At 31.7% G+C, this 191,702-nt stretch carries 211 protein-coding genes, 10 tRNA genes and 2 pseudogenes (1 of these 223 cut by a window edge); 141 read left to right on the top strand and 82 right to left on the bottom strand.

Annotated features, from left to right (window positions below; all coding sequences use genetic code 11):
• Positions 1-101 precede the first annotated feature (101 nt).
• The 6 genes from ruvC to metA all read left to right on the top strand — a co-directional run bounded on the left by ruvC (position 102) and on the right by metA (position 7,211).
• On the top strand, positions 102-578 hold the full coding sequence (ruvC, locus tag AAID94_08980) for a crossover junction endodeoxyribonuclease RuvC (GenBank protein XAK23947.1): 477 nt from the start codon (positions 102-104) through the stop codon (positions 576-578).
• Between the two features lie 193 nt (positions 579-771).
• Complete coding sequence (flgE, locus tag AAID94_08975; protein ID XAK23946.1) at positions 772-3,345, top strand: flagellar hook protein FlgE; 2,574 nt, start codon at positions 772-774, stop codon at positions 3,343-3,345.
• A 425-nt stretch (positions 3,346-3,770) separates the two neighbouring features.
• The gene (locus tag AAID94_08970) at positions 3,771-5,042 is read left to right on the top strand and encodes an aminotransferase class I/II-fold pyridoxal phosphate-dependent enzyme (protein XAK23945.1); all 1,272 of its coding nucleotides are present in this window, start codon (positions 3,771-3,773) and stop codon (positions 5,040-5,042) included.
• A gap of 11 nt (positions 5,043-5,053) precedes the next feature.
• A complete protein-coding gene (locus tag AAID94_08965) occupies positions 5,054-6,094 on the top strand; it encodes a YeeE/YedE family protein (protein XAK23944.1) in 1,041 nt (346 codons plus the stop codon).
• Between the two features lie 3 nt (positions 6,095-6,097).
• On the top strand, positions 6,098-6,319 hold the full coding sequence (locus AAID94_08960) for a sulfurtransferase TusA family protein (GenBank protein ID XAK23943.1): 222 nt from the start codon (positions 6,098-6,100) through the stop codon (positions 6,317-6,319).
• 10 nt (positions 6,320-6,329) lie between these two features.
• Positions 6,330-7,211, top strand: coding sequence for a homoserine O-succinyltransferase (gene metA / locus AAID94_08955; GenBank protein XAK23942.1), 882 nt, complete (start codon positions 6,330-6,332; stop codon positions 7,209-7,211).
• Positions 7,212-7,215: 4 nt separating this feature from the next.
• Here the strand turns inward: metA and AAID94_08950 are convergent, their stop codons facing one another.
• Positions 7,216-7,815 (bottom strand): NAD(P)/FAD-dependent oxidoreductase, encoded by a 600-nt coding sequence (locus AAID94_08950; protein ID XAK23941.1) that lies wholly within the window; start codon positions 7,813-7,815, stop codon positions 7,216-7,218.
• A 158-nt stretch (positions 7,816-7,973) separates the two neighbouring features.
• On the opposite strand from AAID94_08950, the gene queF reads away from it, so the two are divergent.
• The 3 genes from queF to AAID94_08935 all read left to right on the top strand — a co-directional run bounded on the left by queF (position 7,974) and on the right by AAID94_08935 (position 9,919).
• Positions 7,974-8,357: a preQ(1) synthase gene (gene queF / locus AAID94_08945; GenBank protein XAK23940.1), complete on the top strand. Its 384-nt coding sequence runs from the start codon at positions 7,974-7,976 to the stop codon at positions 8,355-8,357.
• A gap of 187 nt (positions 8,358-8,544) precedes the next feature.
• Positions 8,545-8,874 (top strand): PepSY-like domain-containing protein, encoded by a 330-nt coding sequence (locus AAID94_08940; GenBank protein ID XAK23939.1) that lies wholly within the window; start codon positions 8,545-8,547, stop codon positions 8,872-8,874.
• A 400-nt stretch (positions 8,875-9,274) separates the two neighbouring features.
• On the top strand, positions 9,275-9,919 hold the full coding sequence (locus AAID94_08935) for an outer membrane beta-barrel protein (protein XAK23938.1): 645 nt from the start codon (positions 9,275-9,277) through the stop codon (positions 9,917-9,919).
• 23 nt (positions 9,920-9,942) lie between these two features.
• On the opposite strand, the gene AAID94_08930 is transcribed toward AAID94_08935, so the two are convergent.
• On the bottom strand, positions 9,943-10,572 hold the full coding sequence (locus AAID94_08930) for a hypothetical protein (GenBank protein XAK23937.1): 630 nt from the start codon (positions 10,570-10,572) through the stop codon (positions 9,943-9,945).
• 336 nt (positions 10,573-10,908) lie between these two features.
• On the opposite strand from AAID94_08930, the gene leuA reads away from it, so the two are divergent.
• The 8 genes from leuA (at position 10,909) to AAID94_08890 (ending at position 21,466) form a co-directional block, all read left to right on the top strand.
• Positions 10,909-12,444, top strand: coding sequence for a 2-isopropylmalate synthase (gene leuA / locus AAID94_08925; protein ID XAK23936.1), 1,536 nt, complete (start codon positions 10,909-10,911; stop codon positions 12,442-12,444).
• Positions 12,441-13,517, top strand: coding sequence for a 3-isopropylmalate dehydrogenase (gene leuB / locus AAID94_08920; protein ID XAK23935.1), 1,077 nt, complete (start codon positions 12,441-12,443; stop codon positions 13,515-13,517). The genes leuA and leuB overlap by 4 nt, the downstream gene beginning before the upstream one ends.
• A complete protein-coding gene (gene leuC, locus AAID94_08915; protein ID XAK24802.1) occupies positions 13,504-14,916 on the top strand; it encodes a 3-isopropylmalate dehydratase large subunit in 1,413 nt (470 codons plus the stop codon). Before leuB ends, leuC begins: the two co-directional genes overlap by 14 nt.
• Before the next feature lies 1 nt (position 14,917).
• Positions 14,918-15,520 carry a 3-isopropylmalate dehydratase small subunit gene (leuD, locus tag AAID94_08910; GenBank protein ID XAK23934.1) on the top strand — a complete coding sequence of 201 codons (603 nt, stop codon included), beginning with the start codon at positions 14,918-14,920 and terminating at the stop codon, positions 15,518-15,520.
• A 373-nt stretch (positions 15,521-15,893) separates the two neighbouring features.
• Entirely contained in the window at positions 15,894-16,973 is a 1,080-nt protein-coding gene (locus AAID94_08905; protein ID XAK23933.1) for a DUF917 family protein, read from the top strand.
• A gap of 1 nt (position 16,974) precedes the next feature.
• Positions 16,975-18,579, top strand: coding sequence for a urocanate hydratase (locus tag AAID94_08900; protein ID XAK23932.1), 1,605 nt, complete (start codon positions 16,975-16,977; stop codon positions 18,577-18,579).
• 1 nt (position 18,580) lies between these two features.
• Complete coding sequence (locus AAID94_08895; protein ID XAK23931.1) at positions 18,581-19,843, top strand: MFS transporter; 1,263 nt, start codon at positions 18,581-18,583, stop codon at positions 19,841-19,843.
• Positions 19,844-21,466: an aromatic amino acid ammonia-lyase gene (locus tag AAID94_08890; protein XAK23930.1), complete on the top strand. Its 1,623-nt coding sequence runs from the start codon at positions 19,844-19,846 to the stop codon at positions 21,464-21,466. It begins immediately after the preceding gene.
• A 4-nt stretch (positions 21,467-21,470) separates the two neighbouring features.
• On the opposite strand, the gene AAID94_08885 is transcribed toward AAID94_08890, so the two are convergent.
• The 4 genes from AAID94_08885 to AAID94_08870 all read right to left on the bottom strand — a co-directional run bounded on the left by AAID94_08885 (position 21,471) and on the right by AAID94_08870 (position 22,920).
• Positions 21,471-21,546: transfer RNA gene (locus AAID94_08885), tRNA-Val, on the bottom strand.
• A gap of 1 nt (position 21,547) precedes the next feature.
• Positions 21,548-21,623, bottom strand: a tRNA-Ala gene (locus AAID94_08880).
• A gap of 133 nt (positions 21,624-21,756) precedes the next feature.
• Positions 21,757-22,722 (bottom strand): glycosyl transferase family 90, encoded by a 966-nt coding sequence (locus tag AAID94_08875; GenBank protein XAK23929.1) that lies wholly within the window; start codon positions 22,720-22,722, stop codon positions 21,757-21,759.
• 110 nt (positions 22,723-22,832) lie between these two features.
• A tRNA-Ser gene (locus AAID94_08870) sits at positions 22,833-22,920 on the bottom strand.
• A gap of 104 nt (positions 22,921-23,024) precedes the next feature.
• Here AAID94_08870 and AAID94_08865 point away from each other — a divergent pair.
• Positions 23,025-23,101: transfer RNA gene (locus AAID94_08865), tRNA-Met, on the top strand.
• Between the two features lie 440 nt (positions 23,102-23,541).
• Here the strand turns inward: AAID94_08865 and AAID94_08860 are convergent.
• Genes AAID94_08860 through AAID94_08850 form a run of 3 tightly spaced genes read right to left on the bottom strand, consistent with a single transcriptional unit; the run spans position 23,542 to position 25,269 of the window.
• The gene (locus tag AAID94_08860; GenBank protein ID XAK23928.1) at positions 23,542-23,646 is read right to left on the bottom strand and encodes a hypothetical protein; all 105 of its coding nucleotides are present in this window, start codon (positions 23,644-23,646) and stop codon (positions 23,542-23,544) included.
• Positions 23,643-24,713 (bottom strand): 23S rRNA (adenine(2503)-C(2))-methyltransferase RlmN, encoded by a 1,071-nt coding sequence (gene rlmN / locus AAID94_08855; protein XAK23927.1) that lies wholly within the window; start codon positions 24,711-24,713, stop codon positions 23,643-23,645. The genes AAID94_08860 and rlmN overlap by 4 nt, the downstream gene beginning before the upstream one ends.
• A gap of 19 nt (positions 24,714-24,732) precedes the next feature.
• Positions 24,733-25,269: a purine-nucleoside phosphorylase gene (locus AAID94_08850; protein XAK23926.1), complete on the bottom strand. Its 537-nt coding sequence runs from the start codon at positions 25,267-25,269 to the stop codon at positions 24,733-24,735.
• An 85-nt stretch (positions 25,270-25,354) separates the two neighbouring features.
• Between AAID94_08850 and rsmA the strand changes: the two genes are divergently transcribed.
• The 24 genes from rsmA to secY all read left to right on the top strand — a co-directional run bounded on the left by rsmA (position 25,355) and on the right by secY (position 38,937).
• A complete protein-coding gene (gene rsmA, locus AAID94_08845; protein XAK23925.1) occupies positions 25,355-26,149 on the top strand; it encodes a 16S rRNA (adenine(1518)-N(6)/adenine(1519)-N(6))-dimethyltransferase RsmA in 795 nt (264 codons plus the stop codon).
• A complete protein-coding gene (locus AAID94_08840; protein XAK23924.1) occupies positions 26,124-28,154 on the top strand; it encodes a ribonuclease J in 2,031 nt (676 codons plus the stop codon). Before rsmA ends, AAID94_08840 begins: the two co-directional genes overlap by 26 nt.
• 41 nt (positions 28,155-28,195) lie before the next feature.
• Complete coding sequence (locus tag AAID94_08835; protein XAK23923.1) at positions 28,196-28,957, top strand: pseudouridine synthase; 762 nt, start codon at positions 28,196-28,198, stop codon at positions 28,955-28,957.
• 254 nt (positions 28,958-29,211) lie between these two features.
• The gene (gene rpsJ, locus AAID94_08830; GenBank protein XAK23922.1) at positions 29,212-29,523 is read left to right on the top strand and encodes a 30S ribosomal protein S10; all 312 of its coding nucleotides are present in this window, start codon (positions 29,212-29,214) and stop codon (positions 29,521-29,523) included.
• A gap of 9 nt (positions 29,524-29,532) precedes the next feature.
• Entirely contained in the window at positions 29,533-30,108 is a 576-nt protein-coding gene (rplC, locus tag AAID94_08825; protein ID XAK23921.1) for a 50S ribosomal protein L3, read from the top strand.
• A complete protein-coding gene (gene rplD / locus AAID94_08820) occupies positions 30,105-30,719 on the top strand; it encodes a 50S ribosomal protein L4 (protein ID XAK23920.1) in 615 nt (204 codons plus the stop codon). The genes rplC and rplD overlap by 4 nt, the downstream gene beginning before the upstream one ends.
• A 2-nt stretch (positions 30,720-30,721) precedes the next feature.
• Positions 30,722-31,003: a 50S ribosomal protein L23 gene (locus AAID94_08815; GenBank protein ID XAK23919.1), complete on the top strand. Its 282-nt coding sequence runs from the start codon at positions 30,722-30,724 to the stop codon at positions 31,001-31,003.
• 1 nt (position 31,004) lies between these two features.
• A complete protein-coding gene (gene rplB, locus AAID94_08810) occupies positions 31,005-31,835 on the top strand; it encodes a 50S ribosomal protein L2 (protein XAK23918.1) in 831 nt (276 codons plus the stop codon).
• Position 31,836: 1 nt separating this feature from the next.
• Complete coding sequence (gene rpsS / locus AAID94_08805; GenBank protein ID XAK23917.1) at positions 31,837-32,118, top strand: 30S ribosomal protein S19; 282 nt, start codon at positions 31,837-31,839, stop codon at positions 32,116-32,118.
• Between the two features lie 10 nt (positions 32,119-32,128).
• Positions 32,129-32,536 (top strand): 50S ribosomal protein L22, encoded by a 408-nt coding sequence (rplV, locus tag AAID94_08800; protein ID XAK23916.1) that lies wholly within the window; start codon positions 32,129-32,131, stop codon positions 32,534-32,536.
• Positions 32,536-33,237, top strand: a complete 702-nt coding sequence (gene rpsC / locus AAID94_08795) for a 30S ribosomal protein S3 (GenBank protein ID XAK23915.1) — start codon at positions 32,536-32,538, stop codon at positions 33,235-33,237. The genes rplV and rpsC overlap by 1 nt, the downstream gene beginning before the upstream one ends.
• 2 nt (positions 33,238-33,239) lie before the next feature.
• Positions 33,240-33,665 carry a 50S ribosomal protein L16 gene (gene rplP / locus AAID94_08790; protein XAK23914.1) on the top strand — a complete coding sequence of 142 codons (426 nt, stop codon included), beginning with the start codon at positions 33,240-33,242 and terminating at the stop codon, positions 33,663-33,665.
• On the top strand, positions 33,652-33,837 hold the full coding sequence (gene rpmC / locus AAID94_08785; GenBank protein ID XAK23913.1) for a 50S ribosomal protein L29: 186 nt from the start codon (positions 33,652-33,654) through the stop codon (positions 33,835-33,837). Before rplP ends, rpmC begins: the two co-directional genes overlap by 14 nt.
• Positions 33,838-33,846: 9 nt before the next feature.
• Positions 33,847-34,098, top strand: a complete 252-nt coding sequence (rpsQ, locus tag AAID94_08780) for a 30S ribosomal protein S17 (GenBank protein ID XAK23912.1) — start codon at positions 33,847-33,849, stop codon at positions 34,096-34,098.
• Positions 34,098-34,466: a 50S ribosomal protein L14 gene (gene rplN, locus AAID94_08775; protein ID XAK23911.1), complete on the top strand. Its 369-nt coding sequence runs from the start codon at positions 34,098-34,100 to the stop codon at positions 34,464-34,466. The genes rpsQ and rplN overlap by 1 nt, the downstream gene beginning before the upstream one ends.
• Positions 34,466-34,699, top strand: coding sequence for a 50S ribosomal protein L24 (gene rplX, locus AAID94_08770; GenBank protein XAK23910.1), 234 nt, complete (start codon positions 34,466-34,468; stop codon positions 34,697-34,699). The genes rplN and rplX overlap by 1 nt, the downstream gene beginning before the upstream one ends.
• Positions 34,700-34,705: 6 nt before the next feature.
• Complete coding sequence (gene rplE, locus AAID94_08765) at positions 34,706-35,248, top strand: 50S ribosomal protein L5 (GenBank protein ID XAK23909.1); 543 nt, start codon at positions 34,706-34,708, stop codon at positions 35,246-35,248.
• Position 35,249: 1 nt separating this feature from the next.
• The gene (locus AAID94_08760; GenBank protein ID XAK23908.1) at positions 35,250-35,435 is read left to right on the top strand and encodes a type Z 30S ribosomal protein S14; all 186 of its coding nucleotides are present in this window, start codon (positions 35,250-35,252) and stop codon (positions 35,433-35,435) included.
• A gap of 9 nt (positions 35,436-35,444) precedes the next feature.
• Entirely contained in the window at positions 35,445-35,840 is a 396-nt protein-coding gene (rpsH, locus tag AAID94_08755; protein ID XAK23907.1) for a 30S ribosomal protein S8, read from the top strand.
• Between the two features lie 77 nt (positions 35,841-35,917).
• Complete coding sequence (gene rplF, locus AAID94_08750; GenBank protein XAK23906.1) at positions 35,918-36,454, top strand: 50S ribosomal protein L6; 537 nt, start codon at positions 35,918-35,920, stop codon at positions 36,452-36,454.
• Between the two features lie 9 nt (positions 36,455-36,463).
• On the top strand, positions 36,464-36,820 hold the full coding sequence (gene rplR / locus AAID94_08745; protein XAK23905.1) for a 50S ribosomal protein L18: 357 nt from the start codon (positions 36,464-36,466) through the stop codon (positions 36,818-36,820).
• Positions 36,821-36,831: 11 nt separating this feature from the next.
• Entirely contained in the window at positions 36,832-37,275 is a 444-nt protein-coding gene (rpsE, locus tag AAID94_08740) for a 30S ribosomal protein S5 (protein XAK23904.1), read from the top strand.
• Between the two features lie 4 nt (positions 37,276-37,279).
• Positions 37,280-37,672: a 50S ribosomal protein L15 gene (gene rplO / locus AAID94_08735; protein ID XAK23903.1), complete on the top strand. Its 393-nt coding sequence runs from the start codon at positions 37,280-37,282 to the stop codon at positions 37,670-37,672.
• Complete coding sequence (secY, locus tag AAID94_08730; GenBank protein ID XAK23902.1) at positions 37,672-38,937, top strand: preprotein translocase subunit SecY; 1,266 nt, start codon at positions 37,672-37,674, stop codon at positions 38,935-38,937. Before rplO ends, secY begins: the two co-directional genes overlap by 1 nt.
• A 58-nt stretch (positions 38,938-38,995) precedes the next feature.
• On the opposite strand, the gene AAID94_08725 is transcribed toward secY, so the two are convergent.
• Positions 38,996-40,255 carry an MFS transporter gene (locus AAID94_08725; GenBank protein XAK23901.1) on the bottom strand — a complete coding sequence of 420 codons (1,260 nt, stop codon included), beginning with the start codon at positions 40,253-40,255 and terminating at the stop codon, positions 38,996-38,998.
• A 242-nt stretch (positions 40,256-40,497) separates the two neighbouring features.
• Between AAID94_08725 and topA the strand changes: the two genes are divergently transcribed.
• The 6 genes from topA to AAID94_08695 all read left to right on the top strand — a co-directional run bounded on the left by topA (position 40,498) and on the right by AAID94_08695 (position 47,630).
• Positions 40,498-42,600: a type I DNA topoisomerase gene (gene topA / locus AAID94_08720; protein XAK23900.1), complete on the top strand. Its 2,103-nt coding sequence runs from the start codon at positions 40,498-40,500 to the stop codon at positions 42,598-42,600.
• A gap of 2 nt (positions 42,601-42,602) precedes the next feature.
• On the top strand, positions 42,603-43,439 hold the full coding sequence (locus AAID94_08715; GenBank protein XAK23899.1) for a biotin synthase: 837 nt from the start codon (positions 42,603-42,605) through the stop codon (positions 43,437-43,439).
• Complete coding sequence (locus AAID94_08710) at positions 43,420-44,595, top strand: cation:proton antiporter (protein ID XAK23898.1); 1,176 nt, start codon at positions 43,420-43,422, stop codon at positions 44,593-44,595. Before AAID94_08715 ends, AAID94_08710 begins: the two co-directional genes overlap by 20 nt.
• Before the next feature lie 129 nt (positions 44,596-44,724).
• Complete coding sequence (locus tag AAID94_08705; protein ID XAK23897.1) at positions 44,725-45,993, top strand: citrate synthase; 1,269 nt, start codon at positions 44,725-44,727, stop codon at positions 45,991-45,993.
• A 73-nt stretch (positions 45,994-46,066) separates the two neighbouring features.
• Positions 46,067-46,831, top strand: coding sequence for a 3'(2'),5'-bisphosphate nucleotidase CysQ (locus AAID94_08700; GenBank protein ID XAK23896.1), 765 nt, complete (start codon positions 46,067-46,069; stop codon positions 46,829-46,831).
• Positions 46,832-46,868: 37 nt separating this feature from the next.
• Positions 46,869-47,630 (top strand): hypothetical protein, encoded by a 762-nt coding sequence (locus AAID94_08695; protein XAK23895.1) that lies wholly within the window; start codon positions 46,869-46,871, stop codon positions 47,628-47,630.
• A gap of 6 nt (positions 47,631-47,636) precedes the next feature.
• Here the strand turns inward: AAID94_08695 and AAID94_08690 are convergent, their stop codons facing one another.
• The 4 genes from AAID94_08690 to AAID94_08675 all read right to left on the bottom strand — a co-directional run bounded on the left by AAID94_08690 (position 47,637) and on the right by AAID94_08675 (position 49,841).
• Entirely contained in the window at positions 47,637-47,810 is a 174-nt protein-coding gene (locus AAID94_08690) for a hypothetical protein (protein ID XAK23894.1), read from the bottom strand.
• A gap of 113 nt (positions 47,811-47,923) precedes the next feature.
• Entirely contained in the window at positions 47,924-48,700 is a 777-nt protein-coding gene (locus AAID94_08685) for a UDP-N-acetylmuramate dehydrogenase (protein ID XAK23893.1), read from the bottom strand.
• On the bottom strand, positions 48,697-48,966 hold the full coding sequence (gene fliQ, locus AAID94_08680; GenBank protein ID XAK23892.1) for a flagellar biosynthesis protein FliQ: 270 nt from the start codon (positions 48,964-48,966) through the stop codon (positions 48,697-48,699). The genes AAID94_08685 and fliQ overlap by 4 nt, the downstream gene beginning before the upstream one ends.
• Positions 48,967-48,977: 11 nt before the next feature.
• Complete coding sequence (locus tag AAID94_08675) at positions 48,978-49,841, bottom strand: menaquinone biosynthesis family protein (protein XAK23891.1); 864 nt, start codon at positions 49,839-49,841, stop codon at positions 48,978-48,980.
• A gap of 109 nt (positions 49,842-49,950) precedes the next feature.
• On the opposite strand from AAID94_08675, the gene recA reads away from it, so the two are divergent.
• From recA to AAID94_08480, 39 genes and pseudogenes are all read left to right on the top strand, one after another.
• On the top strand, positions 49,951-50,982 hold the full coding sequence (gene recA / locus AAID94_08670) for a recombinase RecA (GenBank protein ID XAK23890.1): 1,032 nt from the start codon (positions 49,951-49,953) through the stop codon (positions 50,980-50,982).
• Positions 50,982-52,226, top strand: coding sequence for a phosphopyruvate hydratase (gene eno / locus AAID94_08665; GenBank protein XAK23889.1), 1,245 nt, complete (start codon positions 50,982-50,984; stop codon positions 52,224-52,226). The genes recA and eno overlap by 1 nt, the downstream gene beginning before the upstream one ends.
• Positions 52,227-52,291: 65 nt before the next feature.
• A complete protein-coding gene (locus AAID94_08660) occupies positions 52,292-52,495 on the top strand; it encodes a hypothetical protein (protein XAK23888.1) in 204 nt (67 codons plus the stop codon).
• The gene (locus AAID94_08655) at positions 52,485-53,147 is read left to right on the top strand and encodes an AMIN domain-containing protein (protein XAK23887.1); all 663 of its coding nucleotides are present in this window, start codon (positions 52,485-52,487) and stop codon (positions 53,145-53,147) included. Before AAID94_08660 ends, AAID94_08655 begins: the two co-directional genes overlap by 11 nt.
• Positions 53,147-53,986, top strand: a complete 840-nt coding sequence (locus tag AAID94_08650) for a DNA ligase (GenBank protein ID XAK23886.1) — start codon at positions 53,147-53,149, stop codon at positions 53,984-53,986. Before AAID94_08655 ends, AAID94_08650 begins: the two co-directional genes overlap by 1 nt.
• 46 nt (positions 53,987-54,032) lie before the next feature.
• Positions 54,033-54,110 (top strand) — tRNA-Pro (locus AAID94_08645).
• Between the two features lie 24 nt (positions 54,111-54,134).
• A tRNA-His gene (locus AAID94_08640) sits at positions 54,135-54,211 on the top strand.
• Positions 54,212-54,215: 4 nt separating this feature from the next.
• A tRNA-Arg gene (locus tag AAID94_08635) sits at positions 54,216-54,292 on the top strand.
• A gap of 14 nt (positions 54,293-54,306) precedes the next feature.
• Positions 54,307-54,383: transfer RNA gene (locus AAID94_08630), tRNA-Arg, on the top strand.
• A gap of 5 nt (positions 54,384-54,388) precedes the next feature.
• Positions 54,389-54,473: transfer RNA gene (locus tag AAID94_08625), tRNA-Leu, on the top strand.
• A gap of 201 nt (positions 54,474-54,674) precedes the next feature.
• A complete protein-coding gene (proB, locus tag AAID94_08620) occupies positions 54,675-55,430 on the top strand; it encodes a glutamate 5-kinase (GenBank protein XAK23885.1) in 756 nt (251 codons plus the stop codon).
• Between the two features lie 78 nt (positions 55,431-55,508).
• Positions 55,509-55,712, top strand: a complete 204-nt coding sequence (locus AAID94_08615) for a hypothetical protein (protein ID XAK24804.1) — start codon at positions 55,509-55,511, stop codon at positions 55,710-55,712.
• Positions 55,712-56,394: pseudogene (locus tag AAID94_08610) on the top strand (hypothetical protein). Before AAID94_08615 ends, AAID94_08610 begins: the two are co-directional and overlap by 1 nt.
• Before the next feature lie 489 nt (positions 56,395-56,883).
• Positions 56,884-57,801 carry a methionyl-tRNA formyltransferase gene (gene fmt, locus AAID94_08605; GenBank protein XAK23884.1) on the top strand — a complete coding sequence of 306 codons (918 nt, stop codon included), beginning with the start codon at positions 56,884-56,886 and terminating at the stop codon, positions 57,799-57,801.
• On the top strand, positions 57,764-58,417 hold the full coding sequence (locus AAID94_08600; GenBank protein XAK23883.1) for a biotin--[acetyl-CoA-carboxylase] ligase: 654 nt from the start codon (positions 57,764-57,766) through the stop codon (positions 58,415-58,417). Before fmt ends, AAID94_08600 begins: the two co-directional genes overlap by 38 nt.
• A complete protein-coding gene (locus tag AAID94_08595) occupies positions 58,414-59,199 on the top strand; it encodes an AAA family ATPase (GenBank protein XAK23882.1) in 786 nt (261 codons plus the stop codon). Before AAID94_08600 ends, AAID94_08595 begins: the two co-directional genes overlap by 4 nt.
• Positions 59,200-59,203: 4 nt before the next feature.
• Positions 59,204-60,040 carry a ParB/RepB/Spo0J family partition protein gene (locus tag AAID94_08590; GenBank protein ID XAK23881.1) on the top strand — a complete coding sequence of 279 codons (837 nt, stop codon included), beginning with the start codon at positions 59,204-59,206 and terminating at the stop codon, positions 60,038-60,040.
• Between the two features lie 58 nt (positions 60,041-60,098).
• A complete protein-coding gene (locus AAID94_08585; protein XAK23880.1) occupies positions 60,099-60,524 on the top strand; it encodes a FoF1 ATP synthase subunit B' in 426 nt (141 codons plus the stop codon).
• A gap of 11 nt (positions 60,525-60,535) precedes the next feature.
• On the top strand, positions 60,536-61,048 hold the full coding sequence (locus AAID94_08580; GenBank protein XAK23879.1) for a F0F1 ATP synthase subunit B: 513 nt from the start codon (positions 60,536-60,538) through the stop codon (positions 61,046-61,048).
• Positions 61,048-61,569: a F0F1 ATP synthase subunit delta gene (locus AAID94_08575; protein ID XAK23878.1), complete on the top strand. Its 522-nt coding sequence runs from the start codon at positions 61,048-61,050 to the stop codon at positions 61,567-61,569. The genes AAID94_08580 and AAID94_08575 overlap by 1 nt, the downstream gene beginning before the upstream one ends.
• Positions 61,570-61,581: 12 nt before the next feature.
• Entirely contained in the window at positions 61,582-63,087 is a 1,506-nt protein-coding gene (gene atpA / locus AAID94_08570) for a F0F1 ATP synthase subunit alpha (GenBank protein XAK23877.1), read from the top strand.
• 9 nt (positions 63,088-63,096) lie between these two features.
• The gene (gene atpG, locus AAID94_08565) at positions 63,097-63,981 is read left to right on the top strand and encodes an ATP synthase F1 subunit gamma (protein ID XAK23876.1); all 885 of its coding nucleotides are present in this window, start codon (positions 63,097-63,099) and stop codon (positions 63,979-63,981) included.
• 25 nt (positions 63,982-64,006) lie between these two features.
• Positions 64,007-65,404, top strand: a complete 1,398-nt coding sequence (gene atpD, locus AAID94_08560) for a F0F1 ATP synthase subunit beta (GenBank protein ID XAK23875.1) — start codon at positions 64,007-64,009, stop codon at positions 65,402-65,404.
• A 3-nt stretch (positions 65,405-65,407) separates the two neighbouring features.
• On the top strand, positions 65,408-65,797 hold the full coding sequence (atpC, locus tag AAID94_08555) for an ATP synthase F1 subunit epsilon (protein ID XAK23874.1): 390 nt from the start codon (positions 65,408-65,410) through the stop codon (positions 65,795-65,797).
• A complete protein-coding gene (locus tag AAID94_08550; protein XAK23873.1) occupies positions 65,798-66,352 on the top strand; it encodes a MotA/TolQ/ExbB proton channel family protein in 555 nt (184 codons plus the stop codon).
• A gap of 10 nt (positions 66,353-66,362) precedes the next feature.
• Entirely contained in the window at positions 66,363-66,752 is a 390-nt protein-coding gene (locus AAID94_08545; GenBank protein ID XAK23872.1) for an ExbD/TolR family protein, read from the top strand.
• Between the two features lie 4 nt (positions 66,753-66,756).
• A complete protein-coding gene (locus AAID94_08540) occupies positions 66,757-67,533 on the top strand; it encodes a TonB C-terminal domain-containing protein (protein ID XAK23871.1) in 777 nt (258 codons plus the stop codon).
• A 13-nt stretch (positions 67,534-67,546) separates the two neighbouring features.
• Entirely contained in the window at positions 67,547-68,758 is a 1,212-nt protein-coding gene (gene tolB, locus AAID94_08535) for a Tol-Pal system protein TolB (protein XAK23870.1), read from the top strand.
• Between the two features lie 76 nt (positions 68,759-68,834).
• Positions 68,835-69,332, top strand: a complete 498-nt coding sequence (gene pal / locus AAID94_08530) for a peptidoglycan-associated lipoprotein Pal (GenBank protein ID XAK23869.1) — start codon at positions 68,835-68,837, stop codon at positions 69,330-69,332.
• Between the two features lie 3 nt (positions 69,333-69,335).
• Positions 69,336-70,289 (top strand): tetratricopeptide repeat protein, encoded by a 954-nt coding sequence (locus tag AAID94_08525; GenBank protein XAK23868.1) that lies wholly within the window; start codon positions 69,336-69,338, stop codon positions 70,287-70,289.
• Between the two features lie 15 nt (positions 70,290-70,304).
• Complete coding sequence (locus tag AAID94_08520) at positions 70,305-70,871, top strand: peptidylprolyl isomerase (protein ID XAK23867.1); 567 nt, start codon at positions 70,305-70,307, stop codon at positions 70,869-70,871.
• A 1-nt stretch (position 70,872) separates the two neighbouring features.
• A complete protein-coding gene (gene fabD / locus AAID94_08515) occupies positions 70,873-71,793 on the top strand; it encodes an ACP S-malonyltransferase (GenBank protein ID XAK24801.1) in 921 nt (306 codons plus the stop codon).
• Positions 71,794-72,480, top strand: coding sequence for an aminodeoxyfutalosine nucleosidase (gene pfs, locus AAID94_08510; protein ID XAK23866.1), 687 nt, complete (start codon positions 71,794-71,796; stop codon positions 72,478-72,480).
• A complete protein-coding gene (locus tag AAID94_08505; protein XAK23865.1) occupies positions 72,477-73,232 on the top strand; it encodes a tRNA 2-thiocytidine biosynthesis TtcA family protein in 756 nt (251 codons plus the stop codon). The genes pfs and AAID94_08505 overlap by 4 nt, the downstream gene beginning before the upstream one ends.
• Positions 73,233-73,236: 4 nt before the next feature.
• On the top strand, positions 73,237-73,758 hold the full coding sequence (locus tag AAID94_08500; GenBank protein XAK23864.1) for a cysteine hydrolase family protein: 522 nt from the start codon (positions 73,237-73,239) through the stop codon (positions 73,756-73,758).
• Complete coding sequence (gene recO / locus AAID94_08495; GenBank protein XAK23863.1) at positions 73,758-74,372, top strand: recombination protein RecO; 615 nt, start codon at positions 73,758-73,760, stop codon at positions 74,370-74,372. The genes AAID94_08500 and recO overlap by 1 nt, the downstream gene beginning before the upstream one ends.
• On the top strand, positions 74,369-74,776 hold the full coding sequence (gene ybeY, locus AAID94_08490; protein ID XAK23862.1) for an rRNA maturation RNase YbeY: 408 nt from the start codon (positions 74,369-74,371) through the stop codon (positions 74,774-74,776). The genes recO and ybeY overlap by 4 nt, the downstream gene beginning before the upstream one ends.
• A 130-nt stretch (positions 74,777-74,906) precedes the next feature.
• On the top strand, positions 74,907-76,109 hold the full coding sequence (locus tag AAID94_08485; protein XAK23861.1) for a hypothetical protein: 1,203 nt from the start codon (positions 74,907-74,909) through the stop codon (positions 76,107-76,109).
• Positions 76,110-76,144: 35 nt separating this feature from the next.
• Positions 76,145-76,390 (top strand): hypothetical protein, encoded by a 246-nt coding sequence (locus tag AAID94_08480; GenBank protein ID XAK23860.1) that lies wholly within the window; start codon positions 76,145-76,147, stop codon positions 76,388-76,390.
• Here AAID94_08480 and AAID94_08475 read toward each other — a convergent pair.
• A pseudogene (locus AAID94_08475) lies at positions 76,362-76,653 on the bottom strand (hypothetical protein). The gene AAID94_08480 and the pseudogene AAID94_08475 overlap by 29 nt on opposite strands.
• A gap of 132 nt (positions 76,654-76,785) precedes the next feature.
• Here AAID94_08475 and AAID94_08470 point away from each other — a divergent pair.
• From AAID94_08470 to AAID94_08445, 6 genes are read left to right on the top strand one after another with little or no spacing between them, the layout of a single operon-like run.
• Positions 76,786-77,433: a hypothetical protein gene (locus AAID94_08470; GenBank protein XAK23859.1), complete on the top strand. Its 648-nt coding sequence runs from the start codon at positions 76,786-76,788 to the stop codon at positions 77,431-77,433.
• Positions 77,430-78,218 carry a hypothetical protein gene (locus tag AAID94_08465; protein ID XAK23858.1) on the top strand — a complete coding sequence of 263 codons (789 nt, stop codon included), beginning with the start codon at positions 77,430-77,432 and terminating at the stop codon, positions 78,216-78,218. The genes AAID94_08470 and AAID94_08465 overlap by 4 nt, the downstream gene beginning before the upstream one ends.
• 35 nt (positions 78,219-78,253) lie before the next feature.
• Complete coding sequence (locus AAID94_08460; GenBank protein XAK23857.1) at positions 78,254-79,246, top strand: hypothetical protein; 993 nt, start codon at positions 78,254-78,256, stop codon at positions 79,244-79,246.
• Between the two features lie 19 nt (positions 79,247-79,265).
• Positions 79,266-79,862: a hypothetical protein gene (locus tag AAID94_08455; protein XAK23856.1), complete on the top strand. Its 597-nt coding sequence runs from the start codon at positions 79,266-79,268 to the stop codon at positions 79,860-79,862.
• A 15-nt stretch (positions 79,863-79,877) separates the two neighbouring features.
• Positions 79,878-80,573 carry a hypothetical protein gene (locus AAID94_08450; protein ID XAK23855.1) on the top strand — a complete coding sequence of 232 codons (696 nt, stop codon included), beginning with the start codon at positions 79,878-79,880 and terminating at the stop codon, positions 80,571-80,573.
• 35 nt (positions 80,574-80,608) lie between these two features.
• Complete coding sequence (locus AAID94_08445) at positions 80,609-81,844, top strand: hypothetical protein (protein ID XAK23854.1); 1,236 nt, start codon at positions 80,609-80,611, stop codon at positions 81,842-81,844.
• Positions 81,845-81,864: 20 nt separating this feature from the next.
• On the opposite strand, the gene AAID94_08440 is transcribed toward AAID94_08445, so the two are convergent.
• From AAID94_08440 to bamA, 7 genes are read right to left on the bottom strand one after another with little or no spacing between them, the layout of a single operon-like run.
• Positions 81,865-82,791 carry a tRNA-dihydrouridine synthase gene (locus tag AAID94_08440; protein ID XAK23853.1) on the bottom strand — a complete coding sequence of 309 codons (927 nt, stop codon included), beginning with the start codon at positions 82,789-82,791 and terminating at the stop codon, positions 81,865-81,867.
• Positions 82,788-83,774, bottom strand: a complete 987-nt coding sequence (locus tag AAID94_08435) for a hypothetical protein (GenBank protein XAK23852.1) — start codon at positions 83,772-83,774, stop codon at positions 82,788-82,790. Before AAID94_08435 ends, AAID94_08440 begins: the two co-directional genes overlap by 4 nt.
• Positions 83,771-84,124, bottom strand: coding sequence for an RNA polymerase-binding protein DksA (gene dksA / locus AAID94_08430; protein ID XAK23851.1), 354 nt, complete (start codon positions 84,122-84,124; stop codon positions 83,771-83,773). The genes AAID94_08435 and dksA overlap by 4 nt, the downstream gene beginning before the upstream one ends.
• Before the next feature lie 11 nt (positions 84,125-84,135).
• Complete coding sequence (locus AAID94_08425) at positions 84,136-84,585, bottom strand: 23S rRNA (pseudouridine(1915)-N(3))-methyltransferase RlmH (protein XAK23850.1); 450 nt, start codon at positions 84,583-84,585, stop codon at positions 84,136-84,138.
• 1 nt (position 84,586) lies between these two features.
• Entirely contained in the window at positions 84,587-85,429 is an 843-nt protein-coding gene (gene accD / locus AAID94_08420) for an acetyl-CoA carboxylase, carboxyltransferase subunit beta (GenBank protein ID XAK23849.1), read from the bottom strand.
• A gap of 14 nt (positions 85,430-85,443) precedes the next feature.
• Positions 85,444-86,160: an inositol monophosphatase family protein gene (locus AAID94_08415; GenBank protein XAK23848.1), complete on the bottom strand. Its 717-nt coding sequence runs from the start codon at positions 86,158-86,160 to the stop codon at positions 85,444-85,446.
• Positions 86,160-88,376, bottom strand: coding sequence for an outer membrane protein assembly factor BamA (bamA, locus tag AAID94_08410; protein ID XAK23847.1), 2,217 nt, complete (start codon positions 88,374-88,376; stop codon positions 86,160-86,162). The genes AAID94_08415 and bamA overlap by 1 nt, the downstream gene beginning before the upstream one ends.
• Before the next feature lie 75 nt (positions 88,377-88,451).
• Between bamA and AAID94_08405 the strand changes: the two genes are divergently transcribed.
• From AAID94_08405 to AAID94_08350, 12 genes are all read left to right on the top strand, one after another.
• A complete protein-coding gene (locus AAID94_08405) occupies positions 88,452-89,279 on the top strand; it encodes a prephenate dehydrogenase (protein XAK23846.1) in 828 nt (275 codons plus the stop codon).
• A 95-nt stretch (positions 89,280-89,374) separates the two neighbouring features.
• Positions 89,375-90,748, top strand: coding sequence for a M23 family metallopeptidase (locus tag AAID94_08400; GenBank protein XAK23845.1), 1,374 nt, complete (start codon positions 89,375-89,377; stop codon positions 90,746-90,748).
• The gene (gene lpxC, locus AAID94_08395) at positions 90,748-91,632 is read left to right on the top strand and encodes a UDP-3-O-acyl-N-acetylglucosamine deacetylase (protein ID XAK23844.1); all 885 of its coding nucleotides are present in this window, start codon (positions 90,748-90,750) and stop codon (positions 91,630-91,632) included. Before AAID94_08400 ends, lpxC begins: the two co-directional genes overlap by 1 nt.
• Positions 91,633-91,643: 11 nt before the next feature.
• Positions 91,644-92,072 carry a tRNA threonylcarbamoyladenosine biosynthesis protein TsaB gene (locus tag AAID94_08390; protein XAK23843.1) on the top strand — a complete coding sequence of 143 codons (429 nt, stop codon included), beginning with the start codon at positions 91,644-91,646 and terminating at the stop codon, positions 92,070-92,072.
• A gap of 17 nt (positions 92,073-92,089) precedes the next feature.
• On the top strand, positions 92,090-92,968 hold the full coding sequence (gene thrB / locus AAID94_08385) for a homoserine kinase (protein ID XAK23842.1): 879 nt from the start codon (positions 92,090-92,092) through the stop codon (positions 92,966-92,968).
• 53 nt (positions 92,969-93,021) lie between these two features.
• Positions 93,022-93,255 carry a DUF448 domain-containing protein gene (locus tag AAID94_08380; GenBank protein ID XAK24800.1) on the top strand — a complete coding sequence of 78 codons (234 nt, stop codon included), beginning with the start codon at positions 93,022-93,024 and terminating at the stop codon, positions 93,253-93,255.
• Complete coding sequence (infB, locus tag AAID94_08375; protein ID XAK23841.1) at positions 93,242-95,812, top strand: translation initiation factor IF-2; 2,571 nt, start codon at positions 93,242-93,244, stop codon at positions 95,810-95,812. The genes AAID94_08380 and infB overlap by 14 nt, the downstream gene beginning before the upstream one ends.
• Positions 95,809-96,171, top strand: a complete 363-nt coding sequence (rbfA, locus tag AAID94_08370) for a 30S ribosome-binding factor RbfA (GenBank protein ID XAK23840.1) — start codon at positions 95,809-95,811, stop codon at positions 96,169-96,171. Before infB ends, rbfA begins: the two co-directional genes overlap by 4 nt.
• Positions 96,161-96,604, top strand: coding sequence for a ribosome maturation factor RimP (rimP, locus tag AAID94_08365; GenBank protein ID XAK23839.1), 444 nt, complete (start codon positions 96,161-96,163; stop codon positions 96,602-96,604). The genes rbfA and rimP overlap by 11 nt, the downstream gene beginning before the upstream one ends.
• Before the next feature lie 73 nt (positions 96,605-96,677).
• Positions 96,678-96,965 carry a hypothetical protein gene (locus AAID94_08360; protein ID XAK23838.1) on the top strand — a complete coding sequence of 96 codons (288 nt, stop codon included), beginning with the start codon at positions 96,678-96,680 and terminating at the stop codon, positions 96,963-96,965.
• A gap of 71 nt (positions 96,966-97,036) precedes the next feature.
• Complete coding sequence (locus AAID94_08355; GenBank protein XAK23837.1) at positions 97,037-97,417, top strand: hypothetical protein; 381 nt, start codon at positions 97,037-97,039, stop codon at positions 97,415-97,417.
• Between the two features lie 56 nt (positions 97,418-97,473).
• On the top strand, positions 97,474-99,171 hold the full coding sequence (locus AAID94_08350) for a DUF262 domain-containing HNH endonuclease family protein (protein ID XAK23836.1): 1,698 nt from the start codon (positions 97,474-97,476) through the stop codon (positions 99,169-99,171).
• Positions 99,172-99,413: 242 nt separating this feature from the next.
• On the opposite strand, the gene AAID94_08345 is transcribed toward AAID94_08350, so the two are convergent.
• From AAID94_08345 to mqnP, 22 genes are all read right to left on the bottom strand, one after another.
• Positions 99,414-100,220: a metal ABC transporter permease gene (locus AAID94_08345; protein ID XAK23835.1), complete on the bottom strand. Its 807-nt coding sequence runs from the start codon at positions 100,218-100,220 to the stop codon at positions 99,414-99,416.
• The gene (locus AAID94_08340) at positions 100,213-101,067 is read right to left on the bottom strand and encodes a metal ABC transporter ATP-binding protein (GenBank protein ID XAK23834.1); all 855 of its coding nucleotides are present in this window, start codon (positions 101,065-101,067) and stop codon (positions 100,213-100,215) included. The genes AAID94_08345 and AAID94_08340 overlap by 8 nt, the downstream gene beginning before the upstream one ends.
• A gap of 13 nt (positions 101,068-101,080) precedes the next feature.
• Positions 101,081-101,935 (bottom strand): zinc ABC transporter substrate-binding protein, encoded by an 855-nt coding sequence (locus AAID94_08335; GenBank protein XAK23833.1) that lies wholly within the window; start codon positions 101,933-101,935, stop codon positions 101,081-101,083.
• Positions 101,936-102,105: 170 nt separating this feature from the next.
• Positions 102,106-103,044 carry a thioredoxin-disulfide reductase gene (gene trxB, locus AAID94_08330; GenBank protein XAK23832.1) on the bottom strand — a complete coding sequence of 313 codons (939 nt, stop codon included), beginning with the start codon at positions 103,042-103,044 and terminating at the stop codon, positions 102,106-102,108.
• Between the two features lie 134 nt (positions 103,045-103,178).
• A complete protein-coding gene (gene trxA, locus AAID94_08325; GenBank protein ID XAK23831.1) occupies positions 103,179-103,493 on the bottom strand; it encodes a thioredoxin in 315 nt (104 codons plus the stop codon).
• A 54-nt stretch (positions 103,494-103,547) separates the two neighbouring features.
• On the bottom strand, positions 103,548-103,886 hold the full coding sequence (locus AAID94_08320) for a YraN family protein (GenBank protein ID XAK23830.1): 339 nt from the start codon (positions 103,884-103,886) through the stop codon (positions 103,548-103,550).
• Positions 103,886-105,136, bottom strand: coding sequence for a homoserine dehydrogenase (locus tag AAID94_08315; protein XAK23829.1), 1,251 nt, complete (start codon positions 105,134-105,136; stop codon positions 103,886-103,888). Before AAID94_08315 ends, AAID94_08320 begins: the two co-directional genes overlap by 1 nt.
• 1 nt (position 105,137) lies before the next feature.
• Entirely contained in the window at positions 105,138-106,343 is a 1,206-nt protein-coding gene (locus AAID94_08310) for an LL-diaminopimelate aminotransferase (GenBank protein ID XAK23828.1), read from the bottom strand.
• Positions 106,344-106,355: 12 nt separating this feature from the next.
• Positions 106,356-107,162, bottom strand: coding sequence for a hypothetical protein (locus AAID94_08305; GenBank protein ID XAK23827.1), 807 nt, complete (start codon positions 107,160-107,162; stop codon positions 106,356-106,358).
• Positions 107,156-108,100 (bottom strand): hypothetical protein, encoded by a 945-nt coding sequence (locus tag AAID94_08300; protein ID XAK23826.1) that lies wholly within the window; start codon positions 108,098-108,100, stop codon positions 107,156-107,158. The genes AAID94_08305 and AAID94_08300 overlap by 7 nt, the downstream gene beginning before the upstream one ends.
• Positions 108,093-108,776, bottom strand: a complete 684-nt coding sequence (rlmB, locus tag AAID94_08295; protein ID XAK23825.1) for a 23S rRNA (guanosine(2251)-2'-O)-methyltransferase RlmB — start codon at positions 108,774-108,776, stop codon at positions 108,093-108,095. Before rlmB ends, AAID94_08300 begins: the two co-directional genes overlap by 8 nt.
• 12 nt (positions 108,777-108,788) lie before the next feature.
• Positions 108,789-109,613: a 16S rRNA (cytidine(1402)-2'-O)-methyltransferase gene (rsmI, locus tag AAID94_08290; GenBank protein ID XAK23824.1), complete on the bottom strand. Its 825-nt coding sequence runs from the start codon at positions 109,611-109,613 to the stop codon at positions 108,789-108,791.
• 2 nt (positions 109,614-109,615) lie between these two features.
• Positions 109,616-109,816 carry a 50S ribosomal protein L31 gene (rpmE, locus tag AAID94_08285; protein ID XAK23823.1) on the bottom strand — a complete coding sequence of 67 codons (201 nt, stop codon included), beginning with the start codon at positions 109,814-109,816 and terminating at the stop codon, positions 109,616-109,618.
• A 78-nt stretch (positions 109,817-109,894) separates the two neighbouring features.
• Positions 109,895-110,548, bottom strand: a complete 654-nt coding sequence (locus AAID94_08280) for a 16S rRNA (uracil(1498)-N(3))-methyltransferase (protein XAK23822.1) — start codon at positions 110,546-110,548, stop codon at positions 109,895-109,897.
• Entirely contained in the window at positions 110,549-110,956 is a 408-nt protein-coding gene (locus tag AAID94_08275; GenBank protein ID XAK23821.1) for a hypothetical protein, read from the bottom strand. It lies immediately after the preceding gene.
• Between the two features lie 3 nt (positions 110,957-110,959).
• Complete coding sequence (locus AAID94_08270; GenBank protein ID XAK23820.1) at positions 110,960-111,379, bottom strand: c-type cytochrome; 420 nt, start codon at positions 111,377-111,379, stop codon at positions 110,960-110,962.
• Positions 111,379-111,960 (bottom strand): 6-carboxytetrahydropterin synthase, encoded by a 582-nt coding sequence (locus tag AAID94_08265; GenBank protein XAK23819.1) that lies wholly within the window; start codon positions 111,958-111,960, stop codon positions 111,379-111,381. The genes AAID94_08270 and AAID94_08265 overlap by 1 nt, the downstream gene beginning before the upstream one ends.
• Complete coding sequence (locus AAID94_08260) at positions 111,957-112,700, bottom strand: 7-carboxy-7-deazaguanine synthase QueE (GenBank protein XAK23818.1); 744 nt, start codon at positions 112,698-112,700, stop codon at positions 111,957-111,959. The genes AAID94_08265 and AAID94_08260 overlap by 4 nt, the downstream gene beginning before the upstream one ends.
• A 2-nt stretch (positions 112,701-112,702) precedes the next feature.
• Positions 112,703-113,665: a GTP 3',8-cyclase MoaA gene (gene moaA, locus AAID94_08255; protein XAK23817.1), complete on the bottom strand. Its 963-nt coding sequence runs from the start codon at positions 113,663-113,665 to the stop codon at positions 112,703-112,705.
• Between the two features lie 15 nt (positions 113,666-113,680).
• Positions 113,681-114,199, bottom strand: a complete 519-nt coding sequence (locus tag AAID94_08250) for a hypothetical protein (protein ID XAK23816.1) — start codon at positions 114,197-114,199, stop codon at positions 113,681-113,683.
• Entirely contained in the window at positions 114,192-114,692 is a 501-nt protein-coding gene (locus tag AAID94_08245; GenBank protein XAK23815.1) for a hypothetical protein, read from the bottom strand. The genes AAID94_08250 and AAID94_08245 overlap by 8 nt, the downstream gene beginning before the upstream one ends.
• Positions 114,683-115,567, bottom strand: a complete 885-nt coding sequence (gene mqnP / locus AAID94_08240) for a menaquinone biosynthesis prenyltransferase MqnP (protein ID XAK23814.1) — start codon at positions 115,565-115,567, stop codon at positions 114,683-114,685. Before mqnP ends, AAID94_08245 begins: the two co-directional genes overlap by 10 nt.
• Positions 115,568-115,637: 70 nt before the next feature.
• On the opposite strand from mqnP, the gene miaA reads away from it, so the two are divergent.
• On the top strand, positions 115,638-116,507 hold the full coding sequence (gene miaA / locus AAID94_08235) for a tRNA (adenosine(37)-N6)-dimethylallyltransferase MiaA (GenBank protein XAK23813.1): 870 nt from the start codon (positions 115,638-115,640) through the stop codon (positions 116,505-116,507).
• Here the strand turns inward: miaA and AAID94_08230 are convergent.
• Positions 116,493-117,056: a manganese efflux pump MntP family protein gene (locus AAID94_08230; GenBank protein ID XAK23812.1), complete on the bottom strand. Its 564-nt coding sequence runs from the start codon at positions 117,054-117,056 to the stop codon at positions 116,493-116,495. The genes miaA and AAID94_08230 overlap by 15 nt on opposite strands.
• Before the next feature lie 172 nt (positions 117,057-117,228).
• Between AAID94_08230 and AAID94_08225 the strand changes: the two genes are divergently transcribed.
• From AAID94_08225 to sodB, 4 genes are all read left to right on the top strand, one after another.
• Positions 117,229-117,303, top strand: a tRNA-Glu gene (locus AAID94_08225).
• 161 nt (positions 117,304-117,464) lie between these two features.
• The gene (locus AAID94_08220) at positions 117,465-117,872 is read left to right on the top strand and encodes a TM2 domain-containing protein (GenBank protein XAK23811.1); all 408 of its coding nucleotides are present in this window, start codon (positions 117,465-117,467) and stop codon (positions 117,870-117,872) included.
• On the top strand, positions 117,869-118,297 hold the full coding sequence (locus tag AAID94_08215) for an NINE protein (protein XAK23810.1): 429 nt from the start codon (positions 117,869-117,871) through the stop codon (positions 118,295-118,297). The genes AAID94_08220 and AAID94_08215 overlap by 4 nt, the downstream gene beginning before the upstream one ends.
• A 107-nt stretch (positions 118,298-118,404) precedes the next feature.
• On the top strand, positions 118,405-119,043 hold the full coding sequence (sodB, locus tag AAID94_08210; GenBank protein ID XAK23809.1) for a superoxide dismutase [Fe]: 639 nt from the start codon (positions 118,405-118,407) through the stop codon (positions 119,041-119,043).
• Positions 119,044-119,070: 27 nt separating this feature from the next.
• Here the strand turns inward: sodB and AAID94_08205 are convergent, their stop codons facing one another.
• From AAID94_08205 to AAID94_08185, 5 genes are read right to left on the bottom strand one after another with little or no spacing between them, the layout of a single operon-like run.
• Positions 119,071-120,276 carry a saccharopine dehydrogenase family protein gene (locus AAID94_08205; protein XAK23808.1) on the bottom strand — a complete coding sequence of 402 codons (1,206 nt, stop codon included), beginning with the start codon at positions 120,274-120,276 and terminating at the stop codon, positions 119,071-119,073.
• 35 nt (positions 120,277-120,311) lie between these two features.
• Entirely contained in the window at positions 120,312-121,220 is a 909-nt protein-coding gene (locus tag AAID94_08200; protein XAK23807.1) for an ABC transporter ATP-binding protein, read from the bottom strand.
• The gene (locus AAID94_08195; GenBank protein XAK23806.1) at positions 121,204-122,820 is read right to left on the bottom strand and encodes an iron ABC transporter permease; all 1,617 of its coding nucleotides are present in this window, start codon (positions 122,818-122,820) and stop codon (positions 121,204-121,206) included. The genes AAID94_08200 and AAID94_08195 overlap by 17 nt, the downstream gene beginning before the upstream one ends.
• Positions 122,820-123,824, bottom strand: coding sequence for a Fe(3+) ABC transporter substrate-binding protein (locus tag AAID94_08190; GenBank protein ID XAK23805.1), 1,005 nt, complete (start codon positions 123,822-123,824; stop codon positions 122,820-122,822). The genes AAID94_08195 and AAID94_08190 overlap by 1 nt, the downstream gene beginning before the upstream one ends.
• Positions 123,825-123,947 carry a hypothetical protein gene (locus AAID94_08185; GenBank protein XAK23804.1) on the bottom strand — a complete coding sequence of 41 codons (123 nt, stop codon included), beginning with the start codon at positions 123,945-123,947 and terminating at the stop codon, positions 123,825-123,827.
• Between the two features lie 244 nt (positions 123,948-124,191).
• Here AAID94_08185 and AAID94_08180 point away from each other — a divergent pair, with 244 nt between their 5' ends.
• Genes AAID94_08180 through AAID94_08155 form a run of 6 tightly spaced genes read left to right on the top strand, consistent with a single transcriptional unit; the run spans position 124,192 to position 130,502 of the window.
• Positions 124,192-125,043: a ChaN family lipoprotein gene (locus AAID94_08180; GenBank protein ID XAK23803.1), complete on the top strand. Its 852-nt coding sequence runs from the start codon at positions 124,192-124,194 to the stop codon at positions 125,041-125,043.
• Complete coding sequence (locus AAID94_08175) at positions 125,040-127,307, top strand: TonB-dependent receptor (protein ID XAK23802.1); 2,268 nt, start codon at positions 125,040-125,042, stop codon at positions 127,305-127,307. Before AAID94_08180 ends, AAID94_08175 begins: the two co-directional genes overlap by 4 nt.
• A gap of 12 nt (positions 127,308-127,319) precedes the next feature.
• Entirely contained in the window at positions 127,320-128,081 is a 762-nt protein-coding gene (locus tag AAID94_08170) for a MotA/TolQ/ExbB proton channel family protein (GenBank protein ID XAK23801.1), read from the top strand.
• Positions 128,068-128,478: a biopolymer transporter ExbD gene (locus AAID94_08165; GenBank protein ID XAK23800.1), complete on the top strand. Its 411-nt coding sequence runs from the start codon at positions 128,068-128,070 to the stop codon at positions 128,476-128,478. The genes AAID94_08170 and AAID94_08165 overlap by 14 nt, the downstream gene beginning before the upstream one ends.
• 1 nt (position 128,479) lies before the next feature.
• A complete protein-coding gene (locus AAID94_08160) occupies positions 128,480-129,226 on the top strand; it encodes an energy transducer TonB (GenBank protein ID XAK23799.1) in 747 nt (248 codons plus the stop codon).
• Positions 129,227-129,281: 55 nt separating this feature from the next.
• Positions 129,282-130,502: a putative transporter gene (locus AAID94_08155; protein ID XAK23798.1), complete on the top strand. Its 1,221-nt coding sequence runs from the start codon at positions 129,282-129,284 to the stop codon at positions 130,500-130,502.
• Here AAID94_08155 and AAID94_08150 read toward each other — a convergent pair.
• Positions 130,493-131,620, bottom strand: coding sequence for an MFS transporter (locus AAID94_08150; GenBank protein XAK23797.1), 1,128 nt, complete (start codon positions 131,618-131,620; stop codon positions 130,493-130,495). The two genes, AAID94_08155 and AAID94_08150, sit on opposite strands and share 10 nt — an antisense overlap.
• Before the next feature lie 117 nt (positions 131,621-131,737).
• Here AAID94_08150 and AAID94_08145 point away from each other — a divergent pair, with 117 nt between their 5' ends.
• Positions 131,738-133,099: a hemolysin family protein gene (locus AAID94_08145; GenBank protein XAK23796.1), complete on the top strand. Its 1,362-nt coding sequence runs from the start codon at positions 131,738-131,740 to the stop codon at positions 133,097-133,099.
• Positions 133,100-133,111: 12 nt separating this feature from the next.
• Here the strand turns inward: AAID94_08145 and AAID94_08140 are convergent, their stop codons facing one another.
• From AAID94_08140 to tig, 10 genes are all read right to left on the bottom strand, one after another.
• Positions 133,112-134,296 (bottom strand): metallophosphoesterase, encoded by a 1,185-nt coding sequence (locus AAID94_08140; protein XAK23795.1) that lies wholly within the window; start codon positions 134,294-134,296, stop codon positions 133,112-133,114.
• Positions 134,297-134,304: 8 nt separating this feature from the next.
• Positions 134,305-134,514: an alkylphosphonate utilization protein gene (locus AAID94_08135; protein XAK23794.1), complete on the bottom strand. Its 210-nt coding sequence runs from the start codon at positions 134,512-134,514 to the stop codon at positions 134,305-134,307.
• Between the two features lie 49 nt (positions 134,515-134,563).
• A complete protein-coding gene (locus tag AAID94_08130; protein XAK23793.1) occupies positions 134,564-135,304 on the bottom strand; it encodes a TerC family protein in 741 nt (246 codons plus the stop codon).
• Positions 135,305-135,536: 232 nt separating this feature from the next.
• Complete coding sequence (gene purN / locus AAID94_08125; GenBank protein XAK23792.1) at positions 135,537-136,112, bottom strand: phosphoribosylglycinamide formyltransferase; 576 nt, start codon at positions 136,110-136,112, stop codon at positions 135,537-135,539.
• Positions 136,103-137,473, bottom strand: a complete 1,371-nt coding sequence (locus AAID94_08120; GenBank protein XAK23791.1) for a bifunctional ADP-dependent NAD(P)H-hydrate dehydratase/NAD(P)H-hydrate epimerase — start codon at positions 137,471-137,473, stop codon at positions 136,103-136,105. Before AAID94_08120 ends, purN begins: the two co-directional genes overlap by 10 nt.
• Positions 137,457-138,155, bottom strand: a complete 699-nt coding sequence (locus AAID94_08115; GenBank protein XAK23790.1) for an NYN domain-containing protein — start codon at positions 138,153-138,155, stop codon at positions 137,457-137,459. Before AAID94_08115 ends, AAID94_08120 begins: the two co-directional genes overlap by 17 nt.
• A gap of 1 nt (position 138,156) precedes the next feature.
• Positions 138,157-139,662, bottom strand: coding sequence for a YifB family Mg chelatase-like AAA ATPase (locus AAID94_08110; GenBank protein ID XAK23789.1), 1,506 nt, complete (start codon positions 139,660-139,662; stop codon positions 138,157-138,159).
• Positions 139,659-140,186 carry a peptide deformylase gene (gene def / locus AAID94_08105; protein ID XAK23788.1) on the bottom strand — a complete coding sequence of 176 codons (528 nt, stop codon included), beginning with the start codon at positions 140,184-140,186 and terminating at the stop codon, positions 139,659-139,661. Before def ends, AAID94_08110 begins: the two co-directional genes overlap by 4 nt.
• Before the next feature lie 27 nt (positions 140,187-140,213).
• Positions 140,214-140,798 carry an ATP-dependent Clp endopeptidase proteolytic subunit ClpP gene (gene clpP, locus AAID94_08100; GenBank protein ID XAK23787.1) on the bottom strand — a complete coding sequence of 195 codons (585 nt, stop codon included), beginning with the start codon at positions 140,796-140,798 and terminating at the stop codon, positions 140,214-140,216.
• Positions 140,798-142,123, bottom strand: coding sequence for a trigger factor (gene tig, locus AAID94_08095; GenBank protein XAK23786.1), 1,326 nt, complete (start codon positions 142,121-142,123; stop codon positions 140,798-140,800). Before tig ends, clpP begins: the two co-directional genes overlap by 1 nt.
• Positions 142,124-142,243: 120 nt before the next feature.
• On the opposite strand from tig, the gene folE reads away from it, so the two are divergent.
• Positions 142,244-142,816: a GTP cyclohydrolase I FolE gene (gene folE, locus AAID94_08090; GenBank protein ID XAK23785.1), complete on the top strand. Its 573-nt coding sequence runs from the start codon at positions 142,244-142,246 to the stop codon at positions 142,814-142,816.
• Positions 142,816-144,201: a flagellar protein export ATPase FliI gene (fliI, locus tag AAID94_08085; GenBank protein XAK24799.1), complete on the top strand. Its 1,386-nt coding sequence runs from the start codon at positions 142,816-142,818 to the stop codon at positions 144,199-144,201. Before folE ends, fliI begins: the two co-directional genes overlap by 1 nt.
• Before the next feature lie 115 nt (positions 144,202-144,316).
• On the opposite strand, the gene AAID94_08080 is transcribed toward fliI, so the two are convergent.
• The 3 genes from AAID94_08080 to AAID94_08070 all read right to left on the bottom strand — a co-directional run bounded on the left by AAID94_08080 (position 144,317) and on the right by AAID94_08070 (position 149,613).
• Positions 144,317-146,314 (bottom strand): methyl-accepting chemotaxis protein, encoded by a 1,998-nt coding sequence (locus AAID94_08080; GenBank protein ID XAK23784.1) that lies wholly within the window; start codon positions 146,312-146,314, stop codon positions 144,317-144,319.
• 197 nt (positions 146,315-146,511) lie between these two features.
• A complete protein-coding gene (locus tag AAID94_08075) occupies positions 146,512-149,028 on the bottom strand; it encodes a molybdopterin guanine dinucleotide-containing S/N-oxide reductase (GenBank protein ID XAK23783.1) in 2,517 nt (838 codons plus the stop codon).
• A 12-nt stretch (positions 149,029-149,040) separates the two neighbouring features.
• A complete protein-coding gene (locus AAID94_08070) occupies positions 149,041-149,613 on the bottom strand; it encodes a cytochrome c3 family protein (GenBank protein XAK23782.1) in 573 nt (190 codons plus the stop codon).
• A gap of 352 nt (positions 149,614-149,965) precedes the next feature.
• Between AAID94_08070 and AAID94_08065 the strand changes: the two genes are divergently transcribed.
• Positions 149,966-150,778: a CPBP family intramembrane glutamic endopeptidase gene (locus tag AAID94_08065; GenBank protein XAK23781.1), complete on the top strand. Its 813-nt coding sequence runs from the start codon at positions 149,966-149,968 to the stop codon at positions 150,776-150,778.
• A 3-nt stretch (positions 150,779-150,781) separates the two neighbouring features.
• On the opposite strand, the gene purF is transcribed toward AAID94_08065, so the two are convergent.
• The 5 genes from purF to AAID94_08040 form a co-directional block, all read right to left on the bottom strand.
• Positions 150,782-152,119, bottom strand: coding sequence for an amidophosphoribosyltransferase (gene purF / locus AAID94_08060; GenBank protein ID XAK23780.1), 1,338 nt, complete (start codon positions 152,117-152,119; stop codon positions 150,782-150,784).
• A gap of 1 nt (position 152,120) precedes the next feature.
• The gene (gene dapB, locus AAID94_08055; GenBank protein XAK23779.1) at positions 152,121-152,849 is read right to left on the bottom strand and encodes a 4-hydroxy-tetrahydrodipicolinate reductase; all 729 of its coding nucleotides are present in this window, start codon (positions 152,847-152,849) and stop codon (positions 152,121-152,123) included.
• Positions 152,850-152,916: 67 nt separating this feature from the next.
• Positions 152,917-154,098 carry a replication-associated recombination protein A gene (locus tag AAID94_08050; protein XAK23778.1) on the bottom strand — a complete coding sequence of 394 codons (1,182 nt, stop codon included), beginning with the start codon at positions 154,096-154,098 and terminating at the stop codon, positions 152,917-152,919.
• The gene (locus AAID94_08045; protein ID XAK23777.1) at positions 154,098-155,243 is read right to left on the bottom strand and encodes a hypothetical protein; all 1,146 of its coding nucleotides are present in this window, start codon (positions 155,241-155,243) and stop codon (positions 154,098-154,100) included. The genes AAID94_08050 and AAID94_08045 overlap by 1 nt, the downstream gene beginning before the upstream one ends.
• Positions 155,244-155,345: 102 nt before the next feature.
• A complete protein-coding gene (locus tag AAID94_08040; GenBank protein XAK23776.1) occupies positions 155,346-155,699 on the bottom strand; it encodes a hypothetical protein in 354 nt (117 codons plus the stop codon).
• Between the two features lie 184 nt (positions 155,700-155,883).
• On the opposite strand from AAID94_08040, the gene AAID94_08035 reads away from it, so the two are divergent.
• The 11 genes from AAID94_08035 to AAID94_07985 all read left to right on the top strand — a co-directional run bounded on the left by AAID94_08035 (position 155,884) and on the right by AAID94_07985 (position 173,871).
• Positions 155,884-161,130, top strand: a complete 5,247-nt coding sequence (locus AAID94_08035) for an MG2 domain-containing protein (GenBank protein ID XAK23775.1) — start codon at positions 155,884-155,886, stop codon at positions 161,128-161,130.
• A gap of 7 nt (positions 161,131-161,137) precedes the next feature.
• Positions 161,138-163,360, top strand: coding sequence for a penicillin-binding protein 1C (gene pbpC, locus AAID94_08030; GenBank protein ID XAK23774.1), 2,223 nt, complete (start codon positions 161,138-161,140; stop codon positions 163,358-163,360).
• A 106-nt stretch (positions 163,361-163,466) separates the two neighbouring features.
• Positions 163,467-165,458: an oligopeptide transporter, OPT family gene (locus AAID94_08025; GenBank protein ID XAK23773.1), complete on the top strand. Its 1,992-nt coding sequence runs from the start codon at positions 163,467-163,469 to the stop codon at positions 165,456-165,458.
• Between the two features lie 278 nt (positions 165,459-165,736).
• The gene (locus AAID94_08020) at positions 165,737-166,540 is read left to right on the top strand and encodes an undecaprenyl-diphosphate phosphatase (GenBank protein XAK23772.1); all 804 of its coding nucleotides are present in this window, start codon (positions 165,737-165,739) and stop codon (positions 166,538-166,540) included.
• A 130-nt stretch (positions 166,541-166,670) separates the two neighbouring features.
• Positions 166,671-168,479, top strand: a complete 1,809-nt coding sequence (gene thrS, locus AAID94_08015; GenBank protein ID XAK23771.1) for a threonine--tRNA ligase — start codon at positions 166,671-166,673, stop codon at positions 168,477-168,479.
• Complete coding sequence (gene infC / locus AAID94_08010) at positions 168,476-168,994, top strand: translation initiation factor IF-3 (protein ID XAK23770.1); 519 nt, start codon at positions 168,476-168,478, stop codon at positions 168,992-168,994. The genes thrS and infC overlap by 4 nt, the downstream gene beginning before the upstream one ends.
• A gap of 38 nt (positions 168,995-169,032) precedes the next feature.
• Positions 169,033-170,127: a DNA adenine methylase gene (locus AAID94_08005; GenBank protein ID XAK23769.1), complete on the top strand. Its 1,095-nt coding sequence runs from the start codon at positions 169,033-169,035 to the stop codon at positions 170,125-170,127.
• A gap of 215 nt (positions 170,128-170,342) precedes the next feature.
• Positions 170,343-171,371, top strand: coding sequence for an N-acetyl-gamma-glutamyl-phosphate reductase (argC, locus tag AAID94_08000; GenBank protein ID XAK23768.1), 1,029 nt, complete (start codon positions 170,343-170,345; stop codon positions 171,369-171,371).
• 10 nt (positions 171,372-171,381) lie between these two features.
• Positions 171,382-171,828: an N-acetyltransferase gene (locus AAID94_07995; GenBank protein XAK23767.1), complete on the top strand. Its 447-nt coding sequence runs from the start codon at positions 171,382-171,384 to the stop codon at positions 171,826-171,828.
• Between the two features lie 9 nt (positions 171,829-171,837).
• Positions 171,838-172,677: an acetylglutamate kinase gene (argB, locus tag AAID94_07990; GenBank protein XAK23766.1), complete on the top strand. Its 840-nt coding sequence runs from the start codon at positions 171,838-171,840 to the stop codon at positions 172,675-172,677.
• A gap of 3 nt (positions 172,678-172,680) precedes the next feature.
• A complete protein-coding gene (locus AAID94_07985; protein XAK23765.1) occupies positions 172,681-173,871 on the top strand; it encodes an aspartate aminotransferase family protein in 1,191 nt (396 codons plus the stop codon).
• Between the two features lie 19 nt (positions 173,872-173,890).
• Here the strand turns inward: AAID94_07985 and AAID94_07980 are convergent, their stop codons facing one another.
• Positions 173,891-174,520 carry a protein-L-isoaspartate(D-aspartate) O-methyltransferase gene (locus AAID94_07980; protein ID XAK23764.1) on the bottom strand — a complete coding sequence of 210 codons (630 nt, stop codon included), beginning with the start codon at positions 174,518-174,520 and terminating at the stop codon, positions 173,891-173,893.
• Between the two features lie 118 nt (positions 174,521-174,638).
• Between AAID94_07980 and AAID94_07975 the strand changes: the two genes are divergently transcribed.
• Positions 174,639-175,178, top strand: a complete 540-nt coding sequence (locus AAID94_07975; GenBank protein XAK23763.1) for a gamma carbonic anhydrase family protein — start codon at positions 174,639-174,641, stop codon at positions 175,176-175,178.
• Positions 175,179-175,290: 112 nt separating this feature from the next.
• On the opposite strand, the gene AAID94_07970 is transcribed toward AAID94_07975, so the two are convergent.
• The 7 genes from AAID94_07970 to AAID94_07940 form a co-directional block, all read right to left on the bottom strand.
• On the bottom strand, positions 175,291-176,673 hold the full coding sequence (locus AAID94_07970; protein ID XAK23762.1) for a nicotinate phosphoribosyltransferase: 1,383 nt from the start codon (positions 176,671-176,673) through the stop codon (positions 175,291-175,293).
• A gap of 21 nt (positions 176,674-176,694) precedes the next feature.
• Complete coding sequence (locus tag AAID94_07965; protein ID XAK23761.1) at positions 176,695-177,717, bottom strand: ribonucleotide-diphosphate reductase subunit beta; 1,023 nt, start codon at positions 177,715-177,717, stop codon at positions 176,695-176,697.
• Between the two features lie 15 nt (positions 177,718-177,732).
• Positions 177,733-178,143: an RDD family protein gene (locus AAID94_07960; protein ID XAK23760.1), complete on the bottom strand. Its 411-nt coding sequence runs from the start codon at positions 178,141-178,143 to the stop codon at positions 177,733-177,735.
• Entirely contained in the window at positions 178,144-178,752 is a 609-nt protein-coding gene (gene pyrE / locus AAID94_07955) for an orotate phosphoribosyltransferase (protein XAK23759.1), read from the bottom strand.
• A 2-nt stretch (positions 178,753-178,754) separates the two neighbouring features.
• Positions 178,755-179,312, bottom strand: a complete 558-nt coding sequence (frr, locus tag AAID94_07950; protein XAK23758.1) for a ribosome recycling factor — start codon at positions 179,310-179,312, stop codon at positions 178,755-178,757.
• A gap of 16 nt (positions 179,313-179,328) precedes the next feature.
• Positions 179,329-179,685 carry a preprotein translocase subunit SecG gene (gene secG / locus AAID94_07945; GenBank protein ID XAK23757.1) on the bottom strand — a complete coding sequence of 119 codons (357 nt, stop codon included), beginning with the start codon at positions 179,683-179,685 and terminating at the stop codon, positions 179,329-179,331.
• Positions 179,686-179,790: 105 nt separating this feature from the next.
• Positions 179,791-180,486 (bottom strand): Bax inhibitor-1/YccA family protein, encoded by a 696-nt coding sequence (locus tag AAID94_07940; GenBank protein XAK23756.1) that lies wholly within the window; start codon positions 180,484-180,486, stop codon positions 179,791-179,793.
• 159 nt (positions 180,487-180,645) lie between these two features.
• Here AAID94_07940 and AAID94_07935 point away from each other — a divergent pair, with 159 nt between their 5' ends.
• A complete protein-coding gene (locus AAID94_07935; GenBank protein ID XAK23755.1) occupies positions 180,646-181,281 on the top strand; it encodes a carbonic anhydrase in 636 nt (211 codons plus the stop codon).
• Positions 181,278-183,158 (top strand): mechanosensitive ion channel family protein, encoded by a 1,881-nt coding sequence (locus AAID94_07930; protein XAK23754.1) that lies wholly within the window; start codon positions 181,278-181,280, stop codon positions 183,156-183,158. The genes AAID94_07935 and AAID94_07930 overlap by 4 nt, the downstream gene beginning before the upstream one ends.
• Positions 183,159-183,196: 38 nt before the next feature.
• On the opposite strand, the gene AAID94_07925 is transcribed toward AAID94_07930, so the two are convergent.
• From AAID94_07925 to AAID94_07915, 3 genes are all read right to left on the bottom strand, one after another.
• Positions 183,197-184,168, bottom strand: a complete 972-nt coding sequence (locus AAID94_07925) for an iron-sulfur cluster assembly scaffold protein NifU (GenBank protein XAK23753.1) — start codon at positions 184,166-184,168, stop codon at positions 183,197-183,199.
• A gap of 12 nt (positions 184,169-184,180) precedes the next feature.
• A complete protein-coding gene (locus AAID94_07920) occupies positions 184,181-185,362 on the bottom strand; it encodes a NifS family cysteine desulfurase (protein XAK23752.1) in 1,182 nt (393 codons plus the stop codon).
• Positions 185,363-185,534: 172 nt separating this feature from the next.
• The gene (locus AAID94_07915; protein ID XAK23751.1) at positions 185,535-186,701 is read right to left on the bottom strand and encodes a hypothetical protein; all 1,167 of its coding nucleotides are present in this window, start codon (positions 186,699-186,701) and stop codon (positions 185,535-185,537) included.
• Positions 186,702-186,855: 154 nt separating this feature from the next.
• Here AAID94_07915 and rpmI point away from each other — a divergent pair, with 154 nt between their 5' ends.
• The 4 genes from rpmI (at position 186,856) to cheQ (ending at position 189,143) form a co-directional block, all read left to right on the top strand.
• Positions 186,856-187,047, top strand: coding sequence for a 50S ribosomal protein L35 (rpmI, locus tag AAID94_07910; GenBank protein ID XAK23750.1), 192 nt, complete (start codon positions 186,856-186,858; stop codon positions 187,045-187,047).
• A 95-nt stretch (positions 187,048-187,142) separates the two neighbouring features.
• Entirely contained in the window at positions 187,143-187,496 is a 354-nt protein-coding gene (gene rplT / locus AAID94_07905; GenBank protein XAK23749.1) for a 50S ribosomal protein L20, read from the top strand.
• 285 nt (positions 187,497-187,781) lie between these two features.
• On the top strand, positions 187,782-188,645 hold the full coding sequence (locus AAID94_07900; protein ID XAK23748.1) for an HDOD domain-containing protein: 864 nt from the start codon (positions 187,782-187,784) through the stop codon (positions 188,643-188,645).
• Positions 188,646-188,666: 21 nt separating this feature from the next.
• Positions 188,667-189,143, top strand: a complete 477-nt coding sequence (gene cheQ / locus AAID94_07895) for a cheVAW transcriptional regulator CheQ (GenBank protein XAK23747.1) — start codon at positions 188,667-188,669, stop codon at positions 189,141-189,143.
• On the opposite strand, the gene AAID94_07890 is transcribed toward cheQ, so the two are convergent.
• Entirely contained in the window at positions 189,112-190,422 is a 1,311-nt protein-coding gene (locus AAID94_07890) for an MFS transporter (GenBank protein ID XAK23746.1), read from the bottom strand. The two genes, cheQ and AAID94_07890, sit on opposite strands and share 32 nt — an antisense overlap.
• A gap of 2 nt (positions 190,423-190,424) precedes the next feature.
• The gene (locus AAID94_07885; GenBank protein ID XAK23745.1) at positions 190,425-190,577 is read right to left on the bottom strand and encodes a highly acidic protein; all 153 of its coding nucleotides are present in this window, start codon (positions 190,575-190,577) and stop codon (positions 190,425-190,427) included.
• A gap of 93 nt (positions 190,578-190,670) precedes the next feature.
• Here AAID94_07885 and moaC point away from each other — a divergent pair, with 93 nt between their 5' ends.
• The 3 genes in view from moaC to AAID94_07870 are tightly spaced (at most 17 nt apart) and all read left to right on the top strand, a layout consistent with a single transcriptional unit that may run on beyond the window.
• Positions 190,671-191,144, top strand: a complete 474-nt coding sequence (gene moaC, locus AAID94_07880) for a cyclic pyranopterin monophosphate synthase MoaC (GenBank protein XAK23744.1) — start codon at positions 190,671-190,673, stop codon at positions 191,142-191,144.
• Entirely contained in the window at positions 191,122-191,385 is a 264-nt protein-coding gene (locus AAID94_07875; protein XAK23743.1) for a DUF493 domain-containing protein, read from the top strand. Before moaC ends, AAID94_07875 begins: the two co-directional genes overlap by 23 nt.
• Positions 191,386-191,402: 17 nt before the next feature.
• Positions 191,403-191,702, top strand: the 5' end (the start) of a protein-coding gene (locus tag AAID94_07870; protein XAK23742.1) for a hypothetical protein. 837 nt of this gene lie beyond the right edge of the window; 300 of the gene's 1,137 nt are visible here — the first part of the coding sequence; it begins with the start codon at positions 191,403-191,405; its stop codon lies off the right edge, out of view.

The raw sequence follows: 191,702 nt of genomic DNA, 5'->3' as shown, positions 1-191,702 counted from the left end.
AATCTCTCTTTAGTCTTTGTAAGCTTATAAATTTTATCTTAAATTTTATAAAAAAAGGTTAAAATTTATTTTTTGCATTTCATTAAATACAAAGGAAAAATTTGAAAATTTTAGGTATAGATCCTGGTTCAAGAAATTGTGGTTATGCTATCATAGAGGCAAATAAGGGTAAAAATACCTTAATCGAAGCAGGACTTATAAAGATACAGCCTAGCACTTTACAATACCAAATCACAGAGCTTTGCGAGGGTTTGGATTTGATTTTTAAAAACCATTCTTTTGATGAGGTAGCCATAGAGGATATCTTTTTTGCTTATAATCCAAAAACCGTTTTAAAGCTCGCCCAATTTCGCGGAGCCCTATCCTTAAAAATTCTTCAAATTCATGGAGACTTTGCAGAATACACCCCCTTGCAAGTAAAAAAAGCCGTTACAGGCAAGGCAAAAGCGACTAAAGAACAAGTAGCCTTTATGGTAAAAAGACTTTTAGGACTGAGTAAAGATATCAAGCCTTTAGATATCACTGATGCCATAGCAGTCGCTTTAACGCACGCAGCAAATTTAAGAGTTAGGGTATGATTTTATTACACAAAAGCCCCAAACTCCATAAATTCTCAAAATACCTTTAAATTTTTTCTATATTTTTAAAAAATTTCATAAAAAATTTCTAAAGTTGGAACAGAACTTGCTTATAAACTCTACATAAACGCAAAAAGTTTTTCGAAACTTCAAGCGTCATTTTAAAAAAGCAATATTTTATAAAGGATTTAAAATGATGAGATCACTTTGGTCTGGCGTAAGCGGACTTCAAGCACACCAAGTTGCAATGGATGTTGAGGGTAATAACATTTCAAATGTTAATACTAACGGTTTTAAATATTCTCGTGCAGATTTTGGAACAATGTTTTCTCAAACCGTTAAAATCGCTACTACTCCAACGGATGGAAGAGGAGGGCAAAACCCACTTCAAATCGGACTTGGAGTTTCGGTGAGTTCTACAACAAGAATTCATTCTCAAGGTTCGGTTCAAACTACCAATAGTAATACTGATGTAGCGATCAATGGCGATGGCTTTTTTATGGTAAGTGATGATGGCGGACTTACAAATTATCTTACTCGCGATGGAGCTTTCAAACTCGATGCTTATGGTAACTTTGTAAATAACTCAGGCTTTATCGTTCAAGGGTGGAATATCAATTGGGATGATCAAACCATAGACAGCTCAAGAAGCCCACAAAATATCTTTATCGATCCAGGTATGCATATCCCTGCAGCAAAATCCACTGAAGTAGCTATCAAAGCAAATTTAAATAGTGGTTTAAATATAGGAACTTCAAGTAGAAATCTTTATGCATTGGATTCAGTTCATGGTTACAATAATAAAACTCAAAGAGCTGAAGATGAAAACGATACAGGAACAACTCAATTTTATACCACTTCTAAAAATTCTGTTGAAGTTACAGAAAAAGGTGTGGATGCAGGCTCACTTTTCAATGCAAGCGGAACAGGGCTTAATCTAAGAGATGGACAAGGAATTTGGGTTTCTTATGCGGATGCGAAGTATTCGACCAATAAAGTAGGTGCTAGTGCTTTTGATCCAAATTTACAAGCAAATCAAACTGTAGCTTTTTGGGGAAGTGCAGATCAAAGAGTAAATTTAGATATAACTTTAAATGGTGTAAAAATTCAAAATGCTGAAATTCAAAACATTGATGATGCTATCGCTTATATCAATACCTTCACCGCTCCAACCGACACAAGAGATGGAACAGGGGTAAGAGCAGTTAAAAGTGCAGATGGCTCGGGTATAGAATTTGTCAATGATAATTCAGATGGTACTACAGATAATATGAAAAATATTAATCTTATAGTTGCAAATACAAACACAGCAGGAGAACTTTGGAATGCTGTATGGGACGGTGCCGCAAATAGTTTTACATTTAATCAAAATACTCCAAATATAAATAGAAATGGTTCTTCTTTATGGACAGCTGATACAATGGCACCTAATCCACCAGATGGTACCGATATAACATTAACAGGAACAGATAGGGTAGAAGTTATCACTGCTCATAAATATATCTATAGTTCAAATCCTGTAGATATAGGCCCTATGACAAATCCTGATGGTGGCCCTGCTTTTACAGATGACGATGGCGATCCTGGTACAAGACCAACCGATCCTGCTTCAGCAGCTTATTGGGATGCTATTAATGGCGGACTTTTAAATACCAATGCAAGAACCTTTAGAACCACAGAGGATTTAAGAGAGCTTTTACAAAGAGATGCTAGATATGGGGTGGATTATGATGGAAGTGGTGATTTTGCAGTAGCAGATGTCAATCAAGCTGTAAAGGTTGTCGTAACAGCTAATGGAAATTTTGCTATCTCTAATGCTAAAGAAAATTCAAGTATACCAGCTAATGCAGGTATAGGCATAGGCGCTGTAACTGCAACTGAACCAAAAGCAATGAGTTTTAATATCACTGCTTATTCTAATAAAGCTGGCACAGTAAGCACTAACGATGCTTTTACGGCTATCTTTAAAGCTTGGGATGGTCCTTTAACAGTGGGTGGTTCGATCAAAGAAAGTGAGCAACTTAAGCTTTCTGCTTTTTCAGCAGGACTTGAAATTTTTGACTCTTTAGGCTCTAAACATACTTTAGAAGTGCAATTTGTCAAGCAAAATACCACTCAAGATGGGGGTAATGAATGGCAAATGATCATCCGCGTTCCAGAGCCTGCAGAGATCAACACCACAGGCGAAGGCCCAAATAATATCATCGTAGGAACAGCAAGATTTAACAATGATGGTTCTTTGGCAAGCTATACACCAAGAACGATTAATTTCTCGCCAAATAACGGTGCTGCGCCAAATCAACAAATCAAGCTTTCTTTTGGAACAAGTGGAAGCAATGACGGGCTTGTAAGCTCAAATTCAGCTTCAACTCTAACAGGACAAGCAACTGATGGTTATGCTTCAGGAAACTTAAAGCCTGAAGCTATACGCGTAGATGAAAAAGGAAATCTTTTAGGTGAATTTACCAATGGTAAAACCTTTGCAGTAGCTAAAATCGCAATGGCTTCAGTAGCCAATAACTCAGGTCTTGAAGAAATAGGTGGAAATCTTTTCAAAGTTACTGCAAATAGTGGTAATATAGTAGTAGGCGAAGCAGGAACAGGGGGTCGTGGTGAGATGAAAACCTCAGCGCTTGAAATGTCAAATGTGGATTTAAGTCGTGCTTTAACAGAGCTTATCATTATACAAAGAGGTTATCAAGCAAACTCAAAAACCATTTCAACAAGCGATCAAATGCTTCAAACCTTAATCCAGCTTAAGCAATAATTATCTTAAGCTTTTTAGATTCTTTATAAAATTTCCCGCCTTGTGCGGGATACAACCTTGCTTTACAAGCCTATCTTGGTAGCCTTGTAATACTAGGTTGGGCTTGAACTGCCTTCAATTTATTGCTAACTCGCTCTTTTTAAGAGTGAGTTGCAATAAAATTTTAAGCAATGTGATATAAATTTTTTAAAATTTAATTTTATTTTTATTTTTTAAAGATAAAATAATCAATAATTTTTTAGAAAGGAGAAAAAATGTCTTATATTAGTTTTAATTTAATGCTTTCTTCTTTCTGTATGCGTGCTTGGCACGCTTAATCTACTCGTATATACTCATATTCTATAAATTTACATTTCCAAACAATCTAGTTTAAAGCCGATAAAAGGCTTTTTAGTATTTTTTTAATTAACAAAAAAGGATAAAAAATGAATTTTACTAAAGAAACTTTAGCATTACACGGAGCTTATAATTTTGACACTCAAAGAAGTATTAGTGTGCCTATATATCAAAACACTGCATATAATTTTGAAAATTTAGATCAAGCTGCAGCGAGATTTAATCTTCAAGAACTTGGCAATATTTACTCAAGGATAGGCAATCCTACAAGCGATGTTTTAGGACAAAGACTTGCTAATGTCGAGGGTGGGGCTTTTGGAATTCCTGTTTCTAGTGGTATGGCAGCTTGTTTTTACGCACTTGTGAATTTGGCAAGTTCGGGGGATAATGTCGCGTATTCAAACAAAATTTATGGTGGAACTCAAACCTTGATTTCTCATACACTTAAAAATTTCGGTATAGAAGCTAGGGAATTTGATATAGATGATTTGGATAGCTTAGAAAAAGTTATAGATCAAAACACAAAAGCGATTTTTTTCGAAAGTCTTTCAAATCCTCAAATTGCCATAGCTGATATAGAAAAAATAACCCAAATAGCAAAAAAACATAAAATCGCTACTATTTGTGATAATACCGTTGCTACTCCTTTTTTACTCCAACCTTTTAAACATGGTGTAGATATAATCGTGCATAGTTTAAGTAAATATGTAAGCGGTCAAGGCAGTGCTTTAGGCGGCGCACTCATAGAAAGAAAAGATTTAAATGACTTGCTTAAAAATAACGATAGATATAAAGCTTTTAACACTCCTGATCCAAGTTATCATGGACTGAATTTAAATACACTTGATTTGCCAATTTTTAGCATTAGAATCATCATCACTTGGCTTAGAGACTTAGGAGCTAGCTTAGCGCCTCAAAATGCTTGGTTGCTTTTACAAGGACTTGAAACTTTAGCAGTGCGTATAGAAAAACACAGCCAAAATGCTGAAAAAGTTGCGAATTTTTTAAATTCTCATCCTGATATCAAGGGTGTAAATTATCCTACTTTAACAAGCAATGCTTATCATAATTTATTTAAAAAATATTTTGATAAAAATTTTGCTAGTGGACTTTTAAGCTTTGAAGCTAGAGATTATGAGCATGCTAGAAGAATTTGTGATAAAACTCAACTTTTCTTACTTGCTGCAAATTTAGGTGATAGTAAATCTTTGATCATCCATCCTGCTTCTACTACTCATTCGCAACTAAGCGAAGAAGAACTTCAAAAAGCAGGCATTAAGAAAACCACTGTGCGTTTAAGCATAGGACTTGAAAATAGCGATGATTTGATAGCGGATTTAAAACAAGCTATAGAAAGTTAAAGAGTGTGTTTATGTTAAGTGGAATTATAGTTGGTTTGTTATTAGGCTTTGTTTTGCAAAGGGGACGATTTTGCGTTGTAGGAGCTTATAGAGATGTATTTTTAAGTAAAAAATTTACAATTTTTATAGCACTTTTTATCGTCGTTGCATTGCAAAGCATTGGTGTTTGGGCTCTTCATTCTTTAGGATATATTTCGATTAAGCCTCAAGAATTTTATTGGCTTTCAACGATTATTGGTGGGATTATTTTTGGTTTTGGTATGGTAATCGCAGGTGGCTGTGCCACAGGAACTTGGTATAGAGCAGGAGAGGGCTTGATTGGTTCTATCGCGGCTTTATTGTTTTATGCTTTTAGTGCAAGTGCTGTAAAATATGGAGTTCTTTTGCCTTTGCAGGATAATTTAAATACTTTTAAAATTTCTGATGGAACTTTTTATCAAAGCTTGGGAATTTCTCCTTGGATTTTGGTGCTTGTATTGAGTTTGGTTGTCGGCTTTTTTGTGATTAAAGAATTACGCAAACCGCGCCTTAAAGTCGCAAGATTAAAGCCTAGAAAACAAGGAATTTCACATATATTGTTTGAAAAATCATGGCACCCTTTTGTTACGGCTGTTTTGGTTGCATTGATTGCTATTTTAGCTTGGCCTCTTTCAAGCTGGAGTGGAAGAAATTCTGGTTTAGGGATTACAACTCCTTCGGCAAATCTTGTGCAATACCTTAGCACAGGTGATATTCAGTTTGTTGATTGGGGAGTTTTTTTAATTCTTGGAATCGCACTTGGATCTTTTTTAGGTGCTAAATTATCAGGAGAATTTAGATTTCGTCTTCCTGATAAAAAAACCCTAGCTTATGCGAGCATAGGAGGAATTTTAATGGGGGTTGGAGCTTCTCTTGCTGGAGGCTGTACCATAGGTAATGGACTGGTAGAAACATCACTTTTTTCGTATAAAGGTTGGGTTGCTACGGTATTTTTCTTAATAGGTGCTTATATAGCTACTTTTTATACAATTATATTGCCTACGCGTAAGGCAACACAAAAAATACAAGGATAAGATATGGTAACTTTAGATACTAGAGGAAAGGTTTGTCCCTTTCCACTCGTTGAAGCAAAGAATTTGGTTCAAACTTTAAAAAGCGGTGAAGAATTAGAAATTCTTTTTGATTGTACACAAGCTACTGAAACAATCCCACAATGGGCTGCTGAAGAAGGGCATGAGATCGTTGATTTTGAACTTTTAGGCGATGCAGAATGGAGAATAAAGCTTATTAAAAAATAAAGGAGAAAAAATGCCACTTATTATTCCAGAAAATATACCCGCTTATGAGCTTTTAAAAGAGCATGCTTTTATCATGGGATCAAGGAGGGCAAAACATCAAGATATCCGTCCGCAGGAGATTTTAATCATCAATCTTATGCCAAAAAAAATTGAAACAGAAAATCAAATTTTAAGCTTACTTGCAAATTCTCCTTTGCAAGTAAATATCACACTTTTAGCTACTACTAGCTATGTGGGTAAAAACACTCCTTTTACTCATTTGGAAAAATTTTACAAAGGTCTTGAAGAGGTTAAAAAACGCAAATTTGATGGTGCTATTGTAACAGGAGCTCCTGTGGAACAAATGGATTTTGAAAAGGTTGCTTACTGGGAAGAATTGCTAGAAATTTTTGATTTTTTACAGCAAAATGTAACAAGTTCTATGTATATTTGTTGGGGTGCTATGGCTGCTTTAAAACATTTTTATGGCGTAGATAAAATCGCTTTAGATAAGAAAATTTTTGGAATTTATAAGCATGATAAAGTTTCACCCGATTTACTTTTAACGAATTTAGACGAAAAAGTTTTAATGCCTCATTCAAGACATTCTAGTATGGATGAAGAGCAAATTTCGGCACTACAAAAACAAGGAAAATTGAAAGTTTTGCTTAGAAATAAAAAAATTGGTTCGGCTTTGTTAAGAGATGAAAAGAATATTTTTATTTTAGGCCATTTGGAGTATTTTAAAGATACTTTACACCAAGAATATGTAAGAGATAATTTCATACAAAAAGCTAAAAATTATTATGATAAAAAAGGCAATATAAAATACAATTGGCGTTCAAATGCAAATACTATTTTTGCAAATTGGCTCAATTATGATGTGTATCAAAGCACACCTTTTGTGCTTTGATGAATTAATTTCTTGTAGTAGGGGTATCATGATATACGCTTACTACGCCTTTGATATCGCTCAAAATCGCGCAAGCTGCTTCATTGGCACTTCCCATAGCGCAAGCTACCATGGTGGTAACACCTGAAGCAAGTCCTGCTGCATAAATTCCTTCTTTGATCATTTGTCTTCCATGATGTTTGAAACAAAATTTGTTTGGTTTTGGCATAAGTTCATGAGGTATGACAAAGTCTTCAAGCCCTTTGATTTCACTTTTAGTTGCTCCTGTTGCTACGATGATATAATCTGCTTTTATACCCAAACCTTGCTCATCACTAACCGTAAAATCGCCTTTTTCTCCACTAATGCTTACTACTTTTGAATCGATATATTTTACCTCAAGCATAGAAGCAATTTGTGCTTTTATGTGAGTGTAAATTTCATCTGCTTTTGCACCTTTTGGAAAAAAAGGAACATTATAAATTGCTGCTGCTTTTAAATCCGCTTTATCATCATCAAAAATAGTGATATCAAAATCAAGCTCATCATTTTTAGCTGAAGCAAAAAATAAAGCTGCGCTAAGTCCTGCTACACTGCCGCCTATAATTACAATTGATTTTTTCATTTTTTTCCTTTTTTAAAAATTTGTCTTATTCTAGTATAAAAAGCTTTATTTAATCTAATATCTATATTTTTTATGTAATTTGCTAAAAATATTTATTTTTCAATTGCTCTAAAAGTAATTTTTTATATAATTTTTAAAATTTTTAATAAGGAAAATTCATGCGTTATGGTGAAAAAGAAATTAAAGAATTTGATGTAGAAAATATGGAAATTTGGCCTAATGATGCGAAGAATGATTATATTATAAAAATCACTTTGCCTGAATTTATGTGTTGTTGTCCGCGTTCGGGTTATCCTGACTTTGCAACGATTTATCTTGAGTATATACCTGATCAATTTGTGGTTGAACTTAAAGCAATAAAACTTTATATCAATACTTTTATGCATAGAAATGTTTCACATGAAGCAAGTATCAATGAAATTTACAATACCTTAAAAGACAAACTCAAGCCAAAATGGATTAAGGTTGTAGGGGATTTTAATCCACGCGGAAATGTACACACAGTGATAGAATGTCGTAGCGATATGGTGGTGCCAAAATAAAGACAAAACTTTTGCATTTTTCAAGCTTATGATAAATAGTTTTTTAAAATGCAAAAGTTTCAAAAACTCATTTTAAATATCTTAAATTTATAAGATATTATCTGAAAATATTTTTATTTTATCTTTCACGCTCACTTCACACAAAAAGCATAAACTTACACTTACTAAAACATTTTAAGGAGAAAAAATGAAAACAAAATTTATCCCTGCTATTTTGGCATGCTCTGTAATTCTTGCAAGTGCAAATATAGTCCCTACTGCTTCGGCTCAAACTCCTGCAGCCGCGCCTGCTCCGGTTCATCCATATCCTGCATACCCACAACAAGCTGTGCCGCCACAAGATTATTTTAATGGCTTGCCAAAAAACATTACCAGTCAAATTCAAAATCTCTATCCAGGTGCTTTTATCGTTGATATAGATTGGGAAGCATATGGTTATGAGGTTAAGCTTAATAACTACATGGAGCTTTATTTTGATCGCAATGGTAATTTTTTAGGACAAGAATTTGATGATTGATAGATTTTAATCAAAGCTTTTTTGCAAAGGGTAAACACTCACTCTTTGCATTTTTTACTCTTTTTTAGACAAAATTATATTATAATTACACGATTTTAAATACAAGTTATATTTGATACTAGTTATATCGTTGAGGTAAAAAGTCTAGTATTTTTAGATATTGAGTGATTTATGTTGAGCTTGCTTTTTAAAACAAATCTTTAAAAAATATGGAAAATATGATTTAAAAAACCAAATTTATAAGCGTTTCAAGGCTGATTCTTCTCGAATTTGCAAATAAGATTAAGCCATAGAATACTTACATATCTTAGAAAAAAAATGAAAAAGTAACAAAAATAATACTATATTAATTATCAATATAATATAATGTGTTTTGCAAATCCAATTTAAAGGAAAGATTATGAATAAAAAGCTTTTAAGTATAATTGCGGGTGTTGCGTTATTTTCAAGTTCAGCTTTAGCTGCGGAAGAATCAGGTTTTTTTATAGGTGCGGATGCAGCTTATGTTCAAACTAAAGTTAAAGGAGATTTAAAACATAATAAAACCGGTGCTGTTTTTAATGGTGATTTATCTAGTAGCATTCCTCTTTTAGGTTTAAGAATGGGTTATCGTTTTAATGATTTGCATAGATTGTATGCTGCTTATAATTATTCTGATGAATTCAGTGATATTATAAGAACTCCTAATCTTAGAATAGAGGGTGATTTTAACACACATAAATTCTTATTAGGTTATGATTTTACTCCAGAAATTTTTAAAAGAGTAAGAGCTGTTGCGGGTGGATATTTAGGCTATGCAAAAACGAGTCTTGATTTAAAAACATCTTTATTGTCTTTATCTCAAGATTTTGATGGTTTTGTTTACGGAGCAAAAATAGGTGCTATATTTGAATTAGGTACTTCTAATGAGCTCGAAGTAGGTTTTAAAGCAGAACAAATCGAATACAATACTAGAAATTATTACCAAGAGACCATAGGATCGAATTTTTATGATCCAAGACAAACAAATTATGGCTTATATTTAGGTTATACTTACAAATTTTAATGAAGTATTTTATCGGTAGGATCTCAACCCCCACCGATAAAATATCTTTCTACATCATCTAACAATTTTTCACAAATTTGAGAATCGGTATTTTTATCCACTACAAGGTTGATATAAGTTCTAGTATCTCTAAAACTTCCTGCTGATTTTGAATTGTCGCGTGTTAATTTTTGATTTTCTTTAGTGTATTCTATGGTGATGTTAAATTTAATAGCTGAACTTGCTTCTCCTAGATTGGTTTTTATTAAAACATTCATTTTCGAAGCTTTAGAGAGGGTAGCTTGGGTTTTAGATATAATTTCTTTAAATCTTTGACAAGAGCGGATGAGTGTCGCAATGAATGTATTATCAAGTCCTTCATAAGCTACTTTAAGTTTATTTTTGATGTCTTTTGTACTTTCTTTTTCAGGAGCAACAAAAACCATGTAAAAACCTGTTTTGATTGGAATATTATCCGTTTTTACATCACGCCCACTTGACATAACTTTAACATAAATTGCATTATCAAGATAGACACGATCCACCATAGGTCCGTAAATTTCGTACTCTTTTCTACGAACTATTACTTCACGAGCTAATACATTTAATTTTACATTAGCTTCATGGATAACAGGCTCCATTTCTTTTTTGATCTCTAAAAGCTCTTTTAACATCAACATCCTTTTTGTTACTTAAAATTACAATTATAACAATAAATTTCTTAATTTGTAAATTTTTATTTTGTGTATTAACTAAAAATATGCTAAATTCAAAACTATATAATTTTATGAAGGAGGCGACAATGACACAGGTTTTTAAAAATTCAATTCAAGTCAAAGAGCAAAAAAATAAAGAAAATCACTTTAACCTGATGCTGCAACTCTCACTCACCCTAAACTAAAATTTTTATTTTTAATCATTTTCTAAAATTTTTATTTTACTATTGTTTTTAAGTTTTTGAATTTTTAATAAAATTCATTCAGTTTATTTCATTTTTTAAGGATTAAAATATGAAGAATAATAAAATTATCATCTTTGATACAACCTTACGCGATGGTGAACAAGCCTTAGGCAGTTCTTTAAATATAAATCAAAAATTACAAATTGCCTTAGCGCTTGAAAATTTAGGTGTTGATGTGATAGAAGCAGGTTTTCCTGTATCTTCACAAGGAGATTTTGAAGCAGTAAAAAACATAGCCTCAAAAGTAAAAAATTCAACCATTTGTGCGCTTTCTAGAGCTTTAGATAAAGATATAGATACAGCTTATGAGGCTTTAAAAGTGGCGGATTCTTTTAGAATTCATACTTTTATAGCCACTTCGACTTTGCATATACAAGATAAATTAAAAAAAGATTTTGATGAAATTTTGGCTATGGCACAAAGAGCGATCACAAGAGCTAGAAACTATACTGATGATGTGGAATTTTCGTGCGAGGATGCAGGAAGAACTCCTATTGATAATCTTTGTTTTATGGTAGAAAATGCTATCAAAGCAGGGGCTAGAACTATCAATATACCTGATACTGTGGGTTATACCTTACCTAGTGAATTTGCTAATATCATCAAAATTTTATTTAACAAAGTGCCAAATATAGACAAGGCTGTCATTTCTGTGCATTGTCACAATGACTTAGGTATGGCAACAGGCAATAGCTTAAGTGCTATTTTACAAGGCGCAAGACAAATAGAATGTACCATGAATGGACTTGGCGAAAGGGCTGGAAATTGTGCTTTAGAAGAAGTTGTAATGGCGATAAAAACAAGAAGCGATTATTTAAAAGGTTTTTATACAGATATCAAGTGTGAAAATATTTCTAAAACTTCAAAATTAGTTTCAGCCATCACTAATGAAAGTATACCTTCGCATAAAGCCATAGTAGGAAGTAACGCTTTTTCTCATAGTTCTGGAATTCATCAAGATGGAGTGCTTAAAAATAGACAAACTTATGAAATTATAAGTCCTAGCAGTATAGGACTTCATGAAAATCGTATGCTTATGACTGCAAGAAGCGGTAGGGCTATGATTAAAACTTGTCTTGATAATTTAGGATATGATGAAAAAACTTATAATTTAGACGAAGTTTATGAGAGTTTTTTACGCCTTGCGGATAAAAAAGGACAGGTTTATGATTATGACTTAGAGGCTTTAATGTTTTTAAGTTATGAAAATGATGAAGAGAATGAATTAGTACTTGAAAAATTAAGTGTAATCAGTGGCACTATCCCAACAGCTTGTGTTTGTGTGCGTATAAAAGAAGAGTTAAAAACTGAAGCTTGTACCGGAAATGGGCCTATAGAAGCGGTGTTTAATTGCATCTCTAGAATCACAGGCTTAAACCCTGTTTTAAAAGCATATAGCATTAATGCAAAAAGTTCAGGTGTGGATGCACAAGGGCAAGTGGATGTGGATTTAGAATTTAAAGGGAGAAAATTCCATGGCAAAGGGCTTTCAACAGATGTTATAGAAGCATCAGCACAAGCCTTTATCAGTGCTTACAATGCAATTTATCGATCTTTAAAAGTTGAAGAAAGGAAAGCAGTATGAATACTTATAAAATAGCAGTTTTGCCAGGAGATGGCATAGGGCCTTCAGTGATGAAAGAGGCTTTAAAAATTTTAAATTTTGTCGCCCAAAAACACGGCTTTAAATTAGAAACAAAAGAAGCAAAGATAGGTGGGGCAAGTATAGATGCGTATGGGGTAGCATTAAGCGATGAGACTTTAAAGCTTTGTGAGCAAAGCGATGCTATTTTATTTGGTTCAGTAGGAGGGCCTAAGTGGGATAATTTACCCATAGATCAAAGACCTGAAAGAGCTTCGCTTTTACCTTTAAGAAAGCATTTTAATTTATTTGCAAATTTGCGTCCTTGTAAAATTTATGAAAGCTTAAGACATGCTTCGCCCTTAAAAGATGAAATTATCCAAAAAGGTGTAGATATCTTATGTGTTAGAGAGCTTACAGGTGGGATTTATTTTGGTAAGCAAGAATTAGGCAAAGAAAGTGCTTATGATACTGAAATTTACACTAAAGCAGAGATAGAAAGGATCACACGCCTTGCTTTTGAAAGTGCAAGAATAAGAAATAAAAAAGTGCACCTAATCGACAAAGCAAATGTTTTAGCAAGTTCTATTTTATGGCGTGATGTAGTAGGACAAATTGCAAAAGAATACGAAGATATCAAGCTAGAATACATGTATGTAGATAATGCAGCTATGCAAATTATTAAAAATCCTAGCACTTTTGATGTAATGCTTTGTTCTAATCTTTTTGGCGATATTTTAAGCGATGAATTAGCAGCTATAAGCGGATCTTTGGGCTTGCTTTGTTCTGCGAGTTTAAATGATAAAGGTTTTGGGCTTTATGAGCCAGCAGGTGGCTCGGCTCCTGATATAGCTCATTTAAATATAGCCAATCCTATAGCCCAAATTTTAAGTGCTGCTTTGATGTTAAAATATAGCTTTAAAGAAGAAAAAGCTGCACAAGATATAGAAAATGCCATAGCCATAGCTTTAGAGCGTGGAAAAATGACTAAGGATTTAAATGCGAATTCTTATTTAAGCACCGATGAAATGGGGGATTGTATAGTAGAAATTTTAAAGGAGAATAACAATGGCTAAAACTTTATATGAAAAAGTATTTGATTCTCATGTGGTTTATCAAAAGGAAAATGAACTCCCTATACTTTATATCGATAGACATTTAATCCACGAAGTAACAAGCCCTCAAGCTTTTTCAGGTCTTAAAATGGCAAATCGCAAAATGGCAAGATCAGATTTAACTTTAGCGACTATTGATCATGATGTATCGACTAAAAGCACAGATTTGGACGCTTGTTCAGGTATGGCAAAAGAGCAGATTACGACTTTGATGCAAAATACTAAAGAATTTGGAGTCAGACTTTTAGGCTTAGGCGATAAAAATCAAGGTATAGTGCATATAGTAAGTCCTGAGCTTGGTTTTACCTTACCAGGTGTAACTTTGGTTTGTGGGGATTCTCACACTGCAACACATGGGGCTTTTGGAGCTTTGGCTTTTGGTATAGGTACAAGTGAGGTCGAGCATGTAATGGCTACGCAAACTTTAAAACAAGCAAAGCTCAAAACCATGAAAATAGAATGCAAGGGTCAGTTTCAAAAGGGTGTTTATGCTAAGGACTTGATTTTATATCTTATAGCAAAATATGGCACCGCAAAAGGCACAGGCTATGCCATAGAATTTTGTGGAGAGTTGATAGAAAGCTTGAGTATGGAAGCTAGAATGACACTTTGTAATATGGCTATAGAATTTGGTGCAAAAGTCGGCATGATAGCTCCTGATGAGATTACTTTTGAATATATAAAAGGGAAAGAATTTGCTCCAAAGGGAGAAGAATTTGAAAAGCATTGTGAGTATTGGAGAAGTTTAAAAAGCGATGAGGGCGCGCAATATGATGAAAGCATAGTCCTTGATGCAAGTCAAATTCAACCACAAATCAGCTATGGAACTAATCCTTCTCAAGTTATTGCTATAAATGAAAGAATTCCAAAAGTCAGTGATTTTAGCAACCCAAGCGATCAAAAATCCTTACTCGATGCCTTAGATTATGTGAATTTAGAGCAAGATCAAAGCTTAGAAGGGGTAAAAATCGATATTGTTTTCATAGGTTCTTGTACAAATGGGCGTTTAGAAGATCTTAAGATAGCTGCGGATATTTTAAAAGGGCGTAAAATTCATAAGGATGTTAAAGCTTTAATCGTGCCTGGTTCTATGCAAGTGAGAAAAGAAGCTGAAAATTTAGGACTTGATAAAATTTTCATTGAAGCAGGGTGCGAGTGGAGATATGCAGGATGTTCAATGTGTCTTGGTATGAATGATGATAAAGCAAGCGCGGGACAAAGAGTCGCTTCAACTTCAAATCGTAATTTTGTAGGCAGACAAGGTAAGGGTTCTATCACCCACTTAATGAGTCCTGCAAGCGCAGCAGCCTGTGCCATAGAAGGCTTTATTTGTGATAATAGAAAATATTTAGGAGTTTAAAATGCAAAAATTTACTACTCATAAAGGTATAGCTTGTCCTTTAGAATATGCCAATATCGACACAGATCAAATCATTCCTAAGCAATTTTTACTTGCTGTTTCAAAGCAGGGCTTTGGTAAGCATTTATTTCATGATTTGCGTTATTTAGACGATAAAGAAAGCGTTTTAAATATGGATTTTAATCTCAATAAAAAAGAATATCAAAATGCTTCTATTTTAGTAAGTTTTGAAAATTTTGGAAGCGGTTCTTCAAGGGAGCACGCACCTTGGGCTTTGGTGGATTATGGTATAAGAGCTATTATCGCGCCTTCTTTTGCAGATATTTTTAAAAATAATGCTTTAGGAAATGGTTTGCTTACTATAGAGCTTGCTAAAGATGAGGTTGTAAGCATTATAAAGCAACTAAAAGAATCTGAAGATAAAAATATAGAAATTTCTTTATTTGAGAAAAAGGTATTTTTTAAAGATCAAGTTTTTTCTTTTGATTTGGATGAATTTCGTAGAACCTGTTTGCTAGAAGGGCTTGATAATATAGCTTTAACTTTAAAATATGAAGAACAAATCAAGGCTTATGAGAAAAACTCAAAAAGCTTTTTGGTTTAGCTTAATTCAATGAATTTTATAAAGAATGAAATTTATGTTTAATTCTTAAAAATTGAAGTATATTTTTAAGCAAATGAGTCAAATTTAAGAAGCCAAGGTTTAATAAAGTTTTAATTTGGTAAAGCAGTGTTTGTTGCCAAAAATACTAATAATTTGTTTCTTGGCTATTGATTATAGGCGCATAGTTGCTCTTAAAAAAACATAGAGAAGATCTTAAATTTTTAACTCTTGTTTAAGGTATGACTATTTTATGCAAATATTATGCAATAAAGATTAAAGGGTGTAAAGTTCTTATTATGGGGATAAATTTTTGGCAAGAAAAAATTATAAAGGACTGTTTTTCTCTATGATACTTATTTTAAAGGGATAATTTATGAAAAGATTATTAACAAAAGATGATGTAATGGCTGCTGTTAAAGGCGGAAGTATTTATGCTTGCGGTGGCGGAGGTTGGGTAAGGCATGGCTTGGAATTAGGGGAACTTGCTACTACTATAGGACGTCCTATTTTAGCCAGTATGGATGAGTTTGATGATGAGGATATTATTGCTACTAGTGCAGCTATAGGGGCGCCTGGAGATTTGAGTGATTGGGAAATGCTAGGAGTTGATTATGTTAAGGCTGTCAAACTTGTTCAAGAAAAAATTAAAAAGCCTATTAAAGGCTTGATGATAGGACAAAATGGTATGAGTTCTACTCTTAATGCTTGGTTGCCTTCAGCTTTATTGGGAACTTATGTTGCAGATGCTTTAGGGGATTTAAGGGCTCATCCTACTGGAGATATGGGTTCAATAGGACTTAGTAAAGAAGTAGTAATTCAAAGCGCAGTAGGAGGCAATCGATCTAAAAATCAGTATTTAGAATTGATATGCGAGGGGGTTTGTGACAATATTTCTTGGATTTTAAGGACCGCAAGCCATCAAAGTGGAGGTTTTATAGCTAGTTGCAGAAATCCTATAAAAGCTTCTTATGTTAAACAGCACGCGGTTTTAGGAGGTATTAGTATGGCTTTAGAATTAGGGCATGATTTATTAAATGCTGGGGATAAAGTCAATAAAAAACTCGATGCCTTGCTAAAGCGAAGTAAAGGAGAGATTTTATTACAAGGGAAGGTAATAAAAACAAATTTGCAATACACGAAAGAAGCTTTTGATGTAGGGGTTATAGAAATTGAAGGAGAGGGTAGAAGAGCTCTTATACATGTGATGAATGAGCATATGGCAGTAGACATCGATGAAAAAAGAGTGAGTACTTATCCTGATGTGATTACAACCCTAGATAAGAATGCTGAACCTATTAGTGCAGGGCATATTAAAAAGGGAGATGAAATTTATATTTTTAATATCAATAAAAATCTAATTCCTTTAAGTTCTTCTATAAAAGATAAATCTGTATATGATAAAGTAGAAAAAACTTTAAATATTAAAATAGCTGATTATGCTTTAGGAGTTTGATATGAGAGCAAAATCTTGGAGGGCTGAGGGTTTACTTAGAATGTTAGAAAACGTTCTAGCTGTTGCAGAAGATAGGGCAAACTATATTGTTTATGCTGCTTTAGGAAAAGCTTGTAGGGATGAAAAATCTTATAAAATTATTACAAAAGCTTTAGAAAATTTGCAAGAAGATGAAAGTTTGATTATACAAAGTGGTAAACCCATAGGCATTATAAAAACACATAAAAATGCCCCCTTGGTGTTAATGGCAAATTGTAATATATTGGGTCAATGGGCTCATGCGCACTATTTTTATGAACTTGAAAAAAAGAATTTGATTTGTTGGGGAGGGTTAACTGCTGGAGATTGGCAATATATAGGCTCTCAAGGAGTTATACAAGGAACTTATGAAATTTTTATGCAAATAGCAAGAAAGTATTTTAATAATACTCTTAAGCATCGCTTTATCCTTACAGCGGGATGTGGTGGAATGGGTGGATCTCAAGGTCTTGCAGGTTTTATGGCTCAAGCTGCAACCTTATTGATAGATTGTGATGAGACTAAGCTCATAAAAAGGACAAATAATGGTTATTTGCAAAAATATTTTACAAATTTACAAGAGGCTTTAGATGCGGTTTTAGAGGCTAAAGAAAAAGGAGAGGCTTTATCTGTGGGTTTATTAGCAAATGCTAGTGAAGCTTATCCTGCTATATTAAAAAAAGGTATCATTCCTGATATAGTAACAGATCAAACAAGTGCACATGATTTAATCTATGGCTATATTCCCTATGGTTATAGTTTGGATGAAATTCAAAAACTAAGAGAACAAAATCCTAAAGAGCTTGAAGCTCAAAATTTAGCTTGCATAAAAAGACATGTTTTGGCTATGCTTGAATTTCAAAAACGCGGTAGCGTGGTTTTTGATAATGGGAATTTGATCCGTACTCAGGCTAAAAAATCAGGTGTTGAGAATGCTTTTGATATTCCTATATTTACAGAAGCTTTTTTAAGGGATTTATTTTGTCAAGGCATAGGACCTTTTCGTTGGGTCGCTTTAAGCGGAGATGAAGAAGATATTCATTTTATTGATAGACTTTTATTAGATAAATTTAAAAATGATGAGAGAATAGTGAATTGGATAAAGCTTGCTTCTAAACATATTCCCTTTGAAGGTTTGCCTGCGCGTATTGCATGGTTGGGTCATGGACAAAGAAGCAAACTTGCCTTAGAAGTCAATGATTTGGTTAAAAATAAAAAACTTAAAGCGCCTATAGCTTTTACTAGAGATCATCTGGATGCAGGAGCTATGGCTCATCCTCATATTATGACTCAGAATATGAAAGATGGTAGCGATGCAATTAGCGATTGGCCTTTGCTGAATGCTCTAATTACAAGTTCAAGTGGAGCTGATTTGGTAGCTATTCATTCAGGTGGTGGAGGATATAGTGGCTTTATGACTTCAGCTGGAGTAACTATCATAGCAGATGGCAGTGAAGAAGCTAGTGAGAGAATTAAAAATACTATGGATAATGACACTGCAAGTGGGATTTTTAGATATGCAGATGCAGGTTATGAATTAGCTAAAGAAAGCGTTATAAGGCATAAATTAAATTATTTATGGAGTTAAAATGGCCAAAAAACAAAGTGGATTTAAAGCCATAGCGGCAGCTGGGATAGGTAACGCTCTTGAATGGTATGATTTTAGCGTATTTGCTTTTTTTGCAACTTATATTTCAAAAAATTTTTTTATTGATAATGATGCTTCAAGTGCTTTAATCAATACCTTTATACTTTTTGGAGCAGGTTTTTTAGCAAGGCCTTTGGGGGCTATTATTATAGGAGCTTATGGGGATAAAATGGGTAGAAAGGCTGCTATAACTCTTACCATAGCAATGATGGCTATAGGTACTTTTATTATCTTTGTAACTCCTCCTATTTCTTATATAGGGATTTTTGCCCCTATTTTATTGCTTATTGCAAGATTATTTCAGGGTTTTTCCACAGGAGGAGAAATTGGAGGGGCAGCAGCCTTTTTGATAGAACATGCTCCAGAAAATAAAAAAATATTTTATGCTTCTTTTTTACAAGCTTCGATGGGTATGAGTAATATACTTGCGGCTTTGATGGGAATTTTTTTAACCACCTTTTTTACAGAAAGTCAAATTTTAGATTATGCTTGGCGTTTTGCTTTTTTATTTGGTTTGCTTATTGTTCCTGTGGGTTTTTACATAAGAAATACTCTAGATGAGACTCCTGAGTTTAAAAATTTAAATCAAAATAACTATCATAGCCCTTTAAAAGTTATTTTCCAGGGTTATTGCTTTAAAATTATTATGGGTATTTTATTTAGTATTTTATGGACAAGTTGTGTTTATACTTTCATTATCTATATGCCAACTTATTATGTAAATCATAATATTGGTTTAAATTTTACTCAAAATCAAAGTTTTTGGGCTTCTTTTATAGGCAATATTTTCTTAGTGGGCGGTTGTATTGTTTTTGCAAGAATAGCTCAAAAAATTGGGGTTTATAAAATGCTATTTTTAAGCATTGTTTTACTAGCTAGTGTACCTTTTTTGGTTCTTTATGTTTTATTTTTATATACAAATTTTTATGTTTTATTTATAAGTCATATTTTGCTTTGTATTTTAGTAAGTATATTTGCAGGTATAGCTCCTTCTATCTTAGCAACTTATTATCCAACTTTTATTAGAAGTTCGGCTTTGGCTATATCTTATAATATAGCTGCTATTTTTTTCGCAGGATTTACTCCTGCTATTGTTAATTATTTGGTTGCTTTTAATATTTTTGCTCCAGCTTATTGGGTTTTACTTGCTTGTATTTTTGCTTTTATAGGAGCTTATTTTATGAAAAGAGATAAAGGAGAATAGATGAAAAAATTATTTTTATTTATGGTGTTGCCAGGTTTTATTTTGGCTAAAAGTTTGATTCTTAGTCCTAATAAGGATTTGAGTTTAGAAGATCTAGCTTTTGTTGCTCAAGGAGGTAAAGTAGAGTTAAGTCCTTTAGCTTTAAGCAATATTGAGGCAGGATTTAAAGTGCTTTTAGATGCTGTTTTAGAGGGTAAAAATATTTATGGTCTTTCTGTGGGAGTAGGTTGGAATAAAGACAGAGCTGTATTTAATATCAAAAATGGACAAAAAACTATAGATGAAGATTTAATAAAACTTTCTAAGCAATTTAATAAAATTTCTCTACGAGCTCATGCCTTGGGTCTGGGAGAACCTTTAGATCCTAAGATAGTTAGAATGGCTATGCTACAAAGACTTTATACTGCTACAAAAGGACAAGCAGGTATTAGCCCTGATTTGGCTAAAAGATATGTAGAGTTTTTAAACTTAAACATTACTCCAGTAGTACCTAGTTTTGGTAGTGTTGGAGAAGCTGATATCACTCTAGCAGCTCATATAGGCCTAGCAATGATGGGCGAATATAAGGTATGGTATAAGGGTAAAATTATGAATAGTGGCGAGGTTTTAAAATTGGCCAAGTTAAAGCCTTTAGAGCCAGTGGCAAAAGATTTTTTATCTATACTTTCTAACAATACTTTAATGAATGCTTATCTTGTACTAGAACTTGAAAAGCTTGAAAAAATTCTTTCTTGGCAAGATAAGCTTTATATTCTTATGCTTGAAGGTTTTAATGGAAATATAGCTCCTTTTAGCGAACTTGCTCTTAAAGCAAGGGGTTTTGAATATATTACAGAAAGCTCAAAGACGCTTAATGCTTGTTTAGAGGGAAGCTATTTGTTAAAAGATCATCCAGATAGAGCTTTGCAAGATCCTCTGTCTTTTAGGACTCAAATTTATGCTATAGCACAAGCAAAAAATTCTTTAAGGGAATTAAAACAAGATTTGCTTATTGCTATCAACCATAGTGATGATAATCCTTTGGTTTTGATTAAGGCAAATAAAAGCGACAAATTAAGCATGGATAATCACTTTATCAATAAAGATCAGGCTATAATACCTAGTGCAAATTTTGAATACTTGCCTATAAGTGCTAGAGTAGAAAATTTAAATTTAGCTCTTGCAAGATTAGCTGAAAACATTACTCAAAGCTTATTACGTTTTAGCGATCCTCAATTTACGAAACTTCCAAAATTTTTGATCCATCCAGATAATAAGGGTCATGGTTTTGGAGCTATTGAAAAACCTATAGTTGTTTTAAATGAGAATATTAAAAATTTAAGCCAAGCTCAAAGTGTCAAAAGCGTTTCTTTAGCAGGAAATGTGGAAGATATGGCTACTTTTAGTAATCTTAGTATTTTAAACTTATCAGGTATTTTAAAAAGCCTAATTTATTTACAAAGTTTTGAATTAATGTATGCTACTCAAGCTATTGATTTGAGAAAAGAATCAGACTCTCTTTTTGCTTTAGGAAAATGTTCTAAAAATATTTACACAGCTTATAGAAAAATCGTTCCTTTTTTTAAGGAAGATAGAATTTATAGTATAGAATTAGAAAAGGGTTATGATTTTTTAAATCATTGAAAAATGGTGGCTCCGATTGGACTTGAACCAACGACCACTACCATGTCAAGGTAGTGCTCTACCAACTGAGCTACGGAACCATGGTGGAGCATAGCGGGTTCGAACCGCTGACCCCAACGCTGCCAGCGTTGTGCTCTCCCAGCTGAGCTAATGCCCCTTAGAGTTGTGTTAAAATTCTAGCGCAATATTACTTTTTTTTGGCTGAAAACCAAAGTTAAAATCACGATTTAGAAGCAAAGAACTATAAGAATTTAAGACATGAAGATAAGAATCGGTTAAAAGAATTTAAACTATTTGATTAATTCTAAAATTTCTCTTTCACATTCATCTTTGTTAAGATCGAGTTGCCCAGAATAGTAAAAATATTTAGTCAAAACTAAAATCCCTATATAAAATTCTTTTTTCTTATCTAAGAATTTCTTGATATATTGATGAGCATTATTAATAATTTCTAGCGCATCTTTTGGATGGTTGTTAAAATATTCGATTACCGTAGCTAGGTTATCGTTATCAATTAAAGCAAAATGATAATTTGGTTTTAAAGTCCCTTCCATGAACCAAGTTTCGCAAGTTATTTTTGGGGCTAAGACTAAAGAATTGGAATTCATTACCCATTTTAAATTGCTTGCTACATCGTTGCCTTCTAAAGAGATTATAAATTTATATTTCATTTGTTCTTTTTTACTTAAAAAGTTTTTTTTCCATTGACTCAATTGCTTTGAAGTATCTTCTAAGTCGCAAAATGGTTTATTAAAATAAGAATGAAAAAATTCTTTTCTATGTTTTTGATATGCAGCGCCTCTAAAAATTGCTATGTTTCTTTTATTTTCATAATTTATATTGTCTTTTAAAAAACAAAAATGCCTATTTTTATCAAGTTTTAATAAAATATTGTTTGCATTATTCTCTAGAGGTCTTGATTTACAAATGGTTGGCTCTTTAAAAGTATATTTTATATCACCAAATTTTTTATTCCATAAAAAATCATCGTTAAAGTATTTGCTAATTTCATAAGCATCAAAAGCATAAGAGGTATTTTTAAAAGGAAATTTTCCTATTTTTTCCTTTTCTGTTAATGTAAAAAAATCATTTATTTGATTGTAATACTTAACCCGAGTTTGTATTTCTTCTAATTCTTTGACATTGTATTTTAAAATTTTATTGAAAATTTTATGTAAATTTGTTTGAAAAAAATATCTTGGTACAAAAGATATTCCAATGCCTTTTAAATTCATAAATAATCTTGATTGTAACATTATGAGATCCATAAATAAAGAATTTATAATATTTTACCAAAAATATTAATGATTATTAAGCAGTTAAGAAATTTTAATAAAATAATAATATTTAATATTAAATTTAATAATGGCAGACAGGAAGGGATTCGAACCCTCGAAAGCTTGCGCTTTACACGCGTTCCAGGCGTGCTCCTTCAACCGCTCGGACACCTGTCTAATTAAAAATTAAATTATATCTAAAAAAGCTTTAAATAAAATTTTAGTAAAAAAGAGTATAATTACATTTTCATTTTGTAAAATGATCTTTAAAGATTTATTATGTCAGGGTAGCTCAGCTGGTTAGAGCGCTGGTCTCATAAGCCGGAGGTCGGGAGTTCAAGTCTCCCCCTTGACACCATTTCCAAAACTTCTTTTAGAAAAATCCTCAAAAATTATAAATTTTAGCTCAATGGTTTTAAATCTATGAATTTGTTTTAGAATTTAATCTCTATTCTAAATTTTAGCATTTAAATTTGTGTATCTTTTATATGGCTTGAAAAATAAAATTTGTTCGAAGAGATGGTTTTTTGAGATAAGGTATATTTTATAAAAGATAGGAATTTGATTATTGTATTTTAAAGATTAATGTTTAAAAATTTATCTCGAAATAATCAAAAAAATAATCAAATTTAAAGACACAAGGGGAATTTGTTATTAGAAAATTAACTTAAAATAGACTTTTGATAAGAGTATAGTATCATAAAATTATAATTTGATTGATATTTAAATTTATCAAAGCGCACATCGTTTTATTTATAAATTTAAATATCTTAAAATTTCAATAAAAGATTTATTCAATTAGCGATTACTTTTATCTTTAGAAATCACCCAAATCATACCCGCAAAACCTATCAATACAACGACAAATATAAAAATGATTTGAAAAATATCTAAAGCTGTCATAATTCTTTCGCCCTTTCTTTGAGTTGTCCACAAGCTGCTGAAATATCAAGTCCCTTGCTTTCTCTTATGGTGCAAGTTACTCCTTTAGCACTTAATAAATCTTGAAATTTGATCGCATTTTCAAGTTTAGGACGATGATAAATACTGCCCTCATGAGGATTGAAAAGTATCAAATTCACTTTGGCTTTTATACCATTTAAAAGTTTGACTAGCTCTTTTGCATGTTCAATTTTGTCGTTGATGCCATCGATGAGTAAATATTCAAACATTACTCTTTTTCTTTGATCTATAGGAAAAGCGCGCACAGCATCCATAATCGCAGCTATATTATAAGCTTTATTTATAGGCATGAGTTCGGTTCGGAGTTCGTCATTGACTGCGTGAAGGGAGATAGCAAGTAAAACGCCTAAATTCATTTCGCCTAGTTCTTTGATTTGTTTTGCTAAGCCGCTTGTACTTATAGTTTGTCTACGAGGGCTGATAGCAAGTCCATCATTTTGAGAGAGAATTTTAACCGCCTTGGAAACATTTTTAAGATTGTCAAGAGGTTCCCCCATGCCCATATAGACTATATTGACACGACGCTCATAGGGGATATTATTTTGTTTTTTGATCCACAAAATTTGTCCGACTATCTCTCCTGCACTCAAATTTCTTTTTAAACCCCCTTTGGCAGTAAGACAAAAACTACAGCCACTTTTACAACCTACTTGAGAGGAAACACAAATGGTATATCTTGTATGTGAAATTCTTTTACCTTCATCGTCAAATTGTTCTTCTTTCATAGGCAAAAGTACACTTTCTATCCTTAAGCCATCGATAAGTTCAAAAAGATATTTGATACTTCCATCTTTGCTTTGTTCATTTTTAACGCATTTAAGAGGAGCGAAATGGTAAGTTTGCGCAAGTTCTAAACGCAAATCTTTTGGTAGACTTGACATATCGGAAAAATTATTTGCATACTTTTGATATATCCATTGATAAATTTGTTTCACGCGAAACATAGGCTTGATTTTTTCTTCCAATTCTTCAGGTAAAAAGTCTAAGATATTAATGAGTTCTTTCAAGATTGCTTTCCTTTGATTGCTAAATATAATGATTAATTTTTAAATATTCTTCTAGTTTTTCTTTTGCCTTTTGATGATTTTTTATAAAATCTTCATGAGCATTTTCATTGCAAAAATTAGTCGCACATAAAATACATTCTGCATCTATATCTAAATTTTTAGCCACGCTTAAAACTGAAAAAGCTTCCATGTTTTCAGCAAAAAAATCTAGTTTTGCAAATTCTTTTGCTGCTTGTGAACTTTGACAAATATAATTAGAAGAATTGATTTTGATTGTTTCACGAGAAACATTTTGATTGTTGAGTTTGATTTCAGTGTTTGCAGGAGTGTAGAATTGATCAGAAATATAAGAAAATTCAATATTGCAAGCATGAGAGCTTTTATAAATTCCTAGAATTTCTCCTTTATCGTAAAGTCCACATGTTCCTATAAATACAAGTTTTGAAGGTTTTTCTTTTAAACAAAGCTGTGTTAAATGAAAGGTTGATTCTATCAAGCCTATACCTATGGCTTTGGCAAAAGAAAAATTTTCATTTCCACCTGCGCAAACTATCATTTACAATATCCTAAAAATAATTTAGCAAGAATTTTAGCTAAAAAGGCTTAAAATTAAGAATTTTTAGCTAAAATAAAAAACTATTATGATGAAAGCAAAAAAACATTACGGACAAAATTTTTTAAACGATAAAAGTATTTTATCAAAAATCATCCAAGCCATACCCAAAGATACTGAAAATATAGTAGAGATTGGGCCTGGCTTAGGTGATTTGACGCAAGAGCTTTTAAAAGTTTCTCATGTAAAGGCTTATGAGATAGATGATGATCTTATACCTATTTTGCGTAAGAAATTTCAAAAAGAACTTGAATGTGGAAAATTAAATTTGCTTCATCAAGATGCAAGCAAACTTGCATATTTTGATGAAAAGAAGTATTTTTTGGTCGCTAATTTGCCTTACTATGTTGCAAGCCATTTGATTTTGCAAGCCTTAGAAGACAAAAATTGCTCGGGTTTGATTGTAATGGTTCAAAAAGAAATGGCATTGAAATTCTGTGCTCATAGCGAAGAAAGTGATTTTTCAGCTCTAGGAGTTTTAAGCGCTATGATTTGTGAGCGAGAAATACTATTTGATGTAGAACCTGAATGTTTTAATCCGCCGCCAAAAGTAGTATCAGCAGTAATGAAAATGATTAAATTCAGAGCTTATCAGGATATCTGTGAAATTCATGCTTTTAAAGCTTTTTTAAAAGATTGTTTTAAAGCACCAAGAAAGCAACTATTAGGGAATTTAAAAAATTATAAAGCTGAATTAGCGGAGGTTTTTCAAGAGTTAAAACTCAATTTAAATTTACGCCCACATGAACTTTGCGTCGATTCATACCTTAAAATTTACGAAAAAGTAAAGGAAGAATATGAACGAAAACAACAAAGGAAATAGTGAAAACACAAACAATCCTAATTCAAATTCAAAAAACAACAAGCGCTATAAATACAGAAATCGTAGAAAAAAATTAGCCGATTCTATCGGTGAAAATTCTCAAAATTCAACTCATGAATTTTCTAACAACGAAAAGATAAATACCAAGAAAAATTCTACAAATACTCAACCTTTAGAGGGTGAAAATGTAGAAAAACCAAGCGAAAAAAAGAAAAAAAGAAATCGCAATCTCCCTTCTAAGCTCACTGGAAATGAAGATTGGCAAATCGCGCTTGCAGAGTGTATAGAAGCAAACCGTGTTTCACATGAAAATCGCTTACATCCTTTAAAATACAATAATTCTAGCGAGCATAAAATTCGCATCACTCCACTAGGCGGCTTAGGGGAAATCGGTGGAAATATCAGTGTTTTTGAAACCAATAATGATGCAATTATCATCGATATTGGTATGAGCTTTCCAGATGGAACTATGCACGGGGTAGATATCATCATCCCTGATTTTGATTATGTAAGAAAGATTAAAGATAAGATTCGTGGTATAGTTATCACTCATGCGCATGAAGATCATATCGGTGCGGTGCCTTACTTCTTTAAAGAATTTCAATTCCCTATTTATGCTACGCCTTTAGCTTTGGGAATGATTTCAAATAAATTTGAAGAGCATGGCTTAAAAGCTGAACGAAAATGGTTTCGTCCTGTAGAAAAACGCAAGGTTTATGAGATCGGTGAATTTGATATAGAGTGGATACACATCACACACTCCATCATCGATGCTTCTGCTTTAGCTATCAAAACTAAAGCAGGGACTATCATCCATACAGGAGATTTTAAGATCGATCAAACTCCAATCGATGGTTATCCAACAGATTTGGGGCGTTTAGCGCATTATGGCGAAGAAGGGGTTTTGTGTCTTTTAAGCGATAGTACCAATTCATACAAAGAAGGCTATACGAAAAGCGAAAGTTCTGTAGGACCGACTTTTGATCAAATTTTTGCACGCACTAAGGGTAGGGTGATCATGAGTACTTTTAGCTCAAACATCCACCGTGTTTATCAAGCTATTACTTATGGTTTAAAATACGGCAGAAAAGTTTGTGTTATTGGTCGTTCTATGGAGAGAAATCTTTATACCACTATGGAATTAGGTTATATTAAACTCGATAGAAAAATTTTCATTGATGCAGATGAGGTTAGTAAGTATAAAGACAATGAAGTGCTTATCGTAACCACAGGAAGTCAAGGCGAAACTATGAGTGCGCTTTATAGAATGGCAACGGATGAGCATAAATTTATAAAAATAAAACCAAGCGATCAAATCATCATTTCAGCTAAAGCTATCCCAGGCAATGAAGCGAGTGTTTCAGCGGTGCTTGATTATCTTTTAAAAGCGGGTGCTAAGGTAGCATATCAAGAATTTAGCGAAATTCATGTAAGCGGGCATGCAAGTATAGAAGAGCAAAAATTAATGCTTACTCTAGTTAAGCCTAAATTCTTCTTGCCAGTACATGGAGAATACAATCATATCAATAAACACAAAGAAACAGCTATAAAATGCGGAATTCCTGAAAAAAATATTTATCTTATGAGCGATGGCGATCAAGTAGAGCTTTGTCAAAAATATATCAAACGCGTGAAAACAGTTAAAACAGGCAAGGTTTTTGTGGATAATCAAATCAATAAACAAATCGCCGATGATGTGGTAATCGATCGTCAAAAACTTGCAGATAGTGGTATAGTTGTCATTATCGCACAGCTTGATAAAGCAAGTAAAACATTGATTAATAAGCCAAGAGTATTTAGCTATGGACTTGTAGCAGATAAACAAGATCATGCTTTTTCTAAAGAAATGGCAGAGGTTTTAGGACAATTTTTTGTCAATGTTAAAGATGAAGTACTTAATGATCCAAGATTTTTGGAAAATCAAATTCGCCAAGTATTGAGAAAACATATTTTTAGAAAGATTAAAAAATATCCAACCATAGTTCCGACTGTTTTTGTAATGTAAAATAGGGCGTTTTTCGCCCTTAAATTTTCACAGGAAATCAAATGAGAATCAATAAATTCATATCACACAATAGCCCTTATTCACGCCGCGAAGCTGATGAGCTTATCAAGCAAGGCTTGGTAAAAATAAACAACAAAATAGCCCTTTTAAGCGATGAAGTAAAGACAAACGATAAAGTCTTTGTTAAGGGTAAAGCTTTGCGTAAAAAAACGCAATTTAGCGTGATTATTTACCACAAGCAAAAGGGTGAAATTGTCAGCAAAAGAGATGATCGCGGAAGAAAAACTATCTATGATACCCTGCCAAAGCAGTTTAATACTTGGTTGAGTGTAGGAAGGCTTGACTTTGCTAGCGAAGGTTTGCTTTTGCTTACAGATTCTCCTGTGATTGCTCATGCTTTGATGAATAGTGATTTAGAAAGAGAATATTATCTTAAACTCAAAGGTGTGATCAATAAGCAAGTTATAGAAGCGATGCAAAACGGATTAGAAATTAAAAATGAAAAAAAAGGCGCACATGCAAAAACAAAGATTACTTCTATGAGTTTTGCTCCTTTTTTAGATTTTGAAATTTTTGGAACAAGTGGCGGATATACAAAGCTAAGAGTGATTATAAATGAGGGTAAAAATAGAGAGCTTAGACGCTTTTTTGGGCATTTTGACTTAGAAGTAATGGATCTTAAACGCGTTGCTTTTGGAGCCTTAGATCTTGGAATGCTAAAAGCAGGAAAACATCGCTATCTTGAAAATGGCGAATATGAAAAATTAAGAGATTTTTTAAAAGTCAATAATATATATTATTAATTATACTTTTATGTATGATTTTATTTAAATACATTATTAAAAATTATAGGGTTGAAATTCAAATATAAATACCAACTAGTAGTTTTTAAATTTAATTTCCATTTCACAATCAAAATATAATTATCATCCTTTTAAAAAGGAAAATAAATATATTTTTTTAAAATTTCCTTGACATTTAAAAGCCGAATTTACTATACTCACATTTCTATTTTTGGTTAGTTTTAAACTAACGAGTTCTTTTAAAAGGAAAATTTATGGAAAGAATCAGGCTTAAGCTAAAAGCTTATGACCATCGAGTACTAGACAGAACAGTTGCAGCAATCGTAGAAGCTGTCAAAAGAACAGGTGCGGATATCAGAGGTCCGATACCAATGCCTACTAAAATCAAACGCTATACAGTTTTAAAATCTCCACATATTAACAAAGATTCTCGTGAGCAGTTTGAGATAAGAATTCACGCGCGTATGCTAGATATAGTAGCAGCGACTCCAGATACAGTTGATTCTTTAACTAAGCTTGATTTAGCGCCAGAAGTTAGCGTTGAAGTAAGAGCTATGGGTAAATAAGGATAAAATATGGAATATATTGTAGAAAAAATAGGAATGAGTAGAACAATTGCTAATCCAAGTATCGCTGTCACTTTACTAAGAGTTGTGAATGCAAAAGTATGTGAAGTTGATAATGGTAAAGCTATCGTTGCATACTCAAAAGGAAAAGTAAACAATAAATGTGTTGCAGGACAACAAAAAAAATATAATCTTTCTGCAGAATTTAACAGATTTGCGACTTTAGAAGTAGCAAACACTGAAGCAGGAGATTTAGATGAAACTCCATTAAATGAAGCAAAAGTTTTAAAAGTAAGCTTCAATACCAAAGGTAGAGGTTATAGCGGTGTTATGAAAAGACATAACTTCGCAGGGGGTCCAGCAAGCCACGGTTCAAGATTTCATAGACGCCATGGATCTATCGGTAATAGAGAATGGCCAGGTCGCGTTCAACCAGGTATGAAAATGGCAGGACATTATGGAAATACTAAAGTAACTGTTAAAAACGAAGTTGTATCTTATGATGCTGAAAACAAAATTTTAGTAGTTAAGGGTGCAGTTCCAGGTTATAACGGTGCTATGGGTAAAATAAGGATTGCAAAATGAGTAAAGTAGTTGTTTTAAATGATAAATTAGAAAAAGCAGGCGAACTTGAATTACCTGCAAAATATGCAGAAGTAAATCCACACAATCTTTATTTATATGTAAAATCTTATCTCGCAAGCCTTAGAGCAAATACAGCTCATACTAAAGGTAGAAGTGATGTAAGCGGTGGTGGTAAAAAACCTTGGAGACAAAAAGGTCGTGGTGGCGCTAGAGCGGGTTCTACTAGAACGAATGTTTGGGTAGGCGGTGCGGTTGCTTTTGGTCCAACAAATGAAAGAAATTATTATCAAAAAGTAAATAAAAAGCAAAAAAGATTAGCGCTTGAAAGAGCTTTAGCTGATAAAGCAGCTAAGGGTGCACTTTTTACAGCAGATTCTTTAGCTATTGAAAGCGGTAAAACCAAAGATGCAAATGCAGTGATTAAAAAACTTGGTGTTAAAGATGCTTTGATTGTTAAAGATTTACTAGATGAAAAAACACTTCTAGCTTATAGAAATTTAGCAAACTGTTATGTAGTTGATATAAGCGAAGTTAATGCTTATTTGATATCCGTATTTAATGCTGTAATCATTGAAAAATCAGCGTTAGAATCTATTACAAAAGAGGGATAATTATGGCAGATATTACTGATATTAAAACAATACTTTATACTGAAAAAAGTTTAAATTTACAAGAACAAGGTGTCGTAGTTATCCAAACTTCACCAAAAATGACTAAAACAGGCTTAAAAGCAGTTTTAAAAGAATATTTTGGTGTAACTCCACAAAGCATCAATTCTTTAAGAATGGATGGAAAAGTAAAACGCTTTAGAGGTCGTTTGGGACAAAGAAATGACTATAAAAAATTCTATGTTAAGCTACCAGAAGGTGTTAGCTTAGAAAGTATGGAGGCTTAAGATGGCAATTAAAACTTATAAACCATATACTCCAAGTAGAAGATATATTACAGGTTTAAGTTCTGAAGATATTACAGCAAAACCAAGTGTACGCTCTTTACTTGTAAAACTTCCAGCACACGCAGGACGTAATAGCTACGGAAGAATTACAAGTCGTCATAAAGAAGCAGGAGCGAAAAAACTTTACAGAATTATCGATTTTAAACGCCGCAAATTTGGCATAGAAGGAAAAGTAGAAGCGATCGAATACGATCCATATAGAAATTGTAGAATTGCTTTGATTTCTTACAAAGATGGTGAAAAAAGATATATTCTTCAACCACGCGGACTAAGTGTTGGTGATATCGTTGCAGCTGCTGAAAGCGGACTTGATATAAAACCAGGTAATGCAATGAAACTTAAAAACATTCCTGTGGGTACTATTGTTCATAATGTTGAGTTAAAGCCAGGCAAAGGCGGTCAAATGATCCGCTCAGCAGGAGCTTATGCGCAACTTATGGGTAAAGAAGAAAAATATGTTATCTTAAGACTTGCAAGCGGTGAAATGAGACAAGTTCTAGCTGAATGTATGGCAAGCATAGGTGAAGTAGGTAACGAAGAATGGGCAAATGTGACTATCGGTAAAGCAGGTAGAAATCGCCACAGAGGTATCCGCCCACAAACTCGTGGTTCTGCAATGAACCCAGTAGATCACCCGCACGGTGGGGGTGAAGGTAAGAAAAATTCAGGCCGTCATCCAGTAACTCCATGGGGTAAACCAACCAAAGGTGCGAAAACGCGTCGTAAAAAAGCTAGCGATAAGCTAATAATTTCAAGAAGAAAAGGAAAGTAAGATGGCTAGATCACTAAAAAAAGGTCCTTTTGTTGATGATCATGTAATGAAAAAAGTCATCGCTGCTAAAAAGGCTAATGATAATAAACCTATTAAAACTTGGTCTAGAAGAAGTACTATCATTCCTGATATGATAGGTTTAACTTTCAATGTTCACAATGGCAAAAGTTTTATTCCCGTTTATATCACTGAAAATCATATCGGTTATAAACTTGGAGAATTTGCTCCAACACGCACATTTAAAGGCCATAAAGGTTCTGTGCAAAAGAAAATTGGTAAGTAAGGGATAAGATATGAGTAAAGCATTAATTAAATTCATAAGATTATCTCCAACTAAAGCAAGATTGATTGCTAGAGAAGTTCAGGGGATGAATGCAGAATTAGCTATGGCTAGTTTAAAATTTATGCCAAACAAGGGTGCTAAATATATAGCTAATGCAATTTCAAGTGCAGTAGCAAATGGCGGTTTTGAAGCAAATGAAGTAGTGGTAAAAAGTTGCCGTGTAGATGCTGGTGCTGTATTAAAAAGATTTAGACCGCGTGCTAGAGGAAGTGCAAGCCGTATCAGAAAACCTACTTCACACATCTTAGTAGAAGTAGCAAAAATGGAAGTTAAAACTGAAGCAAAAAAAGCAGTAGCTAAAAAAACTCCTGTTAAAAAAACAAGTACTAAAAAAGTAACGGCAGAAAAGGAAAGCTAATGGGACAAAAAGTAAATCCAATCGGTCTAAGACTAGGAATTAATAGAAACTGGGAATCAAGATGGTTTCCAACTAAAGCAAATTTAGTGGAAAATATCGGTGAAGATTACAAAATCAGAGCTTTCTTAAAAAGAAAACTTTATTATGCGGGAATCAGCCAAATTTTAGTAGAAAGAACTGCTAAAAAGCTTCGCGTAACTGTTGTAGCTGCAAGACCAGGTATTATCATTGGTAAAAAAGGTAGTGATGTTGATAATTTAAGAAAAGAACTACAAGATTTAATCGGCAAAGATGTAAATATCAACATCAAAGAAGAAAGAAAAGCGGGTGCTTCAGCTCAACTTGCTGCTGAAAGCGTTGCAACTCAACTTGAAAAAAGAATCGCTTTTAGAAGAGCAATGAAAAAAGTAATTCAAGGTGCGCAAAAAGCAGGTGCTAAGGGGATTAAAGTTTCAGTTTCTGGTCGTTTAGGCGGTGCTGAAATGGCAAGAACTGAATGGTATCTTGAAGGTCGTGTGCCACTTCATACTTTAAGAGCAAAAATCGATTACGGTTTTGCAGAGGCTAGAACTACTTATGGAAACATAGGTGTTAAAGTTTGGATCTTCAAAGGTGAAGTATTGCAAAAAGGCTTACAAGCTGAAAAAACAGAAGAAAGTGCTCCAGCTAAAAAGCAAAGACGCACAAGAAGGAGTAAATAATCATGTTAATGCCAAAAAGAACTAAATATCGCAAAATGATGAAAGGGCGTAACAGAGGTTATGCTAATCGCGGAACTGAATTTACTTTTGGTGAATTTGCATTAAAAGCAACTGAAGCAGGACGCATTAATTCACGCCAAATTGAAGCAGCTCGTATCGCATTAACTCGTTTTGTTAAAAGACAAGGTAAAACTTGGATTAGAGTTTTTCCAGATAAACCTTTAACTAAAAAACCTTTAGAAACTCGTATGGGTAAAGGTAAAGGTGCAGTTGAGGAATGGGTAATGAATATCAAGCCAGGTCGTATTATTTATGAAATGGCAGGTGTGAGCGAAGAAATGGCTAGAGAAGCATTGACTTTGGCTATGCATAAACTACCATTTAAAACTAAGTTTGTTACAAGAGAGAGCCAAAATGAAATATACTGAGATTAAAGACAAAACAGCAGCTGAGCTTGCAACAATGCTAAAAGAAAAAAAGGTGCTTTTATTCACTTTAAAACAAAAGCTAAAAACAATGCAACTTACTAATCCAAAAGAGATTAGCGAAGTTAGAAAAGACATTGCTAGAATCAATACAGCAATTAACGCTTTAAAATAAGGATAAAAAATGGCATTTAAAAGAGAAATACAAGGCGTTGTTGTGAAAATCGCAGGTGAGAAAACAGCGAGTATTTTGGTTGAAAGAAAAGTGGTTCATCCAAGATATAGAAAAATTGTTAAACGCTTTAAAAAATATCTAATTCATGATGAGAGAAATGAAGTTAAAGTGGGAGATACCGTTGTAGCGGTTGAATGCAGACCACTTTCTAAAAGAAAATCATTTCGCTTAAAATCTGTATTAGCTACAGGAGTTGAGTAATGATTCAAAGTTTTACAAGACTTGCAGTTGCTGATAATAGCGGTGCAAAAGAATTAATGTGTATTAAAGTTTTAGGTGGTAGTAAAAGAAGATATGCTACTGTAGGCGATGTAATTGTTGCATCTGTAAAAAAAGCTTTACCAAATGGTAAGGTAAAAAAAGGTCAAGTAGTAAAAGCAGTTATTGTTAGAACTAAAAAAGAAATTCATAGAGATAATGGTTCTTTAATTCGTTTTGATGAAAATGCTGCGGTTATTCTTGATAACAAAAGAGAGCCTATCGGAACTCGTATCTTTGGGCCAGTGGGTAGAGAAGTTAGATATGGTGGCTTTATGAAAATTGTTTCACTAGCACCGGAGGTATTATAATGGCGGTTAAATTAAAGATTAAAAAAGGTGATAGCGTTAAGGTTATCACAGGTGATGACAAAGGCAAGACAGGTAAAGTGTTAGCAGTATATCCAAAAACACTTAAAGTGGTTGTTGAGGGATGTAAGATTGCTAAAAAAGCTATAAAACCTAGTGAAAAAAATCCAAATGGTGGTTTTATCAATAAAGAAATGCCAATGGATATTTCTAATGTGGCAAAAGTTCAGGAGTAAGCGACGATGAGATTGAAAGAAAAATACGATCAAAGCATCAAACCTGCTTTGGTAAAAGAATTTGATATTAAAAATCCTATGCTTATCCCTGCGATAGAAAAAATCGTTATTAGCGTAGGTGCGGGTGAGCTTGCTAAAGATCAAAAAGTATTGCAAAATGTTGCAGATACTATTTCTTTGATAGCAGGACAAAAAGCTGTGATCACCAAAGCTAAAAAATCAGTTGCAGGATTTAAAGTGCGTGAAGGTTTTCCTGTAGGTGTAATGGTAACTTTAAGAAAAGAAAATATGTTTGCTTTTCTTGATAAATTAATTTCTATTGCTTTACCAAGAGTGAAAGACTTTAGAGGTTTAAGTAGAGATGGTTTTGATGGAAGAGGAAACTACAATTTCGGACTTGATGAGCAGTTGATGTTCCCAGAAGTTGAGTATGATAAAATTTTAAGAACTCATGGTATGAACATTTCTATAGTTACAACAGCACAAAACGATAAAGAGGCACAAAAGTTATTAGAACTTATCGGTGTGCCATTTACAAAAGGAAAGTAAGATGGCTAAAAAATCAATGATTGCAAAAGCGGCACGCAAACCTAAATTTAAAGTAAGAGGCTATACAAGATGCCAAATTTGTGGGCGTCCGCATTCGGTTTATAGAGATTTTGGAATTTGTAGAGTTTGCCTAAGAAAAATGGGCAATGAAGGCTTGATTCCAGGTCTTAAAAAAGCAAGCTGGTAAGGAAATAAAATGATAAATGATATAATTTCAGATTCACTAACAAGAATTCGCAATGCCGGAATGAGAAAGCTTGAAACAACCAAGCTTTTGCATTCTAAAGTTGTTGAAGCTTTAGTTGGAATTTTTCAAGCTAAAGGATATATTGAAAGTTTCAATGTTATCGAAGAAGATAAAAAGAAATTTATCAATGTAGTTTTAAAATATGACGAAAAAGGTAAAAGCGTTATCAATGAACTTAAAAGAGTTTCTAAACCAGGTCGTCGTGTTTATAAGGGTAAAGAAGAAATTAAAAGATTTAAAAACGGTTATGGTACTATCGTAGTTAGCACAAGTCGTGGCGTTTTAGCAAACGATGAAGCTTATAAAGCGGGTGTTGGCGGCGAAATTTTATGTACCATTTGGTAAAAATCTGCTTTTTATGGCATTGGGTATCCATTCTTTTAAAAAAGTAGAAATATCCTAGACAAATAAAAAGGAAAAATATGTCTCGTATAGGTAAACAACCAATCGCTATCCCTAGTGGAGTAGAGGTTAAATTAGAAGGAAATTTGCTTAAATTTAAAAAAGGAAATTTAGCAAAAGAGCTTGATACAAAAGCGAATGTAAATGTTGAGATTAAAGATAATAACATTCTTTTTTCTCCTAAAGGTGAAGACAGACAAAGTAGAGCATATTGGGGAACTTATAGAGCTTTAGCTTACAATATCGTTGTAGGCTTAACTCAAGGTTTTTCAAAAACTCTTGAAATCAACGGAGTGGGTTATAAAGCTGCTTTAAAAGGTAAAGTTTTAGAATTAAGCCTCGGTTTTTCACATCCTATCAACTATGATATTCCAGAAGGAATTGAAATCACTGTAGATAAAAACAATGTTATCATTAAAGGAAGTGATAAGCAAGTAGTAGGACAAGTTGCTGCTCAAATTCGTGAATTTAGACCACCTGAGCCATATAAAGGAAAAGGCGTTAAGTATTCTGATGAACGCATTATCCGCAAAGCTGGTAAGACATCTAAAAAGTAAGGATAGGCAATGAGAGCAAATGTACTAAAAAGAAAACTAATTTTAAGAATTAAAAGAAAAAAAAGAATTAGAGCAAAAATTTCAGGATGTGAAAGCTTCCCAAGAATTTCTGTTTTTAAATCAAATAGAACTCTTTATATCCAAGCGATTGATGATGTTAAAGCTGTAACTTTAGCAGCAGTAGATGGACGCAAACTTGGCGTTAAAGCAAACAAAGAAGGTGCTAAAAAAATCGCTGCTGAATTTGCTAAAGTGTTAAAAGCTAAACAAATAGAACAAGCTGTGTTTGATAGAAATGGTTATGTATATCACGGAGTAATTGCAGCATTAGCTGAATCTTTAAGAGAAAATGGTATTAGGCTATAAGGGGTAAATCGATGGAAAAATATAATAGAGAAGAATTTGAAGAAGTAATCGTCGATATCGGCAGAGTTACTAAGGTTGTTAAAGGTGGTAGAAGATTTAGATTTACTGCTTTAGTTATTGTTGGAAACCGCAAAGGTTTAGTAGGTGTTGGTTATGGCAAGGCTAAAGAAGTTCCTGATGCTATTCGCAAAGCAGTTGATGATGCATTTAAAAATATCGTTGAAGTGAAAACTAAAGGATCAACTATTGCTCATGATGTTGAAGTAAAATACAACGCAAGTAGAATTTTACTTAAACCAGCTAGCGAAGGTACAGGAGTTATCGCGGGTGGTTCTACTCGTCCTATCGTAGAGCTTGCGGGTATTAAAGATATCTTAACTAAGTCTTTAGGTTCAAATAACTCAGCTAACGTGGTTCGTGCTACAATCAAAGCTTTAACAATGCTAAAAGGATAAGAAGATGAATTTGACAAAAGCAGCGGGATCAACGCATAAAACCAAAAGAATAGGCCGTGGCCAAGGAAGTGGAATGGGTAAAACCGCCACTAAAGGGGGCAAAGGTCAAACCGCTAGAAAGGGTTATAATGAAAAAAGAGGTTTTGAAGGAGGTCAGCAACCTCTTCAAAGAAGATTACCAAAAGTTGGTTTTACTTCTAAAATTGCAAAACCTTATGTGATTAATGTTGAAAAAATCACAGCCGTAAAAGAACTTAATGAAATTACAATTGAAAGCATCAAAAGCGTTCATAAAATTTCAAAGTCTGTTACTAAAATTAAATTAATTGGTGCAAGCGCAAAAGACTTAGCATCAAAAATTAAAGACGAGAATATCAGCGTCACCGGATCAAAATAATGAATAGGGCATTGACGAATAAGATTTTAATCACCTTAGCTTTCTTGTTTGCTTATAGGGTTCTGGCTTATGTGCCAGTTCCTGGCGTCAATGCTGATGTGATTGCAGAATTTTTTAACGATAATCAAAACAATGCTTTGGGTTTATTTAATGTTTTTAGTGGTGGGGCGGCAGAACGCTTTTCTATCATCTCTTTAGGTATTATGCCTTATATTACTGCTTCGATTATCATGGAGCTTTTAGCAGCTACTTTCCCAAATATCGGTAAAATGAAAAAAGAACGCGATGGTATGCAAAAATATATGCAAATTATCCGTTATGCAACTATAGTAATCACTTTAGTTCAAAGTATCGGTGTGGCTATAGGGCTTCAAAGCTTACACGGAAGAGGTGGAGCAGGCGCTATAATGATAGAAAATTTAAATATGTTTATTGCGCTTTGTGCAATTTCTATGCTTGCAGGAACTATGCTTTTGATGTGGATAGGGGAACAAATCACACAAAGAGGTATAGGAAATGGTATTTCTTTGATTATTTTTGCAGGTATTGTTTCAGGAATTCCAAGAGCTATTTCGGGTACAGTAGGACAGATTAATTCAGGCGAAATGAATTTCTTAACCGCTTTTGTTATCCTTGCTTTGATTTTAATCACTATCGGTGTGATTATATATGTAGAGCTTGGAGAAAGAAGAATTCCTATTTCTTACTCGCGTAAAGTAGTAATGCAAAATCAAAATAAGCGTATTATGAATTATATTCCAATTAAAATCAATTTAAGTGGAGTTATTCCGCCAATTTTTGCAAGTGCAATTTTAATGTTTCCTACGACTATTTTGCAAACAAGTACAAATCCGTATTTGCAAGCTATCAATGACTTTTTGAATCCAAATGGTTATCTATTTCATGTTTTGACTTTCTTGTTTGTGATTTTCTTTGCGTATTTTTATGCTTCTATAGTATTTAATGCTAAGGATATAGCGGAAAATCTTAAAAAACAAGGAGGTTTTATCCCTGGAATTCGTCCAGGCGAAGGGACAGCAAATTATCTTAATGAAGTAGCTTCTCGTCTTACTTTATCGGGTTCTATTTATTTAGGACTTGTAGCAACCTTGCCTTGGGTTTTGGTTAAGTTTATGGGTGTGCCTTTTAATTTTGGAGGCACTTCAGTATTGATTGTAGTTCAAGTTGCATTGGACACAATGAGAAAAATTGAAGCTCAAATTTATATGAACAAATACCAAACCTTAAATGCAATAGGTTTGTAAATCTTTAACACAAGGAGATAGCTCCTTGTGTTTTATACTCTTACTATAAAAACAATTTTTATCTTTGTTTTAAAAATAGAAATACGATACAAACTACAAAATTTAAAATAGCCCATATCAAAAAAGCATCAACAAGCCCTAATTGTCTTACTATAGGCTGAGAGATAATCGGACTTAAAAATTGCCCTAAAAATATACAGCTAGCTAAAATTCCATAAGCTCTAGCTCGTGCATTTTCAGGACAGATTGAAAAAAGATAAGCGGTGTTATTTACAAGCATGATGCCTCCGCCCATTCCAAGCAAGGCTAAGGCAAATAAAACAGCGATAAAATCATCAATCAAAAAGAGTATTAAAAAAGAACAACCCACGATAAATAAAGTAGCAACATAAATCGTTTTAATGCTTAAAAAACGCATGATATATTTATAACTTAGAGAAAAAATACCATAACAAAGCGCAGAGATCGACATTGAGATTCCTATAAATTTGGGATCTAAGCCTAGATGCTCTTCTATATAATAAGGAAGTTGTGTAGGAGAAATATAATAAACCACCATGATAAAAAATCCTATAAAATAAATAGGAAAAAATTTCCAGTAATTGGTTTTTTCTTCTATCTTTGTATGATTGTAAAATTTAAATTTTCTTGGCTCAAAAAGATAAATCATCGCTACTAGGGTGATTAAAATTCCAAGCCCATAAACCAAAAAAGGATAGCGCCAAGAATAACTTGAAACAAAACCCGCTATAGAGATAAATATTGCACCACCTACCGCACAAAAAAAGCCTTGAAGACTTAAGGCATTTTCTCTACGGTTAAAGCCACCACGACTGTAATAATCCCCCAGCAAAGCCGATGCACCTGTCATTATAAAAGCCGTTGCCATCCCAAAAATAGCTCTTGAAGTAAGTATGGCATAGATATTATTTAAGAAAAAACCACTTACTCCAGCAAGTGTCCAAACAACCATCGCAGGAAAAACAAATTTTAATTTACCCAACTTATCCATTAAAATTCCCGCAAAAGGAGATAAAATCACAACGAAAATAGCAGGTAGGGTTAATACTAAACGCACTAAAATATCAAGATGTGCCAAGGTAAAATTTGTTTCTACGCTAGCACCTGATTGGATTAAAATATCTTCAAAATGTCTATTGATTGCAGGTAGTGCTGATGAGATTACCACACTTCCTAGCATAGTCATTGCCGCCATTGAAAATACCGCGATTTTAAAGCCTGATTTTTCCGTGATCTCAACCATTTTTTTATCTAATTTTGTATCATTGGGGTGAAATTTATAAGATTTTTTCTTCATATGTGGACCTTTTTTGGTTTTATTATACTCCAAAAATTTTCTTTTGTATTTAAAGTTACTTCTATTTGTAATTTATACCTTCCATTTTTCATCTGTATGGGTAAAATATCTTTCACTATAAGTAGAATTTCAAAAATTTTTAGCTAAATTCAGCTTTTAATTTTTTATAGGAATTATTTATCTTTAATTATTGATAGTATTTTTAGATAACAAGAAGATGAAATTTATAAAGGTAGTGATAAATGAAAAAAAATTTGATTATAGTCGAATCTCCTGCAAAAGCAAAAACTATAGGCAATTTTCTAGGTAAAGAATATGAGGTCATAGCTTCTAAAGGACATATAAGGGATTTGCCTAAATCAAGTTTTGGTATAAAAATAGAAAACGATGAATTTATCCCCGAGTATAGAATTACAAGTGATCATAGCGCTTTGGTTAAAGAGCTTAAGGAAAAAGCAAAGAGAGCAAAAGAGATTTATTTAGCAACCGATGAGGATAGAGAGGGTGAGGCTATAGCTTATCATATCGCAAAAGCTATAGGTAAAGATGAAAATGTTTTACCGCGTATCGTTTTTCATGAGATCACTAAAAATGCTATCGAAAATGCTTTAAAAAATCCTAGAAAACTGGATATGAATTCTGTCAATGCTCAGCAAACTAGGCGTTTGTTAGATCGTATTGTAGGGTATAAATTAAGTCCTTTACTAGGACAAAAAATTCAAAGAGGCTTAAGCGCGGGTCGTGTTCAAAGTGCAGCTTTAAAGATTATCGTTGATCGTGAGAAAGAAATTCGTGCTTTTGTTCCTTTAGAATATTTTAGTATAGATATGACTTTTCAAAAAGATTTAGATGCAGAGCTTGTCGAATTTGATAAAGCAAAGATAGAAAAGCTTACTCTTACAAATAAAGATCGTGCAAAGCTTGTTTTTGAAGCGTGTAAAAATGAAAATTATGCTATAAGCGATATAGAAAGCAAAGAAAGAAAAATTGCTCCACCTCCACCTTTTATGACTTCAACTCTACAACAAAGCGCAAGCAATCGTTTGGGATTTAACCCTAAAAAAACTATGATGATAGCCCAAAAGCTTTATGAAGGAGTAAATACCCATGAGGGTGTGATGGGGGTTATTACCTATATGAGAACAGATAGTTTGAATTTAGCCAAAGAGGCAGTTGAAAATGCAAGAAAATTCATACAGATAAATTTTGGCAAAGACTATCTTCCAAGCAAAGCAAATGCTTATACTACAAAAGCTAAAGGCGCACAAGAAGCTCACGAAGCTATACGCCCTACTAATTTAAATTTTACTCCAGAAATCGCAGCTAAATTTTTAGATAAAGATGAATTAAAGCTCTATACGCTTATCTATAATCGTTTTTTAGCTTGTCAGATGAATCCTGCTATCTCTCAAACTCAAAATGTTTTTGCAAAAAATGACAGAGCAGTGTTTAAGATAAGTGGTAGGAAAATTCTTTTTGATGGGTATTATAAAGTTTATGGCGATATGGATAAGGATAAAATTTTGCCAAATCTTAAAATCGGTGAAAATTTAAAAGTGCAAAATTTAGAAATGAATTCACATTTTACAGAACCTCCTTCAAGATATTCTGAAGCTGGACTTGTGAAAAAACTTGAAAGCTTAGGTATAGGTCGTCCTTCAACCTATGCACCGACTATTTCTATACTTACAAGCCGTGATTATGTAAAAATCGATAAAAAACAACTCATTCCTAGTGAAGTTGCTTTTAGCGTAACTGAAGTGCTTGAAAAAAATTTTAGCGATATAGTAGATAGCAAATTTACTTCAAATCTTGAAAATACTTTAGATGAGATCGCAGAAGATAAAGCCAATTGGCAAGAAACTTTAAAAGAATTTTACTATCCTTTTATGAGAAAGGTTGAAGAAGGAAAAACAAAAATTGCAAGCCAAAAAACAGTGACTAAATTGGGTGAAAATTGCCCTGATTGTGGTGGTGAGCTTGCGATTAGAAGAGGGCGTTTTGGAGAATTTGTAGCTTGTTTAAATTTTCCAAAATGCAAGTATTCAAGAAATTTAAAAAATGAAAGCAAGAATGAAGCTGAAGTAAGTGCTAGCAAGGCTAAAGCAAAGGGTATAGGCATTACTTGTCCAAGTTGCAAAGAGGGTGAGATAGTGGAGCGCCTTTCAAAACGCGGTAAATTTTATGGTTGTAGCGCTTATCCAAAATGTAATTTTATAAGCAAATATAAACCAAGCGATGAAAAATGTGAAGAGTGTGGAGAGAATTTGGTGATAAAAGAGTTAAAAAAGGGTATATTCTTAGAATGTTTAAAATGTAAAATTAAAAAAGAAATAAAGGATTGATTATGAAAGTTATGCTTTGTGCTATTTCAAATATAGCAAGTGGAAATTGTTCTGAAGATTGTAAATACTGCACCCAAAGTGCTTATGTAAAAACAAATATACAAAAATATCGTCAAAAAGAAATTTCACAAATTGTTTTAGAGGCTAAGATAGCTAAGAAAAATGAAGCTTTGGGTTTTTGTTTGGTTACGGCAGGGCTTGGTCTTGATGATGAAAAACTCGAATATGTTTGCAAAGCAGCACATGCAGTGCAAAAAGAAGTACCCAATTTACTTCTTATAGCCTGTAATGGTATGGCAAGTGTGGAGCAATTAAAAGAGCTTAAAAAAGCAGGAATTTTCTCTTATAATCACAATCTTGAAGCTTCAAAAGAATTTTTTCCACAAATTTGCACCACTCATACTTGGGAAAGTAGATTTCAAACCAATTTAAACGCTAAAGAAGCAGGGCTTATGCTTTGTTGTGGTGGAATTTATGGTATGGGGGAAAGCGAAGAGGATAGGATAAGCTTGAGAAAATCATTGCAAGAATTGCAACCTTTTTCAACGCCTATTAATTTTTTCATTGCAAATGAAAATTTAAAATTGCAAGTCCCAAAATTAAGTGCTGATGAGGCTTTAAAAATTATAAGCGATACTAAAGAAGCTTTACCTGATACTGTAGTTATGGTAGCAGGAGGTCGTGAGGTGGTATTGCAAGAAAGACAATATGAAATTTTTAAAGCAGGCGCGGGTGCTATTGTAATAGGAGATTATCTCACTACAAAAGGCGAAGAGCCAAGTCGTGATATAGTAAAACTTAAAGAGATGGGATTTACTTTTGCATCCGAGTGTCATTGATTCACAGGGTTTAATCGATTTACAAATTCTTATTGTTATAGCTTTATGTTTACTATTTTCTCCACATATAGCTAAAATTTTGCGCTTGCCGATTTCAGCTACTGAAATTATTTTAGGGGCACTTATAGCGTATTTTGGTTTCATAGGCAAGAGTGAAAATTTTACTATTTTAGCTAATGTGGGTTTTTATTATCTTATGTTTATAGCGGGTATGGAAGTCAATTTACGCGCTTTTTTTAATATGGACAAAGAAGTTGCCAAAAAAAGCTTTTTTTATATCATTTTGCTTTATTCTTTTTCATCTGCTATAGTATGGATTTTTGAACTTTCTTTCGTGTTTGTTTTGATTATTCCGGTTATGAGTGTGGGGCTTTTATCCTTGCTTTATAAAGACTTTGGTAAAGAGTGTTACTGGCTTAATACAGCTATGATAGTAGCAACATTAGCTGAGGTTGTTTCCATAGTGCTTTTAACTATAGCTGGAGCTTTTTTACGCGAGGGAACGAATATTATTGATGTAGTACAAAGCATTTTATATCTTAATATATTTTTGGGTCTTTGTTTGCTTAGTTTTAAAATTTTGGGCGTACTTTTTTGGTGGTATCCCCAACTTAAAGTCGTACTGATGCCTTGGGAAGACAAAAATGAAAAAGATATAAGATTTTGTATGGCAATTTTTATTTTGATTATTGTGGCTATGATTATTACAAAACTTGAAATTGTTTTAGGTTCTTTTATCGCAGGCTCGTTTATCGCAACCTTTTTTGATCATAAAAAGGATTTAGAGCATAAACTTTCTAGTTTTGGACACGGCTTTTTAATCCCAATTTTTTTCATCCATATAGGAACTACTTTTGATCTTAAAATGATTTTGGAATACGAAATCGTACTTGATGCAATTTTACTTATGTTTGTAATGGTGGGTTTGAGAATTTTATGTGCCAGTGTTTTTTGGAAAAAAATTGGTTTTCAAAATATGATTTTATTTGGACTAAGTCATTCTATGCCTTTAACTCTTCTTATTGCTACAGCTACGCTAGGATACTCAGGAAAAGTTATCAGTGAAGAACTTTATTCGGCACTAATTTTAACGGCTCTATTTGAAGCTATTGTTGTGATGAGTGCGATTAAATTTATTTCAAATATTAAAAAGTAATCTAAATACCACAGGTTACTTTTTTACTCAAAAAGGTTAATGAATTTTTAAATTCTTGATAACGAAAAAGTTGAAAATCGCCTTTTTTAGCTAGAATTAGTAAAAGTAAAGATTAAAAAAGGAGCAAAAATGTCAAATTCTGTTACTGTAACTGACAATAGAAATGGTAAAAGCTATGAATTCCCTATATATGATGGTACTACTGGTCCAAGTGTTGTGGATATGGGTAGTTTTTATAAACAAACAGGAATGTTTTCTTATGATGAGGGTTTAACTTCTACAGCTACTTGTAAATCAAAAATTACTTATATTGATGGTGAAGAGGGTGTTTTAATGCACCGTGGTTATCCTATAGAGTGGCTTGCTGAAAATAAACTTTTTTTAGATGTAGTCCATCTTTTACTTTATAAAGAACTTCCAAGTAGCGAAAGACTCGAAGCTTTTAGATATGAGCTGAAAAAACGCTCTTATATACATGAGGGTATGCATCGTCTTTTTGATTCTTTCCCTGATAATGCTCATCCTATGGCAGTTTTACAAGGTGCTGTTTCATCACTTAGTGCTTTTTATCCTGATCATTTAAATATGAATGTTAGAGAAGAATACATGGAAATGGCAGCTAGAGTTGTGGCAAAAATTCCTACCATAGTGGCTGCTGCTTATCGTTATAAAAATGGTTTTCCTATGGCTTATCCAAATTTGGATCGTGGATTTACTGAGAACTTTTTATATATGTTAAGAACTTATCCTTATGATCATGTTGAACTTAAACCTATAGAAGTAAAAGCACTCGATACTGTATTTATGCTTCATGCTGATCATGAGCAAAATGCCTCTACTTCTACTGTTCGTGCTGTAGGTTCTACTCATGCGCATCCTTACGCATGTATTTCAGCAGGTATTGGAGCACTTTGGGGACATGCTCACGGAGGCGCAAATGAAGGTGTTATTAGAATGCTTGAAGAAATAGCTACTGTTGATAGAGTAGATGAATTTATTAAAAGAGCAAAAGATAAAAACGATCCATTCCGCTTGATGGGCTTTGGACATAGGGTTTATAAAAATTTTGATCCACGCGCCAAAGTGCTTAAAAAGCTTCGTGATCAACTAATTGATGAATTGGGTATTGATACGAATTTGATTAAGGTGGCAACTCGTATAGAAGAGATTGCTTTACAAGACGATTATTTTGTACAAAGAAATCTTTATCCAAATGTAGATTTTCATAGCGGCTTAATTTTAAAAGCTCTAGGAATTCCAAATGAAATGTTTGCAACGCTTTTCGTGATCGGACGTACACCAGGCTGGATAGCACAATGGATAGAGCAAAAAGAACAAGAAACACTAAAAATTGTTCGCCCAAGACAGCTTTATCTTGGAGAAACAAGTAAAATTTAAATGATTGTGTGAAATTAACTTTTTCACACAAACTTCTTATATAATTTCAAAAGAATATTTTGAAAGTCTTACAATGTTTAAACTCGATAATTTACTAAAAACCGCCATAGATGCTAGTAACGAAGCTTCTAAGGCTATTTTAAAAGAAAGAAAAAACCTACAAATTTGGCAAAAGCAAGATAAAACCCCCTTAACATCGGCCGATCTTGCTTCAAATGAAATTTTAAATGATATATTGGGAAAAACGGATATTAAAATTTTATCTGAAGAAGGATTGTTAAATCAAGAAGAAAGTAAAAATTTGCAAAGTTACTGGCTTATTGATCCGCTCGATGGTACAAGTGGATTTTTAAAAGGTAGTGATGAATTTTGCATTATGATCAGTTTGATTTATGAAGCTCGTCCTGTTTTAGCTCTTATAAAAAATCCTTCAAAAGGCGATATTTTTTACGCTCATCAAAATACTAGAGTTTATAAAAATGATAAAATTTTAGATACAAATGAGCAAGATTTTATAAACAATCAATCCAAAGCTCTTTTAAGCGTCAATCATCTTAGCAAAGAAGATGAAAATTTTGCCAAAAAATATCACTTAGAACCCATAAACATAGGATCAGGGCTTAAATTTTGCGCTATTTTAGAAGGTAAAGCGGGGATTTATAAGCGTTTTGAAAAGTTAAATAGTTGGGATATTTCAGCTGGAGATTTTTTAGTTAATCAAAATGGTGGTTTTATGGGAACTTTTTCTAAGGAAATGATTTTGTATTCTCCCTTAAATTATAAGTGCGAACCTTTTATTTGCGTTTCTCAAAAAAGTTTTTTAAATATATATACATAAAAACAGCATATAATTTTAAAATTATTAAAGGATAAAAATGAAAATTTTTTGTATTTTGCTTATAGGTATTTTATTAAATTCTAGTCTTTTTGCAAATAATTTTTCGCAAAAAAAAATTATCAAACTAGAACAGCAAGAAAGTTTTGAAATCATAGATCTTCAACAAAATGTTGCAAAACAAAATTTAGATCAGCAAAAAGGAATTTTTGATAGCTCTAGCTTGGTGGGTAAAAAAGAAAGTATTCGTAAAGATAATGATGTTGATTTTGCTATAGTTATGAGTTTTAGACAAAATTTTGGCTATACTTTAGATGGTTTTAGTATAAATGCTAAAGAGTTTTCTACTCTTTTTTCTAAGAATTTAGTAGATAATTTAAAATTAAATTTTGTAAATTCAGCCGCAAATGGTGTTTATCAAGATTCAAGAACCTTAGCCCGCTTTAGCCCTAAAGACTCTAAATTACTTAATGTATCTCCTTTTTTAAAAAAAGAAAAGGATAAAAGTCAAATTTATGCCAAATTTACAGACTATCTTGTGGTGATAAATTTAGATGATTTTTATGTAAATATCACAAATTATTTTGTCGCAATAACCAAAAATGCAGTAGCTAATATTAACTTCAAAGTTGTTTCTACAAGCAATGGCAAAATACTCATATCAAAAAATGTAAAATTAAATTTTGCACTTCATGCACAAGATCCTAGGATAAATTATCAAGAACTTGTAAATCAAATGCCAAATATGCTTGCTGAAGTTATAAACAAAGAGTTAGGAAAATTAAATTTAACAGTGCAATAAAAAAGCTTAATCGTTGATTTGCCTAATGCGATCTTGTAGTTCTTCTATGCTTAAAAATTCTTGTCTTAATTCTTTTGCGATTTCATGCGCGGTTATAGGATCAAGACTTGACAAAATTCTTTTAAGCTCGTAAGTGATTTGCCATTTAGTCATTTCTTCTAGGTTGATATTTATTTGCATGAATTATCCTTTTATCGTAAGAAAAAATTGTTTGATTGTAGCGTGAATTTGATTAAAAAATGCTATTTTTTCTAAAATCATACATAATTAAAAAAGAAGTATAAATTGAGTTTTTAAACGATAATCACTTCTTCTTCTAAATTTATACCAAATTCTTCAAAAACCTTTTTTTTGGCAAGCTCGATAAGAAAAATAGCATCTTCAAAACTCGCATTTTTTTTGTTGATTAAAAAATTCGCATGCTTATCGCTTAACATCGCACCTCCTTTACTAAAGCCCTTAAGTCCTACAGCTTCAATGAGTCTTCCCGCAAAATCTCCTTTTGGATTTTTAAAGATAGAGCCAAAGCTTGCTCCGCTAGGTTGATTGTTTCTTGCATTTTTTAAATTCTCATCTTTTATCTTATCAAAACCAAAACCGAGTTTAAATTCAGCCCAAAAAAAAGGCATATTTAAAGGACAAAAGCGGTAGCTAAAATCAATATTTTCGCGTAAAATTTCACCTTTTGAAGTGGCAATTTTGACTAAATTCTGACTGATGCACTCATCTTTAAGTCCTGCATTCATTTTTAAAAGTCCGCCAAGTGTACCAGGAATTTTGCTAAGGTATTCAAAACCATAAAGATTATTTTCTTTGGAAAAACGATATATTTGACTTGCTTTTGTCTTACAACCTATGCGAAGATGTAAAAAGTCTTTGTTTTGCTCTAAAATTTCAATAAAATTAAAATTATCGCTTAAAATTCCTATATTTTTAGGTTTAGGGCTTACAAGGAGATTGTTTGCACCGCCTATTAAAAAGCCATCAAATTCACGAATTTGATCCAAAACTTCAACCTCAAATTCGCCTCCAATCTTTACAGATGAATATTTTTTAAAATCGATAATCATTTGATAAAAGTTGGAATTTGATTTAAAATATTTTCAGTAAAATCAATCATTGTCGTAGTCATCCAAGGCATTAAAAAGATGATGACTATTACCACCAAGATAATTTTAGGTACAAAAGAAAGCGTCATTTCATTAATCTGTGTTGTAGCCTGAAAAATACTGATAATAAGCCCCGCGATAAGCCCTGCTAAAAGCATGGGCAAAGAAAGCAAAAGTGTGATTTTAAAGGTTTGCACTCCAAGAGCAACCAAGGTGCTTTCATCCATTTTAATCCTTTTTAAGAATTTCTAAATTCTTCATACTCGCTCGGGATAAGATAATCCTTAGCATGTATGATTTTATCATAAAATTTATAATCATATCCCAGTTTAAAAAGCACATCTACTGCTTTAAATTGCATTTCGTTCATACAGATGGAGTTTTTATTGGCATATAAATTCAAATAAGTATCAAGCTTTTTCTCATCAACGCGGATTAAATTTCTTTCCATCAGCATAGGGGCTAAAATGCGGCGATTAGAGTCTGCTATTTTTACAGCATTTGTAAGATCTCTTTCTATCTTGATAGCATCACTAAGTGGCAAAGAACGACGCAAAGCCATTCCGCCCAAAGGTAGGGGTAAATTTTCTTGTGCAAGTTCTAGCCATATATCCCAAATTTCAGCTTCTACACAAAGACTACTGTCAAATTCTAAAATGCTTTCATGGATTAAAACCCCTGCATCTACTTCGCCACTTAAAACCGCATTTTCAATCTCTAAGAAATTTTTATAAATGATTCTAGCTTCTGGATATTTCATACGAAAAATTAGAGCATTAGTAGTATTTGCACCACTTAATGCAACTTTAAAATTTCTTTTTAAATGTGTATTTTGTTTTTTGATAAGTTTTGGTCCATAACCCTCACCAAAACTTACTGCAGTGCGTAAAAGAGCGTATTCTTGAGCAATCAAAGGATAAAGTCCAAACGAGATTGCCGTAGCATCAAATTCATTTTTTAAAGCTAAATCATTTAAAGTTTGTATATCTAAAGCTGTATTTTTATAGTCAAAATCATTCCCTATCCATCCTAGTTTAATTGCCATATACATAAAAATATCATCAGCATCGGGTGAATGTGCGATTGTAATTGTTTTTTTCATAACTTTCCTAATTTTTAATGAAATAATTTTTATTCTATCAAAATAAACTATTATTTAATTTTATTTTGTTAAAATTCTAGCTAAAAATTTGCAATTTTTAAGGAAAATAATGGACGATAATAAGAAAAAATCGCTTGATGCTGCCTTAAAATCGCTCGATAAAGCTTTTGGCAAGGGCACTATTTTAAGGCTTGGAGATAAGGAAGTAGAGCAGATTGATAGCATAGGAACGGGTTCTGTAGGACTTGATCTTGCGCTTGGTATAGGCGGAATTCCAAAAGGAAGAATTATTGAAATTTATGGACCTGAAAGCTCGGGTAAAACAACGCTAACTTTACATATTATAGCAGAGTGTCAAAAAGCGGGTGGGGTTTGTGCCTTTATCGATGCTGAGCATGCTTTGGATGTAAAATATGCTAAAAATTTGGGCGTAGATACGGATAATCTTTATATTTCTCAACCTGATTTTGGTGAACAAGCTTTAGAGATCGTTGAAACCATAGCACGAAGTGGGGCTATAGATTTGATAGTTGTAGATAGCGTTGCAGCACTTACTCCAAAAGCTGAAATCGAAGGCGATATGGGAGATCAGCATGTAGGGCTTCAAGCAAGGCTTATGTCTCAAGCATTAAGAAAGCTTACAGGAATTGTCCATAAAATGAATACAACCGTGATTTTTATCAACCAAATTCGTATGAAAATTGGTGCTATGGGTTATGGAACTCCTGAAACAACAACAGGAGGAAATGCGCTTAAATTCTACGCTTCAGTGCGTTTAGATGTTAGAAAAGTGGCGACTTTGAAACAAAATGAAGAGCCTATTGGTAACCGTGTTAAAGTTAAAGTAGTAAAAAATAAAGTAGCACCTCCATTTAGACAAGCTGAATTTGATGTAATGTTTGGAGAAGGTTTAAGCCGTGAGGGTGAATTGATCGATTATGGTGTAAAACTTGATATAGTAGATAAAAGCGGTGCTTGGTTTTCTTACAAAGATAAAAAACTGGGTCAAGGTAGAGAAAATTCAAAAGCTTTCTTAAAAGAAAATCCAGAAATAGCCGATGAAATTACCAAAGAAATTCAAAATTCTATGGGTATAGAGGGTATGATTAGCGGTAGTGAAGATGAAGAAGGAGAAGAATAATGTTAGTAATTGAAGATGTTAGAGCATATGAAGTGCTTGATAGTAGAGGAAATCCAACCGTAAAAGCAGAAGTTGTACTTAGTGATGGAAGCATGGGTGCAGCTATTGTTCCAAGTGGTGCAAGTACAGGTTCTAAGGAGGCTTTAGAACTTCGTGATAACGATGAAAGATTTGGTGGAAAAGGTGTTTTAAAAGCAGTTTCTAATGTAAATGAAACTATAGCTGATGAAATTTTAGGACTAGATGCTTTAAATCAAGCTCAGCTTGATGATACTTTACGCGAGCTTGATGGTACAAACAATTACTCAAAATTAGGTGCAAATGCGACTTTGGGAGTATCTATGGCAACAGCGCGTGCAGCAGCAAATGCTTTAGGAGTGCCTTTATATCGTTATTTAGGGGGTGCAAATGCAAGTATTTTGCCTGTACCAATGTGTAATATTATCAATGGTGGTGCTCATGCAAGCAATAATATAGACTTTCAAGAATTTATGATCATGCCTTTTGGTTTCACAAGCTTTAAAGAAGCTTTGCGTTCAGTTTGTGAAATTTATGCGATCTTGAAAAAAGAGCTTGTAAATTTAGGACATTCTACAGCTTTAGGTGATGAAGGAGGTTTTGCTCCAAATTTAGCTAACAATACAGAGCCTATTGATCTTTTAATGACTTGTATTAAAAAAGCAGGTTATGAAAATCGTGTTAAAATCGCTCTTGATGTAGCAAGCACTGAATTTTTTAAAGAAGGCAAATACCACATGGAGGGCAAAGCTTTTTCAAGTGAAGATTTGATTGAACGCTATGTAGAGCTTTGTGCAAAATATCCAATTTGCAGCATTGAAGATGGTTTGGCTGAAAATGATTTTGAGGGCTGGATCAAACTTACTGAAAAATTAGGCAATAAAATTCAGCTTGTAGGCGATGATTTATTTGTAACAAATGAAGATATCTTAAGAGAAGGTATCATTAAAAAAATGGCAAATGCTGTGCTTATCAAGCCAAATCAAATTGGAACTATTACTCAAACTATGAGAACTGTTCGTTTAGCACAAAGAAACAATTATAAATGTGTGATGAGTCACAGAAGCGGTGAGAGTGAAGATGCTTTTATAGCAGATTTTGCTGTAGCTTTAAACACAGGGCAAATCAAAACAGGAGCTTTAGCAAGAGGTGAAAGAACTGCAAAATATAACCGCTTGCTTGAAATCGAGCTTGAAAGTGACGAATTTTTAGGAGAAAAACTCTGAGTGATTTACTCAAAGAATATGACGAAAGCACCAAGAAAAAGAGCTTTTATGCCCATCTTATAAAGATGGTTTTTTGGGCTTTTCTCGTCATTGTAGGAGCTATTTATTTTGGAAATATGCTTTTTGGGCAGTATTCTTTAGATACCCTTCTTTCGCTTGAAGCAACCAAAGAAGAATTAAATAAAAAAATATCTTTTCTCAAAGAGCAAAATGCCAAAGCACAAAAAGATTATTTTGAATTACAAGGATTATACCCCAATGAAAACTAAAATTTTAGGAATATTTTTAATTTTTATTTCTTTATTAAATGCTGAGGAAAATCCTTTCAAATCAGAGCAAAACATGAGTATGATTGTGCCGCCTGATTTTCAAAAAGAGGATATTAAATTTAATTCTAATGCAAGAGTTTTAAAAAGCGTAAGTTTTAATTATATCAATCTTGATGGAAGCGAAGAGGTCTTAAATATTGACATTAACAAAAGCATAGATTGGCATGATACTTATACCCTTGTGCGTTCTAAAAGTCCAGATCCTTCAAAGGTTTTTGATGTTTCAGTAACCATACCTGAGCGTAATGATTCCAAAAAAGAATCCAACAATACAGCAAGTATAGAAATACCATTACAGGTTGATAAAATCTATGATTTTATATCCTATGCGGTGTATAAAAATAAAATTAAACTCAATACCAATGATGAGCTTATTAGCGATTTTTCCATAGGTAATCCTAGTAAAATTGTGGTAGATTTTAAATCAGATCTAGTAAATCCTACTAAAAATATACGCATTAGCAATTCTCTTTTTAAGCGCATAGATTTTGGCTCTCATAAGGGATATTATAGGCTTGTGATATATTTGGATGGAAATTATAATTACAATATCCAAAAAGATGCCACAGGATATATGATCAATCTATTGTGATGAGAATTTTTATTTTTCTTTGGTGTGCCTGCTTTGCTTTTGCTAGTGATATTTTGCTTTTAAGCAAGATAAGCGAACAAGAAATTCAAAATAAGAATTTTAATGGTTATTTGATGAGTGAAAAGCTTGATGGAATCAGAGGAATTTGGGAAGCAGGAAAATTTAAAACTCGTCAAGATAATCCAATCCATACTCCTTCTTATTTCACTTATAATTTTCCTAGCTTTAAACTTGATGGAGAGCTTTGGATAGCTAGGGATAAATTTGATGAGGTGTCAGCTTTAATTCGTAGCGATAACTTAGACTCAAGTCTTTGGAGAAGTGTCACATATAATGTTTTTGATGTGCCCAATGCTTGTGAAGAATTTAAACTTACTTCTTGCACTTTAAGCAACCGTCTTAAGGTTTTAGAGCAGTATTTGCAACAAAATCCCAATCCTTATATAAAAATCATAAAGCAAATTCCTATAAAAGATCAAGAGCATTTGAAAGAATTTTATAAAGATATTATCTTGAATAAGGGTGAAGGTGTAGTCATACGCAAGGATCTTGCTCCTTATGAAAAAGGTAGAAGTAAAAATGCTTTTAAGTTAAAACCCTATGAAGATGCTGAATGTAAAGTCATAGGTTATACCGAAGGCAAGGGCAAATTCCAAGGTAAAATTGGTGCCTTGCTTTGTCAAATGCCAAATGATAGGGTAATTAGAATAGGTAGTGGTTTAAAAGATAAAGATAGAGAAAATCCACCTAAAATAGGCTCTATTGTCACTTATAAATTCAATGGACTGACTAAAAATTCTTTACCGCGTTTTCCAGTTTTTTTACATATAAGAGATTAAAATTCTTGACTTTGTTTTCTTTTTCTGATATAATACCTACTTTTTTCGGGGTGTAGCGCAGTCTGGTTAGCGCACTTGGTTTGGGACCAAGGGGCCGAAGGTTCGAATCCTTTCACCCCGACCATTTTTTATAAATTTATACAAAATGGTGAGTGTAGCTCAGTCGGTTAGAGCATCAGATTGTGGTCCTGAGGGTCGTGGGTTCAATTCCCATCACTCACCCCACTAAGCGTTCGTAGCTCAACTGGATAGAGCAACAGACTTCGGATCTGTAGGTTATGGGTTCAATTCCTATCGGGCGCACCACCAAATTTTTATATGCGTTCATAGCTCAGCTGGATAGAGCAACGGCCTTCTAAGCCGTAGGTCAGAGGTTCGAATCCTCTTGAGCGTACCATACTAGCGGATGTGGTGAAATTGGCAGACACGCCAGACTTAGGATCTGGTGCAGCAATGCGTGAAGGTTCAAGTCCTTTCATCCGCACCACAATTTAAAATTATATCTCCCTTAAATTAGTGCAATCGTCTTTTTCTTTACAAAATAAAAAATTTCATTTTATTTTAAATTTTATTTCAATTTTTGGAAAATTAATCATTTTTATTAAAAAATTTGATAAAATTTTTTAAGTTTATAAAATGAATTTTTGATTTAAAAATTTCAATACCATATAAAATTAAAGAGAAAAGTATGCAAAGAATAGTCGTAAAAGTAGGCTCTCATGTGATCAGCGATGAGAATCTTTTAAATTTAAAGCGCTTTGAGAATTTGGTGGCTTTTTTGGCCAAATTAATGCAAAAATATGAAGTTATTTTAGTTACTTCAGCTGCTATTTCAGCTGGATGTACCAAGCTTCATATAGATAGAAAAAATTTAATTAATAAACAAGTTTTAGCTGCGATAGGGCAACCTTTTTTAATCAGTGTTTATAATGAATTTTTAGCCAAATTTGGCAAAATGGGTGGGCAAATTTTGCTTACAGGAAAAGATTTTGATTCAAGAAAGGCGACTAAGCATGCTAAAAATGCTATTGATGCGATGATTGATTTAGGAATTTTGCCTATTATCAATGAAAATGATGCCACGGCTATTGAAGAGATTGTTTTTGGGGATAACGATAGCTTAAGTGCTTATGCGACGCATTTTTTTGAAGCTGATTTGCTTGTGATTTTGAGTGATATTGATGGTTTTTATGACAAAAATCCTAGTGAATTTAGTGATGCAAAGCGTTTGGAAAAAGTTGAATTTATCAAAGAAGAATGGCTTAATGTAAGTGTTAAAACAGGAAGCGAACACGGAACAGGCGGTATAGTTACTAAGCTAAAAGCAGCTAAATTTTTATTGGAAAATGATAAAAAAATGTTTTTAGCAAGTGGTTTTGATTTAAGTGTTGCAAAGGCATTTTTGCTAGAAAATAAACAAATAGGCGGAACTTTATTTGAGTGATTATAAATTTTTATTTTTCCTTAAGTTTTGAAGAGTAAAATAAATTATGTGCATAATTCATAATACTAAGGAGAAATAATGAAAAAATTAGCAAGAATTTTTCTTTTAGTTGTTGCTTTTGCGCTCAGTGCTTTTGCATACGATCCTTATGCTTGCTCTTTGCAAAATTTAATTAATCCAGGTAGTTGCAATCCTAATTTAGTGCCTAATGATGAGTATGCTTGTTGGGCTTTACTTAATGTTAGAGTAAATGGCGAGCTTGTTTGTGTGGAGTATTATTAATGTCTATTTTAGTAAATGCTGTAGATACTTTTTATTCTACTAAAAATGAAGCTGTATTTTCAGCTTCTAAAAGTGAAAATATAAAAAGAAATGTCGCGGATTTTAATACCGATAATAATACAAAAAATTCCGTGTATTTTTTTAGTGATGATAAAGAAATTTCTTTGAATTTAAGCAATGAAAGCATCGAGCTTTTGACAAATCATTTTAGCGCAAATGATTTTTTAAAACTTTCTAATGGAAATATAGGCTTAAGCGGAAAAGCAGCCGCTTTTGTAGAAGGCTGGTATAAAGATATTATGATAAATAGAAATTTTTTAAATGCCGATAGGGATAAAAACGGCAGAATAGAAAATAACGAGTATTTATCTTTAAAAAATTCAGTAGAAGATGTTGCAAAAAATCAAGATTTAAGTAAGAATTTTGGGGCAGTTGTTTTAAGAATGGCTCAAAGTACAACAGGCTATGTTGAAAATACAATTAGCGATAAAAGCTTAAGTATAGAAGCACTTATGGATGAAAGTATAAAAAGTGATAGAAATTTTGATGGGATTATTACGAGGCTTGAGTATTCTGCTAAAGGCGGTACAGATATGCAAGGCTATACGAATTGGGCTATAGATGCTTTAAATGATATTTTAGATGATAGCGATAAAGCCAAAAAAATTCATTTAGTTGTTGATCCTACAAGCGAAATTTGGCATTCGTATGCAGGCAAAACATTAAATGAGGTTAAGGCTTATTATGATAATCCTTTTAGAGCGACGAGTGGAACTTCTGCTTCTGGTTTTTTAAATATAGTGATTGAAGAACCAAGAATTTTACCAGGCAATGATTTAGAAAATGAAAAAGAGCAATTGCTTAATGAATTTCCTGAATTTAGAGCTTTGATACAAAACAATCCCAATATTACAAAAGAAAAACTTTTAAAACTTAAGAATCAGCAAAGAATCACACACAATTACCAAGATCATCAAAAACAAGATTTGCAAAAAGAATTTACACAAAATTTCTTTAAAACAGATCTTAAGGCCTAAATTCCCTTAAAAAATTCGGCAATTTCCAAACCTTACAAATTTTTATAAAGATGCTCCATTTTAGACTGGATTGAGTTAGCTTTAAATTCAAATTTGCTATAATCAAAACCTTGAATTTTACACAAAGCGAAATGATGAAAAAAATTATTTTTATGGGCACACCAAGCTATGCAACTTGTATTTTAAAAGCTCTTTTAGAAGATGAAAATTTTGAGCTTTTAGCGCTTTTTACTCAGCCTGATAAAGCTGTGGGTAGAAAGCAGATTTTAACACCAAGCGATACTAAAGCATTTTTGCTTCAAAAAGCTCCACAAGTTCCTATTTTTACTCCAAATTCTTTAAAAGATGAGAGTGTTATAGAGCAAATTCGTGCTTTAAAGCCCGATTTTATAGTAGTTGCTGCTTATGGAAAAATTTTACCTAAGGCTATTTTAGATATAGCTCCTTGTATCAATCTACACGCTTCGCTTTTGCCTAAATACCGAGGCGCTAGTCCGATTCAAAGCGCGATTTTAAATGCCGATGAAAAAAGCGGAGTTTGCACAATGCTTATGGAAGAAGGGTTGGATACAGGAGCTGTGCTTGAGAGTGTGGAGTGCGATATAAGAGATAAAAATGTAAATGAAGTTTTTGAAATTTTAGCAAGCTTAGCAGCAAAACTTATCCTTTCGACTCTTTTAAATTACGAAAAACTCCTTCCAAAAAAACAAGATGAAAGCTTGGCTACACATTGTAAAAAAATTAAAAAAGAAGATGGGCTTGTGAGTTTAGATAATGCAAGAGAAATTTATCAAAAATATCTAGCTTTTACACCTTGGCCTGGAATTTTTTTAGAAAATGGTTTGAAATTTATAGAACTTGAGCTTGTAGATGAGTTGAAGCAAAATGCTAAAATGGGTGAAATTTTAGAACTCGAAAAAGAAAGCTTTTTGCTTGCTTGCAAACAAGGAATTTTACGCATTAAAAAGCTTCAAGAAAGCGGAAAAAAGGCTCTTGATGGTAGGACTTATTTAAATGGAAAAAGGCTTAAAAGTGCAGATAGCTTGTGTTGAAAGTATTGATTCTACCCATCTTTTTTTATGCGAACAAATTCGAAGTGGTAAAATCAATGAAAATTTTGCCCTTTATGCCTTAAATCAAACAAAAGGTGTAGGCAGTAGAGAAAATTTATGGCAAAGCTCTAGTGGAAATTTGCATCTTTCTTTTTGCATCAAAGAAAGCGATTTACCCAGCGATTTGCCTTTGGCTTCTGTGAGTATTTATTTTGCTTATTTGTTAAAGGAAATTTTACAAGAAAAAGGTTCTAGAATTTGGCTTAAATGGCCCAATGATTTATACTTAGATGATAAAAAAGTAGGAGGGATAATAAGCACAAAAATTTCAGATTTTATAGTAGGTGGTATGGGTTTAAATTTAAAATTTGCTCCTCATGATGCTGCTTTGTGTGATGTTGAAATTTCACTTGAAGATTTGATAGAGAAGTTTTTGCAAAGACTAGAGAAAAAATTTTTATGGAAGCATATTTTTAGCAAGTATATGTTAGAATTTGAAAAATCAAGACAATTTAGTGTCCATTATGAAGGTAAGGTATTTTCACTTGAAAATGCTTTTTTATATGAGGATGGATCAATTTTACTAGGCGATAAAAGGGTGTATAGTTTAAGATGAGTGAGATTATTACTATAGCAAATCAAAAAGGTGGAGTAGGTAAAACCACAACAGCTGTGAATTTGGCAGCATCTTTAGCAGTGGCCGAAAAAAAAGTTCTTTTAATTGATGTGGATCCACAAGCAAATGCTACAACAGGTTTGGGTTTTAATCGTAACAATTATGAATACAATATTTACCATGTTTTTATAGGTAGAAAAAAACTTTCCGATATTATTTTAAAAACAGAATTGCCTCAACTTCATTTAGCTCCTTCAAATATAGGTCTTGTAGGTATCGAACAAGAACTTGCCAAGGGTGAAAACAACGAAAAAAAAATGATACTTAAAAACCAAATTCAAGAAGTGCTTGATGAGTATGATTTTATCATCATCGATTCTCCGCCTGCACTTGGAAGTATCACTATCAATGCTTTTGTTGCTAGCGATAGTGTTATCATACCTATACAATGTGAGTTTTATGCGCTTGAAGGTGTGGCGATGGTTTTAAATACGATTAAAATTATTAAAAAAACTATCAATCCTAAATTAAAAGTGCGAGGATTTTTGCCGACTATGTATAGCTCACAAAATAATCTTTCTAAAGATGTTGTGGAGGATTTAAAGCAGAATTTTAAAAAGCAGCTTTTTACTATTAATGGCAATGAAGATGATTTTATCGTTATACCTCGCAATGTAAAATTAGCTGAAAGCCCAAGCTTTGGAAAGCCTATCATACTTTATGATATAAAATCTCCTGGTTCTTTGGCTTATCAAAATTTAGCATATTCGATTTTAGGATAAAACAATGGGTCTTAATAAAAATAGAGGCTTAAGCACCTTAATGGGAGATGTAGGAGAGGTTTATAGTAGAGAATTAGGTCTTGATAAAAATCAAGTGAGTCTTATAGAAATTTCAAAAATCACTCCAAATCCTTTTCAACCAAGAAAAACTTTTGACGAAGTGGCTTTAAATGAACTTGCAAATTCTATAAAAGAGCATGGATTAATACAACCCATAATTGTACTTAAAAAAAACGATAGTTTTATCTTGGTAGCTGGCGAAAGAAGGCTTAGAGCTACTCAAATTTTAGGAGAGGAAAATATACTAGCCTTTGTATCGGATAGTGATGAGAGTAAGCTTAGAGAATTAGCACTCATAGAAAATATCCAAAGGGAAAATTTAAATCCTATCGAACTTGCAAATTCTTATAAGGATTTAATAGAAGTTTATAATATTACTCAAGAAAATTTAGCCGAACTCATTCATAAAAGCAGAACGCAAATCACAAATACTTTAAGGCTTTTAAATTTAGATTCTAAAACACAAGAGCTTATAGCAAGCGGTAAGATTTCACAAGGTCATGCTAAGGTTTTAGTAGGTTTAGATAAAGAAGATGAAAAAGTGCTTGTAGATAGCATTTTGGGACAAAAACTTAGCGTAAGAGATACAGAAAGACTTGTTCAAAAAGTTAAAAATAAAGAAAATATAGAAGATGAAGAATTTGAAAATTCTATGCAAAATTTAAAACAAATTTTAAATAAAATCGGTTTTATGTGTAAAAATAATAAAAAAGAACTCATTATTCGTTTAGATAATATTGATAAAATTAAAAAACTGACTGAAATTCTTAACAAAATTTAACAAAGTCTTAGTTTTTATTTGTTACAATAAAAGACTTATAATATCCCAAAGGAGATCTATGTTTGAAGATATGCATCCTTCCATAATGCTTGCTACTATGGCTATTTTTTTAGCTATGATAGTGATTTTAAACACTATGCTATATAAGCCCCTTTTGAAATTTATGGATGAAAGAAATGATTCTATAAAAAATGACGAAAACAAAGTCAAAGAAAATTCACAAGAAATGCTAGGAGCCAACGATGAGGTTGAAGCAATTCATGTGAGCACAAGAGAAGAAATCCATAAAATCAAACAAAATGCCATCAATGCAGCTAAAGAGGAAGCTCAACAAGCTATAAAAGCTAAAAAGGAAGAACTAGAGCGTAAAATGGCTAACTTCTATACCGAATTAATATCTCAAAAAAAAGAACTTCAAGACCATTTGTCAGCACATTTGCCTGACCTTAAACAAGCTTTGCAAAATAATATTAAACAGCACTAATAAGGAGAAAGATGAAAAAGCTATTTTACTTTATTTTTTTACTGCCTTTATGTGCCTTTGGTGCATCTAATGGTAGCGGAGAGTATGATATTGTTCCAAGAACAATAAATTTCTTAATTTTTATAGCCATATTGTATTATTTTGTAGCAAATCCTTTTAAAGCTTTTTATAAAAATCGAATTTTAAGAATTTCTTTAAAATTAGATGAAATTCAAAAGAAGCTTTTGGAAAGTAAAGCAAAAAAACTTGACACAATGAAAAAGCTTGAAGAAGCTAAAGCAAATGCAGCAGCAGCTTTAGTTGTAGCAAAAAAAGAAGCAGAGGTGCTTGCTCAAAAAATTAAAGAAGAAACTCAAAATGAGCTCGCTTTACTTGAAAAACATTTTGAAGAACAAAAAAGCTATGAATTTAGAAAAATGGAAAAAGAAGTTGTGTCTTTAACTCTTAAAGAGATTTTTGAAGATTCAAATATTGCTTTAAAACAGAATGAAATCATTGATATTATGATGAAGAAGGTGTCTTAATGAATGATTTAATAGCCAAAAGATACGCAAAAGCTATAACTTTAAGAGCAGATATTTCAGAATTTTATGATAATTTGTCTATTTTAAGCTCAGCTTTTGCCCTACCTAAATTTAAAAATATCATAGAATCAAATCAAATTCAAAAAGAAAAAAAATTAGAATTTGTTATTTCTTTAATAGAAAAAGCTAGTCCTAGTTTTAATAATTTTTTAAAATTATTAGCAGAAAATTCAAGACTCTCTTGCATTCCTCAAATTGCTAAAGAGCTCGAAAGACAGAAATCTTTTAAAGAAAATATTTTTTTAGGAACCGTTTATTCTAAAGAAGTATTAAGCGAAGATAGTATCAAAGAGCTTGAAAGTAGACTTGGTGCTAAGTTTGGTGTCAAAATTAAATTGCAAAATAAAGCAGGTTTAAATGAAGGTGTGAAAATTTCACTAGAAGAATTAGGTTATGAAATTTCTTTTTCAATGAAAGCTCTTCAAAACAAGATGAGCGAATATATACTCAAAATTATTTAAGGAGAATGTGTAATGAAATTTAAAGCTGATGAAATCAGTTCTATCATAAAAGAAAGAATCGAAAATTTTGATTTAAATTTAGAGATCGAAGAAACAGGAAAAATTATTTCAGTAGCTGATGGTGTAGCTAAGGTTTATGGTCTTAAAAATATTATGGCCGGTGAAATGGTAGAATTTGACAATGGCGATAAAGGTATGGCATTAAACCTTGAAGAAAGTAGCGTGGGTATAGTTATACTTGGAAAAGGAGAGGGCTTAAAAGAAGGTACTTCTGTAAAACGCCTTAAAAAACTTCTTAAAGTTCCAGTAGGAGAAGCTCTTATTGGTCGCGTGGTGAATGCGCTTGGTGAACCAATTGATGCCAAAGGGGTTATCAATAGCAATGAATTTAGATTTGTAGAAGAAAAAGCTAAAGGTATTATGGCTAGAAAAAGTGTACATGAACCTTTACATACAGGGATTAAAGCTATAGATGCACTTGTGCCGATTGGTCGCGGTCAAAGAGAGCTTATCATAGGTGATAGACAAACAGGTAAAACCACTGTAGCTGTAGATACTATCATTTCTCAAAAAGGACAAGGGGTAGTTTGTATTTATGTAGCTATAGGACAAAAACAAAGTACAGTGGCTCAAGTTGTAAAAAGACTTGAAGAGCATGGAGCTATGGATTATACTATAGTTGTAAATGCGGGTGCTTCAGATCCAGCAGCACTTCAATACCTAGCACCTTACACAGGTGTAACTATGGGTGAGTTTTTTAGAGATAATGCAAAACACGCTTTAATTGTTTATGATGATTTGAGTAAGCATGCTGTGGCTTATCGTGAAATGTCTTTGATTTTACGCCGTCCTCCAGGTCGCGAGGCTTATCCTGGTGATGTTTTCTATCTTCACTCAAGACTTTTAGAAAGAGCTAGTAAATTAAATGATGAGTTAGGTGCAGGTTCTTTAACAGCTTTGCCAATTATCGAAACTCAAGCAGGAGATGTTTCAGCTTATATTCCAACTAATGTTATTTCGATTACCGATGGACAAATTTTCTTAGAAACTGATTTATTTAACTCAGGAATTCGTCCAGCTATCAATGTGGGTCTATCTGTTTCTCGTGTGGGTGGTGCGGCTCAAATTAAAGCAACTAAACAAGTTTCAGGAACTTTAAGACTTGATCTTGCACAATATAGAGAACTTCAAGCTTTTGCTCAATTTGCAAGTGATTTAGATGAAGCAAGTAGAAAACAACTAGAGCGCGGACAAAGAATGGTTGAATTGTTAAAACAACCTCCTTATTCTCCACTTAGTGTTGAAAAACAAGTAGTTTTAATTTTTGCAGGAACAAAGGGTTATTTGGATGATGTTGCTGTTTCAAAAATCAGAGAATTTGAAGATGGAATTTATCCATTTATAGAAGCAAAATATCCAGATCTTTTTGAACAAATTCGTTCGAAAAAAGCTTTAGATGCAGAGCTAGAAGAGAAATTAGCTAAAGCAATAAACGAGTTTAAAGCAAATCATTTATAAGGTTCTTTTATGTCTAATTTAAAAGAAATTAAAAGAAAAATAAAAAGCGTCCACAATACGCAAAAAACAACCAATGCAATGAAGCTTGTTTCTACTGCCAAATTAAAAAAGGCAGAAGAAGCAGCAAAAAGATCTAGGGTTTATGCGCAAAAAATTGATGAGATTTTAAGTGAAATTTCATTTCAAGTCAATAAGATTGTTCATAATGAAGAGGATTCAAGATTTGTTTTATTTCATAAGAAAAATCAAATCAAAAATGTAGATCTAATCTTCATAACAGCAGATAAAGGGCTTTGTGGTGGTTTTAATATCAAGACCTTAAAGGCTGTAAGCGAACTTTTAAAGGAATATGAAGAAAAAAATATCAATGTTCGTTTAAGAGCTATTGGAAAAACAGGAATTGAGTATTTTAATTTTCAAAAAATAGAGCTTTTGGAAAAATATCTTGGCTTAAGCTCAAGTCCTGATTATGATAAAGCTTGCTCTGTTATTCAAGCTGCTGTAGATGATTATTTAAATGGAATAACAGATGAAGTTGTTTTAGTGCATAATGGATATAAAAATATGATCACGCAAGAGTTAAAAATTTCTCATCTAATCCCAGTAGAGCCAAAACAAATCGAAGGAAACTCAAATTCACTTTTAGAACTTGAACCTGAAGATACAGATCTTTTGGGAGATTTGATGAAAACATATTTTGAATACAATATGTATTATGCATTAATTGATTCCTTGGCTGCAGAACATAGTGCAAGAATGCAGGCTATGGACAATGCCACCAATAACGCAAAAGCTAGAGTTAAACAGCTTAATTTAGCTTACAATAAAGCAAGACAAGAATCTATCACTACTGAACTTATCGAAATTATCAGTGGTGTTGAGTCAATGAAATAGTAAATTTTTAAGGAGAGTATAAATAATGCAAGGATTTATTTCACAAGTATTAGGTCCAGTTGTTGATGTAGATTTTAACGACTATTTGCCTCAAATTAATGAAGCCATTGTTGTAAATTTTGAAAGTGAAGGCAAAAAACAAAAACTTGTTTTAGAAGTAGCAGCACACTTGGGCGATAATAGAGTTAGAACTATTGCTATGGATATGACAGATGGCTTAGTAAGAGGACTTAAAGCAGAAGCTTTGGGCACTCCTATTAGTGTTCCTGTGGGTGAAAAAGTTTTAGGAAGAATTTTTAATGTTACAGGAGATTTGATCGACGAGGGCGAAGAGGTTGCTTTTGATAAAAAATGGGCAATTCATAGAGATCCACCTGCATTTGAAGATCAAAGTACAAAAAGTGAAATTTTTGAAACAGGTATTAAGGTTGTGGATTTGCTTGCTCCTTATGCAAAAGGTGGTAAAGTAGGACTTTTTGGTGGTGCTGGCGTTGGTAAAACGGTTATTATTATGGAGCTTATTCACAATGTTGCGTTTAAACATAGCGGTTATTCGGTATTTGCGGGTGTTGGTGAGAGAACTCGTGAGGGGAATGATCTTTATAATGAGATGAAAGAAAGTAATGTTTTGGATAAAGTTGCCTTATGTTATGGACAAATGAATGAACCACCAGGGGCAAGAAACCGTATTGCTTTAACAGGTCTTACTATGGCTGAGTATTTTAGAGATGAAATGGGTCTTGATGTTTTGATGTTTATCGATAATATCTTTAGATTTTCACAATCAGGCTCTGAAATGTCTGCGCTTTTAGGAAGAATTCCTTCAGCTGTGGGTTATCAACCGACTTTGGCAAGTGAAATGGGTAAATTCCAAGAAAGAATTACTTCGACTAAAAAAGGTTCAATTACTTCAGTTCAAGCGGTTTATGTTCCAGCAGATGACTTAACAGACCCAGCTCCTGCAACTGTTTTTGCTCACTTAGATGCAACAACGGTTTTAAATAGATCTATTGCTGAAAAGGGTATTTATCCTGCAGTTGATCCACTTGATTCAACTTCAAGAATGCTTGATCCAAATATCATCGGTGAAGAGCACTATAAAGTTGCACGCGGTGTTCAATCTGTACTTCAAAAATATAAAGATTTGCAAGATATCATTGCAATTTTAGGTATGGATGAATTAAGTGAAGAAGATAAATTGATCGTTGAAAGAGCAAGAAAAATAGAGAAATTCTTATCACAACCATTCTTCGTTGCAGAAGTATTTACAGGTAGCCCTGGAAAATATATTTCTCTTGAGGAAACTATTGCCGGCTTTAAGGGAATTTTGGAAGGTAAATACGATCACTTGCCAGAAAATGCTTTCTATATGGTGGGTAATATCGACGAAGCTATTGCAAAAGCAGATAAACTGAAAGGTTAATTTATGGACAATTTAATCAGTTTTGAAATAGTTACACCTATGGGTGTAATTTATCAAGGGGAGGTAAAATCAGTTACCTTGCCAGGAAGCGAAGGAGAATTTGGAGTACTTAAAGGACATGCTGCTTTGGTTTCATCTTTAAAATCTGGTGTAATTGATATAGAAAAAGCTGATTTAAATCATGAGTTAATCGCAATTGATGCAGGTCATGCTAAGGTAGATGAAGATAAGATCAGCGTTTTGGCTAAGGGCGCGGTTTGGATTTCGGGTTCTAGTGAAAGTGAAATAGAGAAAAATCTTGAAAGTGCTAAAGAATTAATCAAATCTATGAGTTCAGATAATACAGCTTTAGCTGCTACCTTTTCAAAGCTTGACAATGCAAAGGTTAGGTAGATGAATTTTGAAGCGATATTTCAGTTTTTTGGAAGCTCAAGCATAATCACTTATATAGTCTTAGCTTGGCTTTCCTTATACTTTATACTTTCTTTTTTTATACTTTTTTCAAGAATGACTTATTTAGCAGCTTGGAAAAATAAAGAAAAAGAAAGTCTAGAATCTCTACTTTTGGGCGAAAAAGATTTGAGTAGAACGCGCTCTATTTTAAGAAAGTGCACGGATACTAGCTTATCACATCTTGAGATTTATAAAAATTTAGCAAGTCGTCGTGCATCTAATGGGCTTACTTGGCTCAGTATAGTAGCTTCAACCTCTCCATTTATAGGACTTTTTGGAACAGTTATTTCTATACTTGAGACTTTTGGTGGTTTAGGGACACAAAATTCTTTAAGCATTATCGCACCTAAGATCAGCGAAGCTTTGGTTGCCACAGGCTGTGGTATTTTAGTTGCTATTCCTGCTTATACTTTTCATCTTATTATTAAAAGAAAGGCTTTTGAACTTTTAAGTATTATTGATAGTGAGATTAAAGTTATTAGTTCTAATAAATAGGATTTAAGATATGCCATTTGATGATGAGAAGCCAGAGCTTAATATAACTCCTTTGGTTGATATCATGCTTGTTTTATTGGCTATTTTAATGGTAACAGCTCCAAGCATTACTTATGAAGAAAAAATCAATCTTCCTCAAGGAAGTCAAAAATCCACAAGTGCTCCTAATGTTAAAAGCTTGATTGTCAGTATCAATGCCAAAAAAGAAATATTTTTAAATCAAGAAAAATATAGTTTTGTAAGTTTTGCGGATAATCTTGCACAAAAGAAAGCACAATTTAATACCGATGAGCCAGTGTTTATTAGAGCCGATAAGAGTTTAAAGTATGATGATGTTATTTTTGTCCTAAGAAGTATTAAAAATTTAGGCTTTAGTAAAGTCGCCTTACAAACAGAATAAGCTCATGAAAGAATATGGTTTAGGCAAGATAAATTCATTTTTGCTTGCTGTTGCGGTTTATATTTTTATTATAATTCTTATTTTTTTTAGACTTGTAACTCACATGGAACCTGCAATCCAATACACTGATATCCAAGATAGTTTTATCGATATAGAGCTTATGGAGCCTTCAAAGAAAGTCGTAAACGAACAAAGTACCCCTAAGGATATTCAAAAACCTACTCAAGAGCTTGATATTGAAAAACTTTTTGCACAAACTACAAATAAAGCAGTAAAAACTGAAGATATGGATCAAAAAGCTAGTAATTTTAATGAGCTTTTTGGTAGTATCAAAGAGATACAAGAGGAAAAAACTACCAAAATACAATCAAGCGCCAAATCGGAAACAAGAAGCAGCTCAAAAACTCAAGCCTCAGAACTTGTAAAGCAATTAAACGATAGTTTACTTGAAGAAGAAAGTATCAATCAAGGTGAAAGTATTAAAAATCAAAAGACAGGAATTTATGATGAGTTTTTAGGAAAGGTAGTGCGCACCATTACACAAAGATGGAGGCAATATCATCCCAATAGTGAAAATATTTCAGTTAAGGTAAAAATTTTTATTGATGAAAATGGAAATTTTGGTTATACTTCGGTCGAAAAAAGTGGAAATTCTTTATATGATGCAAAGGTAGCTGAATTTTTGGAAAACCAAAAAGGTAAATTTATAGCTTATCCACCTCAAAATAAAAGCATAAGTATTACTATGAATTTAAAAGATGAGGCACAAATTCAAAAATAATTTAGGAGTAAAAATGAAAAAAATTGTAACAGTATTTTTAATTTTTTTAGGAATACTTTGGGCGGAAGATCCTGTGATTGATGTTGTAAATTCGGGTGTAGTCTTACCAAAAATCATTGTTAAAGACAATTCGAATTTAAGTGATATTAATTTAAAGCGCAGTTTTTATAATATCATTGTAAATGACTTGAAGGTAAGTTCAAATTTTGAAGTTGTAAGTGATGCAAGTTCAGAAGCTTCAAATTATACTTTTGAGTATGATTTAAGTAAAAATGGTAATGCTTTAAATTTGCATGTCAAGATTAAAGCAGGGGGCTTGGAAAAATCAAGCCAAACCTATGCTTTAAATGGTGTAGAACAGTATCCTTTTTTAGCTCACAAAAGTGTAAAGGCTTCTGTAAATGCATTAGGACTTGCGCCTGTTGAATGGATGGATCATAAAATTTTGATTGCTAGAAATTCAAGCTCTAAAAAAAGTCAAATTATCATGGCAGATTATACTTTAACATATCAAAAAGTAATCATTGATGGAGGATTGAATTTATTTCCTAAATGGGGAAATAAAGAGCAAAGCATTTTTTATTATACCGCATATGATCATGATAGACCAACGCTTTATCGTTATGACTTAAGAACCAATAAAGCAAGTAAAATTTTATCAAGTGGAGGTATGGTTGTAGCAAGTGATGTGAGCTTAGATGGCAGTAAATTGCTTGTGACTATGGCTCCAAAAGATCAGCCTGATATTTATTTATATGATTTAAAGTCTAAAAATTTAACTCAACTTACAAATTATTCGGGTATAGATGTAAATGGGAATTTTATAGGCGTAGATGATAGTAAATTTGTTTTTGTTAGCGATCGCTTAGGTTATCCTAATATTTTTATACAAAATGTCAATAATGGATCTGCTGAGCAAGCGGTTTTTCATGGTAAAAATAATTCCGCAGTTTCAACTTATAAAGATTTTTTAGTATACTCTAGTCGTGAGCCAAATCAAGTAGGTGTTTTTAATATTTATTTAATGTCAATTAATAGCACAGGTATTCGTCAGTTTACCGCAAATGGAAAAAATTTATTTCCTAGATTTTCAAGTGATGGTGGGAGTATAGTCTTTATTAAATATCTTGGAGCACAGAGTGCTTTGGGTGTTATTCGTGTTAATGCGAACAAGACTTTCTATTTTCCATTAAAAGTTGGGAAAATTCAGTCTATTGATTGGTAAAAATTTGTAATTTTTGGTTAAATTTAATTAATTTTAGATATAATGCTAACAATTTATTAACTTTGAAAGGTCATAAATGAAAAAAATTCTTTTTAGTTCTATTGCAGCATTTGCATTGGTTATCAGTGGTTGTAGCACAAAAAGCACTAGCGTAAGTGGTGATACAAGTGTAGATTCGAATCGTGGAACAGGTGGTAGTGATGGCTGGGATATTGATTCAAAAATTTCTCAACTTAATGATACTTTAGGAAAAGTGTATTTTGATTTTGATAAATTTAATATCCGCCCAGATATGCAAAATGTTGTTAATACAAATGCTAATATCTTCAACAATGAAGTAAGCGGTGTAAGTATCACTGTTGAAGGTAACTGCGATGAGTGGGGAACAGATGAGTATAATCAAGCTTTAGGTTTAAAAAGAGCAAAAGCAGTTAAAGAAGCTCTAATCGCTCAAGGTGTAAATTCTGACAGAATCGCTGTTAAAAGCTATGGCGAAACAAATCCAGTATGTACAGAAAAAACAAAAGCTTGCGATGCTCAAAATCGTCGTGCAGAATTTAAACTATCAAGATAATTGATGAAAAAAATATTCTCAGTAGCTCTTATCGGAGCTACTTTACTTTATGCAGAAAGCTCTGCTTTTGGTGCAGGAGATTTAACCAGTAATTCCCCCTATGGTTTAACATCAAGTGAAAAATTACTCAAGGAAAAATTAGATACTTTAAGCAATAATAACGCACAAGCAAATTCTAGAATTAATGAGATTGAACAAAGAGTTGAAGGATTGCAAAGTACCTTAGAAGGTATAAATTCGCAGTATGCTAAATCCAATTCTAGACTAACACAACTTGAAACTAATTTTGAAGCTATAGAAAATAATTTAAGCACAGAACTTCAAAATTTAAAAGCTTATGTTGAAGAAAGTAGAAAAATTCAAGATGCTAATAATAAGCAAATTAAGAAAATTTTAACCGAATTAAGTTCTTTGGTTGATTCTATTAACGCAAATTATGTATCTAAAGATGACTTAAATAGTACAAATTTAAGTATCAAAAATACAGTTGTCGTGCCTCTATCAACTGATGATAAAAACATAACTTCTAGCAATGAAAATAACATCAGTGTTGCTTCAACGCAAGAAAAAGAAGTTAAACAAATAGATGATTCTTGGAAAAAGAAAAAAAATAATGAAATTTTGGACTTGGCTATCAAAGATTTAAATAATAATTCTTATGAGAATAGTAAAATTAAGTTAAATTATCTCATACAAAAACAATACAAACCCGCAAGAGCAAATTTTTGGTTAGGAGAAATTGAGTATAAGCAAAAAAAGTATAATAATGCTATTGCTTATTATAAAAAAAGCTCTGCTTTGAGCACTAAAGGGGATTATTTTCCAAAGCTCTTATATCACACAGCGATTTCTCTTGATAAGATAGGAGATCCAAAAACAGCTAATGGATTTTATAAGGCTTTAAAGACAAATTATCCTAACTCACCGGAAGCAAAAGCTTCCCCAAATAGAAAATAATATCAAGGAGAAAAAATGGCTATAGAAAAAAATAGCGTAGTTTCAATGTTTTATGAACTAAAAGATGCAAATACAAATGAAGTTTTAGAATCAAATTTATATGCTCAACCTATTTCTTTTATTTTAGGCAAAGGTCAAATTTTAGAAGCTTTAGAAGAAGAAGTTATGAAGCTTGATTGCCCTAGTAATGCTGATGTTGTAGTTAAGAAAGAAAAAGGTTTAGGCGAATACGATGAAAATGCGGTGCAAGTTTTACCAAAAGAACAATTTGCAGGTATTGATTTAAAAATAGGTATGGAGCTTTTTGGTGAGGGTGAAAATGGTGAAACCGTTCGCGTTACTGTTAAAGAAATTGGCGATAATGATGTGACTATTGATTATAATCATCCTTATGCAGGTCGTGATTTGCTTTTTTCTTTGAATATAGTAGATGCTAGAGTAGCAAGCGAAGATGAGCTTCTTACAGGCATTATCGCAGGAAGCCATAGTTGTGGTTGTGGAAGTGGACACGGACACGATCATCACGGACATGGCGGTGGCGGATGCTGCGGTGGCGGTGGCGGCGGATGTGGTTGCCACTAAGATGAACGCTGTATTTATTTTTCCAGGTCAAGGCTCTCAAAGTCTTGGCATGGGTAAAGATTTTTATGAAAACTCCAAAACCGCAAAAGAACTTCTAGAAAACGCCAGCGATTTTTGTAAAATTGATTTTAAAAATTTATTATTTAATGAAAATGAAGATTTAAACAAAAGTGAATTTACACAACCTGCCATACTCTTAAATTCTTTAATGGCTTATAGTGCTTTGAGCGAATTAAAACCTGATATTAAGGCTAAATTTTCTTTAGGCCATTCTTTGGGTGAATTTTCAGCTTTGGCGATCAATGGTGCTTTTAGCTTTTTAGAAGCAACTATGCTTGTGCATAAAAGAGGGCTTTTTATGCAAGAGGATTGTGCAAAGGTTGAAGCAGGTATGATGGTAATTTTAGGGCTTGATGATAAGAAAGTGGAAGAACTTTGTCAAAAAGCTAGAGATGAAGATAAAAAGATTTTTGCAGCTAATTATAACTGCGATGGGCAAATCGTTGTTGCAGGTTTAAAACCTGATTTAGCAAGCTATGAAAGTGTATTTAAGGAAGCAGGTGCTAAAAGGGCTATGCTTTTAAATATGAGTGTAGCAAGCCATTGTCCGCTTTTAGAAAACGCGTCTAATAAGCTTTGCATAGAGCTTGAAAGAATACTAGAGCCTAATTTTAAAGCCGTGATTTCTAATGCTACAGCTAAAGCTTATACGAGCAAACAAGAAGCTCTTGAGCTTTTAAAAACCCAACTTGTAGCCCCTGTGCTTTATAAACAAAGCATTAAAGCTTGTGAAAATGAAGCAGATTATTTTATAGAATTTGGCGCTAGCGTGCTTAAAGGTTTAAATAAAAAAATCACTTCAAAAGAAACCTATGCTTTAACAAATATGAATGATATAGAAGAATTTTTAAAGGTAATATAAATGAAAATAGCAATTTTAGGTGCAATGAGTGAAGAAATCACTCCTTTGCTTGAAATATTAAAAGATTATACAAAATTAGAATATGCAAATAATACTTATTATTTTGCAAGCTATAAAAACCATGAACTTATTCTTGCTTATTCTAAGATAGGCAAGGTAAATTCTACCCTAAGTGCTAGTGTAATGATAGAAAAATTTGGAGCGCAAGTTTTGCTTTTTACAGGTGTTGCAGGAGCGTTTAATCCTGAGCTTGAGATTGGCGACTTGCTTTATGCGACTAAATTAGCACAATATGATCTTGATATCACTGCTTTTGGGCATCCATTGGGTTTTGTTCCAGGGAATGAAATTTTTATAAAAACAGATGATAAGTTAAACAATCTTGCCTTAGAAGTCGCAAAAGAATTAAATATCAAACTTCGTGCAGGTATTATCGCAACGGGTGATGAATTTATCTGCGATGAGGCAAAGAAAGCAAAAATCAGAGAGATTTTTAATGCCGATGCTTGCGAAATGGAAGGAGCAAGTGTGGCTTTAGTGTGTGATGCTTTAAAAGTGCCTTGTTTTATCTTAAGGGCGATGAGTGATAAAGCCGGCGAAAAGGCAGAATTTGATTTTGATGAATTTGTGATCAATTCAGCTAAAATTTCGGCTAATTTTGTGCTTAAAATGTGTGAAAAATTATGATAAATCTTAGCAAAAAATTAATACGCCAAGTTGCACAAGCTAATGCTAAATTTGGACTCATTAAAGATGGAGATAGGGTTCTTTTAGGGCTTAGCGGCGGAAAAGATTCTTTAGCTTTAGCACATCTTTTAAAAAGAATGCAAGCTCACGCACCTTTTAAATTCGAGCTTGAAGCAGCAACTTTAAGTTATGGTATGGGTGAGGATTACTCGGGGCTTCATGCACATTGTGAGGAGCATGGGATTAAACACAGCGTGATTGATTCAAATATCTATGAAGTTTCAGGCGATACAATAAGAAAAAATTCAAGCTTTTGTAGTTATTTCTCAAGAATGCGTCGAGGTGCTTTGTATACTTATGCTCTTGAAAAAGGTTTTAACAAATTAGCTATCGCACACCATTTAGATGATGCAGCTGAGAGCTTTTTTATGAATTTTATCCATAATGGAGCTTTAAGAACTTTAGCGCCTATTTATCAAAGCAAACGAGGTATTACGGTTATACGCCCTTTGATTTTTGTGCGCGAAAGACAACTTAGAGATAATGCTACGCAAAATGAACTTCAGGTTATAGGAAATGAATTTTGCCCTGGTATGAAACTAAGCGAAAAAAATGTAAAATTTCCACATGCAAGAGAAGAAGCAAAGCAACTTTTAGCTAATTTAGAAAAAGAACATCCTAAGCTTTTTACGAGTTTAAAAACCGCTTTTTCGAATTTGCATACAGAAAGTTTTTGGCTAGAAAAGGCATAATTTGATGAAAAAAGCTTTTGTTTTGGTAGATTATCAAAATGATTTTATCGATGGAAGTTTGGGCTTTGAAAAAGCTTTAAAAATCAAAGAAAATATCCTTAATACTCTCAATCAAATCGATTTTAACACCACACATTTACTTCTTACTTATGATACTCATGATGAGGATTATTTAAGGAGTAAAGAAGGGTTAAATTTGCCTATTGAGCATTGTATAAAAGACAGTTTGGGTTGGCAAATGCCTAAAGAATTTACACCCTTTTTGCAAAAAGCTCATAAGGTTTTTCATAAAAATACTTTTGGAAGTTTAGAATTTGCAAATTTTATCGCAAAAAGTGAATACGAAGAAATTCATTTTGCAGGACTTGTTTCTCATATTTGCGTCTTTTGTAATATCATTTTAGCTTTTAGCGCGAAGCCAAATTCAAGACTTATACTCCATCAAAATTTAAGTGCAAGTTTTGATGAAAATTTAGAAAAATCCGCTTTTGATCTACTTAGAGCTTATGGCATTGAAATACTTTAATGCAAGGCTTTATACTTCATACGCAAAAAGTAAAAGATGAGGATTTGATTGTTTATATTTTAAGCCCTAAAGAGCTTGTTAAGGCGTATCGTTTTTATGGGCTTAGACATTCTAGTATTTTAAATGGTTATAAAATTGATTTTGCTTTAGATGAAAATCCTAGCTTTTTGCCAAGACTTAAGGATGTTTTGCATTTGGGTTTTGTATGGATTATGGATCGTGAAAAAATGCTGATTTGGCAGGAATTTATCCGTCTTCTATATCATCATTTAAAAGATGCTCAAGTACTTGAAAGTTTTTATTTTGAGCTTTTAGATGAATGTGTAAAGCGTTTTGAAAAGCAAAATCCCAAGCGCGTGATTGTGGATGCTTATCTTAAGATTTTAGAATTTGAGGGGAGACTCCATCAAGAATTTAGATGTTTTGCTTGTGATGAAAGCATAGAAAATCCCATCACTTTAATCCGTGCTTTTTTACCTTCGCATCACACTTGTGCTTTAGGTTATGCATTTGAAAAGCAGAAATTAAAAAATTTTTATGAAAGTAAAAATTGTGCGATTTTTGGCGATGAAGAAATAGGGAATTTGTATCAATTGATCAAGGAGGGTTTATGATATTAAGTGATGAAAAATGCGAATTTTTAGAGCCTATAGCAAGTTTTTTAAGCTCTAAGGATGTGGAACTTGTTTTTGTAGAAAGTAAGGAAATGCAAGAGATTAACTTAGAGCAAAGAAAGCAAGATAAAACCACCGATGTGCTTTCTTTTCCACTTGAAAATATCGATGAGAGCTTGCCTTTGGGTTCTGTTGTGATTAATATAGATTTGGCAAAACAGAAAGCTAAAGAGTTAGGACATAGTTTTGAAGAGGAAGTAAGCTTGCTTTTTATCCATGCCATGCTTCATTTGCTTGGATTTGATCATGAGGTAGATAATGGAGAAATGAGAGAAAAAGAAAAAGAGCTTATAGAACACTTTAATTTGCCCAAAAGTTTGATTATAAGGACTTTGGAAGATTAAGTAAGATTTTTTTCTTTAGACACTAGAAGACTTGTGCTTTATATTTTAAATATATGAGTAAAAATACTTATGAAAAAATCATTTTTGCCGATTTATCTTGTAAATGAAACTTTATTTACAAGGTGGCAAAATGATTAATGGTATAAATTCTTATTCAAACTACAACTATACAAACACTTTTAGCAATAATACTTCAAATACAAAATCATCTAATGTTACAAATGATAATTCAAACCTTGTAAGCGATAAATCACAAGCAGTAAGTAAAATGCTAGGCTATGGTGTAGATAAAGATGGCTTTTTTACAAGTGATTTTAACGAAGCTGCAGGATTGCCAAAAGATTATAAGATTTTTGCAGAGGGTTTAAATAATTTTGTAAATAGCTTTCTTAAAAGACAACCTTTTTACTCGCAAATAGACATTGCCGAAACTATAGGAAATACTTATAATTCTTTTTCATCTTTCGTAAAAGATAATGGATTAGGAGAAAATCTTAAAGAACAAGATTTACAAAATTTACCACAAAAAGATGGAATAAATTATTGGCAAGAGCTACAAAGTGGTAATGCTTTCATTTGGAAACTTGTTGATGAAAATGTAGCTGACTTAGGTTCAAACAAATATCAAATACAAAATGGAGAAATATCCAAAGGTGGTGCCTTAGTTGCTTTTTTTACAAATAATCTTAGCTTTGTTGAAGGAAAAACTACTTTATTAGGTAAATTAGCTGGACTTAATAGCAATACAGACAATGATAAAATAAAAGAATTTTTATCCTTTATGAATGCAAATCCTTTAAAATACTCTTATGAACAAGAAGGTTGGGGCAATCCTATGGGAGATAGTTTATCTATATGGAATTATATGAATAGAGCCAAGAATTTAGGAAATGATAAACTCACTAAAACTATTGAAAATTTAGGAAAAGAATATAATCAATTAATCAATGCTGATATGAGTTTAGAAGAATTTAAAACTAAATATCTTGATTTCAAACAAAGACACGATGAGTTTGTAAAATCACTAGAAGAAGCAGAAAAGGCAAAAGGTATAGATTATAATAATCCTACAAAAAGCACAAATAACAAAGAGACTTCAGAAGAAGACAAAGAAAAGCCTTTTAAACCTATACAAGGTGAAAGTAAAAGCGAAACCTACAAAGATGATAATAAAATGAATGAGCTTTTAAAAAAGCTACTAGAAACTAAATTTGGCACAAGCGATGAGCTAGAAATTCTTTTTGGTATGAAATTTAGTGATGATGATACAGGAGAATTTAATAAAATTCTTTCTTTAAATTCTGCACCAAAAAGCATAGATATTAAGGCTTAAAAATATAAAAATTTAAATTATAAAAAGGATTAAAAATGATAGGTATCAACTCAACTTTCAATAACTCCTTTGTCAATCTTAATATTAAAAACAATAACAACTCTTCCTTAAATTCAAACACTTCAAATAATAGTGTAAAAAATTTACAAGATACCCAAGACACTACTAAAACAAACAATAAAGTCTTAGGTTATGAAGTAGATAAAGATGGCTTTTTTACAAGTGAATTTAATAAAGCAGCAGGATTGCCAATCTTGCATAGCTTCCACCGCCTGAAATAAGCATGTCAAACTTAGGTGTTAGGGTGTAAATGAAAGTTTGAGTTAAAAATACTTGCTTTGTATCATTCCAAATTGTAGGATCTCCGCCTATTGTTATATTAGGATAAAGAGAATACGAATTTGTATTTCTTGTGCTAAGTAAAGAAAAGCTTGTAATACTTCTTAAGCCTATTTGCTTTTTAAATAAACCATCTATACTTAGTTCATCACTAGCAAAAAACACAACTGACTAAAACCATAAATGTTAAATAAATCTTTTTTATTATTGCCTTTCTAAATATTTTTAAAAATTTTTATTCAAAATAGTAAATATTTCAAAATAAAAATCCGATTTTAATATATAATTTGTGATATTATTCAAATAAAGAGTAAAATAGTTAAGAAAAGGAGAAGTTATGCTAAAGAAAATATCAAGCGCTTTGATTTTAGGTTCTTTATTGGTAAGTTCTGCTTTTGCTAGGGATTTTTTAGCTAAGGTTAGTAATGGTGCTTTAAGTGATAATTCTCAAGGGGTTAAAGCTCTTAATTTAGATGAGATGAAACAAGTTAAGGGTGGGTATAGAGTTAGTTTTAAGCTAGTTGCAAATGATGAGCTTTTAGCTTTTGCCAAAACTACACCGAGTGAAATAGGATACTATACAGATAACAATGGCGATACATATTATTGGAATAGTCAGGGATTAAGGCGATTTGGTGGAATGTGTGGTATAGAAGTCACAAATTGTATGGTAAATAATAAACATACATATGCTAACCAAAAAAGACTTTGGGAAACTATGAGCATAGTAGGCGATGATCCATATCACTATTATCTTGGTTATACAGTAAAAAGAAATATAGGTGTATCAAATTTAGGACAAAGATTTGTATATTTTTCCTATGGCGTAGCTGTTATTAATGAGCAATTAGGTTCTTGGTATAGGGTGAATTCAAGTGTTGTTTTAAATAATTACCAAGTTATTAAAGAAATTAGTTCCAAATATAAAAATGATATGGAAATGGCTCTTAGTGGTAATTATTCGAGATATAGAAATAAACCATGATAAATAGTATAAATTCAAATTTAAACTATAACTATAATACTTCAAATTTTAAGCAAGATAAAAATATTGACTTTAAAATAAACAAGCATGGAGTAGCTGTTGTAACAGGAGAAAGTGCTTTGCCTTATCGTGGAAAAAAATTTGAGTATAATCCTAAAATATTCGGACTTGATGAAAATATTAGCAAAAAAGATATGCAAGAATTTAATAACTTTATGAAGTCAAATGCTTTAAAAGATCCAAATAAAATAGAAAAGTCTTCACTTAAAAATCTTGGTAAAGATGATAATTGGGATATAAAAGATGAAGATATTAAATTGATGAACTTTTCTTCTTACTCTCAAATGTTTAATCTTGGATCTGATATTGCTATAAAAGCATCTAATTTTAGGAATGAATTTAATAAACTTTTACAAGAAGATTTAACCCTAGAAGAATTTAAAACTAAATATCTTGACTTCAAACAAAGACACGATGAGTTTGTAAAAGAATTTGAAATGGCTATGGGCGATAAAATGCTACTTGCTAATAATAATGATATTAGTATGCAAGAAGACAAAGAAAAGCCATTTAAGCCTATACAAGCAGAAAGTAAAAACAAAGAAACTTACAAAGATGATAATAAAATGAATGAGCTTTTAAAAAAGCTACTAGAAACTAAATTTGGCACAGGTGATGAGCTAGAAATTCTTTTTGGTATGAAATTTAGCGATGATGATACAGGGGAATTTAATAAATTTCTTTCTCAAAACACTTCGGCAAAAATTATAGATATTAAGGCTTAAAAATATAAAAATTTAAATTATAAAAAGGATTAAAAATGATAGGTATCAACTCAACTTTCAATAACTCCTTTGTCAATCTTAATATTAAAAACAATAACAACTCTTCCTTAAATTCAAATACTTCAAATGCTAATGTAAAAAATTTACAAGATACCCAAGACACTACTAAAACAAGCAATAAAGTCTTAGGTTATGAAGTAGATAACGAGGGTTATTTTACAAGTGAATTTAATAAAGCAGCAGGAATTCCTGAGGATATAAAAATTCATTCTAGCACTATGGAAAGCTTGGTAAAAATATCTACAAATGAAAAAAATCCATTTAGAGCTTTTGAGAGTATAGACATTGCTAAAACCGTAGGAAATGCCTATAAAATTTTAAGCCAAGTTGTAGGCGAAGATGTGCTAAATTCTAAAGATAGCTTTAGCTTAGAAGAGATAGCCAACTTCCCACAAGGCTATGAATTTAATCGCCAAACTATGCAAGTAACGAAAATTTATAATTCTGCTACGGATTATTTAAATGCTGATATAGATTTTGATTATGAAAATACAACTGATACAAAAATAAACAAATTGTTTTTTAATACTACTGAAAATCTTATGAAAGGAAATTCTGCCACAGATATTTTTAATAATAATAATGGCGGTGAAGAAAATATTAATACAGGCGTATTTTTTGATACGACACCAAGCAAATACACTAATAAAGATGGCATTATTACTAAAGGTGGGCTTTTAGTAGCTATTATAAATGAGAATATCTATACTAGAGAAGGAGAGGCTACGCGTCAAGGAAAAACCGAAGGCTTTGATAAGTCTATGAGTGGTGAAGAAGTCAAAAAAGCTTGGAATGATAGAAACTATAATTTAAAGTTAAATCCAAATAATATAGTTCAAGGTGCTGGTATTGTCGATACAAATAATGAAAATATAGAATTTACACCTTTAATTGAAATAATGCAAAAAGAGCAAAAAGAATTAATAAAATACTTACAGAGAAAACAAAAAATTGATATAACAATTTAAATCACATTAAGGAGAAAGTATGCTAAAGAAAATATCAAGCGCTTTGATTTTAGGTTCTTTATTGGTAAGTTCTGCTTTTGCTGTGGATTTTTTAGCTAAAGTTAGTAATGGTGCTTTAAGTGATAATTCTCAAGGGGTTAAAGCTCTTAATTTAGATGAGATGAAACAAGTTAAGGGTGGGTATTTAGTCGGTTTTAAATTTTTTAAAGATCGTCCAAATTTAATTTCAGAAGTTTATGCAATTGCAGATTTTTCAGAATACGAACTTAGCAATCTTAACAAGGGTCTATGTGGTGCAGGATATGAAAAATGCTCAAACCCTAGTAGAGATAGATTAATTTCTTGGTTGCAAGCGAGTGCTAATTCCCCTGCTGAATATCGTCCTGTATATAAGGTAAAAAGACAAATAAAATACTCAAATTTAGGACAGCCTTATGTTTTATTTACTTATGGAGTCGGTGTTTATAATGTAAAGAATGGACAAATATATCAATATAATTCTAGTCCTATGTTAAATAATAATACAATCATGAGAGAAATTGCTTATAAATATCAAAATTCTATACAAGATGCTATGGGTGGTTGGAATCCAAGATATTTTAATAAAATATCATAAAAAAAGGGGTTTTCTATGGTAAATTTTGATACTCAATATACAAATATTAATTATCTAAGCAATAACACGAACAATAAAAAATCTGTGCTTAAAAACGATGATGATTATTTTAATTCCGTGATAAAAAAATTTAATTTCTCTGAAAAAACCAAAGAAGAACAAGGATATAATGGATCTCCTGATGTAAAAGAAGTAGAAAACTCTTTATATAAAAGATATATGGAAGATAAACTAAGCAAGGATGAAATAAAAATACTTAATAAATTTGGCACAGACTATCTTACAGAAGGCGTAGATTTGTCCGCACTTCATAAACGAAAAGTTGATCTTTTAAAAACTCTTACAAGCATGAATGAATTTGAGAAAATATGGGGTGCTGAAAGGGCGCAAAGAGAAAAACAATTTTTTAATGAACTTGGTAAGCCGCTTACTCAAGAAGATATAGATAAGTTCTTAGCTAATAAAAACAATCAAAAAGAAGACAAAGAAAAGCCATTTAAACCTATACAAGCAGAAAGTAAAAACAAAGAAACTTACAAAGATGATAATAAAATGAATGAGCTTTTAAAAAAGCTACTAGAAACTAAATTTGGCACAGGTGATGAGCTAGAAATTCTTTTTGGTATGAAATTTAGCGATGATGATACAGGGGAATTTAATAAATTTCTTTCTCAAAACACTTCGGCAAAAATTATAGATATTAAGGCTTAAAAATATAAAAATTTAAATTATAAAAAGGATTAAAAATGATAGGTATCAACTCAACTTTCAATAACTCCTTTGTCAATCTTAATATTAAAAACAATAACAACTCTTCCTTAAATTCAAATACTTCAAATAATAGTATAAAAAATCTACAAGACACCCAAGACACTACTAAAACAAACAATAAAGTCTTAGGCTATGGCGTAGATAAAGATGGCTTTTTTACAAGCGATTTTAATAAAGCAGCAGGATTGCCAAAAGATTATAAGATTTATGCTAAAGGTGCTGAAAATTTTGTTAATTATATCACTAACCTTAATTTTAAATCTTTTACCAATATAGATATTGCCAAAAGTTTAGGTAATGCTTATAAGGTTTTTTCACAGCTTATTGATGAACCGAGTGGAAATTTTACTACTGAAGATTTAAGCAAAATCCCTTTAGGATTTTCTTATGATAAAAAAAGCTTTCAGGTAGAAAATATCTATCAAACCCAAAAAGAGTTTGATAGTGTTTTAAGTGCAAACAATAATTTACAAATTTATCAAAGTCCTAAACAATTGGCGTTAAGTTTTCCAAGTTGGAATGAAAATTCTCCTAACGATTACACTAAAAAGAATAGCGATATATTTGCTCCAAGTTCCCACATAGATATTGGAGCATCATTTTATAAAAATGATAATGGTTCTATAAATAAAGGTGGTGTTTTAATGGCATTCTTTGCAGGTATGTCAGGACAAAATCCTCTTATAGAAGGTGAAACAACCATAGCAGGAAAACTTAATGGCTATGATAAAAATATAAGCCAAAGTCAAGTAGAAGATTTAAATGAATTTATAAAACAAAATCCTATCAAATACGGCATAACAGGAGATATAGGAACAGATTTTATAAATGTTTTAAAACTTAAAAACAATATTAGCGATATAGATGAATTTAAAAAACAATGGCTAGAAATGAAAGCCAAAAGTGATGAAATGGGAGAAGTATATAAAGCCGAGATAGCAAAGCAAAAAGAAGTTATTTCATCGCAAGAGACTTCAGAAGAAGACAAAGAAAAGCCTTTCAAGCCTATACAAGCAGAAAGTAAAAGCGAAACCTACAAAGATGATAATAAAATGAATGAGCTTTTAAAAAAGCTACTAGAAACTAAATTTGGCACAAGCGATGAGCTAGAAATTCTTTTTGGTATGAAATTTAGTGATGATAACACAGGAGAATTTAATAAAATTCTTTCTTTAAATTCTACACCAAAAAGCATAGATATTAAGGCTTAAGATTTTTTAAATTATAAAAATCAAGTTAAACTAAAAAATTCTTCTATTTTTTTTCGCATTTCTTCGACATTGTCGATGCGATTAACACTATCTCTAAAGGCTGAAGCATCTTTATGGCCTTTGGAATACTCGTGTAAATGTTTACGAAATATACTCACACCTTGATCTTTATAGTGTTTTATCATTTCGTCAAAATGAGTGAGTATGATTTCTTTTTTGAGTTTTTCATCTACATTTTTACCACTTTTGATTTCATAAAATATCCAAGGATTTCCCACACTTGCACGCCCTATCATAAGTCCATCACATTTTGTGATCTCATAAACCTCTTTAGCATTTTGAGCATTGATATCACCATTTGCGATCACAGGAATTTTCACGCTTGCTTTAGCACTAGCAATAGAGTCATAATCCGCTTTTCCACTATAAAGCTGCTTTCTTGTGCGTCCGTGAATGCTTACAAAGTCCACGCCCAAACTTTCGCAAATTTTAGCCATTTTTTCGGGATATTTTTCATTAAAGCCTAAGCGAAATTTAACACTTGTAAGGTTTTTTTTATTGTTTTCTTTAATCACTCCCACAAGGCTTTTAAAAAGCTCTAAATTTTCTAGCAGAGCACTTCCTGCACATTGTTTGACGACTTTATTTACAGGACAGCCACAATTAAAGTCAATGCCATCTACAAAATCCATTTCATTAAGCATTTGAACTGCTTTTTTAAGCACTTCTTTATCACCCCCTGCAATTTGGACTATATAAGGGTTTTCAAGTTCGGCTCTTTCTAGCATATGTAAGGTTTTGGAGCTTTCATAAACCAAAGCATTGGAGCTTATCATTTCACTTATCGTGATATCTGCACCAAATTTTTTTACCACATTGCGAAAAGGCAGGTCCGAAAAACCCGCCATAGGAGCTAAAAATAAAGGCTTTTTGCTAAAATCTATCATTGTATAAGCTGATTTAAATCGATTTTGATATTTTTTTCACGCAGGGTTAAAAAGGCTTTAAAATCATTGAATTTTTTGTCATCATTATGAATTTGCTCTCTGAGTTCATCTAAAAGTCCAAATTCAGCCAAAAGATATAAATACGCTCTTAAAGCTTCACCTTTTTCATTTTTGATTTTGTTAAAAATTCCTATAAGTGCATCAGGATTTAAAAGCTTAGTACTTAGTTTTGCTATATCAAGATAGTCTTTTTCGCCAAGGATATTGTGAGAAAGTAAAACTTCATATTCGGCAGTATTAAGCTCTAAATTTCCTTCTTTAAAACGCTTGATGAGTGTAAGGATATGACAAGGTTTTTTTGTGATTTTGATATTTTTAATTTGCTCATAAGTTCCTTTTTTTATCAAACTTTCAAAAGCCAGATCTTGGAATTCGTCTTGAGTTTGACTAAGGTTTTTGATTTTGGAATAAGCATAATTTATATCATTTTTGATATGATTTTTTTCATTTTCTAGAAATAAGATATTATTATTTTCGAGTTTAAATTTGTTAAGATTGAAGTATTCTTCTTTTTTAATGCCGTCTATAAGATCTAAAATTTCATTGATTTTATTTGTATTAGGGATTTTTTCATGTGTTTTTAGGGTTTTAGCTAGCTGTGCTACTTGTCTAAATTCCTTTGTTTGAAAGCTGATATTTGATTCTTTTTCTAAAAGAAGGTCGCGGGTAAAATTTTCAAATTTGGTAGAATCTTTGAAAAAATGCTTAAATTTTAAAGTGAGTAAAAAATAATAAAAACCCATATGAATGATGGCAAAAAACACTAAAGGTATCAAAGGTAAAATAAGCCATATCATTATAGGTAGCTCGAAGCTATATGTATTGAAATTTAAAGTATAATTTCCTAATTCTAAATACCAAGCAAGAGCAAATATAAGAGCTATATAAATAAAGCTTGCTATAAAAAATAATCTAATTCTCATAACTCTCCTTTTTCTAAATTTTCGCGGCATACGATGCAGTATTTTGCATGAGGTTTGATTTTAAGTCTTTCTATGGCGATTTCTTCATCGCAAGATTCGCATATTCCATAAGTGCCATCTTTGATTTTTTCTAAAGAATCTTCTATTTCCTCTAATTCTTGTTTTAAATTAGCACTGATAGCAAAATCAATTTGCGATCCTGTTTCAATAACAGAAAAATCCACACTATCACTTGGGACGCTATTATGTAAGGCTTCAATTTCTTTAGAATTGCTTTGCAAATTTTCCAATATAGTTTTTTTTCTATTTTCTAAGATAGTTTTAAAAACTTGTATTTCATTCTTTTTCATTGTTTAACCTTTTATTTGTGATAAGGATGATTTGAGTTGATACAAAAAGCACGATAAATTTGTTCTAAAAGTAAAATTTTTACAAATTGATGTGCTAAGGTGAGTTTGCTTAATGAAAGTCTAAAATCTAAACTCTGGCTGAATTCATCCCTTAGGCCATAAGCACCACCTATAAAAAAATTTAAATTATTTTTATCTGCTATGAGTTTTGCAAATTCTACGCTTGTAAGCTCCTTGCCTCTTTCATCAAGAACTATGCAAAAGCCTTTTGTATAAGGAGCAAATGCCTCTTCATAGCTTAATTTAGCAGCTTGTGCATTTAAATTTTGTGCAGCAGCTATTTTTTTATTAAAGAGATTGTGTTCTTTAAGATCTGCAAATTTGGAGATAAGTTTTGCGTACTTCTCACCCCAAATTTTAAATTCATCGTTTTTTTGTATGTGAAAAATATTAACTTGCAAGTTATTTTCCACAAAAGAATTTAAGAGTATCGCTAAGGTATTTTTTCATATCTGAACGCTCTACTATCGCATCTATGAGTCCATGTTCGAGTAGAAATTCAGCTTTTTGGAAGCCTTCGGGTAAATCTGCGCCTATGGTTTGTTTAATTACTCTTGCTCCTGCAAAACCCACCAAAGCGCCTGGTTCAGCGATGATTAAATCCCCAAGCCAAGCGAAAGAAGCGCTCACGCCACCCATAGTAGGATCGGTTAATACACTGATATAAGGGAGTTTTTCTTTGCTTAAAAGTTTTAAAGCAGCACTTGTTTTACTCATTTGCATTAAAGAATAAGTACTTTCTTGCATTCTAGCTCCACCGCTTGCACTCACAATAACAACAGGAGTTTTATCTGTGATGGCTCTTTGGATTGCCCTAACGATTTTTTCGCCTTCTACAGAGCCTAAAGATCCTCCCATGAAAGAAAAATCAAATACTACAAGTTGAGTTTTAAGGCCATCTATAAGGCATTCTCCACTAATGACCGCAGATTTTCTACCGGTTTTGCTTTCACCCTCGCTTAAGCGTTTTTTATAGGACTTGCTATCAACAAATTTGAGCGGATCTATGGCTTCTAAATTTGCATCATATTCAACAAAGGTATTTTCATCACTTAGGAGTTTTATCCTATCCATAGGAGAAATTCTCATATGATAAGAACATTTAGGGCATACATTAAAACAAGATTCTATTTCTTTATAATACATTAAAGCATGACAACTCTGGCATTTTACCCAATGATTTGGAGCTTCTTTGGTGCTGGGTTGTTGTCTTCTGATTTTTGAAAAAATATCTGCAAAATTCATAATAATTCACCTAATTATTTTAAAAATTCCAAGATTATATCAAAAATTTTCTTATCTTTACTTATGAGAAGGAAATTTTCATTGTTTTCTATATATAAATTTTTACACAACATTAAAGCTCCTGCAGTATCAAAGACTCGAGTTTTTCCTAAAACTAAAACAAAACTAAAATACGGAGCATAAGCAATGCTTAAAGCTGTAGCACCCAAAGAGCGAAATTTAAGCTTATTTTTCGCGAGGTAATTGATAAGATTTGGGCAAAGTGTTATTTTTTCTACGATCCCAATTTGAGAAAAACGATTAGGCAAAAAAGGAGAATAATTAGGATTGAAAAGATTTGATTTTAAATTTTTATTATCATCAAAAATTAAAATTTCATTATTGGCTAGATTGCAAATAAAAGCACTTTGGGCTTCTTCATCTTTAAAAAGTGCTGCAGATGTCCCATAAAAGGGTATTTTAGAGACAAAGTTTGAACTTCCATCTAAGGGATCAAGAATGATTTTATAAGGACTATTTTCTCCGATCAAGCCACTTTCTTCGGAAAAAATTTGGCCTAAATCACTAAGATATTCTGTAAAGATTTTTTCACATTTTAGATCAAGCTTATAGCTTTGATTATTATCAAAGCCAAGATCAGGAGAAAACTCAAGATCGCTTTCGCAAATATTATTAAGATACTTGCTAATTTGTAAATTTGCTTTTAGGCAAGCATCTAGAAATTGTTTCATTAAAAGCGTGTTCCTAGGTTAAATTCAAAAGTATTGGTATCATCGCCTTTTTTATCATTGAGCGGTTTAGCAAATACAAGTTGTAATGGCCCAATAGGAGTGATCCATTCTATACCTAAACCTGTACTCATTCTTTGAATTTCATCTAGATTTTTATTTCCTATCATACCATAATCAAAAAATACACTACCGCGAAGTTTAATTCTATCGATTAAAGGGAAGCTAAGTTCTACGGAATTTGCAAAAGCTATGGTTCCACCCACTTCATCTCCCCACTCATTCTTAGGACTTACAGTTCTACTTTCAAAACCGCGAAGAGAGCGAATACCACCTAGATAAATTCTTTGATTGATTGGAAGATAGCCCTCATCCCAAACTTTATAAAAACTTGCTTTATAACGATAAATAAGATCATAGCCTATATAGTCTTCCAAACCTTGATAAAAGTTAAATTTTGTACTTGATGAAAGGAATTCTTGATCTCCTCCAAGTCCTGCATACTCTAGGCTTGTTGAAGCGATAATACCTTTTCTTGGGAGATAATAATCATCAGTGTTGTTAAAAGTAATAGCAGGGGTTACAGAGCTTTTTATAGTTTTGCCAAGCTCATAACCTGTTCTTAAAAGTGTTGGGCTTAGATGATAGATATCACTTTGCTCAAGATTGTAAGTTAAACTTACATTATAATATCTTGCAAACTGGCGTCCTAGGGTGATATCAAAACCATAATTTTTTTCAGAGTAATTATCCCATTCATAATCATTAGAATAAAGCGTTCCGCCTAAGCTGTATTGACTATCAAGAATGCGTGGGTTTATAAGACTGATTCTTCCTGATAAGGTATCATCACTTTTATCTACGCTAACAGAGCTTTTAATACCTGAACCAAAAATATTGGTATCTGATAATGATGCATTGAGCAATAAGCCATCGCTTGAACCATAGCCAATACCTCCTGAAATAGCACCCGTAGAAGCTTCTTTAACATTGACAATTAAGTCTATATGTGTATCATCTACTTTTTCTTCTTTGATTTCTACATCATCAAAATAAGACGTTCTTCTTAAAGCATTTGTAGATTCGCTTAAATCGGTGCGATTGTATAAATTTCCTTCAGTGATATAAAGTTCGCGACGAACTACTCTGTCAACTGTGCGAGAATTTCCCGAAATGATAACATTTCTTATATAGACTTTATCATGAGGAATGACTTTAAATACAACGGTAGCTTCTTGGGTTTGATCATTTTTTTGAATATCAGGATAAACTTCTGCAAAAGCATAGCCTAAATCAGCACTTTGTGTTTCTATGGTTTTTACATCTTTACGAATATCTTCTATATTAATGAGTTTGCCTTGGGTTGAGCGTAGATTTTCTAAATTTTGCTTATTTTCCTCTTCGCTAAATAAAGGATTTTCTATACTTATGCTTTGAATTTTATAAGGCTTACCTTCTTTGATAAAATAAGTTAGATTAGCTTGATAAGTATCAGTATAGGTTTTAAGATAGGGCGAGGATACTTGCACATCAAGATATCCTTTTTTCATATATTCATCACTGATTCTTGCACTATCATTGCTTAGTTCAAAAATTTTAAGTTTTCCATCATTTCTTCCCCACATCCAGCCCATAAATTCTTTTTCTTTATTGACTATAGCAGGTTCAATATCTGAATACGAAAATTTCTCTGCTCCGCTTAAATTGACATTATTAATGATAATATTTTCTCCGCGATTGACTATAAATTCAAGCTCTAACCCCTCGGTATTTTCTAGAGTTTTTTTTCTGTATTCTACTATGGTATCAAAATAGCTTTTAGCTTCGTAATAAGCTTTGATGCGTTCGCTTGCTTCTTTAGCACTTGCTTCATCAAACAAGGTTCCTCTTTTTATACCCAAAATACTTTCTACTTGCTTTCTATCATTAGATGCAATTCCTGTAATGCTTATTTTAGCTATGCTTGGTTTTTCTGTGACGATGATATTTAAAACACCATTATCTTCTTCTACGGCAATATTTTCGAAATAATTTTGTTTATAAAGGTTAAGTATGGCGGTATTTATTTTATCAAGATTTATTGTTTCGCCGATTTTCAATCCTGTGAGATTTAAAGCACTTGCATTTGAAAGATGATTTAATCCGCTAAATTTAATTTCTTTAATTACTGCTGCATTACTCAGTGCAACCAAGGCACAAATGCTGATGATTTTTTTCATTTATTTTTACCTAAAGCTTTATTAAAAATTTGTATAATAGCAGAAAAAATTTAACAAAGGGATTGAGATAATATTATGAAAGTAGCGATTATAGGGCTTGGATTAATAGGGGGTTCTTTAGGACTTTGCTTAAAAGAAAATAAATTAATTTCTTGTGTGTATGGTTTAGACTCAAATAAAGAAAATGAGCAAGATGCTTTAAAATTAGGACTCGTTCATGAGCTTATAGAATTTGAAAATTTGCATTTATGTGATATGATTTTTATTGCAACACCTGTAAATGCCATTATAGAGATTTTACAAAAATTAGTGGATCTACCTTCAAATATAACTATTATAGAGCTTGGAAGTACAAAAAGAAAAATCATAGAAAAATTACCCGCAAAACTTACCAAACAAACTCTTTTTGCCCATCCTATGGCAGGAACTGAAAATAGTGGTCCAAAAGCAGCTTTTAAAGAGCTTTATAAGGATGCTGTTTGTGTGTTGTGCGATAGTGAAGTGGCTGATGATTTGCACCAAAAAAGAGCAGTGGAAATTTTTTCGCATTTGGGTATGAGGATTGTTTTTATGGATAGCACGGCACATGATCATCATGCTGCTATTATTTCACATTTACCGCATGTGATTAGTTTTTCTTTAGCAAATTTTGTGATGAAAGAGGAGGATAAAAGAAATATCGTTCATTTAGCGGGCGGTTCTTTTAAGGGTATGAGTAGGATTGCTAAATCATCTCCTATCATGTGGGGGAGTATTTTTGAACAAAACAAAGATAATGTTTTAAGCTCCATTGAATTTTTTCAAAAAGAATTAGAATTTTGTAAAAAGATGATTGAAGAGGATAAAAATGAAGAATTAAAGTCTTGGATGCAAAAAGCCAATACTTTAAGAGAAATTTTGTGAAATTTGCTTGATATTTACTGAAATTATAATAAAATTTTTTTAAGTTTTTTAAGAAAAATAAATTTTGTTAAAATAAAAATATATTAGGAAAAAATATGGCAAGAAAAAAGGGAAAATTTTATCTATATCTTTTAATTTTGGTTTTAATTGGTGCTTTAGCGTTTTTTGCTTCAAAAATGAATGGTTTTGAAACGACACCTCCTAAAATCCTTATGCCAGATATCATTTATAGTGATCTTAAAAAACCTATTTCGGTTCATGTAAAAGATGATGAAGGTTTTATTGAAAGTGTTCAAATCTTCTTGCAAAAAGAAGGCAATGGAACAGGTATGCTTATAGTAGATGAAAAAATTCAAAATTCAAATGATATTACCTTGCAAGTTGCTCTACCAAAACTTGCTTATAAAGAAAAAGTAAAATCTTTTATTATGGAGATTAAAGCTAGAGATAATAGTTTTTGGAATTTTTTCAATGGTAATGAAGCCAGTAAAAAAGTCCTTGTTATGATCGATGATAGTGCTCCAAAGGTAAATATATTGAGCAATTCTTATCAGATTGAGCAAGGGGGTGCTGCTAGCGTTGTATTCTCGGCTAGTGATGCGAATTTGGATAAGGTTTATATAGAAACAAATACAGGAAAAATCTTTAAGGCTACTCCTTATTTAAAAGAAGGATATTACGCAGCTCTTATAGCTTGGGATGCAAGAGATGAAGAATTTCGTGCTTATATTATTGCCACAGACAAGGCTGGCAATATAACTAAAGAGCGTATAAGGTATTATTTTGTCAATCGCAAATACCGCGTTTCAAATATCAATCTTACAGATAGATTTTTAGATGGCAAGATAGAAGATTTAGCACAAGAGTATGCACCAAAAGATAATAATTTTACGCGTTTTGAGAAATTTAAATTTGTGAATGAAACCTTAAGAGACAATAATGAAATTTTGATACATAAGATCACTTCAGAAGTCCCTGAAAGTAAAATCGATAATTTTAAAATCGATTTATTTTTACCACTTCGAAATGGTATGAAGGTAGCAGATTTTGCTGATCATAGGTATTATTCTTACAATGGACAATTTGTAAGCGATTCTTATCATATGGGGATTGATTTAGCAAGTGTAGCAGAAGCTCCTATTATAAGCAATAATCCAGGTAAAGTCGTATTTGCAGAAGAAAATGGAATTTATGGACTTAATTTAATCGTCTATCATGGTTTTGGAGTTTATAGTCTTTATGGGCATTGTTCTTCTAAAAATGTTGAAATTGATGAGATTTTAAGCAAAAAAAGTGTAATAGGTAGAACAGGTGTAAGTGGATTGGCTTTGGGAGATCATTTGCACTTTGGTGTTTTGGTTCAAGGTGTTGAAACACGCCCTGAGCAATGGCAAGATAAAAAATGGATAGAAAATAATATTTACAATGTTTTAAACGAAGGTAAAAAAATAATTTTAGGAAAAAATTAATGAAACAATTAACTTTAGCAAAAGCTGTAAAAGGCGTGGGTATAGGGCTTCATAAAGGAGAGCCTATCGAGATTACCCTAGAGCCTTTAGAAGCAAATAGTGGGATAGTTTTTTTTAGAAGCGATTTAAATGCTACTTATAAGGCAAGTCCTGAAAATGTTATCAATACCCAAATGGCAACGGTTTTGGGCGATGAAAGAGGGTTTATTTCCACCATAGAGCATTTAATGAGCGCAATCAATGCTTATGGGATCGATAATGTTCGTATCGTTTTAAATGCCAATGAGGCACCGGTGATGGATGGTTCAAGTATTAGTTTTTGTATGATGCTTGATGAAGCAGGGGTTAAAGAGCTTGATGCACCTAAAAAAATTATGGTGATTAAAAAGCCTATAGAGGTAAGAGATGGTGATAAATATGTGCGTTTAACTCCGACTAAAGAACCGCGTATTAATTATACTATCAAGTTTGATAATGCTGTTATAGGAGAACAAAGTTATAATTTTGAATTCAGCAAGAAAAACTATATAGAAAATATAGCAAGAGCTAGGACTTTTGGTTTTTTAAAAGATGTTCAAGCTCTTAGAGATATGAATTTAGCATTGGGCGGAAGCTTGGAAAATACTATAGTTGTAGATGATAATCGTATTTTAAATCCTGAAGGTTTGCGCTTTAAGGATGAATTTGTAAGACATAAAATTTTAGACGCGATTGGGGATTTGACTTTGCTTGGATATCGTGTTTTTGGAGATTATATTTCATATGCTGGAAGCCATCATTTAAATCATTTACTCACTAAAGAAGTGTTAAAAGATAAAGATGCTTATGAGATAGTGACTCTTGAAAAAGCAAATGAAAAAGCTTATGAAAAGGTTTTTGCATAAAAAATTCATTATTGCTTAATGCTTTATCTAAACCTTTGATGATCGGTGTTTATCAAGATGATAAACTTGTAAAAAGTATAGAGAGCGAAGAAAAGGCAAGTGAGTTTGTGCCAAAAATTTTAAAGATTTTGCTAAAAGAATTTAGCTTTGATGAGTTAATTTATGCTAATGGTCCAGGCTCTTATATGGGGATTAAAATTTCTTATGTAAGTCTTAGCACGCTGAGTATAGTGAAAAATATCCCTCTTTTTGCTATCAGTGCTTTTGAGCTTAACAACAATCAACCCATTGCCGCTCATAAAAATATGTGTTTTGTGAAAAAAGAAGATGAGATCATCTTGGAGGAAAATACAGCTGGAGAGTTTTTTTTACCTCCAAATTTAAGCAAGCTTAATAAAAAAGATGATAATCTACCTTTTTACTTTTTATCTGCAATTTAAAGAATTTAGGAAAAAAATTGAAAATTTTAGTACCTGCTACAAGTGCGAATTTAGGCCCTGGGTTTGATTGTTTGGGATTGAGTTTAGCGCTTTTTAATCATACTATTATCGAGAAGTCAAATTTTTTTAGCATCAGTGTCAATGGCGAAGGAAGTGAGAATTTAAGTCTTAAAAAAAATAATATTTTTGTAAGTATTTTTAATGAAATTTATCAAAGATTAAGCGGTAGGAAAGATCATTTTAGATTTATTTTTGATAATACCATTCCTTTATCTCGCGGACTTGGTAGCTCTTCGGCAGTGATTATCGGCGCTATTGCGAGTGCTTATGAGATGGCGGGTTTTAAAGCAGATAAAGAGAAAATTTTAAATGAAGCGTTAAAATACGAGAATCATCCTGACAATATAGCTCCTGCAGCGCTTGGCGGCTTTGTAGTATCTGTGGTAGAAAATGAAAAAGTTTTCAGTATAAAAAAAGATTTAGATGAAAATTTAAATGCTGTCGTGGTTATACCTAATGTAGCGATGAGTACAGAACAAAGTCGTAATGCCTTGCCTTCGAATTTGAGTTTGAAAGATTGTGTTTTTAATCTTTGCCATTCTTCTTTTCTTACAGCTTGTTTTTTGGAAAAAAAGTATGATTTACTTGCTCTTGCTAGCAAGGATTTATTGCACCAAACGCGTAGAATGCAAAATTTACCCGAGCTTTTTGAGGTGCAAAAATTTGCCCTTGAAAATAAGGCTTTAATGAGCACGCTTTCAGGTTCAGGCTCAAGCTTTTTTAATTTAGCATACAAAGATGATGCAAAGCATTTGGCTCAAAAAATGGAGCAGAAATTTGGACATTTTAAAGTTCTTTGTTTGGAATTTGACAATAAAGGCTTTAAAATTTGCTAAAAAAAGAAAAAAAAAGATATAATTTTACAAAAGATAAACATGAGCCTATTCGAATGTGTATAGTCTGTAAAAATCGATATTTGCAAAAAAGTATGCATCGATTTAAACATTTTCAAGGCGAGCTTTATAAAGACTTTGATTTTGGACGCAGTGTTTATTTGTGTGAGACTTGCATTTTGAGTGAAGGCAAAGTCTTGCAAAAAGCATTTTTTAGATCTTGCAAAAATTTAAATACAAAAATCACTCAGCAGAATTTAAAGGAGATAGTTTTAAATGGCAAAAATTAGAATTCATGAAATTGCGAAAGAATTAGGCTATGATAGCAAAGAAATTATCGAGAAAGCAAATGAATTAGGATTAAATATCAAGACCGCATCTAATGCTGTAGAACCCGAAGTTGCAGCAGGAATTTATGAGTATATACAAACTAAAATCATTCCCGAGGCTTTCAAGAAAAATTTAAAACAAGATCCTATAAAAAAAGCTAAAGCTGCACCTAAAGAAGAAAAAAAAGAAGAAAAATTACCCAAAGAAGTAGAAGTAAAAGCTCCAGCTAAAGTTGTAGAAGAAGCAAAGCCTGAACCAAAAAGTCCTGAAGGGCCTAAAGAAAACATTCAAGAGAGCTTAGCGAGTGCAACTTTAGCTAAAAGAAGAGGGCTTGTGATCGTTAAAAAGAAAAAAGATGAAGAAGAAGCTGCGAAAAAAGAAGAGCCAAAGGCTACTACTCCTTCAAATGAAGAACGCCTTAGTTTAAAAACTATGTTTTCAAATGCGGATGAAAATTTAAAGAAAAAGAAAAAAGAGAAAAAGCCTTTTGTCGCGACTAAAAAAGAAAGTGCTGAAAAAATGGACTTTTTAGAAGGTCATGATTTTGCTGATATTTCTTTAGAAGATGAAGATGTAGTGGTTTTACCTGATTTTAGCGTAAAAGAACAAGAAAAACCACAAAATACTATGAAAAAACCACCTAACTTTTTGCGCCAATCAGTTGGAAATTCAGCAAATCTTGGACTTGAGGGCGGAATTCAAAGAAGAAGTCGTAAAAAACCACCTAAAAAAGTTGAGAAAAAAGAAAATGAAGCGGTTTCGAGCGTAGAAATTTCAAAAGAAATTCGTGTTTATGAATTTGCAGATAAGATAGGCAAAAGCGTAAGCGAAGTGATTTCAAAACTTTTCATGCTGGGTATGATGACAACTAAAAATGATTTTTTAGATGAAGATGCGATTGAAATTTTAGCTGCTGAATTTGGCATAGAGATCAATATCATCAACGAAGCAGATGAGTTTGATTATGTAAAAGACTATGAAGAAGAAGTTGATGAGAAAGATTTGGTAAGTAGAGCACCGGTGATTACTATCATGGGGCACGTTGATCATGGTAAAACTTCTTTGCTTGATTATATCAGAAAATCTCGCGTTGCTAGTGGTGAAGCAGGGGGGATCACTCAACATGTGGGCGCTTATATGGTGGAAAAAAATGGGCGTAAAATCACTTTTATAGATACTCCAGGTCACGAAGCTTTTACTGCTATGCGTGCAAGGGGTGCAAGCATAACAGATATCGTTATCATCGTTGTAGCAGCAGATGATGGGGTAAAACCACAAACTAAAGAAGCGATCAATCACGCTAAAGCAGCAGGTGTGCCTATCATCATAGCGATTAACAAAATGGATAAAGAAGCTGCAAATCCTGACATGGTAAAAACTCAACTTGCTGAAATGGAAATCATGCCAGTAGAATGGGGCGGATCTTATGAATTTGTAGGAGTTTCTGCTAAAACAGGAATGGGTATTGAAGATTTGCTTGAAATCGTGCTTTTACAAGCTGATATTTTAGAACTCAAAGCCAATCCAAAAAGCTTTGCAAAAGCAAGTGTTATAGAGAGTTCTATCCAAAAAGGACGCGGTGCGGTAGCTACTATCATCGTGCAAAATGGAACGCTTAAAGTAGGAAGCACTATCGTTGCAGGCGAAGCTTATGGAAAAGTGCGCGCAATGAGCGATGATCAAGGTAAAGCTTTAAAAGAGATCAAACCGGGTGAATGTGGTGTCATCGTAGGGCTTAGCGAAGTGGCTGATGCAGGCGAAATTTTAATCGCAGTGAAGAGTGATAAAGAAGCAAGAGAGTATGCTAACAAGCGCCACGAATACAACCGCCAAAAAGAACTCAGCAAATCGACTAAAGTAAGTATAGATGAGCTTGGAGCGAAGATCAAAGAAGGAAACTTAAAAGCCCTTCCTGTGATTTTAAAAGCTGATGTGCAAGGATCGTTAGAAGCCTTAAAAGCAAGCTTAGAAAAGCTTAGAAATGATGAAATTAAAGTCAATATCATACACAGCGGAGTAGGGGGGATCACGCAAAGTGATATAGAGCTTGCAAGCGCAAGTGAAAACTCCATCGTACTAGGCTTTAACATACGCCCAACAGGAGAGATCAAAGAGCGTGCTAAAGATAAAGGCGTGGAAATAAAAACTTATAATGTCATTTATAATCTACTTGATGATGTAAAAGCCTTGCTGGGTGGTATGATGAGTCCTATCATCTCTGAAGAACAACTTGGACAAGCAGAGATTAGACAAGTGATCAATGTACCAAAAATCGGTCAAATTGCAGGTTGTATGGTAACTGAAGGCGTGATTAACCGCGGGGCTAAAATTCGCCTTATCCGTGATGGAGTTGTGGTTTATGAAGGAAATGTAAGCTCACTTAAACGCTTTAAAGATGATGCTAAAGAAGTGGCAAAAGGCTATGAATGTGGCGTAGGCATAGAAGGGTGTGATGATATGAGAGTGGGTGATTATATAGAAAGCTATAAAGAAGTAGAGGAACAAGCAAGTCTATGAATCCAAGTGAGATTAAAAAACTTCGCACCGAAAGTATCTTAAAAGAACTTATCCCTGAAGCTTTGGCAAATTTAGATGATGAGAATTTGAAAAATCTTTGCGTAGTGGATGTAGAGTGTAAAAAAGGCAGATACGATGCCTTTGTATATCTTGATAAAATGTTTTTTAATACTCACGAGCAAGAGAAGATTTTAAATTCTTTAAAAAAAGCGAGCAGAGCTTTGCAGAACTATTGTATGAGTGAACAAGGCTGGTATAGATGTCCAAATTTTCACTTTAAATTTGATGATAGACTTGAGTATCAAAACCATATGGACGCACTTTTTGAAAAAATAAAAAAGGACAAAAATGAATCTTGAAGCTTTGTGTAAAGAAGTGAATTTAGAGCTTTATGATAGCGAATTAACTAGTGAAAATGGCAAGAAAATTTACCGCGTTTATGTGATGAAGCCCTTAGATGAAAAGGGTGAAAGAACGGGTGTGAATTTGGATGATTGTGCAAGGCTTAGTGAAATTTTATCACCCATTTTCGATGTGGAACCACCTGTAAGTGGGGAGTATTTTTTAGAAGTATCTTCAGCAGGACTTGAGAGAAAACTTAGCAAGATAGAGCATTTTGCAAAAAGTATCAACGAGCTTGTAAAAATCACAACCAATGAAAAAGAAAAAATCGAAGCAAAAATCATCAGCGTAGAGGATGAAAATATCACTTTAGAAAATTTAGAAAATCAAGAAAAAACTACTTTAAAATTTAGCGATATTAAAAAAGCTAGAACCTTCATACAATGGTAAAAATTTAGATTTCTAAATTTTTACTTATCTTTTATATAATTAAAACCAAACACAAAAAATCAAAAGGCATACAATGCTAGAATATAAATACGATTGGAAAATAAGCAATCCGGATAAAAATGGTAATGTGTATTACCATTTTCCAAAAGATGAGGATGAATTTAAAGAAGCAGTTGTAAAAAATGGCGGTATGAGTGTGTATGTTTATCAAGAGGGTGGATTGATAGATGAATTTCATACTAAAAGTCGAGGTTATAGGTGGACTTCACCTGTTTTTAATTATCTCAAAACTATGAATAAAAACGGAGAAAGATTTTATAGATATTATAAAAATTGTAAATTTTTTGCGATTGTAGATTAATTTTATATAGATTAAATAAGTTGTTTTTATCAATGAAATTTATTAAAGGATAATCAAATAAGGAAAGAATTGTGAAAAATACTGTTTTTGTTTTTGAAGATAATATCATGTTTGAAATAAATATTTTTGAAAAAAGTAATAAGGAAGATTTTAGATATTTCCTAGATGAGAATTCAAATTTAACCAAAGCAACAAAAAATGATTATTGTGGAAGCAAAACAAAAAAATTTTTTCAAAGATTATATGCTAATGGAATTATATCTTGTGAGTGTGAATTATATAATTTAGATACAGATTCTTTACCTGCACTTAAATTTTTACTTAACAAAATCAAAAATAAAGATGATATTTTATATAAGATTAACTATGAAAGAAAAAAGCTAAATGGAACACCTAGTGCTTGCATTGGTTGGTATATTAAATTTTTAGAATATAAACATAAAAATTTTTAAATTATTATTTAATAAAAAATGATAATATTAAATATTTGTTTAGAGAAAGACTTAATATGGAATTTAAACCAAAGAAAGAATATGTATGCAAATTATTAAGTGATGAAGGGGTTAAATTTGTAATTCCTGAATATCAAAGACCGTATAGATGGGGTATAGATGAATGTGAGACTCTTTGGAATGATATTTTGGAAGTCTTTGGTGATGGGGAAAATATAAGTGAATATTTTCTGGGTTCCATTGTTGCTTATCAAAACGATAAAAATGAACTAGAAATTATAGATGGACAACAGAGAATTACTACTTTTACATTATTTTTCAGGGCATTTTATGAACATTTTCAGTCAGAGCAAGCTAATGTAAAGATAAGCTATTTAGAAGGTTTCGGTAAATGTATTTGGGAATATGACCTAGATCATGGTCTAGATTATAGCAAAAGCCATTTAAGTAGTAGAGTGATTACGGATTGTGACAATATCATATTAAACGAGTTATTAAACAAAGAAATCAATCTTGAAAATTTACGAAAATCAAATTCAAGGTATGCTAAAAATTTTAATTTTTTCTATGATAAGCTATTAGAATTTAAAACAACTAGACCATTGCAATGGGAAATGTTATGCAAAATGTTTTTATCAAAAACACTTTTTACGCTAATAGTAATCTGTGATAGTCAAGAGTCTGCTATGACTATATTTAATACATTAAACTCAAGAGGATTGCCACTTTCCAATGCTGATATTTTAAAAGGATATATCTATAAAAGAGTTTCACATAAAAATGAATTTGCTAATGAGTGGAAAGAATTGGAAGCAAAAATTGATGAAAGTAATAATATAAAAAATTTAGATTTCTTGTTTTTGCAATTTATGCATGTAATTCGTGCCGAAAATAAGGATTTTGATACTACGACTCATAGTGTATTAAATTTTTTCACAAAATCCGATAAAAAAGTATATTATGGAGCAATAGATAATTGGCTTTATAGAGATAATACAATGTATTTTATAAAGAGTTTGGCAAATTTTTGGGATAAACCTGAAAATTATTTAAGTGATTTGTCAAATAAGTATATGAAAATTTTAAATTTATTTCAAAACGATTCATGGAAAGCATTTGTTAGTTGTCTGGTTTGGAGAAATAAAGATAATATAGACAATAAAGATGAATTTAGTAAAGAGTTTGACAAATATTTACCAATATTAATTCAATATGTTACTTTAGCATTTTTAAATGGTAATGCATCAATTAATGTAATTAAAGAAATTGTATTTAAAATGAATGTAAAACTTAAAATAAATGAGAGTTTTCTAGCAAAACAAAATATTCCTAGTTTCGAGAATTTTCTAGAGGTAAGTAGAAACTTTGATTCAAGAAAGACCAAGTATATTTTGTTTTTATATGCCTATATTTATGATGATTTTAAGCAAGTTATAGATTCTGATTCTTTGGAGGTTGAACATATTTTACCAAAGCAATGGCAAAATGCTAATTTTAATGAATGGGATGAGCAATCTCATTTTGAGTATTTAGAAAATATAGGAAATAAAATTTTACTACCTAAAAAAAGCAATATAAAATGCATTGATAATTTTTTTGCTAAAAAGCAAATAGAATATAGTAATTCTAATAATGCAAATTTAAAAGAAGTTTTGGATTTGTCAAAACGCACAAAAAATATCTGGACAAAAGAAGATATTGATAATAGAGCTCAAGCTATTTATTCAAAAATGGTAGAATTTTTACAAGGGTAAATCTTATCCAAGAGATGTTTTATCTCTTGGAATAAAATAAGTAGTATTTTATAAATCTATCTCAGATAATGATTTTATAGTCTTATAATATTTATACACACAATTTATATATTCTTTTTGGTTATGCTTACCATGGTTAAAGATTTGGTTTTATTTTCTGTTATATTATAAAATATTTGTGATTTAAAGATAAAGAATATATTTTTTCATTAAATATAAAAGTGCAAGTGATTTTTGCACCTTTACCTTTTTAGTAAAAACTTTGCTAGCAAGTGCATTAAAAAGCCAAAGCAAGCTACAGCTATGATACAAGCACCGCTTGAGAGATTAAAATAATAGCTTATTATAAGCCCTAAAACGCAAAAAATCATACTCAATACACTTGCTAAAATCATTATCAAACCTAGCTTTTTTGTAAAATTTTCAGCTATAAAACTAGGTATACTAAGCAAAGCCATGATTAAAATAATCCCTACAAGGCGTATGGAAATCACTATGCAAAATGCCATAAGTGCGATTAAAAGATAATGAAAAAAGCTTGTATTTATTCCTCGTACTTTTGCAAATTCAACATCAAAGCTTAAAGCTTCAAATTGTCTATAAAATAAAAGCATTAAAACAATCACCACCCCATCCACTATCGCCATCAGCCATAGATCTTGCATTCCTACTGCTAAAATATTTCCAAAAAGATAAGCCATCAAATCCGTGCTATAGCCTGGGCTTAAATCTATAAGTATGATCCCAAAAGCCATCCCAAAAGCCCAAATCACAGCGACTATACTGTCGCTTCTGTGCTCATAACGCTTCGATAAAAATGCTACCAAAAAGGCTAAAAAGAGCGTGAAAATACCTGTGCTGATCAATATGGGCAAAGAAAAATAAAACGCTATACCAATACCCCCAAAAGCCCCATGCGTGATGCCTCCTGCTATGGAAAAGAGTCGGTTTATCATCACAAGTGTACCTACGACTCCACAAGCAATGCTGACTAAAACCGCAGCCAATAAAGCATTTTGAAAAAAGGTGAAATTTAAAATTTCAAACATGGCTTTCCTTTGAAAATTTCAAACAAAAATTTTCTTTTTTGAAATTTGATTTTTTTAAATTTCTTCTTGCAAATTCTTGTTCACAAATTTTTTTCTTTTCGCAATTTTCTTCATCGCAAAAGCAAGAATTTAAACTCATTTCTACATCGCAAAAATGCGAATGGTTTTCATAAAGGTGTTTTAAAAATACGCTTTTGTCTTTTTCTTTGGTATTGGTATGTAAAAAGAGTTCTTTGTTTAAATACGCGATTTTATCACTATAAGCAAGCACGAGATTGATATCGTGGCAAATGAGTAAAATTCCTATGCCCTTTTCATGCAAAGAGCTTAAAAGTTCAAAAATTTGAATTGCGGATTTGCTATCAACGCTTGCTGTAGGCTCATCTAAGATCAGCATTTTGCATTCATCGACTAAAGCTCTAGCGATAAAAACGCGTTGTTTTTGACCTCCGCTTAATTCATTGATTTTTCTATCCCAAAAATCCTGCATACCCACGCTTGCTAGAGCTTCTAAGGCTTTGTTTTTATCTTTTTTACTATAAAAACCAAAAATTTTTTTATTGACAAGTCCCATTAAAACGATTTCTATAACCCTTGGGCAAAAGTTAGGATTTGCTAAAGTGTGTTGAGGGACATAGCCGATTTCATTTTTTTTAAGCCCATGAAAATTGATAGTTTTTTTAGTCTTTAAAAGTCCTAGGATGAGTTTTACAAGTGTGGATTTTCCCGCACCATTAGGGCCGATGATGGAAAGAAAATCTTTACTATCATAGCTTAAGTTGATATTTTTTAAAATCGTTTCGTTATTGTAAGCGTAATTAAGATTTGATATTTCAAAAAAAAGCATTAAAAAAACCTAACTATAAATTTTCATAAAAAGCGTTTGCTGTTTTCAAAAGTTCATTTTCCCAATCATAAGATAAATAATCTATCTTATAAATTTTTACATTATATTCTTTTTCTAAAGTTTTTGCTGTATTTTCAGGAAAATGAGTCTGTACAAAAATAACTTTAATATTTTTATCTTTAATCAACGTACCCAAATTTTTTAAATCTTCATTTTTTAGTTTTTTTCCTAAAAATTCTACATGGTTTTGCACAAGATTATAACGCTTGGCAAAGTATGACCAAGCGGGATGATATGTTATAAATTCTTTATTCTTTACTTTTTGTAATTTTGAAGAGATTTGTAAATTTAAGACATCTAACTCTGTTAAAAATTTATCTAAATTACGCTTGTATAAGCTTTTGTTTTGAGGGTATTTTTGAACTAGAGCATTGTAGGTATTTAAGGCTATGTTTTGAACTAAAATAGGATCAAGCCAAGTAAAAGGATCTAAAATTTCTTTGGAGTTGCTAGAGCTAGTTTTAGCTAGAGGAATATCTTTTTGCATGTCTATAATTTCAAGTTTTGGAAATTTTTGTTTTAGTTTGTCTGTCAAATTCTTTTCAAATTCTAAGCCTATGGTAAAGTAAAGCTCACTTTTTTCAAGCTTTTTCATAGAGTTTGATTTGGATTTTGGCTTGTGTATATTTGTAGATAAAATGTTGATATTTAGAGTATCATCCGCTATTTTTTTAACAAAAAAAGCTTGTGGGGCTATGCTTACGCTGATTAAAGGTAGATTTGGATTTTCACTTGGTTGTAAAGTTTTAGCATAAAGAAAGGATTTAAAAAGTCCCAAAAATATAAAAAAAAGGAATATTTTTTTCATTATTTTATACCCTAAAGAGAATGAAATTTAAAAATTATAACAATATTAAGTTTATAAATAGAATTTCTAGTTTTTATATCTATGTTAAAAAAAGTATTTTAGATTGTTTTTTATGGAAATTTTGATATTTTATCTAAAATCAAGACTAAAATCTAGGATAAAATCCTAGATTAATGCAAGCTTTCTATATAAGCCATAGCGCTAAGTGCTGCTACAGCTCCATCGCCCGCTGCACAAATAACTTGTTTTGGAGCATCTTTTCTAAGATCACCTGCTGCAAAAAGCCCAGGAACGCTAGTTTGCATTTTAAGATTGACGCTTACTTGTCCACCTTCTTCCATATCGCATAGGAATTTTCCATCATCTTGCTTTAAAATTTCATTTCTTACATTCAGCCCCACAAAGGTAAAAATTCCTGGCACATTTAAATCTCTAATGCTACCATCTTTTAATTTTACTTTTACGCCTGTAACACCCATTTTATCACCATATACTTCATCTATGCTTGCACTAGTGATAAGTTCTATTTTTTCATTTTTCTTTACTTTTTCTACCGTAGAAGGTGCAGCTCTAAATTCATCTCTGCGGTGAATTAGATAAACTTTAGAACAAATATTTGCTAGATATAATGCTTCCTCTAAAGCAGTATCACCACCACCTAAAACCGCTACTTCTTTATTTTTATAGAAAAAACCATCGCAAGTTGCACAAGTGCTCACACCTTTGCCAAAAAATTCATCCTCACCTTTAAAACCTGCTCTTTTTGGGGCAGAACCAGTACAAACTATCACCGCTTTTGCAAGCTCTGTTTTGCCACCTTCTAGTTTAATAGTAAAACTTCCATCTTCATTTTTTGAAATTTGTTCTACACCTACCATTTCATGCTTTAAGCCAAAACGCATACACTGTTCGCTCCAAGGTGCCATAAAAGAAATTCCATCCATAACTTGTGCAACACCCGGATAGTTTTCAATTTCAGAACTAGAAGTAATTTGCCCTCCTGGCATCCCTTTTTCAAACATTACTACATTTTTAAGACCACCTCTAGTTGTGTAAAGTCCAGCGCTAAGTCCTGCAGGTCCTCCACCTATAATTGCTACATCTAACATTATTTTTCCTTTGTATTTGAATTTTATTGATAATAATATACAAATTATTCTTAATAGTAGTTAATAAAAATTATTATTTAGTATAAATTTGAAATTTTTGGATGAAAGGCTAGTAAAACTAGCCTTGAAGATTTTTATAGTAAAGAATTTAATTTATCGCTGATTGCTTGTTTTGATTGAGCACCAACTAATTGATCTACTACTTCACCATTTTTAAAGAAGATAAGAGTAGGGATAGAGCGAACACCAAATTCAGCTGCCAAATCACCTTGCTCGTCTGTATTTACTTTACAAATTTTTGCTTTACCATCAAAATCATTTGCAAGTTCATCAATTACTGGAGCAAGCATTCTGCAAGGTCCACACCATGGAGCCCAAAAATCAACTAAAGCAACACCTTCTTTTGCTTGTGCAAAATTATCACTTGTTAATTCAATATATTTTCCCATAATTTTTCCTTTCACTAATTTCTGTAATTGTATTTTATTTTTTTAAATATTAGCTTAAAAACTGATATTTTCAAAAAATTGTATCATATCATCACTAATGCAGATAAGATCGATTTGAAAATCATTTAAAATCCCGTGTTTTAATTCATAAAATTCTATGGTTTTTAAAATTCTTTCATATTTTTTAATATTTAAACGCTCAGAAACTTCATAATTGTTTTGAGTAAATTTAACTTCGATAAAATGCAAAATTCCATCTTTTCTCGCAATAATATCAATCTCGCCGAATTTAGAACGAAAATTACGCTTTAAAATTTCAAATTTTTGCTTTTTTAAAAAATCGCAAGCCTTATCTTCGCCTAAAATTCCACTAAGATATGATGCAAATCCCATTATTCTTCTATACGCATCATAAAAGGCTTAGCCTTGATAAAATCTTGTTTTTCCAAGATAGAAAGTAAATTTTGAATACTTTTTTCAAAGGTATGATGAGTAGTAAAAAATAAAGTGCTATAAATTTCACCCTGTTTTGGTTTTTGCAAAAAGCTGTCTATCGAAATATTATTTTCACTCATAAGTTGAGTAATTTTAGATAAAACCCCTGTTTTATCTTCTACTTTTAATCTTAAATAATATTTTGTATAAATTTCATCCTTGTTTAAAAGTTTAAAATTTAAATTATTTTCAAAGCCCATCATAGGACCTTTAGGTTCATTTCTTGCTATATCCATAAGATCAGCAATAACAGCACTTGCTGTAGCATCTCCTCCTGCACCCGCTCCATAATAAAGACTTTCACCAAGTATATCACTGACTATGCTGATAGCATTCATTACTCCATCGACTTTTGCTATCATTTTATCTTTATTGATCATAGTAGGATGCACTCTTAATTCTACTGTGGAATTTTGAGCTTTGGCTATACCTAAAAGCTTGATAGTAAAATCAAATTCTTTTGCAAAATACATATCTTCAGCAGAAATTTTGCTGATACCTTCGATTAAAATATCTTCAGGTTTGGCACGCAAACCATAAGCAATACTTGCTAAAATCAAAAGTTTATGTGCAGCATCTTGTCCTTCTATATCAAAGGTTGGATCTGCTTCTGCATAACCAAGCTCTTGCGCTTTTTTTAGCACATCATCAAAATTTAAACCCTTGCTATTCATAGCGCTTAAAATATAATTGCTCGTGCCATTGAGTATGCCTTCGATACTTAAGATATTGTTCGCACTAAGCCCTTCTTTTAAAGCTTTGATAATGGGAATTCCACCTGCAACACTTGCTTCATAGCCAAAAGTTGTATTTTTAGCCAACTCTTCAAGCTCATAGCGATGATAAGCAAGCATAGCTTTATTTGCAGTAACTACAGGTTTGTTTTTTTTAAGAATTTCGCTGATGATTTTAAAAGGTGTTTCAACCCCACCCATTAACTCCACAAAAACATCTATATCATCTCGTTGCAAAATTTCATCTACATTCGTAACGATAGGAATTAGGGGATTTTCTTTTTGGCTTTTGGCAAGAGCAATAACAGGAATGATATCTTGTCCACATCTTGCACGAATGATTTCTTTGTTTTGAATTAAAACACGAGCAACAGCACTCCCTACAACCCCATATCCTAAAATAGCAACTTTCATTTTATTCTTCTTTCAAGTATTTTTTAATATTGCGCGCAGCCTGACGAATGCGGTTTTCATTTTCTATTAAAGCAATTCTTACATATTCATCTCCTGCTTCACCAAAGCCGATCCCCGGACTCACTGCTACTTCTGCGTGCTGTAAAAGTTGTTTTGAAAATTCTAAGCTTTTTAGATGCATTTTGCTTTCAGGAAGTTTTGCCCAAACAAACATGCTAGCTCTTGGTTTATGAAGTTTCCAACCCGCATTTTCAAATGCTTCTAGCAAGATATGCATTCTTTTATCGTAAGTAGCACGAATTTCATCTACACAACTTTGATCCCCATCTAAAGCTACGGTAGCAGCTACTTGTATAGGAGTATACATGCCATAATCAAACCATGATTTTATCTTTTTAAGAGCAGCTACTAAGCGCTTATTTCCTACTGTAAATCCTACACGCCAACCTGCCATATTGTAAGATTTTGAAAGAGTGTAGGTTTCTACAGCAACATCTTTTGCACCTTCTACTTCTAAAATAGAAGGGGTTTTATAATCATCATAGGTTAAATCCGCATAAGCAATATCAGAAATGATATAAAATCGCTCTTTTTTCGCAGTTGCAACTAATCTTTCATAAAAGCTTTTTTCGCAAGTTACCGTTGTTGGATTGTGTGGAAAATTTACCACTACATATTTTGGGCGCGGGATACTTTCATGCAGGGTTTTATCTAAATCTTCAAAGAATTTATTTTCATCAAGTTCAAATTTTTCATTATATTTGAGAGGCATTTTAGCCACATTTCCTCCTGCTATGATAAAAGCTTGAGTATGGATAGGATAAGCTGGAGCTGGTACTATGGCAACATCTCCTGGATTGATAATCGCTCTTGCTAAATTCACAAAACCCTCTTTAGAACCCATAGTCGCTACTACTTCATTTTCAGGATCTAAATTTACTCCGTATTTTCTTTTATACCAATTGCAAATAGCTAGGCGAAGCTTATAAATCCCCATAGAAGTAGAATAACCTGAAGTTTTGTCTTTATTGGCGCTTTCACAAAGTTTATCAATGATATGTTGAGGAGTTTTACCATCGGGATTTCCCATAGAAAAATCGATGATATCCTTTCCAGCACGTCTTGCTGCCATTTTGATCGCATTTACTTCTGCAAAAACATAATTTGGAAGCCTTTCTATGGTATTGAAACGAATTTCATCAAACATTTTTCTTCCTTTTTATTTTTTTAGGGTGATTTTTAAACCTCTTCGGATATTGTCTAAATTATACATATCGCTTACAATTGCATAAACTGCACCACTTGGGATAAGCTCTGAAAAATGATTATTTTGAGCTTGACTCTTGATTGCTTTAATGAGATTTAAATTTTTATCTAAAAATAGCACTTTAGGAAACCAAAAATCAGCATCGTGCGCATCAATAATCAAATTCGAAGCCCCTTGGAGAGTGAACACATAATCTTTAAGCGGTCTTTCTAAAGTTTGTGTAGAATTAAGTTTTAAATCGATATTGGTATTAAGCTGAGCATTTTCAAAATTTAAATCATACTCATAATCATAAGTACCTATGCGCTTAATATTGTCTATATAAACTGAATTATCTTTTAAAAGACTATATAAAGCACCTGGATCTAAAATGTATTGAGATTCTACTTGTATGGTATAGTCTATATTTCCATCGCGTAAAATCATATCAGTAGGGATAAAATATATATATCCAAGATTTGTAAGTGCGTCAGTTAAGATCTTAAAAAATACAACAGAATCCGCTTTGGCTTTGAAATTGAGCCTTAAAGTTTGAGGATCTGATAGGGTTAGGTTGATTAAGGAATTGGTTTTTAAAATTCTTGAAATTTTAGCTATGTCTGGATTGCCTTTATTATCAATATAGCTAGAATCAGGAAATAAAAGACGCAATTGAGAATCTTTAGAAGGATTAGCAACTAAATTTTTAGCTAATTCTAAACTAGAAACAGCAAAAACAGAATTAGCTAAAAATAAAAAAATAAAGATTTTTTTTACCATTCTTTACCTTTGTTTAACTTCATAAATTCAGCTGCCGAAATACTTGTAATTTTTCCATCTTTAATTAAAAAGCGCTTTGAATTTCCCGCAGGAAATTTTTGTTCTTTGCCATTTTCATCAAAAACACTTAAAGCCGCAGCTCCTGTTAAAACCAAACGATTTACTTCTAAAGAAAGATTAAAATCATTTTCTTTTACAAGACCAGTTTTTCTATAATTTGATAAATCAATCAAGCCTATCCAAATTTTACCCGAAGCTTTAAAATGTGCCTCTTTATTGGGAGCTTTTGTAAGTTCTGTGACTTCTTGATTTGTCGTTGCTAAAGTATCATTTGTGCTTAAATTTTCTTCTTTGGCATTTGTATTGTTTTGCGTGGTAGAAATTTGTTTTATTTCTTCTTTTGTATTGTTAAGTTCTGTATTTTGTATTTGAGTTAAATTGGCTTCTGTTTCGTTTTCTTCAGCTTGATTATCAATCACAACAACATTATTTTCTAAAGCTTTTAAATTAGATTGTGCTTGTCCGATAATATCTACAACGGCCGCACTTGAGTTATTTTGGTCATTTTGGAAAAAAGATTTAATATAATCAAAATAATAAATTCCAAAACCCACAAGTGCTAAAATTATAACTATAACTATAAAAGATACGAAACCTGTTGACTTTTGAGTATAAGCATCTAATTTAGGGGTTATTATCTTAGGTTTGGCTGTATCGTTAAGATTATTTTCATTGAGATAGGTTTCAAATTCTTCATTAAAATCTGTAAAATCAAGTTCGTATTCACGACTTAAAATTTTTACGAAACCGCGGACATTAAAACGATTTAAAGTAACAAAATCTTTTTTAACTAAAGCTTCTAAAAAATCTAATTCGATTTTTGTTCTAGCAGCAACTTCTTTTAAATTTAAATCTTCAATTTTTTTCCAATTAAGCATTTATCATCCTATCACACAGTATTGCAAAAGCTACACTAACATTAAGGCTATCGAAATTATTTTTCATTTCTATGCCTACACATTCATCGCATTTTTTTATTATTTTAGCACTTAATCCCAAACCTTCACTTCCTAAAATTAAAGCTTTTTTGCCTTTATCGACTTTATAATGATGAATTTGTTTGCCTCCGCTCGCGCTTGCAAAAAGTTTAAATCCTACTTGCTTAAGCTCATTTAAAACGGTAAAAATATCATTATTTAAGGCGATTTCAAGATCTAGTGCCGCTCCGCTACTTGTGCGGATAACGCCTTCCATCGCGAGTCTTTCTCCGATAAAAATAAGCCCATCCACTCCTAAAGCATAAGCTGTTCTTACGATAGCTCCTATATTTCCAACATCACTAATACCATAAAGAATAGCTATAAATTCACCCTTTTTAAGAGTGTGTAAATCTTTAAATTCATACTCTTTAATATCTAGCAAAAAGCCTTGATGGTTTCCACCTTTAGCATAAGCTTGGGCTGTTTTAAAATCAAGTTTTTTGATCTTAAAGCCTGAATTAGCAATCTTTTTAAAAGTTTCTTTGTCGCACTCTTTAGCTAAATAAAGCTCATTTATAAGCTCTTTATGTCGTTCTAAAATATAAAAAAATATCTGTTTTCCATAAACTATCATTCTAAATTTTACCTAACTTTGACTTAAAAGCAGTTTTTGATAAATTTCTTTTGGATTTTTTCCATTCATTTTTGCCAAAAGTTTGCTTTTTGTTTTTAAAGGTATTTCAAGCTCTAAAATATCGTTTTCACATAAAGAATTACTAATGCTATCTTTATCGTTTTTAGCTAGCACGACAACCCACTCCCCCTTTAAATTTGTCTGTTTTAATATATCAAAAAGATCTATAGCTTTGGCTTTAAATTTGGTTTCAAATTTTTTAGAAATTTCTTTAATGGCAAAAATTTCTCTTTGACTATCTAAAATAGCTATTTGCTCGATTAAAGACAAGATGCGTTTAGGGGATTCATAGATAATGCTAGGATAGGGATGATTGAGTATCTTTTGGATATCTCTTTGGCGTTCTTTGCCTTTATTGGCTAAAAAACCCATAAAAATAAATTCTTTTTCGCATAAAGCCGAGCTTACAAGTGCCACTAAAGCTGCATTAGCACCAGGTAAAACTTCAAATTGGATATCATTTTTTAAAGCAAAATCAATTAAAAATTGCCCAGGATCACTAATTCCTGGCATACCCGCATCACTTAAAAAAGCAATATCTTGATCAAAAAATTCCAAATCTAAATTTTCTAAAACTTTTTTTTCATTATGAGTATGAAAGGATATGAATTGTTTATCGCCAAAATCGATTTCAAATTTAGATGAAAGTAAAGAAAGTAAAGACTTGCTCACCCTTGTATCTTCGCAAAAAAAAACATTGCAAGTCTTTAAAAGCTCTAAAGCACGAAAAGAAATATCGCTTAAATTTCCTATGGGCGTAGGAATAAAATAAAGCATAATTATTGCATTGCGTATTTTTTCTTAAATTTCTCTACACGACCTGCTGCATCTACGATTTTTTCACTACCTGTGAAGAAAGGATGGCAGCTTGAACAAATATCTACTCTTAACTCACTTTTGTTTGATTTGGTAACAAAAGTATTGCCACAAGCGCAGCTAACTTTGCATTCTACATATTCTGGATGAATTTCTTTTTTCATAGCTTTTTCCTTAAAAATAAAACAATAAGCGGTGATTATATTAAATTTAATATAAAAAAAACATTAATTTAAGTAAAATTAAAGCAATATTTTTGCAGCCACTGCAACGACAGCACTTTGGCTTCTTAAAATATTAGGCACTTTAAGGCAAATTTTTTCTTTAAATATTTGTTTTTCTTTGGGGCTAAATCCACCCTCTGGGCCTATAAAATAAAGCCGAGTTTTATCAAATTCCTTTATTTCACCTTCAAAATCAACCAAAACAGCATCAGGAAAAGATTTGCTAAATTCTTGTATATTTTTATAGCTTTGAATTTGCATTTTTCGACTTCTTCCGCATTGTTCACAAGATGAAATGATAATTTTTTCTAATCTTTCAAAATCAAGTTTAAAATTTCTTTGAGAAAATTCAGTAAAAACAAGGTGTAAATTTGCAACTCCAAGTTCATTTAAAAAAGGGAGTGTTTTTTCTAAAATTTTTGTATCGATAACTGCCAAAGCTAAATTAAGCTCGCTTTGTGAATGGGGCTTAAAATGTTTATTTAAAAAATAAAGCAAACAAGAATTACGGTCCAAATTTGAAATTTTATAATCATAAATAAAATCATCTTCTAAATTTCTTAAGGATAAAATTTCATTTTCTTTAATTCTTCTTGCTTTTAAATGGGCAAATTCTTCGCCCTTAAGTTTTAAAATTTCCTCTCCTGCTTGTTTGTGGTATAAAAATTGCATTTATAAATATTTGCCTGTTAAAAAAGGTAAAATTAAAAGGACAAGTTCGCAAAATAAAATCATAAAACTAATGCGTCTAAAAGTTATATAGCGTCTTAATCTACGAGCTTTTTTAAATTGTGTGAAATGAAAAATAGCTAAAGCAAAAATAAAAATCCAAGAAAAAATCATCAACCAAAGGTTTAAATGCATTTGAAATTGTTTAACAGCTAAAAGCAAAAAGCCCGTAAAGAGCATCAAGGCTAAAAAAACATAGTATATAGGTAAAAACAAACGAATTCTACGGATAAAGATAAATTCGGTTTTAAAATTTCCTTGAGTTAAGACAAGATAAAAAAGCATTAAAAATCCACTAGCGTAAAGACTATAAAGGTGTAGGGCTAAAAAAAATTCATAACTTTTGTCCATTTATTACTCCTTGCCGATATATTTTGCTAAATTTTCCCTTTGTTCTTGGGTTAAAAAATTATGAGCTTCATCTTTTAAATTTTGAAGTCTTTGAATAAATTTTTCACTGCTTAAATTTTTAATTGCTATGCCTTTTTTGGTTTTAATTTCTCCTTTTTCTCCATGGCAAGTGGCACATTTTTGCTTGTATAAAGAATTAATAACACTTGGATTTATGTCGTATTCTTCACTAATATTAGCCTCATCATCAACTGGTAAGGGTAAATTAGTATCGCTAAATTCTGTTTTTTCATCATTTTGTTCAATTTGCACTATCTCTTCAGTAGTATCTTGGTTTTTATGATTGAATTCTTTATCATTACTACAAGCGTTTAAAAATAAAATTACAAATAAGCTTATTAAAATACTTAAGTTTTTACCCATTAAACCTCCTTAGGATTTGTGAAAATGTGCAAATTTTTTAATTTATCGTAAAATTCTATATCACTCCATTCTGCTTTTATAGCAGGTGAAAATTCTATATCTTCAAGTGCGATTTTTGGCATGGTAGGGCTATAAGCATCTTCTTTAAATCCTTGCGCATAGCCTGTTCTTGTTTCATGCACTATAATGCTTTGTAAATTTACACCTTGTTCGCCATTTATCATCTTAGTTTGCTTTAATAAAGCATCAATGAGTATAAAAAATACTCGGCAAAAATTTTCAGCACTGACATTAACAGGTAAACTCACCCAGCGTTGTGAGTATTTTTTCATTTCGTTTAAATAAGATTCATCATCTTGATTAAAAAGCGTAATAGCATGATCAAAGCTATCGATAATTTGGCGCATATGGGTTTTTAAAAGCCCAAAGTCATAAACCATACCCGCATTATCTAAATACTTGCTTTCAAGCAAAACTTCGACCTTGTAAGAATGCCCATGAATACTACTTTTACAACGGCTTGAAGAGCAAAATCTAACAATATGAGCATTTTCAAATTCAAATAATTTTCTTATAATCATACACCCTCTTTATCATTCCAAAGACGAATATGGATTCTATCAGAATAATTATAACCATTTTTAATACAAAACTCGGCTATTTTTAAAGCATTTTGTTTTAAATTTTGCTCATTTTCTCCCATGGGCATACAAAAAATTTCATTAGGCGCTTTTTCTAAAATTTCTAAAATCTCTAATGCCGAACTTTCTAATTGACTAGAATTTAAAACAAATTTATAAAAACTATCTTTGGCATAATGCTTAAAGCCTTTAAGAGCGTTAAAATTTAATCTTTTTTCTTTACTTATCCCACTATTTTGAAGCTTGACACTTAGAGCAAAAATACATTCTTTATAAAAAGGATATTTTTCAAAATCAAGTTCTATACTTCCATTGCTTTCAAAATGCACTTTGAAATTATTTTCTAACAAAGTTTGGATAAAATGGATAAATTCTGGATTTTCATGATGGATTAAAGGTTCGCCTCCAGTAATCACCACAATAGGATTAAAATCTTTTTTTAAATCAAGCACGCGTTTAAAAAGCTCATTAGCATTTAAATTTTCATACTCTTCGTTAAATTCTTTAGTAAAAACTGCTCTTATGGTATCGCAACCTTTAAGAGTTTTTCCATTTTTAATAAGTTTTACCCCAAAGCCTAAACAATTAAAATTACACCCTGCAAAACGCATAAAAATAGCTAATTTCCCGCTGTATTTGCCTTCTCCTTGTATGCTTAAAAAACTTTCAACAAGTTGCAAATTTAACCTCCGGTTTGATAAAAGGCACGAGATGAGGTTTCATTATCTACTACGCTCCATCTATTTTTTTCAGGTTTATTGCGCAATACTTCTTGTAAAATTTTTGCAGCGGCATTAATATCGCCTTTTCTCACTGCTTCTTTAATGCTTAAAGCCTCATCAAAATAAAGACAAGGTATAAGCAAACCCTCAGCGCTTAAACGAATACGGTTACAAGAATCACAAAATTCATGGCTGTGTGGATCTATAATCCCAAATTCATAATCATCTGCACTATAAATACTTACAGGAGCTTTTTCAGCTTTTTTAATGAGTTTTATTTGATATTTTTGACTTAGAATTTGTATGATTTCATCTCTTTTTAAGCCTTGTAATTTTCCATAAGCGTGTATATTTTCCATAAATTCTATAAAGCGAATTTGAATATTTTTAGATTTTGCAAATTCCAAAAGAGATATCAATTCATCATCATTTAAACCCTTTAGCACAACAGTATTTAGTTTGACTTTTAAGCCTACATTTAAGGCCTCATCAATCCCTGCTAAGACACTATCTAAAACATCTTTTTGTGCGAGAGTTTTTGCTTTTTTGCTTTCTAGGGTATCAAGAGAGATATTTAAACGCTTCAGTCCAGCATCTTTAAGATCTTTAGCAAAATCTTTTAATAAAAAACCATTGGTTGTAATTGCTAAATCAAGATCTTTTTTATAATCATTTATCATTTTTATAAATATACTTAAGTCTTTACGCAATAAAGGCTCTCCTCCAGTGATACGAATTTTTTCAATTCCTTCATCAATAGCCACTTTAACAAACAAAAAAAGTTCTTCAAAGCTCAATAAATTTTCTTTAGGTTGATGATTAAAAGGAATTTTTGGCATACAATAAAGACAACGAAAATTACATCTTTGAGTTACTGATATTCTAAGATAATTAATCTTTCTGCCAAATTGATCAATAAGCATTACTACCCCTAGTGATTATTTGATAAGTTGTTTAAATTTTAAAACAAGCTCGACATTTCCAGTGCCCATACGCAAATCTTTTGCAATTTGCTCTATGCTTTTTCCCTCTTTAAACAAATCCACAATTTTTTGTTCTTCGGTATCATAATTTGGTGTTAATTTTGTCATACTTTGTGCTTTTTGTTCTAAATTCAAAATACGATTTTGTTGTTCATTTTGAAAATCTTCTATAATGTGCTCCATAGTTTTTAAAGTTCTTAAAACAGGGGTAATTTTTGCACTGATTTGTTTTTCAAGTGTGATTTGAATTTCTTCTTTTAATAAAGTGATTTTATAATCCTCTTCCTCTTGATCACCCTCATCTTTTACGCCTAATTCTTTGCGTAAATAATGAAGCTCTTTTGTAATATCTTCAACTACTCCTTGGAGTTTGTTTATTTTTGCACTACTTTCTTTATCTTTGATATTCATATAAGCTAATATTGCAACTAAAAGTACGATCATAAAAACTAAATAAAGCACATCGTTACTCATTTTTGTCCTTTTTATTTCTTATCATATCTCTTTGCAATTGAACCACAAAAGCATCAAAAGCTATTCTGTCTTCGGGTTTTATTTTGATAATTTGAGCTAAATTTTTATTTTGAGCTCTAGCAAAAATAGCCATTTTTTGATTATTAAGATCAAATCTTATGTAATATTCTTTTCCTTCTTCTAAAATTTCATCTAAAAAATTTAAATACTCAAAATTTAAAGATTCAACTACGCCTTTTTGTTTGAGTGTTAGAAGATCTTTATTTTTATCCAAAGAATCTTCAAGCCTTAAAATATCTTCTTTTAAGCTCAAAAGTAAATCAAAGATGATTTTCTCGCCCTCATCAAAATCCACACGCAAGGCGAGTTTTTTCCATTTTGAAAGTTGAGAAATAGCACCTAATTTTAAGTATTCTTGTAAAAAGTGGTTATTTTCAATATCACAACACTCTAAAGAAGCTTCAAATCCTGCCTTAAAAAGACTTATCCCCATAGCAAATCAACCCAAATAAAAATAAAAAATATTATACTTAAATATCCATTTAAAGTAAAAAACGCTTTATCGATGTGAGCAAAATTTTTATGTACAATTTTATGTTCAAAAGCCAAAATAATACCGCTGATAATCACCCCAAGCAATGCGATATTTCCAAGTGCTACTCCCCAAACCTGCCAAACAAAAAGTAGCCAAAACAATACTGCTAATACATGACAAAAAGCCGAGATAAATAATGTCGCTTTAGAGCCAAATTTAGCAGGGATAGAATGAAGCCCCACTTTTTTATCGTACTCCATATCTTGTAAAGAATAAAGTAAGTCAAATCCAGCCGTCCAAAAAGTCACCCCTAAACATAAAATCACGCTATAAATGTGAATTTCACCCATGACTATTACACTACCTGCAATAGGTGCAAGTCCTAAACAAAATCCTAAAACCAAGTGCGCTAAAGAACTAAAGCGTTTAAAAGCAGAGTAAATTGCCAATACAAAAAGCACAGGAAAAGAGAGATAAAAAGCCAAAGTATTGATAAAATAAGAACATACAACAAAAATAATCGCATTAAGGATGATAAAAATCCAAACGCTTTTGCGTCCTATTTTTCCACTGACATTAGGGCGATTTGCACAGCGAGGATTGTCTTTATCGATATCTTCATCCATTAAACGATTCGTTGCCATAGCAAAATTTCTTGCACTTACAGCACAAATAATACCTAAAATCAAAGCCTTAAAACCAAACCAAGCGCTATCATTAACGAGTTTTGATGCCACTATCATAGATGAAAATAAAAAGGGCAAGGCAAAAATAGAATGCTTAAATACCACAAGTTCTAAAATATCTTTAAATTTATTCCAAATTATATTCATGTTTCCACTTTAAAATATTTTTTGCTATGATTTTACTAAAATTTTCATAAATTTTAGGATAAATTATCACATGTTTTTTCAAATCGCACTTATAGGAACTACAGCCAGCGGAAAGACTTATGTAGCAAATGCCTTAGCTAAAGAATTTAATGCAGTGGTTTTAAGCCTTGATAGTCTTTGTGTTTATAAAGAAATCAATATAGCTAATGCTAAGCCATCTAAAGATGAGCTTATGAATTTAAATTACTTTGGAGTAAATTTATTAAGCGTTGATGAGCATTTTAATGTAGAATTATTTATAAGAGAATACCAAAAAGCAAAAGAATTTGCTCTTATGAATGATTTGCCCTTGATTATAGTGGGTGGAACAGGCTTTTATCTAAAAACGATGATAGATGGTTTAAGTCAAAAAATTCAAGATACAACTAGCACTCTAAGTAATGATGAAATTTATGCTCTTTTGTTAAAAATTGATCCGGCTTATAAAATAGAAAAAAATGACACCTATCGTCTTAGAAAATGGCTAAGCATTTATGAAAATACAAAGGAAATTCCTAGTGATTTTTTAAAAAGAACACAAAAAGATGGAGTGCTTAAGGATATTGAAATTTATGAACTTGTATGGGATAGGGAAATTCTAAGAAAGCGCATAGAAGCAAGAACAAAAGAAATGATTGATAGTGGGCTTATAGAAGAAGCAAGAATGCTTTTTTCAAATTTTGACAACAATCTTAAAGCATTAAATTCTATAGGGCTTAAGGAATGTAAAGAGTATTTAGAAAATAAAATTTCTTTAAAAGAACTTGAAAATTTAATCACCATACATACATCACAGCTTGCTAAGCGTCAAAGAACTTTTAATAGAAAATTCCAAAGCACTCCTTTGGAATTTTCTAAAGCTTTAACACTACTTAGAAATAAATTTTTAGCTAAAAAATAAATGCTCAATTAAAATTTTTATCCCCAAGATTATCAAAACAGCTCCCCCTAAAAATTCAGCTTTATTTTTAAAGCGAGTGCCAAATTTATTGCCTATTTCTAAAGCAATAGCACATAAGATAAAAGTAATAGAACCTATTAAAAATAGTGCTAAAAATAAATTAACATCTAAAAAAGCAAAACTAACTCCTATAGCTAAGGCATCAACGCTTGTAGCTACAGCTAAAGCAAACATAATTTTAAAGCCGAATTGATTTGAATTAGTGTCGCAATTTTCATTCTCAAAAGATTCTTTAATCATTTTTAGACCGATTAAAGAGAGTAAAATAAAGGCTATCCAATGATCAATACTTGCGATAAAGGATGCAAAAGTTATGCCTATAACATATCCAATGGCTGGCATTAAAGCTTGAAAACCGCCAAAATAAGCCCCTGTAATAACATAGTGTCTTAAATTTAGTTTTTTCACACTAAATCCTTTACACAAAGATACAGCAAAAGCATCCATGGCTAATGCACAGGATAAAAGAATAAGACTGTAAAGATCCATGATGACTCCTATGAAAGATGTAAAAGTTGAGAATTATAATAAAAATTTCTTAATTAATTTTTTTGATGAAACTATGATTAAAAATTTATAGCAGCGGATTGTATTTAATTAAACTTTAAGAATAAAAAATATATAATTCAACTTCATTTTTATTTTTACTCCTTTTAAAAGTGGCCCATTCGTCTAGCGGTTAGGACATCGCCCTTTCACGGCGGTAACACGAGTTCGAGTCTCGTATGGGTCACCACTTAAATCTTTTTTTATTAATATTTCCAAACTTTATTTACAGATAGTTTTTAAATTTTATTTAATGTTTTTTATCGCTTTTGTAAAAAATGGATTTATAAATTTGTAAGAATTTTGTTTGTAGAATTTTATTTTATTAAAATGATGAGGATTGATAAATAAATGAGTTATGATACAAATTTTTTCTTATTATATTTTAAAGATAAGGTTCCAAAGGATTCCTTGATTTTTCTTAAGGAAAGTTTAGAAAAAGCAAGTGAAGAACAAAAAGAAAAACTTTTATTTACTAAACTGAAAAATCCCCTATATGGACTTTTATTTGCTTTTTTGTTTCCTGGTTTGGATAGAATTTATAATGGCAATATAATTTTAGGTATACTTAAAATCATATCAGTAATACTTGTTTCCATGGGTTTGGTAATAGCAGAAGATAAAAACGATGAAAGCACTATGCTGATTTTTATAAATTTATTTTTCATACTAAGTGTTTGGGTGATTTTGGATTATTTTTTGGTATGGAAAGATATTTGTCAAAATAATCTTAAAAAAATTTTTGAAGTTTTACAATGAAGCAAGATAAAACGATATTGCTCATATTTAAAGATAAGATTCCTCAAGAAAGGCTATTTATCTTAGGGGAAGAATTAAAAAAAAGCCAAAAAGATCTAAGTGCTCTTTATGCTATCTCTCTTAAAAATCCCTTGGTTGGCCTTGTATTAAGTATAACTGTGGGATTATTTGGGGTTGATAGATTTTATAAGGGCGATATCTTGTTAGCTTGTATTAAATTGGCTTTTTTTATAATACCTTTATTTGCTACTTTTGCTGCTTTTATAGCATTGTTAAATAAGAGCCATTCGATTTTTATAGATTATTTTGCTATTTTTGCTTTAATGTTTGTTGTTGCTAGCATTTGGAAGCTTGTGGATATTTATCTTGTTTTTGTGGGTATTAAAAAAGATAATTTTTATAAAATTCTTAACTTTCTTTCTTAAAAAATATCTTGAAAATTTAAAGAAGTAGTTAAAGACTTTCTTAGTCTTTTTATATAATTTTTATGCTACAATATTTTGTCAAACTTACTAAATTAAAGGAGAAAATTATGTTTGAATTAAGAAAATTACCTTATGATACCAATGCTTTTGGTGATTTTTTAAGCGCTGAAACTTTTAGCTATCATCATGGAAAACATCACAATACCTATGTAACAAATCTTAATAATCTTATCAAAGATACTGAATTTGCAACCAAAGATCTTGTAAGTATTATCAAAAGTTCAAGTGGTGGAGTATTTAACAATGCTGCTCAAGTTTATAATCATGATTTTTATTTTGATTGCATTACGCCAAATGCCTGTGAGGTAAAAGGCGATATTAAAGCAGCTTTAGAAAAAGAATTTGGCTCTTTAGAGAATTTCAAAGCTGAATTTATCAAAGGAGCAACAGGAGTTTTTGGTTCGGGTTGGTTCTGGTTAGTTTATAATACCAAAAATCAAAAATTAGAATTTGTGGGTACTTCAAATGCAGCTACACCTATCACTGAAGATAAAGTTCCTTTACTTGTTGTGGATGTTTGGGAGCATGCTTATTATGTAGATCATCGTAATGCGCGTCCTGCGTATTTGGAAAAATTCTATGCTCATATTAACTGGGAATTTGTAGCAAAAGCTTATGAATGGGCTTTAAAAGAAGGTATGGGATCAGTTAGCTTTTATGCAAACGAACTTCACCCTGTAAAATAATACAAGGCATCTTAAAAGATGCCTTTTTTACTCTCCTAAACTTGGAGTCATTTCGATAATCTTCCATGGAAGTCCTTGAGAATTAAGCTCATCCATAAAAGGTTTTGCGTCAAATTCTTCCATATTAAATACACCTTTTCCTTGCCAAATTCCTTTAGCGATTAGTTTTGTACCTATCATCGCAGGAACTCCTGTAGTGTAGCTTACTGCTTGTGCGCCGGTTTCTTTATAGCATTCTTCGTGATTGCAAACATTATAAATATAAACTTGTCTGTCTTTACCATCTTTTACGCCACGGATTACGCAACCTATATTGGTATAACCTTTTGTGCGAGGACCTAGGCTTGCAGGATCAGGAAGTAGGGTTTTTAAAAATTCTATCGGAATGATTTCTTTACCTTGGTGCATAACAGGTTTTATACCTAGCATTCCAACATTTTCAAGGCATTTCATATGGGTTAAATAACTCTGCCCAAAAGTCATAAAAAAGCGAATTCTTTTCAAACCTTTGATATTTTTTACTAAGCTTTCAAGCTCTTCGTGATAAAGCAAATAACTATCTTTTACGCCTACTTCAGGATAATCCCATTCCATTTTTATTTCCATAGGTTCGGTTTCTATCCACTCGCCTTTTTCCCAGTAGCGTCCCTTAGCAGAAACTTCTCTAAGATTGATTTCAGGATTAAAATTAGTTGCAAAAGCATAGCCATGATCGCCCGCGTTACAATCTAAAATATCTATATAAGAAATTTCATCAAATAAATTTTGCTGCGCATAAGCACAAAAAACATTTGTAACACCAGGATCAAACCCACTTCCTAAAAGTCCTAAAATTCCTGCTTCTTTAAATTTATCATTTCTTGCCCATTGTTCTTTATACTCAAATTTAGCTAGATCTGGATGCTCATAGTTTGCTGTATCAACATAATCAATTCCTGCTTTTATACAAGCATCCATCAAGCTTAAATCCTGATAAGGCAAAGCTACATTAAGTAAAATTTGCGCCCCTGTTTTTTTAATAAGCTCTACAACCGCATCGCTATCATCTGCATCGATTTGCGCGGTTTGAATTTCTACTCCTAGACGCTCTTTGATAAAGCTAGCAATTTCATCGCATTTACTTTTGGTTCTACTTGCTAGAGTGATTTTACTAAAGGTATCTGAATTCATTGCGCATTTTACGGTAGCTACGCGACTTACTCCGCCTGCGCCTATGATTAAAAGATTTTTCATTGATTGTGTCCTTAAAGAAATTTCAGGAATTTTAGCTAAAAATTGATAATATCAAAATTTATTTTTTCTTTTAGTGGGTAATTTGAGCTGAGCAACATAAAAAACTCTATATTTTTATATCTTACTTTGAGTCTATAAAAAGCTCCTAAAAATTCTTTTTGTAAGATTGTAGCTTCAAAACGATTTCCTATTTTAAGTTCTGCATAGCCAAAAGTATAATTTTTTGAAGCGATCCACTGAAAAAATTCATCTTCTAAATCAAGTTCTTCTTCTATGATATTTAAATCAGGTAAAATTCTAGCACTTTTATGATTAGGCTTAAAATAAAGTTCTTTAGGATCTGCATGAGCTAGAATTTCTCCTTTATCAAGAAAGGCGATTTTATCAGACATGCAATAAGCATCCTCGATATCGTGAGTTACCATAATGGCTGTAATTTTTTGTTTTTGTATGAGTTTTTTTAGCTCTCTTCTTAAGTCTTGTTTTAAATTCTGATCCAAATTAGAAAAAGGCTCATCCAAAAGTAAAAGCTTACAGCCTCTTGCTACTGCTCTAGCAAAGGCTACTCTTTGAGCTTGTCCGCCTGAAATTTCATCAATTTTTTTATATCTTAAATTCTCAATTTCAAAGGTTTTTAACAAATCCTCTAAAATTTGTTTTTTATCTTTTTTATCATAGAGTGCAAAAAGTATATTTTTTTCAACATTTAAATGAGGAAATAAAGCATAGTTTTGAAACATCATCGCCACTTCACCCTTGCATTTTAAAAATTCACAAGAGCTTGCTTGTTCTAGTTGGGCAATGATTCTTAAAAGTGTACTTTTACCACTTCCACTCCCTCCTAAAATGCTTAAAAATTCTCCTTCTTTAACATGAAGATTGATATTTTTTAAAGCTTGTATTTTGCCAAAATTTTTTGATAGGTTTTTAATTTCTAACATCATCTTTCCTTGTGATTTTATCCATCCAAATAACGACTATTAAAGAAAGTAAAACAATGAGCAGCGAAGGTAAAGCAGCATCATAAATTCTCTCATCACTTGCAAACCAAAAAGCTTTTACGCTTAGAGTTTCAAAACCAAAAGGAGCTAAAATTCTACTCAAAGGAAGTTCTTTTATAGTATCGATAAAAACAATGATAAAAGCCAAAAATAAAAAATGTTTCATTAAGGGAGTATGAATTTTAAAAAATAAGATCAAATAGCTAGGCCTTAAATTTAAACTCGCTTCATCTGTATTTAGATGAATTTTATTATAACCCCCTTCCAAAGAATAAATCGCACTCGCTAGAAAACGAATAATATAAGCAAAAACTAAAATGATCAATGAAGTGCCTAATAAATTAAGATGAAAAATTTTATCTAAAAATACAAAAAGGACAATCATGCTAATTCCTAAGGCAGCTGCGGGTATAGAATAACCCAAAGAACTTAGCTTAAGAATACATAGGCTGAAAAAGTTATTTTTTATAATTCTTGAGCTAAACATTAAAAAATAAGCCAGTAAAGTCGTAATCAAAGCTGTGATGAAAGCCAATATAATGGTTTGAAAACTAATGATATAAAATTCTGCTTCAAAAAGTTTAAAATCTTTTAACCCCCAATAAACAAGCCATATAAAAGGCAAGATAAATCCTAATAAAGCGATGATAAAACAATAAAAACAGGCTAAAATTTGCTTTACATGACTTAATTTCCTTTTTTTGATAAAAAGAGTTAAATTTTGATTAAAACTATAATGATGCTTGTTTTTATAATAATAATCTATATACATGATTAAAAAAACAAAAATCATCAAAATTCCTGATAAAATACTCGATGAATAAGAATCATTTAAATCATACCATAGTTTAAAAATCCCTGCCGAAAAGGTATCTACTCCCAAATAAGCCGAAGCTCCATAATCGCTTAAAGTTTCCATCAACACAAGCAAAGCTCCAGAAAAAATAGCAGGTCTTGCGCTTAAAAGCATGACGCGTGAAAAAATTCTAAATTCAGAATACCCCATGATTTTAGCCACTTCATAAGCTTCTATGGCTTCACTTTTAAAAGCGGTTTTAGCAAATAAGTAAATATAAGGATATAAAGAAATTCCTAAGACAAAAATAACCCCATAATGGTTGAAAAAATCTATCCTAAAACCAAAAATTTCATGAAAAAAGCCTTGAAAATCCATAATCCCAACATATACAAAAGCTAAAATATAAGCAGGTATTGCCAAGGGTAAAATAAGTAATTTTTCTAAAATCCTGCAAAAGTAAAAATTATAATTTGCCATCAAATAAGCGCTACTTACACCTAAAATCAAGCTTAGCAATAGCACTCCTATGCTAACTATCAAAGTATCTTTGATGAATTTTAAAAACAAATAATCAAAAAAATGACTCAAATTTTCTTTAATAGATGAAATTTCAGCCAAATCGCTTGTATTGAAATTTTGAAAAAGAATATAAAAAAGCTCAGCAAAGATACCAAAAATAGGTAGGGTAAGAAAAAGGGCAAGTAAAATTGCCCCTATTTTGTAATACTTTAGGGTTTTAAGCATTATCTAAAACCGACTTGATCATAAATTTTAACCGCTTCTTTAACCTTTTCTGCTATTTGACTCACAGGTATTTGATCTTCTTTAAAAGTTCCAAAATCTTTTACTGTTTGGCTTAATTCTACATCATTTCTTATAGGAAATTCATAATTGCTATCAGTGAGAATTTTTTGGATTTCTGGAGTTAGCATAAATTCCATAAACTTCTTAGCTGCTTCTTGATTTTTGCTTGATTTTGTCATAGCAATACCGCTGATATTTATATGAGTTCCTCTATTGTCTTGATTTGGAAAAATAATACCTAAAGAATTTCCAACTTCTACATCTTTTGGATTTTTAGAATTTTTTAAAAGTCCTATATAATAAGTATTCATAACAGCAAATTTAGCCTCACCTGCAAAAACTTGTCTAGCTTGATCCCTATCTCCACCCTTTGGTTTGGTTGCAAGATTGTCAAGCACACCCTTAGCCCATACTTTAGCATTTTCATCTCCATCATTAGCTATAATAGAAGCTAAAAGAGTTTTGCTATAAGGAGCTGTAGCACTTCTCATAACGATTTGCCCTTTAAATTCAGGCTTAGCCAAATCTTCATAGTTTTTCATTTTGCTAATGTCAGTGTTTGCATTTTTATTGTAAGCAATAATTCTTGCTCTTTTTGTAATCGCAAACCATTCCCCATCTTTATCTCTTAAATGAGCAGGTATGGTATCTTCTAAATATTTTGATTTAACAGGGCTTAAAAGTCCAGAATTTTTTGCTTCTGTAAGATTGGAAATATCTGCTGTGATGAAAATATCAGCAGGCGAATTGCTTCCTTCAAGCGAAAGTCTTTTGATGAGTTCTGAAGCTTTAGCTTGAGTATGATTAACTTTAATGCCTGTTTTCTCTTCAAATTTTTTTATAATCTGAAAATCAGCATCATAATGTCTTGCCGAGTAAATGTTAAGTTCTGCAGCACCTAGTAAAGAAAAACCTAATAAACATAAAGAAAAGATTTTTTTCATTTATTTGTCCTTATATTGAGAATTATATTTAGTTTTATCATGATCTTTAAAATCAGCATTAGAATGTTCAGAGCACGCAAATGCAAAACCTAAGCAAAATAAAAATAAAACTAATTTTTTCATTATTTCTCCCCCTTTTTTTTGTGATTAAAATTAGACTAATTTTTGATAAGGGATATTAATATTAAAAAGTAAATATAAAGTAATTTAATGATTTTTCTAATGATAAGTATTTTCATTTTATTATAATTAATTTTGATATTAATTATAAATAATTAAATTTAATATAAATATTTAAGAGTATTTTTATATATAAAATATTAATATTCAATATCAAAAATAAACCACAAAGAAAGTAGAAATAATAATGAAATTTTATACCATGTTAAGCACATTATTTATAAGCTTTATGTTAAGCGCTTGTGCTGTTTTGCAAAAACCATCTCCACTTCAAGAAAACAAAGATTTTTACATACTTAATACTCACACTCAAGAAAAAATTTCTTTTGAAGATATGATTGTAGAATTATTAAAAGCAGATGTGATACTGCTTGGCGAAAAACACGATGAAGCAAAGCACAAGATAAGCCAAGTTATGATTTTTAATGCCTTGGAAGGAAATTTAAGTTCTCAAAATATAAGTTTTGATGTAGCTTTAGAAATGCTAGCAAGCACAGAGCAAAATCACTTAGATAAAGCTTTCAAAAACAAGAAAAACATTAAGGTTAATGAACTTACCAATGCACTAAATTGGGATAAGGGCTGGAAATGGAAAGATTACGATCAATTTGTTAATGCAGTTTTTTATTCAAGAGCAAAAATATTAGGTGCAAATCTTTCACGCTCGGAAATTACAAGTATTTATAATGGAGTTCAGCCTTTAAAAGGTTATGTTTCAACCACAAATGAAGTAAAAAAACAAATTTTTGACATTATATCCTTAAGTCATAAGCTAAATCCTCAAGAAAATAAAGAATTGCTAGATAAATTAGTAGAAATTCAGCAATTCAAAGACAGGCGTATGGCAGATGTATTAGTGCATCATACAAATAAAGTTTTATTGCTAGCTGGAAATTATCATACTAGCAAGAAGATAGGAGTTCCTTTGCATATACAAGACTTTAAGAGTGATAAAAAAATAGTCGTGGTGAATTTAAATTATGGGAAGGTAGATTTAAAAGATAGTGATTATATTTTTATTTATAAGGGAGGAGAATGAAAAAATTAAGTTTAATTTGTGTTATGGGTTTATGTTTTGCTAATTTTGCTTTTTCTGAAGAATTAGAATTTGATAGCCTTGAAATTTCAGGCTCAAGAATCAAAAACGATGAAAAACCTTTTGTAACTCCTGGAGCAACAAGCACAAGAGAGGGTATAGGCTCAGATACACAAAGTATAGATTCTATAGTGCGTAGTATACCTGGAACCTATACAAACACAGATCAAGCTCAAGGTACGGTTCAAGTAAATATTCGTGGCATGAGTGGTTTTGGGCGTGTGAATACCATGATCGATGGCGTCACTCAAACTTTTTATGGTAGCGCATCAGATGATCCAGCCGGATTTCATTCGCAAACAGGAACTTCAGCTTTTGGAGCTGTTATTGATACAAATTTCTTAATCGGAGTTGATGTCACAAGGGGAACTTTTGAAGGAGTAAATGGAGCAAATGCTCTAATGGGATCAGCAAATTTTAAAACAATAGGAGTAAACGATATTGTACGTGATGGCGATATCTTTGGATTCTTAGGACGATTTTCTTACGGAAGTAATGGAATTGGACCAAGTTATATGAGTGCGGTAGCCGGAAAAACTGAACTTGAAAATAATGGATATGTGGGCGCACTTTTTGGCTATAGTGCAAAGAGAATTACTCAAAATTACACTGTAGGTGGGGGTGGCAAGATAGGTAGTAGTATGGTCGATACTAATGGAGATGGTATAGCTGATACTAATACTGCTCCATTTGATCCAGATTTTTTAACCCAAGAGCCAAAATCTCAACTTTTTAAACTCGAATATACTCCGAATTCTTTTACAAGCACTATATTTTCTTATCGCGGGTATCAAAACGAACTTGCTGGTAGAAAAATACAAAATGATAATTATCAATTTGACTTTCGACATAATCCTATTTGGTGGCTTAATATAAATGCACTTATTGCCCACAATCAAGGTGTACAAAAGTACGGATCAAATTCTACTTTCGGGGCAAATGACGCCATAGCTAACACAAAAGCAAAAAATAAAGCAACTACTTTTGACATAAGCGATACTTTGGAGAGTGAATGGGGTGGATTTAATCTAAATACACGCTTTGGGGCAAATGTTTTGCTTAATGATTATAAAAATACTATGAATACATCAATTGAAGGGGTAAATTCTATACCTTTTCAGCCTCATGGAAAGCAAAATCTTTTTACTTATTATCTTGATAATAGTCTAAATTATGGTATTTTCACTCTTGATACTAATGTGAATTTTTTGGATTGGAATATCAAGGGACATAGACCAGCTTGTGATGAGGTGAATTTTATGTGTTTTCCAAAAACAGCTACAGATATAGATAAAAATGGACTTCGCTTGAATGCCTCTGTAATGCTTTCAGCTGCTTTGCACGAACTTTTTACACCTTTTGTAAGTTTTGCGAGAACAAATAGAGCCCCTAATGTGCAAGAAATGTTTTTCTCAAATAACGAAGGCAATGGTGTTAATCCTTTTTTGAAGCCAGAACAAGCTAATACTTGGCAAATAGGCTTTAATTCTTTTAAACATGGACTTTTAAAAGACGATGATCGCTTTGGTTTTAAAGCGGTGTATTATCATACAAAAATAAAAGATTATATTTATAATGAGCAATTTTATCTTGAGGATCCGAATGGTATCGCCCCAAGCTCACAATTTTATATGCATTTAAATTCGGTTGATGATACTATATTTAAAGGTATAGAATTAGAATTAAGCTATGATTTGGGTTTTGCTTATGCTAAAGCTATGTATTCAAGACAGGATACGAGTTCTACTATTTCTCAAACTTCAGGACCTCTTTTTGGCTCTTTTTCTGCGAGTAAAATTATGGAGCTTCCCAAGGATTATGCAAATGTAGAGCTTGGCTTTAGGTTAAATGACAAGATTAGCTTTGGTGGTATAGCAAAATACACAGGTAAAGCAAAAAGAGTTAATCCAAATACAGATGATTGGACTGAGGATCCAAACAATTCTTGGTATCCAGATCCAAGTACACAGGAATTGCCAAAAATTCCTATTATAGTAGATTTGTACTGGAATATAGAATGGCTTAAAAATCTCACAATGAGAGCAGAGGTGCAAAATTTATTTGATAAAAACTATATGGACGCTTTAAATGCTTACAATTCACTAGATAATCAGATCCAATATAATGGAGCAGGTGATCCTATCTATCTTTTCAATAACTCTGCTCGCGGTCGCACCTTTATAGTAAGTTTTGAATATAAATATTAAGGAAATACATAAATGCTAAAAAAAATATTTTTATTTTGTTTTTTATTGTTAAATTTAAATGCTGAAGTGAATGTAACAGATACAAATTTATCTTTTGATTCTCCTAAAATAGAAGCCGAAGTACCAAAGATAGAGCTTTCCCTTTCTAGTCTTTATCAAAATGCTGATGAGGTGGTAAAAGGCGTTATTTATATATTGGTTTTATTTTCTGTTTTAGCGTGGGCAGTTTTTATTTCTAAGCTTATGCAATTTTATTTTATGAAGAAAAATTTAGACTTCTCTATACACAAGATAAAAGAATTAAAAAATCTCAATGAATTAGATCAGACAAAAGGTTTTGCAGGTGTTTTATCTTTAGAAATTCAAGATGAGCTTGAAAAAAGTGAATATAAAAATGATCATATAAAAGAGCGTATAGAATTGCGCTTGCAAAATACCATCTCAAAACAAATCACAGCAAGCAAAAATGGCTTGAGCTTGCTTGCGAGTATAGGTGCTAGTGCACCTTTTATAGGGCTTTTTGGAACAGTTTGGGGGATTATGAATGCATTTATAGGTATAGCAAATCTTGGCAATGCTTCTTTAGCAGTTGTTGCACCTGGTATAGCTGAAGCCTTGTTTGCTACAGCTTTTGGCTTGGTAGCTGCTATTCCTGCGGTGCTTTTTTATAATTATCTTACAAGAAAAAATTTAAAACTTATGCACCATTTAGATGAGCTTGCGAATTTTGTCTATATACTTTTTCATAGGAGTTATTTTAATGATAAAAACTGAAATAGCTCACAAAGAAGAGGAGTTAAGTGAGATTAATATAACTCCTTTTATAGATATTATGCTTGTATTATTGATCGTTTTTATGGCTGTTACTCCTCTTATCACAAGTTCTATCAAGATAGAACTACCTAAGAGTTCACAGCAAGCAGAGGATAAGCTTAAAAATCCCATCATACTTTATTTAAATACCGATAATACTTTGGCCATTAATGATGATAAATTAAGCCTAGAAAATCTTTCAAGTGCTTTGGATATAAAAACCAAAGGTAATAAAGAAGAAATTATTTATTTTCATATCGATAAAAGTGTAAAGTATGAAGATATTATGCAGGTAATGCAAAAATTAAAAGAGAATGGCTATGGAAAAATAGCTCTTTCAAGCAAAAAGGTGGATTAGTATGAAGTCTAGTGTGATTTTTGGGTTTGTGTCGAGTTTGGTATTGCATGCTTTGGTATTAATGTTTTTTCTTTTTTCTTTTTATACTCAAGAAAAATCAAGCGGAGTTGATTTTAAACAAGGAGTGGAATTTACCTCCATTATGATGGTATCAGAGCTTCCTATTGGAGAATTAAAAGAAGTTTCAATCGATCAAAAAAAGAGCAATTCTCAAGATAAAAACAAAAAACAAGATGAAAAAATGAGTCTTAACTCCCAAGATAAAAATGCTGTATTAAAAGCTCAAAAAAAGATAGAAAAGCAAGATGAAAATCAAGCCCAAAAAGAAATAGCTAATGCAAGTGAAAATTCAAAATTTAAAAATGAAACACTTAGTGCCCCACTACAAAGCAATGAAGATAAAACACAAACCATAGTAAGTGGCAATGCTAAAGAACAAATTAAAAGCTATCAAGCCTTGCTTATGGCTCATTTGGCTAAATTTAAAAAATATCCTCAAGAAGCGATAATGCAAAAGCAAGAAGGTGTTGTAAGAATTCGTGTGAGTATCGATGAAAGTGGAAATGTCCTAAGTAAGGAGCTTAAAAAATCTTGCCCCTATGCAGTGCTTAATGATGAAGTTTTAAGTTTATTTAAAAGAGCTTCTCCATTGCCAAAACCACCTAAAGAAATGTTGAAAGATGGTGAAAAAATTAGTTTTGTTATGCCTATTGATTACAATATTAAAGACTATTTAGGTAAAAAATAAACTCTTGATTAAATAAAATTGATTAGAATTTTCGTTTTGAGATTAAGGCGGTGGTATGTTTTCTTCGTTTTTTGCAAGTAAAAAATGGGCTTTATGGGCTTATTTGGGGCTTTTTTTGCTATTGTTTTTCTTGTATATGCAAACAAGTTTAAATGTTGCGATCAATTCATGGTATAGTGATTTTTATAATGTTTTACAAAAACCAAAAATAGAACTTTTAGATTCTAATTCAACACAAAAAGCACAAGAAAATTTCGAAAATAATGCAAGCTTGATCCAAGAGGCCAATCAAAAAGCACAAGAAAATTTCCAAAAAGCTAATTTTATCAATAAAGGCGCACTTTATTATTATCAAAGTTTATTGGAATATTTTTTTAATTCTAGGGCTATGATTGAAAAAGAAAGCTATTCTGCGAGTGATTTTTATGCTTTGATTTTAGTATTTTTAGCTATTGCTATTCCTTATGTTTTAATCGCAACGATTAATATTTATTTTGCTAGTGTTTACGCCTTTAAGTGGCGTGAAGCTATGACTTTTTCTTATTTGAAATTTTGGAAAAATAAGGATGATAACATAGAAGGAAGTTCGCAAAGAATTCAAGAAGATACTTATAATTTTTCTAAAATTGTAGAAAGCTTAGGACTTAGTTTTATAAGAGCTTTAATGACTCTTGTAGCTTTTATACCGATTTTATGGACTTTAAGCGATGTTGTAAGCAAGGCTTTATTTGCAAATTTAAGTGAGAATTCTAGCTTTTATTTTTTAAAAAACATCGATGGTTTGCTTGTTTATGTCGCGCTTTTGATTTCTTTGGGGGGATTGATCGTATCGTGGTTTGTAGGAATTAAACTTCCAGGACTTGAATACAACAATCAAAAAGCCGAAGCAGCTTTTAGAAAAGAGCTTGTTTATGCTGAAGATAACCGCAAAGAATACGCTAAAAATGAAACCATGATAGAGCTTTTTACGGGACTTAAATTCAATTATAAAAGACTTTTTTTGCACTATGGATATTTTAATATTTGGTTGATTTTATTTGAGCAAATGATAGTTATCGTTCCATTTTTAATCATGGCTCCAGGACTTTTTGCGGGAGCTATAGGACTTGGTATTGTAATGCAAATTAATAATGCTTTTGATCAAGTAAGAAGTTCTTTTAGTGTTTTTATCACAAATTGGACAACTATCACCCAACTTAGAAGTATATATAAGCGTTTAAAAGAATTTGAAAAAAATATCGAATACGCGAAAAATAAAAACAAAAATCATTTATAAAAATGTCTAAATTTGCCAAAAATTATCAAAGCGATGAAAAGTAAAAAGGCTGTGAAAATACATAAAAATTCCCAGCCAAAACTTTCATAATAAAAACTTGGCAATACAGAACCCAAAGCGCCCCCACTATAATAAAATGTTAAATAAATTCCATTGGCTAAGCCTTTTTTATCCGCGATCGAATTTAAAATCCCTGAAAATATACAATGACTTATAAACATTCCGCTACAAAATACAAACATAGCAAAAAAGGCAAAATAAAAATTCCCTACTATCATACAAAAACAACCCGTTATAAAAACTAAAAATCCAAATATAGCTGTGCGAATTTTTGAGCCTAAAATTTCTATGGTTTTACCTATAAGTAGTGAGCTTATTACTCCGGTTAAAAATCCCAAATAAACAAGTCCAATTTGTGTTTGAGTGATATCTTTTATACTTTCTTTAAGATGAAAAGGTAAAAAACTTACTATGCTTTGAAAAGAGAAAAAGATAGTAAAAACACAAAATAATATCACCATAAATCTAAGTTCTTTGATAAAGGGTAAAAAATCCCTCAAGGAAGTTTGAGTGTTTAAGCTTATAGGATGCTCTTTAAAAAATAAAAATAAAAAAGCACAAACCATCATTAAAATACTAAAAAAATTTAAGGCAAAATGCCAAGAAAAAAGATCGCTCAAAAAACTTCCAAAAACCCTCCCAACAAAACCACCAAAAGTTGTAGCACCTACATAAATGGCTATGTTTTTTTGTATATTGTCGCTTTCTAAACGACTAAGCAAGGTAAGAAGTGCTGTCAGTATAGCAGGTATACAAAGAGCTTGTAAAAATCTAAGAAATAGAAAAAAATAAAAATTATCGTTTAAGTTTCCAATAATACCAAAAATAGAACATAAAAATAAAGAAACAACAAGAATTTTCTTTAAGGAAAAAATTTCAAGTAAATAACCATAAACCAAAGGTGCGATTGCTAAGGGAATAAGCGTAACACTGATTATCCAAGAAATTTGGTGCAAATTTACATGAAAATAATTAGACAATAAGGGTGCTATAGGTTGTGGAGCATAGACAATAGATAGGGTTAATGTAGCACAAAAAATAATCAGAATTTTAAGCATTTTCATGCTTTAAATTAAACTCCAATGCAAATTAATTTTAGCTTAAAAATAATTTTTAAGCTAAAATTTTACTTTTAATTGTGTATAATTAAGTATTTTATTTATAAGGAGCTTTTATTGGACCCCAGTCAGGTTTTAGATTTAAACCAAACTTTACCTACAGCGTCTTTTGATGCAGGATATTCTATACTTATGGTTGTCATTGCACTAGCTTTAGTGCTTTTAAATGGCTTTTTCGTTTTGTCTGAATTTAGTATTGTTAAAGTGCGTCGTTCAAAACTTGAAGAAATGGTTAAGGAAAAAAAAGTAGGTGCTAAAAAAGCACTAGAAGTTACTTCAAGACTTGACACCTATCTTAGTGCTTGTCAGCTAGGAATTACTTTAAGTTCGCTAGCCCTTGGTTGGATAGGTGAGCCTGCTATAGCAAAAATGTTGGAAATTCCTCTTGCAAATCTTGGATTTAATGGAGTTATTATCCATACTATAGCTTTTATTATCGCCTTTAGTATTATCACTCTTTTGCATGTGGTTTTAGGCGAGCTTGTTCCAAAAAGCATTGCAATTGCTATTGCAGATAAAGCTGTGCTTTGGGTAGCAAGGCCTCTTCATTGGTTTTGGATACTTTTCTTGCCTTGTATTAAAATTTTTGATTTTCTTGCGGCTATGACTTTGAAGCTTTTTGGTATCAAGCCTGCCAAAGAAAGCGAGTTAACTCATAGTGAAGAAGAGATTAAAATCATAGCAAGCGAAAGCCAAAAAGGCGGTGTTTTAGATGAATTTGAAACTGAAATTATCCGCAATGCGGTTGATTTTTCAGATACTGTTGCAAAAGAAGTGATGACACCTCGTAAAGATATGATTTGTCTAAATAAACAAAAAACTTATGCTGAAAATATGCAAATCATTTGCGATCATAAGCATACGCGTTTTCCATATATAGATGGTTCTAAAGATACTATTTTAGGTATGATACATATACGCGATATAGTACAAAATGAGCTTAGTGATAAGAGTGAAAATTTAGATACTTTTGTTAAGCCTTTGATTTTAGTTCCTGAAAATATTAGCATTTCAAAAGTTCTTGTGATGATGAATAAAGAGCGTTCTCACACTGCACTTGTGATTGATGAATACGGTGGAACAGCTGGAATTTTAACCATGGAAGATATCATGGAAGAAATTATCGGTGAGATTAAAAGTGAAAATGAGGAAGACAGCTATAAAAAACTTGCTGAAAATATCTATGAATTCCAAGGTCGTTGCGATATAGAAACCGTTGAAGAAATGCTTTTGATAAGCTATGATGAGGATTTAGAGCAAGTAACGATAGGTGGCTATGTGTTTAATCTTCTAGGACGCTTGCCCGTAGCGGGTGATCGCATTGAAGATGAGCTTTGTTACTATGAAGTTAAAAAAATGGATGGTAATTCTATAGAGCGTGTTAAGGTGGTTAAAAAAACCAACAAAGATGAAGAATAAGCCTTTTTTGGCTTATTTCTTTCTATAAACTTTATTTTTAAGTTCTATACACTCAAAACCTTTTTTGTCTAAAGTTACTATACGCAAATGTCCCCCATCATCTACTTTACCTTCGCACAAAAATACTCTTTTTTCTATTTGCATAGGCAATTTTGTGCGGTTTCTATGTCCAAAGATTTGATAAACATTGTCTTTTGTAAATTCACAAAACTGACTTGCTACTTTTTGACTCTCTTCATAATTTCCTACGCCATAAATAAAATCATAACTTGGCATAAAGCTTATTTGATAAGCCTTAGAAGGTAAAAAATTTACCCCGCCATGCGAGCAAAAAACTTGTTTTTCATGAAATTTATAATACAGACATTCTTTTAAGTAAGGATAGAATTTTCTAGCATCCCTAGGCGTGAGTTTTTCTTTTCTAAAATCTTTGAGTGTATTTTCGTTAAATTCTTTAGAGCTTGATAGTTCTCCATTGGCCCATTTTATCAAATGTCTTTCGTGATTTCCTTCAAGTAAATATACATTCTCTCTTTCGCAAATTTTAAGCAAGAATTTTAAGACCTTGCCATTTTCTATGCCTCTATCGATATAATCCCCTAAAAAGATATAGCATTCATCATCTTTGAGCTCTTGTAGATATTCTTTTAAGACGCTAAAGCAGCCTTGAATATCACCTATGTGGTGAATTTTCCTATACTTACTAAGATTAGGCATTTGATAAAGGCATTTTTTCCAATCATTAGGATTTAAAATCGTATATTTTTTAGGAATTCTTTCAAGCAGGTGATGGGTTTTTTTTAAAAGTGATTGTGAGACTATATAGCCACGCTCTTTGGCTTTTTGTTCATTTTTTTCAAGACATTCTTCTAAAGAGCTTTTAAAATCTATAACATAAACATTATAGCGATATTGTTTAGCTAGCTCTTTGTAAACCTTAAGGGTTTCATTATAAGCGTTAATGATGCAAAATTCACCTTTTTGCATACGCATTTCTAAAAATTGAAGTAAAATTTTATATAATTCTTCATCATTTTTTAGATTTAAATTTTTATATTTACTTACGATTTTACTTACACTTCCTGAAAGCAAACGCAAAGAATTTAGATCAAGAGTGTAATCTTTTAAGCGATTTTCTTTGATAAATTCTTCTTGTCCTGCGTAGTAATTCCCCCTTAAAATAAGTAAAATACGCAAGTTTTTGCCTAAATTTTCTTTAAAAATTCAGTCTTTAGCACAATAACGCCAAATTTATCTACTTTAGCTTCAATTTCACCTTCTTTAGAAGTAAGTTTGATATTTTTTATCGTTGTTCCGCGTTTTAAAGTAGTGCTAGCACCTTTAACTTTTAAATCTTTTATCACACTTACGCTATCTCCAGCATTTAATTCTGTTCCATTTGCATCTTTAGGCATTTTTTTCCTTTTTAAATTTTTATATCATTGTATATTTTATCATCATTTTCTAAGATTTTTCTTGAGCTAAGCGCTTCTTTTTGATATAGATATTGATGGATTCTACACCCAAAGAAAAAGCCATAGCAAAATATACATAAGTTTTTGAAATATGAAAATCCAAACCTTCGGCAACTAAAGTTACGCCAACTAAAATCAAAAATGCTAGGGCTAAAATCTTAATCGTTGGATTATCATCAACGAAATTTGAGATACTTTTGCTTGCAAGCATCATTACAAAAACAGCTACAATCACTGCAATCATCATAATTTCTATATTATTAACCATACCCACAGCAGTAATAACCGAATCAAGAGAGAAAACGATGTCTAAAACAGCAATTTGTATCAATATGCTAAAAAATCCTCTTTTAGCTCCCTCTTTTAAAACCTCTTCATCACTTTTTTCTCCAGCATTATCAATATCATGATGAATTTCAAGTGTAGATTTTGCTATCAAAAATAATCCACCTAAGATCAAAATAATATCTCTTCCTGAAATTTCTTGTGAAAATACGCTAAAAAGCGGGGTTGTAAGTTTCATAATCCAAAATAAAGAAAGGAGCAATAACAAACGCGTAATCATCGCCAAGCTCAAACCAAAAATTCTTGCCCTTTGTCTTTTTTCTTTAGGGAGTCTTCCTACCAAAATAGCGATAAAAATGATATTATCTATCCCCAAAACAATCTCTAAGCCAATCAAAGTTGCTAGAGCGATCCACATTTCAGCACTAAAAACCCACTCGAACATAACTTTCCTTAAAATTTTGAAATTTTTTAAAGTGTAATTTTATAACTTCAAAGCAAATAACAAATATAAAAAATTTATTATATATCTAAAAATTTTAAAGCTCGATAGGCTAGAAAAATTAAGCAGGAAGAATCAAAGATTTTTATATACTCTTGAGGATTTTAAAAGTAAATACCGATAAAACACTCAAGTAAATTTAATTTTCTAAAATTTAGCGATAAAATATCTTAACTTAATGACAATTTTCAAAAATTTCTACTACGCTTAAGGGTAAAATTTCATGCTCTAGGGCGTGAATTTTTGCTTCAAATTCTTCAAAGGTTAAATTTTGTTTTTCAAAAGCCTTTTGAGCGATGATTTTCCCTCCATCTAATTCTTCATTTACCCAATGCACACTCACTCCAGCTACTTTCATATCGCTTTCATAGCTTTCTTTGATAGCATGAGCTCCTTTAAAAAGGGGTAGTAAAGATGGATGAAGATTAATTGCTTTGATATTTTTTGTAAAAACAGGGCTTAAAATTCGCATAAATCCAGCTAAGATAGTAAGATCTGCTCCGCTTTCTTTGATTTTTTTTACCAAAATTTCATCAAATTCTTCTCTGTTTTTATAATCTTTGTGTTCGATAATCACGCTTTCAAGGCCAAAGTTTTTAGCTCTTTGTATCCCATAAGCATCTTTTTTATTGCAAAGACAAAGCACGACTTCATAGGTGTTTTTACCTATAGTTTTTTTATGAAGTTTTTCTAAGATATTTTGTAAATTACTTCCATTTCCACTAAAAAGTACCGCTAATTTTACAAGCATTTTAATCCTTTTATAAGTTTTATCGCATCAAAGCTGTTTTTGTTAAATTTATATTTTTTAGCCACAAGAGCGTGTGCTAAACAAGCATTTTTAGCCGCTTCCAAAGCGCTGAATTTTACCCCTAAAAGCGCAGCTATCATACCGCTTAAAACATCGCCACTTCCGCCTTTTGCTAAAGCTTCATTTCCAAGATTTACAACAAAGATTTTTTCTTTTTGTATAATGATAGGATTTGCACCTTTTAAAACAAGAACACAATCATAATTTTGTGCAAATTTTTTAGCATAAAAAAAGCGATTTCTTTGCAAATCTTCTATACTTAAATCCTCATCAAAACACATTTTATAAAGTCTTATAAATTCTTTTGGATGCGGGGTGATGACTACATCTTTTCTGCTTAGATACCAAAGCACAGCTTCACTTAAAAAGCAATTTGCATCCAAAACCAAAGGAATATTTTGCAAAATTTCATCTTTTAAAATATCTAAATTTTCAAGTCCCATACCTAAGGCAATGGCACTTGCATTGTTTTCAATCTTTTCTTTTAACATTAAAAGAGGTGAAAAACTTTTTTTTGCGACTAAGGATACAAGCCCACTGCCAAAATTTAAAGCTCCAAGTCCTGCTAGGGTTCCTGCACTTGCACTAGCTATTATATAGATATGACCGAAATTTCCTTTATTGGAGCTTGTATTTCTTTCTATGGTTTTTAAATCTTTTTCTTCAAGTAAAAAAGCCTTGGAATCAAGACTAAATTTTTTAGCATTGATACCTAGGTTTGCGAGTTTGATTTTGCCTACAAATTCTTTAGCAAAATCCTCAAGCAAAATTTCTTTTAAAGCTCCCATACACTGCGTAATATCAGCTTTAAAGCAAGGAGTAAAACCCAAATTTGTAGGTATGTCACAAGCGATTTTTAAAGCTTTGCTTTGATTTATTTTTTCTAAAATTTCTTTTGTTTTTTCATCTGCTTCGCGGTTTGTTCCTGTGCCTAAGATACAATCAACAACAATATGAAATTTTTTAAATTTAGGCTCTTTTTTTGCAAATTTAAAACCAAAATTTTTTAAAATCTGCTCTTGTTTTTTAAAAATTTCATTTTCTTTAAAGCCTAGTTTATAAGCTTTTGCATGCTTTAAATTTCTTAAAGCTACTAGGCCATCAGCAGCGTTATTGCCTCCGCCCAATAAAAAAAGTATTTTTACTTTCTTTATCTTGTATTGTTTGCGAATTTTTTTTGCTTCTTTTTTGATAAGCTTAGCTAAATTTAATCCTGCGTTTTCCATTAAAATAAGCTCATCTAAGCCTTTATTTATAGCATTTTGTTCTAAAGTTTTAATATCATCAGTAACAGTTTTCATAATCTTTTTTCACCAGAAAATAAATATTTTTTTCTCGCTCTTCTTCAAATTTTTTCATTTTAGGTAAAAATTTCTGAATTAAAGCACGAAAATTTTTAAAGCCATAATTTTGCGGGTTAAAATCAGAATATTTGCGGTTCATATTGGTGCGAATTTGTGCGTATTCGGCGCGTCCTTTTTCATCGATGAGTTGTTCTGTGATATTGATCAAAGCTCTTAAATAATCCTTGCTTAAAATATCTTCTTTTTTGTTTTCATCTTGATCAAGGTAAAAAAACTCACTAAAAGCGTTTACATAAGATTTTATAGACTTTTCAAGACCCATTCCTATAACTTGCTTTTTGTTTTCTCTTAGCTTTTGAATGAGCGAGGTATAATCACTATCGCTAGAAACAATGACAAAAATATCAATATCTTTCTCATAAAATATACTCATAATTTCAGTGATTAAACACATATCACTTGAATTTTTATTTGCTGCGAAATTAAACTGCTGCATAGCGATTAAAGAATACTCGGCAATTTGCTCTTTCCAAGCTTGAATATTTTTTTGAGTCCAATCTCCATAAATACGCTTGATAATTATTTCACCATAATCCGAAGCGATATCAAAAATACTTTTTGCGTATTTTGCGGGTATATTTTCCGCATCAATAAAAATAGCTATGCTTTTATTTTCCAATTTAGCTCCTTATCCTAAAACTCAAAGCTTCTAAAATATGATTTTTATTAAGAAGTTCTTTTTCTTCAAAATCGGCAATAGATCTTGAAACTTTTAAAATTTTATTTAAAGCTCTTTGCGAAAGATTATAGCGCGAAATAGCTAAATCCAAAGTATCCTTGGCATCTTTTTCTAAAATACAAAATTTTTGTAATTCTACATCGCTTAATTTGCCATTGAATTCTTTTTGGCCGCGTTTTTTGCCAAAGATAAAAGCTTTTAAAATTCTTTCGCTCATTTCTTTTGAATTTATACTTGATTTGTCATCTTTGCTGATCTCATCCATAGCTACATAAAGATCAATTCTATCCATAATAGGGGCTGAAATGTGATTTTTATATCTTTTAATCTCATTTTCACTGCAAACGCAAGACAGATTTTTAGAAAATAAATTTCCACAAGGACAAGGATTTTGAGCGGCAACAAAACTGAATTTAGTTTCATAAGTGGTTTTTGAATTGACTCTTGAAATATGAATTTTATGATCTTCTAGAGGTTCTCTTAGACTTTCGATAATTTGTTTGTTAAAATGAGGAAATTCATCAAAAAATAAAACTCCACCATTAGCTAGAGCGATTTCACCTATCTTCGCATTTTTTGCTCCACCACCAAAAATACTAGCTCTTGTAGAGGTATGATGAGGGTGTCTTAAGGCTCTTTTTTGCGTAAATTCGCAATCTTTAGAATTTAAAGACATATAAGCATTTTGCATTAAAACCTCATTTAAACTTTGTGGAGGCATGATTTCAACAAGGCGTTTTGCACACATACTTTTGCCACTTCCTGGACTTCCTTCAAAAAGTATATTATGCATGCCTAGTGCTGCTATCAAACAAGCTCTTTTAGCTTTTTCTTGTCCTTTGATATCTTTAAAATCAAGTTCAAAATGATGATTTTTAATAAAAATTTCATTTTCTATAATCAAAGGATTTGCAAATAAAGGATGGCTTTGGGTGAATTTGAATTTCTCATAGTTTTTTTCTTTAAAAAATTCAATCACTTCATTTAAATGCTCAAGTCCGTAAATTTCTAGATTGGGTATCATAGAAGCTTTTAGAGCTATATTTTTTGGGACTACAACTTTTGCACTTTTTACCTTTGTGGATAAAAATAAAAGCAAAGAAAAAAGCTCATTGGTGCTTTTGATACTTCCATCAAGACCAAGCTCGCCTACCACAAAAAAATCATCAAAGTCTTCATTTTGCAACAATATAAGTGTAGCGATAACTAAATCAAAATGAGAACCTTTTTTTGGAATTCCTGAAGGGCTAAGATTGATGGTGATTTTTTTAGCAGGAAATGAAAAATTGCAAGTTAAAAGTGTGGCTTTGATACGCTCGATACTTTCTTTGATTGCAATATTTGCAAGTCCGACTATGCTTAAATTAGGTAAGCCTCTTGTAAATGTAGATTCTACATCGATGATATCTAAATTCTCATCAAAGCTTACACATTTTAATTTTTTCATTTAGGTTTTTTTTGATTTTTAAGTTTCTTTTTGAATTCTTTATCAAATTTTTGTCTTTTTAAAAAAGAAATCTTTTCTATAAATAAATGACCATTAAGATGATCATTTTCATGCTGGATGGCCACAGCTAAAAATCCTTGAGCTTCTAATTCTTTAAAATTTCCAAAGCGATCTTGATATTTGAGTAAGATATGATTATAACGCTCCACTTCTTCAAAGAAGTCAGGCACACTTAAGCAACCCTCGGTGCAGGTGATTTTTTCTTCATCTAAAGGAATGATTTGCGGATTGATAATTTCTAGTAAATCTTCTTTTTTCTGCTCTTCATTTTCATCTAAAATATTTACGATCAATGCACGAAGTGGGATATCTACTTGTATAGCAGCCAAACCCACTCCTTGACTAGCAATCATAGTATCATACATATCATCAAGTAAAGTATGAAGTTCTTGATCAAATTGCTTTACAGGTTCAGAATTTAAAAAAAGTCTAGAATTAGGATAAGTGATAATTTTTCTAACCATAAACAACCTTTATTTAAATGATTTTAATCATTTAAAACTTTTTTCTAAAACCTTATCGATCAAACCATACTCTTTAGCTTCTTGTGCTGACATGAAAAAATCTCTTTCTGTGTCTTTTACTATTTTAGCGACTTTTTGCTTGGTATTTTTTGCCAAGATATCATTAAGTATAGCTTTTAATCTTAAAATTTCTTTAGCTTGAATTTCTATATCCGTAGCCTGTCCTCTTGCACCACCTAAAGGCTGATGTATCATGATGCGTGAATTAGGCAAAGCAAAACGCTTGCCCTCTGTTCCGCAACTCAATAAAAATGCGCCCATAGATGCAGCTTGACCTATGCAGATAGTACAAACATCAGGCTTGATATAATTCATAGTATCATAGATACTAAAACCGCTTGTGATCACGCCACCTGGAGAATTGATATAAAGATATATATCTTTTTGTGGATCTTCAGCTTCTAAAAAAAGAAGCTGTGCTACGATAGAAGCGGCAAGTTCATCGTGAATTTCGCCACTTAGCATAATAATTCTATCTTTTAAAAGACGCGAATAAATATCATAACTTCTTTCACCGCGACTTGTTTTTTCGATTACATAAGGTATGTACATTATTTATCTTCTTTCTCTTTTTTACTTGCTTTATCAGCTTTTGGCATAAAAATATCGCTGAAAAGTTTTTCTTCGATCAAAGCCATTTTAACTGCAGGTAAAGCCCCTTGTTTTTTGTAATTTTCTAAATGTTCTTTTGGATTCATTCCATAGCGATAAGCTTCAAAATAAATTGCTTGGATCAATTCTTGATCATTTACTTCAATTTTGCGAAGTTTTGCAAGCTCATCAATGATAAAAGTAAGTTTTACACTTTTTTGTGCTTCTTCTTTGAAAGAATCGCGTTTTTCTTGATATTTTTCTTTGCTTGTTTTAAGTTCTTCAATTTCTTTTTCACTGAATGTGTTAAATGCGTTGCGGAATTGCATATCAGTTTCTTGCTCTACTATACCGCGTGGTAAGTCAAAATTGTATTTTTCAATTAAAGCATCAGCAAATTTAGCTTTTAGTTCATCATTTACAAGCTTGAAAAGCTTTTCGTTTTTGATTTGTTCTTTAAGTTTTTCATCTAGAAGTTCAACTGTTGGTTTTTCTTCATTTGGTAAAAGTTTTTTGAGTGTTTCTTCATCAAGTTCAGGTAATTTTAACTCTTGAATTTCGTGCAATTTTACTTTAAATACTGCATCTTTTCCTGCTAAATGTGCTGCGCCGTATTCTTTAGGAAAGGTTACTTTTATATCTTTTTCTTCCCCACTTTTCATTCCTACCATACCTTCTTCAAAGCCTGGTATGAATTGTTTAGAGCCTATTTCTAAAACATAATTTTCAGCCTTGCCTCCATCAAAAGCTTTCTCATCTACAAAACCCTCAAAATCAAATTTTGCAAAATCACCCTCTTTTAAAGCTCTTTTAGTTTTAATAGCTTCAGGAGTAGCAAAGCGTTTTAATAATTCTTCTTTTTTTTCATCAATTTCTTTTTTAGTTACTTTTGGAGTTTGATACTCAGGAATCAATTCTTCATAGCCATCGAGTTTAAATTCAGGTTTAAAAGAAAGAGCTAATTCAGCAACAATTTCTCCATCTTGACGATCAAATTTTTCAAAATACGGTTCACCTACAAGTTCTTTTACTTCTTTTTTTAATTCTTTTAAAGCACTATCAACGGCAGATTTAAAAAGATTTTGTTCTGCATCTTGAGTCAATTCTTTTTGATATCTTTTAAGCACGGCAGCAACAGGAACTTTTCCTGGTCTAAAGCCATCCATTTTTACATTTTTAGAAGCTTTTTTAGCTAAATTTTCTACTTCGCTTTTAATCATCCCTGAAGGAATTTTTACACTAGCAGTCGCATTAACAGAGTCTAATTGCTTTGCTTTTACTTCCATAACATTTTTCCTTATAAAATAAAATTTGCTTCAATCATAGCAAATTTTTCCTTATTAGTTGCATAAAATTTTAAAGCATTTTATGTTAAAATGAGCTAAGAAAAAAATACGGAGAATAATTTGCAAGAAAAATTTGAAAATTGCGTAAAAACTATGCTTGAAATCATAGGGGAAAATCCAACTAGAGAAGGACTTGTAAAGACGCCTAATCGTGTTTTTAAAGCTTATGAGTTTTTAACAAGTGGATATAAAAAAAATGTCAAAGAAATATTAAATAATGCTTTATTTGAAAGCTCAAATAACGAAATGGTTCTAGTGCGCGATATAGAGTTTTATAGTCTTTGTGAGCATCACCTTTTACCTTTTTTTGGTCGCGTACATGTGGCTTATATCCCTGATCAAAAAGTGGTTGGGCTTAGCAAAATACCGCGTCTTGTAGAAGTATATGCGAGAAGACTTCAAATTCAAGAACAACTTACCGAACAAATTGCTGAAGCTTTGATGGAAAATGTTGGTGCAAAAGGCGTTGGTGTGGTTATAGAAGCAAGACATATGTGTGTTGAAATGCGTGGGGTGCAAAAAGCAAATTCTACTACTACCACTTCGGCTCTTCGCGGACTTTTTTTAAAAAATGAAAAAACACGCGAAGAATTTTTTTCACTCATTAATTCTCCTAAGCAAGTTCGTTTTTGATGAATTTAGAAAAACTTCGTTCTAAACTTGGCAAAGAAAATTTAAGTGCTGTTTTTGGAGAGATCACTAAAATTTCTGCTACAAGTATAGAAATTCGAGGACTTAAAACAGGTGTTGGCGATATCATTAAACTTGTTTCAAATGAAAATGAAAATTTAAACACCTTAGCTATGGTTGTTGAAATCAAAGAGCAATTTAGCTATCTAAGCCCTTTTTCTTTCATAGAAGGTTTTAAAATAGGCGACCGTGCTTTTATAAGTGATGCAGGAATGCAAATAGGCGTTAGCGATGAGCTTTTAGGAAGGGTAGTGGATCCTTTTATGCGCCCTAAAGATGGCAAGGGTGCTATAGAAGCAACTAAATATATGCCTATCATGCGTGCACCTATTGATGCGATGAAAAGAGGACTTATAGAAGAAGTTTTTCCTGTGGGAGTTAAAACCATAGATGCGCTTTTAACTTGTGGTGTGGGGCAAAAATTAGGCATTTTTGCAGGAAGTGGTGTAGGAAAATCTACCCTTATGGGTATGATAGTTAAAAATTCAAAAGCCCCTATCAAGGTAGTCGCACTTATAGGTGAAAGGGGGCGCGAAATTCCTGAATTTATACAAAAAAATTTAGGTGGAAAGCTTGACGATACAGTAATTATCGTTGCAACAAGTGATGATAGTGCTTTAATGCGAAAATATGGAGCATTTTGTGCTATGAGCGTGGCTGAATACTTTAAAGAACAAGGCAAAGATGTACTTTTTATCATGGATAGCGTAACGCGGTTTGCTATGGCACAAAGAGAGATAGGACTTGCTCTTGGTGAGCCTCCTACTACAAAAGGTTATCCTCCAAGTGTTTTAAGCCTCTTGCCTCAACTCATGGAAAGAACAGGAAAAGAAGAAGGTAAAGGAACTATAACGGCATTTTTTACTGTTTTAGTTGATGGAGATGATATGAGTGATCCTATTGCTGATCAAAGCCGTTCTATCCTAGATGGGCATATTGTTTTAAGTCGTGAGCTTACGGATTTTGGAATTTATCCTCCTATTAATATACAAAATTCAGCCTCAAGGGTAATGGGCGATATCATAAGTCCTGAACACAAACTTTGGGCTAGAAAATTTAAACGCTTAAATTCGCTTTTAAAAGAAAATGAAGTATTGCTTCGTATCGGTGCTTATCAAAAGGGTAGTGATAAGGAGCTTGATGAAGCCATAGCTAAAAAGGAATTTATGCAAAAATTTTTAGGACAAAATCCTGAGGAAAGCTTTGAATTTGAAGAAACTATAAGACTTTTAAGTCAAATTGATGCTAATGTTGCCCCTAGTGCAGTGCAGCAAAATATTAATATGGGAAGTTCTAGCGCAACGCTACCTAATCCTAATCTTAAATAATCTTATTTTGTATTAAAATAATTTCATAAATATAGAAATGTAAATTTCATCAACAAATCAAAATCTTTAGATTGATACTCGCATATCAATCTAAATTTTATATATCAGTCTCTAATTAAAACCTTTTCTTTTTCACATCTTCAAGTATATTATTAGCTATATCACTTACAGTATTAGAAATAATAGCAGACTCATTAGCAATCTCTACATTATCCTTAGTAGTTTGATCAATTTGAGCTACACTCTCATTGATTTGAGTAATACCTGCAGTTTGCTCTTTAATAGATTCTGCCATATCATTGATAGATTGAACCAATAAATTAGTATTAGCTTCTATTTCAGATAAAGACTTTTGAGTTCTTTCAGCTAGCTTTCTAACTTCATCTGCAACAACTGCAAATCCTCTACCATGTTCTCCTGCTCTTGCAGCTTCAATAGCAGCATTTAATGCTAGAAGATTGATTTGATCTGCAATATCTCCAATAATACCTGTAACATTCTTAATCTCTTCAGATTGAGTGATAACATCACTGGTTTTTACAGAAACATTTTGCATAGAAGAAGTAATCTCTTCTAAAGCAGCAGCTGTTTCTTCCAAAGAAGCTGCTTGAGAATTAGAAGATGAAGTAAGATTTTGAACTGCACTTTGAAGTTTAGAACTTTCACTGGCTAAGTGATTAGCAAAGTCAGAACTTTGTTTTAACATCTTAACGATTTCATCTCCTAAAGCATTGGTAGTGATTTCAACATTACCACTAGCATTATCAAGTTTATTTCTAAAGTCTAAAGACTTATATTCTTCAAAGATCTTATGAATAGCATTCATATCTGATCCTACTTTAGTTTGTAAAACATCTAAAAGTCTATTAAGAACATTTTTAAGTTCTATTAATTGTGGATTTCTAGGATTAGCTGTAATTCTTGCAGTAAGATTACCACTTTCTACTACTCCTACTGTTTCAACACTTTCTTTTACTGCTTTAGCATCTTGTTCTAAACCTTGTTTAGTAGCAAGGATGTTTTCGTTGATGGCTTTAGAGATTTGACCAAATTCATCATTAGTTTTTACATCAATAGTAGAAATATCTTTGGTTTTATGGTTGATGAAGCCAAAGAAAGAATTAAGTCCTGCTTGGATAGAGGCGAGTGGGGAGAAACTTCTATTGATTAAAAATCTTATAAGAATTAATGCTATTATGATAGCAACAATACCTATAATTACTTGTTGATATAAAATTTCATTTGCAGCATTGGTATAAACTGAATTTTCTGTTACTGTGCAAATTCTAAATAGAGGATTATAAGTAGCGTTACACATAATAGCATAATTAACACCTTTGTCATTTTCTACATGGAATAATACATCTCTATTATTTGGATCTAGATAAGAGGGATTTTGTTTAATTGCATTAGCTACATTAATACTTAAGTCAGTTTTTGTAAAAATTTGACTTATATCATCTCTAAAAAGTATGGTTCCTTCTGGATCTATTACAGCAGTATAAGTATGCTGTGATTTTCCTACTGTTAGAACATCTGTGGAAAATTTAGCCAAATCGTAATCTCCACCTACAACACCTCTAAAATTTCCATTTTTATCATAAAAAGGAGCCGCATAGGTAATTCCTATTTTTCCACTATCTGCGGACTTATAAGGTTCTGTTACGATAAATTGTTTAGCTGCTTTGGCTTGCTTATACCAAGGACGATTTTTTGTATCATAACCCTTGGAAATATCTAAAATTTGATTATTTGATTGATAGTTTTTTCCTGTATCTTCAAAACCTACATAAACTAAATCATAACCATTTAAATCTTTAAGAGCTTGGATTAAATTCATAAGCTCACGTTCGCTCATATCAGGATTTTGATTTAATTGATTTGCCAAATTTTGAACTCCATTTCTTTTTGAAGCACCGTAAGCTTCAAATATGGCACCAACATCATCCATGGTTTTAAGTTGATTTTCTTTTAAAAGCTCATAAGTCTTAATTTTAGCTTCATAGTAGCTAACTGTGCTTGTAATTGCTAAAATTAATACAACTAAAATTCCTATCCAAAGTGTAAGTCTTGTTGATATGCTAACTGATTTAGCAAATGTATTTGTTTGCATTATTTTCTTACCTTTATTTATAAAATATTTTTTAATTATACTGAAAAATTTGTGAAAATAAGAAAGTTTTTCTTTTTATAGTAATTGAGTGTAAATTTATAAACATTTTGTTTTTTGTATAACTTTGAATTATTATTTACAAGGGGTATTGTGATCATTAGTAAAGAAAGTCCTAAAAGACTTTCTTTAAGATAGAGTTAAATAGCACCTTTTGGAGCACTAAAAGCACTAAGAGTCGGAAGCTTATCTGTAAATTTTTCTATATTTACAAGTCCTGTATGTGCTATATTACCATTTGCAAGTTTTGAACTTGGAATATCTATGGTTAAGACATTTGCATTTCCGCATTTGCAAAGTCCATTTTCATCAGGATCATACCAAGCACCCTCGCATAGTCTTACGACACCTTGCATGATATCATCACTTACAATTACACCTGCTAAGACCTCTCCGCGTTTGTTAAAGACTCTTACAACATCGCCATTTTTAATACCAAGTTTTTTCGCATCTTTGGTATTTATTAAAATTGGCTCTCTATCTTTTATCGCATAAGTTTCTCTTAAGCTTGTGTGGCAAAGCTGAGAATGCAAGCGATCTTTTGGGTGGTTTGTGAGTAGATGAAAAGGTGCTTCTTTAGTAGCATTTCCAAGCCATTCAATCGGTTCGAACCAAGTAGGATGCGCTTTACAATCATTATAATTGTAATTTTTGATTGTTTGAGAATAAATTTCAATCAAGCCTGATTCTGTGCCTAAAGCATTAAGGATTGGATCTTCTATAAATTCTGAAAAACGTGTCCATTCTAAGCTTTCTGCAGTGGCTTCAAAGGTAATAGGTTCATTTTTTGCCCAAAATTCTTCAAAATTTGGCATAGGAGTAGCAAAAGCCTCGCCAAAGCTTTGAGTTTGTTTTAAAGCACTATCATAATATTCTTTGATGAAGTCTTTTGCTTTTTTACCCTTTTCTGTATAAGCATTGTATACATTTTGACCATAAACTTTGCATATATCAGCAAAAATTATATAATCATCTTTGCTTTCACCCACTGGTTCAACTGCTTGTTTCATCGGTATTATATGCATATTAGAATAATCCCCGCTCATAGTAATATCATCTCTTTCATAAGATGAAGTTGTAGGCATTACAATATCTGCCATTTTTGCTGTTGGGGTCCAATAAATTTCATTTACTACTACAGTGCGAGGTTTTCGCCATGCTTTTACATTGGTATTGGTATCTTGATGGTGTACGAGTGGATTTCCACCTACCCAGTAGATAAAATCAATATCAGGATAAGTAATTTTGCTACCATTGTGATCTATGGTTTTGCCAGGATTAAGTAAAGCATCTGCTATTCTTGCTACAGGGAAAGAGTAACTTGCAGCATTTTGAAGCCATTCTGCGCCACCGCTTGCTTGATTTGATTTAGCCAAACCTTGAAATTTACCATTTTTCCAAATGCCTAAACTTCCTGCATTGATTCCACCAATTACTCCACCTTTGCAAGTTGGCACACCTCCATTGCTATAATGATAACTAAGTCCAAAACCACCACCTTTAGTACCGATTTGTCCTATCATAGAAGCTAAAGTTACAAGCATCCAGTGTGGCTGCTCACCATAATGAGCTCTTTGCATACCCCATCCGCTCATAATCATAGTAGGATTATCATAGAAAATTTCAGCTAAATTTTTAATTGTCTTTTCATCGATACCACAAATTTTACTTGCCCATTTGACATCTTTTTTGATACCGTCTTCTTTTCCATCAAGATAATCTTTAAATTTATCAAAACCTATAGTATAGTTTTCTAAAAATTCATAATTAACTTTATTTTTGGCAATCAAATGACTTGCCATACCCATCATTAAAGCTACATCGGTATTTGGGCGTGGCGCTACCCATTTTGCATTTAAAAATTTAGCTGTATCAGTTCTTACAGGATCAATACAAATAACTTTTATTTTCTTTTCCTTAAGTTTTTCAAAATAAGCTAAGCCTCTTTGTTCTGATGCAGTCCAAGCAATGCGTAGGGTAGAAATTGGGTCAGCACCCCAAATAACAACATATTTAGAATGTTCTAAGATATTTTCCCACGAGGTTTGTTGTTCATAAACTTCAATTGAACCAACCACATAAGGCATAATAACCTGAGAAGCCCCTGTAGAATAATCTCCAGTAGCGCCAACAAAACCACCTGTAACATTTAAAAACCTATGCAATAATATTCTAGCATTTTGCATATTGCCACTTGATTTCCAACCATAACTTCCACCAAAAATAGCACTTGTGCCCTTAGCTTCTCTTGTTTTTTTGAGTTCTTTTGCGATGAGTTTTACAGCTTCATCATAACTTACACGCACAAATTCATCTTTTCCGCGAAGTTCAGGTTTAGGATTGTCAGGATTTTGAAGATAGGATTTGCGTACATAAGGATATTTTATACGAGATTTATAAACCATATCTGCAGTGTAATGCTGTAAAGGGTTGTCCATCTTGGTGATTTTTTCCCAAGGTTCACTTTTAACGATTTTACCATCTTTTATGGTAAGTTTTAAAATCCCCCAATGAGCCGCTGTGATGACTTCACCATTTTTGACAAGTCCAAGACTTACTTTTGTAGCTTCTACACTTTTTCCTGCGCCTAAAGTTGGAATAAGGGGTAAAGTACTTAATGCTGCACCAATTTTTAAAAATTTTCTTCTATCTAACATTGCCCTTCCTTTTTATTTTGCTTTAAAATCTTTTGCATTTTTTTGTAAATATTGTATTACTAGCCATCTATCTTTTTTATCAATTCCTGTTCTATCTGCCATAGAGCGAAAAACAGCAGGCCAAGCATTAGCAGTAAATTCTTTTTCAGGATGTAAAGCATGGCAAATTCCGCAATTTTCAGCAAAAAGATTTTTTGCGCGATTTAACATTTCTTTATTGTCTTTGGCAAAATCTTTTTTATCTGCCCAAATTTCAAGGCTCACCTTATCCCATTTACCATTTTTTCCTGCACTTATTTGTGAGAAATTGAGTTTTGTATTTTTGGAAAAAGCAGCAACAATGATTCTTTGAGAATCGTTAAAATAAATTACAGAAGGAGCTTTAGGATTTACATATCCATCAACTTTTATCAAAACCCTATCTCCATCACTTTTTAGAATTTCAAAAGGATTTGTGGGCAAAAGCCTTCCTGTAACTTTAGTATCGTCTTTATGAAGATAAAGTGATACAACTTCATCTGTATAGGCTATTTCTTTAGCCCATAAACATGTCGCCAAGACAAAAAAAGAAATGAAAATTTTCATTGTCAATCCTTGATAATAATTATAATAGTATTATTTTATTATTAAAATTATTAATTATTCATTAATAAGATATTTTTTATTCTATATATAAATATTTAATAGTTCTATATTATTCCTTATGATTTCAAATTGATAGGGCTGAGATTTTATTATCAATAAAATTTAAATGTATTTTAAAAATTAAATTGTTTATTTATAATAAATTCATATTTTTTTAAAAAATATTTCTTATGATTGACATAAGTTTTTGAGTTTTTCCAATCACTTATGTGAGTGATTTTTATAGATATTTAATTTTTGAAGTGATACTATTTTTGCAAAGTTCAATGAAATTCAAAAAGAGAAATAAAATATGATTACAATTTTTATCTTATTAGCCTTAGCTTTAACATTGCTTTCGTTTAAAAAAACAAAATTATCTTTTATGGTATTGGCGATAAGTGGAATTTTGGCTTATTATTATAATATCATAGAAATAAGTTTTATTGCTTTTATGGGTGTATTTTTTTTATTGTCCTTGTATTATAAAAATAATAAAAATATATTTTTAGAGCTTTTGATAGTGGCATTTTGTTTGCTTTTATTTTTGCATTTTATTCCAGGTGTTAATAATGTAAAAATTCTAGATAAAGTTCATGCAAGTGAGCATAGCAGCGCTTTTACTTTGTATTTTAGTTTTGATAAGCCTTTGGGTGTTTTTTTACTCTTTTTACTTATGCCAAGTTTGTTTGAGAATTTAAATAGAATAAAACCAAAATTATTTCAAGCAATGTTATTGTTTGCAAGTCCTTTTTTACTTTTATCCATCCCTTGGTATTTGGGTGTAATTAAAATGGAAATAGGCTTTCCTTCTTGGATAGTGTATTTTTTATTTTCTAATTTATTTTTGGTTGCTTTGGTTGAAGAAGCATTTTTTAGGGGTTATTTACAACAAAGATTACAAGGTTTGATAGGGGGTGTAGGAGCGCTTTTAGTTGCGAGTTTGGCATTTGGAGTGGCGCATTATAAAGCAGGTATTTTGATGATAATATTTGCTTCTTTGGCAGGTTTGATTTATGGAATGGCTTGGAGATATAGTAAGAGTTTATGGCTTAGTGTATTTTTTCATTATGGTTTAAATTTAACACATTTATTTTTCTTTACTTATCCCTCTTATGTAAAATAGAGATTATTTAATAAAATAATCTCCATCAAAGCTAATTAAAGAATATTTTCTCTCATCTCCTATACTTTGAGTTAATTCTTCGATACTTAAAAAGCTAAGCGAATCTGCTTCTACATATTCGCGCACTTCTTCTAAATTTTTATTAGCACTAATGAGTTCTTCAAAGGTTGGAGTATCAATCCCATAAGTATCTGGAAATTTAATTTCAGGGCAAGCTATGGCCAAGTGAATTTTACTTGCACCTGCAGCACGAAGTAGGGAAATGATTTTTTTAGAAGTTGTTCCACGCACCAAACTATCATCTATTACGACAATTTCTTTATCTTTTAGAACTTTATGCATAGGATTTAATTTTAATTTGACTTTTAAATTTCTAAGCTCTTGGGTAGGTTCGATAAAGGTTCTACCTACATAATGGTTTCTAACTATAGCCATTTCAAGTGGAATTTTTAAATATTGTGAAAAGCCTATGGCAGCACTTACGCCACTATCTGGAACAGGCACTACAAAATCAGCACCATGAGTAAATTTCTTTGCCAAAGCTTCGCCCATTTTTTTGCGTATCTCATACACGCTTTTTCCTTCTATAATGCTATCAGGTCTAGCAAAATAAATATATTCAAAAGCACAAATTCTAGGCTCTTGTTTAAAAAGTTCTATACTTTCAAATTTATCATTTCCTTGAGTGAAAATAATCATTTCTCCAGGTTTAACATCGCGTATAAATTCTGCTTCTATAAGATCAAAAGCGCAAGTTTCGCTTGCTACGATATAGCCTCCATCTTTTAAACGCCCTAAAGATAAAGGACGCACCCCATAAGGATCCCTTACAACATAAAGTTTATCTTTACTTGCTAAAACAAAACAATAAGCCCCTATACATTCTTGCAAGCTTTCAATAAATCTATCTTTTAAGCTTTCTTTTTTACTTCTTGCTATGAGATGAACGACATTTTCAGTATCCATATTGGTTTGAAAGATAGCTCCATCTTCGATAAGTCTTGATCTTACTTTTTCTTTGTTGACTAAATTTCCATTGTGTGCTAAAGCAATATCTCCTAAAACTGAAGTCGCAGCTACGGGTTGAGCATCATTTAAGCTTGAATTTCCTGCGGTAGAATAGCGATTGTGTCCTATGGCGATTTCGCCCTCTAAGGTTTTTAGATTATCAGGATTAAAAATTTGATTCACTTCACCTTTGGCTTTGATAGTTTTGATAGTTTTACCATTGCTTACGCTAATGCCACTTGCCTCTTGTCCTCGGTGTTGCATGGCAAAAAGAGCATAGTAAGCATAAGTACTTGCATTTTTTGAATTTATAACTCCTACTACTGCACACATTTTAAATTCCTAAAAAATCATTAATTGAGTACATTTTTGGCTCTTGTGTATTAAGCCAAATAGCGATTTTAATCGCTCCTTTAGCAAAAGTTGCTCTTGAGGTTGCAGTATGGTTTAATTCCAAAAATTCACCCTCTTCATAAAAGCCCACAGTATGGCGTCCTACGATATCGCCACCTCTTAGACTCATCACAGCAATTTCATCCTTGCTTCTTTCGCCTATAATGCCATCTCTTCCGCTTATTCTTACTTTTTCAAGATCCAAATTTCTAGCTTTTGCTACACCTTGTGCTAAAGTCATAGCAGTGCCACTTGGAGCGTCTTTTTTGTGGCGATGGTGCATTTCTAAAATTTCTATATCAAAATTTCTTAACATTTGGCTTGCTTTGCTAGCAAGATGGTTTAAAACCGCAACTCCTAAAGACATATTAGTCGCATAAAAAACAGGCATTACCTCACTTGCATTTTGCATTAAATGTAGAGTTTTTTCATCTAGTCCTGTTGTGCCAATTACTAGAGGTTTTGGCATTGTTCTTGCGTAATTTAAGAGTTCGTGAGTACCATTTGGAGATGAGAAGTCAATGATAACATCGCTTTTTTCAAAAAATTCTTCTAAATTATCACCCTTATCAAAAAGTGCAGCTGCTTTTGCTTTATTTTCACTCTTTAAACATTCTTCAATCTGTTTGCCCATGCGCCCTTTAGCGCCATAAATTCCTATGTTTATCATTGTCTTATTTTTTCCTTAAAAATAAAATTGCATTTTAACATTTATTTTGTAAATTTTTTATAAGAAATCAGGACTTGATGTTTTTTAATTTGTTTAAATTTTCAAGCAATCTCGCTTCTTCTCCTATGCCCTTGCTTTCGTAGAATTTTAAATTTGCGCTAAGATAGTTTTGTTTTACCCATCCACCAAAATGATGCGGATAAAGGTAGTTTTTCTTTTCGGGGTGATTATTGTTTAAATAATTAGGGATCTCAAGTGCGGGATTGTTTTTTACATAGTCTAAAGCCCTGTTTATAGCGTTATAGCTTGAATTTGATTTTGGAGCGCTTGCTAGATAAACAACGCATTGAGAAAGTATAATCCTTGCTTCAGGATAGCCGATATTTTTTACTGCAGTAAGAGTAGAAACGGCTAAATTTAAGGCATTAGGATCGGCATTAGATATATCTTCACTTGCAAAGATAATCAAACGCCTAGCGATAAAATCAGCACTTTCCCCTGCATCGATCAAGCGAGCAAGATAATATATAGCAGCGTCCACATTGCTTCCTCGCAAACTTTTAATAAGAGCGCTTGCTAAAATATAATGAGTATCTTTTGAGCTTACTCCCTCGCTATTTACCCCATTACGAAGTTTTTTTAAATTTTCTAAAGTGATTTCTTTTTCATTTAAAACCAAAGCAAATTCAAGTAAATTTAGCATGGCTCTAGTATCAGAGCTTTTTAGTAAAAATTCTTTAGCATTATCTTCTATTGTAAATGCTATTTCTTGTTGCACTCGTTTTAATAAAAGTTCTAAATCTTTTTGCCCAAGATTTTTAAATTCAAAAAGCATAGAACGACTTCTAATACCTGAACTTAAAACAAAATAAGGGTTTTCAGTGCTTGCACCTATAATAATACAACGATAATTTTCCATGGGAATTAAAAGCATTTCTTGTTGGGTTTTGCTTAAACGATGAATTTCATCGATAAAAATAAGAGGTTTATAAAGACTATTTTTATAATTTTCTATGATCTTTCTTAAATCTTCAAGTTTGAAATTTCCACCATCAAATTCATAAAAATCAAGTCCAAAGTCCTTAGCTACAACTCTAGCAAAGGTTGTTTTTCCACATCCTGCAGGTCCAAAAAATAAGCTATGAGGAAGTTTTTGCATACTGATAAACTTTTTAAATACTTCTACGAGCTCTTTTTGACCTAGAATTTCATCTAAGGTTTTGGGGCGAAAATTTAAAGCTAAACTCATCAGTTTAAATTTATATCCGTAAATTCATTGCCATTGATTTTAAGTCGAGTTTTAGCATCACTATCATAATGAAGATCCATGATAAACATACCCTCTTCATTCTTTATAAAGTATTGATTTAAGCCTCCAAAAAATTGTCCCCAAGTAAAGATTTCATCGGGCGATTTTAAACTAGAAATTTGAATATGAGCTTTATGACTTTGCATTGATAAAAAGATATTTCCTTCGATGTTTATATCTTGATTATCTTTTTTTAAAGTGATATTTTGTATTTGCAAGTTTAATTCTTCATTGGAAGGTTTAAAAATCAATTTATCATCAGAAATATCAGGTTTTTTTTGACTATAAATGAGATCAAAATGAATTTGATCAAAATCAATACTTTGATAAATTTGAGAAGTTAAATCTATACTTAGATTATTTGCTTTGCCTTGAGAATGCATTTTCAAGGTTTGATTATCATCATCAAAATAAATGATATTTTTATTATAAAATGAAGAGATTGTATGATTATTGATTTCGCAAAAATCAAATTTAAACTCTTCTACACTTTCGTTAAATTGTATTAAATTAGAAAACGATATAGGTTTTTCAAATTTTTGTTGATGGTCTAGGTTTTTTAGATAGAATTTTGCATAAAATTGAGAAAAATCAACTTGACCTATTTTTGAATAAATAGCTTTAATTTTTAAATCTTTATCTAGTAAAATTTCAGTTAAAACATTTTCCCATAATGCATTTCCACCTTCATTGCTTAAATTAATATCTTGAAATTGAATTGATACATTTATATCATTTTGAATAGATTGTATCTTAAACCAAGCTAATTCTTTATTGTGCAATTTATCGTCTAAGAGTTTAAAAGGATTGCTGAGTTTTCCTTGTGCTATAAATTTTGAAAAATAATTATTGTTAAATTTAAAATCAAGCTTTGAAACTAAACCTAAATTATACTTATCTTCTATGGTAAAATCAGCCTTTGAATTTAAAAAACCTTTATGGAAATTTACATTTTTTATCTCGTAATAGGGATTTTGTGTTTGAGTAAGATTATAAAAAAAACTTTCATTAATATGCCCCATGTAAAAAATTTGTATAATAAAGCAAAAGAATACGATAATAGGAATTATAAGTAGTTTTTTCAATCTTTTTTCCTTAAATAAATTTAAGTACTATTTTACAAATTCCTTGCTAAAAAAAGTTTAAATTTTGAAGAAATTAAGCTTGCTTACTAAAAAGTAAGCAAATTAATAAGCCTTTTTGTAGCATTCTATTTCAATTTCTCTTGCTACAGGAATTGTAGGCGCTTGAGTAGGATTAGATGTATATCCAGGATAGTAAAGTTTTACTTCAAGAAAATCTCCTACTTTTAGGTCTTTAAATTTTCCATGTTTATCTATCCCAAAAATTCCACAATTATCCATATCAATTTCAGTATTTGGCAGTATTCTTACAGCCATTTGTCCACCATAGATTGAATCTATAAGTAAAGTTTTATTATTATCATAAACCTCTGCTATAGTACCTTGAAGTTTTACACTATCTGCAAGAAGCATAGAACCTGTTAGAAGTGCTGATGCGATTAAAATACCTTTTTTCATTTTATCTCCTTTTTTAAAAAGTGATGACATTATAAAATTTTTAAGTGAAGTGAGTGTGAAATTGGATAAAATATAATTTTTTAGATATTTGATTTGAGTTTTTAAAAAATATCAATAAATTTTTAATTAAAATAAGTAGAATATCTTAAATAATGTTGTAGTTCAATTTTTCAAAGGAATATTAATGTTAAAAAATATATTGGTTGGTTTGATTTTATCTTTTTTATTGATTGCGTGTAGCAGTGAAAAAAATAAAAATTCAAGCGAGTTAATTCGTGCACAATCTCAAGGACTTCTAAAAAATCATGAAGCAGTTTTTGTCGAATTTAAAGAAGCAATTGTTGATTTTGATGAAATGAGTATTGATGCAAAAATCAATTCTAAAAATTCAAAAATTCTACTTACAAAAGCATCAGATTCTAGATTTTTATTAGATTTAACTTATTTAGAGGCCAATCAAAATTATAAAATAGAATTTATTTATAAAAATATTCCTATTGTTTTAGAATTTCAAACAGGATGGATAGAAAATTTTACCTATAAGGCTAAATTAGAGCAAGATGAAGAAAAAGCTTATTTGCATTTAAATTATAGCTTTGGAAACACTTATAATTGGCAATTTAAAGATAAAACACAAGAGGGCTTAAAAATCACTTTAGATGGCAAAGAATTGGCCTTTAACTTGGGTGAATTTAGTCTTGATACTGATGATATCAAGCTTTTAGATAAGCCTCAAGAACTTGTTTTAACTTATGATGAAAAAATCATGGGTTTTAAAGAAGCTAAAGTACTTCAATTTCAAATTCCTAGTAAGCCAAAAGATAATGATTTTAGACTCATTAGCGCAGAAGAAAAAGATCAAATTGCTACTTTAAAATTTTCTAAAGAACTAGCTGAAAATCAAGCTTTTCAAGATTTTATCCAAATTTCACCCGAGCTTAATTTTAGAGCATGGAGCGTGGGAAAAGAACTTAAAATTTCAGCTAATTTTGAGCCAGGGGAAAAGTATCAAGTTAAAATCGCAAAAGGTTTAAAATCAAATCAAGGTTTAATCAATAAAGGCGAAGAAGCAAATATTACTTTACAAAAGGACTTAGATCCAAGTCTTGTTTTTGCAAATGATGGGGTATTTTTACCTAGTGGGGCAGAATATCAAGTTTATATTAAATCACGCAATGTTAAAAAGATTCATTTAAAAGTGAGTCAAATTTTTTCAAATAATATAAGCGAGTATTTGCGTTATAAAAATTTGGTGGGTAAAAAAGATGATAGTACGCAAGAAGCGTTTTATTCTTCAGATGGTTTTAATTATGTTGCTAAAAAAGTCATCGATAAAAAAATAGAACTTAAAAATCAAAAAAATACTTGGATAAGTAGCGCTTTAGATTTAAGTGATTTAAAAGGTAAAAGTGGAATTTTTTCAGTGAGTTTAAGTGTTGATGCTAACGATCTTGATTATAAGGGTGAAAATGTATATCGTATTATAAATAAAGCTAGTGTCAGTAAAAATCTCATTTTTTCTAATATCGCTTTAAGTGCGCAAAATTTAAATAAACAGCTTGTAGTTCATGCAAGAGACTTTAGCAAAAATGAAGCTTTGGAAAATGTAAAAATAGAGCTTGTAAGTAAGCAAAATCAAATTTTACAAAGCCAAAATACTGATTCTAATGGAGATGCGAAATTTCAAATTCAAGAAGATGATGAAATACTCTATATTCTAGCAAGTAAAGAGAATCAAATCAGTGTTTTAAGATTTAGCAATCCTTTATCCACAGATGGTTATGATGTAGAGGGGGATCAAAATCATGAGATGATAAAGGCATTTATTTACACAGATCGTGGAGTTTATAGAGCGGGCGATAGTGTACACTTAAGTGTGGTTGCAAGAGAAAATACAAATCCACTCAAACACCCTATAAATTTTACTTTAATCAATCCTAAAAATCAAAAAATCATAGAAAATCAAATTTTAAAAAGTCAAAATGATATTTACTATACGCAAATTAATTTAGATAAAAATGCCATCAATGGCCTTTATAGGGCGAATTTTAATATCGCTGGGGTGGAATTTAGTAAAGACATTTTAGTCCAAAGTGTGGTGCCAAATCGTATCAAGGTAGAATTAAATGCTGATGAAAATAGAAGTTTAGATGATGGGAGTTTAAGCTACGAGCTTTCTTCAAAATATCTTTTCGGGGCTTTAGCTTCAAATTTAAAATATCAAAGTGTTGTATATTTTTCTCCAAAAAATTATCATAATTCTAAATATAAAGATTATATTTTTACTAATCCAAGTTCATTGATTATCAGCGCAAGTGCTGACGATAAAGGAAATTTGGATGAAAAGGGTAGGGTGCAATCAAGTGTTGAAATTCCTGAAAATATTTTAAATTCTCAAGGCTATAATTTTAATGCAAGGATTGTTTCAGAAGTTTTTGAAAAAGGTGGCAGATCTGTAAAAGCTGTTAAGGATGTAAATTTAAATCGTTATGATTATTTTGTAGGAATGAAAACTTTGGCAAATTCTTATGTATCTGAGGGAGAAACGATTGATTTTTATGCTATTGTAAGCGATTTGAAAGAAAAATTAGTTTCAGGCAAGACTTTAGAGTATAGAATTTATCAAAATGATTATTATTGGTGGTGGGATTATGATTCTTATGATGAGTTTTTGCGCTCTATCAAACAAGATACCAATACCAAACTTATTGAAAAAGGGGAGCTTACTAGCTCTAGTGAGCCTATGAAATTTAGCTTTAATACCAGTAATTATTATGGGCAAATGTTTATTGAGCTTATAGATAAAGAAAGTGAGGTAAGCACAGGGCAAAGTTTTTATGTAAGCTCTTGGGGAGAGCCAAGCTATGCTGATGTAGTGAGTTCTTTAAAAATTAAAAGTGATAAAAATAAATATAAAATAGGGCAAAGTGCAAAAATAGAATTTGAAAGCGTTGCAGGAGCTAAAGCACTTATAACTTTAAGTTCTAATTCTAAGATTATTGATCGTTTTGTGATGGATACTCAAGATGAAAGCACGAGTATAGAATTGGCGATGAAAAAAGAATACGCACCAAATATTTATGTAAGTGTGAGTTTATTTCAAGATTATAATAAAATTGATAATGATCGTGCTCTAAGACTTTTTGGTGTAATTCCTTTGTATGTAGAAGATGAAAATACAAAGCTTGATTTAGAATTAAAAACTCCTGATAAAATTTTACCTAATAGTGATTTTGAGATAGAAATTCAAAGTAAAGATAAAAGAGCTTTTAATTATACCGTGGCTATTGTAGATGAAGGACTTCTTGATTTAACGGATTTTAAAACACCTGATATTTGGAAAGGTTTTTATGCAAAAACAGGTTTTACTTTAAAAACTTATGATACTTATAGTCAAATTATCCCTAAATTTACTGGAGGTGATAGTGTTTTAGGGGGTTTAAGAGTAGATAAAAATCGCGATGATAGTGCACAGCGTTTTAAGCCTGTAGCGCTTTTTAATACTCCTGCAAGAAGTGATGAAACAGGTTTTGCAAAACTTAAATTTAAAATGCCTTCTTATATGGGTTCGGTTCGCGTGATGGTTGTAGCTAATGAAAAGGACGCTTATGGCAGCGTTTCTAAGGATATACAAGTAAGCGCACCTCTTGTGATGCTTGAAACTTTGCCAAGGACTTTAAAAATAGGTGATAATTTCACCCTTTTAACTCAAATTTTTAAAACAGAAAATCGTATTAAAAATGCAACTTTGAGCGTAAGAAGTAAAAATTCTCTTATAAAAATCAGTCCAGATACTCAAACCATAGACTTTAAAAGTGCTACTAATTTAGAAGTGATGATGGATGCAAATGTAAGTGATAATAGGATTGGCAAAGAGCTTTTAGAATTTGAATTAAAAAGTGAAGATTATACTTATAAAAATGAAATCGAAATTGATATCAAGCCTATCAATGCTTATACATATGAAAATAATACTAGTTTGATTAAAGCAGGGGAAAGTAAAGAATTTATTATAAAAGATTATATTTTAGGGACTACAAATGCAACTTTAAAGCTTTCGCCTACACCTATTTTAGATATGGATAAAAGAATTAAGTATTTATTAAATTATCCTTATGGCTGTATAGAACAAACTACCTCAGCAGTTTTGCCACAACTTTTTTTAGATAAATTTAGCACGGAATTTGACAAGCAAAAAGCGATCAATAATATCAATGCAGCCATTGAGCGTTATAGTAATTTTCAAACTGCTGATGGAGGATTTGCTTATTGGCAAGGAGGAGATGAAAGCAATGCTTGGGGAAGTAATTATGCGGGAATGTTTTTGATTTTGGCGAAGCAAAATGGGTATTTTGTGCCTGATTCTATGTATGAAAGATGGTTAAAATATGAGCAAAATTTTGTTCAAAAAAGTGTATATCGCGATTATATGATGGATATAAAAGCAAATTCATTATATCTTTTGGCTATGGCAAAAAAACCTAATATCAGCGAGATGAATTTACTCTATGATAACTTAAACACGTTAAGCACCGAAGCCAAGTGGCAATTGGCCGCAGCATATAAACTTGCAGGCGTTGAAGACACTGCAAAACAGATTGCAAGTAAGATTTCCATAGAGCCTGATTCTAAATATTCTTTCTATACTTATGGTTCTTTGGTAAGAGATGAGGCTATTATTGCAAATGCTTATAAACAAATTTATGGTACTAATAATGAAGAATTACTTCAAAAAATCAGCGATACTTTACTCTCAAAAGATTATTTATCCACACAAAGTACAGGCTATGCTTTATATGCTTTAGCCATGGGTGCAAATTTGGAAAATATGAATGAAAATTTTATGGACGCAACTTTAAAAATAGACGATCAAGCCTATACCATCAATCAAAACCAAATGCAAATTTTTTCTTTTAATGATGAAAAAGCCATTGTAAGTGCCAATAAAGATATATTTGTAAGTTTTGGGGTAGAAGGTGTAAAAGCGAGTGAAAACCCAGCTTTTAGTAATAAAATCAGTTTAGATCGTGCTTTTTATGATGAAAAAGGCAATAAAATCAGTCCTAGTGAGATTGGTTCTGGTCAAACCTTTTATATGAGAATTTCAGTGAGCTTAAACGAGGGTGCAAATTATGTTTCCAATATCGCTTTAACACAAATTTTACCAAGCGGTTGGGAAGTGAGCAATACACTTTTAGATGATAATACTCCAAGTTTTGTTAAAAATTCAAATTATGATTTTATTGATGTTAGAGATGATAAAATCATGTGGTTTTTTGGTTTAAATAAAAATCGCACACATCATTTTTATATAAAACTTAATGCCATAACTCCAGGAAGTTATACTTTAAGTGGTGCTTATGCAGAAGCGATGTATGATGATACTTATAGAGCCTTAAGCGAAAGTGAAAAAGTAGTTGTAAAACGCTAAATAAAAAATGAAAAATGCTTTAAAAATTTTTAGCTTTTTGCTACTTTTTTTTCTTGCTTATGTTTTTTATGTATATTTTTCTTTTGATAAAAATACCTTGCTAGATGATTTTAAAAGCCGTTATAGTAAGATTTTATACGATAAAAATGGCGAAATTTTAAGTGTTTTTTTAAATGATGAAGAGCAATGGCATATTAAAAGCACTGATATTCCTAAGCGTTTAAAAATCGCTGTGATTAATTATGAAGATAGGAAATTTTATTCACATTTTGGAGTAGATTTTTTAGCTTTAATGCGGGCTTTTGTAAATAATTTTAATTCTACTCAAAGAAGCGGTGCAAGTACTATTAGTATGCAAACGATTAAGCTTTGGGATAAAAAAGATAGAACTTATTTTAATAAATTCAATGAAATCATACAAAGTTTTGCTTTAGAAAATGCCTTTAGCAAGGACGAGATTTTAAAACTTTATTTAAGCAATGCTCCTTATGGTGGGAATTTAGTAGGTTATGAGGCTGCTATTTTGTTTTATTTTGATAAAAATCCCAAAGATTTAACTTGGGCTCAAGCCGCTTTGCTCGCAATTTTACCTAATCAACCAGGGCTTATTAATTTAGAAAAAAATAAAACAAAACTTTTAAATAAACGCAATAAACTTTTAGCAAAGCTTTATGAAAGAAAGTTAATCAATAAAGATATTTATGAACTTTCCTTAAAAGAACCTTTGCCAAATTTTAAGCCTCGTAAAAATATCGCACCCCATCTTGCTTTAAGACTTTTAAATGATGATAATAAAGAAATTTTTTCAAGTATAGACAAAAAAATTCAACTTAAAATCGAAAAAAAGGCTAAAGAATTTTCTTATACTTTGCAACAAAAAGGCATACAAAATTTAGCCATTATTTTAGCCGATACTAAAACACGTAAAGTTTTAACTTATGTGGGTTCTCAAGATTTTTATGATATGGTAAATTTAGGACAAATTAACGGAAATACCGCCAAACGCAGTGTGGGTTCTACTTTAAAACCCTTTTTATATGCTTTAAGTATTGATGAAGGTATTATCGCACCGGAGTCAATTTTACTTGATGTTCCAACCTTTTTTTCTAATTTCAATCCTCAAAATGCAAATAAAAAATATTATGGAATAATCAGTGCAAGAGAAGCTTTACAAAGATCTTTAAATGTTCCTTTTGTATCGCTTTTGCAAGATTATGGTTATGAAAAATTTTTTTATAAATTAAAGACTTTTTTAAATTTTGAAGATGAGAATTACAAGCGATATGGGCTTTCACTTATTTTAGGAACTAAAGAATTGAGTCTTGAGGATCTAGTAAAACTTTATTTGGGTTTAGCAAATTATGGAGAACTTGCCAATCTTTCTTTTATAAGAGATGAAAATCTAAGCGGAGTAACAAGAATGTTTTCCAAAGGCAGCGCGTATTTAACCTTAGAAGCAATGAAAGAACTTCAAAGAGTGGGTTTGGAAAATTATAATAAAGAAAAAATTATTTCTTGGAAGACGGGCACAAGTTATGGCAGAAAAGATGCTTGGGCTATAGGTGCAACTCCAAAATATACCTTAGGAGTTTGGGTGGGAAATTTCAACGGTGAAGCAAATGCAAATTTATATGGTGTGAGTATAGCAGGAGATTTGCTTTTCGAAATTTTAGGACTTTTAGATGAGGTGGATTTGGAATTTGCACCTTCTGATGATTTGATGACTATCAAGTTAGATAGTATTAGCAAGTATAGATATGATGAGAATTTAAATACAAGTTATATTCATACTTTATATCCTAAAGAGGCAAATATTTTAAGAACTTCTCCTTTTTTGAAAAAAGTTTATGAGTATCAAGGTAAGGAGCTTGATTCTAAGGATATTCATTTTAAAGATGCAAAAGCATTTATAAAGCTTGATTTACCTGCCTATGCACTCCATTTTTTTCAGCAAAGGAATTTTAAATTTTCAAGCAAAAAGGGTGTTAATATCATCTATCCTAAAGATAATTTAAAACTTATTTTAGCCAAAGATTTAAATGGAATGAAAGGTCTTGTAGCAAAAGTAGCTAATTTAAATAATGAGAAGCTTTTTTGGTATTTAAATCAAAAGCTTATTTATGAGGGAAATGAAAATACACAAAATTTAAATTTAAAAGAAGGTAAATATCAACTTTTTATTATTTCTCAAAGTGGTGAACAAGATACAGTTTGGTTTGAGATTAAATAATTCTTTTATAAATTTTAAAAATTTATAAAAATATAAGACTTTTTTTGTATTATTTTTTGAAAATTTATCATCATAGAGAATTTATGATGAAATGATTGGAGAGAATATGCAAAAAACACACTCTTTGCCCGAACTCACCTTACGTGGTTTACTTTTGGGAAGCATTTTAACTGTGATTTTTACAGCTTCAAATGTGTATTTAGGACTTAAAGTAGGACTTACTTTTTCATCTTCTATTCCTGCAGCTGTTATTTCTATGGCGGTTTTGGCTTTTTTTAAAACTTCTAATATTTTAGAAAATAATATGGTTCAAACCCAAGCTTCAGCAGCGGGAACACTCTCGTCGGTTATTTTTGTAATCCCAGGACTTTTTATGTGTGGATATTGGAGTGAATTTCCTTTATGGCAAACTTTTATGGTTTGTCTATGTGGTGGTGGGCTTGGAGTGCTTTTTACTATACCTTTAAGAAAAGCTATGGTGGTTGAAAGCAAGCTTGCTTATCCTGAAGGTAGGGCAGCAGCTGAAATTTTAAAAGTGACTAATAAAGATCAAAGCGATAAAAAAGGCAAGCAAGGCATAAAAGAAATAGCTTTGGGTTCTTTTATAGCTGCTTTTTTTAGTTTGTTAAGCAATGGTTTTAAACTTGCTGCGAGTGAAAGCAGTTTGGCTTTTATTTGGAATAAAATGGCCTTTGGTTTTTCAGCAGGATACTCTTTAGCACTTTTAGGAGCAGGATATTTAGTAGGTTTGGCAGGTGCTATAGCACTTTTTGTAGGGATGTTTTTAGCATGGGGAGTTTTTACCCCTTATCTTTCAAGTTTTGAATTTGATGGTGTGAAAAATGCTAGTGAACTTGCTTCTAGTGTTTGGGCAGCTAAGGTTAGACTTATTGGTACTGGAGCAATTGCTATAGCAGCACTTTGGACTTTAATAGAGCTTTTAAAACCCGTGATAAGTGGAATTAAAGAAATTATTAAAAATGTTACAATTTCTAATACAAAAAGCCAAGAAAGCACCGATCAAGATCTTTCTTTAAAAAGTATTTTTATACTTTTTATAATCCTAACTATAGGACTTTTTATTACTTTTTATAGTTTTGTATCGGATGCAAATTTAAATAGTTATTATCAAATTTTATTTGCCTTTGTTGGAACTTTTATTGCTGTGTTGATAGGATTTTTTGTAGCAGCAGCTTGTGGCTATATGGCAGGACTTGTGGGTTCTTCATCTTCTCCTATTTCAGGAATTGGGCTTATTGGGATTATCATTTCATCTTTGGTTATTTTACTTTTGGGTGCAAATTTATTTGATGATCCTATGCTTTCTAAATTTGCTATCGCCTTGGCTATTTTTACTACAAGCGTAATTGTAGCAACCGCTGCTATTTCAAACGATAATTTGCAAGATTTAAAAACAGGTTATTTAGTGGGTGCTACCCCTTGGAAACAGCAGGTTGCTTTGCTCATAGGTTGTGTTTTTGGAGCTTTAGCTATAGTTCCTGTTTTAAATTTACTTTATCAAGCTTATGGTTTTGTTGGGGCTATGCCAAGAGAGGGTATGGATGTTTCATCTGCGCTTGCAGCTCCTCAAGCAAATTTAATGAGTACCATAGCACAAGGAATTTTTAATCATAATATAGAGTGGAGTTATATAACATTTGGAGTAGTTATAGGTATATTTATCATTATTATAGATAAGATACTAAGAAAAAATGGCAATTTATCCTTGCCACCTTTGGCTGTGGGCATTGGTATTTATTTGCCACCATCTGTAAATATCCCTTTGGTAATCGGTGGAATTTTAAAATATTTTGTGATGAGATATTTAGCAAAAAAATATGAAAACAATTCCCACAAAAGTGAAAAAATAACTACTCATGAACAAAAAGGGATTTTATTTGCCTCAGGACTTATCGTAGGGGAGAGTATTTTTGGCGTTATTATAGCCGCGATTACTGTTTTTTCTGTTAGCATGGGCGGAAGTGAAAGTCCTTTGAAATTAAGCTTTTTAAATATACATAATAATGAATTATTAGGTTTGGTATTTTTCATAGGAGTAGTACTTTATTTTATAAAGCGCATTGTTAAAACTCGTTAGAATTTAGAGTATTTAAAAGAAGGATTTTAAATTTTTTATAAAATTCTTCTTGGTTTATTTTTTATATCTTGATTAAGGGTAGAAAATTTCGTTGATTTATAATAAATTATACTTGCATTCTTATCAAACTCAGCAAAAGAAGAAATGAAATTTAAGACAAATCAGCTTTTTTATATATGAATAGTTTATTTTCATCATCTGTTTTAAGAAATTGCTTTTGTATTTTTGTCGTGTTTAAAAAAAGTTTGTAGAATTCTTTTTTTGTTTTAAGGAAAATTATGGATAATTTACATGCTTTAATACTTGGAATCATTGAAGGTTTGACTGAATTTTTACCCGTTTCTTCTACAGGACATATGATTTTAGGGACAACTGTTTTAGGTATTGATATTAATGAATTTTGGAAAAGTTTTTTAATCATTATACAACTAGGATCGATTTTAGCAGTGCTTTTTGTGTTTTGGCGTAAACTTTTTAAAGGATTTGATATTTGGTTTAAGCTTGCAGTTGGCTTTTTTCCCACAGGACTCATAGGACTTGTGCTTTATAAGTACTTAAAAGAACTTTTTAATGGCTATGTGGTGGTTGCGATGCTTATTTTGGGTGGTATTGTTTTTATTGTTATCGAATTAGCTCATAAAAATAAAGAATACAAAACCAATTCTTTAGAAAAGATAAGTTTCTTACAAGCTTTTTTTATAGGTATTATCCAATCTCTAGCAATGATTCCGGGTACTTCAAGGAGTGGGGCAAGTATTATAGGTGGACTTTTGTTAGGGCTTAACCGTAAAACAGCAGCTGAATTTAGCTTTTTGCTTGCTATACCTACCATGATAGTTGCAACTGCTTATAATATTTATAAAGAACCTGAACTTCTTAGCAATGCTAATGCTTTAATCCCTTTAAGTATAGGTTTTATCACAGCTTTTGTGGTAGCGGTTTTTGTGATTAAATTCTTTTTAAAATTTATTTCAAAATTTGATTTTATTCCTTTTGGAATTTATAGGATAGTATTGGGAATTTTATTTTTTTATCTGTATTATAGCGGTATTTTAAATGCTGGAAGCGAGTTTAAGTTATAAACAAAGATTAAATTATTCTAAGATTTTTTTAAAAATAAGCTGAATTTCAAAAAAAATTAAGTCTTAGAAAGCTAAAATTAGAACTTTACAAACACTCACAGGGTCAGTGAGCAAAAAAGGTTAAAAATTTATGGAAAAAGAAATTATTGCATACTTAGATGATGAAAAAATAGTCGATTCTCAAAGTAAGAATTCTAGCGATTTAAAAGAAATTTATTTTGATAATTCTAAACAAAGTTTAGAGGTGATACGCCATTCTTGCGCACACTTAATGGCACAAGCAATCAAAAGTTTATATCCTGAAGCAAAATTTTTTGTAGGTCCTGTGATAGAGGATGGTTTTTATTATGATTTTCGTGTGAATTCTAAAATCGGTGAAGAGGATTTAGTAAAAATTGAAAAAAAGATGAAAGAATTCGCCGAGGCCAAACAAGAAATCGAAAAATACGAAATCACAAAAAGTGAAGCGATCGCTAAATTTAAAGATGATGATTTAAAACAAGAAGTTTTACTCCGCATTCCTGATGGAAAAGTAAGTATTTATAAACAAGGAGAATTTGAAGATCTTTGTCGCGGTCCTCATGTACCTAATACCAAATTTTTACGCAATTTTGCACTTACACGTGTCGCAGGAGCTTATCTTGGTGGTGATGAAAAAAGAGAAATGCTTACGCGTATTTATGGTACTGCTTTTGCGGATAAAGAGAGTTTAAAAGAGCATTTAAGGATTATAGAAGAGGCCAAAAAACGCGATCATAGAAAATTAGGAACCGAGCTTAAACTTTTTACTTTTGATGATGAGATAGGAGGCGGGCTTCCTATTTGGTTAAGCAATGGTGCAAGACTTAGATCAAAACTAGAGCAAATGCTTTATAAAATTCATCGTTTGCGTGGTTATGAGCCTGTGCGTGGGCCTGAGCTTTTAAAAGCAGATGCGTGGAAGATTAGCGGACATTACGCAAATTATAAAGAAAATATGTATTTTACGCAAATTGATGAGCAAGAATACGGTATAAAACCGATGAATTGTGTAGGACACATTAAAATCTATCAAAGCGATGTAAGAAGTTATCGTGATTTGCCTTTGAAATTTTTTGAATACGGCGTAGTGCATAGACATGAAAAAAGCGGTGTTTTACATGGACTTTTTAGAGTAAGAGAATTCACTCAAGATGATGCACATATCTTTTGTATGCCAAGCCAAATCAAAGAGCAAGTGCTTGAAATTTTAGCTTTTGTTGATAATTTGATGAAATTATTTGACTTTAGTTATGAGATGGAAATTTCAACCAAACCTGCTAAAGCTATAGGCGATGATGAAATTTGGGATACAGCTACTAAAGCCTTAAAAGAAGCTTTAGATGAGCAAGGTTTAAAATACGGCATTGATGAAGGCGGTGGTGCTTTTTATGGACCAAAAATTGATATTAAAATCACTGATGCCTTAAAAAGAAAATGGCAGTGTGGTACCATACAAGTAGATTTTAATCTTCCTGAACGCTTTAAGCTAGAATACACAGATAGTAACAATGAGAAAAAGCAACCTGTAATGCTTCATCGTGCGATTTTGGGTTCTTTTGAAAGATTTATAGGAATTTTAACCGAGCATTGTGCAGGGGAATTCCCATTTTTCATCGCACCAACTGCAGTAGGTATAGTGCCGATTTCTGATTCTCATGCTGCTTATGCGAAGGAAATTCAAAGAATCTTGCTAGAATTAAATATCGATAGCGAAGTATATGAGAAAAATGAGAGTTTAAGTAAGAAAATTCGTACTGCTGAAAAACAAAAATTGCCTATGATTTTAGTTTTAGGCGATGAAGAGGTGGCAAAGCGAAGCGTTGCTTTAAGAGATAGAAGAGCTAAGGAGCAAAAAAATCTTAGCTTGGAAGAATTTATCAACTTAGTTAAGGAGAAAATGAGTGAGGTACATTTTTGAGTAAAGAAAAAGAAGTATTGCTCAACGAAGAAATTAGAGCGGACGAAATCAGATGTATAGGTGATGATGGCAAGGCATATGGCATTATCAGCAGTGATGAAGCTTTGGAGATTGCAAATCGTTTAGGACTTGATCTTGTAATGATAGCTGCAGATGCAAAGCCACCTGTTTGTAAGATTATGGATTATGGAAAATTCCGTTATCAGCAAGAGAAAAAACAAAAAGAAGCGAAGAAAAAACAAAAAGTGATCGATATAAAAGAGATCAAGCTTTCTGTGAAAATCGCTCAAAATGATATAAATTACAAAGTAAAACATGCTTTAGAATTTTTAGAACAAGGTAAGCATGTGAGATTTCGTGTGTTCTTAAAAGGGCGTGAAATGGCGACTCCTGAAGCAGGCGTAGCTCTGCTTGAAAAAATTTGGGCCATGATAGAAAATGATGCTAATCGTGATAAAGAGCCAAATTTTGAAGGACGCTATGTTAATATGCTTGTAACTCCAAAAAAAGCTTAATCTGTTTTTGCAGATAGGCTTTTAAAGGTGTAAAAAGTTTGAAAGAAAATCCCTCTTTTTTAAAAGAACAAATCATTACTTATTTGGGCAACAAAAGAGCGCTTTTAGGATTTTTAAATAAGGGCTTTAAAGTAGCCAAAAAAGAACTCAATCAAGATAAATTTAGCTTTTGTGATGTCTTTAGTGGTTCAGGCGTTGTAAGCCGTTTTGCAAAAGCACATTCTCATTTTATTATCGCTAATGATTTAGAAAATTATTCCAAACTCATCAATAAATGTTATCTTTCTAATAAAGATAAAAATTTAACCGAACTTTTAAAACATTATCATAAAATTTTAACTCAAAATTTAGAATTTCAAGCAGGCTTTATAAGTGAACTCTATGCTCCAAAAAATGAATCTTGTATCCAAAAGGACGAACGCGTTTTTTATACTCTTAAAAATGCTTTATATCTTGATACTTTAAGACAAAAAATTGAAAAGGAAATTCCTGAAGAGCTAAAGCATTTTTTCATAGCACCTTTAATCTATGAAGCAAGCGTGCATTCAAATACGAGTGGAGTTTTTAAGGGTTTTTATAAGGGTAGAGATGGAGTGGGTAAATTTGGCGGAGAGGCGCAAAATGCCTTAAAGCGTATCAAAGGTGATATCGAGCTTAAAATGCCTATTTTTTCAAATTTTTCTTGTGAATTTGAAGTGGTGCAAAAGGATGCTAACTTACTTGCAAAAGAGCTTGAAAATATCGATGTGGCTTATCTTGACCCTCCTTATAATCAACATCCTTATAGCTCAAATTATTTTATGCTTAATTTGATTGCAAATTATCAAAGACCTGATGAAATTTCAAAGATTTCTGGCATACCAAGAGATTGGAACCGAAGTGTTTTCAATAAAGAAAAGCAAGCAGAGGACGCTTTGTTTGAGCTTATTAGTGATTTAAGAGCTAAAATCATTTTACTTTCTTATAATTGCGAGGGCTTTGTAAAAAAAGAAAAATTTCTAAAGCGTTTACAAAGCTTGGGTAAATGTCAAATTCTAGAGCAAAAATACCCGACTTTTAGAGCCTCTCGCAATCTTAAAAATCGTTCCATTCATATACACGAACAATTATACATACTCAAAAAAAATATTTAATTTATAAATCCATTAAAAGATTAAAATCCAAAGCATTTATATAATGGTAATTTTTAAGCATTCATTGCCTTTATATAAAAATCAAAACTTTGCGATAATTTTTGAGATATATGAGTATTTTTGTAAGAGTCTATCAAATTTTATAAACCCATAAGTGTTATTTTAAGCATTTTTTGTTTATAATTAAGCCATTTGAAATTCAGTAAGGACTAAGAATGAGATTAAAAGTAGGAATTTTAGGAGCAAGTGGATACGCAGGCAATGAGCTTGTTCGTATCTTACTGAATCATCCTAAAGTAGAAATTTCCTATATAGGTTCTAGTTCAAGTGTGGGGCAAAGCTATATGAAGCTTTATCCCAACACTCCTTTAAATTTAATTTTTGAGGATAAAAATTTAGATGAACTTGAACTTGATGTCTTATTTACTGCCACTCCGCATGAATTCAGCGCTAAGCTTTTTAGTGAAGCTTTGCTAAAAAAGATGAAAATCATAGATTTAAGTGCTGATTTTCGTCTTAAAAATCCTAAAGATTATGAGCTTTGGTATAAATTTACTCATCCTAATCAAGAGCTTTTAAAAAATGCAGTTTATGGACTTTGTGAGCTTTATCAAGAAGAGATAAAAAATGCAAATTTAATCGCAAACCCTGGTTGCTACACTACTTGCTCTATACTCAGTCTTTATCCGCTTTTTAAAGAAAAAATGATTGATTTAAATTCGGTGATTATCGATGCAAAAAGTGGAGTCAGCGGTGCAGGAAGAAGTGCAAAAGTAGAAAATCTTTTTTGTGAGGTAAATGAAAATATCAAAGCTTATGGGTTAGCTTCACACCGCCATACCCCTGAAATCGAAGAGCATTTAAGCTATGCAGCAGGAGAGAAAATCACTTTACAATTCACTCCTCATCTAGTACCTATGCAAAGGGGAATTTTAACTACTGCTTATGCAAATTTAAAACATTCTGTAAGTGAAAAAGAAATTCGTGAAATTTATCAAAAATATTATCAAGACAGGAAATTCATAAGGCTTTTACCGCCGCAGTCGTTTCCGCAGACTCGGTGGGTTAAATCAAGCAATTTTGCGGATATAAATTTCAGCATCGATGAACGCACAAATCGTGTTATTGTTTTAGGTGCTATTGATAATTTAATCAAAGGTGCAGCAGGACAAGCTGTTCAAAATATGAATTTAATGTTTGATTTTGATGAAGATGAAGGACTTAAATTCTTTGCAAATTTGTAAAGGATAAAAATTGCAAGTTAGAGCAATGCAAAAAAGTGATTATGAAGGAGTTTACAAGCTTTGGTGTGATATCAAAGGCTTTGGAATTCGATCGATTGATGATAGTAAAGAAAATATAGAAAGATTTTTAGATAGAAATCCAAATCTTAGTGCAGTAGCTGTGGTTGATCAAGAAATTGTTGGAAGTATACTTTGTGGACACGATGGACGCACAGGAGGCTTTTATCATGTGTGTGTGCATAAAGATCACAGAAAAAAGGGTATAGCCCATGAAATGACAAAATTTTGTCTTGAGGCGTTAAAATCTGAGAAGATTAATAAAATTGCACTGATAGCCTTTAAGAGCAATGATTTGGGCAATGAATTTTGGAAGCATTATGGTTTTACCTTAAGAGAAGATGCGAATTATTATGATTTATCGCTCAATTCTCACAATCAAACCAGTTTTAATGTTTGAGGTTAAATCATGCAAAAATATTTAGAAAAAGCAAATGTCTTAATCGAAGCTTTGCCTTATATACGCAAATTCAGCTCAAAAATTATACTTATAAAATACGGCGGTTCAGCTATGGAAAATGAGGAGCTTAAACATTGTGTGATGCAAGATATAGCTCTTTTAAAGCTTGTAGGCTTAAAGCCTATTATCGTTCATGGCGGGGGTAAAGATATCTCTAAAATGTGCGAAAAATTAGGCGTAAAAAGTGAGTTTAATAACGGACTTAGGGTGAGTGACCAAGCCACAACAGAAGTAGCAAGTATGGTACTAAATTATATCAATAAAAATTTAGTCCACAGCTTGCAAAATTTAGGCGTTAAAGCTATAGGGCTTTGTGGCAAGGATGGGGGGCTTTTAGAATGCGTGCAAAAGGATAAGAATTTAGGCTTTGTAGGTGAGATACAAAAGGTAAATTCAAGTATTTTGCAAGATCTCTTAGAAAAAGATTTTTTGCCTATAATAGCCCCTATTGGAATGGATGAAAATTTCAATACTTACAATATCAATGCCGATGATGCAGCTTGTGCTATTGCCAAAGCTTTAAAGGCTGAAAAACTTGCTTTCTTAACCGATACTGCGGGGCTTTATGAGAATTTTGAAGATAAAAATTCTTTAATTTCTAAAATTTCTATAACTCAAGCAAAAGCCTTGGTTGATAAAATTCAAGGTGGTATGCATGTAAAATTAAAATCTTGTATAGATGCTTGTGAAAGTGGAGTTAAGAAAGTGCATATTTTAGATGGACGCGTGAAGCATTCTTTGTTGCTTGAATTTTTTACCGATGAGGGTATTGGGACTTTAGTGGGTTAAAGGATGAAAATGAATTATAAAGAGCAAAGTCATATTATCCCTACTTATAAGCGTTTTGATATTGTTTTAGAAAGTGGAGAAGGGGTTTATCTTTTAGACGATAAGGGTAAAAAATATCTTGATTTTTCAAGTGGTATAGGTGTGTGTGCTTTAGGATATAACCATGCTGAATTTAATGCTAAGATTAAAGCTCAAGTTGATAAACTTTTACATACTAGCAATTTATATTATAATGAAAACATAGCCCAAGCAGCCAAGCATTTAGCTAAAGCGAGTGGCTTAGAGCGTGTGTTTTTTACAAATTCAGGGGCAGAAAGCATAGAAGGAGTGATGAAAGTTGCTAGAAAATATGCTTTTAATAAAGGTATCAAGGGTGGAAATTTCATAGCCTTTAAACATTCTTTTCATGGAAGAACACTAGGAGCTTTATCTTTAACCGCTAATGAAAAATACCAAAAACCATTCAAGCCTTTAATTTCGGGTGTTAAATTTGCAAAATACAATGATTTTTCAAGTGTAGAACGCTTAGTCAATGAAAAAACTTGTGCTATTATCTTAGAAAGTGTGCAAGGAGAAGGCGGTGTCAATCCTGCTCAAAAAGATTTTTACAAGGCTTTAAGAAAGCTTTGCGATGAAAAAGATATATTGTTAATCGCTGATGAAATTCAATGCGGCATGGGGCGAAGTGGTAAATTTTTTGCTTACGAGCATTCAGGAATTTTACCTGATGTAATGACTTCTGCTAAAGCTTTGGGATGTGGGCTTAGTGTCGGAGCTTTTGTAGTGAGCGAAAAAGTAGCACAAAAATCCCTAGAAGCGGGTGATCATGGAAGCACTTACGGAGGAAATCCTTTAGTTTGTGCAGGTGTTAATGCGGTTTTTGAAATTTTTAAGAAAGAAAAAATTTTAGAAAATGTTTCTAAACTTACGCCTTATTTAGAGCAAAGCTTGGAAAATCTTATCAAAGAATTTAGTTTTTGTAAAAAAAGAAAAGGCTTGGGTTTTATGCAAGGGCTTAGTCTTGATAAAAGTGTAAAAGTAGCTGAGGTGATTAAAAAATGTCAAGAAAATTCTCTTTTGCTTATCAGTTGTGGGGAGAATGATTTGAGATTTTTACCTCCTTTAATCATAGAAAAAAGCCATATAGATGAAATGAGTGAGAAGCTAAGAAAGGTTTTTAAAAGTTTTGAATAAATTTTTTATTGATAAAAATTTATTCTTTTCCATCTACTATGGGTACAAAAAGACATTCTTCTAGAATTTCTTTTTGTAAATGAGTACCATTTTTGGTTATGCGTGTGATAAATTGTTTACCATTGTGCAAAATAGGGGCTACAAGTATGCCCCCATCGCTTAGCTGATCGAGTAAAATTTCAGGAATTTGCGTTGTATATGCAGAAAATAAAATTCTATCATAAGGTGCATAATTTTTCCATCCATTTTGCCCATCTTCAAATTTAACATTAATATTAAAAAGCTCTAGTTCTCTAAAGCTTTGTGCTGCTTTTTTGGCTAAATTTTCTATGCGTTCTATGGTAAAAACACGCCTTATAACCTTACTTAAAATCGCTGCTTGATAACCACTTCCACAGCCTATTTCTAAGACACTATCTGCATCTTTAAAATTTAAAGCCATAGTCATTTTAGCTACGGTTAAAGGAGAACTGATCCATTGAGAATTAGCCAAAGGCAAAGCATCAAGGCGATAAGCATGAGCTTTAAGCGGAGAAAAAATTTCGCGTGGAATCTGACAAAAAGCATTAAAAAGTTCTTCATTGATAAATACTTTTTGTGCGATTTCTTCGGCCATACTTTGACATCGTTTTTGCTCAAATGCGTTCATTTTTTCTCCTCATAAATGGCAAATTGTAACGAATAAAGTTTCAAAATTTGATTAAAAACTAAAAATTTTGTTTTTCTTATTGATATTTTGGTTATACTAAAAATAAAAAAGGATAAAAATGCTTATTCGATTTAAAGATAAAATTCCAAATTTGGGTCAAAATGTATTCGTTGCAGAGGGTGCTAAGATTATAGGGGAAGTGGAGATCGGTGATGAAAGCAGTGTATGGTTTAATTGTGTTTTAAGAGGCGATGTTAATTTTATTAAAATTGGCAAAAGAACAAATATACAAGATTTAACCACTATTCATGTGTGGCATAGAGAGTTTAATGAAGATGGAAGTTTAAAAGATGCAGGTTTTCCTACTTGCATAGGAGATGATGTTACCATAGGGCATAATTGCGTAATCCATGCTTGCAAGATCGGCTCTCGTGTGCTTGTGGGGATGAATGCAGTGATTATGGATGATGCAGCTATAGGGGATGATAGTATAGTGGGTGCAGGAAGTGTGGTAACCAAAGGTAAGAAATTTCCACCCAAATCACTCATACTTGGAAATCCTGCAAAACTTGTACGCGAACTAAGTGATGAAGAAGTGGCATTTTTAAAACAATCTGCTTTAAATTATGTTGAATTTAAAAATGATTTTTTGAATTGATTTAAAATTTGAAAATGCGATAATGTTTTTATAAGAAGCTCAAATTTATCTATTTTACTTGAATTAAATAGGTAAATTTGGGTATTTGAGCTATATTAGCAAATTTTTTGCATTATTTATTTGTAAAATTTTGTCTTAGTTTGGTTAAGTCTTTTGAGAGTTTGATTTTGTATTTTTCTTTGTTGTTAAAATCAAGAAATTTCTCATTCAGCTTTGAAATTTGACTTTTTGTATATAGAGCGATTTCTTCTACATTTTTTTGTTTATTAAGAATTTTACCTTCTTTAAACACACATTTTAAAAGTTCTTTTCTTTCTAAATTTTCATCGAGTTGAGGTAATTTTTCGTTATAGATATAAAGTTCATCAAAAAGCATTTTTTGAGTGTTTTTATCATAAATTCTAAAAAGCTTTTTAAAATGTGGAAGAGTTGTTTTTTGCTTGTCTTCGCTGATTTTGATTTTAGGCGTGATGAGTTTATTTTCTTCTATGGCAACGAGTTTATAAACACAGCCAAAAATAGGATCGCTTGAAGCAGTGATGAGTTTTTCACCCACTCCAAAAGCATCGATAGGTGCATTATTTTTAAGTAGTTTGTCTATACTTTTTTCATTTAAAGAATTTGAAACGATGATTTTGCATTCTTTTAAATCATTTTTATCTAAAATGGCACGAATTTCTTTGCTGAGTATTTCTAAATTTCCAGAATCAATACGCACACCGCATTGTTTGATTTTAAATTTTTTAAATGCTTTGATCGCGTTTTCTAACCCTTGTTTATAATTATAAGTATCGATGAGTAAGATAGGATTTTGAGGATAAAGTTCTAAATAACGACAAAAAGCACTCAATTCATCATCAAACATTTGTACCCAAGAATGCGCCATAGTCCCACTTGTCATAATGCCATAATTTTTTCCAGCAAGTGTGCAAGAACTAGCCTTGCAACCTCCTATTATAGCTGCTCTTGCTCCTTTGAGTGCTGCTTCACTTCCATGGGCTCTTCGTGTACCAAATTCAAGCACGCTAAGATTTTTAGCCGCTCTTATGATACGATTGGCTTTTGTAGCAATTAGGCTTTGATGATTGATACTTAAAAGTAAAAAGCTTTCAAGAATTTGTGCTTCAATAGCATTGGCTTTGATAATCATCAAAGGTTCGTTAGGAAAGATGATCTCGCCTTCTTGCATGGCATAAATTTCGCCCTTAAATTTAAAATTTTTCAAATATCTTAAAAATTCTTCTTTAAAGATCCCTTGAGAGCGTAAATAAGCTATATCATCTTCATCAAAATGCAAACAAGATACAAATTCTAAAATATCCTCAAGTCCTGCAAATATAGCAAAAGAACCATTATCAGGAATTTTTCTAAAAAATATATCAAAATAAGCTATTTTGTTTTCAAAACCATTTAGAAAATAACCCTGCATCATGGTTAATTCATAAAAATCGCAAAGCAGGGTGTTGTTTGGTTTTGTGTAAAAATCTTTTTTCATCAAAGTCAATTTCCAAGAAAGTTAAAAATCATCAAAACTTATACTACCTTTAGAATAGTTTGTAACCTTACTTTCAAAGAAGTTGCTTTTTTGATCATTAAATTTAGAAAAATCATCTACCCATTTGATAGGGTGTTTTGCATTATAAATTTTATCAAGATTGATAGCCACAAGTCTTTGATCTACAAGATAGTGGATGTATTCTTCTATAATATCGTCTGTAAAACCCATGATTTGATTTTGAGTGATATATTTTCCCCATTTGATTTCTAAATCACCCGCTTTTTTAAACATATCGTAAATTTTATTGATATTGTTTTCGTTAAATAAATCAGGTCTTTCTTTGCGAACTGAATTAATCATATTTTGAAAGAGTAAAAGATGAGTGATTTCATCTCTTTGAATGAAACGAATCATTTGAGCAGAACCAAGCATTTTACCTGCTCTTGCAAGCGCGTAAATCGCAGTAAATCCACTATAAAAATATACTCCTTCTAAAATTTGATTTGCTACCATTGCTAAAAGAAGTTTATTATCATCCACATCGCCAGCTAATTCTTCATAGATGCTTGAAATAAAATCATTTTTTTCACGCAAGGTTTCATCGTGTTTTTCCATTTCATAGATTAAATCCGTATTATCACAAATGGCTTCAACCATTACCGCATAAGATTTTGAATGATTAGCTTCTTCATAAGCTTGGCGTGCTAAAACCGCATTGATTTCAGGAGCAGTGATGTAAGGATTGATATTATCAGCTAGATTGTTGGTTTGAAAGCTATCCATAGAAATGAGCTGAGACCAAACAAGATCATACATTCTTTTTTCGCCTGCAGTTAAATTACAGCGATAATCTAATGCATCTTTAGTTGTATCTACTTCTTTTGGAAACCAAGTGTTTGCTTCCATTAAATCCCATAATTTTAAAGCCCAAGTGTATTTTGCTTTTGTAAAATTTAAAATTCCATGAGGATTTCCGCTAAAAACTTTACGATCTGTCAATGTTTCATTTGAACTTGGATTATAAATTCTTTTTCTTTGCATTTTTTTACCTTTCTTTCATATCTTCGTGACTATGCAAGTTTGGGTTAGAATATCATGTAAATTTAGTTTATCTTTTCTTAAAAAGCTTATAAATAAACCAAAAATCAACCCAAAACTTATAATAAATATAATATATCTTAATAAAATTCTAAAAAAAGTTATTTTCTTGCCCGTTTTTAGATCGATTAGATAAAGATCATAAGCCTTAAGCCCTGGACTTTGAGCTTTTGAGGCTAAAAATAAAGCTTGAATAAAACCAAATAAGAAAGTACATAGGGCTGTGATATAGGAGTTGTTTAAAAAAGCTTCCTTGGAGCCCAATAAAAAATAAAATAAATATAAGATAGGTACATAAATTAAAAATATATCTATAAGCAAAGCTCTAAATCTTAACCATCTAGAGGCTATTTTTGCCTTAGTTTTCATTTAATTTCCGCGACTTCCTGGCTTAATAGCTTTACTTCCTTCTTTGCAAAGCGGACAATCATTTTCATCATAAATTTGAAAATCAAAATTTCCTAAAGTAAAAAGAGGCAAATTATCAGGCAGTTTCGCACTTGGTTTTCTAGGATTTTTTAAATTTTCAACCGCACAAAAACCACGATTTGCTAACGCTGCAAAACCTAGAACTTTCCCTCCTAGGCTTTCTATGATTTTAGCACTTTCTAAAGCACTTCCGCCCGTTGTGATAATATCTTCACAAATGATAAATCTTTCACCTTTTTTAACTTCAAAACCGCGTCTTAGGGTCATTTCTCCATTAACTCTTTCGGTAAAAATAAAGCGCTTATCACAAGCTCTAGCAAGTTCATACCCTGCTAAAATTCCTCCCAAAGCAGGAGAGCAAATGCTGTCAAATTCTATATTAAATTCAGCTATAATTTTAGCAAGCTCATCACAAAGTCTTGCTGCTAATTTTGGATTTTCTAAGACTTTAGCACTTTGAAGATAAAATTCAGAATGTTTACCCGAACTTAGTAAAAAATGTCCTTGTAGATAAGCCCCACAATCTTTATAAATTTGCTCTAAATCCATTTTTAAACCTTTAAAAGTTCGCTTTCTTTATTTTTTACACTTTCATCGATTTTTGCAGTATAGGTGTCTGTTAGTTTTTGCACTTCATCATAGGCTTTTTTAGCTTCATCTTCTGAAATAGCTTTATCTTTTTCAAGTTTTTTTACGGCATCGTTTGCATCTTTGCGAATATTTCTTACTGAAACTTTTGCCTTTTCACCCATAGCTTTAGCTTGTTTTACATTTTCTTCTCTTTGCTCTCTTGTCATTGGAGGGAAAAATAATTTTACACTTTCGCCATCATTATTTGGATTTACTCCTATGTTTGCTGCTGCAATAGCGCTTTCTATAGTTTTTAACATAGGTTTTTCCCATGGGGTAATGCTTATTGTTGAGGCATCACTTGCTAAAACGGTTGCAACTTGATTTAAAGGAGTTAAAGAGCCATAGTAATCTACTTGAATATGATCTAAGATATGTGTATTGACCTTGCCTGTGCGTAGGGTAGTAAAGTCTTTTTTTAAAGCTTCTAAGCTTTTTTCGCTTTGAGTTTTTTGTTTATTTAAAATTTCATTAATCATATTTTTTCCTTATAAATTACTTACTTGTATTTACTTCATTAGGTATTTGTGGAGCGCTTGGAATAGCTGGCACATTTATAGCATTTGGAGCAGCAGGAATACTCGTATTTGTTTCGATTTTAATTTTTTCAGCTAAAGAATCTTTACTTGTGCTATTGTATAAATATCCCAAACCAATAGTATTAGCAATCAGTAAAATTCCCATTATAAAAGTAAATTTTGCTAAAAATCCTGCGGGTCCTTTTGCTCCAAATAAGCTTTCATTACTTCCACTATAAGCTCCAAGTCCTATGCTTGAACTTTTTTGAAGTAGAACAGCTATACAAATAATAACAACGATGACAAACTGCAAAATAATTAAAAGAGTAATCATAAATTTTCCTAAATTTTAAAAATTTTTTGAGTTAGATATTGTAACTAAATAAAACTTGAAAAGATTTGAAATTTTTGAGAATTTTGCGGGGACTTCCCGCAAAAATTATCTGCTATTGAAACTTCTTAGGATATTAAGTAAAGATACAAAAAGGTTTACAAAGTCAAGATAAAGTGCTACAGCACCTTCAATTGGAGTTTCATAGTTTCCGCGAATAATATTTTGTGTATCATAAAGAATATAGAATGAAAATAAAATCGCTGCTACGGCTGAAATAGTTAAATTTAGCAAACTGCTTTGGAAAAAGATATTAAGCAAGGAAGCTGCTACAACCACGATTAAAACTATAAATAAAGCTTTACCCATTAGCGTGAAATCTTTTTTGGTATTCATAGCAAAAATACTAAGTGCCGCAAAAGCTACTGTTGTTAAAGCAAAAGCTTGAGCAATGATTACTCCGCCTGCTGGTAGAGCAAGAACAGAAATAAGTAAGGGTGTTAGGGTTAAGCCCGAACAAAAAGTGAAGCCAAAAAGCAAAATTAAATTCAGTGGAGCTTCGCGTTTTTTAAATTGCAAAGCAATTAAAAGTCCTATTTCGACAGCAAAAAGTATCCAAAAGGTTACTTGTGATTGTATAAAAAATGCCGCTAAAGCATAAATTCCTACATATGCACCAACAGTTGCTGCTAAAAGAGAAGCTGCAAAAAGTTGATAGGTTTGTTTAATAAAAATACCAAGTTCACTTGAACGAGTGTTTTCAAATTCTCTTGATCGTGAATAGTCTCTATCGTAAAGACTCATATTCATCCTCCTTAAAAGATTTTTGATTTTAACTTAAATCTTGAGCGAACTCTAGCATAAAAAATTTAATAAAGAGTTAATTTGTGAATGTTTGCTTGCAGGTGAAATTCTTTGCTGAAAATTTGTTATAATTTTAAGATTTTTCAATTAGGTTGATATATGGATAATCTTATTAGCGGTGCGATTAAATTTATGCAAGAGGATTTTAAAGAACATGAAGAACTTTTTGAAAGTCTTAAAAATAAGCAAAATCCTCATACTCTTTTTATAGGTTGTTCTGATTCTAGAGTGATTCCTAATTTAATCACTAATACAGGCCCAGGTGAACTTTTTGTGATACGAAATATCGCAAATATTGTTCCGCCTTATCGTGTGGGTCAGGATTATTTAGCAACTACTTCAGCAATAGAATATGCTTTAAATTCTTTACGCATTAAGAATATCGTTGTGTGTGGACATAGTAATTGTGGTGGTTGTAATGCGCTATACTATTCTGATGAAGAATTAGATAAAATTCCTAATGTAAAAAAATGGCTTACTATGCTTGATCCTATAAAAAGAGATGTTACGATCTTTGCAAGAGATGATATAGCTATGCGTTCTTGGCTTACTGAAAAACTTAACTTAGTGAATTCTTTGCAAAATATTTTTACTTATCCAGGGGTTCAAGAAGCTTTAGATGAAGGAAGATTAGAAGTGCATGCTTGGTATTATATCATTGAAACAGGTGAAATATATGAGTATGATTTTAAGGCTAAAATTTTTAAATTAATTCAAAATAGGAAAACACAATGAAAAAAATAATCATTTTATTTCTTTTAGGCATTTCATGTCTTTGGGGTGATGAATTTCGCCTTATAGATACCAATGCAAGTGCGCAAGATAAGAGTGTTTATAGTCTGGTGCAAAAATATATCGATTTAAATCGTCAAATTAAAGAATTTAAAAAAAATAATGATGAAAATTCAAGTTCTTATGATGGAATTTTAAGCGAATTTGAAAAAGATAAAAAGTCTATTCTTTCTAAAATGCCCGATATGATAGTAAAGCAACAAATCAATGAAAAAGCAGTAGAAAGCTTTTTAAAAACAAGGCAAAATTTATTAGATTTGCAAAAGAAGAGTATAAACAAACCTTATGTTTATGTAGATACAACCTTAAATATTATATACTTAGATGTTGTTAAAAGTTTTTATTCATCTTTATTTGAGCTTGAAAAACTTTTTAAAAATGCAGCAAATAGTGAAAGTATAATCTCTACGGTCGATAAGGCAATGGAAAATTTGCAAAATTCAACCAATATAGATCTTAGTATTTATAAAGCTAAAATCAATAATCCATCTGAATTAGAGAAAATTTCCAATAAAGAAGAAGTGATTTTTAATGCTGTGGATGCTTATGTAGAAATTTTAAAATATTTGCGCGCAAATGCAGATTTGCTAGAAAGTAATTATATTTTTTCTTTACTTGAACTTCAAGTATGGATAGATCGTATCAATGAAATAGCCAATATTGATTTTATAAATACAGGTAAGATAGTTATTTCGCTTTTAGTTTTAGCTTTTTTTATGTCTTTAAGGCGCTTTTTTTCAAATATAGTTTATTTTATCCTCGTTCGTTTAGTTTATCGCAATAAAAGCGATGCAGATGATATTAAAGTTATTTTTATAGACAATATTAAAAAACCGGTAGGTTTCTTGCTTGTTTGTTATGCTATTTCACTTTGTCTTACGATAATAACCTATCCTACTCCTTTAAGTATTAATTTAAGTAATCTTTTTCATATAATTTATGCTGTTTTAATCGCTTGGCTGATTTTAAGGATACTTGATGGATATGGCGTGGTTTTAGTTTCAAAACTTGCACAAAAAAGTGGTAAAAAAGAAGTCGTAAATTTAGTCATTAAAATTTTATATTTTGTTATCTTTGTGATCGCGCTTCTTTATATTTTAGCACAACTTGGTTTTAATATCTCAGCTATTATCGCATCTTTAGGGATAGGTGGTTTGGCGGTGGCTTTGGCTGCAAAAGATATTATTGCAAACTTTTTTGCTTCTATACTTTTATTGTTTGATAATAGCTTTAATCAAGGGGATTGGGTTGAAGTTTCTGGAGTAGAAGGCACAGTGGTTGAAACAGGACTTAGAAAGACAACTATTCGAACTTTTGATAATTGTCTTGTATTTTTGCCTAATTCTACTATCATGGGGGCAAATATAAAAAACTGGAGCAAAAGACGCATGGGGCGCCATGTTAAAATATATCTTGGTGTTGGTTATGATGCTACTCCTGAAAAATTAGAAAATTGTGTAAAGGATTTAAAAGAGCTTTTATATACGAGTCCTTTGGTGGCACATGAAGATGATGGAGCATTAAAGTATGGTGATCATACAACAAAATATCGTCAAAATTTGGTTTCTATCAATGATCTTGAGGGCTATAAAAATGCTTGTTATGTTGCTTTGAGTGAATTTGCAGATAGTAGTATTAATATAGAATTGTATTTTTATACAAAGGCTATAGATGCGAAAGAATTTAGAGAAGCTAGACAAGAGTTAATGCTTGAATTTATGCGTATCATTGAAAAAAATGGTTTAACTTTTGCTTTCCCAAGCCGCAGTATTTATATAGAAAATTTACCCCCACTTGATTTAAAGCCTAAGGTAGTATAAAAGATGAATAGTAAGAAATACTCTTACTATTCTAAATATCAAACTGGCATAACGCGAATATTTGGGCTCAGTTCTTCTTGTAAGATAGTTTCGATAGCATAAAGAGTTGCACCGCTTCCGCTTGAGCATCCGCTGCAAGCTCCAAGATAGCGAATATATACATCAATTGCGGCACCTTCGGCCTTTTGTATATCAATTACTTCCAAATCTCCACCATCATTATGGAGCATAGGACGAATTTCTGCATCTAAAACAGCTTCTACTGCTTTTAATTGACCTACTAAAGTCATTTCATCAAATGCTACATCACTTTTCACAGCATTTTTAAGTTTCTCTCTATCCATTTCAGCTCTTGTTTCAGCCAAAATATCAACCAGATAGTATTCTCTTTTTTCATGTCCTCCTGGTTTTACACAGGATTTACAAAAAGCACCTGCTTTGGTGTATTGAGTGATTTCTTCTACAGTGTGTAAATCATTGAGTTTGATCACTTCTTTGATAGTTCCAAGACTTACTCTAGCACACTCACAAACTATGATTTGATCTTCAAAATCTTCAGGATTGATTCCTTTATAATGCGCTGCTGCTTGTTTAATCACATCGTAAGCCATAACCGAACAATGCATTTTTTGAGGCGGAACAGCTGGAGTTTCTGGATTATCTCGCATTGCAAATTCTACATCTAAGTTAGTAATTTTAACTGCTTCATCCACAGTTTTTCCTATACAAAGATCTACCATTGTATCACTACTTGCTATGGCAGTTCCACAGCCAAAGCTTTTAAATTTAGCATCAATAATAGTATCTGTTTTTTCATCCACAAGCCAAAAAAGTCTTACTGCATCGCCACAGCTTTCTGCACCAAAATCAGCTACGATAAGTTTGGCATTTCTATTTTTGGCATCTTCTTCTGTAAATTCCCCCATATGTTGTGGATTATTCATTCTATCTTGGACTTTTTGTGAGTATTCATCCCAGATAGATCCACCAATTAAACTATTTTTTCCCATTTTTTTATCCTTTTATTTATAATTATTTGGATTATAAGCATAAGTACAAGAAATTGCTCTTAAGCGTTCTGTGGCAGCTTTGATTTGTTTTGCTGCATAATCAATTTCATCTTCTGTATTAAAGCGTGATAAAGAAAGTCTTAAAGCTGTATGCGCTAAGTCATTTTCAGCTCCGATTGCTTCCATGATAGGATTGCTTTCTAATGCTTCGCTAGCACAGGCTGATCCGGTGCTTGCTGCAATACCATTTTTATTTAAGTCCCAAAGCATAGCTTCGCCTTCAACACCCTTAATACTTGCTAAAATTGTATTAGGAACGCGATGCTCTCTTTTTCCTACAACACTAGTATCTGGAAGAGCTAAAATACTATCTTCAAGTTTATCTCTTAAACGGCGAATATGTGAGTCTTCAAATTCAAGCATAGTGTTCGCAATACGCAAAGCTTCTGCCATAGCAACTATATAAGGCACATTTAATGTACCACTTCTTCTACCTCCCATATGCTCTCCGCCATGCAAAAGAGGAGTGAGCTTAAGACCTTTTTTGATAAAAAGTCCGCCTACACCTTTTGGTCCATGGAATTTATGAGCTGAAAATGAAGCAAAATCAACTCCTACTTGGTTTAAATTCACTTTGATTTTCCCTACTGCTTGAGTAGCATCTGTATGAAAAAGCGCTCCAAATTCATGAGTAATTTCTGCCATTTTTTGAATATCAAAAATCATTCCTGTTTCATTATTAGCCCACATTACGCTAACAAGTGCAGTTTTATCACTGATCACATTTTGTAAATCTTGAGGAGTAGAAACTCCTTCTTCATTTACTGGAAGTTCTATAAGCTTTACACCTAAACTTTTTAAAAATTGAGCTGCGGCAGCTACTGCTGGATGTTCTACGCTAGAGATAATCACTTCATTGCGTTCTTTATCTAAAATATGATCAAAATATATACCCTTAAGCACCCAGTTGATACTCTCAGTAGCACAGGATGTTATAACTATATCATCTAGATCATTTGCGCCAAGTCCCGCATAAAGTTTATCCATGGCTTCTCTTAAAGCAGGGTGAGTTGCACTACCCCATTGATGAAGACTGTTTGGATTTCCATACATGTCTTTTAAAAATGGCAACATTAATTCGTATGCATTTGGATCAAGCATCGTTGTTGCATTATTGTCTAAATATACTTTCACTTTAATTTCCTTAATTTTAATTCGGATATTTTTTATCTCTTTATGAAAACGGATAATAACAGAAAAATATAAATTCTAGTTTAAAAATTATAGCAAAAATATGAATATTAAAGTAAAAAAATACAAAGAATTATGAGTTAAAATTTGTATTTTTAAATATTTATAAACTTACTTAAAGCAATACTGATAAATAAGAATTTAATATCTTATTTAAATTGGCTTGTTTTTGACGACGATTTAAAAAATTTTCTATAGAATTAGAACGCATATTGTTAGCATTATCTAGTTTTTCTAAATCTTTATTTTGGCTTTGGTATTCTTCTTTAAGAGAGTTAAATTCGCTATGATTTTGATCAATATAAATTTGGAAGATAGAGCTTGAATTTGCAAACTCCCTTAAATCCATATCTTTTTGATAATTAACATATTGTTGAAAAAAAACTGAAAGTTTATCTTGAGAAGCGGTTTTTTTATCTACTCCATTCACATAAAGATATAGATCAAAACTCATTTTTTGTTCATTTTGTTGCTTAATATAGTCTTTTATATCCATTTCTCCTCTAAGGATTTTTTGAAAATTAGTGTGAGCATTGAGCTCTAAACTCGCAGGTTTCATAAAAAAATTAAGCTCGTTATCATTTTGTGTTTTGATATCATGATAAATAAAATTCATCAAAAGTCCTGATTTTGAAACCTCGGCATTTTTGGTTAGGTAAGGTTTTAAAATTTCATTAGATGAGGTATTATTTAACGCTCTATCAAAATGGAAATTAGTGATTTTATTATCCAGCATTAAAGTATTTAGGTTTAGGGTTTTGCTTAGTGTGGAGTTTAATTCTTCTTGATTATTGTAAATTCTTGAAATTTTGCCTAAAAATTCTCCATTTTCAGTAGAAAATCCAGTAGCAAATTTTGAAATCATATCGCGACTTAAATTAGCATTATCATTTTCACTAAATTCTAAATTGATAGACTTTAGTGAGCTATGATAGCTATTTAAAAGATAGGGTAGGTCTATTTTGTTGTAATTTAAATTTGCATCTTGTCTTGTTAATTCTTTGGCTATACTTCTAACGCTTTTGATATTGATATTATAAGATTCGGGTATATTAGCGATTTTATTTAAGTCTTTTTCAAAAAAACCTTTCTCATCTATCCTAAAGCCAAATTCGCTTGCATAAGAAGTGGTGTTAAAAATATAATTTAAATTTTCTAAATTGTTTTCATTTTCTTCTAAATTTGAATCTTTCTTATCTTTGATTAAATTCAAAGCTTGGCTATTTTGCAAAGGATTAGATAAGGCCAAATTTTGATAAGGGTTTGCCGAATTTATAGTCATTTTAAAATCTTTCAAAAATATTGCTAGTTTTTTATAAGCAAAAGGTGTGCCAAGTTTTTTTAAATATAAAATTCAGTCAAAAATTAGCAAAAATTTGCTAGCATTTAGCTTTTCTTTTTGAAAAAATTTAAAAATTTATCCGAAAGGAAAGCGTATGCCAAAGATGAAAAGCGTAAAAAGCGCAGTTAAACGCTTTAAAGTAGGTAAAAATAAAATCAAAAGAGGTTCTGCTTTTAGAAGCCATATTTTGACTAAGAAACCTGCAAAAAGAATGCGTGATCTTCGCACAGCTAAATATGTGCACAGCACAAATGTAAAAGCTGTAGAAAAAATGTTAGGAATTTAAGTTTTTGACATAAGTCATTCAAACTCCCCTTGATTTGTTTTAAGAATTTAAGGGCAAGCTCCAAAATGGACGCCACTTTATGAAAGGAAATAAAAATGGCAAGAGTAAAAACAGGTGTTGTAAGACGCCGCCGACATAAAAAAGTTCTAAAATTAGCACGCGGTTTTTATAGTGGACGCCGCAAACATTTTAGAAAAGCAAAAGAACAATTAGAAAGAAGTCTTGTTTATGCGTATCGCGATAGACGCCGCAAGAAAAGAGATTTTCGCCGTCTTTGGATTGTGCGTATCAATGCTGCTTGCAGATTAAATGATTTAAGTTATTCTAAATTTATTAATGGACTTAAAAAAGCAGGTATTGAGCTTGATAGAAAAATTCTAGCTGATTTGGCAATGAATGATGCTGCTGCTTTTGCAAAAATCGCAGAAGCTGCAAAAAAAGCACTTTAATTTAATGAGTTAAGATTTAAATCTTAACTCATATTTCGACATTCGCTACATTAAACTTTCAAAATACAACCCTAGTAAAAATTAATTTTGTTTAAGATTTATTAATAAAATCACAAAAATTATATAATAACAAAATTAAAATATTACTTGTAAAGAATAGAGTTTTGTAACATATAAGGCTATTTTAGAAACTTTCTTGCATATATATTAAAAATCATCGTATAAGTAAATTAAAATTTAGTTATAATAACAGATTAATAAAAAACTATAGCCCAAGGAAAATATATGGCAACTGATATGAATGAAATTTTACTCCGAAGTGTTGAAGTTTTACCTCCTTTGCCTGATACCATAAATAAACTAAGAAAATATATCAACGAATCGGGTTCTAATGTAAAAATTGATGAAATTGCTAATATTATTTCAAGTGATCCTTTAATGACTGCTAAGCTTTTACGCTTGGCTAATTCTCCCTTTTATGGTTTTTCAAGAGAAATCACCTCTTTACCTCAAGTTGTCTCTCTTTTGGGCATAGGCAATATCGTTAATACCATCATGGCAGATTCAATTAGGGATAGTTTTAAAATCGATGTATCGCCTTATGGATTAGACACAGCAGATTTTGTAAGCAAATGCAGTGAGGAAACTTCTTTTATTATGGATTGGTTGGGTAATGAGGATAAAAAGCTATCGCATTTGCTAGTGCCTTGTTCTATGCTTTTAAGACTTGGTATTGTAGTTTTTTCTAATTTTCTTATTCAAAATAAAAAAGATGGCGAGTTCTTAGCTAGATTGGAAAAAAATAATTTTAGTGATTTATCTATAGTGGAGAATGAATTTTTAGGTGTTGATCATATTTCATTCTTAGGATTTTTACTTTATCGTTGGAAATTTGATGATATGCTAGTTGAAACTATTTGTTTTGCTCGATCTCCACACGCAGCTAGAAATGAAGTTAAAAAATCAGCTTACGCTCTTTCGGTTGTCGATCATCTTTTTACACCTCATAATAATTTTTCTTCTTTTAATATCAAGGCTTCTATTGCTTTGATTAATGAAGCCCGAAGTCAAGGGATTGATTTTAATCTTGATAATTTTATCTCAAAACTTCCAAAAGAGGCTAAAGAAAACTTGATAAAAGAAGGCTAAAAAATTTGTTTTATTAAATAAATGAAAAGTATTATTTTACCACCTAATGAATTTTTAGACCATTATGTTTTAAACGCGGAATTTCATCGTTTAGCTGGAATTTCAAAAAATGCTTATAAATTTTGGAAAAAAGTAGAAATCGGTAGATATCAAGGGACTCGTATTATTTTTTTACACAAGAATTCTATCCTAGAAAAACATCGAGAAGTTTTAAAACAATGCAGCGATTTAAGTGGTTTTGTATTAGCAAGTGCCTTTTGTTCTTTTACGGGACTAGCCCCATCGCATCTTGTGAAAAAAAATAATTCTTCAATTTATAAACTTTTAGATTTAAAAGAAATTCATGGTATTAAATTTGTCAATCTTAAAAAATTTTATGATTTTTTGGGGCTAAATTATTATCAGCATATTTACATAGAAAAATGTCATTTTTTTAGCCCCACGCCTTTTGAAAAGCGTATAAAAATCACTGAGAGTATGTGCGTTGGGTATTATTAAGATATCTAAAAATAAAAGCTGATAATAAAGCTAATAAAACGATTAAAAACATATAATAACCCAAAGAAAAACGCCACGCATTATCTAAATTTGCAAATGCAAATTTATGCAATAAAAGTGCAAGTTGAGGGGTTATGCCTCCTGCAATGGCATAGGCAATGTTATAAGAAAAAGAAAGTCCTGAAAATTTAATCTTTGCTTCAAAAACTTCATTCATTATCAAAGGGCAAAAATTCATTACTCCGCCAAAAAAGCAAGCCATTAAGTAAAAAATACTGACTAGGATTATATTAGCATTTGTATTGTAAAGAAAGTGAAAATAAAATGCACAAGCTAAGCCAAAAAACAAGGAAAAAATAATACCAGATTTAAAAATACCTATTTTATCGGCTAAAATTCCACTTATAATACAACCTAAAGAAATAAAGAAAATTCCACCCATTTGTAAATAAGTTTGGAAATTGGTATCAAATTGTAAAATTTCTGCCATATATTTTGGGATAAATAAAATCATTACAATAATACAACCTGTCAAAACCCAAGTGATCAACATTGAGATAACAACACCCGCTTTTGCTCTTTTAAATACTTCTTTAAGCGGAAATTTTTCCAAAACATTTTCTTTTCTCATTTGTTCAAAAACAGGAGTTTCACTTAAAAATTTTCTAAGATATATTGAAATAAGTCCAAAAATTCCACCTAGAAAGAAAGGAACTCTCCAAGCCCACTCATATAGTTCTTCTTGAGTGTAAATTTTGTGCATTAGTAAAAATACTATACTTCCAAGTAAAATTCCACCCACTACAGAAGCTGTTAAAAAGCCTATATAAGTTCTTCTTTGTCCTTTTGGAGAATGTTCATATACAAAAATCCAAGCACCGGGCAATTCTCCTCCTATGGAAATACCTTGAGCTATTCTTATAAGCATTAAAAGTGCTACACAAAGATAACCAATACTTTCATAAGAAGGGATAAAGGCTAGTGCAAAAGTTGGTATTACCATAAGTAAAATACTTAGCATAAACATTTTTTTGCGCCCAAATTTATCACCAAAATGTGCCATCACTATACCGCCTAGTGGTCTTACCACATAAGCTGCCGCAAATATACCATAGGTATTGAAAAGTTGCCAAAAAGGGCTTAAATTTTCAGGAAAGAAGTTTTTTGAAATATAACTTGAAAAAAATGCAAAGATAATAAAATCATAAAATTCTAAGGTTCCGCCCAAAGATGAAAGTCCTAGTGTTTTTATATCTTTTTTACTAAGAGTTTTTCTCATTTTTAATCCATTTCATAAAAATCATCATCATTTGCTTCATCATCAAAGTCATAATCATCATCATCATAATTGTAGGATTTGTGATGGTTGTGAGCATACTCATCTTCTTCGCCTTCATAATCATCAAATTCTAAATCTTCATCATCATAAGCCATTATTTACTCCTTGATAAATAAAATAAAATCTAATTTTAGCTTAAATTTGATTGCTTTTGCTATAATTTTTTATATTTTTTAAAAAGGTTGATGATGGAATTGACTCATTTGGATGAAAACAACCGCCCTAAAATGGTAGACGTAAGTCAAAAAGATGTGAGTAAAAGAGTGGCCACAGCAAGCGGTATGATCAGCATGAGCGAAGAAGCTTTTAAGGCTATAAAAAACAATACCGCAAAAAAAGGCCCCGTGCTTCAAACTGCTGTTATAGCAGCTATCATGGGAGCTAAAAAAACCAGTGAAATTATCCCTATGTGTCATCCCTTGATGATTTCTAAGATTGAGACAGATATAGTTGAATTTCCTAAAGACTATACCTTTAAACTTATAGTAACGGTAAAATGCGAGGGTAAAACAGGGGTAGAAATGGAAGCCTTAAGCGGTGTTAGCATAGGACTTTTAACTATCTATGATATGATTAAAGCCATTGATAAAACGATGAAAATAAGTGAAATTGTACTTGAAAGTAAAGAAGGGGGTAAAAGTGGTAAATTTGTGCGATCTTAAACAAGAGCCTATTGTTAATTATCCTACTTTTTGGGATTATAAGGTGATTTTTGAAGCACATGTTCATGCAGGAGCTTTGTTTGAAGAGCTTTTAGGACAAAGAGATTTTAAATACAAACATTCTAATGCAAGTTCTAGTGGAAAATATCAAAGTTTTTTGCTGAGTGTTTATGTAGATAGCAAAAAGGATCGTTTGGATATTTTCGAAAAATTAAAAGCTAAAGCTAAATTTGTGCTTTAAGAAAGAAGGGGATTATAATGAAAAATACTTTGATTATATTTGAAAATTCTTTATCCAATCTCAAAAAAGATGAGGTGAAAGATTTACTTGAGGATTTAAGTTTTAATCTTGCATATAAACAAATTTCGCAAGATCCACACAATACTAAAAAGATCTTAAATTTGCTTTTGGTTGAGTTTTTAACTATTTTAAAAAAACTTGATTTATTTGATGATGAAAATGTTGCAAAAGTTATCAAAGCTTTAGTAAAAGCTAGTATAGGAGATGCTCAAAATGTCCTTTATGAATATATCAGCGAGGCAGAGTTGCTAAACAAA

It is taken from the genome of Campylobacter coli (assembly GCA_039516895.1).
Taxonomy (GTDB): Bacteria; Campylobacterota; Campylobacteria; order Campylobacterales; family Campylobacteraceae; genus Campylobacter_D; species Campylobacter_D coli_B.
The sequence above is the reverse complement of the archived record's forward strand: the minus strand, read 5'-3'. Positions and strand labels throughout refer to the sequence as shown.

Bases quoted from the DNA above. Each gene is read 5' to 3' on its own strand.
- flgE (XAK23946.1), top strand. From the start codon at position 772: ATGATGAGATCACTTTGGTCTGGCGTAAGCGGACTTCAAGCACACCAA.
- AAID94_08970 (XAK23945.1), top strand. From the start codon at position 3,771: ATGAATTTTACTAAAGAAACTTTAGCATTACACGGAGCTTATAATTTT.
- AAID94_08965 (XAK23944.1), top strand. From the start codon at position 5,054: ATGTTAAGTGGAATTATAGTTGGTTTGTTATTAGGCTTTGTTTTGCAA.
- AAID94_08960 (XAK23943.1), top strand. From the start codon at position 6,098: ATGGTAACTTTAGATACTAGAGGAAAGGTTTGTCCCTTTCCACTCGTT.
- metA (XAK23942.1), top strand. From the start codon at position 6,330: ATGCCACTTATTATTCCAGAAAATATACCCGCTTATGAGCTTTTAAAA.
- AAID94_08950 (XAK23941.1), bottom strand. From the start codon at position 7,815: ATGAAAAAATCAATTGTAATTATAGGCGGCAGTGTAGCAGGACTTAGC.
- queF (XAK23940.1), top strand. From the start codon at position 7,974: ATGCGTTATGGTGAAAAAGAAATTAAAGAATTTGATGTAGAAAATATG.
- AAID94_08940 (XAK23939.1), top strand. From the start codon at position 8,545: ATGAAAACAAAATTTATCCCTGCTATTTTGGCATGCTCTGTAATTCTT.
- AAID94_08935 (XAK23938.1), top strand. From the start codon at position 9,275: ATGAATAAAAAGCTTTTAAGTATAATTGCGGGTGTTGCGTTATTTTCA.
- AAID94_08930 (XAK23937.1), bottom strand. From the start codon at position 10,572: ATGTTAAAAGAGCTTTTAGAGATCAAAAAAGAAATGGAGCCTGTTATC.
- leuA (XAK23936.1), top strand. From the start codon at position 10,909: ATGAAGAATAATAAAATTATCATCTTTGATACAACCTTACGCGATGGT.
- leuB (XAK23935.1), top strand. From the start codon at position 12,441: ATGAATACTTATAAAATAGCAGTTTTGCCAGGAGATGGCATAGGGCCT.
- leuD (XAK23934.1), top strand. From the start codon at position 14,918: ATGCAAAAATTTACTACTCATAAAGGTATAGCTTGTCCTTTAGAATAT.
- AAID94_08905 (XAK23933.1), top strand. From the start codon at position 15,894: ATGAAAAGATTATTAACAAAAGATGATGTAATGGCTGCTGTTAAAGGC.
- AAID94_08900 (XAK23932.1), top strand. From the start codon at position 16,975: ATGAGAGCAAAATCTTGGAGGGCTGAGGGTTTACTTAGAATGTTAGAA.
- AAID94_08895 (XAK23931.1), top strand. From the start codon at position 18,581: ATGGCCAAAAAACAAAGTGGATTTAAAGCCATAGCGGCAGCTGGGATA.
- AAID94_08890 (XAK23930.1), top strand. From the start codon at position 19,844: ATGAAAAAATTATTTTTATTTATGGTGTTGCCAGGTTTTATTTTGGCT.
- AAID94_08875 (XAK23929.1), bottom strand. From the start codon at position 22,722: ATGTTACAATCAAGATTATTTATGAATTTAAAAGGCATTGGAATATCT.
- AAID94_08860 (XAK23928.1), bottom strand. From the start codon at position 23,646: ATGACAGCTTTAGATATTTTTCAAATCATTTTTATATTTGTCGTTGTA.
- AAID94_08850 (XAK23926.1), bottom strand. From the start codon at position 25,269: ATGATAGTTTGCGCAGGTGGAAATGAAAATTTTTCTTTTGCCAAAGCC.
- rsmA (XAK23925.1), top strand. From the start codon at position 25,355: ATGATGAAAGCAAAAAAACATTACGGACAAAATTTTTTAAACGATAAA.
- AAID94_08840 (XAK23924.1), top strand. From the start codon at position 26,124: ATGAACGAAAACAACAAAGGAAATAGTGAAAACACAAACAATCCTAAT.
- AAID94_08835 (XAK23923.1), top strand. From the start codon at position 28,196: ATGAGAATCAATAAATTCATATCACACAATAGCCCTTATTCACGCCGC.
- rpsJ (XAK23922.1), top strand. From the start codon at position 29,212: ATGGAAAGAATCAGGCTTAAGCTAAAAGCTTATGACCATCGAGTACTA.
- rplC (XAK23921.1), top strand. From the start codon at position 29,533: ATGGAATATATTGTAGAAAAAATAGGAATGAGTAGAACAATTGCTAAT.
- rplD (XAK23920.1), top strand. From the start codon at position 30,105: ATGAGTAAAGTAGTTGTTTTAAATGATAAATTAGAAAAAGCAGGCGAA.
- AAID94_08815 (XAK23919.1), top strand. From the start codon at position 30,722: ATGGCAGATATTACTGATATTAAAACAATACTTTATACTGAAAAAAGT.
- rplB (XAK23918.1), top strand. From the start codon at position 31,005: ATGGCAATTAAAACTTATAAACCATATACTCCAAGTAGAAGATATATT.
- rpsS (XAK23917.1), top strand. From the start codon at position 31,837: ATGGCTAGATCACTAAAAAAAGGTCCTTTTGTTGATGATCATGTAATG.
- rplV (XAK23916.1), top strand. From the start codon at position 32,129: ATGAGTAAAGCATTAATTAAATTCATAAGATTATCTCCAACTAAAGCA.
- rpsC (XAK23915.1), top strand. From the start codon at position 32,536: ATGGGACAAAAAGTAAATCCAATCGGTCTAAGACTAGGAATTAATAGA.
- rplP (XAK23914.1), top strand. From the start codon at position 33,240: ATGTTAATGCCAAAAAGAACTAAATATCGCAAAATGATGAAAGGGCGT.
- rpmC (XAK23913.1), top strand. From the start codon at position 33,652: ATGAAATATACTGAGATTAAAGACAAAACAGCAGCTGAGCTTGCAACA.
- rpsQ (XAK23912.1), top strand. From the start codon at position 33,847: ATGGCATTTAAAAGAGAAATACAAGGCGTTGTTGTGAAAATCGCAGGT.
- rplN (XAK23911.1), top strand. From the start codon at position 34,098: ATGATTCAAAGTTTTACAAGACTTGCAGTTGCTGATAATAGCGGTGCA.
- rplX (XAK23910.1), top strand. From the start codon at position 34,466: ATGGCGGTTAAATTAAAGATTAAAAAAGGTGATAGCGTTAAGGTTATC.
- rplE (XAK23909.1), top strand. From the start codon at position 34,706: ATGAGATTGAAAGAAAAATACGATCAAAGCATCAAACCTGCTTTGGTA.
- AAID94_08760 (XAK23908.1), top strand. From the start codon at position 35,250: ATGGCTAAAAAATCAATGATTGCAAAAGCGGCACGCAAACCTAAATTT.
- rpsH (XAK23907.1), top strand. From the start codon at position 35,445: ATGATAAATGATATAATTTCAGATTCACTAACAAGAATTCGCAATGCC.
- rplF (XAK23906.1), top strand. From the start codon at position 35,918: ATGTCTCGTATAGGTAAACAACCAATCGCTATCCCTAGTGGAGTAGAG.
- rplR (XAK23905.1), top strand. From the start codon at position 36,464: ATGAGAGCAAATGTACTAAAAAGAAAACTAATTTTAAGAATTAAAAGA.
- rpsE (XAK23904.1), top strand. From the start codon at position 36,832: ATGGAAAAATATAATAGAGAAGAATTTGAAGAAGTAATCGTCGATATC.
- rplO (XAK23903.1), top strand. From the start codon at position 37,280: ATGAATTTGACAAAAGCAGCGGGATCAACGCATAAAACCAAAAGAATA.
- secY (XAK23902.1), top strand. From the start codon at position 37,672: ATGAATAGGGCATTGACGAATAAGATTTTAATCACCTTAGCTTTCTTG.
- AAID94_08725 (XAK23901.1), bottom strand. From the start codon at position 40,255: ATGAAGAAAAAATCTTATAAATTTCACCCCAATGATACAAAATTAGAT.
- topA (XAK23900.1), top strand. From the start codon at position 40,498: ATGAAAAAAAATTTGATTATAGTCGAATCTCCTGCAAAAGCAAAAACT.
- AAID94_08715 (XAK23899.1), top strand. From the start codon at position 42,603: ATGAAAGTTATGCTTTGTGCTATTTCAAATATAGCAAGTGGAAATTGT.
- AAID94_08705 (XAK23897.1), top strand. From the start codon at position 44,725: ATGTCAAATTCTGTTACTGTAACTGACAATAGAAATGGTAAAAGCTAT.
- AAID94_08700 (XAK23896.1), top strand. From the start codon at position 46,067: ATGTTTAAACTCGATAATTTACTAAAAACCGCCATAGATGCTAGTAAC.
- AAID94_08695 (XAK23895.1), top strand. From the start codon at position 46,869: ATGAAAATTTTTTGTATTTTGCTTATAGGTATTTTATTAAATTCTAGT.
- AAID94_08690 (XAK23894.1), bottom strand. From the start codon at position 47,810: ATGCAAATAAATATCAACCTAGAAGAAATGACTAAATGGCAAATCACT.
- AAID94_08685 (XAK23893.1), bottom strand. From the start codon at position 48,700: ATGATTATCGATTTTAAAAAATATTCATCTGTAAAGATTGGAGGCGAA.
- fliQ (XAK23892.1), bottom strand. From the start codon at position 48,966: ATGGATGAAAGCACCTTGGTTGCTCTTGGAGTGCAAACCTTTAAAATC.
- AAID94_08675 (XAK23891.1), bottom strand. From the start codon at position 49,841: ATGAAAAAAACAATTACAATCGCACATTCACCCGATGCTGATGATATT.
- recA (XAK23890.1), top strand. From the start codon at position 49,951: ATGGACGATAATAAGAAAAAATCGCTTGATGCTGCCTTAAAATCGCTC.
- eno (XAK23889.1), top strand. From the start codon at position 50,982: ATGTTAGTAATTGAAGATGTTAGAGCATATGAAGTGCTTGATAGTAGA.
- AAID94_08660 (XAK23888.1), top strand. From the start codon at position 52,292: ATGGTTTTTTGGGCTTTTCTCGTCATTGTAGGAGCTATTTATTTTGGA.
- AAID94_08655 (XAK23887.1), top strand. From the start codon at position 52,485: ATGAAAACTAAAATTTTAGGAATATTTTTAATTTTTATTTCTTTATTA.
- AAID94_08650 (XAK23886.1), top strand. From the start codon at position 53,147: ATGAGAATTTTTATTTTTCTTTGGTGTGCCTGCTTTGCTTTTGCTAGT.
- proB (XAK23885.1), top strand. From the start codon at position 54,675: ATGCAAAGAATAGTCGTAAAAGTAGGCTCTCATGTGATCAGCGATGAG.
- AAID94_08615 (XAK24804.1), top strand. From the start codon at position 55,509: ATGAAAAAATTAGCAAGAATTTTTCTTTTAGTTGTTGCTTTTGCGCTC.
- fmt (XAK23884.1), top strand. From the start codon at position 56,884: ATGAAAAAAATTATTTTTATGGGCACACCAAGCTATGCAACTTGTATT.
- AAID94_08600 (XAK23883.1), top strand. From the start codon at position 57,764: ATGGAAAAAGGCTTAAAAGTGCAGATAGCTTGTGTTGAAAGTATTGAT.
- AAID94_08595 (XAK23882.1), top strand. From the start codon at position 58,414: ATGAGTGAGATTATTACTATAGCAAATCAAAAAGGTGGAGTAGGTAAA.
- AAID94_08590 (XAK23881.1), top strand. From the start codon at position 59,204: ATGGGTCTTAATAAAAATAGAGGCTTAAGCACCTTAATGGGAGATGTA.
- AAID94_08585 (XAK23880.1), top strand. From the start codon at position 60,099: ATGTTTGAAGATATGCATCCTTCCATAATGCTTGCTACTATGGCTATT.
- AAID94_08580 (XAK23879.1), top strand. From the start codon at position 60,536: ATGAAAAAGCTATTTTACTTTATTTTTTTACTGCCTTTATGTGCCTTT.
- AAID94_08575 (XAK23878.1), top strand. From the start codon at position 61,048: ATGAATGATTTAATAGCCAAAAGATACGCAAAAGCTATAACTTTAAGA.
- atpA (XAK23877.1), top strand. From the start codon at position 61,582: ATGAAATTTAAAGCTGATGAAATCAGTTCTATCATAAAAGAAAGAATC.
- atpG (XAK23876.1), top strand. From the start codon at position 63,097: ATGTCTAATTTAAAAGAAATTAAAAGAAAAATAAAAAGCGTCCACAAT.
- atpD (XAK23875.1), top strand. From the start codon at position 64,007: ATGCAAGGATTTATTTCACAAGTATTAGGTCCAGTTGTTGATGTAGAT.
- atpC (XAK23874.1), top strand. From the start codon at position 65,408: ATGGACAATTTAATCAGTTTTGAAATAGTTACACCTATGGGTGTAATT.
- AAID94_08550 (XAK23873.1), top strand. From the start codon at position 65,798: ATGAATTTTGAAGCGATATTTCAGTTTTTTGGAAGCTCAAGCATAATC.
- AAID94_08545 (XAK23872.1), top strand. From the start codon at position 66,363: ATGCCATTTGATGATGAGAAGCCAGAGCTTAATATAACTCCTTTGGTT.
- AAID94_08540 (XAK23871.1), top strand. From the start codon at position 66,757: ATGAAAGAATATGGTTTAGGCAAGATAAATTCATTTTTGCTTGCTGTT.
- tolB (XAK23870.1), top strand. From the start codon at position 67,547: ATGAAAAAAATTGTAACAGTATTTTTAATTTTTTTAGGAATACTTTGG.
- pal (XAK23869.1), top strand. From the start codon at position 68,835: ATGAAAAAAATTCTTTTTAGTTCTATTGCAGCATTTGCATTGGTTATC.
- AAID94_08525 (XAK23868.1), top strand. From the start codon at position 69,336: ATGAAAAAAATATTCTCAGTAGCTCTTATCGGAGCTACTTTACTTTAT.
- AAID94_08520 (XAK23867.1), top strand. From the start codon at position 70,305: ATGGCTATAGAAAAAAATAGCGTAGTTTCAATGTTTTATGAACTAAAA.
- fabD (XAK24801.1), top strand. From the start codon at position 70,873: ATGAACGCTGTATTTATTTTTCCAGGTCAAGGCTCTCAAAGTCTTGGC.
- pfs (XAK23866.1), top strand. From the start codon at position 71,794: ATGAAAATAGCAATTTTAGGTGCAATGAGTGAAGAAATCACTCCTTTG.
- AAID94_08505 (XAK23865.1), top strand. From the start codon at position 72,477: ATGATAAATCTTAGCAAAAAATTAATACGCCAAGTTGCACAAGCTAAT.
- AAID94_08500 (XAK23864.1), top strand. From the start codon at position 73,237: ATGAAAAAAGCTTTTGTTTTGGTAGATTATCAAAATGATTTTATCGAT.
- recO (XAK23863.1), top strand. From the start codon at position 73,758: ATGCAAGGCTTTATACTTCATACGCAAAAAGTAAAAGATGAGGATTTG.
- ybeY (XAK23862.1), top strand. From the start codon at position 74,369: ATGATATTAAGTGATGAAAAATGCGAATTTTTAGAGCCTATAGCAAGT.
- AAID94_08485 (XAK23861.1), top strand. From the start codon at position 74,907: ATGATTAATGGTATAAATTCTTATTCAAACTACAACTATACAAACACT.
- AAID94_08480 (XAK23860.1), top strand. From the start codon at position 76,145: ATGATAGGTATCAACTCAACTTTCAATAACTCCTTTGTCAATCTTAAT.
- AAID94_08470 (XAK23859.1), top strand. From the start codon at position 76,786: ATGCTAAAGAAAATATCAAGCGCTTTGATTTTAGGTTCTTTATTGGTA.
- AAID94_08465 (XAK23858.1), top strand. From the start codon at position 77,430: ATGATAAATAGTATAAATTCAAATTTAAACTATAACTATAATACTTCA.
- AAID94_08460 (XAK23857.1), top strand. From the start codon at position 78,254: ATGATAGGTATCAACTCAACTTTCAATAACTCCTTTGTCAATCTTAAT.
- AAID94_08455 (XAK23856.1), top strand. From the start codon at position 79,266: ATGCTAAAGAAAATATCAAGCGCTTTGATTTTAGGTTCTTTATTGGTA.
- AAID94_08450 (XAK23855.1), top strand. From the start codon at position 79,878: ATGGTAAATTTTGATACTCAATATACAAATATTAATTATCTAAGCAAT.
- AAID94_08445 (XAK23854.1), top strand. From the start codon at position 80,609: ATGATAGGTATCAACTCAACTTTCAATAACTCCTTTGTCAATCTTAAT.
- AAID94_08440 (XAK23853.1), bottom strand. From the start codon at position 82,791: ATGATAGATTTTAGCAAAAAGCCTTTATTTTTAGCTCCTATGGCGGGT.
- AAID94_08435 (XAK23852.1), bottom strand. From the start codon at position 83,774: ATGAGAATTAGATTATTTTTTATAGCAAGCTTTATTTATATAGCTCTT.
- dksA (XAK23851.1), bottom strand. From the start codon at position 84,124: ATGAAAAAGAATGAAATACAAGTTTTTAAAACTATCTTAGAAAATAGA.
- accD (XAK23849.1), bottom strand. From the start codon at position 85,429: ATGAATTTTGCAGATATTTTTTCAAAAATCAGAAGACAACAACCCAGC.
- AAID94_08415 (XAK23848.1), bottom strand. From the start codon at position 86,160: ATGAAACAATTTCTAGATGCTTGCCTAAAAGCAAATTTACAAATTAGC.
- bamA (XAK23847.1), bottom strand. From the start codon at position 88,376: ATGAAAAAAATCATCAGCATTTGTGCCTTGGTTGCACTGAGTAATGCA.
- AAID94_08405 (XAK23846.1), top strand. From the start codon at position 88,452: ATGAAAGTAGCGATTATAGGGCTTGGATTAATAGGGGGTTCTTTAGGA.
- AAID94_08400 (XAK23845.1), top strand. From the start codon at position 89,375: ATGGCAAGAAAAAAGGGAAAATTTTATCTATATCTTTTAATTTTGGTT.
- lpxC (XAK23844.1), top strand. From the start codon at position 90,748: ATGAAACAATTAACTTTAGCAAAAGCTGTAAAAGGCGTGGGTATAGGG.
- AAID94_08380 (XAK24800.1), top strand. From the start codon at position 93,022: ATGTGTATAGTCTGTAAAAATCGATATTTGCAAAAAAGTATGCATCGA.
- infB (XAK23841.1), top strand. From the start codon at position 93,242: ATGGCAAAAATTAGAATTCATGAAATTGCGAAAGAATTAGGCTATGAT.
- rbfA (XAK23840.1), top strand. From the start codon at position 95,809: ATGAATCCAAGTGAGATTAAAAAACTTCGCACCGAAAGTATCTTAAAA.
- rimP (XAK23839.1), top strand. From the start codon at position 96,161: ATGAATCTTGAAGCTTTGTGTAAAGAAGTGAATTTAGAGCTTTATGAT.
- AAID94_08360 (XAK23838.1), top strand. From the start codon at position 96,678: ATGCTAGAATATAAATACGATTGGAAAATAAGCAATCCGGATAAAAAT.
- AAID94_08350 (XAK23836.1), top strand. From the start codon at position 97,474: ATGGAATTTAAACCAAAGAAAGAATATGTATGCAAATTATTAAGTGAT.
- AAID94_08345 (XAK23835.1), bottom strand. From the start codon at position 100,220: ATGTTTGAAATTTTAAATTTCACCTTTTTTCAAAATGCTTTATTGGCT.
- AAID94_08340 (XAK23834.1), bottom strand. From the start codon at position 101,067: ATGCTTTTTTTTGAAATATCAAATCTTAATTACGCTTACAATAACGAA.
- AAID94_08335 (XAK23833.1), bottom strand. From the start codon at position 101,935: ATGAAAAAAATATTCCTTTTTTTTATATTTTTGGGACTTTTTAAATCC.
- trxB (XAK23832.1), bottom strand. From the start codon at position 103,044: ATGTTAGATGTAGCAATTATAGGTGGAGGACCTGCAGGACTTAGCGCT.
- trxA (XAK23831.1), bottom strand. From the start codon at position 103,493: ATGGGAAAATATATTGAATTAACAAGTGATAATTTTGCACAAGCAAAA.
- AAID94_08320 (XAK23830.1), bottom strand. From the start codon at position 103,886: ATGGGATTTGCATCATATCTTAGTGGAATTTTAGGCGAAGATAAGGCT.
- AAID94_08315 (XAK23829.1), bottom strand. From the start codon at position 105,136: ATGAAAGTTGCTATTTTAGGATATGGGGTTGTAGGGAGTGCTGTTGCT.
- AAID94_08310 (XAK23828.1), bottom strand. From the start codon at position 106,343: ATGTTTGATGAAATTCGTTTCAATACCATAGAAAGGCTTCCAAATTAT.
- AAID94_08305 (XAK23827.1), bottom strand. From the start codon at position 107,162: ATGGTAAAAAAAATCTTTATTTTTTTATTTTTAGCTAATTCTGTTTTT.
- AAID94_08300 (XAK23826.1), bottom strand. From the start codon at position 108,100: ATGCTTAATTGGAAAAAAATTGAAGATTTAAATTTAAAAGAAGTTGCT.
- rlmB (XAK23825.1), bottom strand. From the start codon at position 108,776: ATGATAGTTTATGGAAAACAGATATTTTTTTATATTTTAGAACGACAT.
- rsmI (XAK23824.1), bottom strand. From the start codon at position 109,613: ATGCTTTATTTTATTCCTACGCCCATAGGAAATTTAAGCGATATTTCT.
- rpmE (XAK23823.1), bottom strand. From the start codon at position 109,816: ATGAAAAAAGAAATTCATCCAGAATATGTAGAATGCAAAGTTAGCTGC.
- AAID94_08280 (XAK23822.1), bottom strand. From the start codon at position 110,548: ATGCAATTTTTATACCACAAACAAGCAGGAGAGGAAATTTTAAAACTT.
- AAID94_08275 (XAK23821.1), bottom strand. From the start codon at position 110,956: ATGGACAAAAGTTATGAATTTTTTTTAGCCCTACACCTTTATAGTCTT.
- AAID94_08270 (XAK23820.1), bottom strand. From the start codon at position 111,379: ATGGGTAAAAACTTAAGTATTTTAATAAGCTTATTTGTAATTTTATTT.
- AAID94_08265 (XAK23819.1), bottom strand. From the start codon at position 111,960: ATGATTATAAGAAAATTATTTGAATTTGAAAATGCTCATATTGTTAGA.
- moaA (XAK23817.1), bottom strand. From the start codon at position 113,665: ATGCTTATTGATCAATTTGGCAGAAAGATTAATTATCTTAGAATATCA.
- AAID94_08250 (XAK23816.1), bottom strand. From the start codon at position 114,199: ATGAGTAACGATGTGCTTTATTTAGTTTTTATGATCGTACTTTTAGTT.
- AAID94_08245 (XAK23815.1), bottom strand. From the start codon at position 114,692: ATGGGGATAAGTCTTTTTAAGGCAGGATTTGAAGCTTCTTTAGAGTGT.
- mqnP (XAK23814.1), bottom strand. From the start codon at position 115,567: ATGAATATAATTTGGAATAAATTTAAAGATATTTTAGAACTTGTGGTA.
- miaA (XAK23813.1), top strand. From the start codon at position 115,638: ATGTTTTTTCAAATCGCACTTATAGGAACTACAGCCAGCGGAAAGACT.
- AAID94_08230 (XAK23812.1), bottom strand. From the start codon at position 117,056: ATGGATCTTTACAGTCTTATTCTTTTATCCTGTGCATTAGCCATGGAT.
- AAID94_08220 (XAK23811.1), top strand. From the start codon at position 117,465: ATGAGTTATGATACAAATTTTTTCTTATTATATTTTAAAGATAAGGTT.
- AAID94_08215 (XAK23810.1), top strand. From the start codon at position 117,869: ATGAAGCAAGATAAAACGATATTGCTCATATTTAAAGATAAGATTCCT.
- sodB (XAK23809.1), top strand. From the start codon at position 118,405: ATGTTTGAATTAAGAAAATTACCTTATGATACCAATGCTTTTGGTGAT.
- AAID94_08205 (XAK23808.1), bottom strand. From the start codon at position 120,276: ATGAAAAATCTTTTAATCATAGGCGCAGGCGGAGTAAGTCGCGTAGCT.
- AAID94_08200 (XAK23807.1), bottom strand. From the start codon at position 121,220: ATGATGTTAGAAATTAAAAACCTATCAAAAAATTTTGGCAAAATACAA.
- AAID94_08195 (XAK23806.1), bottom strand. From the start codon at position 122,820: ATGCTTAAAACCCTAAAGTATTACAAAATAGGGGCAATTTTACTTGCC.
- AAID94_08190 (XAK23805.1), bottom strand. From the start codon at position 123,824: ATGAAAAAAATCTTTTCTTTATGTTTATTAGGTTTTTCTTTACTAGGT.
- AAID94_08185 (XAK23804.1), bottom strand. From the start codon at position 123,947: ATGAAAAAATTAGTTTTATTTTTATTTTGCTTAGGTTTTGCATTTGCG.
- AAID94_08180 (XAK23803.1), top strand. From the start codon at position 124,192: ATGAAATTTTATACCATGTTAAGCACATTATTTATAAGCTTTATGTTA.
- AAID94_08175 (XAK23802.1), top strand. From the start codon at position 125,040: ATGAAAAAATTAAGTTTAATTTGTGTTATGGGTTTATGTTTTGCTAAT.
- AAID94_08170 (XAK23801.1), top strand. From the start codon at position 127,320: ATGCTAAAAAAAATATTTTTATTTTGTTTTTTATTGTTAAATTTAAAT.
- AAID94_08165 (XAK23800.1), top strand. From the start codon at position 128,068: ATGATAAAAACTGAAATAGCTCACAAAGAAGAGGAGTTAAGTGAGATT.
- AAID94_08160 (XAK23799.1), top strand. From the start codon at position 128,480: ATGAAGTCTAGTGTGATTTTTGGGTTTGTGTCGAGTTTGGTATTGCAT.
- AAID94_08155 (XAK23798.1), top strand. From the start codon at position 129,282: ATGTTTTCTTCGTTTTTTGCAAGTAAAAAATGGGCTTTATGGGCTTAT.
- AAID94_08150 (XAK23797.1), bottom strand. From the start codon at position 131,620: ATGCTTAAAATTCTGATTATTTTTTGTGCTACATTAACCCTATCTATT.
- AAID94_08135 (XAK23794.1), bottom strand. From the start codon at position 134,514: ATGCCTAAAGATGCAAATGGAACAGAATTAAATGCTGGAGATAGCGTA.
- AAID94_08130 (XAK23793.1), bottom strand. From the start codon at position 135,304: ATGTTCGAGTGGGTTTTTAGTGCTGAAATGTGGATCGCTCTAGCAACT.
- purN (XAK23792.1), bottom strand. From the start codon at position 136,112: ATGCTTGTAAAATTAGCGGTACTTTTTAGTGGAAATGGAAGTAATTTA.
- AAID94_08120 (XAK23791.1), bottom strand. From the start codon at position 137,473: ATGAAAACTGTTACTGATGATATTAAAACTTTAGAACAAAATGCTATA.
- AAID94_08110 (XAK23789.1), bottom strand. From the start codon at position 139,662: ATGAAAAAATTAAAATGTGTAAGCTTTGATGAGAATTTAGATATCATC.
- def (XAK23788.1), bottom strand. From the start codon at position 140,186: ATGGTTAGAAAAATTATCACTTATCCTAATTCTAGACTTTTTTTAAAT.
- clpP (XAK23787.1), bottom strand. From the start codon at position 140,798: ATGTACATACCTTATGTAATCGAAAAAACAAGTCGCGGTGAAAGAAGT.
- tig (XAK23786.1), bottom strand. From the start codon at position 142,123: ATGGAAGTAAAAGCAAAGCAATTAGACTCTGTTAATGCGACTGCTAGT.
- fliI (XAK24799.1), top strand. From the start codon at position 142,816: ATGAATTTAGAAAAACTTCGTTCTAAACTTGGCAAAGAAAATTTAAGT.
- AAID94_08080 (XAK23784.1), bottom strand. From the start codon at position 146,314: ATGCAAACAAATACATTTGCTAAATCAGTTAGCATATCAACAAGACTT.
- AAID94_08075 (XAK23783.1), bottom strand. From the start codon at position 149,028: ATGTTAGATAGAAGAAAATTTTTAAAAATTGGTGCAGCATTAAGTACT.
- AAID94_08070 (XAK23782.1), bottom strand. From the start codon at position 149,613: ATGAAAATTTTCATTTCTTTTTTTGTCTTGGCGACATGTTTATGGGCT.
- AAID94_08065 (XAK23781.1), top strand. From the start codon at position 149,966: ATGATTACAATTTTTATCTTATTAGCCTTAGCTTTAACATTGCTTTCG.
- purF (XAK23780.1), bottom strand. From the start codon at position 152,119: ATGTGTGCAGTAGTAGGAGTTATAAATTCAAAAAATGCAAGTACTTAT.
- dapB (XAK23779.1), bottom strand. From the start codon at position 152,849: ATGATAAACATAGGAATTTATGGCGCTAAAGGGCGCATGGGCAAACAG.
- AAID94_08050 (XAK23778.1), bottom strand. From the start codon at position 154,098: ATGAGTTTAGCTTTAAATTTTCGCCCCAAAACCTTAGATGAAATTCTA.
- AAID94_08040 (XAK23776.1), bottom strand. From the start codon at position 155,699: ATGAAAAAAGGTATTTTAATCGCATCAGCACTTCTAACAGGTTCTATG.
- AAID94_08035 (XAK23775.1), top strand. From the start codon at position 155,884: ATGTTAAAAAATATATTGGTTGGTTTGATTTTATCTTTTTTATTGATT.
- pbpC (XAK23774.1), top strand. From the start codon at position 161,138: ATGAAAAATGCTTTAAAAATTTTTAGCTTTTTGCTACTTTTTTTTCTT.
- AAID94_08025 (XAK23773.1), top strand. From the start codon at position 163,467: ATGCAAAAAACACACTCTTTGCCCGAACTCACCTTACGTGGTTTACTT.
- AAID94_08020 (XAK23772.1), top strand. From the start codon at position 165,737: ATGGATAATTTACATGCTTTAATACTTGGAATCATTGAAGGTTTGACT.
- thrS (XAK23771.1), top strand. From the start codon at position 166,671: ATGGAAAAAGAAATTATTGCATACTTAGATGATGAAAAAATAGTCGAT.
- argC (XAK23768.1), top strand. From the start codon at position 170,343: ATGAGATTAAAAGTAGGAATTTTAGGAGCAAGTGGATACGCAGGCAAT.
- argB (XAK23766.1), top strand. From the start codon at position 171,838: ATGCAAAAATATTTAGAAAAAGCAAATGTCTTAATCGAAGCTTTGCCT.
- AAID94_07985 (XAK23765.1), top strand. From the start codon at position 172,681: ATGAAAATGAATTATAAAGAGCAAAGTCATATTATCCCTACTTATAAG.
- AAID94_07980 (XAK23764.1), bottom strand. From the start codon at position 174,520: ATGAACGCATTTGAGCAAAAACGATGTCAAAGTATGGCCGAAGAAATC.
- AAID94_07975 (XAK23763.1), top strand. From the start codon at position 174,639: ATGCTTATTCGATTTAAAGATAAAATTCCAAATTTGGGTCAAAATGTA.
- AAID94_07970 (XAK23762.1), bottom strand. From the start codon at position 176,673: ATGAAAAAAGATTTTTACACAAAACCAAACAACACCCTGCTTTGCGAT.
- AAID94_07965 (XAK23761.1), bottom strand. From the start codon at position 177,717: ATGCAAAGAAAAAGAATTTATAATCCAAGTTCAAATGAAACATTGACA.
- AAID94_07960 (XAK23760.1), bottom strand. From the start codon at position 178,143: ATGAAAACTAAGGCAAAAATAGCCTCTAGATGGTTAAGATTTAGAGCT.
- pyrE (XAK23759.1), bottom strand. From the start codon at position 178,752: ATGGATTTAGAGCAAATTTATAAAGATTGTGGGGCTTATCTACAAGGA.
- frr (XAK23758.1), bottom strand. From the start codon at position 179,312: ATGATTAATGAAATTTTAAATAAACAAAAAACTCAAAGCGAAAAAAGC.
- secG (XAK23757.1), bottom strand. From the start codon at position 179,685: ATGATTACTCTTTTAATTATTTTGCAGTTTGTCATCGTTGTTATTATT.
- AAID94_07940 (XAK23756.1), bottom strand. From the start codon at position 180,486: ATGAGTCTTTACGATAGAGACTATTCACGATCAAGAGAATTTGAAAAC.
- AAID94_07935 (XAK23755.1), top strand. From the start codon at position 180,646: ATGGATAATCTTATTAGCGGTGCGATTAAATTTATGCAAGAGGATTTT.
- AAID94_07930 (XAK23754.1), top strand. From the start codon at position 181,278: ATGAAAAAAATAATCATTTTATTTCTTTTAGGCATTTCATGTCTTTGG.
- AAID94_07925 (XAK23753.1), bottom strand. From the start codon at position 184,168: ATGGGAAAAAATAGTTTAATTGGTGGATCTATCTGGGATGAATACTCA.
- AAID94_07915 (XAK23751.1), bottom strand. From the start codon at position 186,701: ATGACTATAAATTCGGCAAACCCTTATCAAAATTTGGCCTTATCTAAT.
- rpmI (XAK23750.1), top strand. From the start codon at position 186,856: ATGCCAAAGATGAAAAGCGTAAAAAGCGCAGTTAAACGCTTTAAAGTA.
- rplT (XAK23749.1), top strand. From the start codon at position 187,143: ATGGCAAGAGTAAAAACAGGTGTTGTAAGACGCCGCCGACATAAAAAA.
- AAID94_07900 (XAK23748.1), top strand. From the start codon at position 187,782: ATGGCAACTGATATGAATGAAATTTTACTCCGAAGTGTTGAAGTTTTA.
- cheQ (XAK23747.1), top strand. From the start codon at position 188,667: ATGAAAAGTATTATTTTACCACCTAATGAATTTTTAGACCATTATGTT.
- AAID94_07890 (XAK23746.1), bottom strand. From the start codon at position 190,422: ATGAGAAAAACTCTTAGTAAAAAAGATATAAAAACACTAGGACTTTCA.
- AAID94_07885 (XAK23745.1), bottom strand. From the start codon at position 190,577: ATGGCTTATGATGATGAAGATTTAGAATTTGATGATTATGAAGGCGAA.
- moaC (XAK23744.1), top strand. From the start codon at position 190,671: ATGGAATTGACTCATTTGGATGAAAACAACCGCCCTAAAATGGTAGAC.